206 protein-coding genes, 3 tRNA genes, 7 pseudogenes and 1 riboswitch (2 of these 217 running past the window's edge) are annotated in these 226441 nt (G+C 70.8%); of the genes and pseudogenes, 115 read left to right on the plus strand and 101 right to left on the minus strand.

The window, feature by feature from the left end; genetic code table 11:
- From ACIRO3_RS14855 to ACIRO3_RS14865, 3 genes and pseudogenes are all read left to right on the plus strand, one after another.
- Positions 1-88 carry the 3' end of a GNAT family N-acetyltransferase gene (locus ACIRO3_RS14855; RefSeq protein ID WP_404136444.1) on the plus strand. Its footprint begins 506 nt before the window's first position, so 88 of the gene's 594 nt are visible here — the last part of the coding sequence; the start codon falls outside the window, past its left edge; the stop codon is at positions 86-88.
- A complete protein-coding gene (locus tag ACIRO3_RS14860; RefSeq protein ID WP_404136447.1) occupies positions 85-1065 on the plus strand; it encodes a PaaX family transcriptional regulator C-terminal domain-containing protein in 981 nt (326 codons plus the stop codon). Before ACIRO3_RS14855 ends, ACIRO3_RS14860 begins: the two co-directional genes overlap by 4 nt.
- A 123-nt stretch (positions 1066-1188) precedes the next feature.
- Positions 1189-1947: pseudogene (locus tag ACIRO3_RS14865) on the plus strand (SigB/SigF/SigG family RNA polymerase sigma factor); the annotation flags it as partial.
- Here the strand turns inward: ACIRO3_RS14865 and ACIRO3_RS14870 are convergent.
- A complete protein-coding gene (locus tag ACIRO3_RS14870) occupies positions 1940-2392 on the minus strand; it encodes an ATP-binding protein (protein WP_404136450.1) in 453 nt (150 codons plus the stop codon). The pseudogene ACIRO3_RS14865 and the gene ACIRO3_RS14870 overlap by 8 nt on opposite strands.
- A 245-nt stretch (positions 2393-2637) precedes the next feature.
- Between ACIRO3_RS14870 and ACIRO3_RS14875 the strand changes: the two genes are divergently transcribed.
- Positions 2638-3987, plus strand: a complete 1350-nt coding sequence (locus ACIRO3_RS14875) for an aspartate aminotransferase family protein (protein ID WP_361770431.1) — start codon at positions 2638-2640, stop codon at positions 3985-3987.
- Between the two features lie 298 nt (positions 3988-4285).
- A complete protein-coding gene (gene pucL / locus ACIRO3_RS14880) occupies positions 4286-5203 on the plus strand; it encodes a factor-independent urate hydroxylase (RefSeq protein ID WP_361770434.1) in 918 nt (305 codons plus the stop codon).
- Between the two features lie 65 nt (positions 5204-5268).
- Here the strand turns inward: pucL and ACIRO3_RS14885 are convergent, their stop codons facing one another.
- Positions 5269-5790, minus strand: a complete 522-nt coding sequence (locus ACIRO3_RS14885) for a histidine phosphatase family protein (protein WP_404136454.1) — start codon at positions 5788-5790, stop codon at positions 5269-5271.
- Between the two features lie 243 nt (positions 5791-6033).
- On the opposite strand from ACIRO3_RS14885, the gene ACIRO3_RS14890 reads away from it, so the two are divergent.
- From ACIRO3_RS14890 to ACIRO3_RS14915, 6 genes are all read left to right on the plus strand, one after another.
- On the plus strand, positions 6034-6249 hold the full coding sequence (locus ACIRO3_RS14890) for a CbtB-domain containing protein (RefSeq protein ID WP_361973549.1): 216 nt from the start codon (positions 6034-6036) through the stop codon (positions 6247-6249).
- Positions 6250-6280: 31 nt separating this feature from the next.
- The gene (locus tag ACIRO3_RS14895) at positions 6281-7027 is read left to right on the plus strand and encodes a CbtA family protein (protein WP_404136457.1); all 747 of its coding nucleotides are present in this window, start codon (positions 6281-6283) and stop codon (positions 7025-7027) included.
- A 21-nt stretch (positions 7028-7048) separates the two neighbouring features.
- Positions 7049-7294 (plus strand): hypothetical protein, encoded by a 246-nt coding sequence (locus ACIRO3_RS14900; protein ID WP_404136459.1) that lies wholly within the window; start codon positions 7049-7051, stop codon positions 7292-7294.
- 245 nt (positions 7295-7539) lie between these two features.
- On the plus strand, positions 7540-8226 hold the full coding sequence (locus ACIRO3_RS14905) for a hypothetical protein (RefSeq protein WP_404136462.1): 687 nt from the start codon (positions 7540-7542) through the stop codon (positions 8224-8226).
- 113 nt (positions 8227-8339) lie between these two features.
- Positions 8340-8702: a hypothetical protein gene (locus ACIRO3_RS14910; RefSeq protein WP_404136465.1), complete on the plus strand. Its 363-nt coding sequence runs from the start codon at positions 8340-8342 to the stop codon at positions 8700-8702.
- A gap of 64 nt (positions 8703-8766) precedes the next feature.
- The gene (locus ACIRO3_RS14915) at positions 8767-8928 is read left to right on the plus strand and encodes a hypothetical protein (RefSeq protein WP_361770452.1); all 162 of its coding nucleotides are present in this window, start codon (positions 8767-8769) and stop codon (positions 8926-8928) included.
- 75 nt (positions 8929-9003) lie between these two features.
- Here ACIRO3_RS14915 and ACIRO3_RS14920 read toward each other — a convergent pair whose 3' ends face one another.
- On the minus strand, positions 9004-9414 hold the full coding sequence (locus tag ACIRO3_RS14920) for a hypothetical protein (protein ID WP_404136468.1): 411 nt from the start codon (positions 9412-9414) through the stop codon (positions 9004-9006).
- A gap of 192 nt (positions 9415-9606) precedes the next feature.
- Here ACIRO3_RS14920 and ACIRO3_RS14925 point away from each other — a divergent pair, with 192 nt between their 5' ends.
- From ACIRO3_RS14925 to ACIRO3_RS14940, 4 genes are all read left to right on the plus strand, one after another.
- Complete coding sequence (locus ACIRO3_RS14925) at positions 9607-10434, plus strand: hypothetical protein (protein WP_404136471.1); 828 nt, start codon at positions 9607-9609, stop codon at positions 10432-10434.
- 92 nt (positions 10435-10526) lie between these two features.
- Positions 10527-12536, plus strand: a complete 2010-nt coding sequence (locus tag ACIRO3_RS14930; protein WP_404136474.1) for an FUSC family protein — start codon at positions 10527-10529, stop codon at positions 12534-12536.
- A gap of 141 nt (positions 12537-12677) precedes the next feature.
- Complete coding sequence (locus ACIRO3_RS14935) at positions 12678-13409, plus strand: hypothetical protein (protein ID WP_404136477.1); 732 nt, start codon at positions 12678-12680, stop codon at positions 13407-13409.
- Positions 13410-13422: 13 nt separating this feature from the next.
- Complete coding sequence (locus tag ACIRO3_RS14940) at positions 13423-14691, plus strand: HAMP domain-containing sensor histidine kinase (RefSeq protein ID WP_365997276.1); 1269 nt, start codon at positions 13423-13425, stop codon at positions 14689-14691.
- Between the two features lie 111 nt (positions 14692-14802).
- Here the strand turns inward: ACIRO3_RS14940 and ACIRO3_RS14945 are convergent, their stop codons facing one another.
- Positions 14803-16890 (minus strand): PhoX family protein, encoded by a 2088-nt coding sequence (locus ACIRO3_RS14945; RefSeq protein ID WP_404136480.1) that lies wholly within the window; start codon positions 16888-16890, stop codon positions 14803-14805.
- A gap of 290 nt (positions 16891-17180) precedes the next feature.
- Here ACIRO3_RS14945 and ACIRO3_RS14950 point away from each other — a divergent pair, with 290 nt between their 5' ends.
- Complete coding sequence (locus ACIRO3_RS14950) at positions 17181-18845, plus strand: VWA domain-containing protein (RefSeq protein ID WP_404136483.1); 1665 nt, start codon at positions 17181-17183, stop codon at positions 18843-18845.
- A gap of 358 nt (positions 18846-19203) precedes the next feature.
- On the opposite strand, the gene aspS is transcribed toward ACIRO3_RS14950, so the two are convergent.
- Complete coding sequence (gene aspS, locus ACIRO3_RS14955; protein ID WP_365997279.1) at positions 19204-21009, minus strand: aspartate--tRNA ligase; 1806 nt, start codon at positions 21007-21009, stop codon at positions 19204-19206.
- Positions 21010-21259: 250 nt separating this feature from the next.
- Between aspS and ACIRO3_RS14960 the strand changes: the two genes are divergently transcribed.
- Positions 21260-23494 carry a SpoIIE family protein phosphatase gene (locus tag ACIRO3_RS14960; protein WP_404136487.1) on the plus strand — a complete coding sequence of 745 codons (2235 nt, stop codon included), beginning with the start codon at positions 21260-21262 and terminating at the stop codon, positions 23492-23494.
- A gap of 279 nt (positions 23495-23773) precedes the next feature.
- Positions 23774-24733: pseudogene (locus ACIRO3_RS14965) on the plus strand (AI-2E family transporter).
- A 104-nt stretch (positions 24734-24837) separates the two neighbouring features.
- Here the strand turns inward: ACIRO3_RS14965 and ACIRO3_RS14970 are convergent.
- Positions 24838-25800, minus strand: a complete 963-nt coding sequence (locus ACIRO3_RS14970) for a pirin family protein (RefSeq protein WP_404136490.1) — start codon at positions 25798-25800, stop codon at positions 24838-24840.
- Positions 25801-25963: 163 nt separating this feature from the next.
- Here ACIRO3_RS14970 and ACIRO3_RS14975 point away from each other — a divergent pair, with 163 nt between their 5' ends.
- Positions 25964-26515: a hypothetical protein gene (locus tag ACIRO3_RS14975; protein WP_404136493.1), complete on the plus strand. Its 552-nt coding sequence runs from the start codon at positions 25964-25966 to the stop codon at positions 26513-26515.
- Between the two features lie 203 nt (positions 26516-26718).
- On the opposite strand, the gene ACIRO3_RS14980 is transcribed toward ACIRO3_RS14975, so the two are convergent.
- Positions 26719-27177 carry an SseB family protein gene (locus ACIRO3_RS14980; RefSeq protein ID WP_365997284.1) on the minus strand — a complete coding sequence of 153 codons (459 nt, stop codon included), beginning with the start codon at positions 27175-27177 and terminating at the stop codon, positions 26719-26721.
- Positions 27178-27277: 100 nt separating this feature from the next.
- On the minus strand, positions 27278-28153 hold the full coding sequence (locus ACIRO3_RS14985) for a Scr1 family TA system antitoxin-like transcriptional regulator (protein WP_404136496.1): 876 nt from the start codon (positions 28151-28153) through the stop codon (positions 27278-27280).
- Between the two features lie 110 nt (positions 28154-28263).
- On the opposite strand from ACIRO3_RS14985, the gene ACIRO3_RS14990 reads away from it, so the two are divergent.
- The 5 genes from ACIRO3_RS14990 to ACIRO3_RS15010 all read left to right on the plus strand — a co-directional run bounded on the left by ACIRO3_RS14990 (position 28264) and on the right by ACIRO3_RS15010 (position 34168).
- Positions 28264-28998 carry a hypothetical protein gene (locus ACIRO3_RS14990; RefSeq protein WP_404136499.1) on the plus strand — a complete coding sequence of 245 codons (735 nt, stop codon included), beginning with the start codon at positions 28264-28266 and terminating at the stop codon, positions 28996-28998.
- A gap of 117 nt (positions 28999-29115) precedes the next feature.
- The gene (locus ACIRO3_RS14995; RefSeq protein ID WP_361770515.1) at positions 29116-30942 is read left to right on the plus strand and encodes an acyl-CoA dehydrogenase; all 1827 of its coding nucleotides are present in this window, start codon (positions 29116-29118) and stop codon (positions 30940-30942) included.
- A 132-nt stretch (positions 30943-31074) separates the two neighbouring features.
- Positions 31075-31812, plus strand: coding sequence for a hypothetical protein (locus ACIRO3_RS15000; protein WP_361770518.1), 738 nt, complete (start codon positions 31075-31077; stop codon positions 31810-31812).
- A gap of 101 nt (positions 31813-31913) precedes the next feature.
- Positions 31914-33209, plus strand: coding sequence for a M18 family aminopeptidase (locus ACIRO3_RS15005; protein ID WP_361770521.1), 1296 nt, complete (start codon positions 31914-31916; stop codon positions 33207-33209).
- A gap of 116 nt (positions 33210-33325) precedes the next feature.
- Positions 33326-34168 carry an alpha/beta fold hydrolase gene (locus tag ACIRO3_RS15010; RefSeq protein ID WP_404136503.1) on the plus strand — a complete coding sequence of 281 codons (843 nt, stop codon included), beginning with the start codon at positions 33326-33328 and terminating at the stop codon, positions 34166-34168.
- Positions 34169-34190: 22 nt separating this feature from the next.
- Here the strand turns inward: ACIRO3_RS15010 and ACIRO3_RS15015 are convergent, their stop codons facing one another.
- Both ACIRO3_RS15015 and ACIRO3_RS15020 read right to left on the minus strand, forming a co-directional pair.
- The gene (locus ACIRO3_RS15015; protein WP_404136506.1) at positions 34191-36023 is read right to left on the minus strand and encodes an NHL domain-containing thioredoxin family protein; all 1833 of its coding nucleotides are present in this window, start codon (positions 36021-36023) and stop codon (positions 34191-34193) included.
- Positions 36024-36302: 279 nt separating this feature from the next.
- Positions 36303-37151: a hypothetical protein gene (locus ACIRO3_RS15020; protein WP_404136509.1), complete on the minus strand. Its 849-nt coding sequence runs from the start codon at positions 37149-37151 to the stop codon at positions 36303-36305.
- A 32-nt stretch (positions 37152-37183) separates the two neighbouring features.
- Between ACIRO3_RS15020 and ACIRO3_RS15025 the strand changes: the two genes are divergently transcribed.
- Positions 37184-37681: an LURP-one-related family protein gene (locus ACIRO3_RS15025; RefSeq protein WP_361770536.1), complete on the plus strand. Its 498-nt coding sequence runs from the start codon at positions 37184-37186 to the stop codon at positions 37679-37681.
- 66 nt (positions 37682-37747) lie between these two features.
- Here the strand turns inward: ACIRO3_RS15025 and ACIRO3_RS15030 are convergent, their stop codons facing one another.
- The gene (locus tag ACIRO3_RS15030) at positions 37748-38152 is read right to left on the minus strand and encodes a hypothetical protein (RefSeq protein WP_404136513.1); all 405 of its coding nucleotides are present in this window, start codon (positions 38150-38152) and stop codon (positions 37748-37750) included.
- Positions 38153-38214: 62 nt separating this feature from the next.
- Positions 38215-38994, minus strand: coding sequence for a carbon-nitrogen family hydrolase (locus ACIRO3_RS15035; RefSeq protein ID WP_404136516.1), 780 nt, complete (start codon positions 38992-38994; stop codon positions 38215-38217).
- A 137-nt stretch (positions 38995-39131) separates the two neighbouring features.
- On the opposite strand from ACIRO3_RS15035, the gene ACIRO3_RS15040 reads away from it, so the two are divergent.
- Entirely contained in the window at positions 39132-39956 is an 825-nt protein-coding gene (locus tag ACIRO3_RS15040; protein ID WP_404136518.1) for a maleylpyruvate isomerase family mycothiol-dependent enzyme, read from the plus strand.
- Positions 39957-40054: 98 nt separating this feature from the next.
- Here ACIRO3_RS15040 and ACIRO3_RS15045 read toward each other — a convergent pair whose 3' ends face one another.
- Both ACIRO3_RS15045 and ACIRO3_RS15050 read right to left on the minus strand, forming a co-directional pair.
- Positions 40055-41434 carry a nitrate/nitrite transporter gene (locus tag ACIRO3_RS15045; RefSeq protein ID WP_404136521.1) on the minus strand — a complete coding sequence of 460 codons (1380 nt, stop codon included), beginning with the start codon at positions 41432-41434 and terminating at the stop codon, positions 40055-40057.
- Positions 41431-42081: a GntR family transcriptional regulator gene (locus ACIRO3_RS15050; protein ID WP_361770551.1), complete on the minus strand. Its 651-nt coding sequence runs from the start codon at positions 42079-42081 to the stop codon at positions 41431-41433. Before ACIRO3_RS15050 ends, ACIRO3_RS15045 begins: the two co-directional genes overlap by 4 nt.
- Before the next feature lie 180 nt (positions 42082-42261).
- Here ACIRO3_RS15050 and ACIRO3_RS15055 point away from each other — a divergent pair, with 180 nt between their 5' ends.
- Positions 42262-43482: a DUF418 domain-containing protein gene (locus tag ACIRO3_RS15055; RefSeq protein ID WP_404136524.1), complete on the plus strand. Its 1221-nt coding sequence runs from the start codon at positions 42262-42264 to the stop codon at positions 43480-43482.
- Here ACIRO3_RS15055 and ACIRO3_RS15060 read toward each other — a convergent pair.
- On the minus strand, positions 43424-43783 hold the full coding sequence (locus ACIRO3_RS15060; RefSeq protein ID WP_404136526.1) for a protease inhibitor I42 family protein: 360 nt from the start codon (positions 43781-43783) through the stop codon (positions 43424-43426). The two genes, ACIRO3_RS15055 and ACIRO3_RS15060, sit on opposite strands and share 59 nt — an antisense overlap.
- Before the next feature lie 14 nt (positions 43784-43797).
- Positions 43798-45687, minus strand: a complete 1890-nt coding sequence (locus ACIRO3_RS15065) for a C1 family peptidase (RefSeq protein WP_404136529.1) — start codon at positions 45685-45687, stop codon at positions 43798-43800.
- Between the two features lie 213 nt (positions 45688-45900).
- Here ACIRO3_RS15065 and ACIRO3_RS15070 point away from each other — a divergent pair, with 213 nt between their 5' ends.
- Complete coding sequence (locus tag ACIRO3_RS15070; RefSeq protein ID WP_404136532.1) at positions 45901-47127, plus strand: DUF1266 domain-containing protein; 1227 nt, start codon at positions 45901-45903, stop codon at positions 47125-47127.
- A 74-nt stretch (positions 47128-47201) separates the two neighbouring features.
- Positions 47202-47621, plus strand: a complete 420-nt coding sequence (locus ACIRO3_RS15075; protein ID WP_361973630.1) for a PPOX class F420-dependent oxidoreductase — start codon at positions 47202-47204, stop codon at positions 47619-47621.
- Positions 47622-47649: 28 nt separating this feature from the next.
- Here the strand turns inward: ACIRO3_RS15075 and ACIRO3_RS15080 are convergent, their stop codons facing one another.
- The 4 genes from ACIRO3_RS15080 to pdhA (ACIRO3_RS15095) form a co-directional block, all read right to left on the minus strand.
- Positions 47650-48405 carry a hypothetical protein gene (locus ACIRO3_RS15080; protein ID WP_404136535.1) on the minus strand — a complete coding sequence of 252 codons (756 nt, stop codon included), beginning with the start codon at positions 48403-48405 and terminating at the stop codon, positions 47650-47652.
- 116 nt (positions 48406-48521) lie between these two features.
- Complete coding sequence (locus ACIRO3_RS15085; RefSeq protein WP_404137153.1) at positions 48522-49997, minus strand: dihydrolipoamide acetyltransferase family protein; 1476 nt, start codon at positions 49995-49997, stop codon at positions 48522-48524.
- 31 nt (positions 49998-50028) lie between these two features.
- Positions 50029-51009: an alpha-ketoacid dehydrogenase subunit beta gene (locus ACIRO3_RS15090; protein ID WP_404136538.1), complete on the minus strand. Its 981-nt coding sequence runs from the start codon at positions 51007-51009 to the stop codon at positions 50029-50031.
- Positions 51010-51014: 5 nt separating this feature from the next.
- Complete coding sequence (gene pdhA / locus ACIRO3_RS15095) at positions 51015-52223, minus strand: pyruvate dehydrogenase (acetyl-transferring) E1 component subunit alpha (RefSeq protein ID WP_361770572.1); 1209 nt, start codon at positions 52221-52223, stop codon at positions 51015-51017.
- 481 nt (positions 52224-52704) lie between these two features.
- Here pdhA (ACIRO3_RS15095) and ACIRO3_RS15100 point away from each other — a divergent pair, with 481 nt between their 5' ends.
- Both ACIRO3_RS15100 and ACIRO3_RS15105 read left to right on the plus strand, forming a co-directional pair.
- A complete protein-coding gene (locus ACIRO3_RS15100) occupies positions 52705-53367 on the plus strand; it encodes a response regulator transcription factor (RefSeq protein WP_267801846.1) in 663 nt (220 codons plus the stop codon).
- Between the two features lie 107 nt (positions 53368-53474).
- The gene (locus tag ACIRO3_RS15105) at positions 53475-53900 is read left to right on the plus strand and encodes a pyridoxamine 5'-phosphate oxidase family protein (RefSeq protein ID WP_404136542.1); all 426 of its coding nucleotides are present in this window, start codon (positions 53475-53477) and stop codon (positions 53898-53900) included.
- A gap of 87 nt (positions 53901-53987) precedes the next feature.
- On the opposite strand, the gene ACIRO3_RS15110 is transcribed toward ACIRO3_RS15105, so the two are convergent.
- Complete coding sequence (locus tag ACIRO3_RS15110) at positions 53988-55637, minus strand: protein kinase (RefSeq protein ID WP_404136544.1); 1650 nt, start codon at positions 55635-55637, stop codon at positions 53988-53990.
- Positions 55638-55867: 230 nt separating this feature from the next.
- On the opposite strand from ACIRO3_RS15110, the gene ACIRO3_RS15115 reads away from it, so the two are divergent.
- From ACIRO3_RS15115 to ACIRO3_RS15160, 10 genes are all read left to right on the plus strand, one after another.
- A complete protein-coding gene (locus ACIRO3_RS15115) occupies positions 55868-57508 on the plus strand; it encodes a protein kinase (RefSeq protein ID WP_404136547.1) in 1641 nt (546 codons plus the stop codon).
- 142 nt (positions 57509-57650) lie between these two features.
- Entirely contained in the window at positions 57651-58340 is a 690-nt protein-coding gene (locus ACIRO3_RS15120) for a hypothetical protein (RefSeq protein WP_404136549.1), read from the plus strand.
- A 107-nt stretch (positions 58341-58447) separates the two neighbouring features.
- Positions 58448-59116, plus strand: coding sequence for a PadR family transcriptional regulator (locus ACIRO3_RS15125; protein WP_404136551.1), 669 nt, complete (start codon positions 58448-58450; stop codon positions 59114-59116).
- 26 nt (positions 59117-59142) lie between these two features.
- Entirely contained in the window at positions 59143-59886 is a 744-nt protein-coding gene (locus tag ACIRO3_RS15130) for an ABC transporter ATP-binding protein (protein WP_404136554.1), read from the plus strand.
- A 101-nt stretch (positions 59887-59987) separates the two neighbouring features.
- A complete protein-coding gene (locus ACIRO3_RS15135; RefSeq protein ID WP_404137155.1) occupies positions 59988-62717 on the plus strand; it encodes an FtsX-like permease family protein in 2730 nt (909 codons plus the stop codon).
- A 160-nt stretch (positions 62718-62877) separates the two neighbouring features.
- Positions 62878-63417 carry a bacterial proteasome activator family protein gene (locus ACIRO3_RS15140; RefSeq protein WP_267801856.1) on the plus strand — a complete coding sequence of 180 codons (540 nt, stop codon included), beginning with the start codon at positions 62878-62880 and terminating at the stop codon, positions 63415-63417.
- A 201-nt stretch (positions 63418-63618) separates the two neighbouring features.
- Positions 63619-64482: an NTP transferase domain-containing protein gene (locus ACIRO3_RS15145; protein ID WP_404136557.1), complete on the plus strand. Its 864-nt coding sequence runs from the start codon at positions 63619-63621 to the stop codon at positions 64480-64482.
- Positions 64479-65819 carry a molybdopterin molybdotransferase MoeA gene (locus ACIRO3_RS15150; protein ID WP_404136560.1) on the plus strand — a complete coding sequence of 447 codons (1341 nt, stop codon included), beginning with the start codon at positions 64479-64481 and terminating at the stop codon, positions 65817-65819. The genes ACIRO3_RS15145 and ACIRO3_RS15150 overlap by 4 nt, the downstream gene beginning before the upstream one ends.
- A complete protein-coding gene (locus ACIRO3_RS15155) occupies positions 65807-66907 on the plus strand; it encodes a potassium channel family protein (protein ID WP_361770599.1) in 1101 nt (366 codons plus the stop codon). The genes ACIRO3_RS15150 and ACIRO3_RS15155 overlap by 13 nt, the downstream gene beginning before the upstream one ends.
- Before the next feature lie 46 nt (positions 66908-66953).
- Entirely contained in the window at positions 66954-67937 is a 984-nt protein-coding gene (locus ACIRO3_RS15160) for an NAD(P)H-quinone oxidoreductase (protein WP_404136563.1), read from the plus strand.
- A gap of 111 nt (positions 67938-68048) precedes the next feature.
- Here ACIRO3_RS15160 and ACIRO3_RS15165 read toward each other — a convergent pair whose 3' ends face one another.
- The 3 genes from ACIRO3_RS15165 to pdhA (ACIRO3_RS15175) are packed head-to-tail and all read right to left on the minus strand — an operon-like array spanning position 68049 to position 71538.
- Complete coding sequence (locus ACIRO3_RS15165) at positions 68049-69395, minus strand: dihydrolipoamide acetyltransferase family protein (protein WP_404136567.1); 1347 nt, start codon at positions 69393-69395, stop codon at positions 68049-68051.
- Positions 69395-70408, minus strand: a complete 1014-nt coding sequence (locus ACIRO3_RS15170; protein ID WP_365997316.1) for an alpha-ketoacid dehydrogenase subunit beta — start codon at positions 70406-70408, stop codon at positions 69395-69397. Before ACIRO3_RS15170 ends, ACIRO3_RS15165 begins: the two co-directional genes overlap by 1 nt.
- A complete protein-coding gene (gene pdhA, locus ACIRO3_RS15175) occupies positions 70408-71538 on the minus strand; it encodes a pyruvate dehydrogenase (acetyl-transferring) E1 component subunit alpha (protein WP_361770607.1) in 1131 nt (376 codons plus the stop codon). Before pdhA (ACIRO3_RS15175) ends, ACIRO3_RS15170 begins: the two co-directional genes overlap by 1 nt.
- 178 nt (positions 71539-71716) lie before the next feature.
- On the opposite strand from pdhA (ACIRO3_RS15175), the gene ACIRO3_RS15180 reads away from it, so the two are divergent.
- Positions 71717-72316, plus strand: a complete 600-nt coding sequence (locus ACIRO3_RS15180) for an Lrp/AsnC family transcriptional regulator (RefSeq protein ID WP_361770609.1) — start codon at positions 71717-71719, stop codon at positions 72314-72316.
- A 128-nt stretch (positions 72317-72444) separates the two neighbouring features.
- Here ACIRO3_RS15180 and ACIRO3_RS15185 read toward each other — a convergent pair whose 3' ends face one another.
- Both ACIRO3_RS15185 and ACIRO3_RS15190 read right to left on the minus strand, forming a co-directional pair.
- Positions 72445-73032, minus strand: a complete 588-nt coding sequence (locus ACIRO3_RS15185) for a TetR/AcrR family transcriptional regulator (protein ID WP_404136572.1) — start codon at positions 73030-73032, stop codon at positions 72445-72447.
- Positions 73029-74603, minus strand: coding sequence for a 3-hydroxyacyl-CoA dehydrogenase (locus tag ACIRO3_RS15190; RefSeq protein ID WP_404136574.1), 1575 nt, complete (start codon positions 74601-74603; stop codon positions 73029-73031). The genes ACIRO3_RS15185 and ACIRO3_RS15190 overlap by 4 nt, the downstream gene beginning before the upstream one ends.
- A 167-nt stretch (positions 74604-74770) precedes the next feature.
- Here ACIRO3_RS15190 and paaN point away from each other — a divergent pair, with 167 nt between their 5' ends.
- Positions 74771-76453 (plus strand): phenylacetic acid degradation protein PaaN, encoded by a 1683-nt coding sequence (gene paaN, locus ACIRO3_RS15195; RefSeq protein ID WP_404136577.1) that lies wholly within the window; start codon positions 74771-74773, stop codon positions 76451-76453.
- Positions 76454-76488: 35 nt separating this feature from the next.
- On the opposite strand, the gene ACIRO3_RS15200 is transcribed toward paaN, so the two are convergent.
- Genes ACIRO3_RS15200 through ACIRO3_RS15210 form a run of 3 tightly spaced genes read right to left on the minus strand, consistent with a single transcriptional unit; the run spans position 76489 to position 79224 of the window.
- Entirely contained in the window at positions 76489-77256 is a 768-nt protein-coding gene (locus tag ACIRO3_RS15200; RefSeq protein ID WP_404136580.1) for a TrmH family RNA methyltransferase, read from the minus strand.
- Between the two features lie 52 nt (positions 77257-77308).
- The gene (locus ACIRO3_RS15205) at positions 77309-78517 is read right to left on the minus strand and encodes an HTTM domain-containing protein (protein WP_404136583.1); all 1209 of its coding nucleotides are present in this window, start codon (positions 78515-78517) and stop codon (positions 77309-77311) included.
- Positions 78502-79224, minus strand: a complete 723-nt coding sequence (locus ACIRO3_RS15210; RefSeq protein ID WP_404136586.1) for a DUF5819 family protein — start codon at positions 79222-79224, stop codon at positions 78502-78504. Before ACIRO3_RS15210 ends, ACIRO3_RS15205 begins: the two co-directional genes overlap by 16 nt.
- A gap of 147 nt (positions 79225-79371) precedes the next feature.
- Here ACIRO3_RS15210 and paaA point away from each other — a divergent pair, with 147 nt between their 5' ends.
- The 6 genes from paaA to ACIRO3_RS15240 all read left to right on the plus strand — a co-directional run bounded on the left by paaA (position 79372) and on the right by ACIRO3_RS15240 (position 84362).
- Positions 79372-80376 carry a 1,2-phenylacetyl-CoA epoxidase subunit PaaA gene (gene paaA, locus ACIRO3_RS15215; RefSeq protein ID WP_404136589.1) on the plus strand — a complete coding sequence of 335 codons (1005 nt, stop codon included), beginning with the start codon at positions 79372-79374 and terminating at the stop codon, positions 80374-80376.
- Positions 80373-80657 (plus strand): 1,2-phenylacetyl-CoA epoxidase subunit PaaB, encoded by a 285-nt coding sequence (gene paaB / locus ACIRO3_RS15220; RefSeq protein WP_404136592.1) that lies wholly within the window; start codon positions 80373-80375, stop codon positions 80655-80657. Before paaA ends, paaB begins: the two co-directional genes overlap by 4 nt.
- Entirely contained in the window at positions 80654-81451 is a 798-nt protein-coding gene (paaC, locus tag ACIRO3_RS15225) for a 1,2-phenylacetyl-CoA epoxidase subunit PaaC (RefSeq protein ID WP_404136595.1), read from the plus strand. Before paaB ends, paaC begins: the two co-directional genes overlap by 4 nt.
- Positions 81445-81951, plus strand: a complete 507-nt coding sequence (gene paaD, locus ACIRO3_RS15230; RefSeq protein WP_361770628.1) for a 1,2-phenylacetyl-CoA epoxidase subunit PaaD — start codon at positions 81445-81447, stop codon at positions 81949-81951. The genes paaC and paaD overlap by 7 nt, the downstream gene beginning before the upstream one ends.
- Positions 81952-83079, plus strand: a complete 1128-nt coding sequence (locus tag ACIRO3_RS15235) for a 2Fe-2S iron-sulfur cluster-binding protein (protein WP_404136598.1) — start codon at positions 81952-81954, stop codon at positions 83077-83079.
- Positions 83080-83219: 140 nt separating this feature from the next.
- Entirely contained in the window at positions 83220-84362 is a 1143-nt protein-coding gene (locus ACIRO3_RS15240; protein ID WP_365997324.1) for an acyl-CoA dehydrogenase family protein, read from the plus strand.
- Between the two features lie 69 nt (positions 84363-84431).
- Here ACIRO3_RS15240 and ACIRO3_RS15245 read toward each other — a convergent pair whose 3' ends face one another.
- The 6 genes from ACIRO3_RS15245 to ACIRO3_RS15270 form a co-directional block, all read right to left on the minus strand.
- On the minus strand, positions 84432-84776 hold the full coding sequence (locus ACIRO3_RS15245; RefSeq protein ID WP_053675575.1) for a rhodanese-like domain-containing protein: 345 nt from the start codon (positions 84774-84776) through the stop codon (positions 84432-84434).
- A 124-nt stretch (positions 84777-84900) separates the two neighbouring features.
- Positions 84901-85809: a J domain-containing protein gene (locus tag ACIRO3_RS15250; protein WP_404136601.1), complete on the minus strand. Its 909-nt coding sequence runs from the start codon at positions 85807-85809 to the stop codon at positions 84901-84903.
- Between the two features lie 189 nt (positions 85810-85998).
- On the minus strand, positions 85999-87432 hold the full coding sequence (locus ACIRO3_RS15255) for a DUF2252 domain-containing protein (protein ID WP_404136604.1): 1434 nt from the start codon (positions 87430-87432) through the stop codon (positions 85999-86001).
- Between the two features lie 64 nt (positions 87433-87496).
- Positions 87497-88156 carry a response regulator gene (locus ACIRO3_RS15260; RefSeq protein WP_404136607.1) on the minus strand — a complete coding sequence of 220 codons (660 nt, stop codon included), beginning with the start codon at positions 88154-88156 and terminating at the stop codon, positions 87497-87499.
- 8 nt (positions 88157-88164) lie between these two features.
- Complete coding sequence (locus ACIRO3_RS15265) at positions 88165-89832, minus strand: histidine kinase (RefSeq protein WP_361770972.1); 1668 nt, start codon at positions 89830-89832, stop codon at positions 88165-88167.
- 225 nt (positions 89833-90057) lie between these two features.
- Positions 90058-90140: transfer RNA gene (locus ACIRO3_RS15270), tRNA-Leu, on the minus strand.
- A gap of 291 nt (positions 90141-90431) precedes the next feature.
- Between ACIRO3_RS15270 and ACIRO3_RS15275 the strand changes: the two genes are divergently transcribed.
- The 6 genes from ACIRO3_RS15275 (at position 90432) to pknB (ending at position 98535) form a co-directional block, all read left to right on the plus strand.
- Entirely contained in the window at positions 90432-91277 is an 846-nt protein-coding gene (locus ACIRO3_RS15275) for a DUF3662 and FHA domain-containing protein (RefSeq protein ID WP_361770639.1), read from the plus strand.
- Between the two features lie 10 nt (positions 91278-91287).
- Positions 91288-91785, plus strand: a complete 498-nt coding sequence (locus ACIRO3_RS15280) for an FHA domain-containing protein (protein WP_053675567.1) — start codon at positions 91288-91290, stop codon at positions 91783-91785.
- Between the two features lie 144 nt (positions 91786-91929).
- Positions 91930-93393 carry a PP2C family serine/threonine-protein phosphatase gene (locus tag ACIRO3_RS15285; RefSeq protein WP_361770641.1) on the plus strand — a complete coding sequence of 488 codons (1464 nt, stop codon included), beginning with the start codon at positions 91930-91932 and terminating at the stop codon, positions 93391-93393.
- A 31-nt stretch (positions 93394-93424) separates the two neighbouring features.
- Positions 93425-94849: an FtsW/RodA/SpoVE family cell cycle protein gene (locus ACIRO3_RS15290; RefSeq protein WP_361770643.1), complete on the plus strand. Its 1425-nt coding sequence runs from the start codon at positions 93425-93427 to the stop codon at positions 94847-94849.
- Positions 94846-96306: a penicillin-binding transpeptidase domain-containing protein gene (locus ACIRO3_RS15295; protein WP_361770645.1), complete on the plus strand. Its 1461-nt coding sequence runs from the start codon at positions 94846-94848 to the stop codon at positions 96304-96306. The genes ACIRO3_RS15290 and ACIRO3_RS15295 overlap by 4 nt, the downstream gene beginning before the upstream one ends.
- A 192-nt stretch (positions 96307-96498) precedes the next feature.
- Positions 96499-98535, plus strand: a complete 2037-nt coding sequence (pknB, locus tag ACIRO3_RS15300; protein WP_404136611.1) for a Stk1 family PASTA domain-containing Ser/Thr kinase — start codon at positions 96499-96501, stop codon at positions 98533-98535.
- Between the two features lie 142 nt (positions 98536-98677).
- On the opposite strand, the gene ACIRO3_RS15305 is transcribed toward pknB, so the two are convergent.
- The 6 genes and pseudogenes from ACIRO3_RS15305 to ACIRO3_RS15330 form a co-directional block, all read right to left on the minus strand.
- On the minus strand, positions 98678-99415 hold the full coding sequence (locus ACIRO3_RS15305) for a class E sortase (RefSeq protein ID WP_404136614.1): 738 nt from the start codon (positions 99413-99415) through the stop codon (positions 98678-98680).
- A gap of 31 nt (positions 99416-99446) precedes the next feature.
- A pseudogene (locus tag ACIRO3_RS15310) lies at positions 99447-100130 on the minus strand (class E sortase); the annotation flags it as partial.
- 134 nt (positions 100131-100264) lie between these two features.
- Complete coding sequence (locus tag ACIRO3_RS15315) at positions 100265-100903, minus strand: aminodeoxychorismate/anthranilate synthase component II (protein ID WP_361770651.1); 639 nt, start codon at positions 100901-100903, stop codon at positions 100265-100267.
- The gene (locus tag ACIRO3_RS15320) at positions 100900-101076 is read right to left on the minus strand and encodes a hypothetical protein (RefSeq protein ID WP_185902496.1); all 177 of its coding nucleotides are present in this window, start codon (positions 101074-101076) and stop codon (positions 100900-100902) included. The genes ACIRO3_RS15315 and ACIRO3_RS15320 overlap by 4 nt, the downstream gene beginning before the upstream one ends.
- A gap of 79 nt (positions 101077-101155) precedes the next feature.
- Positions 101156-101911, minus strand: a complete 756-nt coding sequence (locus ACIRO3_RS15325) for a class E sortase (protein ID WP_404136618.1) — start codon at positions 101909-101911, stop codon at positions 101156-101158.
- Positions 101880-102656 carry a DUF881 domain-containing protein gene (locus ACIRO3_RS15330; protein ID WP_351749775.1) on the minus strand — a complete coding sequence of 259 codons (777 nt, stop codon included), beginning with the start codon at positions 102654-102656 and terminating at the stop codon, positions 101880-101882. Before ACIRO3_RS15330 ends, ACIRO3_RS15325 begins: the two co-directional genes overlap by 32 nt.
- Before the next feature lie 91 nt (positions 102657-102747).
- On the opposite strand from ACIRO3_RS15330, the gene crgA reads away from it, so the two are divergent.
- A complete protein-coding gene (gene crgA / locus ACIRO3_RS15335) occupies positions 102748-103002 on the plus strand; it encodes a cell division protein CrgA (RefSeq protein WP_267798996.1) in 255 nt (84 codons plus the stop codon).
- Positions 103003-103154: 152 nt separating this feature from the next.
- Here crgA and ACIRO3_RS15340 read toward each other — a convergent pair whose 3' ends face one another.
- The gene (locus ACIRO3_RS15340; RefSeq protein ID WP_361770655.1) at positions 103155-104036 is read right to left on the minus strand and encodes a rhomboid family intramembrane serine protease; all 882 of its coding nucleotides are present in this window, start codon (positions 104034-104036) and stop codon (positions 103155-103157) included.
- Between the two features lie 160 nt (positions 104037-104196).
- Entirely contained in the window at positions 104197-104724 is a 528-nt protein-coding gene (locus ACIRO3_RS15345; RefSeq protein WP_361770974.1) for a peptidylprolyl isomerase, read from the minus strand.
- 175 nt (positions 104725-104899) lie between these two features.
- Here ACIRO3_RS15345 and ACIRO3_RS15350 point away from each other — a divergent pair, with 175 nt between their 5' ends.
- Positions 104900-105586 (plus strand): DUF5324 family protein, encoded by a 687-nt coding sequence (locus tag ACIRO3_RS15350; RefSeq protein ID WP_404136621.1) that lies wholly within the window; start codon positions 104900-104902, stop codon positions 105584-105586.
- A gap of 147 nt (positions 105587-105733) precedes the next feature.
- Here the strand turns inward: ACIRO3_RS15350 and ACIRO3_RS15355 are convergent, their stop codons facing one another.
- Together ACIRO3_RS15355 and ACIRO3_RS15360 are read right to left on the minus strand one after the other, a co-directional pair.
- Positions 105734-106225, minus strand: a complete 492-nt coding sequence (locus ACIRO3_RS15355; RefSeq protein WP_361770659.1) for a LysM domain-containing protein — start codon at positions 106223-106225, stop codon at positions 105734-105736.
- A 137-nt stretch (positions 106226-106362) separates the two neighbouring features.
- Complete coding sequence (locus ACIRO3_RS15360; RefSeq protein ID WP_404136624.1) at positions 106363-106491, minus strand: hypothetical protein; 129 nt, start codon at positions 106489-106491, stop codon at positions 106363-106365.
- On the opposite strand from ACIRO3_RS15360, the pseudogene ACIRO3_RS15365 reads away from it, so the two are divergent.
- Positions 106478-106878 (plus strand): annotated as a pseudogene (locus ACIRO3_RS15365) (MFS transporter); the annotation flags it as partial. The gene ACIRO3_RS15360 and the pseudogene ACIRO3_RS15365 overlap by 14 nt on opposite strands.
- Before the next feature lie 97 nt (positions 106879-106975).
- On the opposite strand, the gene ACIRO3_RS15370 reads toward ACIRO3_RS15365, so the two are convergent.
- Positions 106976-107048 (minus strand) — tRNA-Ala (locus ACIRO3_RS15370).
- A 160-nt stretch (positions 107049-107208) separates the two neighbouring features.
- Here ACIRO3_RS15370 and ACIRO3_RS15375 point away from each other — a divergent pair.
- Both ACIRO3_RS15375 and ACIRO3_RS15380 read left to right on the plus strand, forming a co-directional pair.
- A complete protein-coding gene (locus ACIRO3_RS15375; protein WP_404136627.1) occupies positions 107209-107757 on the plus strand; it encodes a helix-turn-helix domain-containing protein in 549 nt (182 codons plus the stop codon).
- Between the two features lie 101 nt (positions 107758-107858).
- Entirely contained in the window at positions 107859-109292 is a 1434-nt protein-coding gene (locus tag ACIRO3_RS15380) for a protein kinase (protein WP_404136631.1), read from the plus strand.
- Positions 109293-109349: 57 nt separating this feature from the next.
- Here the strand turns inward: ACIRO3_RS15380 and ACIRO3_RS15385 are convergent, their stop codons facing one another.
- The 5 genes from ACIRO3_RS15385 to ACIRO3_RS15405 form a co-directional block, all read right to left on the minus strand.
- On the minus strand, positions 109350-110660 hold the full coding sequence (locus ACIRO3_RS15385) for a hypothetical protein (protein ID WP_404136633.1): 1311 nt from the start codon (positions 110658-110660) through the stop codon (positions 109350-109352).
- Between the two features lie 121 nt (positions 110661-110781).
- Positions 110782-110916 carry a DLW-39 family protein gene (locus ACIRO3_RS15390; RefSeq protein ID WP_208809277.1) on the minus strand — a complete coding sequence of 45 codons (135 nt, stop codon included), beginning with the start codon at positions 110914-110916 and terminating at the stop codon, positions 110782-110784.
- Positions 110917-111314: 398 nt separating this feature from the next.
- Complete coding sequence (locus ACIRO3_RS15395; RefSeq protein ID WP_404136636.1) at positions 111315-112253, minus strand: SUMF1/EgtB/PvdO family nonheme iron enzyme; 939 nt, start codon at positions 112251-112253, stop codon at positions 111315-111317.
- A gap of 50 nt (positions 112254-112303) precedes the next feature.
- Complete coding sequence (locus tag ACIRO3_RS15400; protein WP_404136639.1) at positions 112304-113089, minus strand: aminotransferase class IV family protein; 786 nt, start codon at positions 113087-113089, stop codon at positions 112304-112306.
- 168 nt (positions 113090-113257) lie between these two features.
- A complete protein-coding gene (locus ACIRO3_RS15405; RefSeq protein WP_404136642.1) occupies positions 113258-113626 on the minus strand; it encodes a GntR family transcriptional regulator in 369 nt (122 codons plus the stop codon).
- A gap of 617 nt (positions 113627-114243) precedes the next feature.
- On the opposite strand from ACIRO3_RS15405, the gene ACIRO3_RS15410 reads away from it, so the two are divergent.
- The 16 genes from ACIRO3_RS15410 (at position 114244) to ACIRO3_RS15485 (ending at position 125776) form a co-directional block, all read left to right on the plus strand.
- A complete protein-coding gene (locus tag ACIRO3_RS15410; RefSeq protein ID WP_404136645.1) occupies positions 114244-114564 on the plus strand; it encodes a hypothetical protein in 321 nt (106 codons plus the stop codon).
- Entirely contained in the window at positions 114561-114749 is a 189-nt protein-coding gene (locus tag ACIRO3_RS15415) for a hypothetical protein (RefSeq protein ID WP_267814620.1), read from the plus strand. Before ACIRO3_RS15410 ends, ACIRO3_RS15415 begins: the two co-directional genes overlap by 4 nt.
- Entirely contained in the window at positions 114746-115390 is a 645-nt protein-coding gene (locus ACIRO3_RS15420) for a GGDEF domain-containing protein (RefSeq protein WP_404136649.1), read from the plus strand. Before ACIRO3_RS15415 ends, ACIRO3_RS15420 begins: the two co-directional genes overlap by 4 nt.
- On the plus strand, positions 115390-116487 hold the full coding sequence (locus tag ACIRO3_RS15425) for a conjugal transfer protein (protein ID WP_404136652.1): 1098 nt from the start codon (positions 115390-115392) through the stop codon (positions 116485-116487). The genes ACIRO3_RS15420 and ACIRO3_RS15425 overlap by 1 nt, the downstream gene beginning before the upstream one ends.
- Positions 116487-116831 carry an RRQRL motif-containing zinc-binding protein gene (locus tag ACIRO3_RS15430; protein ID WP_404136655.1) on the plus strand — a complete coding sequence of 115 codons (345 nt, stop codon included), beginning with the start codon at positions 116487-116489 and terminating at the stop codon, positions 116829-116831. The genes ACIRO3_RS15425 and ACIRO3_RS15430 overlap by 1 nt, the downstream gene beginning before the upstream one ends.
- Positions 116832-116913: 82 nt before the next feature.
- Positions 116914-119064, plus strand: a complete 2151-nt coding sequence (locus tag ACIRO3_RS15435; protein ID WP_404136657.1) for a cell division protein FtsK — start codon at positions 116914-116916, stop codon at positions 119062-119064.
- Between the two features lie 140 nt (positions 119065-119204).
- Positions 119205-119486, plus strand: coding sequence for a hypothetical protein (locus ACIRO3_RS15440; protein ID WP_404136660.1), 282 nt, complete (start codon positions 119205-119207; stop codon positions 119484-119486).
- 4 nt (positions 119487-119490) lie between these two features.
- On the plus strand, positions 119491-119691 hold the full coding sequence (locus ACIRO3_RS15445; protein WP_386522449.1) for a hypothetical protein: 201 nt from the start codon (positions 119491-119493) through the stop codon (positions 119689-119691).
- Positions 119688-120293 carry a hypothetical protein gene (locus ACIRO3_RS15450; protein WP_404136663.1) on the plus strand — a complete coding sequence of 202 codons (606 nt, stop codon included), beginning with the start codon at positions 119688-119690 and terminating at the stop codon, positions 120291-120293. Before ACIRO3_RS15445 ends, ACIRO3_RS15450 begins: the two co-directional genes overlap by 4 nt.
- On the plus strand, positions 120290-120592 hold the full coding sequence (locus ACIRO3_RS15455; RefSeq protein ID WP_404136666.1) for a hypothetical protein: 303 nt from the start codon (positions 120290-120292) through the stop codon (positions 120590-120592). The genes ACIRO3_RS15450 and ACIRO3_RS15455 overlap by 4 nt, the downstream gene beginning before the upstream one ends.
- A gap of 12 nt (positions 120593-120604) precedes the next feature.
- A complete protein-coding gene (locus ACIRO3_RS15460) occupies positions 120605-120895 on the plus strand; it encodes a hypothetical protein (RefSeq protein WP_404136669.1) in 291 nt (96 codons plus the stop codon).
- A gap of 84 nt (positions 120896-120979) precedes the next feature.
- Entirely contained in the window at positions 120980-121687 is a 708-nt protein-coding gene (locus ACIRO3_RS15465; RefSeq protein WP_404136672.1) for a class I SAM-dependent methyltransferase, read from the plus strand.
- Complete coding sequence (locus tag ACIRO3_RS15470; protein ID WP_404136675.1) at positions 121684-122598, plus strand: bifunctional DNA primase/polymerase; 915 nt, start codon at positions 121684-121686, stop codon at positions 122596-122598. The genes ACIRO3_RS15465 and ACIRO3_RS15470 overlap by 4 nt, the downstream gene beginning before the upstream one ends.
- A complete protein-coding gene (locus tag ACIRO3_RS15475) occupies positions 122595-124145 on the plus strand; it encodes a YfjI family protein (protein ID WP_404136678.1) in 1551 nt (516 codons plus the stop codon). Before ACIRO3_RS15470 ends, ACIRO3_RS15475 begins: the two co-directional genes overlap by 4 nt.
- A gap of 273 nt (positions 124146-124418) precedes the next feature.
- Positions 124419-124622 carry a helix-turn-helix domain-containing protein gene (locus ACIRO3_RS15480; protein ID WP_404136681.1) on the plus strand — a complete coding sequence of 68 codons (204 nt, stop codon included), beginning with the start codon at positions 124419-124421 and terminating at the stop codon, positions 124620-124622.
- Positions 124622-125776 (plus strand): tyrosine-type recombinase/integrase, encoded by a 1155-nt coding sequence (locus ACIRO3_RS15485; RefSeq protein ID WP_404136684.1) that lies wholly within the window; start codon positions 124622-124624, stop codon positions 125774-125776. Before ACIRO3_RS15480 ends, ACIRO3_RS15485 begins: the two co-directional genes overlap by 1 nt.
- Positions 125777-125831: 55 nt before the next feature.
- Here ACIRO3_RS15485 and ACIRO3_RS15490 read toward each other — a convergent pair.
- The 10 genes and pseudogenes from ACIRO3_RS15490 to dnaA (ACIRO3_RS15535) all read right to left on the minus strand — a co-directional run.
- Positions 125832-125908, minus strand: a tRNA-Ile gene (locus ACIRO3_RS15490).
- A gap of 153 nt (positions 125909-126061) precedes the next feature.
- Positions 126062-126694, minus strand: a complete 633-nt coding sequence (locus ACIRO3_RS15495; protein ID WP_361770667.1) for a DUF3566 domain-containing protein — start codon at positions 126692-126694, stop codon at positions 126062-126064.
- Between the two features lie 3 nt (positions 126695-126697).
- Positions 126698-129310, minus strand: a complete 2613-nt coding sequence (gyrA, locus tag ACIRO3_RS15500) for a DNA gyrase subunit A (protein ID WP_361770669.1) — start codon at positions 129308-129310, stop codon at positions 126698-126700.
- A gap of 41 nt (positions 129311-129351) precedes the next feature.
- On the minus strand, positions 129352-131415 hold the full coding sequence (gyrB, locus tag ACIRO3_RS15505) for a DNA topoisomerase (ATP-hydrolyzing) subunit B (protein ID WP_365997335.1): 2064 nt from the start codon (positions 131413-131415) through the stop codon (positions 129352-129354).
- Positions 131416-131895: 480 nt separating this feature from the next.
- Positions 131896-132456: a DUF721 domain-containing protein gene (locus ACIRO3_RS15510; RefSeq protein WP_361770673.1), complete on the minus strand. Its 561-nt coding sequence runs from the start codon at positions 132454-132456 to the stop codon at positions 131896-131898.
- Positions 132453-133589 carry a DNA replication/repair protein RecF gene (gene recF / locus ACIRO3_RS15515; RefSeq protein WP_361770675.1) on the minus strand — a complete coding sequence of 379 codons (1137 nt, stop codon included), beginning with the start codon at positions 133587-133589 and terminating at the stop codon, positions 132453-132455. Before recF ends, ACIRO3_RS15510 begins: the two co-directional genes overlap by 4 nt.
- A 101-nt stretch (positions 133590-133690) precedes the next feature.
- Positions 133691-134566, minus strand: a complete 876-nt coding sequence (gene gnd / locus ACIRO3_RS15520; RefSeq protein ID WP_053683925.1) for a phosphogluconate dehydrogenase (NAD(+)-dependent, decarboxylating) — start codon at positions 134564-134566, stop codon at positions 133691-133693.
- Positions 134567-134744: 178 nt separating this feature from the next.
- Positions 134745-135875, minus strand: coding sequence for a DNA polymerase III subunit beta (gene dnaN / locus ACIRO3_RS15525; RefSeq protein ID WP_053683927.1), 1131 nt, complete (start codon positions 135873-135875; stop codon positions 134745-134747).
- Positions 135876-136777: 902 nt separating this feature from the next.
- Positions 136778-137914, minus strand: a pseudogene (gene dnaA, locus ACIRO3_RS15530) (chromosomal replication initiator protein DnaA); the annotation flags it as partial.
- Positions 137915-138054: 140 nt separating this feature from the next.
- Positions 138055-138583: pseudogene (gene dnaA, locus ACIRO3_RS15535) on the minus strand (chromosomal replication initiator protein DnaA); the annotation flags it as partial.
- Positions 138584-138948: 365 nt separating this feature from the next.
- On the opposite strand from dnaA (ACIRO3_RS15535), the gene rpmH reads away from it, so the two are divergent.
- The 9 genes from rpmH to ACIRO3_RS15580 all read left to right on the plus strand — a co-directional run bounded on the left by rpmH (position 138949) and on the right by ACIRO3_RS15580 (position 145401).
- A complete protein-coding gene (gene rpmH, locus ACIRO3_RS15540) occupies positions 138949-139086 on the plus strand; it encodes a 50S ribosomal protein L34 (protein ID WP_008741645.1) in 138 nt (45 codons plus the stop codon).
- Between the two features lie 22 nt (positions 139087-139108).
- Positions 139109-139483: a ribonuclease P protein component gene (gene rnpA / locus ACIRO3_RS15545; RefSeq protein ID WP_404136692.1), complete on the plus strand. Its 375-nt coding sequence runs from the start codon at positions 139109-139111 to the stop codon at positions 139481-139483.
- Positions 139480-139761, plus strand: coding sequence for a membrane protein insertion efficiency factor YidD (gene yidD, locus ACIRO3_RS15550; protein ID WP_078950077.1), 282 nt, complete (start codon positions 139480-139482; stop codon positions 139759-139761). The genes rnpA and yidD overlap by 4 nt, the downstream gene beginning before the upstream one ends.
- Positions 139762-139764: 3 nt before the next feature.
- Complete coding sequence (gene yidC, locus ACIRO3_RS15555) at positions 139765-140871, plus strand: membrane protein insertase YidC (protein ID WP_361770680.1); 1107 nt, start codon at positions 139765-139767, stop codon at positions 140869-140871.
- 14 nt (positions 140872-140885) lie between these two features.
- Entirely contained in the window at positions 140886-141398 is a 513-nt protein-coding gene (locus ACIRO3_RS15560; RefSeq protein ID WP_361770682.1) for a R3H domain-containing nucleic acid-binding protein, read from the plus strand.
- Positions 141399-141508: 110 nt separating this feature from the next.
- Entirely contained in the window at positions 141509-142225 is a 717-nt protein-coding gene (gene rsmG / locus ACIRO3_RS15565) for a 16S rRNA (guanine(527)-N(7))-methyltransferase RsmG (protein ID WP_361770684.1), read from the plus strand.
- A 285-nt stretch (positions 142226-142510) separates the two neighbouring features.
- A complete protein-coding gene (locus ACIRO3_RS15570; RefSeq protein WP_078999678.1) occupies positions 142511-143602 on the plus strand; it encodes a ParA family protein in 1092 nt (363 codons plus the stop codon).
- Entirely contained in the window at positions 143599-144687 is a 1089-nt protein-coding gene (locus ACIRO3_RS15575; RefSeq protein ID WP_365997339.1) for a ParB/RepB/Spo0J family partition protein, read from the plus strand. Before ACIRO3_RS15570 ends, ACIRO3_RS15575 begins: the two co-directional genes overlap by 4 nt.
- A 90-nt stretch (positions 144688-144777) precedes the next feature.
- Positions 144778-145401: a GNAT family N-acetyltransferase gene (locus ACIRO3_RS15580; protein WP_361770689.1), complete on the plus strand. Its 624-nt coding sequence runs from the start codon at positions 144778-144780 to the stop codon at positions 145399-145401.
- A 118-nt stretch (positions 145402-145519) separates the two neighbouring features.
- Here the strand turns inward: ACIRO3_RS15580 and trxA are convergent, their stop codons facing one another.
- From trxA to ACIRO3_RS15615, 7 genes are all read right to left on the minus strand, one after another.
- Positions 145520-145864 (minus strand): thioredoxin, encoded by a 345-nt coding sequence (trxA, locus tag ACIRO3_RS15585; protein ID WP_361770691.1) that lies wholly within the window; start codon positions 145862-145864, stop codon positions 145520-145522.
- Positions 145865-145918: 54 nt separating this feature from the next.
- Positions 145919-146878: a thioredoxin-disulfide reductase gene (trxB, locus tag ACIRO3_RS15590; RefSeq protein ID WP_361770693.1), complete on the minus strand. Its 960-nt coding sequence runs from the start codon at positions 146876-146878 to the stop codon at positions 145919-145921.
- A gap of 124 nt (positions 146879-147002) precedes the next feature.
- Complete coding sequence (locus tag ACIRO3_RS15595) at positions 147003-147935, minus strand: anti-sigma factor family protein (RefSeq protein WP_404136700.1); 933 nt, start codon at positions 147933-147935, stop codon at positions 147003-147005.
- Positions 147932-148630 carry an RNA polymerase sigma factor SigM gene (gene sigM, locus ACIRO3_RS15600; RefSeq protein ID WP_404136703.1) on the minus strand — a complete coding sequence of 233 codons (699 nt, stop codon included), beginning with the start codon at positions 148628-148630 and terminating at the stop codon, positions 147932-147934. Before sigM ends, ACIRO3_RS15595 begins: the two co-directional genes overlap by 4 nt.
- Positions 148631-148777: 147 nt before the next feature.
- Positions 148778-150514 carry a protein kinase family protein gene (locus ACIRO3_RS15605; protein WP_361770699.1) on the minus strand — a complete coding sequence of 579 codons (1737 nt, stop codon included), beginning with the start codon at positions 150512-150514 and terminating at the stop codon, positions 148778-148780.
- 117 nt (positions 150515-150631) lie between these two features.
- Positions 150632-152809 (minus strand): murein biosynthesis integral membrane protein MurJ, encoded by a 2178-nt coding sequence (murJ, locus tag ACIRO3_RS15610; RefSeq protein WP_361770701.1) that lies wholly within the window; start codon positions 152807-152809, stop codon positions 150632-150634.
- 47 nt (positions 152810-152856) lie between these two features.
- Positions 152857-155124: a DUF6049 family protein gene (locus ACIRO3_RS15615; RefSeq protein WP_361770703.1), complete on the minus strand. Its 2268-nt coding sequence runs from the start codon at positions 155122-155124 to the stop codon at positions 152857-152859.
- Between the two features lie 187 nt (positions 155125-155311).
- On the opposite strand from ACIRO3_RS15615, the gene ACIRO3_RS15620 reads away from it, so the two are divergent.
- Complete coding sequence (locus ACIRO3_RS15620; protein WP_361770705.1) at positions 155312-156754, plus strand: CCA tRNA nucleotidyltransferase; 1443 nt, start codon at positions 155312-155314, stop codon at positions 156752-156754.
- Between the two features lie 86 nt (positions 156755-156840).
- Here ACIRO3_RS15620 and ACIRO3_RS15625 read toward each other — a convergent pair whose 3' ends face one another.
- The 3 genes from ACIRO3_RS15625 to ACIRO3_RS15635 form a co-directional block, all read right to left on the minus strand.
- Positions 156841-158109 (minus strand): MFS transporter, encoded by a 1269-nt coding sequence (locus ACIRO3_RS15625; RefSeq protein ID WP_404136708.1) that lies wholly within the window; start codon positions 158107-158109, stop codon positions 156841-156843.
- Between the two features lie 135 nt (positions 158110-158244).
- Complete coding sequence (locus ACIRO3_RS15630) at positions 158245-159327, minus strand: inositol-3-phosphate synthase (RefSeq protein ID WP_361770709.1); 1083 nt, start codon at positions 159325-159327, stop codon at positions 158245-158247.
- A 49-nt stretch (positions 159328-159376) separates the two neighbouring features.
- Entirely contained in the window at positions 159377-159979 is a 603-nt protein-coding gene (locus ACIRO3_RS15635; protein WP_053683962.1) for a PadR family transcriptional regulator, read from the minus strand.
- 272 nt (positions 159980-160251) lie between these two features.
- On the opposite strand from ACIRO3_RS15635, the gene ACIRO3_RS15640 reads away from it, so the two are divergent.
- The gene (locus tag ACIRO3_RS15640) at positions 160252-162927 is read left to right on the plus strand and encodes a transglycosylase domain-containing protein (protein WP_404136713.1); all 2676 of its coding nucleotides are present in this window, start codon (positions 160252-160254) and stop codon (positions 162925-162927) included.
- An 89-nt stretch (positions 162928-163016) separates the two neighbouring features.
- Positions 163017-164477, plus strand: coding sequence for a glycosyltransferase family 87 protein (locus ACIRO3_RS15645; RefSeq protein WP_404136716.1), 1461 nt, complete (start codon positions 163017-163019; stop codon positions 164475-164477).
- A gap of 10 nt (positions 164478-164487) precedes the next feature.
- Here ACIRO3_RS15645 and ACIRO3_RS15650 read toward each other — a convergent pair whose 3' ends face one another.
- The 3 genes from ACIRO3_RS15650 to ACIRO3_RS15660 form a co-directional block, all read right to left on the minus strand.
- The gene (locus ACIRO3_RS15650) at positions 164488-165519 is read right to left on the minus strand and encodes an alanine racemase (RefSeq protein ID WP_351749825.1); all 1032 of its coding nucleotides are present in this window, start codon (positions 165517-165519) and stop codon (positions 164488-164490) included.
- Positions 165520-165593: 74 nt separating this feature from the next.
- Entirely contained in the window at positions 165594-166712 is a 1119-nt protein-coding gene (locus tag ACIRO3_RS15655; RefSeq protein WP_053683970.1) for a peptidoglycan bridge formation glycyltransferase FemA/FemB family protein, read from the minus strand.
- 130 nt (positions 166713-166842) lie between these two features.
- Complete coding sequence (locus ACIRO3_RS15660) at positions 166843-167157, minus strand: hypothetical protein (RefSeq protein ID WP_361770716.1); 315 nt, start codon at positions 167155-167157, stop codon at positions 166843-166845.
- Positions 167158-167408: 251 nt separating this feature from the next.
- On the opposite strand from ACIRO3_RS15660, the gene rpsF reads away from it, so the two are divergent.
- The 4 genes from rpsF to rplI all read left to right on the plus strand — a co-directional run bounded on the left by rpsF (position 167409) and on the right by rplI (position 169117).
- Entirely contained in the window at positions 167409-167699 is a 291-nt protein-coding gene (rpsF, locus tag ACIRO3_RS15665; protein WP_004950685.1) for a 30S ribosomal protein S6, read from the plus strand.
- A gap of 72 nt (positions 167700-167771) precedes the next feature.
- Positions 167772-168371, plus strand: a complete 600-nt coding sequence (locus tag ACIRO3_RS15670) for a single-stranded DNA-binding protein (RefSeq protein WP_361770718.1) — start codon at positions 167772-167774, stop codon at positions 168369-168371.
- A gap of 44 nt (positions 168372-168415) precedes the next feature.
- Positions 168416-168652, plus strand: coding sequence for a 30S ribosomal protein S18 (rpsR, locus tag ACIRO3_RS15675; protein WP_003956534.1), 237 nt, complete (start codon positions 168416-168418; stop codon positions 168650-168652).
- 18 nt (positions 168653-168670) lie between these two features.
- Positions 168671-169117 (plus strand): 50S ribosomal protein L9, encoded by a 447-nt coding sequence (gene rplI, locus ACIRO3_RS15680; protein WP_361770721.1) that lies wholly within the window; start codon positions 168671-168673, stop codon positions 169115-169117.
- 250 nt (positions 169118-169367) lie between these two features.
- Here rplI and ACIRO3_RS15685 read toward each other — a convergent pair whose 3' ends face one another.
- Positions 169368-170705 (minus strand): MATE family efflux transporter, encoded by a 1338-nt coding sequence (locus tag ACIRO3_RS15685; RefSeq protein WP_404136720.1) that lies wholly within the window; start codon positions 170703-170705, stop codon positions 169368-169370.
- 441 nt (positions 170706-171146) lie between these two features.
- Here ACIRO3_RS15685 and dnaB point away from each other — a divergent pair, with 441 nt between their 5' ends.
- Complete coding sequence (dnaB, locus tag ACIRO3_RS15690; protein WP_361770976.1) at positions 171147-172622, plus strand: replicative DNA helicase; 1476 nt, start codon at positions 171147-171149, stop codon at positions 172620-172622.
- 63 nt (positions 172623-172685) lie between these two features.
- Here the strand turns inward: dnaB and ACIRO3_RS15695 are convergent, their stop codons facing one another.
- Positions 172686-173471, minus strand: coding sequence for a DUF6193 family natural product biosynthesis protein (locus tag ACIRO3_RS15695; RefSeq protein ID WP_404136723.1), 786 nt, complete (start codon positions 173469-173471; stop codon positions 172686-172688).
- A gap of 98 nt (positions 173472-173569) precedes the next feature.
- On the opposite strand from ACIRO3_RS15695, the gene ACIRO3_RS15700 reads away from it, so the two are divergent.
- Positions 173570-174949, plus strand: a complete 1380-nt coding sequence (locus tag ACIRO3_RS15700; RefSeq protein WP_404136726.1) for a serine hydrolase domain-containing protein — start codon at positions 173570-173572, stop codon at positions 174947-174949.
- A gap of 7 nt (positions 174950-174956) precedes the next feature.
- Here the strand turns inward: ACIRO3_RS15700 and ACIRO3_RS15705 are convergent, their stop codons facing one another.
- From ACIRO3_RS15705 to ACIRO3_RS15715, 3 genes are read right to left on the minus strand one after another with little or no spacing between them, the layout of a single operon-like run.
- Positions 174957-176132 carry a winged helix DNA-binding domain-containing protein gene (locus ACIRO3_RS15705; RefSeq protein WP_404136729.1) on the minus strand — a complete coding sequence of 392 codons (1176 nt, stop codon included), beginning with the start codon at positions 176130-176132 and terminating at the stop codon, positions 174957-174959.
- A 55-nt stretch (positions 176133-176187) separates the two neighbouring features.
- Complete coding sequence (locus ACIRO3_RS15710; protein WP_361770731.1) at positions 176188-176652, minus strand: GNAT family N-acetyltransferase; 465 nt, start codon at positions 176650-176652, stop codon at positions 176188-176190.
- Between the two features lie 17 nt (positions 176653-176669).
- A complete protein-coding gene (locus tag ACIRO3_RS15715) occupies positions 176670-177560 on the minus strand; it encodes a GNAT family N-acetyltransferase (protein WP_404136732.1) in 891 nt (296 codons plus the stop codon).
- Positions 177561-177802: 242 nt separating this feature from the next.
- Between ACIRO3_RS15715 and ACIRO3_RS15720 the strand changes: the two genes are divergently transcribed.
- On the plus strand, positions 177803-178453 hold the full coding sequence (locus ACIRO3_RS15720; RefSeq protein WP_404136735.1) for an HAD family hydrolase: 651 nt from the start codon (positions 177803-177805) through the stop codon (positions 178451-178453).
- 141 nt (positions 178454-178594) lie between these two features.
- Complete coding sequence (locus tag ACIRO3_RS15725; protein WP_404136738.1) at positions 178595-179782, plus strand: globin domain-containing protein; 1188 nt, start codon at positions 178595-178597, stop codon at positions 179780-179782.
- A gap of 33 nt (positions 179783-179815) precedes the next feature.
- Here the strand turns inward: ACIRO3_RS15725 and ACIRO3_RS15730 are convergent, their stop codons facing one another.
- The 5 genes from ACIRO3_RS15730 to ACIRO3_RS15750 form a co-directional block, all read right to left on the minus strand.
- Positions 179816-180295 (minus strand): NUDIX hydrolase, encoded by a 480-nt coding sequence (locus ACIRO3_RS15730; RefSeq protein ID WP_365997354.1) that lies wholly within the window; start codon positions 180293-180295, stop codon positions 179816-179818.
- A gap of 73 nt (positions 180296-180368) precedes the next feature.
- Positions 180369-181274, minus strand: a complete 906-nt coding sequence (locus ACIRO3_RS15735; RefSeq protein ID WP_404136742.1) for a LysR family transcriptional regulator — start codon at positions 181272-181274, stop codon at positions 180369-180371.
- Between the two features lie 176 nt (positions 181275-181450).
- Complete coding sequence (locus ACIRO3_RS15740) at positions 181451-182608, minus strand: cystathionine gamma-lyase (RefSeq protein ID WP_404136745.1); 1158 nt, start codon at positions 182606-182608, stop codon at positions 181451-181453.
- Positions 182605-183105, minus strand: a complete 501-nt coding sequence (locus ACIRO3_RS15745; protein WP_404136748.1) for a low molecular weight protein-tyrosine-phosphatase — start codon at positions 183103-183105, stop codon at positions 182605-182607. Before ACIRO3_RS15745 ends, ACIRO3_RS15740 begins: the two co-directional genes overlap by 4 nt.
- Before the next feature lie 10 nt (positions 183106-183115).
- On the minus strand, positions 183116-183496 hold the full coding sequence (locus ACIRO3_RS15750; RefSeq protein ID WP_361770745.1) for a phage holin family protein: 381 nt from the start codon (positions 183494-183496) through the stop codon (positions 183116-183118).
- Between the two features lie 87 nt (positions 183497-183583).
- Between ACIRO3_RS15750 and ACIRO3_RS15755 the strand changes: the two genes are divergently transcribed.
- From ACIRO3_RS15755 to ACIRO3_RS15770, 4 genes are all read left to right on the plus strand, one after another.
- Positions 183584-183901 carry a cupin domain-containing protein gene (locus ACIRO3_RS15755; RefSeq protein WP_361770747.1) on the plus strand — a complete coding sequence of 106 codons (318 nt, stop codon included), beginning with the start codon at positions 183584-183586 and terminating at the stop codon, positions 183899-183901.
- Between the two features lie 142 nt (positions 183902-184043).
- Positions 184044-184262 carry a DUF5326 family protein gene (locus tag ACIRO3_RS15760; protein WP_404137160.1) on the plus strand — a complete coding sequence of 73 codons (219 nt, stop codon included), beginning with the start codon at positions 184044-184046 and terminating at the stop codon, positions 184260-184262.
- Between the two features lie 292 nt (positions 184263-184554).
- On the plus strand, positions 184555-185301 hold the full coding sequence (locus ACIRO3_RS15765; protein WP_365997359.1) for a helix-turn-helix domain-containing protein: 747 nt from the start codon (positions 184555-184557) through the stop codon (positions 185299-185301).
- A 96-nt stretch (positions 185302-185397) separates the two neighbouring features.
- Positions 185398-185847 carry an SsgA family sporulation/cell division regulator gene (locus tag ACIRO3_RS15770; protein WP_404136754.1) on the plus strand — a complete coding sequence of 150 codons (450 nt, stop codon included), beginning with the start codon at positions 185398-185400 and terminating at the stop codon, positions 185845-185847.
- Between the two features lie 60 nt (positions 185848-185907).
- Here the strand turns inward: ACIRO3_RS15770 and ACIRO3_RS15775 are convergent, their stop codons facing one another.
- Complete coding sequence (locus ACIRO3_RS15775; protein ID WP_404136757.1) at positions 185908-187332, minus strand: YibE/F family protein; 1425 nt, start codon at positions 187330-187332, stop codon at positions 185908-185910.
- Positions 187333-187371: 39 nt separating this feature from the next.
- Positions 187372-187517, plus strand: a riboswitch (TPP riboswitch).
- On the opposite strand from ACIRO3_RS15775, the gene thiC reads away from it, so the two are divergent.
- Together thiC and ACIRO3_RS15785 are read left to right on the plus strand one after the other, a co-directional pair.
- Positions 187512-189299, plus strand: a complete 1788-nt coding sequence (thiC, locus tag ACIRO3_RS15780; RefSeq protein ID WP_361770755.1) for a phosphomethylpyrimidine synthase ThiC — start codon at positions 187512-187514, stop codon at positions 189297-189299. Its footprint overlaps the riboswitch before it by 6 nt.
- Positions 189300-189497: 198 nt before the next feature.
- On the plus strand, positions 189498-190547 hold the full coding sequence (locus ACIRO3_RS15785) for an aldo/keto reductase (RefSeq protein WP_404137163.1): 1050 nt from the start codon (positions 189498-189500) through the stop codon (positions 190545-190547).
- Here the strand turns inward: ACIRO3_RS15785 and ACIRO3_RS15790 are convergent.
- The 4 genes from ACIRO3_RS15790 to ACIRO3_RS15805 all read right to left on the minus strand — a co-directional run bounded on the left by ACIRO3_RS15790 (position 190544) and on the right by ACIRO3_RS15805 (position 195501).
- The gene (locus ACIRO3_RS15790; protein ID WP_404136760.1) at positions 190544-191737 is read right to left on the minus strand and encodes a glycosyltransferase; all 1194 of its coding nucleotides are present in this window, start codon (positions 191735-191737) and stop codon (positions 190544-190546) included. The genes ACIRO3_RS15785 and ACIRO3_RS15790 overlap by 4 nt on opposite strands.
- 160 nt (positions 191738-191897) lie before the next feature.
- Positions 191898-192710: a hypothetical protein gene (locus tag ACIRO3_RS15795; RefSeq protein WP_404136763.1), complete on the minus strand. Its 813-nt coding sequence runs from the start codon at positions 192708-192710 to the stop codon at positions 191898-191900.
- 148 nt (positions 192711-192858) lie between these two features.
- A complete protein-coding gene (locus ACIRO3_RS15800) occupies positions 192859-194133 on the minus strand; it encodes a metallophosphoesterase (protein WP_404136766.1) in 1275 nt (424 codons plus the stop codon).
- Positions 194134-194385: 252 nt separating this feature from the next.
- A complete protein-coding gene (locus tag ACIRO3_RS15805; protein ID WP_361973810.1) occupies positions 194386-195501 on the minus strand; it encodes a LacI family DNA-binding transcriptional regulator in 1116 nt (371 codons plus the stop codon).
- A 362-nt stretch (positions 195502-195863) separates the two neighbouring features.
- Here ACIRO3_RS15805 and hisC point away from each other — a divergent pair, with 362 nt between their 5' ends.
- Positions 195864-196946 (plus strand): histidinol-phosphate transaminase, encoded by a 1083-nt coding sequence (gene hisC, locus ACIRO3_RS15810; RefSeq protein ID WP_404136769.1) that lies wholly within the window; start codon positions 195864-195866, stop codon positions 196944-196946.
- 51 nt (positions 196947-196997) lie between these two features.
- Here the strand turns inward: hisC and ACIRO3_RS15815 are convergent, their stop codons facing one another.
- Positions 196998-197366 carry a cyclophilin-like fold protein gene (locus tag ACIRO3_RS15815; RefSeq protein WP_361770767.1) on the minus strand — a complete coding sequence of 123 codons (369 nt, stop codon included), beginning with the start codon at positions 197364-197366 and terminating at the stop codon, positions 196998-197000.
- 190 nt (positions 197367-197556) lie between these two features.
- Between ACIRO3_RS15815 and ACIRO3_RS15820 the strand changes: the two genes are divergently transcribed.
- The 4 genes from ACIRO3_RS15820 to ACIRO3_RS15835 all read left to right on the plus strand — a co-directional run bounded on the left by ACIRO3_RS15820 (position 197557) and on the right by ACIRO3_RS15835 (position 205499).
- Entirely contained in the window at positions 197557-199062 is a 1506-nt protein-coding gene (locus ACIRO3_RS15820; protein WP_404136772.1) for a cytochrome ubiquinol oxidase subunit I, read from the plus strand.
- A 19-nt stretch (positions 199063-199081) separates the two neighbouring features.
- On the plus strand, positions 199082-200083 hold the full coding sequence (gene cydB, locus ACIRO3_RS15825) for a cytochrome d ubiquinol oxidase subunit II (protein WP_404136775.1): 1002 nt from the start codon (positions 199082-199084) through the stop codon (positions 200081-200083).
- Between the two features lie 74 nt (positions 200084-200157).
- A complete protein-coding gene (cydD, locus tag ACIRO3_RS15830; RefSeq protein WP_404136778.1) occupies positions 200158-203748 on the plus strand; it encodes a thiol reductant ABC exporter subunit CydD in 3591 nt (1196 codons plus the stop codon).
- 14 nt (positions 203749-203762) lie between these two features.
- The gene (locus ACIRO3_RS15835) at positions 203763-205499 is read left to right on the plus strand and encodes a GAF domain-containing sensor histidine kinase (protein ID WP_404136781.1); all 1737 of its coding nucleotides are present in this window, start codon (positions 203763-203765) and stop codon (positions 205497-205499) included.
- 71 nt (positions 205500-205570) lie between these two features.
- Here the strand turns inward: ACIRO3_RS15835 and ACIRO3_RS15840 are convergent, their stop codons facing one another.
- Positions 205571-206446: a Cof-type HAD-IIB family hydrolase gene (locus ACIRO3_RS15840; protein WP_404136785.1), complete on the minus strand. Its 876-nt coding sequence runs from the start codon at positions 206444-206446 to the stop codon at positions 205571-205573.
- A 170-nt stretch (positions 206447-206616) separates the two neighbouring features.
- Here ACIRO3_RS15840 and ACIRO3_RS15845 point away from each other — a divergent pair, with 170 nt between their 5' ends.
- Positions 206617-207519: an LLM class flavin-dependent oxidoreductase gene (locus ACIRO3_RS15845; RefSeq protein ID WP_404136788.1), complete on the plus strand. Its 903-nt coding sequence runs from the start codon at positions 206617-206619 to the stop codon at positions 207517-207519.
- A gap of 170 nt (positions 207520-207689) precedes the next feature.
- Here ACIRO3_RS15845 and ACIRO3_RS15850 read toward each other — a convergent pair whose 3' ends face one another.
- From ACIRO3_RS15850 to ACIRO3_RS15860, 3 genes are all read right to left on the minus strand, one after another.
- A complete protein-coding gene (locus ACIRO3_RS15850) occupies positions 207690-210752 on the minus strand; it encodes a tetratricopeptide repeat protein (RefSeq protein ID WP_404136791.1) in 3063 nt (1020 codons plus the stop codon).
- Positions 210749-212719 carry an HSP90 family protein gene (locus ACIRO3_RS15855; RefSeq protein ID WP_404136794.1) on the minus strand — a complete coding sequence of 657 codons (1971 nt, stop codon included), beginning with the start codon at positions 212717-212719 and terminating at the stop codon, positions 210749-210751. Before ACIRO3_RS15855 ends, ACIRO3_RS15850 begins: the two co-directional genes overlap by 4 nt.
- Positions 212720-212848: 129 nt before the next feature.
- Positions 212849-213388 (minus strand): RNA 2'-phosphotransferase, encoded by a 540-nt coding sequence (locus tag ACIRO3_RS15860; RefSeq protein ID WP_404136797.1) that lies wholly within the window; start codon positions 213386-213388, stop codon positions 212849-212851.
- Positions 213389-213522: 134 nt separating this feature from the next.
- Between ACIRO3_RS15860 and ACIRO3_RS15865 the strand changes: the two genes are divergently transcribed.
- Positions 213523-214515, plus strand: a complete 993-nt coding sequence (locus ACIRO3_RS15865; protein ID WP_404136799.1) for an aquaporin — start codon at positions 213523-213525, stop codon at positions 214513-214515.
- A 103-nt stretch (positions 214516-214618) separates the two neighbouring features.
- Here ACIRO3_RS15865 and ACIRO3_RS15870 read toward each other — a convergent pair whose 3' ends face one another.
- The 4 genes and pseudogenes from ACIRO3_RS15870 to ACIRO3_RS15885 form a co-directional block, all read right to left on the minus strand.
- The gene (locus tag ACIRO3_RS15870; RefSeq protein WP_361973845.1) at positions 214619-215533 is read right to left on the minus strand and encodes a MerR family transcriptional regulator; all 915 of its coding nucleotides are present in this window, start codon (positions 215531-215533) and stop codon (positions 214619-214621) included.
- Between the two features lie 10 nt (positions 215534-215543).
- Positions 215544-215714 (minus strand): annotated as a pseudogene (locus tag ACIRO3_RS15875) (metal-dependent hydrolase); the annotation flags it as partial.
- Positions 215715-215886: 172 nt separating this feature from the next.
- On the minus strand, positions 215887-217668 hold the full coding sequence (locus tag ACIRO3_RS15880) for an SDR family oxidoreductase (RefSeq protein WP_404136802.1): 1782 nt from the start codon (positions 217666-217668) through the stop codon (positions 215887-215889).
- Entirely contained in the window at positions 217665-218567 is a 903-nt protein-coding gene (locus ACIRO3_RS15885; protein ID WP_404136805.1) for a M24 family metallopeptidase, read from the minus strand. The genes ACIRO3_RS15880 and ACIRO3_RS15885 overlap by 4 nt, the downstream gene beginning before the upstream one ends.
- Before the next feature lie 222 nt (positions 218568-218789).
- On the opposite strand from ACIRO3_RS15885, the gene ACIRO3_RS15890 reads away from it, so the two are divergent.
- From ACIRO3_RS15890 to ACIRO3_RS15910, 5 genes are all read left to right on the plus strand, one after another.
- Positions 218790-219797, plus strand: coding sequence for an ABC transporter ATP-binding protein (locus ACIRO3_RS15890; RefSeq protein WP_404136808.1), 1008 nt, complete (start codon positions 218790-218792; stop codon positions 219795-219797).
- Positions 219787-220674, plus strand: a complete 888-nt coding sequence (locus ACIRO3_RS15895) for an ABC transporter permease subunit (RefSeq protein ID WP_267802299.1) — start codon at positions 219787-219789, stop codon at positions 220672-220674. Before ACIRO3_RS15890 ends, ACIRO3_RS15895 begins: the two co-directional genes overlap by 11 nt.
- Entirely contained in the window at positions 220671-221582 is a 912-nt protein-coding gene (locus tag ACIRO3_RS15900) for an ABC transporter ATP-binding protein (RefSeq protein WP_361770796.1), read from the plus strand. The genes ACIRO3_RS15895 and ACIRO3_RS15900 overlap by 4 nt, the downstream gene beginning before the upstream one ends.
- A gap of 14 nt (positions 221583-221596) precedes the next feature.
- Complete coding sequence (locus ACIRO3_RS15905; protein WP_361973856.1) at positions 221597-222316, plus strand: ABC transporter permease subunit; 720 nt, start codon at positions 221597-221599, stop codon at positions 222314-222316.
- An 84-nt stretch (positions 222317-222400) separates the two neighbouring features.
- The gene (locus ACIRO3_RS15910; RefSeq protein ID WP_404136812.1) at positions 222401-223048 is read left to right on the plus strand and encodes a rhomboid-like protein; all 648 of its coding nucleotides are present in this window, start codon (positions 222401-222403) and stop codon (positions 223046-223048) included.
- A gap of 82 nt (positions 223049-223130) precedes the next feature.
- Here the strand turns inward: ACIRO3_RS15910 and ACIRO3_RS15915 are convergent, their stop codons facing one another.
- Positions 223131-223775, minus strand: a complete 645-nt coding sequence (locus tag ACIRO3_RS15915) for a response regulator (RefSeq protein ID WP_404136815.1) — start codon at positions 223773-223775, stop codon at positions 223131-223133.
- 10 nt (positions 223776-223785) lie between these two features.
- Positions 223786-224793 (minus strand): sensor histidine kinase, encoded by a 1008-nt coding sequence (locus ACIRO3_RS15920; RefSeq protein ID WP_404136818.1) that lies wholly within the window; start codon positions 224791-224793, stop codon positions 223786-223788.
- 159 nt (positions 224794-224952) lie between these two features.
- Between ACIRO3_RS15920 and ACIRO3_RS15925 the strand changes: the two genes are divergently transcribed.
- A complete protein-coding gene (locus ACIRO3_RS15925) occupies positions 224953-225507 on the plus strand; it encodes a hypothetical protein (protein ID WP_404136821.1) in 555 nt (184 codons plus the stop codon).
- 132 nt (positions 225508-225639) lie between these two features.
- On the opposite strand, the gene ACIRO3_RS15930 is transcribed toward ACIRO3_RS15925, so the two are convergent.
- Positions 225640-226441, minus strand: the 3' portion of a protein-coding gene (locus ACIRO3_RS15930) for an HAD family hydrolase (protein ID WP_404136824.1). It continues 11 nt past the right edge of the window; the window shows 802 of its 813 coding nt (coding positions 12-813); the start codon falls outside the window, past its right edge; the stop codon is at positions 225640-225642.

A 226441-nucleotide genomic window follows, 5' to 3' on the forward strand; every position in this document is an offset into this window, starting at 1 on the left:
CGTGCGGGTGCGGCGGACGCCGTGGCTGCGGGACGTCCTGGGCTTCGGGGCCGTCACGACGATGCACAAGGAGGTGACGGCCCGATGATCCCCACGCGGCTGGTGGTGCACGCGCTGGTGCGCGAGGACGGCACCGTCGACGGCGGCGAGCTGTACGAGGTCGCCGGCGCGCTCGGCATGAGCGACCAGCAGGTCCGCCTGTGCGTGAAGCGGCTGGCGGCGGAGGGCCGCTTCGAGGTCGAGGGACGGGGACGCCGGGCCGTGCTGCGCGTGGTGGGGCCGGGCGGCGGGCTGCCGGCGGTCCCGGAGGTGGAGTACGTCCGGCACGCCTACCGGCAGGACCGGGGCCTGGAGCCCTGGGACGGGGTCTGGCACGTCTTCGCCTTCGCCGTGCCCGAGTCCGCGCGGGCCGCCCGGGACGCCCTGCGGGACGCCCTGACGGTCCTGGGAGCCGCGCCGCTCCAGGGCGGGCTGTACGTGAGCCCGCACCCGATCGGGCCGTACGTCCGCGCCCGGGCCGCCGAGCTGGGGGTGGGAGCCGGGCTGACCTGCCTCGGCACCCGGGACCTGGAGATCGGCGGGACGGACGACCCCCGGGCCCTGGCGGCCCGCCTGTGGCCGTTGACGGAGATCGCGCAGCGGTACGAGGCGCTGCGCGAGCTGGCCTCACGCCCCGAACCGGGGCACCCCGGGCCGGGGCCTTCCGGACCGGGGACTTCCGGGCCGGCAGCCTCCGGGCCGGCGGCCTCCCACCCGCTGGCGCGCGCGGTGGAGCTGGCCGCCGCCTTCTCCGACGCGATGCTCCCGGACCCGCTGCTGCCGCCCGAGCTGCTGCCCCGCCCTTGGCCCGGCGCGGCGGCCCGCACGGCCGCCGCCTCCGCCTGGGCCCGCCTGCACGCCGCCGCCCCGTCCCCGGGTCCCCGCCTCTTCCGGCTGTACGCGCAAGCTCTGGGCGCACAGGCCCCGGGCGCGGAGGCCCCGGGCGCGGAGGTCCCGGGCGCGGAGGTCCCGGGCGCGGAGGTCCCGGGCGCGGAGGCGGACGAGCCGCGCCATACGCCCGGGTAGGTCATGATGTGAGGGGGTATATCCCTCTAGACCGCGCGACGACGGCCCCACCCCCGGGACCGGCCGCCCGAGGAGCGCAGAGCGATGGAACACACCGACCTCACCGATGTCTCGACCCACGAGGCCAGGACCGTCTCGGTGGCCCTGTTCCGCAGGCTCGCGGGCCTGGAGGAGGGAACCGAGGAGTACTCGCGCACGCGCAACACCCTCGTCGAACTCAACCTCAGCCTGGTCCGGTACGCCGCCCGCCGGTTCCGCAACCGCAGCGAGCCGATGGAGGACATCGTCCAGGTCGGCACCATCGGTCTCATCAAGGCCATCAACCGCTTCGACCCGGACCGCGGCGTCGAGTTCACCTCGTTCGCGATGCCCACCATCACCGGGGAGATCAAGCGGTTCTTCCGGGACACCAGTTGGGCCGTCAAGGTCCCCCGCCGGCTCCAGGAACTGCGCATCGACACCGCCAAGGCGCACGACGCGCTGGAACAGGGTCTCGGCCGCGAGCCCACCGACGCCGAACTGTCCGAGCGGCTGCACGTCACGCCCGAGGAACTCGCGGAGGGGCGGAAGGCCGCGTGCGCCTACTCGGCGCGCTCGCTGGACGCCCCGCCGCAGCCGCAGGAGGAGGGCGAGCGCGACCCGTACACGGCGCGGCCTTCGCTCGGCGCCGAGGAGCCGGCGTACGACCTGATCGAGTGCATGGAGTCCCTGGTGCCGATGCTGGCCGGGCTGCCCGAGCGGGAGCGGAGCCTGCTGGAGCTGCGCTTCGGGGAGGAACTGACCCAGGCGGAGATCGGGGAACGGCTCGGGCTGTCCCAGATGCACGTGTCCCGGCTGTTGAACCGGACCCTGACTCGGCTGCGGACCGGGCTCCTCACGGACACGGAGCCTGCCGATCCGGCTCCGGAGCCGGGGTCGCGGCGGTCCCCGGACCCGGCACCTCCAGCCAGACCGTCTTGCCGGTCCCCGCGCCGCCCGACGGCTGCGCCCCCCAGCTCCGGGCGAGCCGCTCCAGTACGACGAGACCGTGTCCTCCCGGCCGGCCACGATCTCCCGACGTCCGCCGCCGCGGAGGCTCGGGGTTGTCGTCGCTGACCTCGACGCGCAGTCGTCCGGGGGCCTGCCGCAGGACCAGTTCGCGGGGGCCGCCCGCGTGCAGGCAGGCGTTGGTCACCACTTCGGAGACGAGGAGGAGCACGTCGTCCACCGCGTCCTGGTCGCGCGTCCACTGCCAGTCGGCGAGTGCCTGCCGGGTGAAGTCCCGGCAGCGCGTGACGACCCCCGTCGTGGCACCGCCCAGGACCAGCCTCCGAGTCTGCTCGGCCACAGGGCCTCCCGTCTCCGCACCGCCCCTGCGCGGCGCACCTACCCAGGCCCGGATCGGTCAATCCCGACCTCCGGTCCGCCCGGACCTCGGAACCGCCCCCCGTGACCGCGTGCCGGATGCACACCTCACCGCATCATCTTCCGGAATCGGCCCCGCCAAGGCCCGCAGGCTCCCCCGGGGGAATTCGGGTCGCCCCGCGAGGGAGGCGCCCCGGGGTCCACATCCCGGACAACTACCCTCGGGTCATGAACGCAGAAGCCGACGCCCTCGCCGCCGTGAAAGACGCCGACCGGAAGCACGTCTTCCATTCCTGGTCGGCGCAGGAGCTCATCGACCCGCTCGCCGTCGCGGGGGCCGAGGGCTCGTACTTCTGGGACTACCAGGGCAATCGGTTCCTCGACTTCTCCAGCGCGCTCGTCTACACCAACATCGGATACCAGCACCCCCGGGTCGCCGCCGCCATCGCGGAGCAGGCCGCCACACTGTGCACCGTCGCCCCCGGCTTCGCCGTGGACGTGCGCTCCGAGGCCGCCCGGCTGATCGCCGAGCGCACCCCCGGCGACCTCGACAAGATCTTCTTCACCAACGCGGGCGCCGAGGCCGTGGAGAACGCCGTACGGATGGCCCGGCTGCACACCGGGCGGCCCAAGGTGCTGTCCGCGTACCGCTCGTACCACGGGGCCACCTCCACCGCGATCAACCTGACCGGCGACGCCCGACGCTTCGGCAACGACACCGCGACCGCCGGCGTCGTGCACTTCTGGGGCCCGTTCCTCTACCGCTCGCCCTTCCACGCGACCACCGAGGCCGAGGAGTCCGCGCGCGCCCTGCGGCACCTGGAGGACACCATCGTCTTCGAGGGCCCCCAGTCCATCGCCGCGATCATCCTGGAGACCGTCGGCGGCGCCCCCGGCGTGCTCGTGCCCCCCGCCGGCTATCTCGCGGGCGTGCGCGCGCTGTGCGACCGGTACGGCATCGTCTTCATCCTCGACGAGATCATGGTCGGCTTCGGTCGGACCGGTACCTGGTTCGCCGCCGAGCACTGGGAGGTCACCCCCGACCTGCTCTGCTTCGCCAAGGGCGTGACCAGCGGCTACGTCCCGCTCGGCGGGGTCGCCATCTCCGCCGCCATCGCGGAGACCTTCGCCCGCCGGCCCTACCCGGGCGGGCTCACGTACTCCGGGCACGTGCTGGCCTGCGCCGCCGCCGTCGCGACGATCAACGTGATGGAGGAGGAGGACACCGTCGGGCAGTCCGCCCGCACCGGCGCGGAGCTGCTGGGCCCCGGCCTGCGCGCCCTCGCCGAGCGGCACCCCGCCGTCGGCGAGGTCCGGGGCCTGGGCACCTTCTGGGCGTTGGAACTGGTCCGCGACGCCTCGACGCGCGAGCCGCTGGTGCCGTACAACGCCTCGGGCGCCGAGAACGCGCCGATGGCCGCGTTCGGGGCCGCCTGCAAGAAGGGCGGGCTGTGGCCGCTGATCGCCGGCAACCGCATCCACGTCGCCCCGGCCTGCAACATCTCCGCCGAGGACGTGGCCAAGGGCCTGGCGATCCTCGACGAGGCCCTCTCGGTCGCCGATGCGCACATGGCCTGACCAGGGCTTTCCTTCGGGGACTGTGGGGTCGCCCAATCCGTGGGTGCCGGTATTCGGATGATCCGTGCGGGGGAGATCCCCCCGCGCACATGTTGCAATCCGTAGCGCGGCACAAAGCAGTACCAAGCATGCAGTACCAAGCACCTACGGACCGGGATGCACGTCAGTCCCGGGGCGGTCCTGCGGGGCCGAACGGCGGGGAGCGACACGTCTTGAACTTCGGGCGGGCGCTGGACGCCGGGCGTACGGGATCCAGACAACCGGACTCCGTGTTCCCGAGAACCCGAAGGAAGACACCATGAGCAAGCACGTCCTGGCACAGAACCAGTACGGCAAGGCCGAGAACCGCATCGTCAAGGTCACCCGCAAGGGCAGCGACGGTTCCTGGCACGAGATCCGCGACCTCAACGTCTCCGTGGCCCTGCGCGGCGAGTTCCGCGACGTCCACCTGACCGGTGACAACGCCAACTGCCTGCCGACCGACACCACCAAGAACACCGTGTACGCCTTCGCCAAGGAACACGGCATCGACTCTCCCGAGGCCTTCGGCATCCTGCTCGCCAAGCACTTCGTCTCCTCCCAGGTGCCGATCCGCGAGGCGCAGATCCGCATCGAGGAGTTCGTGTGGGAGCGGATCCCGGTCCCCACGCGCAAGGAGCAGCACTCCTTCGTCCTCAAGGGCCAGGAAGTGCGCACCGCTCAGGTCACGTTCAGCGAGACGACGGGCCTCCAGGTCATCTCGGGCCTGAAGGACCTGACGGTGATGAACTCGACGAACTCCGAGTTCCACGGCTACATCAAGGACAGGTACACGACCCTCCAGGAGGCGTACGACCGCATCCTGGCGACCAAGGTGACCTCGCGGTGGGCGCACTCCACCCTGGCCGCCGAGGACAGCGCGTACGACTGGGACCAGTCCTACAAGAAGGTGCGCAAGCACCTGCTGGAAGCCTTCGCGGAGACCTACTCGTACTCGCTCCAGCAGACCCTGAACCAGATGGCCGAGCGGGTGCTGGACAACTGCCCCAAGGTCAACGAGGTCCGGCTGAACCTGCCCAACAAGCACCACTTCCTGGTCGACCTGGAGCCCTTCGGCCTCAAGAACGACAACGAGGTCTACTTCGCGGCGGACCGGATGTACGGCCTGATCGAGGGCACCATCCACCGTGACGGCGTGCGGCCCGTGATCGCCACCAGCGACTGGATCGTGGCGTAACGCCGCGGACACCACCCGTCAGTTCGGCCCGGACCGCGTCGCGGGGTCCGGGCCGTTCGCGTTCCTCAGTCGTTCTCCGGGCCGCCGGCGCCGATCCGGCGGGCCTCGTCGGCGGCCTCCGGGTCGGGGCGTCCCAGGAGCAGGTTCCACCGACCGGCGCGCCCGGTGAGGGTGGTGACCGTGTCGGGCCGGGCGTCGAGCCGCCAGAACACCGGGGCCGGCAGGTCCAGCGCGTGCACCACGGCCGCCCGTACGACGGCCTGCTCGACCACCACCCGGTGCGTTCCGCGCGCCAGTTCGGCCAGGTGCGCGCCGACCCGGGCGATCAGCGCGGCCACCGACTCGCCGCCGGGAGGCGTGTACCCGGGGTCGGTCAGCCACGCCCCCACGGCCGCCGGGTCCTCCGCCGCGACCTCCTCCAGCGCCCGTCCCGCCCAGGCCCCGACGGCGAGGCCGCGCAGGCCCTCGTGGCCCGGTACGGGGTCCCCGGACCCGAACCTGGCGGGGCGGCCGTCGGAGTCCGACGGCGGTGTGAACAGGTGGACGCGTACGACGGATCGCGGCGGCGCGGAACGCACAGAGGGCATGTGGGGAAGCGTAAAGCGCTCGACCGGGGCGTGAGACGGCGCCCACACGCCGTGGTGTTCAAGCCGGACGCGCGGTACGGTCTCGGACGACATGACGACGGTATGACGGAAGCACCGGTGAGAATCCGGCACGGTCGCGCCACTGTGAAACCTCCCGCAGGAGTACGGGGAGGGAAGTCAGACCCGCCACCTTCGTCAAGAGCACCACTGACCGGGACGCGTGTTCCCCCTGGAGGTTCTGCCATGGCTCAGTCCGCCGTGCCCACGACGGCTCCCGCCGCCGTCACCCCGATTTCCCTCTCCGCGCTGGCCCCCTGGGCCGTCTTCGCCGGCGTCCTCATGCTGGTCCTGCTGTACCTCGTCGGCGCCGAACAGGGCGCCACCGCGATCTTCGAGGGCGACACCATCCACGAGTGGATGCACGACGGCCGCCACCTGCTCGGCTTCCCCTGCCACTGATCCCCGCACCGCTCAGCAAGGGAACCCGAACATGAACCCCATCTCCCCCAGAGTGCTGCTCGTGCGGGGCATGCTCGCCGGCCTGCTGGCCGGCGTGGCCGCCTTCCTCGTCGCCTACCTCCTCGGCGAGTCCAAGGTGGACGCCGCCATCGCCATCGAGGAGGCCGGCGCGCACGAGCACGGCGACGAGGGCGCCCCCGTCAGCCGGGCCCTGCAGGCAACCGCGGGCCTCGGCACCGGCACCCTCCTGTACGGCGTCGCCATCGGCGGCATCGCGGCGCTCGTCTTCTGCTACGCCCTGGGCCGCGTCGGTCGCTTCGGCCCGCGGGCCACGGCCCTGCTGGTCTCCGGCGGGCTCTTCCTCACCGTCAACCTGGTGCCGTTCGTCAAGTACCCCTCCAACCCCCCGGCCGTCGGCGACCCCGAGACGGTCACCCAACGAACCACCCTCTTCGTGCTGATGATCGCGTTGAGCGTGCTGCTGGCGGTGGGTGCGCTGATCCTCGGCCGGCGCCTCGCACCGAGGCTCGGCAACTGGAACGCGTCGATCGTCGCCGCGTTCGCCTTCCTCGTGGCCATCGGCCTGTCCTACGCGCTGCTGCCCGGCATCAACGAGGTACCGGACGGCTTCCCGGCCGCGCTGGTCTGGCAGTTCCGGCTCGCCACCCTGGCCCTGCAAGCCGTCACGTGGGCGACTTTCGGCCTCGCCTTCGGATATCTAGCCGAACGCGCCCTTGTCCCCGCGACCCCGGCCCAGGAGGCTGTGCCGACGAGTTGACGATGAGGGGGCCGGTCGCACATGCCGACGGCGATCAGGGAGTGGCGGGGCTGGACGGGCGCCGCCCCGTTCTGGCTGAACTCCCTCCTGCTGCTCCTGGCCCCCTTCACCGCCGTCACCCTGCTCGCCCAGATCGGTGTCATCACCGCCCTCGCCGCCCTCGGCGGCCTGGTCCGTCAGCTCTGGTACGGCGACCACGGCCATCCGGCCGTCCACCTCTGCGCCGCCTTCATGGGCGCGACGGCCGTCGTCCTGGTCGTCGCCTGAGGCGCTCCCCGTCCGAGGCGCCAGTCACGGCGTCGCGCTCCGCCTCACCCTTTCGGGCGCGGGCCGCGCACGGACCGAAGCACGACCGGCGCACCGTCCGCGAGCTGCGAAGACGCACGCGCAGCCGGGTGACATGTGAGTGACTCGCCGTCAGCGTGGGATGACTCCCGATGTGCGGGCGGGCCGAGAGCGGTCCACTGCTCACAGGACCCGGCCGTCCGAGCCGGACCAGGAGGGAACTGCCCATGCCCCGCGCCCAGTGGATCGTCGCAGTGGTGACGGTCACTCTGCTGTGTACCGGCGTAGGGATGTTGAGGAGCAGCGACGGCGCCCCGCCCGCCGCCGGCACGGTCGCCGACTCCCTGCCCTCCCGGGCCCTGGGCCTGTCCGGGCATCGACGGCTCGTACGCGAACTGGAGCAGTCGGGCGGGCACTCCGGTGCGCACGCCCCCGGCAAGGGGGCCCGGTCGGTACGGGGCGGTCTGCCCGGCTCCGTCACACCGATGCGGGCCGCGCCGCCCGTGCGGCTGCTGATCCCGGCGCTGGGGCTGGACCTTCCGCTGAGCGCCGACCCCCAGGACGACGACGCCGTCCGCTGGGACGCCGACGGCCCGGCCCCGGGCGCGGCCGGCACCGCCGTCGTCACGGGGAACGGGCTGCGCCTGGGCGAGCTGCGCCGGGGGCTGACCATCGAGATCGCCCGCGCGGACCACCGTACGGCCGTGTTCACCGTGGACCGGGTCTCGCCGGCCCGCGTTCCGGGCCCCTCGGGGCGGCCCGGCGAACGGGCCGGCGAACGGGCGGGGCAGGAGACCGGCGGGCCGTCGGAGCAGCGTACGGGTGAGCGGTCCGGGCGCCGCGCCCAACTGCGGCTGATCAGCGGGGAGACGGCCGTCGTGGCCCGGCTGACGGGGCGCCACCGCTCCCGCTGAACGCCTCGGCCGCGGGCGCGGTATCAGCCGACGGGGGTGTCTTCGTCCCCCGGTCGGGGGCTTCTCGGGCCCCGGTGGGGAGTGCTCCGGCGTGTCGGGGCACACAGCTGGGCATGAGCGGTGCTCGGTACGCGCGGACGGCCGCGGCGAAGGTCCTGACGATGGCCTGCGTCGTGCTGATGTGCGTCTTCGGGGCCGGCCCGGCCGCGGCGATGGCCGCCGATGCCCGACCTGCCACGAGCGCCCCGTCCACCCCGGCGGAGCCCTCCGAGGGCCCGTCCGACCCCGCCTCGGACCCCGAGGCGCGGGCGGCCGTGCGCGCGCTCGCGCGCGGGGTGGCGTGCGTACGACGGCCCGCGCCGCCGACGTTTCACGTGAAACACCGGGAGGCGCGGGCCTCCCGCGTGGCCTCGTACGGGACGGCCGAACCGGCCCTGTCCCGGCGGACGGTACGGAGTGTGGTCCTGCGCTGCTGAGCGGGCATAGCGGCAGCACGCACCCCCACACCCCCGAACACCGAGCACACCGTGAGGTTCCGCCATGCCCATCGACCCCTACGCCGCCCTGAACGCCATGCTGCGCGCCGAGGCCTCCCGTTTCACCCCGCCGGCCCGACGTCCGGAGAAGCCGGAGTCCGAGCCCGCCGCCCATCCCGAAGCCCCGGCCGCTCGCCCGGCCGACGCGGCCACCGCGGCCGAGTGACCCCTCCCCGGATACGGCTCGTCCCCCGGACCGGGTCCGGGGGACGAGCGGGTGCGGGCGCCGCGGTCCGTCGCGTCAGGGCTCGCGCATGTAGTAGCGGTAGAACGCGGTGACGGCGGTGGCCGCGCCGACGGCGATGCCGAGGCCGGCGGATCGGAGCACGCTGTCGCCCGTGAGGCTGTACAGGTAGCCGAGGGCCACTCCGACGAAGACCCCGTAGGCGGCGGCGTGCAGTTCCCTGGGCAGCCGGGAGCCCATCCGACCGAGGGTGAACATGATCCCCGCGAAGAGCGCGCCGCACAGGATGCCGTAGAAGACGTTGCCCGCGTCGACCGGGCCCATCTGGCGCTTGATGAAGGCCGCCCAGACCCCGTAGACGAGACCGGCCAGCAGGGCGCGGACCATGGCGCTCTTGCCGAAATGGTGCGTCCGGTCCGTCGTCGTCCCCCGGTGCCGCCGATGGACGGTGGGTGCCGCATGTGCCATGACGGGCTCCTCTCTCCACCATCCAGGGCACACCCGCCACCTCGGACCGGCAAGTGGATCAAGCAGTGTCCCCGTCGGTCCCCGGGCTCGGCCCGCTCCCCCCGCGGCGGGCCCCACCCGGTCCGCCCAGCGCGCCACCCGCTCGCAGCAACAGCGCTCGCGGGCCGCACCCCGGCGGCATTCCCTGGTGACGTGCGCACCTTCCTGTCGACGGTACTGGTCGTGCTCGTGGCCCTGCTGGTGCCCGCGAGCGCGGTCGCGTACTGGGCCGACCGCGAGCTGGGCGACGCCGACCGCTACACCGCCGCCATGGCCCCGCTCGCCGAGGACCCCGCCGTACGGGGCGTGGTCGTCACCCAGGCCACCCGCGCGCTCGCCGGCCAGATCGACGCGGGCCCCTTCCAGGGCGGGGTGGACGCCCTCCTCGGCGAGGCCCTGCAGTCCTTCTCCGGGACACCGGCCTACCGGACGGCCTGGGACGCCGCCAACCGCGCCGCGCACGCCGCGTTCCTCAAGGCGCTCACCAGTGGCGACGGGGACGCCGTCACCATCGACCTGGCGCCCGTGATCGCCCGGGTCAAGGAGGAACTGGTCGAGGACGCGGTGCCCTTCGCGGACCGGATCCCGATGACCCACGTCTCCGTCGAGGTCATGGAGTACGACGACCTGGGCGCCCTGCGGAAGGGGTTTCGCGTGCTCCAGATCGCCGGTGTGTGGCTTCCTCTCCTGACCGTGCTGCTGGCCGCGGCGGCGATCGCGGTCGCCGTCCGGCGGCGGCGGGCCGTGATCGCCACCGGACTGGGGCTGGCGGTCGGGGCGGGGTTGCTGTGGCTCGCGGTGGTGTGGTGCCGCCACCTCACCCTGGACGACCTGCCGCCCGACATCGACCGACTCGCTGCCGGGGCGGTGTACGACGCCCTCACCGCGTTCCTGCGGACCACCGCCTGGGTGGTGCCCGCCATCGGACTCGCGGCGGCGTTGGCCGCCTGGCTCACGGGCCGGGCACGCCGCACGCCATAGGCTCGGAAGGTGCGGAACCTGCCCGGAAATGGGCAGACGAGCGGGGAACGCCACAGAAGAACCGATTCGCGAGCGGCGGTACGGAAGCGGGAATGACCACCGAACGACGCACCGAGCACATACGGTCCGGGCAGTCCCGGACCCGGCAGATCCCCCTGACCCCACCCGCGTGGCTGCTCAACGGGCTACGACCGAGCAGCGCTCCCGTCCCGTGGGCCGCCGTCGCGCGCGCCGGCATCGCACTGTCCGCCCCACTGGCCGTGGGCTTCGCGCTGGACGAGCCCGAATACGGGGCCCTCGTCTCCATGGGCGCCCTGTCCGGGGTGATCGGCGACACCGCCGACGCGTACCGGATGCGCGTCCTGAACATCGCCGTACCGCAGCTCTTCGGCGCCGTCGGGGTGGCCATCGGCACGCTCGTCTTCGGGCACGGCTGGCTCGCCGTCGCCGTGCTCACCCTCATCGCCCTCGTCTCCGGAATGATCTCCTCGATCGGCACGGTCGCCTCCGTGTCCGGTCTGCTGCTCCTGCTGAACGCCGTGGTCGGCGCCGGCCTGCCGATGCCCCGGCCCTGGTGGACGGCGCCGCTGCTGCTCAGCGCCGGCGGACTGTTCGTGCTGGCGCTCACCCTGTCGGGCTGGCCGCTGCGCGGGCGACAACCCGAGCGGGTCGCCGTCGCGGCCGGGTACCGGGCCCTGGCGGACACGCTGGAGGCCGCCGGCGGGCCCGACTACGAGGAACGCCGCCGGGCGGTCACCCAGGCCCTGAACCAGGCCTACGACCTCGTCCTGGGCCGGCGGGCCCTGGTGCACGGGCGCAGCCCCTCGCTGGTGCGGATGCTGGCCCAGCTCAACGTGCTGATCCCGCTCGTCGAGGGGGCGCCCGCCGCCCACCTGCGGGGACGGCCGCTGCCGCCCGAGATCCCGGCGGCCGTACGGGAACTGGCGGCGGCCGTCGAGGAAGGCCGCACCGGGGCCCCCGTCCTGGACCTGCCCCCGCCGCACGGCCAGTCGGAGCGCGCCATCGACGCGGCCCTGCGGCACGCGGCGACCATCGTGCACCTCGCCGAGCCGCGCATGCACAACGTGGACGACCGGCTCGGCCGGCCGGCCGCGCTGGGGATCAGGGCCCGGCGGGCGGTCCGCGACATGATGTTCTCCCGGGCCTCCTGGCGGTACGGCATCCGGCTGGCCGTGTGCATCGGGCTGGCGCAGGTGCTCGTCTCGGTGATACCCGTCGAGCGCTCGTACTGGGTCGCGCTGACGGTCACGTTCGTCCTCAAGCCGGACTTCGGCTCGGTTTTCTCCCGGGCCGTCCTGCGGGCCCTGGGGACGGCCGTCGGGCTGGTCCTCGCCGCCGCCGTGCTGGCCGAGGTGCCGCGCGGCTGGTGGGACGTGCCGGTGATGGCGGTACTGGCCGCGCTGATCCCGGCGTTCTCCGCCAAGGGGTACGCCTTCCAGACCGCCGCCATCACCCCGGTGATCCTGCTGCTGTCCGACCAGCTCAACCACCAGGGCTTCGACCTGATCCGGCCCCGGCTGCTGGACAGCCTGATCGGCTGCGCCATCACGCTGGTCGCCGGTTACCTGCTCTGGCCGGAGAGCTGGCACACCCGGATCGGGGACCGGCTCGCGGACACCGTGGACGACGCCGCCCGGTACGTGGAGCGGGCGTTCGGCGCGGACCATCCCGACACCGAGGCCGGGCAGCGGGCCGCCCACACCGCACGGCTCCAGGCCCGCCGACGGATCTACCGGGACCTGTCGGGCGTACGGAGCGAGTTCCAGCGGGCGTTGACCGAGCCGCCGCCGACGGGGGCGCGGGCCGCCGCGTGGTGGCCGCTGGTGGTGGCCGTGGAGAGGATCGTCGACGCCACCACCGCCGCCCGGGTCCGGGTCAACCACGGCGCGGACGCCCCCGACCGGGACGAGGTCGAGGCCGCCGTCCGGGAACTGCGCGGACTGGCCGAGGGGGTGCGCGCGAGCCGGACCCCGGCGGCCGTACGGAGCGGCCCCGCCCCGATGGGCAAGGAGGACTCGGTGCTGGCCCCCGTCCAGCAGGAGATCGCCGCCGCCCGCGCCATCGCCGCCCCCGCCGACTGACGGCGCCGCGGACGGGTCCGTGCCCGGCCGCAGGGGCGGGGCGCGGACGCGTGCGGTGGCGGGGACGTGGTCGGGGGAGCCCCGTCCCCCGAATGGGTCCGTGCCCGGGCCGGTGGTACTCCTCCGCGAGAGCATCGCCCCATGAGGTCCCCCGTCCCGCACGGCCGGCGCCCCGGCGTCCTGGCCCTCCCCGTCCTCGCCGCCCTGCTCGCGGCCTCGGCCGGCTGCGCCGACGTGGAGGGGCTCCGGAGCGACGGCGACCTGGGCATCGTGCACGCCCCGCAGACCCTGTGGAAGAACGTCCACCCGGCGCCGCCCGCGGCCGACCAGAAGCCGGGCACCGCCACCGTGGTCCCGGGGCTGCCCAAGGCCGCGGGCCCCAGCATGAACGGGGTGAACCCGCTGGACGTCGTACGCGCCGACGTCACCGCCTCCGCCCGACAGGACGGCGGCACGGGACGGCTGGTCGACCCCCGCGCCCCGCAGCGGCTGGCGCTCTGCACACAGGCCGCGGACGGTGGACCCGACTGCCCGACGCGGCCCCCCGTCCTGCACGACGTGACGGGCAACGGCCGGGAGGAACTGATCACCGCCCTCGACCTCGACGACCGGACCAGCGAACTGCGGGTCTACACCGTCCAGGACGACGGGACGATCGCCCGGATCCTGTACCGGCGCGGAGTACTGGAGGGCGTGGAGGTCGCCGCCGAACACCTCGCGGTGCGCGAACCCACGTCGAACCCCAAGTACGTCTCCGTCTCCGACTACGTGTGGGACCCGGCGGCGAAGATCCTCAACCTGTCCCAGCTCACCCTCGACGAGTGCCCCACCGTCAAGGACGGCCCGGTCGGCTGCTCACCGAGCCGGGCCTGAGGGGACGGGTCGGATGCGGGTGACGAGCAGTCTGCGCTGGAAGATCGCCCTGACCACCACGGCGGTGTGCTGCGCGGTCGCGGCGGTGCTGGGGATCCTCGTGCACAACGTGGTCGCCGGTCAGGTCGTCGGCGAGGTCCGCAAGGACGTGAACCGGGACCTGGACGACGCAGTCAACCAGTACCAGTACGGCACCGTGCACGGCGACGTGAACGTGGTCATCGACCCGCCAGAGCTGCCGGGAGCCCTGCGCAAGCTCGTCGCGCGCGGCGAGACCGGGAGCATGGTCGGCGAGCACGACGGCGCGCCCGCCATGTGGGGCGCCGGGCCCGCCGACACGAAGGTGCTGGCCGTCTGGCTCCCCTTCGACCAGACCCGCCGGCGGTTGCGCGACCTGGACACCGCCATCCTCGCCTCCTCCGCGCTCGCCGCGGGGATCGTGGCGCTCGCCGGACTGTTCCTGGCCGACCGGATCAGCCGGCGTCTGGCGACCACCGCCGCCGTGGCCCGCCGGATCAGCGCCGGCGACCTGGACGCCCGGGTGGGGCTCCCGGCCGACCCGGACGACCCGGACGGCCCCCGAGGGACCCGCCACCACGACGAGGTACGCGACGTCGCGCACGCCCTGGACTCGATGGCCGCGTCGCTCCAGGAACGGCTGGAAGCCGAGAAACGGTTCACGGCCGACGTCGCGCACGAACTGCGCACCCCGTTGACGGGTTCGCTCGCCGCCGCGGCGCTGCTGCCCGAGGGCCGCCCCAAGGAAATGATCAACGACCGGCTCCGGGCCCTGCACCTGCTCACCGAGGACCTGCTGGAGATCTCCCGACTGGACGCGGGCGTGGAGCGGGCCGAGCTGTCCCAGGTGGAACTGGGCCGGGCCGTACAGCGGGCCGCCGCGGGAACCCGACTGCCCGTGACGGTCCGGGTGGTCCGGGACGCGGTGGTGCTCACCGACCGGCGCCGCCTCGATCGGATCCTGGCCAACCTACTGGTCAACGCCGACAAGCACGGGAAGCCGCCGATCGAGGTGTCCGTCGAGGGCCCGGTCGTGGTGATCCGCGACCACGGCGGCGGTTACCCACCCGAACTGATCGAGCAGGGCCCGCAGCGCTTCCGCACGGGCGATCCTGGACGGGGCCGGGGGCACGGTCTGGGCCTGACGATCGCGGCGGGTCAGGCCGCGGTGCTGGAGGTGGAGCTGACCTTCGCCAACGCCCCCGGCGGGGGTGCGCAAACCACCCTGCGACTGCCCGTCGGGCGTCTGGTCGCGGACAGTTGAACGGAACGAGGGCATGTTTCACGTGAAACACCGGACGGTGGGGGCTGTTTCACGTGAAACATCCCCCACCGCCACCGGAATCGATCAACTGGATTGACCCACCCGGTCGGTTCAGACGCCGATGTTCTTGCCGTCCTTGCGCCAGACCGACACGACCGAGGGACGGACGATCTTGCCGGGGCCGTCGGGCCACACCGACTGGGGCCTCTCGACGGACGCGCCGTCGATCTCGCCCGGGTGCTGGACGGCGACCAGGACGCGCTTGTCCTGGATCAGCGGGCCACAGGTCTCGGCACCGCGCGGCACGGTCAGGAACTGCTTCAGCTCACCGCGGCGCTCGCCGGCCGTGGCGACGCCGAACAAGCCGTCGTGCGAGCCGAGCTGGTTGCCGTCGGTGGAGATCCACAGGTTGCCGTGCGGGTCGAAGGCCACGTTGTCCGGGCAGGAGATCGGGCTGACCTTCTCCTTCGGGAAGCCCGCGAAGTAGGTGGCCGGGTCGTTGGGGTCGCCGGCGACCAGGAAGAGCCGCCAGGCGAAGCCGTCGCCCGCCGGGTCGTCGAAGTTCTCGGCGAGTTCCAGGATCTGGCCGTGCTTGTTCAGGTTGCGGGGGTTGGCCTCGTCCGCGCCCGCCTTGCCGGCCTTGCCGCGGTCGGTGTTGTTGGTCAGCGCGATGTAGACGCGGCCGGTGCGCGGGGAGGGCTCGACGTCCTCGGGACGGTCCATCTTGGTGGCGCCCACCTTGTCGGCGGCCTGCCGGGTGAAGACGTACACCTCCTCCGCGGTCATGCCCTCGACGTGCGAGACGTTGCCGGTGGCGAGTTTGATCCAGACGCCGGATCCGTCGAACTGGCCGTCCGAGGGAAGCTTGCCGGTGCCGTCGATCTCCGCGGCCGGCGCGTCACCGGTGAGCTTGGCGACGTACAGGGTGCCCTCGTCGAGGAGGGTGAGGTTGTGCTCCTTCGCGGTGCGCGAGCCGCCCTTCTTCATCCGCTTCGAGGAGACGAACTTGTAGAAGTAGTCGAAGCGCTCGTCGTCGCCCATGTAGATGACCGGTCGGCCGTCCTCGGTCAGGCGCGGCTGTGCGGCCTCGTGCTTGAAGCGGCCGAGCGCGGTGCGCTTGCGCGGGGTGGACGTCGGGTCGTACGGGTCGAGCTCGACGACCCAGCCGAAGCGGTGCGACTCGTTGGGCTCCTGCACGGTGTCGAAGCGCTTGTCGAACCGCTCCCACTTGCGCTCGGTGGCACCCGTGGTCATGCCGTAGCGCTTCAGGCGGGCGGCCTCGGTCGGGTCGGTGACCTGCCCGGCGTTGGCGAAGTACTGGTTGAAGTTCTCCTCGCCGTGGAGGGTGGTGCCCCACGGGGTGGTGCCACCGGCGCAGTTGTTGAGGGTGCCGAGCACCCTGGTGCCGGTCCGGTCCACGGAGGTCTTCAGCAGCTCCGAGCCCGCGGCGGGACCGGTCAGCCTGAACTCGCTGGTGGCGGTGAGACGACGGTTGAGCTGGTGCCGGGAGACCGCGGTCAGCTTGCCGCCGCGGTGGTCCTCCTGCACGACGACCACGGAGAGGCCGTGCGCGGCCCAGGCGATCTCGACCTGCTCGCGGGTCGGGTTGGCCGGGTCGTAGCCCTTGAACATGAGGTTCTCGTCGGTGTACTCGTGGTTGGCCACGAGCAGCTGCCGGCGCTCGTAGTCGTCGCCGAGCGGGAGAAGGCTCAGGAAGTCGTTGTTGTAGCCGAACTGACCGGCCTGCGCGGCGGCGGTCTGCTTGTCGGGGTTGAAGCCCGGGGCGCCCTTGACGATCGGCTCGCCCCAGCGGATGACCACGTTCTGCTCGTAGCCCTCGGGGACGGTGACCTTGTCGTCGGTGTTCGGCGCGACGGCCTTGAAACGCAGACCGCGGGCGGCGTCACCGGTACCCGCCGCACCGGAGCCGCGGGAATCGACGGACGGCGAGGCGTTGGCGGACGAGCCGTTGCCGCCCAGGGTGACGGCGGTGCCGGCGGCGGTGGCCACCGTGACGACGGCGGCGGACCGGAGCATCGAGCGGCGGGAGTAGGCACGGGCGATCACATCGCCGACGTACTCGTTGTCGCTGGTGTTCGGCACCTCGTGGAAGCAGGCGTCGCCACAGCGGTAGCGGCAGGTGAGAGCGGAACGGCCGCTCCCATGCGGGTTGCCGAGAAGCGGCAGGAGCTTGCGCACGAGGTGTCCTCCGAGGGTGCACGGCGCCGACAACATGTCGGAACGAACAGCCGTGACGCTAAGCGGAGGTTGCGCCGACGCGGCGGCGCGGGGATGAACGGTCGGTGAACCCGGCACGGCGGAGGGGTAGTTCCCCACGGGGTCCGGTTGTCTGCGAGGGTTGCGCCACGAAAGGCGCCCCTGCCGAAGTTCCAGCCAAGGGGCCGATAACCTTACGTGTCCACTCTGGGCAGGGATCTACCGCGCAGCACGGACAAATGACGCACGCACTCATGCGAAAGGCCTGGCCCATGGGTATTCGGAGCTTGTTGCGCAAGGTGTTCGGACGGTCTACCGAACCGGTTCCGGAGACGTCGGACGCCCCATCGGCGGCCGTCCCGAGCCAGACGGAACGTACGACCACGCCCCTGGACTCGGCGGCCGAACTGGTCGCGGCGTCCTTCGACAACCCCACTGTCCCCCCGCAGTCCGCTCCGCGGGACCGCGAAGCCGGCGCGGTGATGACGGCGCCGGCCGTCCCGGAGGCCCGCCGCCCGGCGCCCTCGGCCGGTACCGGAAGCCCGGCGGAGCCCGCCGCCGAGCCGACGCCGGAGTCGACGCCGGCCGAGGTCGAGGCGGCGCCCGTTGCTGCCGAGGTCGAGGCGGCGCCCGGCGAAGCGGTTCAGGAGCCGGTCGCGGCCGAGCCGGTCGCGGCGGAAGCCGTAGCGACCGAACCGGCCCCGACGGAGGCACCGCCCGCCGAGGTCGAGCCCGAGGCGGTCACCCCCGTGGCCGAACCGGAGGCTGTCGAGGCCGCCCCCGTCGCGGCCGAAGCCGAACCGGAGCCGGTCGTCGCCGAGGCCGAGCCGGTCGCTGCCGAGGCCGCACCCCTGACCGAGGCCGAGCCCGTCGTGGCCGAGCCCGTCGCGGCCGAGCCCGTCGCGGCCGAGCCCGTCGTGGCCGAGCCCGTCGTGGCCGAAGCCGAGCCGGTCGCCGTCGAACCGGTCGCGGCCGAGTCGGTCGTGGTCGAGCCCGCCCCCGTGGTCGAGCCGATCGCCGTCGAACCGGTCGCGGTGAAACCGGAGCCGGTCGCCGTCGAGGCCGCCACCACGGAGCCCGTCGTCGCCGCCCCCGTGGTCGAGGCCGAGCCCGTCGCCGCCGAGGCCGCACCCGTGGTCGAAGCCGAGCCGATCCCGGTCGAGCCCGAGCCCGTCGCGGTCGAGCCGGCCGCGGTCGAGCCCGTCGCAGTCGAGCCGGTCATGGCCGAGAGCGAGCCGGAGCCCGTCGCCGCCGAGCCCGTCGTCGTGGCCGCCGGGGTCGGGGGGCCCGCCGTCGCGCTCGCCGCCGTGAAGCGGCGGGCGGCATCCGTCGCCGGGGCGTACAAGGCCGCCGGTCAGGTGCTCCGCTCCAAGGGGAAGACCGGGGCCCGCGCCAAGGTGTACCTCGTCCTGGACCGGTCCTTCTCGATGCGCGGGTTCTACAAGGACGGCAGCGCCCAGCACCTCGCGGATCACGCCCTGGCCCTCGCCGCGCACCTCGACGAAGCGGCGACCGTGCACACGGTGTTCTTCTCCACGGACGTGGACGGCACCGCCGACCTCACCCTGGACGGTCACGACGACGCCTGGGTCGAGGCCCGGCACGCCGAACTCGGCCGCATGGGTCGCACCAGCTACCACGTGGCCGTCGAGGCCGTCGTCGAGCGGTACCAGAAGGACGGGGGCGCGGGCCCGGCCCTCGTCGTCTTCCAGGTCGACGGCGCCCCCGACAACCGCCAGCCCGCCCGGCAGGCGATCGCCGCGGCCGCCGCGCACGACATCCACTGGCAGTTCGTCGGCTTCGGCGACCTCGACAGCAAGGGCTTCGACTTCGTGCGCAAGCTGGACGCCGGAAACGCCGGGTTCTTCCACGCCGGGCCCGCTCCCCGCGAGCTGACCTCGGCGGCCCTGCTCAAGGGCATCCTCGACCGCTTCTAGGTCGCCGGGTACGCGAGAAGGCCGCCGCCCCCGGTGCTCCCGGGGGCGGCGGCCTTCTGCGTACCCGGCCCGCCCGGGCCGTGGAGGGCCCCGGCGTGCCGTGCGACGCCGCGCGGGCCGCCGGGGACACGGCCCGAGCGCCCCGGGGGCCCGGAAGGCGCCGTGGCGAGCCTCAGCGGCCTCAGGGCGGTCACAGGGGACGTGGGCTCCGCAGCCGGCCCACGGAAGAGGGCGGCGCCCCCGGATACCTCCGGGGGCGCCGCCCTTTTCCGTACGAGCCGTACGAGCCGTACGAGCCGCACGAGCCGTGCAAGCCGCACGAGCCGTGCAAGCCCGCGCGGGGCGTGCCCGGCCGGTCCTACTGGTGCTGCTTGACCGACTTCTCGACGGGCTCGGTCTCCTTGGCCTCGACCGGCTTGCGCAGCGCGATGTTCAGCTCGCGCAGGCGGGACTCCTCCAGGACGGTGGGCGCGCCCATCATCAGGTCCTGCGCGTTGCCGTTGAGCGGGAAGGCGATCGTCTCGCGGATGTTCGGCTCGTCGGCGAGGAGCATCACGATGCGGTCGACGCCGGGGGCGATGCCACCGTGCGGCGGGGCGCCGAGACGGAACGCGCGGAGCATGCCGGCGAACTCGCGCTCGACGGTCTCGGCCTCGTAACCGGCGATCTCGAAGGCCTTCAGCATGACCTCGGGCTCGTGGTTGCGGATGGCGCCGGAGGACAGCTCGATGCCGTTGCAGACGATGTCGTACTGCCAGGCCAGGATGTCCAGCGGGTCCTTCTCCTCCAGGTCCTTCATGCCGCCCTGGGGCATGGAGAACGGATTGTGGGAGAAGTCGATCTTGCCGGTCTCCTCGTCCTTCTCGTACATCGGGAAGTCGACGATCCAGCAGAAGCGGAAGACGTTCTCCTCGAAGTGGCCCGCGCGCTTGGCCGCCTCGACGCGGACGCCGGACATGATCTTGGAGACCTCGTCGAACTCGCCCGCGCCGAAGAACACCGCGTGCCCGGCCGCGAGGCCCAGACGCTCGGTGAGGACCTTGACGTTCTCCTCGGTGAGGAACTTGGCGATCGGGCCGGTCAGCGCGCCGTCCTCGCCCACGCGGACCCAGGCCAGGCCCTTGGCGCCGAGCGAGATCGCGTACTCGCCCAGGCCGTCGAAGAACTTGCGGGGCTGCGCGGCGGTGTCCGGGACGGCCAGCGCGCGCACGTGCTTGCCGGCGAACGCCTTGAACTCCGAGCCCTCGAACACGTCGGTGATGTCGACGAGTTCCAGCTTGGCGCGCAGGTCGGGCTTGTCGTTGCCGTACTTCAGCATCGACTCGCGGAACGGGATCCGCGGGAAGGGGGAGGTGACCTCACGGCCGTTGCCGAACTCGGTGAACAGCTCGGTCATCAGGCGCTCGATCGGCTGGAAGACGTCCTCCTGCTCGACGAAGGACATCTCGACGTCGAGCTGGTAGAACTCGCCCGGCGAACGGTCGGCGCGGGCGTCCTCGTCGCGGAAGCACGGCGCGATCTGGAAGTACCGGTCGAAGCCGGAGATCATCAGCAGCTGCTTGAACTGCTGCGGCGCCTGCGGCAGGGCGTAGAACTTGCCCGGGTTCAGGCGGGACGGGACGACGAAGTCGCGCGCGCCCTCGGGGGAGGTCGCGGTGAGGATCGGGGTCGCCATCTCGTTGAAGCCGAGGGCCACCATCTTCGAGCGGATGGAGGCGATGACGGCCGAGCGCAGCATGATGTTGCGGTGCATGCGCTCGCGGCGCAGGTCGAGGAAGCGGTACTCCAGGCGGCGCTCCTCGTTCACCCCGTCGTCGGTGTTGATGGTGAAGGGCAGCGGGGCGGACGCGCCGAGCACCTCGACCTCGGAGACCTCGATCTCGATGTCTCCGGTGGGCAGCTCCGGGTTCACGTTGTCCGCGCCGCGGGAGAGGACCTTGCCGTCGATCCGGACGACGGTCTCCTTGGAGACGCTGCTCAGTGCCTCGTTCGCGGCGGTGCCGGGGCGGGCCACGAGCTGCGTGATGCCGTAGTGGTCACGGAGATCGATGAAGAGGATGCCGCCCAGGTCTCGACGGTTGTGCAGCCAGCCGCTCAGCCTGACGTCGGCGTTGACGTCGGAGGCTCGGAGCTCGCCGCACGTGTGGGACCTGTACCGATGCATCAGTCATCCAGTTCTTCGCGATACCAGGGTGGATTCAACCGTCCCCAGGTTACCGTCCGGGCCCCGGCCGCGCGGGCGGGGCCGCAGCGGCCCGGCCGGCGGCCGCGGGGACGCTCGTCGCGGGGGCCCGCGGGCAGGCCCCCGTGCGACCTGGAACGCGACCTGGAAGGGGGCCCGGGGGCACCGCCGGCAAGCCGGACCGGGGGCCGTGAACAGGCACGCCCGGATCATCACCTGTAAAGATGACCGAGTGCGCACCGAGGATGTCCTGGCCGCGATCGCGACCGGTCTGTGGCGATGGGACAACGCGTCCGGGACCGTCACGCTCGACAGTGAGGCCGCCCGGCTGCTCGGGCTGCCCCCGGAACACGTGGTCCTGCCCGAGGTGGCCGTGCGGTCCCGGTTCCACCCGGTGGACTGGAACGAGATCAACGGCATCGTGAACCTGGCGGTCGCCGAGGGCACCCTCGCCGAGGCCCGGCTGCGGATCATGGACGAGGACGGGCGCGTGCTGCGCACCGTGCGCAGCCGCTCCAAGCCCGTGGAGAACCGCGCGCCGGACGGCCGTGTGGACTACGAGCTGATCGGCACCATCCAGGAGATCGCCGAGCCGCAGCCCGGCACCACCGCCGTGCACACCCCGATCACCGGGGACTGGCGGCGCTCGCGCGAGGCGTTCCTGCTGGACGCGGGCCGGGCGCTGGCCGAGGCACGGTCCACGGCGGAGGTGCTGCGGGTGGCGGCGTCGCTGTCCATGCCCGGGTTCAGCCCCGACGGGCTGGCCGTCTTCGGCCTGGTCGGCGACCGGCTGTCGATCATCGGGCACCACGGGCACGGTCCGGGCGCCGAGGAGCCCTTCGCGCAGATGCGGCTGGACACGGACTATCCGGCGGCGGAGGTCGTGCGCACCGGGCGGGCGATCTACCTGGCGTCCCCCGAGGACTACAAGCGCCGCTTCCCGGCGACCTGGCCCCTCGCCCGGCACTTCGGCCGGATCTCCTGGGCCTACCTGCCGCTGATCGTGGCCGGGCGGACCATGGGCGCCTGGATGGCCGCGTTCAAGCACCCGGTGTCCTTCTCGCCGGACGAGCGGTCCGTGTTGACCACGGTGGCCCGGATGCTGGCCCAGGCCCTCCAGCGGGCGGGCGTCGCGGAATCCGAGCGGGAGCTGACCACCGGCCTCCAGCGGTCGATGATGCCGCAGCTCGGCCCCGAGATCCCGGGCATGACCCTCGCCGCCCGGTACGTCCCGACCGGCGGCGGGCTCCAGGTCGGCGGCGACTGGTACGACATGATCCCGCTGCCGTCGGGCCGGTTCGCCCTGGTCATCGGGGACGTACAGGGCCACGACGTACGGGCCGCCGGGCTGATGGGCCAGCTGCGGATCGCCGTACGGGCCTACGCCTCGGAGGGCCACCGGCCGGACGCGGTGCTCTCCCGGGCCTCCCGGTTCCTCGCGGGGCTGTGTTCCACCCAGGACACGGCCGACTCCGCGTCCTACGACGACGCCGACTTCCACAGCCCGCGCTTCGCGACCTGCCTGTACGTGGAGTGCGACCCGGCGACGGGAACGCTGGAGGTGGCCCGGGCCGGCCACCCCGACCCGGTGGTCCGGATGACGGACGGCACCGTGCTGATGCGGTCCACGGCGGGCGGGCTGCCGCTCGGCATCGTCCCGGACACCGACTACCCGACGACCCGGTTCACCCTCGAACCCGGCGAGACGATGATGCTGTGCACCGACGGGCTCATCGAGACCGGCGGCCACGACCTGGACACCGGCTGGGCCCGGCTGCGGGCGGTCCTGGAGACCGAGACCCCCGACGACGGGACCCTCGACGACGGGTCCCTCGACGACGGGTCCCTCGACGGCGGCGGCATGGCGGCCGGGCACCTGGAGAAGCTGGCCGACCTGCTGGTGCAGGCCGTGCACGGGCCGTCCTCGCACCACACCACCGGCCCGCTGGCCGACCGTCGCGAGGACGACATAGCCGTGGTCCTGCTGTGCCGCGAGGGCGCGGGCTGCGGCTGCGGCACCGTCGAGGCCCACCCGGCGCGGCCCTCCCGCCGCACCCTGCTGACCGTGGCGCAGGCGGAGCCGGCCCGGATCGCGGGGGCGCGGCAGCAGATCCGGGAGCTGCTGCACGACTGGGCGGACTCCGAGCAGGTGGACTCGGCGGTGCTGATGGTCTCCGAGATGGTGACGAACGTGCTGGTGCACACGGACGGCGACGCGGTGCTGGTCGCGGACGCGGTGGGCGAGCCGGGGAGCCGCCGGCTGCGCGTGGAGGTGGCCGACTCCAGCGACGAGCTGCCGCACAAGCGGCATCCGGGCGAGATGGCGTCGAGCGGGCGCGGGGTGCTGCTGATGGAGATGCTCGCCGACGCCTGGGGCGTCGACCCGCGCGGCGAGGGCAAGTGCATCTGGTTCGAGCTGCGCGAACAGTCGAAACCCGACCGGGCCCCGACAGCGGCCCGGCCGTGAACCCGGACGCGGCCCCGGACGTGGACCCGGGCGTGGTCCCCGCCCCACCCGTGGGGGAACCGGCGGTCAACGACCGACCCTGAACGACCGACCGTGAACGACCGACCGACCGTGAACGACGGGCCAGGGCCACACCCCTGGCCATGGTTGGATGCAGCGGTGTCGACTCCCCTGCTCCCCGAGCCCGTCCGGCGGCTGGCCGCCTGATGCGCCGTCTTCCTGCTCGTCACCGGTGTGGTGGGTGTCCTCGTCTGGTTGTGCGTCACCTTCCGGACCGCCGTGACGCCCGCGCTGCTCGCCCTGCTCGGGACGGCCCTGCTCGGGCCGATGCACCGGCGGTTGGTCCGCATGAAGGTCAACCGCTCCCTCGCCGCCGCGCTGACCTGCCTGGCCGTGGTGGCGTTCGTCGGCGGGGTCTCGTACGCGGTCACCCTCGCGCTGATCGACACGGGTGACCAGACCGTCGCCTCGCTGCGGCGCGCCGGCGAGGACCTCACCCGTCACCTGGGCGCGGCCGGGACCTCGTTGGAGGACATGGCGGAGAACGCGAAGGGGCTGCCGGCCAAGTTCGGCGGCACGGCCGCCTCCGGGGTGATCGCCGGGATAAGCGTCGTCGGCGAGGTCATCGGCACCTCGATCCTGGCGCTCCTGCTGATCTTCTTCTTCCTGCGGGACTCCGACCGCGCCGCCGGCGCGCTGCGTTCGCTGGGGCCGCGCGCGGCCGGCGACATCGTGGAGGCGATGGCCCGGCGGGCGTTCGAGGCCGTCGAGGGGTTCATGCGCGGGACCACGTTCATCGCCCTGATCGACGCCGTCTGCATCACGACCGGCCTGCTGATCCTGCGGGTGCCCGGCGCGTTCGGTCTCGGCGCGCTGGTGTTCGTCGGCGCCTACATCCCCTACCTCGGCGCCTTCCTCTCCGGCGCCATCGCCGTCCTCGTCGCCTCGCCGACCGGGGATGGGTGATCGGCCTTGGGTGCTCGGCCTTGGGTGCTCGGCGTGGTGCTCGCCGTACAGGTCCTTGAGGGCAACGTGCTCCAGCCGGTGATCCAGAGCCGTACCGTGCAGATGCACCCGGCGGTGGGCATGCTGGCCATCACCGCCGGCGCCGGCGTGGCCGGGGTCCTCGGCATGCTCCTCGCCGTCCCCCTCACGGCCGCCGCCTTCGGCGTCGCGTCGGAACTCCGCACCCGCTACGGCTCCCCACCCACCCCGGACCACGACCCGACCCCGGCCTGAGGCCTGGTGGCCCGACCCGGCGCACGCCGGTACCGCGGACGACGAAGGCGCCGCCCGGAATCCGGGGGCGCCTTCGTCGTGGGGTGACCGCGTGGGGCGGTCGGTCAGCGGGTGCGCGCCGTCGTGGGGACGGTGCCCAGGCGGCCGGCCTGGAAGTCGTCGAACGCCTGCTGGAGTTCGTGCTTGCTGTTCATGACGAACGGACCGTAGTGCGCCATCGGCTCACGGATCGGGCGGCCGCCGAGCAGGACGACCTCCAGGTCCGGGGCGTTGGAGTCCTGCGACTCGTCCGCGCGGACGGTCAGGGAACCGCCTTCGCCGAACACCGCCGTCTGGCCCTTGTGGATCGGCCGGCGGTCCTGGCCGACCGTGCCGCGCCCGGCCAGGACGTAGGCGAGGGCGTTGAAGTCCTCGCGCCACGGCAGGGTGATCTGCGCGCCCGGGGTGATGGTCGCGTGGATCATCGTGATCGGGGTGTGGGTGATGCCGGGCCCCTCGTGGCCGTCCAGTTCACCGGCGATCACGCGGAGCAGCGAGCCGCCGTCCGGGGTGGACAGCAACTGCACCTGGCCGCCGCCGATGTCCTGGTAGCGCGGGGGCATCATCTTGTCGGTGGCCGGGAGGTTCACCCACAGCTGGAGGCCGTGGAAGAGTCCGCCCGAGACGACGAGGGACTCCGGCGGGGCCTCGATGTGCAGGAGGCCCGAACCGGCGGTCATCCACTGGGTGTCGCCCCCGTTGATGACTCCGCCGCCGCCGTTGCTGTCCTGGTGGACGAAGGTTCCGTCGATCAGGTACGTGACGGTCTCGAAGCCGCGGTGGGGGTGCCAGGGGGTGCCCTTAGGCTCGCCCGGCGCGTACTCCACCTCGCCCATCTGGTCCATCATGATGAACGGGTCGAGGTACTGGTGGTTGATCCCGGCGAACGCGCGGCGCACCGGGAACCCCTCGCCCTCGAAACCACCCGGGGCGGTCGTGACGGCCAGCACCTTGCGGGCGGCGGTCTCCTGGGCGGGCTCCGCGACACGGGGGAGCGTCAACGGGTTCTCCACAGTCACTGCAGGCATGGTCGGAACCTCCTTCTGGCGTCGAGTTTAGTTGAAACTCGAACTTTCTGCCACACCCCGCAGAACAGCGCGCCGCCCGATGTCATTCCCGCGTCAACCCCGACGCCCTGACCCGAGTCTTTCCACCGGACAGGGGACGAGGACCGACCGAGGGGGCCACCACGTGGACGACACCGACCGGAACAGCAGCCGGCACACCACGGAGGCGGGCGATGAGGGAGCGGGCAGCGCGGAGGCGGTCGGCAGCGCGGAGGTCGGGGGCGCGGAGGGGGACGGCCGCGACGGGCTCGACGGGGTCGACGGGATAGACGGGATCGACGGGGTCGACGGGATCGACGGGCGCAGCCAACCGTCCGTACTCGCCGCCCTGCTCTGGTCCCTCGCCACCGCGGCCGGCCTCTTCGGCGCCGGCTACGCCGCCTTCCGCTGGGGGTCGACCGGCATGCCGTTGTCACCGCAGCCCGGCTCCCCGTGGGCGTACCTCGCCACCTGGAGCGCGTTCTGCCTCGTCGGCTGCCTGCTGCTCCGCTGGGCCGCAGTCACCGAGGGCGGCGAGGGCACGGGCTACGTGGTCCTCGTCGTCGCCTTCGCCGGCGTCCGGCTGAGCCTGGCCCACCGCCCGGGCCTCGACCTGCTCTGGGCCTGGGCCGTACCCACCCTCCTGCTGGGCACCGCCGCCGCCCTGGCCTGGCGGCGCCGTACGCACCGCGCCTGAGCCGAGCCGGTCCGCGCCGGTACGCGTCTCACCGCACCCGAGGCGGTCCGCAGCCGGTACGCATCTCACCGCACCCGAGCCGGTACGCATCGCCCCACGCCCGAGCCGGGTACCCGCCCGCACCGCGACGACATCGGCCCGCCCCGGCGGTGCCGGGACGGGCCGATGCGAGGTGGGGGGCGGGCCGTGTGCGGCGGGCCGGACTAGCCGTACATCCGGCGCATCGCGAAGTCGACCATCTGCTCGACCGCCTTCGCGTCGAACACCATCCGGTGGTCGCCCTCCATGTCCAGGACGAAGCCGTAGCCGGTCGGCAGCAGATCGATCACCTCGGCGCCGGTGATCACGAAGTACTTGGACTCCTTGCCGGCGTACTGGCGCAGTTCCTTGAGCGTGGTGAACATGGGGATCACCGGCTGCTGCGTGTTGTGCAGCGCCAGGAAACCGGGGGTGTCACCGCGCGGGCAGTAGACCTTCGAGGTGGCGAAGATCTGCTGGAAGTCCTCGGCGGACAGCGACCCGGTCGTGAAGGCCCGCACCGCGTCGGCGAGCGACGGCGGCGAGGGCTCGGGGTACAGCGGCGGCTGCTGCGCGTAGCCCTGCTGGGGCGGGGGCTGCGCGTAGCCCTGCTGGGCGCCCGGGTTCTGGTCGTAGCCGTACATGCGGCTTACCCTACCGAGCCCCTGCCCCCGTACCGGCCGGTACCGGCCACCACCCTGTCAGCCGGCGAGGCTCCGGGGCCCGACGGCCTTGTATGTCGCCCTACACCGTGAGCCGTGAGGAGAACTCTCGCGGCCGCTTGCCGTTCCGGTAGTCCGCCGCAGCCGACTCGATGAGCCGCAGGGACAGTTCGGGTGGCAACGCGGCGGCCCGCAAACGATCATAGGCGTTGCGACACTGCTGCACCGTCCCTGGCCCTTCGATCACCTGACCCGTGTACATGCTCTCCGTGTACATCACCGGAGGAGCGCCGCTGAACTCCATCAGCCACGTGGACTCGCTCATGAACGGGTGCGCCCCCGCGTCGGCAGGAAGGATCTGCGGCACGAATTGGCGGCGCCGGGCGACGGCCGCGACATGGGCGAGCTGCTCCGCCATGTCGCCGTATCCCAGAATCGGTTGCTGAATGATCGACTCGTGCAGGACGACCCACGAGACGGGCCCCTCGGCGTCCTCCATGACCCACGCACGCTCCCTGCGCGTCCTGATCCGCTCATTCAGCACTCCCTGTGTCACGTGGGGATGCGCCGCGTAGACCACCGCCTCGATGTACGGCTCCAGTTGAAGAGGACCCGGGATGAGCGTGGGCGCCCATTCGACGATGTCGGACGCACGGGCCTCCATCTCCAAGACCTCTGCGAAGTAGCGGCCGTGGATGTGCCGGCGGGCCTTCCGCACGTCCGCACAGCAGCGGGCGAAGAACCCGTCCGTCTCCAGCACCTTGTCCACGTGCTGCGCGAGATCCTCTGGCATGCGGCGCCGACCCCGCTCGATCTCGCTGAGAAAGCTCACCGAGTAGAAGCAACCCCGCACAGTCTGTTCAAGGGTCAGACCGGCTCTCTCACGCTGCCACCGGAGTTCCTTGCCGTAGAACTCGGGAACCCCGGCGGCCCCATCGATCTCTCCGGATGCGGGCACCCCCACCCCTTCCACACCTCGCGTAGGCGAATGCAAACCCTTCCCACGGTACGCACCGCGACCCCACGCTGTGAGGGCTTCGTCACACTCCGCACAGGAACGGACCCCCCATGAGCGACCACGCCGGCGACCGCCTCGCCATCGAGGCACTGACCGAGCTCCGCAGCGCCCTGACCGCGCACGGGATCACGCTCCCCTCCCTCGACCTGCACCTCCCCTCCTACGCCGCGACCCACCGCACCCCGCCGCTCCTCGCCGCTCCTCGCCCTCGGGCAGTGCAACCCGGCCACCGCCCGCGCCCTCGCCGCCGCGCTGAACCGGGCCCCGCGCCGGTGAGGCCGTTCCGGGCCGGGGTGCTCGCGCTGCCGCGGGAGCTGTCGGCGTTGCGGCGGGCCGTGCGGGCGCACGTGGACGCGCCCTGCCACGACCTCCAGCTCTGCGTGAGCGAACTGGTCGGCAACGTGATCGTGCACGTCGGCGAGGGCACCCCCGTGACCCTCGCCATCACCCGCACGGCCGACGGCCGCACCCGGGTGGAGGTCAGCGACCCCGACCCCCGGGTGTGGCCCGTCCTGCGCCGGCTGCGGACGAGGACGAGGGCGGTCGGGGCCTGGCCGTGCTCGACGCCGTGGCCGCCCGTTGGGGCGTGCGGCCCGGCCCGTACAGCGGCAAGACCGTCTGGGCCGAACTCCCGCCCCCGTAGCCCCACCCCCCACGCACCGCCCCCGTGGCCCGCCATCCCCCACGGACCACACCGGAAACCGGTCCGGGACCGCTCCGATGCCCGCGATCCCGGGCCCGCACGGGTCTGGGCTTCCGGCGGCACTCCAGTCACTCTGGCTTGATGCTGGTCACAGTCACCGGTAAGGGGTTGCTTGTTATTACCGACGGGTAGCATCATGACGTTACCGATTGGTATGTACGAGGAACCTGTCTCCCCGAGCCTTAACGGAGCCGTCGCCATGGGGCACTACAAGTCGAATCTCCGCGACATCGAGTTCAACCTCTTCGAGGTGCTCGGACGCGACAAGCTGTACGGCACCGGCCCGTTCGGTGAGATGGACACCGAGACCGCCAAGACCATCCTCGGCGAGATGACCCGGCTCTCCGAGAACGAGCTGGCCGCCTCCTTCGAGGACGCCGACCGCAACCCGCCGGTCTTCGACCCCACCACGAACACCGCGCCCGTCCCGGCGTCCTTCAAGAAGAGCTACAAGGCCTTCATGGACTCGGAGTACTGGCGCCTGGGCCTGCCCGAGGAGATCGGCGGCACCACCTCGCCCCGCTCGCTCATCTGGGCCTTCGCCGAGACGATCCTGGGCGCGAACCCGGCCGTGTGGATGTACTCCTCCGGCCCGGCGTTCGCCGGCATCCTCTTCGAAGAGGGCAACGAGGCGCAGAAGAAGGTCGCCGAGATCGCCGTCGAGAAGCGCTGGGGCTCCACCATGGTCCTCACCGAGCCGGACGCGGGCTCGGACGTCGGCGCCGGCCGCACCAAGGCCGTCCAGCAGGACGACGGCTCCTGGCACATCGAGGGCGTCAAGCGCTTCATCACCTCCGGTGAGCACGACATGGAGGAGAACATCCTCCACTACGTCCTCGCCCGCCCCGAGGGCCACGGCCCGGGCACCAAGGGCCTGTCGCTCTTCCTCGTCCCGAAGTTCCACTTCGACTGGGAGACCGGCGAGCTGGGCGAGCGCAACGGCGTCTACGCGACGAACGTCGAGCACAAGATGGGCCTGAAGGCGTCCAACACGTGCGAGATGACCTTCGGCGACCAGCACCCCGCCAAGGGCTGGCTGATCGGTGACAAGCACGACGGCATCCGCCAGATGTTCATGATCATCGAGTTCGCCCGCATGATGGTCGGCACGAAGGCCATCGCGACGCTCTCCACCGGCTACCTGAACGCCCTGGAGTACGCCAAGGAGCGCGTGCAGGGTCCGGACCTGGCCAACTTCATGGACAAGACGGCCCCCAAGGTCACCATCACGCACCACCCCGACGTGCGCCGCTCGCTCATGACGCAGAAGGCGTACGCCGAGGGCATGCGCGCCCTGGTGCTGTACACCGCCTCCGTCCAGGACGAGATCCAGGTCAAGCAGGCCGCCGGCGAGGACGCCTCCGCGCTCATCGGCCTGAACGACCTGCTCCTGCCGATCGTGAAGGGCTACGGCTCGGAGAAGTCGTACGAGCAGCTCGCGCAGTCGCTGCAGACCTTCGGCGGCTCCGGCTACCTGCAGGAATACCCGATCGAGCAGTACATCCGGGACGCCAAGATCGACACCCTCTACGAGGGCACCACGGCGATCCAGGGCCAGGACTTCTTCTTCCGGAAGATCGTGCGCGACCAGGGCGCCTCCCTGAACGTGCTCTCCGAGACGATCAAGAAGTTCCTCGCCGAGGCCGTCGGCGGCGACGACCTCGCCCCGGCGCGCGACGCGCTCGCCAAGGCCGCCGTGGACCTGGAGGCCATCGTCGGCCAGATGATCGTGGACCTCACCGCCACCGGCGAGGACGTCAAGAACATCTACAAGGTCGGCCAGAACACCACCCGCCTGCTGATGGCCTCCGGTGACGTGGTCGTCGGATACCTGCTGCTCAAGGGCGCGGCCGTGGCCGCGGAGAAGCTGGCGACGGCTTCCACGAAGGACGTCCCCTTCTACACCGGCAAGATCGCCGCCGCGAAGTTCTTCGCGTCGCAGATCCTCCCCGGCGTCTCGGTCCAGCGCGCGCTGGCCGAGTCGGTGGACAACACCCTCATGGAGCTCGACGAGGCCGCCTTCTAGGCGCCCAGGCGCCCCCCAGCTGTACGCGGTGTACGTACGCGGCAACGGCCGGATCCCGTCACGGGGTCCGGCCCGCGCCGTTTTCACGGGGCCGTTCTCCCCTTGTCGGTCGTTCATGGGACGCTCGTAGGCATGAGCCCACAGGATCAGCACGGCAGCAGGGGGTACTCCGTCCCCGCCGGGCGGCCGTACGCCCTCAAGGAGCTGCAGGCGACCCTGGGCAGCCTCGGCGACCACATGCGGGAGCTGTACGACGGCGCCCACCCCGCCGAGTACGACGGCGTGGCCGACGCCCTCTACATCGCCTTCCAGACCGCGTCCGCGCTGGCGCCCGCCAAGAGCTACACCGGCTGCCCCGAGCACCCCAACGGCGCCCTCGACCCCGAGGCCCCCGACGGCTGGGGCCGCTGCCTGATCTGCAACGACCGGCGGCGCCTCGGACTGCGCGGCCAGGGCGGCCGGCCCGCCGGCGCCGCGCCGGCCGCCGGGGAACAGCGCCGGCTCGGGTATCCCGTGCCGGACCCCCCGTACACCCACGAGGTGCTGCGCGCCTTCCTCCGCACGATCGAGGACCGGCGCTTCCACCTGGGTCTGTCCTCCCCGCCGGAGGAGTTCGTGCGGATGGCGGACGACCTGCACCGCGCCTTCATCGTGGCCCGGGAACTGTCCCGGCCGCGGAACGCCTCGGGGTGCTCCGAGCACCCCGGTGCGCCGATCGACCCCGACGCCCCGCCGGGTGAGGCCTGTATCTTCTGCGCCGGACGCAGAAGACGCGCGCAGCGACCGGCACAGACCCCCGAGATGCTCCCGCGCATCCGCCGGGGCGAGCGTCGGCAGTTGCAGCGCAGATTCGAGCGTCCGCCGGGCTGAGGACGACGGGATCGCGGACCACACATCCCGCGCCGCCCCGACCCCTTGCCATCCGCCGCAGCCCGGCCAAGGCGAACACGACCGTCGTTAAGGTGAACCACATGAGCTCTCCCACCCGCTTCGATCGCGGCCACACCGACGATCTGATGACCTTCCTGACGGCGAGTCCGTCGCCGTACCACGCCGTGGCCAACGCCGCGGCGCGGTTGGAGGAGGCAGGGTTTGTGCAGGTGTCGGAAACGGACGCCTGGGACGCGGGCTCGGGAGGCAGGTTCGTGCTCCGCGGCGGCGCGATCGTCGCCTGGTACGTGCCGGAGGGCGCCTCCGCGCACACCCCGTTCCGCATCGTCGGCGCGCACACCGACTCCCCCAACCTGCGGGTCAAGCCGGTCCCCGACATGAGCTCCCAGGGGTGGCGGCAGATCGCCGTCGAGGTCTACGGCGGCCCGCTGCTCAACACCTGGCTGGACCGGGACCTCGGCCTGGCCGGACGGCTGACGCTGCGCGACGGCGCCGACCGCCTGGTGAACGTGGACCGCGCGCTGCTGCGCGTGCCGCAACTGGCCGTGCACATGGACCGGTCGGTGAACGTCGACGGCCTCAAGCTGGACAAGCAGCGGCACATGCAGCCGATCTGGGGTCTGGGAGAGGTCCGGGAGGGCGACCTGATCGCGTTCCTGGAGGAGGAAGAGGGCCTGCCGCAGGGCTCGGTGGCGGGCTGGGACCTGATGGTCCACTCGATCGAGCCGCCCTCGTACCTGGGCCGGGACCGCGAACTGCTCGCCGGGCCGCGGATGGACAACCTGGTGTCGGTGCACGCGGGCGTCGCGGCGCTGGCGGCCGCGGCCCGCTCGGACAAGCCGCTGGACCACATCCCGGTCCTGGCCGCGTTCGACCACGAGGAGAGCGGCTCGCAGTCGGACACCGGAGCGGACGGCCCGCTCCTGGGCAACGTGATGGAACGTTCTGTCTTCGCGCGCGGCGGCACCTTCGAGGACCGGGCGCGGGCCTTCGCCGGCACCGTCTGCCTGTCCTCGGACACCGGGCACGCCGTGCACCCCAACTACGCGGAGCGGCACGACCCGACGCACCACCCGCGCGCCAACGGCGGGCCGATCCTGAAGGTGAACGTCAACCAGCGGTACGCGACGGACGGCAGCGGACGCGCGGTGTTCGCGGACGCCTGCGAGCGGGCCGGGGTGCCGTGGCAGACCTTCGTCTCCAACAACTCCATTCCCTGCGGCACGACGATCGGCCCGATCACGGCCGCCCGGCACGGGATCCAGACCGTGGACATCGGCGTGGCGATCCTGTCGATGCACAGCGCGCGTGAACTGTGCGGCGCGGACGATCCGTTCCTGCTGGCCAACGCCCTGGTGGCGTTCCTGGAGGGCTGACCGCCCCGTCTCCACGACCCCGTCCCGGATCCGTCCGGGGCGGGGTTTTCGCCGTGCGCCGTGAGCCTAGAGGAGCTAGGTTGCAACCTAGAAGCCCTAGGAAAGGTTGCGGCACCATGCACGTCCACACGCTCAAGGTCCCCGGCGCCACCCTCCGTTACGAGACCCGCGGCTCCGGCCCCGCCCTGCTGCTCCTGCCCGGAGGCGGCGCCGACGCCGCCGTGTGGGACCCCCTCGCCGACACCCTCGCCGACCACTTCACCGTCGTTGCCTGCGACCCGCGCGGCACCACGCGCAGCCCGCTCGACGGACCGCCCGAGGACCAGAGCCCGGCCGAACAGGCCGACGACGCCGCGCTGTTGCTGGCGGAGATCACCGACGAACCGGCGCACGTCCTCGGCATCAGCGCCGGCGCGATCGTCGCGGTGGACCTGCTCCAGCGCCACCCGGACCTGGTGCGGCGGGTGGTGGCGCACGAACCGCCGCTGGTGGAACTGCTGCCGGACGCCGCGGAACAGCGGAGCTTCTTCGCCTCCGTCGTGCAGGCCCACCGCGAGCGCGGCGTCGAGGCCGCGATGGCCGTGATGGCGGCGGGCACGGGCGGCGACGACGGCGCCGCGGGCCCCGGCACAGGGGGCGAACGCCGCGCCCCCGCCACGCACACCCCGCCGCCGGAGGTGTTCCGGCGGATGTCCGCGAACGCGCCGTTCTTCCTCGAACACCAACTGCGCCAGTTCACCGGACACGTGCCCGACCTCGACGCGCTGGCCCCGCACGCCGACCGGCTGGTCCCGGCGGCCGGCGAGGAATCGCGCGGACTGCTGCTGCGGCGCCCCGCCGAGGCGCTGGCGCGCCGACTCGGCGTCGAACTGGCGGAGTTCCCCGGCGGACACGTCGGCTGCGTCGAGCGGCCGGCCGCGTTCGCGGACCGGCTGCTCGACGTCCTGCTGAAGTCCTGAGGGGACCCGGGCCGCGGGTCAGTCAGTCGTCCATCCCCGCGAGGACGAGCGGCAGGCGGTCCGTGCCGCCGGCGGTGACCTTCACCGGCACGCCCCAGTCCTGCTGGTGGACGTGGCAGGCCGGGTACTCGTTGGCCGGGTCGTCGTCGCAGGACGCCGCCATCGCCGAGACGTGCAGCACGCCCTCGGTGACGTCCGGGTTCCACTCCAGCTCGCGGAACAGGTCACTGCCCGGGCCCTCGCCCCCCGCCAGCAGCTCCGGCGGGGTCGAGGAGACCAGCAGCCGGGTCGAGGGGCCGTAGCGGGTGTCGAGCTTCTGGCCGCTCGGCGCCTGGAACACCACGTCCAGACGCAGCCGGCCGGCGGCCACCTCGGTCGCCGCCCGCTGCGTGCGGTGCGCGACCGCGTCGACCCGTACCGCCTCCTCCGGCAGGCGCAGCCGGGTCAGCCGGTGCCGCGCCGACTCGACGACCACGATGTCCTCGCCGACCAGCACGGCGTCACTGGGCTCGCGCAGGTCGGTGGCCAGCGTGGTGACCTCGCCCGTCGCCGGGTCGAAGCGGCGCAGGGCGTGGTTGTAGGTGTCGCAGATCGCGACCGAGCCGTCGGGCAGCGCGGTCACCCCGAGCGGGTGCTGGAGCAGCGCCTGCCCGGCGGGCCCGTCGCGGTGACCGAAGTCGAAGAGACCGGTGCCGACGGCGGAGGTGATCGCGTAGCCGGTGTCGGTGCGGTGGACGTAACGCACCGCGCTGGTCTCGGAGTCCGCGATCCACAGCCGGTCCTCGGTGGCCGCGAGCCCGGAGGGCTGCGCGAACCAGGCCTCGGCGGCCGGCCCGTCCACCAGCCCCTCGTTGGTGGTGCCGGCGGCGAGTTCGACGGTGCCGGACTCCGGGTCCCAGGTCCACAGCTGGTGGACGCCCGCCATCGCGATCCACACCTTGCCCTGCCACCAGGCCACGTCCCACGGAGAGGACAGGTCCACCTCCAGGGCGGGGCCGGAGGTGGGCGAGCCCTGCCACCACTGCCGGCCGGTCCCGGCGACGGTCTCGACGACCCCGCTCTCCGGGTCGAAGGTCCGCAGCGCGTGATTGACGGTGTCCGCGACGACCACCCGACCGTCGGGCAGCAGCGCGAGCCCCTGCGGCTCGCTGAAGGCGTCCGGTCCGAGGCCGCGCGCCCCGCTGCCGACGCGCCGTACGACGCTCTCCCCGTCCGGGGCCAGCTCCACGAGCTGGTGCCGGGTCGAGTCGGACACCAGGAGGTTCCCGGACGGCAGGACGAGCGCCTTCCCGGGGAAGCGCAGATCGCTCGCCACGGGCTCGGGCGCCACGTACGGCCCGTCGCCGCGCCGCAGCGTCCCCTTGGCCTCGTGCTCGGCCTCCAGCTCCTCGACCAGCCGCTCGATGGCGTGGGCATGCCCCTCGCCGGCGTGCTGGGCGACGATGTACCCCTCGGGGTCGATCACGACGAGCGTGGGCCAGGCCCGGACGGCGTACTGCTTCCAGGTCGCCAGCTCGGGGTCGTCGAGCACGGGGTGGTGCACCCCGTAGCGCTCGACGGCGTCGACGACGGCGCTGTGCTCGGCCTCGTGCACGAACTTCGGCGAGTGCACGCCGATGATCACCAGGGTGTCCCGGTGCTTCTCCTCCAGCTCCCGCAGCTCGTCGAGCACGTGCAGGCAGTTCACACAGCAAAAGGTCCAAAAGTCGAGAACGGCGATCCGTCCTCGCAGGTCGGCGAGGCTGAGTTCCTTGCCTCCGGTGTTCAGCCAGCCGCCCTTGCCGATCAGCTCGGGGGCACGGAGTCGGGCACTGCGACGGGGCGCGGGGGTGGGCGCCGGGGCGGCATCGTTCATGCTTCAAGCTTGCCATCCTGATGTGAACGCCGGATCACACGCGTACGGCGGTGCCCCCTGGCCCGCCCGCCACACCCGCGCGGGTGACGACGGGGCGGGGCCTTCCTGCTGGTCGACCGGGTGGAGAAGACCGTCACCGTCTTCTCCGAGCTTCGGGACGCCGGTGCCGCTGCCGGAGCCGTTCGACCTCGAACTCGACACCACCGGGCTGTAGGACCGCGCCGGGCAGGGCCCGCCGTCGGGGTCACGCCGAGGCGCGTCGGAGCAGGCCACCGTTGATCAGGTACGCGGCGGCCCGGAGCGCCGGGTCCGGCCTCGGTCGCCGGCTTCCGTGAAGGTCCTGAGCGAGGCCACGAGGGCCGTCACGAAGGACTCCCGGACCGGCTCCGGGAGCAGGTCCAGGGACAGGTACGGGTTCAGGTCCTCCAGCTCGACCAGCAGCAGTTCCCCCGAGGGGGCGCGGCAGGCGTCCACGCGCTGGATGCCGTGGTCGAGGGTGTTCCACGCGATGAAGGACCGGGCGAAGTCCAGGTCGGCCGCGGTGGGTTCGTAGCGCTCCAACTCCCAGCGGCGGTCCGGGTCCGGGGCGTACAGGGCGTACTGGAAGGCGTCGTCGACGAAGTAGAAGGACACCTCGTACGCGAAGTCGACGCGCGGCTGGATCAGGAACTCGCCGGCGGGCACCCCGCCCGGGTCGGCGGTGAAGGTGAGCCCGATGGAGTCCGCGCCCTGCTTGGGCTTCACCGCGTACGAGGGCACGGACGGCAGCCGGTGCAGCAGCGCCGGGTCGTCGACCGTCGGGATCACCGGGAAGCCGGCCTCGGTCAGGTCGAGCAGGTACTGCTTGCCGGCCATGTCACCGCGGCCGGTCAGCGGGTTGTAGACCCGCGTCCCGGCGACCGTCGCGGCGGCGCGGAAGGAGTCGTAGGCCCCCTGGTGGTGCAGGACCGGACCGCTGTTGCGGACCACGACCGCGTCGAAGCCGGGCATCAGCCGCTCCGCGTCGAGCGGATGGCACAGGGCGAGCGGGAAGTGCTCGCGGAGCCGGGAGGTGAGGAATATGTCCTCGTCGCAGTAGCGGCGGCCGCGCGCCGGGTACGCCAGGTCGGTCACGAAGAGCAGAGGCATGCACGCAACCTATCGCGGGCACGGATCAGCGCATGAAATACCTCGTACGGGACAAAGTGCTCGCCATCGGCGACGACTACTGGATCGAGGACGAGGAGGGCCGGCACGCCTTCCTCGTCGACGGGAAAGCCCTGCGGGTGCGGGACACCCTGGAGCTGAAGGACCCGGACGGGCACATCCTGATCACGCTGCGGGAGAAGTGGTTCTCCTTCCGCGACGCGATGACCCTGGAGCGCGACGAGCGGCGTCTCGCCGTGATCCGGCGCAAGCGCCTCTCGCTGCTGCGCAACCACTACCGCGTCACGCTGGCCGAGGGCACCGAGGTCGACGTCAGCGGCCGCATCCTCGACCGCGAGTTCAAGGTCGAGTACGACGGGGAGCTGCTCGCGCTGATCTCCCGCCAGTGGTACCGGATCCGCGAGACGTACGCCGTCGACGTGGTCCGGGAGGACGCGGACGCGGCCCTGCTGATCGCCGTCGCGGTCTGCGTGATCCGGATGGCCGAGAAGGAACGGGACGAGGACGACTGACCGGGCGGGGGCGACCGACCGGACGAGCCGCGACCCGGCCGACCGGCCCGCCGACCGTTCGCCGGGCTAGCCCGCCGACCGGTCGCCCACCCGGTCGTGCCTGTGGCTGTCCCGGGCGGTGAGCTGTCCCTGTACGTAGGCGTCCGACCCGGTGCTGTACGGGCCGCCGTGGTCGAGCAGGAGGTCGGTGAGGCGCTGCCACTCCGCGACCGCCGCCCGGGTCGGCGCGTCGGCCCGCGACAGGTCACCGGCGGACTTCAGCGCGTCCTCCAGGGCGGCGGCGGCCTCGTGGTGGGCCATGCCCTGCGCCTCGGCGCGGACCCGGTCGCGGGCAGCGACCTCCCCGGCCGCGGGGTCGTGGGGTTCCAGGGCCGCCTCGATCACGGCCTCGGTGTCCCGCGTGCCCCGGGCCGCCGCCCCGGCGGCCCCGGCGTCGTCCCGCCCCGTCTCGTTCCCGTCCGCTTCCAGCACGCCACGCCCGCTTCCTGTCGGTACCGACCCCGCCCCTGCCCCGATACCCGCGAAAGGGCGGCCTAGCGTCCCATCCGGCGGTCCTTGAGCGCCGGGAACTGCTCGCGGGTCTCGGCGACCTTCGCGGGGTCCAACTCCACGGTGAGCACCTCCTCGCCGGTTCCCGCCTCCGCGAGCACCTCCCCCCACGGGTCCACGACCAGGCTGTGCCCGGCCTGCTCGACGCCCGCGTGGGTGCCGGTCAGCCCGCACGCCAGGACGTACGACTGGTCCTCCACGGCCCGCGCCCGGTTCAGCAGCGTCCAGTGGGAGCGACGGCGGGCCGGCCATCCGGCGACGACGAGCATCGTCGTCGCCCCGGCGTCGACCAGGCCCCGGAACAGCTCCGGGAAGCGCAGGTCGTAGCAGGTGGCGACGCCGAGGGTCTGCTCCGGCAGGGCCACCGTGGTCAGGGAGTCCCCGGCCGCCATCAGCACCGCCTCGCCCTGGTCGAAGCCGAAGCGGTGGATCTTGCGGTAGGTCGCGGCCAGCTCGCCCGCCGGGGAGATGACGAGGGCGGTGTTGTAGAGCGAGCCGTCGCCCGCGCGTTCCACCAGCGAGCCGGCGTGCAGCCAGACACCCGCGTCGCGCGCGGCCTTGGACATCGCCTCGTAGGTGGGGCCGTCGATCGGCTCGGCCTCGGTCTCGAACTGCTCGTAGGCGAAGGCGCCGACCGTCCACAGTTCGGGCAGCACGACGAGGTCGGAGCCGTTCTGCTCCCGTACGAGTTCGGCCACCCGGGTCCGCCGGGAGGACACCGACTCCGCGTCGTTCACCGCGATTTGGATCAATGAGGCGCGCACACTACCACCGTCCTGGACTTGTAGCCCTCGACTCGGGCCTACGATCGTCACACGAAAGCACTGCCGGGGTGCTCACCGGCAGCGTAGTTTTGGGAATAGTCCACAACGCGCCACTGAACAGCACGCGAGGGGTCCCGTTGACCGTCCATCCCAGCCTTCAGCCCTACGCCGACGCGTGGACCCACTCCATCGAGGCGATATCCGAGCTGGTCCTCCCGCTGCCCGAGCGCGAGTGGAACCGGGCGACCCCGTGCCCCGGCTGGTCCGTCCGTGACGTGGTGTCACACGTCATCGGCATCGAGTGCGAGCAGCTCGGCGACCCCCGGCCGATCCACACGCTGCCGAGGGATCTGCGGCACGTGGTGGACGAGTTCACCCGGTACATGGAAGTGCAGGTTGACGTGCGGCGCCACCACACCGCGCCGGAGATGACCTCGGAGCTGGAGTACACCGTCATCCGTCGGGCGCGGCAGTTGCGCAACGAGAAGCGGGACCCGGCCACGATGGTGCGCGGTCCGCTGGGCGAGCAGGTGACGCTGGAGGAGGCGTTGCGGCTGCGGGCGTACGACGTGTGGGTGCACGAGCAGGACCTGCGAGCGGCGTTGGGCGCGCCGGGCAACTGGGACTCGCCGGGCGCGTACGTGGCACGGGACATGCTGCTGAGCGGGCTGCCGAAGGTGGTGGCGAAGAAGGCGGGGGCGCCCGCGAACTCCGCCGTGGTGCTGGACGTGCACGGCGCGTTGGAGTTCATGCGGACGGTACGGGTGGACGCGGCGGGACAGGGGACCCTGGACAAGGCGCCGTCGCTCGGGCCGGCCGTGACGCTGACGATGGACTGGGAGACGTACGTCCGTCTCGCGGGGGGTCGGGTACGGCCGCGCGCCGTCGCCGACCGGGTGAAGGTCGAGGGCGACCCCGACCTGGCGGAAGCGATCCTGGCGCACTTCTCCGTGACCCCGTGATCCCTTTACCCCCTGACTCCGTGATCCCCTGACCCCGTGAACCGGTGACCCCGCGAACCGGTGACCCCGCGCTCCCAGGCCCCCTGCCACCGGCCGGTTCACGCCGACGCGGACGCCGGGGCGACGGGACCGGAGGGGCTCGACGGGTCGGGTTCGCCGGACGGGGCCGTGGCGACGGGCCGACGGTCGTGGGCGCGTTCCCTTTCCCGGGCCAGTGCCCGCCCCCGCAGCCGGAGGATCTGGGTGATGCCCAGCACCTCCAGGAAGAACACCGACGAGAAGGCGATCCGGTAGTTGTCGCCGGTGGCGTCGAGCAGGACGCCGACGGCGAGCAGGGTGGTCATCGAGGCGAGGAAGCCGCCCATGTTGGTGATCCCGGAGGCCGTCCCCTGCCGTTCGGCCGGGTTCGCCGGCCGCGCGAAGTCGAATCCGATCATCGAGGCCGGTCCGCAGGTGCCCAGCACCACGCACAGGACGACCAGCAGCCACATCGGGGCCCGGTCGCCCGGGTACACCAGGACCGACGCCCACATCAGGGCCGTCGCCCCCACCGTGCCCAGTGCCAGCAGGATCCGCGCGGACTGGCGGCGCCCGACGAGCTGGCCGTAGAGCAGCCCGAAGCCCATGTTCGCGGCGACGACCAGGGTGAGCAGCCCGCCGGCGGTGGTCCGCGACAGGCCCTGTGCCTCGACCAGGAACGGCATGCCCCACAGCAGCAGGAACACCATCGCCGGGAACTGGGTGGTGAAGTGCACCCACAGCCCGAGCCGGGTACCGGGCTCCCGCCAGGACGCGGCGATCTGGCGGCGTACGAACCCGCCCGCGCCCGGCGGCCCGGAGGCGGTCACCGGGGCGGGCGCGTGCCCCTCCGGGTGGTCCCGCAGGAACAGCGTCAGCGGGACCAGCACGATCAGCCCCGCCACCGCGCTGCCCGCGAAGGCGGGCACCCAGCCGACACCGTGCAGCACGGGCGCCAGCACCAGCGTGGAGACCAGGTTCCCGGCCATGCCGACCAGCCCGGCGAGTTGCGCCATCAGGGGGCCGCGCCGGGCCGGGAACCAGCGGGTCCCGAGCCGCAGCACGGAGATGAACGTCATGGCGTCACCGCAGCCGAGCAGGGCGCGCGCGGCCAGTGCCATCCCGTAGGAGGGGGACAGGGCGAAGCCGATCTGTCCGGCGGTGAACAGCACCGCGCCCAGCGTCAGCACCTTCTTGGTGCCGAGCCGGTCCACCATCAGGCCGACGGGTATCTGCATGCCCGCGTACACCAGCAGTTGGAGGAGCGAGAAGGTCGAGAGGGCCGACGCGTTGACGTGGAAGCGGTCCGCGGCTTCGAGGCCGGCGACGCCCAGGCTGGTACGGAAGATGACCGCGACGAAGTAGACGGCGACGCCGATCGACCAGACGGCGACGGCCTTCCGCCCGCCGGGGGGATCCAGGGGCAGGTTGGTCCGCGGGGCGGGCACGGGGGCGGTCATCGCGCGTCCCCCCGCACCAGCGCCTCGACTCGGCCCACGTGGGCCCGTACGGCGGTGGCCGCGGTGTCCGCGTCCCCGGAGCGCAACGCGTCCAGGATCTCGGTGTGTTCGACGAGCGTGCGCTCCACCCGTTCGGGATGGGCGTGCAACAGGGCTACTCCCATGCGCAGTTGGCGGTCCCGGAGCTGGTCGTAGAGCCGGCACAGGATCTGGTTGCCGGCGTGGCGCACGATCTCGGCGTGGAAGCCGCGGTCCGCGGCCATCAGCGCGACCAGGTCGCCCTCGGCGGCGTGTCGGCGCTGCTCCTCGATGAGCGCGGCGAGCCGGTCCAGCAGGGCGGGCGGCGCGGGCACGGCCTTGCGCGCCGTGAACTCCTCGACCAGCAACCGGGTTTCGATGACGTCCGCGATCTCCTGCACGGAGACCGGCAGCACCAGCGCGCCCTTCTTCGGGTACAGCTTCAGCAGCCCCTCGGTCTCCAGCCGCAGCAGCGCCTCGCGCACCGGCGTGCGGGACACGCCGACGGCCTCGGCGACCTCGCCCTCCGTGAGCAGGACGCCGCCTTCGAAGCGGCGGTCCAGCACGCCCTGTTTGACGTGCCGGTAGACACGGTCGGCGGCGGTCACGGCGGTGGCGGAGGATGGCATGCGCACAGGATAGATACATGAAGCGTGCAACGACCTCCTCCGTCCACCATCCGGACAGCGGCGGGCGGGTCCACGGAGGGCGGGGACGAGACGACGGCCCCCTCGCTGCACCGAAGGATGTACCCCGGCTTCGTCCACCCGCAGGACGTGCGCCGCCCCCGCCGCCGGGACGCTGGAGTCATGCCCGAGACCCTGCTCGCACCGCCGGTGACGACGACCCGGCTCCCTCTCCTCGACGTCCTGCGCGGGGCCGCGATCCTCGGCACGCTCATGACCAACGTCTGGATCTTCGCCTCCCCGGGCTCCGAATGGGGCGTCCTCCAAGGCGGGCTGGGAACCCCCGACGTCCTCGCGGACCCCACCCCCGCCCACCTGGCCGAGGCGCTCTTCCGCTTCCTCGCCGACGGCAAGTTCCTGGCCCTGCTGACGGTCCTGTTCGGCGTGGGCCTGGCCATCCAGTACGACTCCGCGGCCCGCCGGGGCGCCCCCTGGCCGGGCCGGTACGGGCGGCGGGCCGCCTTCCTCTTCCTCGAAGGCACCCTGCACTTCCTGCTGATCTTCGCCTGGGACGTGTTGATGGGCTACGCCGTCACCGCGCTCCTCGTCGCCTGGCTGCTCGCCCGCTCCGAGAAGGTGCGGCGCCGCGCGATGTGGGTGGCCGGCTGCACGCACCTGGCGCTGGTGGCCCTGGTGACGGTCGCCGCCGCGGCCGGGCCCGAGGGCACCCCGAAGGGGCCCGATCCGGACGCGGTGGCGCTGTACGCCGACGGCACCTGGGCCGAACAGATCGCCTTCCGCCTCCAGCACGCGGCGATCCTGCGCGTCGAGCCCGTCTTCAGCTTCGGGCTGCTCGTCTTCCTCTTCCTGCTGGGCGTCCGCCTGCACCGCGCGGGCGCGTTCGCGCCGACCGCCGGCGGGCGTCGGATCCGCGGCCGGATGGCCGCCTGGGGGCTGGGCCTCGGCGTGCCGGCGGGGATCGCGGCGGTGCTCGGCGGCGAGGCGTTCTTCGTCCTGGGCCGCTACGCGATCGCCCCGCTCATCGCCGTGGGCTACATGGGGCTGATCGGGGTCGCCCTGGACCGCCTGCGGGTTCCCGCCGCCGTGACCGGCGCCCTCGGCTCGGTCGGCCGCACCGCCCTGTCCTGCTACGTCGCCCAGAACCTGCTGTGCGTCCTGCTCTGCTACGGCCTCGGCCTCGGCCTCGCCGGGCGCCTCGCGGGCACCGGCCCCTGGTGGGTGATGGGCCTGTGGGCGGGCGTCTCCCTCACCCTGGTCGCCGGCTGCGCCCTGTGGCTGCGGCGCTTCGAGCGGGGCCCGCTCGAAGCGGTACAACAGTGGGCCCTCAAGCCCCGCCCGTCCCGCTCGTCCCCGTCCCGCCCGGGCCGGACGGGCGGTCGCTGACCTCCACCTCCAACAGGAACTCGTCGTACGGGGCCTCCTGCGGGTACGGCGGCCGGACCTGGGCGAACCGCACCCGGGCCCGGCCGCCCGCGCCGCGCCCCCGCACCAGGTACACCCGCTCCACCGTCGCCCCCGGCAGCGGTGGGGCCTCCCCCTGCGCGGCCCCGGCCGCCTCCGTCACCGAGACGGCGTCCGAGTCGCCGCCGACCTGCCAGGTCCACACGTACCCGCGCGCCCCGCGCCCGGTCAGCCGCAGCTCGTACGTCTGCCCCGGCGCGAGCACGATGCTCCGTACCTCCATCGGCGCGGCCCCTCTCAGGCGGGGCCGATCACCGGCCCCTCGTGCCAGCCCGCGCCGTCACGCCAGTAGTGCTGCAGGAGGCGGTCGGTGCGCAGGACGATGACTTCCAGGTTGAACCCGAAGCTGCCCTGGAGCATCCCGGTGACGGCCAGCGCGTCGTGCCCGAAGACCGCGCCGCGGGTCCAGCCGGCGCCCGCGGCGTTCCCGCGCCACCAGTGCTCGACGCGCCCGCCCTCGGCGACGGCGCACACCTCGTAGTTCCCGGCGGTGTCCTCGTCGGCGGCCCCGTACTGGCCCTCGATCAGGCAGGGCGCGGAGACGATCCCGCTGCCGAAGACCTCCCCGGCGCGCCAGACGAAGCCGTTGGGGTCGTCGCGCCACCACAGCTGCATCCGCCCGTCGTCGCGGGCCGCGACCAGGTCGAGGTGCCGGCCGCGGGTCTGGACCAGCGCCGGACCGTAGTGGGCGATGCCGGAGCCGAAGCGGCCGCCGTCGTTCCAGGTCCAGGGCGCGCCGTTGATCCGCCACCAGTGGTTCAGCCGGCCGTCGGCGGTCCGGACGACCACCTCGAAGTTGCCCGGCTTGCCGTAGTCGCTCTGGATGAACGCGGGGGTCGAGCCCACCGCCGCGTCGCCCGGGCCGAAGGCGCCGCCGTCGCGCCAGGCGCCCCCGGACTGTTCGTAGTACCAGTGGCGGAGCCGGCCGCCCGTGGTGACGTGCAGGGACTCCATGTTCCGGTTGTAGGTGGTGCCGGTGAAGGCGGGCTGGCCCGAGGCGTCCCCGGCGAAGGTCCCGGCCCGGGACCAGGCGAAGGGCGCCTCCCCCTCGCGCCACCAGTGCCGCAGGGCGCCCGCGCCGGTGCCGGCGAGCAGCTCGAAGTTGCGGTGGGCGCGGCCGTTGCCGCTCTCGTACACGTTGCCGGTGTGCAGGCGGCGCTTGCTCCACGGGTCGATGTTGGTGTCGCGCAGCCCGCACTTGGCCCAGTGGTCGATGTCGACCTCGCCGTAGGCGATGCGGCCGTAGCCGCCGACGTGGTAGCCGGTCCCCCAGGAGTTCTTGAACAGCCAGCAACCGGCCGCGTCGTCGTAGCCGACGATCAACACGCAGTGCCCGCCCGCGAGTCGGTCGCTGGTGCGGTGGTACACGCCGGCGCCCAGCCCGAAGAAGTCGTCGTACACGTCGAAGCAGGCCGTCAGCGGGCCGACCGTGTCCAGCCACACCTTCTGCTGCTCCGTGTCGCCCAGCCGCACGTACTCGGTGACGCGCACCGTGCGGCCCGAACGGTCCCAACTGGGCGTGTACTCGGCCCGCCAGGCCTCGCGCCGCTCGGCGGGCAGGCCGGGCGGAGGCGTGGAGTAGGGCCAGCAGTCCGGGTCCGCGAGCCCACCGTGGGCCGTGATCCAGTCCAGGGCGGTCTCCGGGTTGGAACCCTGCCCGCAGGTGGACTTCAGCCCGTCGTGCACGTCCCCCTCCGACCGCTCCGCCCACACGTCGTGCTCGATCCGGGCCATCGACTCCACCAGCCCGGCCGCCCCGAACGCCCAGCACGACCCGCACGGGTTCTGGTCCTTCACCTTCGTGAGCCAGGGCCACCCCCACCGGCTCCGCCAGTCCACGGCGGCCGGTCGGGCCCCCGCCGCCAACCCCCCGGATCCGGGCAGCAGGCCGTGCGCGGCCCTGCGCCGGGTGAGGTGCGGATTGCCGCTGACCCGCCCGATCAGCCCCCGCAGATCGACGGTCCCCGCCTCCTCGGCGGTCGTCAGGTTCACCCCCGGCTCCAGACCCAGCGCGGCGCGCGGCACGCGCTCGGCGTCGGCCAGGTGCTCGGTCACGGACCAGCGCGCCCCCCGTTCCGCGAGCCGCGCCCGCAACTCCCCCGCCGTCCGGACAGACTCCTGCGGCATACCGGCCCCCCAGTGTGCGATCGCCCGTACGGATGCGAGCGAGACCCGGGAGCGTCCCCCTGCCGGCGGGGGGCGTCAAGGGGGTCCGCGAGGTCGCGCGGTGGCACGGGGGTCGTACGCCCCGGGAGGCGGGGCGGGGCGCGCGCGACGGCCCGCCGGGCGGGCGGGAACCGGGCCTGCGGCCCTCCCGGAGGGCACCGCTAGGGTTTCCGCATGGGGACCTGGACCGCGCCGAGCGTCATCGAACGAGAGCTGCACGAGGCGAGGGCCGCGGGGAACTGGCCGGGCCTCCTCGACGTGCTGGCGCGGGCCCGCCTCCTCGTCCCGCAGTCCCGCGCGTTCCTGGACGCCCACCCCACCCAGGTCCGGCCCGAGCGGACCTGGTTCCCGCAGGTCCAGGCGCACGCCTACATCGCCTTCACCGAGGGCATGCTGCCCGTGCCCACCCCCGACCTGGTCTTCGACATCGCGAGCCTCGACTGGTTCGCCGACTGCTACCCGTCGGGCGCGGTCCCCTACCTGGCCGTCAACCCGGGCACCCCCTTCGAGGTGTTCCTGCCGATCTCGCCCGCGCACGCGGCGAGTTGGAAGTTCCACGTGGAGCGGCGCCCGCGCGACTACACCGGACTCGAACGCGACAAGGTCCACGCCCTGCACCTCGGCGGCCCGCTGCGCGGACCCGTCGCCTTCGGACTGGCCTGCGGCGCACACCTGTCGGTGCGTGCCGGGACGTTCTGGAACGCGCTCGCCTACCACGGTCAGGGCTACTCGCTGGAGCGGGAGAAGCTCCGGGAGTCCTGGGGCGTCACCACCCGCGAGGAGTGGCTGGCCATGACCGAGCGGCTGTTGACCGCCGACGTGGTCAGCCCGGTGTGGGAGTTCGCGCTGCGGGTGCGCGGGGCTCTCGCGAAGGAGTTCGCCGGGCCGGTGGACATCGAGCACTGGCGTCACGCCACCGCCTCCACCCTGCGGGCCAACGCGGAACGGGCCGCCGAGCCGCGCCTGACGCCCGACGGGGTGACCGTCGCACAGCCCCGGCCCACCGCCGAGGTGGAGGGGGAGATCGCGGGCCTCCAGCGGGTCATCGGGCGGATCGCCCGCTACGAGCAGCGCTTCCGGGCCGACGGGGTGCTCAGCGGAGGCGCGTACGTCCGGTCCGTCGAGGCGTGGGACTTCGGGCGGGCCTCGCAGATGGCCCGCTGGGGGCTCGGCGCCCGCTTCGGGAGCCTGGAGGAGACCGAGCGGGCCGTCGTCCGGGCCGGGAAGGCCTGCCGGCTGGCGTACCGCTCGTGGGAGGAGCTGTCGGCCGGGTTCGTCCTGGGGCGGTGCATGCAGTTCGACGAGGAGGAGTTCGGCCACTGGTACCAGGAAATGGTCGCCGTGCACCGGGAGTTGACGACCGACCCGGGCAGCCCCTGGGTGAACCTCCCGTGGGGGTAGCCGACCTCGGGGCCCCGGATCGCCGGGACGCGAACCGAGGCGGACGCGAGGGCCGCCCGACTAGGCTCGCGCGCATGACTGTTGAGCTGAACGACACCGTGCGGGGGCTGCTGGACGCGCCGCATCCCGCCGTCCTCACGACCATCAACCCCGATGGCGGACCGCAGAGTTCGGTCGTCTGGGTGTCCCGCGACGGCGACGAGCTGCTGGTCTCCACCGAGCGGGGCCGGCGCAAGGAGCGCAATCTCGTCCGCGACGGGCGGGTCGGCCTGACCGTCTTCGACCTCGCGAACCCCTTCCTGTACGCCGAGATCCGCGGCACCGCCTCGGTGACCGAGGACACCGGCCGGGCCGTGGCGGCCCGGATCGCCGAGGAGTACCTGGGCCCGGGCGGCGGCAAGGAGTACGTGGAGGCCCCCGCCGAGCGGGTTCGGGTGGTCCTGCGCATCACCCCGACGAAGGTCCTCGGGAACGCCGCCGAGGCCGCCGGCTAGACACCCCACCGGATCCAGGGTCCAGGCCTCAGGGCAGCAGGCCCCGTACCGCCGTCCAGGCGTCGACGGCCTCCGCCAGGGGGTCGTCGGCCGGCAGGTGGTCGCGGACCAGGGCCGCCCAGGGCACCAGGTTCTTGATCCGCCGCAGGTGCAGGATGCGTTCGCGCGGCAGGTCCCGCCAGGTCCGCGCCTCGGCCGCCGCCCGCTCCGGCGTCAGGTCGATCAGCGCGAGCACGTCCCGGCACAGGTTCGCCGGGTCACCGCCGCGACCGGGCCCGAACTCCCGGATCAGGTAGCCCCGTACGGCCGCCGTCTCGGCCCCGCGCGTCAGGTCGTCGGACCGTCCCGCCCGCAGGATCGCGGCCAGCGCCACCCGCCCCCACCGCATCCGCGCCGCGTCGGGCAGCGCCCGATCGCGCATGCGGGCGACGGCGAGGGCGCGCAGGGTCTCGGGGTGGGGTTCGTCGAGCAGGGGCGGATCGGTGGCCAGCCACGCCTCCAGCTCGTCCAGCGAATGGCCGTCCGGCGGTACGTACGTCAGCACCTGCCCGCGGCCGAGCAGCGCGACCACCGCCCCGGTGAGGTGGACCCGCGCCACGTGCCCGGCGTCGAAGGAGCCGACGGTCCGCCCGTACCGCTCTATCCGCCGCAGCCCGAGCCGCAGCTCCCCGACGGCGTAGACCTGCCCGGCGCGCGCGACGCCGCCGATGCAGCGGACGACGCACACCCCGCCGGTCACGTCGGCCCGCTCGACGGAGTACACCTGCAGTTCGGCGATGGGCACCCGGCCCCCTTTCCCCGGCGGGAGGCTACCCGGTGGCGGGTCGAGCCCGCGACGGCCGATGGCCGGGCTCCCGCGAGGGGGCCCGGCCATCGGCGCGTACGAGGGTGTTGCGACCGCTACGACCAGGTGAGGAGGCGGCGGGGGTGTTCCAGGACCGCCGCGATGTCGGCCAGGAAACGGGAACCGAGCTCGCCGTCGATCAGTCGGTGGTCGAACGACAGCGCCAGGGTGGTGACGTGGCGCGGCTTCACCTTGCCCTTGTGGACCCACGGCTGGAGCTTGATCGCGCCGATCGCGAGGATCGCGGACTCGCCGGGGTTCAGGATGGGCGTACCGGTGTCGACGCCGAAGACGCCGACGTTGGTGAGGGTGAGCGTGCCGTTCTGCATGTCCGCCGGGGACGTCTTGCCGTCCCGGGCGGTGCCGACCAGGGCCGACAGGGCCTCGGACAGCTCGCGCAGCGACTTGGTGTGGGCGTCCTTGATGTTCGGGACGATCAGCCCGCGCGGGGTGGCCGCCGCGATGCCCAGGTTGACGTAGTGCTTGAGCACGATCTCCTGGGCCGCCTCGTCCCAGGACGCGTTGACGTCCGGGTTGCGGCGGATCGCGACGAGGACGGCCCTGGCGATCAGGAGCAGCGGGTTGATCCGCAGACCGGCGAGGTCCGGGTCGTCCTTGAGCTCCTGGACCAGCTTCATCGTCCGGGTCACGTCGAAGGTGATGAACTCGGTGACGTGCGGCGCGGTGAAGGCGGAGCCCACCATGGCCTGGGCGGTGACCTTGCGGACGCCCTTGACCGGGATCCGGGTCTCGCGCGCGGTCGTGTCGGCCGGGGTCCGCACGACCGCCTCGGCGGGCACCGGGGCGGGTGCCTGGGCCTGCGCGGCGGCCGGCGCCGCGACCTGCGGCGCCGTGACCTGCGCGGTCTGCGGGGCGATCGCCGCGGCGGCGGCGGCGTGGACGTCCTCCCGGGTCACGACCCCGCCGTCACCGGTGGGGACCACCAGGGCCAGGTCGATGCCGAGGTCCTTGGCGAGCTTGCGCACCGGCGGCTTCGCCAGCGGGCGCTCGGACCCGGCCGGCGCGGCGAGTGCCGAGCCGTTCCGCGCGGGAGCCGCGGGGGCCGGTACGACGGCCGGCGCGACCGCCGGTACCGCCGCCGGTGCGACGGCGGAGCCGTTGCGCGCGGCCGCGGAGGCCGCCGGAGCGGCGCCCGCCTCGGCCGCGCCCTTGCGGGGGCGGCGCTTGGTGGAGGCCGTGGACACGCCGTAACCGACCAGGACCGGCTGACGGGCCTCGGCGACGGGCTCCTCGGCCGCGGCCGGGGCCGCGACGGCCACCGGGGCGGCGGCCTCGGGGGCCTCCTCCGCCGGGCCGGTCCGCACCGAGATGATCACCTGGCCGACGTCGACCGTGACGCCTTCCTCGAAGAGGAGGGCGTGGACCACGCCGTCGAACGGGATCGGCAGCTCGACGGCCGCCTTCGCCGTCTCGACCTCGCAGACGACCTGACCGTCGGTGACGGTGTCACCCGGCTGGACGTACCACTTGAGGATCTCGGCCTCGGTGAGGCCCTCGCCCACGTCGGGCATCTTGAATTCGCGGATCGTCACAGGGCTCTCCTCAGTACGCCAGCGAGCGGTCGACGGCGTCGAGCACCCTGTCCAGGCCCGGCAGGTACTCGTCCTCCAGGCGGGCCGGCGGGTACGGGGCGTGGAATCCGCCCACGCGCAGCACCGGCGCCTCCAGGTGGTAGAAGCACCGCTCCGTGATGCGGGCGGCGATCTCCGAGCCCACGCCGAGGAACACCGGCGCCTCGTGGACGACCACGAGCCGGCGGGTCCGCTCCACCGAGGCCTGCAGTCCGTCGAAGTCGATCGGGGACATCGAGCGCAGGTCCACGACCTCGACCGACTTGCCCTCCTCGGCCGCGGCGGCCGCCGCCTCCAGGCAGACCTTCACCATGGGGCCGTAGGCCGCCAGGGTGATGTCCGTGCCCTCGCGCGCCACCCGGGACCCGTGCAGGGCGTCCGGGATGGCATCGACGTCGACCTCGCCCTTGTCCCAGTAGCGTCGCTTCGGCTCGAAGAAGATCACCGGGTCGTCGCTGAGGATGGCCTGCTGGAGCATCCAGTAGGCGTCGCTCGCGTTCGAGGGCGAGACCACCTTCAGGCCGGGCACGTGCGCGAACAGCGTCTCCGGGGACTCGCTGTGGTGCTCGACCGCGCCGATGCCGCCCGCGTACGGGATGCGGATGACGACCGGCATCTTGATCTTGCCGAGCGACCGTGCGTGCATCTTCGCGAGCTGCGTGACGATCTGGTCGTACGCCGGGAAGACGAACCCGTCGAACTGGATCTCGACGACCGGCCGGTAGCCGCGCAGGGCCAGGCCGATCGCGGTGCCGACGATGCCCGACTCGGCGAGCGGGGTGTCGATGACCCGCTCCTCGCCGAAGTCCTTCTGGAGTCCGTCGGTGATGCGGAAGACGCCGCCGAGCTTGCCGACGTCCTCACCCATGATCAGGACCTTGGGGTCCGTCTCCAGGGCCTTGCGCAGCGAATCGTTGAGCGCCTTCGCGATGGTCAGCTTCTGAACGGCCATGGCGGTCACTCCCCACCTTCGAAGGACGCGAGGTACGCGGCGAACTGGGCGCGCTCCTCGTCGACGAGCGCGTGCCCGTCCGCGTAGACGTTCTCGAAGATCGCCATCGTGTCGGGGTCGGGCATGGCGCGCACGACCTCGCGCACCCGCTTGCCCAGGGTCTCGCTCTCGGCTTCCAGCTGCTCGAAGAACGCCTCGTCGGCGCCGCCCGTGGCGAGGAGGTGGGCCTTCAGGCGCAGGATCGGGTCCTTCGCCTCCCAGGCCGCGGTCTCCTCGTCGCGCCGGTACTTCGTCGGGTCGTCGGAGGTGGTGTGCGCGCCCATGCGGTAGGTGAACGCCTCGACGAGGGTCGGGCCCTCTCCGCGCCGGGCCCGCTCCAGCGCCCACCGGGTGACCGCGAGGCAGGCCAGCACGTCGTTGCCGTCCACCCGGACGCCGGGGAAGCCGAAGCCCTGGGCGCGCTGGTAGAGCGGTACGCGCATCTGGCGCTCGGTCGGCTCGGAGATCGCCCACTGGTTGTTCTGGCAGAAGAACACCACGGGGGAGTTGTAGACGGCCGAGAAGGTGAACGCCTCGGCGACGTCGCCCTGGCTGGACGCGCCGTCGCCGAAGTAGGCGATGACGGCCGAGTCGGCGCCGTCCTTGGCCACTCCCATGGCGTAACCGGTCGCGTGCAGGGTCTGCGAGCCGATGACGATCGTGTACAGGTGGAAGTTGTTGATCTTCGGGTCCCAGCCACCGTGGTTCACACCGCGGAACATGCCGAGCAGGTTGGTCGGGTCGACCCCGCGACACCAGGCCACACCGTGCTCGCGGTAGGTCGGGAAGACGTAGTCGTCGTCGCGCAGCGCCCGCCCGGAACCGATCTGCGCGGCCTCCTGGCCGAGCAGCGAGGCCCACAGGCCCAGCTCGCCCTGACGCTGCAGGGCGGTCGCCTCGCCGTCGAAACGGCGGGTGAGGACCATGTCGCGGTACAGATCGCGCAGGTCGTCGGTGGTGATGTCGGCGACGAAAGGAGCGAACTCGGCGATGTCGGGGTTGTCCGCGACCTCGACCCGTTCTCCCTCGGGCGTCAGCAGTTGTACGAGCTGAGGCTCGGCGTCGTGCGGCTGTGCGGTGGCAGCGGCGGTCTTGCGGGCGCCGGCTGCGCCTGCCGCCCGCTTGGTGCCACTGCTGCGTCGCGGCTTGCGCGCGGCAGTGCTCTCCACGGTCACGTGTGCTCCTCCGTCGGTCCGGCACCCGGGTTCTCCGGGGTCCAGTGCGGCTCACCTGTATCTGTACCCGAGCACGGGGTGGGTGCGCGGAACGTACGGGATTCAGGCGTGACAGGTGCCCCGGCGAGTGCCCTGCGCAATGCACGTTACCCAGTGCCCCGCATAACTGCGAAACCCCGTTTGACCTGCGATTTTGCTTGGATATCCAAGTAAATCGGCGACTTCGGGAACAACCACTGGTCACAGCCTTGCAGGGGGCCGGAACAACGGCACGTTATCCCGGGTAACTCCGGCAGGGAAGGGGTTCACGGGTGATCACTGACGGATGAACCTCGCAGCCCCCGCACGGGCGGGCCCGCCCGTGAACCCTCCGCGCGGGGATTCGCACGCAAAGACGAACCGTGGGGAAGGGTGAGAAGGGGCGGACGGCCCCACCGGACGAAAACGGTGAGTATGTGAACGAGTGTGTGAAGATGAGTTTGTGCGCGAAGACGGAAAAATCAAGGTATTTCTCCTGGACGACCACGAGGTGGTACGTCGGGGCGTCCATGAACTCCTGTCGGTCGAAGACGACATCGAAATCGTCGGGGAAGCCGGTACGGCCGCCGACGCGCTCGTCCGCATCCCGGCCACCCGTCCCGACGTCGCGGTCCTCGACGTCCGCCTCCCGGACGGCAGCGGCGTGGAGGTCTGCCGCGAGGTGCGCTCCCGGAACGAGGACATCAAGTGCCTGATGCTGACCTCGTTCGCCGACGACGAGGCACTGTTCGACGCGATCATGGCGGGCGCATCGGGCTACGTCCTCAAGGCGATCCGCGGGAATGAGCTGCTCAGCGCCGTCCGGGACGTCGCGGCGGGCAAGTCCCTGCTGGACCCGGTGGCGACCGCCCGGGTGCTGGAGCGGCTGCGCGACGGCAAGAACGGCAAGGGCGACGACCGGCTCTCCAACCTCACCGAGCAGGAGCGCAAGATCCTCGACCTGATCGGCGAGGGGCTGACCAACCGCGTCATCGGCGAGCGGCTGCACCTGGCGGAGAAGACGATCAAGAACTACGTCTCCAGCCTGCTCTCGAAGCTCGGTATGGAACGCCGCTCCCAGGCCGCCGCGTACGTGGCCCGCCTCCAGGCCGAAAAGCGCGCCTAGGCCGGCCGAAAAGGGGTGGCAGCCCCGTCGATTCGGGACCAACGTCCCTGATCAACGGGGCGGGATCCCCTTCCCCGACCAGGTGTCGGGGGCGGAGAGTGGAGCACATGTCCCCTGAGGAACTCCACGCCGTCGAACTGCTGCGCCGGGTGCCGTACGGCCGGGTGGCCACCAGCATGCGCGCGCTGCCCTTCCTCGCCCTCGCCCGCCACATCGTGGTGGACGGCGGGGTCGTCCTGAGAATGCACGCCGGGTTCGGCCACCACCAGGCCTGCAGCGGCAGCGTGGTCTCCTACGGGGCCGACAACTTCAATTCCGGGGACCGGCGCCTGTGGTCGGTTCAGTGCACCGGCACCGCGGAACTCGTCGAACCGACCAACGCGGAACTGGAACTCTTCGGTCCGGGTCCGCATTTCGTCGACGGCGCCGTTTTCGACCCCGTCTACATGCGCATCGAACCGCAACTGGTCACCGTGCACACCCTGGCCGGCAGCCGCTCCTCGCACGACCGGGAGTACCAGCACGCGCTCTGACCGGTCGGCGCGCGCCACGACCGGCCGGCACGCGCACGGGAAAGGGCCCGACGGAAATGATTCCGTCGGGCCCTTTCGTCACAGCCGTTACTGCCGAGTGTCGTCGCCGTTCCCGCCGGGGCCGCCACCGCCGTCGGGCGGGGAGGGGTCCACCGGGTCCGTCGACGGCTTCGTCGAGGTCGACGGCTTGGACGACGAAGGCTCGTTGCTCTCCGACGGCTTCGTCGAGTGCGACGGCGACGTCGAGGGCGAGTTCGACGGCGGGGTGTAGCTCGGGGAGGTCCGGTCGCGGCTCGGCGAGGGCCTGTACGTCTCCTCGTCGCCGCTGTCGTCCGTGCGCGGGGAGTCCGGGGACTGCGCCGAGGGGGAGTCCACGGGCGTGTCCGCGGAGCTGGCCGGGGTCTTCGGCGAACTCTGCGTGGTGTTCGGGGACTTCTTCTCTTTGCCCGAACCGTCATTGCCCACGGTCTTCACCGCGTACGCGACGCCGCCGGCGATGGCCAGCACCGCGAGCAGCGCGAAGACCACCATCTTCCAGCGGCCTCCGGCACCGCCCTGGCCACCGTTACCGCCCTGGCCGCCGTGGCCGTTGCCGCCGTTGCCGTTGCGGCCGTTTCCGTAACCGCCGCCGCCCGGGAAGGCCGAGCCGTCGTCGGGGTTGAGCGGGGGCACCATCGGCTGCTGGAACTGCGAGGTCGTGGCGTGCTGGGGATACTGACCGCCCGCGCCGCCCTGCGGCATCGCCGTGGTGGGGTTGGACCCGGGCTGCCCGTGCGGAAGCGTCATGGTGACGGGGCCGGTGTTCCAGGTTCCGGTGTTCGGCCCCTGGTCGTGGAGCATCTGGAGCGCGTACTGGACGAGCCCGCGCATCTCCTCGGCCGACTGGAAGCGGTCGTCCGGATCCTTGGCCAGCGAGCGCATGACCAGACCGTCGAGCTCCTGCGGGATGTGATGACCCTCCGGCAGCTGCGACGGCGGGATCGGCGCGTCCTGGACGTGCTGGTAGACCACCGACAGCGGCGTCTCGCCCGTGAAGGGGGGCCGCAGCGCGAGGAGTTCGTACAGCAGGCAACCGGTGGCGTACAGGTCGCTGCGGTGGTCCACGGCCTTGCCGAGAGCCTGTTCGGGCGACAGGTACTGCGGGGTGCCCATGACCATGCCGGTCTGGGTCATCGTCGACTGCACCCCGTGCAAGGCGCGGGCGATGCCGAAGTCCATCACCTTGACCGCGCCGGTGTCGGTGATGATGACGTTGGCGGGCTTGATGTCGCGGTGCACGATGCCGTGCTGGTGGGAGTAGGCCAGGGCCTCCAGCACGCCCGCGACGATGATGAGCGCCTGGTCGGGGCCCGGGGCCTCGGCGCTGATCAGCAGATCGCGGATGGTGCGGCCCTCGACCAGCTCCATCACGATGTAGGGAACGACGTTCGGGCCGACCCGGTCCTCGCCCGAGTCGTACACGGCGACGACGGCGTGGTGGTTCAGCCCGGCGACCGACTGCGCCTCGCGCGTGAAGCGGGCCTTGGAGACGGGGTCCTCGGCGAGGTCGGCGCGCAGCAGCTTCACGGCGACGGTGCGGCCCAGCCGGACGTCCTCGGCGGCGAAGACCTCCGCCATGCCACCGCGGCCCAGGCGGTGGGTCAGCCGGTAACGGCCTTCGCCCACCAGGCCGCCTGCGCCCCAATGCTCAGGATCCTCGGCCATCCCGGCGCCGTTTCCCTCGGGTTCGGGTGCCATCAGTCCTCGCCGTCGTCTCTCTCGGGCCGCAACTCAGCGGTGGGTCCTCTTGGGGTGCTGCGACGAACGCTACAGCCTCCGAACCGTTCACCGTTCGGACAATGGCTCGCGGTGGCCTTGTGGTCACGGAACGGGCACCTGGCTTGACGTGTGCTTGCCCTCCGGCAGACTGGCTGCCACATGCGCTCTGCCAGACGCGTCAGGACACCGCCCGAGGGGAAGCAACAGTCATGAGCCAGGACGGCACACAGGGCCGATACGCAGGCGGCTCCCTGGCCGGTGGCCGTTACCAGCTAAGGGACTTGCTCGGCGAAGGCGGCATGGCGTCCGTCTACCTCGCGTACGACGCGGCCCTCGACCGACAGGTCGCCATCAAGACGCTGCACAGCGAACTGGGTCGCGAGGCGTCTTTCCGCGAGCGGTTCCGCCGCGAGGCGCAGGCTGTAGCGAAACTGTCGCACACGAACATCGTCTCGGTATTCGACACGGGCGAGGGCGAGCTCGACGGCGCGCTGATGCCCTACATCGTCATGGAGTACGTCGAGGGGCAGCCGCTCGGCAACGCGCTCCAGACGGACATCGCCCAGTACGGCGCGATGCCGGCCGACAAGGCGCTCAAGGTCACCTCCGACGTGCTCGCGGCGCTCGAAACCAGCCACGAGATGGGTCTGGTCCACCGCGACATCAAGCCCGGCAACGTGATGATGACCAAGCGCGGCGTGGTCAAGGTCATGGACTTCGGCATCGCCCGCGCCATGCAGTCGGGCGTCACCTCGATGACCCAGACCGGCATGGTCGTCGGCACCCCGCAGTACCTTTCGCCCGAGCAGGCGCTGGGCCGCGGTGTGGACGCCCGGTCCGACCTCTATTCCGTCGGCATCATGCTCTTCCAGCTACTGACGGGGCGGATCCCCTTCGACGCCGACTCGCCGCTGGCCATCGCGTACGCCCACGTGCAGGAGGAGCCGGTCGCCCCGTCCTCCATCAACCGGTCGCTGACCCCGGCGATGGACGCGCTGGTGGCGCGGGCCCTGAAGAAGAACCCGAACGAGCGCTTCCCCACGGCGGCGGCCATGCGGGACGAGATCGACCGCGTGCTGGGGGCCGGCCGGCCGGTCGCCCCCGTGATCGTGCCGGGTTCGACCGCGGGTGGCAGCGGGGCGGGCGTGAGTTCGGCCGTGTTCCCGCCGGTGGACTCCGGGTTCCAGGCGCCGCCGCAGTCGGTGCAGCAGCCGTACCAGCCGCCGCACACCCCGGCGCCGTCCCCGTACGCCCCGCAGACGCCGGCGCACGGCGGTTACGCGTACCCGCCCCAGCAGCACGCGCAGCAGCAGCACGCTCAGCACCAGTACGCCCCGCAGACCCCGCCGCCGTTCACCATCTCGCCGAATCCGGCCCCGGTGCCGGTGGGCGCGGGCGGTGCGTCGAGGAAGAACACGGGCGTGATCGTGGCCTCGATCGTGGTGGCGCTGGTGGCCATCGGCGGGCTCGTCGCCGCGCTCAAGATGGGCGGCGACGACAAGGACAAGGACATCGCGACCCCGTCCTCCTCGACCTCGGCGTCCGGCTCCACGCGCCCGGGCTACCGGGGACCGGACCTCTCGCGGACGATCGACGCGGAGAAGTGCAAGAGCCCGTCGAAGGCCTACGACGACGCCAAGAAGGTCACCGCCCCCGACTTCCGGTACAAGAACATCCGCTCGGTGAAGGACTGCATCCAGGCCGCGGGCTGGAAGATCAAGGAAGAGCCCCGCGACGAGGCCGTCTACGGCGACGGCACCGTGGTCGACCAGTTGCCCTCCGCCGGCGACAAGATCGACCCGAAGGACACCACCTTCACCCTCCGCGTCTCCACCGGAAACCCGGAGTAGCACGGGGCGGAGCGGGCGGGGCGCGGCCCGCCGGCACGCGGTTACCGTCCGCCCGACCCCTCCTTCGTGGCATTCGTGAAAGCGGCATCCCGTACGCGGTGTACGAGATGCCGCCTTTGTCCGCTTATGCAAACCTGAGCGCGTGACTCACGCCCGCGCACCGCGCTGGACGGCCGGCGCCGCACTGGCGGCCGCCGCGCTGCTGGTCGCGGCGCCGGCGTACGCCCAGGGCCCCGTCTCCACAGCCCCCTCGGCCCGCTCCCTCGCCCGCGCGCTCGTCGCCGCGGCCACCGATCCGGCATCGGACGTACCCGAAGAGGCCTACGAGGAACTGGCCGGCAGCGCCGCCGGTTCCGGGCGGGAGCGCCCCGGGCGCTCCGTGGCGGAGCCGGCCAGCCCCCTGACCGTGCCGGTCGCCCGCCCGCTGCGGCCGGAGCGGCCGCCCGGACGACCGGAGCGACCCGACCACCCCGGACTGCCGGACCACCCCGGACTGCCGGACGCGCCCGGGGAACGACCGGGGTCGGCGGAACGACCCGCGCGTCCCGAACGGCCGGGGCTGCGGGAGCGGCCGGAGCTCCGGGAGAGGACGCGGCCGCCCCGGGCCCACGAGCGGCCGCCGGCGCCGGAGGTGCCGGAGCCGTCCCGCCGCGAGTCCGTCGCGAAGCCGACACCCGAGCCGAGCGACAGTTCCGCGGTCGAGGCGATGGGCACCGGACCCAACGAGCGGGCCGCCGATCTGGCGGCCCACCTGCTGCCGCTCGGCACCGGGTTCGCCCTGATGGGGCTGGGCCTGGGCTTCTTGGGCGTACGGCTGCGCCGGGGGAGCTGATCCCCGCCGCAGCGGCACTTGAGACGGACACCGCCCCGCGCGTCCCCCCTGCGGCGTACATCCACAGACGGTTGCGCGCCGGTACATACTCGGTATACATACTGAGTATGTCGATCCGCCACGGCCTTCTCGCCCTGCTTGAAAGGGGTCCTCGGTACGGCTCTCAGCTGCGTACCGAGTTCGAATCCCGAACCGGGTCCACCTGGCCCCTCAACGTCGGGCAGGTGTACACCACCCTCGCCCGTCTGGAGCGCGACGGGCTGGTCGCGCCCGGCGGCGAGGACCCCGCCGGGCACACCCTCTACGCCATCACAGACACCGGCCGCGCCGAACTCCACGAGTGGTACGAGCGCCCGGTGGACCGCGCCAATCCGCCCCGGGACGAACTGTCCATCAAGCTCGCCATGGCCGTCGGCGCCCCCGGCGTGGACATCCGCGCCGTCATCCAGTCCCAGCGGCACGCCACGATCCGGGCGATGCAGGACTACACCCGGCTCAAGGCGCAGGCGCTCACCTCGATCGAGAGCGGCACCTCGCACGAACGCGACGACATCGCCTGGCTGCTGGTGCTGGAACAGCTGATCTTCCAGACCGAGGCCGAGGCCCGCTGGCTCGACCACTGCGAAGCCCGGCTCGTCCGGCTCTCCCTGCCGGCCGACCGGAGAGCCGTACCCGATCCGCCCCAGGCCGCCCCGACCGCCTCCGGCGCCGAAGCGACGACCGCCGCGGCCGCCACCACCGACCTCCCCTCCACCGCCCGCACGCGGCGGAGTTGAACGAATCGTCCCAGGGGGACCCCTCCATGCCTGACCAGCAGTCACAGCACCCCGTACTCCAGCTGGACAAACTCGTCCGCACGCACGGCAGCGGCGCCACCGAGGTGCACGCCCTGCGCGGCATCGACCTCGCCGTGTACCCCGGCGAACTCGTCGCCGTCATGGGCCCGTCGGGGTCCGGCAAATCCACCCTGCTCACCCTCGCCGGCGGACTCGACACCCCCAGCAGCGGCCGGGTGATCGTGGAGGGCACCGACATCACCACCGCGAGCCGCAAGCAGCTCGCCGCGCTGCGCCGCCGCAGCATCGGTTACGTCTTCCAGGACTACAACCTGATCCCGGCCCTCACCGCCGCCGAGAACGTGGCGCTGCCCCGCGAACTCGACGGGATCTCCGCCCGCAAGGCCCGGATCTCCGCCCTGGCCGCGCTGGAGGAGATGGGCCTGGGACAGCTCGCCGACCGCTTCCCCGACGAGATGTCCGGCGGACAGCAGCAGCGCGTGGCCATCGCCCGCGCCCTGGTCGGCGACCGCCGCCTGGTCCTCGCCGACGAACCCACCGGCGCCCTCGACTCGGAGACCGGCGAATCCGTGCTGGCCCTGCTGCGCTCGCGCTGCGACGCGGGCGCGGCCGGAATCCTGGTCACCCACGAGCCCCGGTTCGCCGCCTGGGCGGACCGGGTGGTCTTCCTGCGCGACGGCAGCGTCGTCGACGAGACCCTGCGCAGCCACGCCGACTCCCTGCTCTCGGGGCGGGCGGCCGGCCTGTGACCACCCCGCTCCAGTCCTGGTACCACTCCTGGATCGCCGCGATCCGGATCGCTCGCCGCGACGCCTGGCGCGCGAAGGGGCGCAGTGCCCTCGTCCTCGCGATGATCGCCCTGCCGATCGTCGGGGTGAGCGCCGCCGACCTCACCACCCGCAGCGCCGCGCTCACGGTGGACGAGACGATGTCCCGCCGGATCGGCACCGCCGACGCCTTGCTGACGAGCTCGGACATGGGCGTGCCCGTGTACCAGAAGCCGAACGGCGAGTACTCCGTCCCCGTCGGCGGTTACGAGTCCTACGATCCTTCCGCGCGCGACGAGGGCAAGGACCCCCTCCCGTCCCTCCTCCCGCCGGGCGCCCGGTTCGTGAAGGACAGCAAGGGTCAGGCCAAGCTCCGCACGACGCACGGCCTGCTCGGCGTCAACCTGCGCGAGCTGGACACCGCCGACCCGCTCGTCGAGGGCATGCTCACCCTCAAGCGGGGCCGACTGCCCGCCGCGGCGGGCGAGATCATCGCCACCGACGCCTTCCTGAAGGACTCCGGCTTCCACGTCGGCTCCCAGGTCACCCCGCGCGGCTCGTCCCGCGCCCTGCGGATCGTGGGGGCGTACGAGCTGCCCTCCGCCCTGAACGAGTTGGAGGTCACGGCCCCTCCCGGGACCCTGCTCACCCCGCTCGACAAGGAGCTCCGGGCCGCCGGCACGGACGGGGTCCCGGCCGACGACAAATACCTCGTCAAGGTCGGCGGTGAAGGTTTCACGTGGAACATGGTGAAGGCCGCGAACGCCAAGAGCGTCGTCGTCGTCTCCCGGGCCGTCAACCTGAACCCGCCCGCCGATTCCGACGTCCCGCTGTACGAGCAGGAGAAGAAGGACGGCCGGTTCGGTGAGTCGACGGGTCTGCGGACCGTCGAGATGACCATCCTGGCCACCGTCGTCGGTCTCGCCATGCTGGAGATCTGCCTCCTCGCCGGCCCCGCCTTCGCGGTCGGCGCCCGACGCTCGCGCCGCCAGCTCGGCCTGGTCGGCGCCAATGGCGGCGACCGTCGACACATCCGCGCCATCGTCCTCTCCGGCGGCCTGGTCATCGGCGCGGCCTCCGCCGTCATCGGCCTCGTCCTCGGCGGCGCGCTCACCCTGGGCCTCCAGCCGGTGCTGGAGGAGTATCTGGGGCTGCGCTGGGGCGGCTTCGAGGTCCGTCCCCTGGAACTCCTCGCCATCGCGCTGCTCGCGGTGGTCACCGGACTGCTGGCCGCCATCGTCCCGGCGATCACCGCCTCCCGGCAGACCGTGCTGGCCTCGCTGACCGGCCGCCGGGGGGTCCGCAAAGCCAACCGGGTGCTGCCGTTCATCGGCCTGCTGGCCGTCGCGGCCGGCGCTTGCGTCGCCCTGTACGGGGCGGTCTCCGACGCCGGGACCGTGGTCGTCGGGGGCGGAAGCGCCCTCGCCGAACTGGGCGTGGTCGCCCTCACCCCGACCCTGGTCGGCCTGTTCGGGCGCCTCGGACGGTGGCTGCCGCTGTCGCCGCGGCTCGCCCTGCGCGACGCCGTGCGCAACCGGGGACGCACGGCCCCCGCCGTCGCGGCGGTCCTGGCCGCGGTCGCCGGCACCGTCGCGGTGTCCACGTACGCGTACAGCAGCGACGTACAGGCCCGGCACGAGTACGTGGCGAACCTGCCGGCCGGCGCCGGCGTGCTGGCGAGCCACGAGAACGACCGGTACCGGGACCTGCCCGCCGTCCGCGACGCGCTCGCGAAGGAGTTCCCGCTGGCCGTCCGGGCGGACGTGGACCGGATCGTCGTCGGCAAGCCGACGTGCGACTCCTACTCCGTCGAACCGGGCTGCGGCCGGGTGGAGATCGTCAGGCCCAAGGAGAACCGCTGTCCGCTCTACGAATCGAGGAACTCCTACGAGTCCTTCACCGCCGCGCAGCGGCGTGAGCTGTACCAGGACTGGCGGTGCAAGCAGAGCCGGTACCAGCAGCCCTTCGAGTCGGTCGTCGCCGACGAGAAGCTGATGCGGGTCCTCGGGGTGACCGACCCCGGCGCCGCCGCCGCGCTCAAGGCCGGAAAGCCCGTCTCCTTCGACAAGCGCGAGATCAAGGACGGCAAGCTCACCCTGCGCATCGTGACCGAGGAGCCCAAGGGCATCGGTCCCGACCAGGAGTCGCAGGGTGTCGAGAAGGTCATGCCGGTCCACCAGGCGACCGATCCCGACGCTGGCCACGGAATCGGCGTGGTCTTCCCCGCGAGCGCCGTGAAGACCGCCGGCCTCACCACCGCGCCGGCCGGTTCGTACTTCACCCTCGACGGCAAGCCCACCAGCACGCAGCGCCAGAAGCTGGACAGCCGGATCGACCAGATCGGCTTGGAGGCGGACGTCTCCCTCGAGGAGGGCTACCAGGGCCGCGAGACGCTGCCCATGCTCGCCCTCACCATCTTCGCCGGTCTCGTCACCATCGGCGCGGCGGGCATCGCCACCGGCCTCGCCCAGGCCGACGCGGAGGCCGACCTGAAGACGCTGGCCGCGGTGGGCGCCCCGCCGCGGGTGCGGCGGACACTGAGCGGCTTCCAGTGCGGGGTGGTGGCCCTGATGGGCGTCGTCCTGGGCTCGGTGGCCGGGTTGTTGCCGGCGGTCGGACTGCGCATCACCGAGCGGGAGACAGCCAAGCGGCTCCTGGAGGAGACCGGCGCCACCGACGCCCTCTACATCCCGATCGCGGTGCCGTGGGAGACGCTGGCCGGACTGCTGGTCGTGGTCCCGCTGGGCGCGGCCCTGCTGGCCGCGGTCGTCACGAGGTCGAGCGGCGCCCTGGCCCGCCGCGCGGCGGGCTGACACCCCGGACCCCCCGGTTCGCCCGTGACCCGGGTGACCCGGGTGAGCGCTCGGTGACGTACGAGTGACGACGGGGTCATCCGGTGCCCCCGTACAGGGTGGATCACGCCTGTACGGGGGCACACCGTGTGAGAACGAAGGTGTGCGAGAGAATGACGGCATGGAGATGCCGAGGAGTGAACGGTCGCAGGACAGCCCCCCGCACGTCCTGATCGTGGGACAGGACGGGATGGCCGTCGGCGGCGCCGATGACGAGTCGCGCGAGGTCCCGGTGACGGAGATGGTCGAACAACCCGCCAAGGTCATGCGGATCGGCAGCATGATCAAGCAACTCCTGGAAGAGGTGCGCGCCGCACCTCTCGACGAGGCGAGCCGTGTCCGGCTCAAGGACATCCACGCCGCGTCGGTGAAGGAACTCGAAGACGGCCTGGCTCCCGAGCTGGTCGAGGAACTCGAGCGCCTGTCGCTGCCGTTCACCGAGGAGGCGATCCCCTCCGAGGCGGAACTGCGGATCGCGCAGGCACAGTTGGTGGGCTGGCTGGAGGGTCTCTTCCACGGGATCCAGACGGCCCTGTTCGCGCAACAGATGGCGGCGCGGGCGCAGTTGGAGCAGATGCGGCGGGCCCTTCCCCCGGGTGCCTCGCACGAGGACGACGACGAGGGTCCGCACGGCGCGGTCCGCTCGGGCCCCTACCTGTAGCCCGATCGGCCGGCCCGCCCCCGGACACCCCGATCGTCTCCGGACACCCTCACCCCGGTGGAGCCCCGGCTCCACCGGGGTGACGCACGTCCGGGGCGGCCTCTCACGGCGGCTGCACCGGGCGGTTCCTCACAGCGGCGCGCCAAGCGGCCGGTAAGTGGGGGAACCCGCGCGCGACACGGCCCCCGCATACTCGGAGGCATGAGCTACGACGCCATCGTCCTCGCGGGCGGCGCCGCCCGGCGCCTGGGCGGGGCCGACAAGCCCGCCCTGCACGTCGGCGGCCGGACCCTGCTGGACCGGGTCCTCGACGCCTGCGTCGACGCGGACGCCACCGTCGTCGTCGGCGGGCGCCGGGTCACCTCGCGCCCCGTGCGCTGGACCCGCGAGGACCCGCCGGGCGGGGGGCCGGTGGCCGCGCTGGACGCCGGCCTGCGGGCGACGACCGCGGCGCGGGTGCTGGTTCTCTCCGCCGACCTGCCGTTCCTGGACCGCGCGACCGTGCGGTCCCTGCTGGACGCGCCCGGACCCGACGGGGCGATGCTGCGGGATCCGGGCGGCCGGGACCAACCCCTGGTCGCCTCCTACCGCGCGGAGCCGCTGCGCGCGGGGCTCGACCGGTTGGCCGCCGAGCACGGCGACTTGGCGGGGCTCCCGCTGCGTCGACTCACCGCCGGACTGGACGTGGCGACCGTCACCGTGACTGCGCCACTCGCCTCCTTCGACTGCGACACCTGGGACGATCTCGCGGCCGCCCGGGCCCGGATCAGAGAGCATGGGACCGTGCTGGAGCAATGGATCACCGCCGTCAAGAACGAGTTGGGCATCGACGTGGACGTCGACACCGAGACCCTGCTCGACCTCGCCCGTGACGCCGCCCACGGCGTCGCCCGGCCCGCAGCCCCGCTGACCACCTTCCTCGTCGGCTACGCGGCCGCCCGCGCCGAGGCCGAGGGGGCGGACCCCGCCCGGGCCGTCGCCGAAGCCACCCGCAAGGCGGCCGACCTGGCGTTGCGCTGGGCCGGGGAAGCCCCCGAGAACAACACCGAGGCCGGCTCCGGATGACCCGTACCGACGCCGAGCGCGTCCCGGCCGAAGCCGCCGCTCCCAACCCCGAGGGGTCCCCCGGCTCCTCCGCCGATCAGGCCCTCGACGAGGCCCTGGCCCTCGTCTCCCGCAACCCGGACGGCGGCGGGCACCGCGCCGCGCCCTGGCTCCGGGCCCGCGAGGCGGCCGTCCGGGCCGGTTCCGGCGTCCGGGCCCGCTCGCACCGGGTACCGCTGCCCGACGCGCTCGGCGAGGTACTGAGCGGCCCGCTGGACGCCCTCACCGACCTGCCGTCGTTCGACACCTCGGCCATGGACGGCTGGGCGGTCGCCGGCCCCGGCCCGTGGACCGTCCGGGACGGCGGGGTGCTGGCCGGCTCGGACCGGCCCGAGCCCCTCGCGGACGGCGAGGCCGTACGGATCGCCACCGGCGCCCGGATCCCCGCCGACACCAGCGCCGTGATCCGCTCCGAGCACTCCCGCGAGGCCGGCTCCCAGCTGTTCGCCGAGCGGCCCGTCGCCACGGGCCAGGACATCCGCCCGCGCGGCCAGGAGTGCCGCTCCGGCGACCTGCTGCTGCCCGCCGGCTCCCTGGTCACCCCGGCGGTCCTGGGCCTGGCGGCGGCCGCGGGGTACGACGAGCTGGAGACCCGGCCCCGGCCGCGCGTGGAGATCCTGGTGCTCGGGGACGAGTTGCTGACCGGGGGTCTTCCGCACGACGGCCTGATCCGCGACGCCCTGAGTCCCATGCTCGGCCCGTGGCTCACCCGACTCGGCGCGGAGGTCGTCGGGACGCGACGCCTCGGCGACGACCCCGCCGGGGCCGAGGCCCTGTTCGAGGCCGTCACCACCTCCGACGCCGACCTGATCGTCACCACCGGCGGCACCGCCTCCGGCCCCGTCGACCACGTGCGGCCCGTACTGCGGCGCGCCGGCGCCGAACTCCTCGTCGACGGGGTCGCCGTCCGGCCCGGACACCCGATGCTGCTGGCCCGGCTCGGGGACCGGACCGCCGGCCGCCACCTGGTCGGGTTGCCCGGGAACCCGCTCGCCGCCGTGTCCGGGCTGCTGACCCTGGCCGAACCGCTGCTGCGGGCCCTCGCGGGGCGCCGGCAGCGCCCCCGGTACACGGTCGCGGTGCAGGGGGACGTACCCGGCCACCCGTACGACACCCGGCTCGTCCCGGTACTGCTGACCGACGAGCACGCGCTGCCGCTGCGCTACCACGGTCCCGCGATGCTCCGCGGGGTGGCGGCCGCCGACGCGCTGGCCGTCGTACCGATCGGCGGCGCGCGGTCCGGGCAGGATCTCGAAGTACTCGATCTGCCGTGGGCGGCGGGGGGATGTTTCACGTGAAACTGCACGGCCATGACGCCATGGCCCGGGGCGCGGACGAGAAACTCGTCTCCCGGCGCATCAAACTGCCCAAACGGGAGGTCGAGAAGCCCCTGCGGCAGGTCTCACGCCGCTTGTTGATGGCCCTGTTCGTGATGTGCCTGACCGTCCTGATCGTGTGGCTCGACCGGGGCGGCTACCACGACAACGCCAACGGGAGCGTCGACTTCCTCGACTGCGTCTACTACGCGACCGTGACCCTGTCGACGACCGGATACGGCGACATCGTCCCGTACAGCGACAGCGCGCGCCTGATCAACGTCCTGCTGATCACTCCGCTGCGCGTGCTGTTCCTGATCATCCTGGTCGGTACCACCCTGGAAGTGCTCACCGAGCGGACCAGGGAAGAATGGCGGCTGAACCGCTGGAGGAAGAACTTGCGTGACCACACGGTCGTGATCGGCTTCGGCACCAAGGGGCGCTCGGCGCTGCAGACACTGCTGGCCACCGGCCTCCACAAGGAACAGGTCGTCGTCGTCGATCCGAGCTCCAAGGTGGTGGACATCGCCAACTCGGAGGGACTCACCGGCGTCGTGGGCGACGCCACCCGCTCCGACGTGCTGCTCCGTGCCGAGGTGCAGAAGGCCCGCCAGATCGTCATCGCCACGCAGCGGGACGACACGGCGGTCCTGGTGACGCTGACCGCGCGTCAACTCAACCGCGGCGCGAAGATCGTCGCGGCGGTGCGCGAAGAGGAGAACGCCCCGCTGCTGCGCCAGTCGGGCGCGGACGCGGTCATCACGAGCGCGAGCGCGGCGGGCCGGTTGCTGGGCCTGTCGGTGCTCAGCCCCAGCGCGGGCACCGTGATGGAGGACCTGATCCAGCAGGGCAGCGGCCTGGACCTGATCGAACGACCCGTCAGGAAGCCCGAGGTCGGCAAGTCGGTCCGGGAGACCGAGGACCTCGTGGTGAGCGTGTTGCGCGGCCACCGGCTGCTCGCGTACGACGACCCGCACGCGAGTCCGCTCCAGTCCACGGACCGCGTCATCACCATCGTCCGCGCGGTGCCGCCGACCACGCCGCAAGCCACCCTGGGGTCCGGGGAGTAGCCGGGTCGCCGGCCGGCGGGGGGACGGTTCGCGTAGCCTCCGGGCCATGCATGCGATCACCATCGAACAGCCCGGCGGCCCCGAGGCCCTGGTCTGGGCAGACGTACCCGATCCGGTGGCGAGCGAGGGCGAGGTGCTCGTCGAGGTCGTGGCGAGCGCCGTGAACCGCGCCGACGTCCTCCAGCGGCAGGGGTTCTACGATCCCCCGCCCGGCGCGTCCCGGTATCCCGGACTGGAGTGCTCCGGTCGGATCACCGCGATCGGGCCGGGAGTGTCCGGTTGGTCGGTGGGCGACGAGGTGTGCGCCCTGCTGGCCGGCGGCGGGTACGCCGAGCGGGTGGCCGTCCCGGCGGGACAACTGCTCCCGGTGCCCGACGGCCTGGACCTGGTGACGGCGGCGGCGCTGCCGGAGGTGGTCACGACGGTCTGGTCGAACGTCTTCATGGTCGCGGGGCTGCGCCCCGGCGAGACCCTGCTGGTGCACGGCGGCTCCAGCGGGATCGGCACCATGGCGATCCAGCTGGGCAAGGCGATCGGCGCGAGGGTGGCGGTGACGGCGGGCGGCAAGGAGAAGCTGGCGCGCTGCGCGGAGTTGGGCGCGGACATCCTGATCGACTACCGCGAGCAGGACTTCGTGGAGGAGCTGCGGGCCGCGACGGACGGCGCCGGGGCGGACGTGATCCTGGACATCGTGGGCGCGAAGTACCTGGCGCGGAACCTGGACGCCCTGGCCGTCAACGGCCGCCTCGCGATCATCGGGCTCCAGGGCGGGGCGAAGGCCGAGGTGAACCTGGGCGCCCTGCTGGCGAAGCGGGCGGCGATCACGGCGACCTCGCTGCGGGCCCGGCCCCTGGAGGAGAAGGCGGCCATCGTCGCGGCGGTACGGGAACACGTGTGGCCGCTGGTGACGACGGGCCGGGTGCGGCCGGTGGTGCACGCGACGTACCCGATGCGGGACGCCGCCGAGGCCCACCGGGTCATGGAGTCCAGCGCGCACGTCGGCAAGCTGTTGCTCACCACGACGACCTGACCCGCGAGCCGTACCGAAGCGCCCCGGAACCATCCCGTGCGCGGCCCCGAACCCGTCCCGGGGCCGCGTGCGTCCCGGGGCCGCGTACGGCGGCCCCGGGACGGCGGGGTGCTACAGCGAGCGCAGCAGGACGGCGGGCGACTCGACGCAGTCGGCGACGTACCGCAGGAAACCGCCGGCCGTGCCCCCGTCGCAGACCCGGTGGTCGAACGTCAGGGACAGCTGCACGACCTGACGGACGGCCAACTCCCCGCGGTACACCCACGGCTTCGGGATGATCCGGCCCACCCCCAGCATCGCCGCCTCCGGGTGGTTGATGATCGGCGTGGAGCCGTCCACCCCGAACACCCCGTAGTTGTTGAGGGTGAACGTCCCGCCCGTGAGGTCGGACGGCGCCAGCTTCCCGGCTCGCGCCAGCCCGGTCAGTCGACCGAACTCCTCCGACAGCGTCTCGGGGTTGCGGTTCTGCGCGTCGCGGACCACCGGGACCACCAGGCCGCGTTCCGTCTGCGCAGCGAACCCGAGGTGCACCGACGGGAGCCGGACGATCTCCTTCGCCGCCAGGTCCACGGTGGAGTTGAGTTCCGGGTACTTGGCCAGGGCGGCCGTACAGATCCGGGCCAGCAGCGCCAGTACCGAGATCTTGGGCCCGCCCGCGGTGTTCATCGCGGTCCGCGCGGCCATCAGTTCGGTGGCGTCCGCGTCGACCCAGCAGGTGGCCTCGGGAATCTCCCGCCGACTGCGCGAGAGCTTCTCCGCGACGGCTCCGCGTACGCCCTTGAGCGGGATCCGCACCTCGCCCTCGACCGCGGCGAGCGGGACCGGCGCGGGGGCGACCGGCGCGACCGGAGCGACCGGCGAAGACGGCGCCCGCAGGGCCGCCTCGACGTCCGCGCGCAGGATCAGGCCCTCGGGACCGGACCCGGTCAGGGCCCGCAGATCGAGCCCGTTGTCCCGGGCCAGTTTGCGCACCAGCGGCGAGATCACCGGAACCGGCCCGACCGCCACGGTGACCGCGGCGGGAGACGTGGGGGCGGCGGCGGGAGCGGCGACGACCGGGGCGGGAGCGACCGCGGCGACCGGCCGCGACCCGCCGGCCGCCGGGCGGACCCGTCGGCGACGCGCCGGACGCGAGTGGTCCGTGCCGTAGCCGACGAGCACGTTCCCGGAACCGGAGGGGGTCGGCGCGGCGCCGTCCGTCGGCTCCGTGCCCGCTCCCACCGCCACGGTGATCAGCGGCGCTCCCACCGGCAGCTCCGTGCCCTCCTCACCGAAGCGGGCGGTGACCACACCGCCGTAGGGGCACGGGACCTCGACCATCGCCTTGGCCGTCTCCACCTCGACCACCGGCTGGTCGATCTCGACGACGTCGCCGACCGCCACCAGCCAGCGGACGATCTCCGCCTCGGTCAATCCCTCACCGAGGTCCGGCAGCTTGAACTCCAGTACCTGCGGCATCAGTTCTCCCACTGCAGGCGGGCCACGGTGTCCAGGATCCGGTCCACGCCGGGCAGGTGGTGCTTCTCCAGCATCGGCGGCGGGTACGGGATGTCGAACCCCGTCACCCGCAGCACCGGCGCCTCCAGGTGGTGGAAGCAGCGCTCCGTCACGCGGGCGGCGATCTCGGCGCCCGGCCCGCCGAAGCCACCGGCCTCGTGGACCACCACCGCGCGCCCGGTGCGCCGTACGGAGGCGACGACCGTCTCCTCGTCGAAGGGGACCAGCGAGCGCAGGTCCACGACCTCCAGGTCCCAGCCCTCCTCGCGGGCCGCCTCGGCCGCCTCCAGGCACACCGGCAGGGAGGGCCCGTAGGTGATCAGCGTCGCGCTCGTGCCCGCCCGGCGGACCAGGGCCTTGCCGATGCCGGGCACGGCCGCCGGGGCCTCGGGCGACCAGTCGGCCTTCGACCAGTACAGTCGCTTGGGCTCCAGGAAGATCACCGGGTCGTCGCTCGCGATGGACGCGCGCAGCAGCCCGTACGCGTCCTCCACGGTCGCCGGGGTGACCACGGTCAGGCCGGGGGTGGCGACGTAGTACGCCTCGGAGGAGTCGCAGTGGTGCTCGACGCCGCCGATCCCGCCGCCGTACGGCACCCGGATGGTGATCGGCAGCGGCATCGCGCCGCGGGTGCGGTTGCGCATCTTCGCGACGTGCGAGATCAGCTGCTCGAAGGCCGGGTAGGCGAACGCGTCGAACTGCATCTCCACGACCGGCCGCAGCCCGTACATGGCCATGCCGACGGCGGCGCCGAGGATGCCGGCCTCGGCGAGCGGGGTGTCCGTGCAGCGGTCGTCGCCGAACTCCTTCGCGAGCCCGTCGGTGATCCGGAAGACCCCGCCGAGCGTGCCGACGTCCTCGCCCATCACGTGGACGGTCGGGTCCTCGGCCATCGCGTCGCGCATCGCCCGACCCAGGGCCTGCGCCATGGTCGCCGGCTTGGCGACGGGCTTGGCCGCGGTGGTGGTCGTCATCACTCGTTCCCCGCTTCGAGTTCGGCGCGCAGCATGTCGGCCTGTTCGCGCAGCCGGTCGGTCTGCTCCTCGTAGACGTGCGCGAAGAGGTCCATCGGGTCGAGCACCGGGTCGGCGTTCATCCCGTCGCGCAGCGCCGCCGCCATCGCGTCGGCCGCGTCCTTCGCCACCTGTATGCCCTCCGCGTCCAGCAGGCCGCGCGCGGTCAGTTCGCGCTCCAGCAGGGCGACCGGGTCGTGTGCCTTCCAGGCCTCGACCTCGGCGTCCGTGCGGTAGCGGGTCGCGTCGTCGGCGTTGGTGTGCGCCTCCATGCGGTACGTGACGGCCTCGATCATGGTGGGGCCGCCGCCCGAGCGCGCCCGCCGGACGGCCTCGGACAGCACCTCGTGCATCGCGGCGATGTCGTTGCCGTCGACCAGCCGGCCCGGCATGCCGTACCCGACGGCCTTGTGGGCCAGGGTCGGGGCGGCCGTCTGCTTGGCGAGCGGGACGGATATCGCGAAGCCGTTGTTCTGCACGAGGAAGACGACCGGGGCCTGCCAGACGGCGGCGAAGTTCATCGCCTCGTGGAAGTCGCCCTCGCTGGTGCCGCCGTCGCCGACCATGGCGAGCGCGACCACGTCGTCCCCGCGCAGCCGGGCGGCGTGCGCCAGGCCGACCGCGTGCGGGAGCTGGGTGGCGAGCGGGGTGGAGAGCGGGGCGATCCGGTGCTCGCGCGGGTCGTACCCGGTGTGCCAGTCGCCGCGCAGGAGCGTCAGCGCCTGCACGGGGTCCAGTCCGCGCGCCACGGCGGCGAGGGTGTCCCGGTAGCTCGGGAAGAGCCAGTCGCGCTCCTCCAGGACCATCGCGGCGGCGATCTCGCAGGCCTCCTGCCCGACGGTCGAGGGGTACACGGCGAGCCGGCCCTGCTTGGTCAGCGCGGTGGCCTGGGCGTTGTAGCGGCGGCCGCGCACGAGCTCGGCGTAGCACCGGCGCATCAGCTCGGGGTCGAGCCCGTCGGCGGCCGGGGTGCCCAGCACCCGGTACGGCTCGGGGTCCGGGAGCAGCGGGGCGGCATCCGTACGGGGACTCCAGGCGGGCGGCGTGAAACGGTGGGACGCACCGGCACCGGGCAGCTCTTGGACCGTCATGGCGGCGTACACCTCCTCGTGGGAAGCGGGCAGGGAGCACCCCGGGTGTGAGGCGCCTCACCTACCGATTGTTCGGTTGTCCGCGCAATTTGGCTACAGCCGGCTCCAGGCTGTGGACAAAGTGGCGGCGGGGCCGTGGGATGGGTGCAGGACGTCCAACGCAGGGAGGCAGTGGGCAATGCCGGATGAACAAATGGCCGGAGCCGGTTCCGCGCCGGCCGCACCCGGCGGTGCCGCCGGAGCCCCACCGGCACCGTCCGGGCCGGGCGCGACCCCCGTCCCGCCGCCCCGGCCGCTCGATTCGATCGACCGGTCGATCATGCGGCTCCTCCAGGCGGACGGCAGGGCGTCGATACGGTCCGTGGCCGAACAGGTCCACGTGTCGCGGGCCAACGCGTACGCCCGGATCAACCGGCTGATCGACGACGGGGTCATCCGGGGCTTCACCGCGCGGGTCGACCACGAGCGGGCGGGCCAGGGGGCCTCCGCGTACATCACCCTGAAGATCGTCCAGAACTCCTGGCGGACCGTGCGCGAGCAGCTCCGCGAACTCCCGGGCGCGGCGCACATCGCCCTGGTCAGCGGCGATTTCGACGTCCTGCTGCTGGTCCACACCCCGGACAACCGCACCCTGCGGGAGCTGGTGCTCACCCGCCTCCAGTCCATCCCGGAGGTCCTGTCCACCCGCACGCTGCTGGTCTTCGAGGAAACGGACCTCCTGGACACGGACACCCCCCGCCCCGCCCCCACCCTCCCGGAGGACCCGGAACCGGCGTGACGGCGTACGTGCGGGTCCCTTCACCCGGGCCGGCGGCGCCCGGCACTTCCTCGCCCGCGCCGGCCCGTTCGGGTGACGCCCGGCCGCGCCGCGACCGCCGCCGGGTCACCGGCCCGGCGCCGCCGGGGTCACCGCTGGGTGCGGAGGCCGTCCAAAGCCATGTGGACCACCGCGTCGGCGAGCTGGGCGTGGTCGGCGCCCGGGTAGGGGCGGTACCACTCGACCAGGGAGTTGACCATGCCGAAGAGCAGCCGGGTCGCGAGCCGGATGTCCACGTCCGCGCGCAGGTCGCCGTCGGCCGCCGCGGCCTTGAGGAGGTCGGCCACCGCGTGGTCGAACTCGCGGCGGCGCTCCAGTGCCCAGCGTTCGGTCCGGGTGTTGCCGCGCACGCGCAGCAGCAGGGTCACGTAGGGGAGTTCGGCGAGCAGCACCTCGACCGTGCGCCGGGTGACGTACTCGACGCGCTCGACCGCCGGGCCGCGTACCGCGCCGGCCTCCTCCAGGACCGCGAAGAGGCCGTCCAGCGCGCGGCTGACGGCCCGGCGCAGGAGTTCCTCCTTGCCGGCGACGTGGTGGTAGATCGAGGACTTGGAGATGCCCGCGGCCTTGGAGAGGTGTTCCATCGAGGTGCCGTCGTAGCCGCGCTCGTTGAAGACCTGGACCGCGACGGAGAGCAGCGTCTCCGGTGTGTAGGTGTCCCGTCGGGGCGTCGTCACTCCGCGCCCCTCTCCGTCTCGACCGTGCCCGTACCGTCCACACCCACGTCGCCCGCGCCCACGTCGCCCGTTTCCTCGTCGCCCGCCGCGTAGCCGAGCCGGTACAGCGCGAGCGAGGGGGCGTAGCGGCCTCCCGGACAGCGTTCGTCGAGGTGGTGCAGCAGGTCGTACGCCCAGTCCCGGCCGAGCCGGTCGTGCCACTCGGCCGGGCCCACCGGGTAGTTCACGCCGAGCCGCATCGCGGTGTCGATGTCCTCGGCGGCGGCGACCCCGCGCGCGACGGCGTCGGCGGTCAGGTCGATCAGCATCGCGACGGTCCGGGCGACGATCATGCCGGGGACGTCGCCGATGACGGAGACCTTCTTGCCGAGCTTCTGGAACAGGCCGATCGCCTCGGCCAGGGTCCGTTCGGTGGTGTCCTCGCCGGCCGACAGGGCGATCCGGGTGGCGTCGCGGTAGTCGAACGCGAGGTCGAAGTAGACGACGTCCGCGAACTCGATCGAGGTCTTGCCGTCCGCGAGCACCAGTTGCCCCTCGCCGGGCAGCTGGATGTACGGGCCCCCGTGCTCGGTGGCGGTGACCGCGATCCCGGCCTCCTCCAGGAGGTCCGTCAACGCGGACGCCGGACCGAGGTCGCCGACGACGGTGACCTTGGCGGGGGCCTCCTCGGGACCCGCGGTGTGCGGGACCGGCTCGGGTGCGGCCTCGCCGTACGGGAACCAGCCGTGGCCCGACTTGCGGCCGAGGCGACCCGACTGGACCAGCCGGCGCTGCGCCAGGGAGGGGGTGAACTTGGGGCTGCGGAAGAACGACTCCCAGACGGAGCGGGTGACGGCCTCGTTGACGTCCTGGCCGATGAGGTCGGTCAGCGCGAACGGGCCCATCTTGAAGCCGCCGCTCTCGCGGAGCACGGCGTCGATGGTGGCCGGGTCGGCGCCCTGCTCCTCGTACACCGCGAAGGCCTCGGCGTAGAAGGGGCGGGCGATCCGGTTCACGACGAAGCCGGGGGTGTCGGCGCAGCGGACCGGCGTCTTGCGCCAGCCCAGGACGGTGTCGTACGCGCGCTCGGCGGCGGCCGGGTCGGTCGCGAAGCCGCTGACCACCTCGACGAGCGGGAGCAGCGGGGCGGGGTTGAAGAAGTGCAGGCCGAGGAAACGGCCGGGGTGCGCGAGCCCCGCGGCGATCTCCGTCACGGAGAGGGAGGAGGTGTTGGTGGCCAGCAGCGCGTCCGGCGAAACCACCTCTTCGAGCGCGGCGAAGAGGGCGCGCTTGACGGTGACGTCCTCGACGACGGCCTCGATGACGAGTCCGGCGTCCGCGAGTTCCGCGAGGTCGCGGGCGCAGCCGATCCGGCCGATCGCGTCGTCGGCCTCGGCGCGGTCCAGGCGCCCCTTGGCGACCATGCGCTCGACGCGGTCCTGGACGAGGCCGAGGCCGTCCCGCGCGAGGGACTCGTTGACGTCGTGGATCAGCACCGGGTGACCTGCGAGAAGGGCGACCTGGGCGATGCCCTGCCCCATCGTGCCGGCGCCGATGACCGCCACAGTGCGGGACCGCTCGATTGCTGTCATGACCCGATCCTCCCGCACCGACTTGTCCACAGGTCCGCCGGGCCCTCTTGTCCCGACCGATCGTTCGGTTACTCTAGCTCCAGTCTGCTCTTCTTCACCCGCCCCCGCCTGATCCCAGCCTGCGAACCAGCCCGATCTTGCCCGGCTCAACGAGGAGTTGGTCCCTGATGGCCGCCGAGCCCACCGTCCCCCAGCTGACCGAGAAGCACCGTCCCACCCTGGACCAGGCGCTGTCGGCCATCCGCACCCGCGCCTACTGGTCCCCGCATCCCGAGCACCCCAAGGCCTACGGGGAGACCGCCCCGGCCGACGGGCTCGCGGCCTTCGAGGCCCTGCGCGGCACCCGCTTCGAGCTCGACCAGCCCGGCACCGACGGCTGGACGGGCGGCGAGGTGTCCCCGTACGGCCCGGAGCTGGGAGTCGAGTACCCGCACGCCGACCCCGAGGTGCTGCTGCCCGCGATGCGCGCGGGCATGGGCGCCTGGCGGGACGCCGGGCCCGAGACCCGCGCCGTGGTCTGCGTCGAGATCCTCGCCCGGATCTCGGCCCGGACGCACGAGTTCGCCCACGCGGTGATGCACACCAGCGGCCAGGCCTTCATGATGGCGTTCCAGGCGGGCGGCCCCCACGCGCAGGACCGCGGCCTGGAGGCCGTGGCCTACGCGTACGAGGAGCAGACCCGCGTCCCGGGGCAGGCCGACTGGGCCAAGCCGCAGGGCAAGAAGGACCCGCTCAAGCTCGGCAAGACCTTCACGGCCGTGCCGCGCGGCATCGCGCTGATGATCGGCTGCAACACCTTCCCGACCTGGAACGGCTACCCGGGCCTGTTCGCCTCCCTGGCCACCGGGAACGCGGTCCTGGTGAAGCCGCACCCACGGGCGATCCTCCCCCTGGCCCTGACGGTCCGGGTGGCCCGCGAGGTCCTCGCCGAGGCCGGCTTCGACCCGAACCTGGTGGCGCTGGCGGTGGAGCGGCCGGGCGAGGGCATCGCCAAGACGCTCGCCGTGCGCCCCGAGATCAAACTGATCGACTACACCGGCTCCACGGAGTTCGGCGACTGGCTGGAGACCAACGCCCGCCAGGCGCAGGTGTACACGGAGAAGGCCGGCGTGAACACCGTCGTCCTCGACTCCACGGACGACTACAAGGGCATGCTGTCCAACCTGGCGTTCTCGCTGTCCCTGTACAGCGGCCAGATGTGCACCACCCCGCAGAACCTGCTGATCCCGCGCGAGGGCATCGCCACCGACGCCGGACACAAGACGTACGACGAGGTCGTGGCCGACCTCGCGGCCTCGGTCGGCGGCCTGCTCGGCGACGACGCCCGGGCCAACGCCCTGCTGGGCGCGCTGGTCAACCCGGACGTTAAGGCACGGCTGGAGGCGGCGGCCGGCCTGGGCGAGGTCGCGCTGGCCTCGCGCGAGATCGCGAACCCGGAGTTCCCGGACGCGGTGGTCCGCACGCCGGTCATGGTCAAGCTGGACGCGGCCAAGGCCGATCCGGAGGCCCCCTACCTCTCCGAGTGCTTCGGCCCGGTGTCCTTCGCTGTCGCGGTCGACTCCACGGCCGACGCGCTGGAGCTGCTGCGCCGCACGGTGCGGGAGAAGGGCGCGATGACCGTGGGCGCGTACACCACCTCGGCGGACACCGAGCGGGCCGTCGAGGAGGTCTGCCTGGAGGAGTCGGCGCAGCTGTCGCTGAACCTGACCGGCGGGGTGTTCGTCAACCAGACGGCGGCCTTCTCGGACTTCCACGGCTCCGGCGGCAACCCGGCCGCCAACGCGGCCCTGTGCGACGGCGCCTTCGTCGCGAACCGGTTCCGCGTGGTGGAGGTCCGCCGCCAGGCCTAGTACACCAGCCGGGTAAGGCTGCTCGGGGTGGGGCCCTATGACTGCTCGGGGTGGGGCCCGCCCCAGTGGAAGAGGGTCATGGCCACGCTGGTGGCCAGGTTGTAGCTGGAGACCTGCGGCCGCATCGGCAGGGACACCAGGTGATCGGCGCGGGCCCGCAGCTCGGGCGAGATGCCGTGGCGTTCCGAGCCGAAGGCGAGCAGCGCGTCGTCCGGGAGGGTGAGGGCACGGATGTCCTCGCCCTCCGGGTCGAGCGCGTACAGCGGGCCGGGCGGCAGGTCCGCCGGCTCCATCCGGTCGACGGTGGTCGCGTAGTGCAGACCGGCCCCGGCCCGGACCACATGGGAGTGCCAGGGGTCGAGGTCGCCCCGCGTGATCACCCCGGTGGCGCCGAAGCCGGCGGCGAGACGGACGACGGCGCCCACGTTGCCGAGGTTGCGCGGGTTGTCGAGGACGACGATCGGCGCGGTCCGGCCCGGCCGGCGCAGCGCCTCGCGGCCCGCCTCGCGGTCCGGCCGCACGGCGAGCGCGGCCACCCCGGTGGGATGCACCCGGGCCAGCAGCCCCTTGAGTTCCGCCCCGCGCACCAGCCGCCGGACCCGCTCCTCGACGTCCGGCGCCAGCTCCGCGGCCAGCGCCCCGACGGCCTCGGGATCGTCCGCGACGACGGCCTCCACCCGGGCGCCGAAGCGCAGTGCGTGCTTCAGCGCGTGGAACCCGTCGAGCAGGACGACGTCCTCGCGCCCCGCGACCTCCCGCCACCGTCGCGCGACCTGTCCGGGCTCCCCGTGCTGCTCACTCATACCGCCGACCCTACGGGCCCCGCCGGTGGCGCCTGGACCGGGAGGCATCCCGTCAGGGCGCGACCCGGGCCGGGGTCGGACTCGGGGCGTCAAGCGGCGGCTGTGGCGACGGCTCCTCGGCGGCCGGGCCGCGCCGCCGGTGCGGGCGGGCGGCCCTGGCGCCGAGCCAGACCAGGAACACCGTCGGCAGGAACACCGCGTCGGCCGCGATCATCGCCAGCGAGAAGAACGGCAGCCCGAGGAGCACCGCGATACCGGCGTGCTCCAGCATCATCACCGCCAGCAGCACGTTCTTGATCCGCCGGTTGAACAGCGTGAACGGGAACGCGACCTGCACCGCCACGGTCCCGTACGTCAGCAGCATCACCATGGTCCCGCTGCCCGCCAGCAGCCCGGACAGCCCCGGCCAGGGGGTGAAGTAGTCCAGGCCCAGCGGGTAGTACAGCGCGGTGCCGTCCTGCCAGCGCGAGCCCTGGATCTTGTACCAGCCAGCCGTCGCGTAGATCAGGCAGACCTCCGCCATGATCACCAGCATGCCCGCGTTGTGCAGCAGGTTCGCCAGGACGTCGAGGGCGGCCCGGCCCTCCCCCTCCGGCTCGAAGCGGTCGACGAGCCACCACAGCCCGAGCGCCACCCACAGCGCCGCGAAGGCGGCGAGCCAACCGGCACCGAACCGTCCGGTCACCGCCCCGTACGCGAAGAGCAGCCCGAGCGCGCTCCACAGCACGGGTCCCGCAGCACCGGCCGAGGCCGAGCCGCGCAGCCGCGCCCGGCGGGCGTCCAGGGACCAGACCCGCGCGCAGCGGGTGAGCACGAGGTACATCGCCATCAGGTGGACGACGTTGTCCCCGCCGTCCCCCATGAAGACGCTGCGGTTCTGCAGGGACAGCACCCCGATCATGAAGCCCACGGACGTCGCCCGCGTGCGCCAGCCCAGCATCAGCAGCACGCTCGCGAGGATCGAGACGCCGTAGACGAGTTCGAACCACCAGGTCGCGTCGGACCACATCAGCACGGTGAAGGCCCGGTTCGAGGCGATCAACCGCTCGGCCATCCCCCAGCTCCAGGGGCCCTCGGGCCCGTACAGCTCGTGTCGGTGGGGGAACTCCCGCAGCAGGAAGAACAGCCAGGTCGCGGCAAACCCGATGCGCACCACGGCGCTCTGGTACGGGCCCAGCGTCCGGCCGGTGACCTGAGCCAGGGCCCGCCCGACGGCGGCGCGGGCACGGCCCCGCGCGCCCGGCCTCAGACCCTCCACCACGGCAGCTCCCGGTAGTAGGTCCGGGTGTCGCTCTGCTCGTCGCTCCACTTCGGCGCGGCCACGGCGGTGGTCGCCGAACGCAACTGGATCCGTACGATCCGCTCGCCCGCACCTTCCCGGGGGGCCAGCCGGTCCAGCGCGATGCGGCGCAGGTACTCCTCCGACAGCGCGCCGCGCTCGCCGTTCGGCTTGTTGTTCTCGTCGTGGGAGCCGGTGAAGAAGTCCCAGGCCCGCCGCAGCTCGTTCTGCTCGGTGTGGCTGGGCAGCAGGCTGTGGCGGATCGCCGCGCCGTCCTCGGCGGACAGGTCGCGCCAGCCGCCGGTGGTCAGCTCGCCGCCCGAGGTCCGCACCTCGGCCCGCACCTGGACCGCGATGTTCTGCTGGAGGGGGTTGGGCGCGAAGAGCTTCCAGTTCTGTTCGAACTCGGGGTAGATCCAGGCGTCGATCGTGCTCGCGTGCCGCTTGCCGAGCGTGTTGGACGGGGCCACGTGCAGGAAGACGATCGCGAGGTGCGCGCAGGCGGCGACGGCGACGGCCGCCAGTGCCAGGGCCACGACCACCCGGTACGGGGTGGACAGACCGGCGATGCCGATCGCCCTGGGCGGCGGCGCGAGGACCGGTGGACCGGCCTCGGTGTCCGAGGGCGCACCCGGCCCGACGGCCTCCGGAACGGGCTGTTCCGAAGGCTCGCGCTCGTTCGAATCCATCCCGCCCCGATCATTCGGCTTCCACAGGGTTGCCCACAGAGGTTGACACCCTACGGGCCGCCGTCTCACCATTGAAGAGGACGAACCGAACGATCGGTCGGTCGGGTGACCGGCGGCCGGCCGACAAACCCTGACAGGGGGCCCGCAATGGTCACAGTGACCCCGGAGTCTGGGCACGACCAAGCCCTGGGGGCCGACCTCGGGGCCCAGCTGGCGGCTGCCTTCGACGCCGCCGTGGCGGCGGACGAGCGAGTGGAGCCGCGCGACTGGATGCCCGACGAGTACCGCGCCTCCCTGGTCCGCCAGATGGCCCAGCACGCGCATTCCGAGATCATCGGGATGCAGCCCGAGGCCAACTGGATCACCCGCGCGCCCTCGCTCCGCCGCAAGGCGATCCTGATGGCCAAGGTCCAGGACGAGGCCGGCCACGGCCTGTACCTGTACAGCGCCGCGGAAACCCTCGGCACCAGCCGCGACGAGCTGCTCGACAAGCTCCACTCGGGCAAGCAGAAGTACTCGTCGATCTTCAACTACCCCACGCTGACCTGGGCCGACGTCGGAGCGATCGGCTGGCTCGTGGACGGCGCGGCGATCACCAACCAGGTTCCGATCTGCCGCTGCTCCTACGGCCCGTACGCCCGCGCCATGGTCCGGATCTGCAAGGAGGAGTCCTTCCACCAGCGCCAGGGCTTCGAGCTGCTGATGGCGCTCTCGAAGGGCACCGAGGAACAGCACGCCATGGCGCAGGACGCCGTGAACCGCTGGTGGTGGCCCTCGCTGATGATGTTCGGCCCGCCGGACGACGAGTCGGCGCACTCCGCGCAGTCGATGGCCTGGCGGATCAAGCGGCACTCCAATGACGAGCTGCGCCGGCGTTTCGTGGACATCGCCGTCCCGCAGGCCGAGGCCCTGGGCCTGACGCTGCCCGACCCCGACCTCAAGTGGAACGAGGAGAGCGGACACCACGACTTCGGCGCCATCGACTGGGCCGAGTTCTGGGACGTCCTCAAGGGCAACGGCCCCTGCAACGAGGAGCGCATCACGCGCCGTCGCACGGCCCACGAGGAAGGCGCCTGGGTCCGCGACGCGGCCGCGGCGTACGCCGAGAAGCAAGCGAGCAAGGCAAGCACCGAAAGCGAGGCACGGGTATGACGCATAACTGGCCCCTGTGGGAGGTGTTCGTGCGCTCGCGCCGCGGCCTCTCGCACACGCACGCCGGAAGCCTCCACGCACCGGACGCGGAAATGGCCCTGCGCAACGCCCGTGACCTGTACACGCGGCGCAACGAGGGCGTCTCGATCTGGGTGGTGCCCTCCACCGGGATCACCGCGTCGTCCCCCGACGAGCGGGACCCGTTCTTCGCCCCGTCCGCCGACAAGCCGTACCGGCACCCCACCTTCTACGAGATCCCCGAGGGGGTGCGCCACCTGTGAGCGGCACCGACACCACCACCGAGACCAGCCCCGTCACCGGCTCCGCGACTGCCCCTGCGCCCGCCGCCGGGGCGACCGCCGCCGCGGTCCGCTCCGCCACCCTCGCCCTCGGCGACGACGCGCTGATCCTGTCCCACCGCCTCGGCGAGTGGGCGGGTGACGCCCCCGTCCTGGAGGAGGAGGTCGCCCTCGCCAACATCGCCCTCGACCTGCTGGGACAGGCCCGCGTCCTGCTCTCCATGGCCGGCGACGAGGACGAGCTGGCGTTCCTGCGCGACGAGCGGTCCTTCCGCAACCTCCAACTGGTCGAGCAGCCGAACGGCGACTTCGGCCACACCATCGCCCGCCAGCTCTACTTCTCCTTCTACCAGCACGAGCTGTACACGGAGCTGGCCTCGGGCGACGGCCCGTTCGCCCCGCTCGCGGCCAAGGCCGTCAAGGAGACCGCTTACCACCGCGACCACGCCGAGCAGTGGACGCTGCGGCTCGGTGACGGCACCGAGGAGAGCCGCGCCCGGATGCTGACCGCGCTGGACGCGCTGTGGCGGTACACCGGGGAGATGTTCCGGCCGATCGACGGCCTGGACGGCGTGGACTGGGACGCCCTGGAGCAGCGTTGGCTGGCCGCCGTGGGCGGCGTGCTGGAGCGGGCCGGGCTCGCCCTGCCCGAGGGCCGGCGCACGGGCGCCTGGGCGGCCGGCGCGGGCCGCGAGGGGTTGCACACCGAGTCGTTCGGGCGGCTGCTCGCGGAGATGCAGCACCTGCACCGCAGCCACCCGGGGGCGTCATGGTGACCACCGGGACGCAGATGACCCGGCTGGAGGCCGAGCTGGCCGACCTGGCCGGGTCGGTCCCCGACCCCGAGCTTCCCGTGCTCAGCCTCGCCGAGCTCGGTGTCATGCGCGGGGTGCGGATGCACGACGACGGGCACGTCGAGGTCACCCTCACCCCGACCTACACCGGCTGCCCGGCCATCGAGGCCATGTCCGACGACATCCGGCGGGTCCTGACCGACCACGGCATACCGGACGTCCGGGTGCGGACGGTCCTGGCCCCCGCCTGGTCGACCGACGACATCAGCGCCGAAGGCCGTCGCAAGCTGGCCGAGTTCGGCATCGCCCCGCCGCGCCCCCACTCCGCCGGCGGACCGGTCCCGCTCACCCTGTCGGTCCGCTGCCCCCATTGCGGATCGACCGACACCGAGCTGCTCAGCCGGTTCTCCTCCACCGCGTGCAAGGCGCTGCGCCGCTGCGTCGCCTGCCGCGAACCGTTCGACCACTTCAAGGAGCTCTAGATGGCCGTGTCCCCGCCGTCGCCCACACCGGTGTCCGCGCGCCCCGCACGACACGGCGCGTTCCACTCCTTGACGGTGACGGCGGTCGACCGGCTCACCGACGACTCGGTGGCACTGACCCTGAGCGTGCCGCGCGAGTTGCGCGCCGAGTACCTGCACGCGCCCGGCCAGCACCTCACCCTGCGCCGGCGCGGACCCGAGGGGACGGAGGTCCGCCGCACGTACTCCATCTGCTCGCCCGCGCCCGGCGCGGCCGGCCCCGCGCTGCTGCGGGTCGGGGTGCGGCTGGTGGAGGGCGGGGAGTTCTCCACGTTCGCGCACAAGGGGATCGCCGCCGGTGACGTCCTCGACGTCATGGTCCCCGCCGGCCGGTTCGTGCTGGACCCGGCGACCGCCCCGGCCGCCGCGCACTACGCGGCGATCGTCGGCGGCAGCGGTATCACCCCGGTGTTGTCGATCGCCGCGTCACTGCTGTCGGCCCGGGCCGACGCCCGTTTCTGCCTGGTGCGCAGCGACCGCACGGCCGCCTCCACGATGTTCCTGGAGGAGGTCGCGGACCTCAAGGACCGCTACCCGGACCGCTTCCAGCTGGTGACCGTCCTGTCCCGGGAGGAGCAGGAGGCCGGCCTGCCGTCCGGCCGGCTGGACGAGGAGCGCCTGACGGCGCTGCTGCCCGCGCTGCTGCCGGTGGCCGAGGTGACCGGCTGGTTCCTGTGCGGCCCCTACGGCCTGGTGCAGGGCGCGGAACGGGCCCTGGGCGCGCTGGGCGTCGGCCGGACCCGGGTCCACGAGGAGATCTTCCACGTCGAGGACGCCGGCACGCCGGCCCCGATCCGTTCCGCGACCGCCGCCCACGGGCGGGTCACGGCGCGGCTCGACGGCCGCTCGGGCACCTGGCCGGTCGAGGACGGCGAGTCCCTGCTGGACGCGGTGCTGCGCAACCGCGCGGACGCCCCGTACGCCTGCAAGGGCGGGGTGTGCGGCACCTGCCGGGCGTTCCTGGTGTCGGGCGAGGTCCGGATGGACCGCAACTTCGCGCTGGAGACGGAGGAGACGGAGGCCGGCTTCGTACTGGCCTGCCAGTCGCACGCGGTGACGGAGGAAGTGGAGATCGACTTCGACCGGTGACCCGCCCGCCTGCCCCAAGGCCGTGCTCTCTGCGCATTTTCAGGCTGTGCATGTGCAGGGCTGTGCAATTTCAGGAACGTGTTCTATCTTGACGCTCCGTCAGACCTGAACGGGATCCGGTGCACGCGGGAGGACAGGCAGTGGACTTCACCTTCACCGAGGAACAGCAGGCGGCCGTCGAGGCGGCGAAGGCCGTGTTCGCGGATGTCGTCCCCGACGGCGTGCCCAGTCCCGCGCTCTCGCCCAGGGCCGTGGCCGAGGACTTCGACCGCCCCCTGTGGGCCACTCTCGCCGGGTCCGACCTGCTGAGCCTGGTCCTCGCCGAGGAGCACGGCGGCGCGGGGCTCGACGCCATCGCCCTGTGCCTGGTGCTCCGCGAGGCGGCGAAGGTACTGGCCCGGGTTCCGCTGTTGGAGCACTGCGCGACCTCGATGGCCGTCCAGGCCCACGGCAGCCCCGAGTTGGCGGCCGCCCTGCTGCCCGGCGCGGGTCGGGGCGACATCGTCCTGACCGCCGCCGCGCACGGTCGCACCGGCCACGATCCCGCCGAACTCGCCGTCTCCGCGCGACGGGACGGCGCGCACTGGGTCCTGGACGGGGTGCAGACCTCCGTCGCCTGGGCACACAATGCCGACTGGATCGCCGTCCCCGCCCACGCCGGGGAGGGCGAGGCCGTCCTCGCGCTCGTGCCGCGCACCGGCGAGGGGGTGACCCTCGCGGACCAGTACTCGACGAGCGGGGAGCGGCTCGCCGAACTCTCCCTGGCCGGTGTCCGGGTGCCCGCCACGCACCTCATCGACGCTCCCGACGCCTGGGACGGGCTGCGCCGGCTGCTGACCACCGGCACGTGCGCGCTCGCGCTCGGGCTGGGGGAGGCCGTACTCACGATGACCAGCCAGTACACCGGCAAGCGCGAGCAGTTCGGCTTCCCCGTGGCCACCTTCCAGGCCGTGGCCGTACAGGCGGCCGACCGCTACATCGACCTGCGGGCCATGGAGGTGACCCTCTGGCAGGCCGCCTGGCGGCTCGACTCGGCGTCGGCCGGCGCGGGCGGGCCGCTGCCGATCGCCGGCGACGTCGCGGTGGCCAAGATCTGGGCCTCGGAGGGCGTACGCCGGGTCGTGCAGACCGCCCAGCACCTGCACGGAGGCTTCGGCGCCGACACCGACTACCCGCTCCACCGCTACCACGCCTGGGCCAAGCAGCTGGAACTCCAGCTGGGCCCGGCCGCGGCGCACGAGGAGGCCTTGGGCGACCTGCTGGCCGCCCACCCCCTCGCCTGAGCGAACCCCGCGGAGCCGAAACCCTGCGGAACCGAAACCCCGCCGAGCCGAAACCCCCGCGGAGTCGATCTACAGCACGAAGGCCGGGTTCCCGTTGTCCGTCACCATCGGGCGCCCGGCACCGTCCCAGGCCTGCATGCCGCCGTCGATGTTCACGGCGTCGATGCCCTGGCGCACCAGGTACTGGGTGACCTGCGCGGAGCGACCGCCGACCCGGCACATCACGTGCACCCGGCCGCCGTCCTCGACGGCCTCGGTCAGCTCGCCGAAGCGGGCGACGAAGTCGCTCATCGGGATGTGCAGCGCGCCCTCGACATGTCCGGCCGCCCATTCGTCGTCCTCACGGACGTCCAGGACAAAGCCTTCGGAGGGCACCGCGGCGGCGTCCACCGAGGGAAGCGGTCCGAAGTTCATAGCTGTCGCCTTCTCTCGTCACGAATCCGGCTGCCAACCTATCCGACCGCCCGCCGACGCCCCAGCCACCCGGCCGGGGCCCCCACCTGCCCGCGAGGCGCCTCCCGGCATCCCCGCCGCCTCACTACCCGGCCAGTTCGGCCAGCTCCGACTCGCGCTCGGACACCCGCTCCAGCAACTGCTCCGCGATCTCCTCCAGCAGCCGGTCGGGATCCTCCGGCGCCATCCGCAGCATCGACCCGATCGCGCTGTCCTCCAGCTCCCGCGCCACCGCCGCCAACAGTTCCTTGCGCGCCGCCAGCCACTCCAGCCGGGCGTACAGCTCCTCGCTCTCACTCGGCCGGGCGGCCTCCGGCACGGGGCCCGCCGCCCATTCCTCGGCCAGCTCCCGCAGCAGGTGCTCGTCACCCCGTCCGTAGGCCGCGTTGACCCGCACGATGAACGCGTCGCGCCGCTCCCGCTCGGTCTCGTCCTGCGCGAGGTCGGGGTGCGCCTTGCGGACCAGCTCGCGGTAGAGCTTGCGCACCTCCTCCGACGGTCGCACCCGCTCCGGCGGCCGCACGGACCGCTCGGTGAGCATGGCGGACGCGTCGTCGGACATCCCGTCCGAGTCCAGCCAGTCGTTGAACAGCTCGTCGACACCGGGCATCGGCATCACCAGGGCCCGGGCCTCGTGCGCCCGCCGCAGATCCTCGGGATCGCCGCTGCGGGCCGCCTTGGCCTCCGCGATCAACGCGTCCAGCTCGTCGAGGCGCGAGTACATCGGTCCGAGTTTCTGGTGGTGCAGGCGGGAAAAGTTCTCGACCTCCACACGGAAGGTCTCCACCGCGATCTCGAACTCGATGAGCGCCTGCTCGGCCGCCCGCACGGCCCGGTCCAACCGCGCCTCGGGCCGCTCGTCACCGGCGCCGACGGAACCACCGGCACCGCCGGACTCGCCGGCTCCTCCGGCGCCGGGGTCGGCCCCGGCGCCGGTGGACGCGGCGGGCTCTTCGGGAACTGTCTGGTCGCTCTGCTCGGTCTGCTCGCTCACCCGGCCACCCTAAGGCCGGTCCGCCCCGGCCGATGTTTCACGTGAAACACGGCCGATGTTTCACGTGAAACACGAAGCCCCCGGCCTTGGCCACGATCAGACCCCGCCCCCTGCCATGATCAGACCCGGGCCCCGGCCGCGATCAGACCCGGATCGCCGACCGCCATCAGACCCGGACCCGGATCGCCGTCAGACCCCGGTCTCGGCCGCGATCCGCCCCGTGCGCACGGCCGCCACCAGGACCTCGTGATCGGCCTCGCTGCGGTCCGCGTAGGCCACCGCGAAGGTGGCCATCGCCTCGTCCAGCTCCTCGTTCTTGCCGCAGTAGCCGGCCAGCAGCCGGGGATCGACGCTGTGCGCGTGCGCCCGGGCCAGCAGGGCCCCGGTCATCCGGCCGTAGTCGTCGATCTGGTCCACGGCCAGCGCGGCCGGGTCCACGCTGCCCTTGCGGTTGCGGAACTGGCGAACCTGGAACGGCCGCCCCTCCACCGTGGTCCAGCCCAGCAGGATGTCCGAGACCACCTGCATCCGCTTCTGCCCGGCCACCACCCGCCGTCCCTCGTGCTCCTCCGGCGCCGCGTGGAAGCCCAGCGCGGGCAGGTGGGGAAGCAGCACCGAGGGCCGGGCCTCCTTCACCTGGAGCACCAGCGGCTCGCCCCGGTGGTCCAGCAGCAGCACCACGTACGAACGCGTCCCGACGCTCCCGGTCCCGACCACGCGGAAGGCCACGTCGTGGATCGCGTACCGGGCCAACAGCGGCAGCCGGTCCCCTTGAAGGGTGTGCAGGTACGGGCCGAGCGAGGCGGCCACGGCCGCCGCCTCGGCGTCACCGACCCGACGCAGCACGGGCAGCGCGTCCACGAAGTGGCGCCGTCCGTCGTCCTCGACCCGCGTAGAGCGGGCGGCGAACCGGGCCGAGGTGTTGTTCCGTGCCTTCTCCGAGACCCGCTCCAAGGTGCCCAGCAGATCGCGCGCGTCGGCGTGCGAGACCAGTTCCTCGTCGGCGATGGCGTTCCAGGCGTCCAGCGCCGGCAGCTTGGCCAGCAGCCGCAGGGTCCGGCGGTACGCGCCCACCGCGTCCAGGGCCGCGGCCCGGCAGGTGTCCTCGTCGGCCCCGGCCACCCGCCCCGCCAGCACCAGTGAGGTCGCGAGCCGCTTGACGTCCCACTCCCACGGACCGAACTCGGTCTCGTCGAAGTCGTTCAGGTCGATGACCAGCCGCCCGCGCACGTCCCCGTAGAGGCCGAAGTTCGCCGCGTGCGCGTCACCGCAGATCTGTGCGCCGACACCGGTCACCGGACCGCCGGACAGGTCGTGCGCCATCAGACCGGCCGACCCGCGCAGGAACGCGAAGGGGTTGGCGGCCATCCGACCCACCCGTATCGGGGTCAGCTCGGCGACCCGGCCGACATTGGACTCCTCGACGGCCCGCACCGCGTCGGGCCGGTCGGTCGGCGGCTCGAACCGCGCGTGGGCCGCGCGCGGCACCCGCAGCCGCAGCGCCTTGCCGGCCTCCTTGGGGGAGCCCCCCTCGACGCGCGGGGCGAACCCCTCCACCACCGGGATCCGTCCGCCGTCCGTCACGTCATTCGCTCTCTCGCGCTGACCCGTTACCGCCGCCATGCCTGCCGCCCCCACCCGTAACGTCGTACTCGGCCCACATCGTCGATGCGGGCCCCGACCGTATCTACAGGCCCGCGTCCCTGGCCAGCAGGGCCGCCCGCACCCGGTTCTCGCACTCCAGCTTGGCCAGGATCCGGCTGACGTAGGTCTTCACCGTGGCCTCGCTCATGTGCAGTCGGCGCCCGGCCTCCGCGTTGGACAGCCCCTCGCCGAGCAACGCCAGCACCCCGCGTTCCCGCTCGCTCAGCCCCGCCACCCGACGACGGGCCTCCTCGCCCCGCCCGCCGGTCTGCCCGGAGGCCAACTGGTCCACCACGTGTCGGGTCGCCGCCGGCGAGAGGTAGGCGTCGCCGGCCGCCGCGGCCCGCACCGCGCCGATCAGCTCCCCGGGCGCCGAGTCCTTCAGCAGGAACCCGGCGCCGCCCTCGCTCAGCGCGCGCAGGACGTTCTCCCGCTCGCCGAAGGTGGTGAGGATCAGCGCCCGTACTTCGGGCACGGCGCGGCCCAGTTCGCCCAGCGCCGTGAGCCCGTCCATCACCGGCATCTGGATGTCGAGCAGCACCACGTCCGGCTGGTGCGCCCGGGCCAGTTCCACCGCCTCCCGGCCGTTGGCCGCCTCCGCCACGACCTCGATGTCCGACGCCGAAGTCAGGATCATCCTTATGCCCGCCCGGATCAGCGGCTCGTCGTCGGCGATCACGACGCGGATCACTCTGGGTGTCACCCGTGCTCCTACTGCTTGACCTCGTACGTCTGTTTGTCGACGAGCTTCCCGTCCCTGAAGCAGAACCGGTAAACCGTATCGGTGTTCAGGCGCGTCTCCTCCGAGGAGAGCAACGCCACGCAGTCCGTGCCGGCCGGCTGCGCCGGTCCCTTCCCGTCCAGGCCCGACGTCAGGATGCTGTCCCCGTCGGGCAGCCGCCCGCGGACCGTGTCCTCCGCCTCGCCCACGTGCGTCGAGTCGTACTCCGACTCACTGATCATGGCGTTGTTCGCGGATCCCACCAGCAGGGCCACCCCCGCCCCGATCACGATCACGAGCAGGATCAGCGCGGCGAACGCGATGCCGCAGCCCAACGCGACCCCGCCGGTGCGGCCGCGCCCGCGGACCGCCAACTCCCGGTCGACGGCCGCCCAGTCCATCGGCGGCGCGCCCTTCGGCCCCATCGCGTGCGTCCGCTGTCCGAAGTCGTCGGCCACGTCCTCGACCGTTCCGGCCGGTTCCGCCCCGTACGGAAGGACGCCCGCCACCCGGAACCCGCCGCCCTCGGTGGCCCCCGCGTGCACCATGCCGCCGACCAGTCGGGCCCGTTCGCGCAGCCCCGTCAGCCCTTGCCCGCCGGACACCACCTCGCCGGCTCCCGGGCCCTGCGCCGGGCCGTTGGCGATCTCCACCACCAGGGAGTCGTCCTCGTACCGCAGTTCCACCGTGATCCGCGCCCCCGGCGCGTGCTTGTAGGCGTTGGTCAGAGCCTCCTGCGCGATCCGGTACGCCGCGTGGTCGCACGCCGCCACCAGCGGCCGCTGCTGCCCCGAGACCGTCAGCCGGACATCGGTTCCCGCGATCCGCGCCGCCTCCACGATCCCGGAGATCCCGGCCACCCCCCGGGCGGCGGGCTGCGACGCCTCCTCCACGGGGACCGGCGCCTCCACCCCGTCGCGCAGGATCCCGACCACCTCGCGCAGCTCGTGCATCGCGGCCACCGAGGCGTGCCGCAGCACGCCCACCGCCTCGCGCTGCCGGTCGGTGAGCTTCGGGTCGACCTCCAGGGCGCCGGTGTGCACCGAGATCAGCGCCAGTTGGTGGCCCAGGCTGTCGTGCATGTCCTGCGCGATGCGCTGCCGTTCCCGCAGTCGGGCCTGCCCGGCGACCATCGCCCGCTCGCGCATCAGTTGCCCGTTGCGCTCCTGGAGGGCGCGCAGCAACGTACGGCGCTGGGACCAGTACCGGCTGGCGAGGCCCGGCATGACCGTGACGGCCAGGAACATCAGGGTGGAGAACACGATCGTCAGCAGCAGCCGTGTCTGCGACCACTCGGCCACCACGCTGAAGCCGACCTCCACGACGAAGGCGGCGGTGAAGGCCCCCAGGGCCCGCCCCACGTCCTCGATCCGGCGCCCCGCCGACCAGCCCAACAGGCCGGTGACCAGGAACGTTCCGGGCAGGAAAGGTGACACCGCCGCGCCCAGGATCAGCGTGGTCGCGGGCAGCCGGCGGCGCAGCAGCGTCAGCGTCACCACGCCCAGGACACTGGTCAACATCCGCAGCGGGGTGCCGTTGTCGAGCTCCTCGATCCCCAAGCCGAGCAGGGCGAGCACACCGGCCACGGCCAGGTCCCCCGCCAGCGTCCGACGGGACCAGGGCTCCGGCCCCTTCAGCCAGTCCCGGCCCGCACGCATCCTCGCCGTTGCTTCCACGCGCCCGACCCTAGACACCCGCACGCGTCGCCCGCCGCCCTCTTTCGTCGCGCCCCGCCCGACGAAAGTCTGACGACGACGAGAAGGCAACGGAGAGAGCGCCGTCACACGTCGACTCCCGGACACGACGAAAGAACCCCCACTCCGGATTTCTCCGGAGTGGGGGTTCTCTCAATTCGATCCGAGTGGTTCGAGAACCACTCGCAGTGGGCGAGGGGGGATTTGAACCCCCACGTCCCGAAGGACACTGGCACCTGAAGCCAGCGCGTCTGCCGTTCCGCCACTCGCCCGAGCGGCTACCAGTGGATCTTCCCTTTCGGGCCGTTCCCCTGGCGACGTCGAAAGATTAGCACGCCAGACGGGGTGGAATCACATCCCTATTCCCGCTCCCCCCACCTCACCCTCGACAGCCCCTCCCGCACTCCCGTCCCGGTGCGGGACACTGTCCCTTGAGCGCCCCTACGATCGCTTGTGAGGACCAACACTCCTCGGCACGAGGCCGAAGGGGAACCAGCCGAATCCGCCACGCGTGGATACGATCAGTAAGCAGTACAGGGCGACAACGACGGAGGAGGTGCCCCATGGGAGTCCTGAAGCGGTTCGAGCAGCGACTCGAAGGTCTGGTGAACGGCACCTTCGCCAAGGTGTTCAAGTCCGAGGTCCAGCCGGTGGAGATCGCCGGCGCCCTCCAGCGGGAGTGCGACAACAACGCCACCATCTGGAACCGCGAGCGGACCGTCGTACCCAACGACTTCATCGTGGAACTCAGCGCCGGCGACTACGACCGCCTGAGTCCCTACTCCGGTCAGCTCGGCGACGAGCTCGCGGGCCTCGTCCGCGACTACGCCAAGCAGCAGCGCTACAGCTTCATGGGACCGATCAAGGTCCACCTGGAGAAGGCCGACGACCTCGACACGGGCCTCTACCGCGTCCGAAGCCGTACGCTCGCCTCCAGCACCTCCCAGCCCGGCGGCGGCCCCCAGGGGCAGGCCCCGGCTCCCGACAGCCCGCAGGGCGGATACGGGTACCCCCCGGTCGCCGCCCCGCCCATGCCCAGCGCCCCGCCCCCCGGCGGACCCGGCGCCCGCAGGACCGCCCCCGGCGGACCCGGCGGAGCGGCCCCCATGACTTCCGGCGGCGCCGGCACCACGCGCCGCTGGATCGAGATCAACGGCACCCGCCATCAGATCTCGCGCGGCACGCTCGTACTCGGCCGAAGCACCGAGGCCGATGTGCGGATCGACGACCCCGGCGTTTCCCGCCGGCACTGTGAGATCCGGACCGGAACGCCCCCGACGATCCAGGATCTGGGGTCCACCAACGGCATCGTGGTGGACGGGCAGCACACCACCCGCGCTACGCTCCGCGACGGCTCGCGGATCGTCGTGGGCAGCACCACCATCATTTACCGGCAAGCCGAAGGGTGAAGCGGGGGCAATGTCAGAGCTGACCCTGACGGTCATGCGGTTGGGTTTCCTGGCCGTTTTGTGGCTGTTCGTCATCGTGGCCGTCCAGGTCATTCGCAGCGACCTCTTCGGAACGCGAGTCACGCAACGCGGCTCGCGCCGAGGCGGCGCCAACAGCGCTCCGCAGCAGGCGGGGCGGCAGTCCGCGCCACCACAGCAGCGCCAACGGCGCGGTGCGCCGACCAAGCTGGTCGTCTCGGAGGGCACCCTCACGGGCACCACCGTGGCCCTCGCGGGGCAGACCATCACGCTGGGCCGCGCGCACGACTCCACGATCGTGCTGGACGACGACTACGCGTCGAGCCGTCATGCCAGGATCTACCCGGATCGTGACGGCCAGTGGATCGTCGAGGATCTCGGGTCCACCAACGGCACGTATCTCGACCGGACCCGGTTGACCACCCCGACGCCCATTCCGCCGGGAGCCCCGATCCGCATCGGCAAGACCGTCATCGAGCTGCGGAAGTAGTACGAGAATGAGCGAGCGGAGCGAGCGAGCCGCGGCGGTCCGTCCCACCGGGGACTGCGACCGGAGCGCGCTCCCGACCGGAGGGTGGGCAGTGTGGCTCGAGACCGGTTGTACCCGGAGGCATCGTCGACAGGGCAGGTGCGCATGAGTCTGTCCCTGCGGTTCGCCGCCGGATCGCACAAGGGCATGATCCGCGAGGGGAACGAGGACTCCGGCTACGCCGGTCCCCGCCTCCTCGCGATCGCCGACGGCATGGGCGGCCAGGCCGCCGGTGAGGTCGCGAGCTCCGAGGTGATCTCCACGCTCGTGCAGCTCGACGACGACGTCCCGGGCTCCGACATCCTCACCGCGCTCAGCGTGGCCGTGCAGCGCGCCAACGACCAGTTGCGCGTCATGGTCGAGGAGGACCCGCAGCTCGAAGGCATGGGCACCACGCTCACCGCCCTGCTGTGGACCGGCCAGCGGCTCGGCCTCGTGCACGTCGGCGACTCGCGCGCCTACCTGCTGCGCGACGGCGTCCTCACGCAGATCACCCAGGACCACACCTGGGTGCAGCGGCTCGTCGACGAGGGCCGGATCACCGAAGAGGAAGCCACCACGCACCCGCAGCGCTCGCTGCTGATGCGGGCGCTCGGCAGCGGCGACATCGTCGAACCCGATCTGTCGATCCGCGAGGTCCGCGCCGGCGACCGCTACCTCATCTGCTCCGACGGGCTCTCCGGCGTGGTCTCGCACCAGACCCTGGAAGAGACCCTCGCCGACTACCACGGCCCGCACGAGACCGTGCAGGCGCTGATCCAACTCGCCCTGCGCGGCGGCGGACCCGACAACATCACCTGCATCGTCGCCGACGTCCTCGACACCGACAGCGGCGACACCCTGGCCGCCCAGATCAACGACAGCCCGGTCGTCGTGGGCGCGGTCGCCGAGAACCAGCACCAGCTGTTCGACGGCAACGCCATGCAGACCCCGGCCGGTCGCGCCTCCGGGCTCGGCCGCCAGGCCTCCCCGCCCGCGGGTTCCTTCGGGCCTCCCGGCAGCGGTGAGGCCAACGGTTACGGATACCCCGACCAGAACCAGGACCAGGGCCAGGGCGGCGGCGCGTACGGCGGTTTCGGCGAACCCGACGCCTACGAGGCCGAAGAGGACACGTACGACCACCCGCGCAGACGTCGTGGCAAAGGGCGCAAGTGGACCGTGCGCACGCTGCTCCTGCTGCTCGTGGCCGGGCTCGTCGGCGGCGGCCTGTACGCCGGCCACCGGTGGACGCAGACCCAGTTCTACGTCGGCGTCAAGGGTGAGCACGTCGCGCTGTACCGCGGCATCAGCCAGAACCTCGCCTGGATCCACCTCTCGAAGGTCGAGGTGGATCACCCCGACATCGAACTCAAGTACCTGCCGCCCTTCAAGCGCAAGCTGGTCGAGGCCACCATCAGCGAGGACAGCCTCGACGGGGCGCGTCAGAAGATCGACGAGCTCAGCGCGCAGGTGTCCGCCTGCAAGAAGGACGAAGCCCGCCGCGCCGCCGAGGCGAAGCCCAGCCCGACACCCGGCCCCAGCCTGACTGCCGCCGAGCAGCAACTGGCCGGCCAGTGCGAAAAGCAGTAGAGATACGCGGGCGCAGGGGGCCTGCCACACCATGAGCGTTGTCACCAACACGACCACCATCGGCGCCATCGAGGCGCCGAGCCGGCGGAACACCGAGCTCCTGCTGCTCGCGTTCGCCGTGGTCATCCCGATCTTCGCCTACGCCAACGTGGGCCTGGCCATGGACGGCAGCCTGCCTCCGGGCATGGTGACGTACGGCCTCGGCCTCGGCGTCCTGGCCGGTCTCGCGCATTTCGCCGTGCGTCGCTACGCGAAGTACGCCGACCCGCTGCTGCTGCCGATCGCCACCCTGCTCAACGGTCTCGGGCTGGTACTGATCTACCGTCTCGACCAGTCCGAGCGGCTGCAGAACCTCGCCAAGCGCAGCTTCGGCGCGTTCTCCGAGTCGGCCCCGCGACAGATGATGTACACGGCGATGGCGCTGGCCATGTTCGTGGGCGTGCTGCTGGTCCTCAAGGACCACCGGGTGCTCCAGCGCTTCACGTACATCTCGATGGCGGCCGCGCTGGTCCTGCTGATCCTGCCCGTCGTCCCGGGCCTCGGCGCCGACGTCTTCGGCGCGAAGATCTGGATCAGTGTCGGCGGCTTCTCCATCCAGCCGGGCGAGTTCGCGAAGATCGTCATCGCGATCTTCTTCGCCGGGTACCTGATGGTCAAGCGTGACGCCCTGGCCCTGGCCAGCCGTCGCTTCATGGGTCTCTACCTGCCGCGCGGCCGCGACCTCGGTCCGATCCTGATGATCTGGGCGATGAGTCTGCTCGTCCTCATCTTCGAGAACGACCTCGGTACCTCGCTGCTGTTCTTCGGCATGTTCGTGATCATGCTGTACGTCGCCACCGAGCGCACGAGCTGGATCGTCATCGGCCTCCTGATGTCCGTGGGCGGCGCCGTCGTCGTCGGCACCACCGCGAGCCACGTCAAGGCCCGTGTGGACGCCTGGCTCGACCCCTTCGCCTGCTACGCCAAGTCCGGGGCCTGCGAGCAGGTCGGCCAGTCGATCATGAGCTTCGGTTCCGGTGGCGTGCTCGGCACCGGCTGGGGCCAGGGCAACTCCGACCTGATCGGCTTCGCCGCCAACTCCGACTTCATCTTCTCCACGGTCGGCGAAGAGCTCGGACTGGCCGGCGTGATGGCCTTCCTCCTGCTCTACGGCCTGATCATCGAGCGCGGTGCCCGCACCGCCCTCGCCGCCCGGGACCCCTTCGGCAAGCTGTTCGCCATCGGTCTCTCCGGCGCCTTCGCCATCCAGATCTTCGTCGTCGCCGGCGGAGTCATGGGCCTCATCCCCCTCACCGGCATGACGATGCCCTTCCTCGCGTCGGGCGGCTCCTCCGTCCTCGCGAACTGGGTGCTCATCGCCATCCTCATCCGGATCAGCGACACCGCACGGCGCCCCGCTCCGGCCCCCGCTCCGTCCCCCGACTCCGAGATGACCCAGGTGGTTCGTCCGTCATGAACAAGCCCCTGCGTCGCATCTCGTTGTTCTGCGGGCTCCTCGTCCTCGCGCTGCTCGTGCGGACCAACTGGCTTCAGTACGTCCAGGCCGAGGACCTCAGCACCCGCAAGGAGAACCGCCGGGTCCAGATCGCGCAGTACGCCACGGAGCGCGGCAACATCATCGTCCAGGGCAAGCCGATCACCGGCTCCTCCGTGACCGACGGCAGCGACTTCAAGTACAAGCGGACCTACCTCGACGGCCCCCTGTGGGCGCCCGTCACCGGGTACGCCTCGCAGGCGTTCGGCTCCACCCAGTTGGAGAGCCTCGACGACGGCATCCTCACCGGCAACGACGACCGGCTGTTCTTCGACCGCACCATCGGCATGTTCACCGGCGAGAAGAAGCAGGGCGGCAACGTCGTCACCACCTTGAACGCGGCCGCGCAGAAGGCCGCGTTCGAGAAGCTGGGCAACAAGAAGGGCGCCGTCGCGGCGCTCGACCCGCGCACGGGCGCCATCCTGGCCCTGGTCAGCACCCCCTCGTACGACCCGTCCAGCTTCGCGGGCTTCTCGAAGAACGACGAGAAGGCCTGGGTCCAGCTGAAGGACAGCGAGGACAAGAACCTGGTCAACCGCGCCCTGCGCGAGACCTACCCGCCGGGCTCCACCTTCAAGGTGGTCACGGCCGCCGCCGCCCTGGAGAACGGCGTGGTGAAGGACGTCAACGCCGCCACGGACACTCCCGAGCCGTACATGCTGCCCGGCACCCGGACCCCGATGGTCAACCACGCGAGCGGCTGCGAGAAGGCGACGCTGAACTTCGCCCTCCAGGTCTCCTGCAACTCCGTCTTCGCGAACCTGGGCGACAAGGTCGGCCGCGACAAGATGGTCGAGACCGCCCAGAAGTTCGGCTTCAACAACACCGTCGACACCCCGGTCCGCGCCTTCGCCAGCGTCTACGACAAGACGATGGGCAAGGACGGCAACGCGCAGAGCTCCATCGGCCAGTTCAACACCGCCGCCACCCCGCTCCAGATGGCCATGGTCACCGCCGCCATCGCGAACGACGGCAAGCTGATGAAGCCCTACATGGTGGACCAGCTGACCGCTCCCAACCTCGACACCGTCGAGAAGCACGAGCCGGAGGAGATGAGCCGTCCGCTCTCCGCGGCGAACGCGCAGAAGGTCCAGCAGATGATGGTCAACGTCGTCGAGAAGGGCACGGGCACCCCGGCCAAGATCAAGGACGTGGTCGTCGGCGGCAAGACCGGCACCGCCCAGCACGGTGAGAAGAACGCCAAGCGCCCCTACGCCTGGTTCATCTCCTACGCCGAGAACCCCGACGGCACCTCGCCCGTCGCCGTCGCCGTCGTCATCGAGGACAGCGCCGCCGAACGCGAGGACATCAGCGGCGGCGGCCTGGCCGCGCCCGTCGCGAAGGCCGTCATGGAAGCCGTACTGAAGAGCAAGGGATGAGCGTCCGCCACCACGGCGGAAAGGGCGATCCGGACCACTGATCCGGTCCGGATCGGAGCGCACGGTACCGGTCGGGTATCAGCCTGTGGTCACGAACCGATCACCCACGATCGGCCGGTAGCCTTTGCGCGAACAGCACACCGCCGGACCACACACCGGTGCGGTCGGGACTGACGGAGAGGGCTGCAAGTTATGGAAGAGCCGCGTCGCCTCGGCGGCCGGTACGAGCTGAGCCACGTGCTCGGCCGCGGTGGCATGGCCGAGGTCTACCTCGGTCACGACACCCGGCTCGGCCGTACCGTCGCCGTGAAGACCCTGCGCGCCGACCTCGCCCGCGACCCGTCCTTCCAGGCCCGGTTCCGCCGCGAGGCCCAGTCCGCCGCGTCGCTCAACCACCCGGCGATCGTGGCCGTCTACGACACCGGCGAGGACTACGTCGACAACATCTCCATCCCGTACATCGTGATGGAGTACGTCGACGGATCCACCCTGCGCGAGCTGCTGCACTCCGGCCGCAAGCTGCTGCCCGAGCGCACGCTCGAAATGTGCATCGGCATCCTCCAGGCCCTGGAGTACTCCCACCGCGCCGGCATCGTGCACCGCGACATCAAGCCCGCGAACGTGATGCTGACCCGCACCGGCCAGGTCAAGGTCATGGACTTCGGCATCGCCCGCGCCATGGGCGACTCCGGCATGACCATGACGCAGACCGCCGCCGTCATCGGCACCGCCCAGTACCTCTCCCCGGAGCAGGCCAAGGGCGAGCAGGTCGACGCCCGCTCCGACCTCTACTCGGCCGGCTGCCTGCTGTACGAACTGCTCTGCGTGCGGCCCCCGTTCGTCGGCGACTCCCCCGTGGCCGTCGCCTACCAGCACGTCCGGGAAGAGCCGCAGCCCCCGTCGAACTTCGACCCCGAGATCACGCCCGTGATGGACGCCATCGTCCTCAAGGCGCTGGTCAAGGATCCCGACTACCGCTACCAGTCCGCCGACGAGATGCGCGCGGACATCGAGGCCTGCCTCGACGGCCAGCCCGTCACCGCCACCGCCTCCATGGGCGCGGCCGGCTACGGCTACCCCGACCAGGGCGGCTACGGCCACCAGGGGTACGACCAGCCCACCACCGCCCTGCGCACCACCGACGCCGGCCAGACCTCGATGATGCCACCGACGGGTCCGGGCGACGGCGGTTACGGGTACGGCGACCAGGGCGGCTACGACCAGGGCCACGGCCGCCGACCGCAGAAGAAGAGCCGCGCCTCGACGGTCCTGCTGGTCCTGGCGGGAGTCCTCGTTCTGGTCGGCGCCATCCTCATCGGCAGGACCCTCTTCGAGGGGAAGGCCGACAACCGGGCCATCGTGCCCAAGTTCGTCGGCGAGACCCTGGCCGCGGCACAGGACCGGGGCAAGAACATCGGTCTCACGGTGGTCCAGGGCGGCGAAATGGAGTGCGACAACCAGCCGAAGGGCAACATCTGCGAGCAGAGTCCGGCCGCCGACACCAAGGTGGACAAGGGCACCAGCGTCACGGTCAAGGTCTCCTCGGGCGCGCCCAAGGAGCCCGTCATCGACGTGCGCGGCCTGCAGTTCGACAAGGCCGAGGCGGATCTGAGGGCCAAGGGCTTCGAGGTCCAGAAGAAGTCCGTGGAGTCCGAGCGTCCCGCGGGCGTCGTCCTCGAACAGGACCCGAAGTCGGGCGTCGAGGCCGAGAAGGGTTCCACGGTCACCCTGACGGTGGCCAAGGAGTTCTCGAAGGGCACGGTCCCGGACCTCGCCGGCAAGAACCAGGCCCAGGCCGCGAAGGCCCTCCAGGATGCCAAGCTGAAGCTGGGCAGCGTCACCGAGGAGGACGCCCCCGCCGGCACGCCGGCGAAGACGGTCTTCAAGCAGCAGTACAAGCCGGGTGAGGCCTTGGACAAGGACACCACGGTCAACATCACCATCGCCAAGGAGCAGGTGGCCCCGGTCGCCGTGCCGCCGCTGACCGGCCAGACCGTGGGTCAGGCGAAGCAGACGCTCCAGGGGGTCGGCCTGTCGTTCGGCGCGGTCCTCAGCGGTCCCTCGGAGGACGACGCGGTGGTGTTCGACTCCAACCCGGGCGTCGGTAGCCAGGTCCCCGCGGGCACCGTCATCAACGTCCGTACCTTCCCCAAGGGCGGCGGGGGCAACGGGGGCAACGGCGGTAACAACGGCGGCAACGGCGGCTTCATCGGCGGCCTCGGCCGCTGACCGACCCCGCCCCGCGGGCGCGGCACGACAACGGGCCCGGCCCCTCCCGATGGGAGGGGCCGGGCCCGATTCCGTCACCTGCGTCCCACGGGCTCCCCCAGGGCCCTTCCAGGGCCGTCCGGGGGCCGCCGGGCCGGGAAGGTCAGCGCAGTTCCGCCGGCGGGGTGCGCTTCCCGTCCACCTTCTCCGTCCGCTGCAACTCGCCCCAGACGATGTACCGGTACTTGGAGGTGTACACCGGCGTGCAGGTCGTCAGCGTGATGTAGCGGCCGGCGGCGGTCCTGCCCGACTCCCTCGGGATCGGGCTGAGCACGTCCACGTTGTACTTCGAGGTCTGGCGCAGCTCCGCGAAGACCTTGTACACGTACCAGGTGTCGCGCGTCTCGAAGACGATCGCGTCGCCGTTCCTCAGCTTGTCGATGTTGTGGAACTTGGCGCCGTGCCCGTCCCGGTGCGCCGCGAGCGAGAAGTTGCCCTTGGCGTCCCACGGCAGCGCCGACTCGACCGGCTCCGTGTAGTAGCCGGCGACCCCGTCGTTCAGGACGTCCGGGGCGATGCCGGGCTTGACGAGCACCTCGCCGTTCTTCATCGCGGGCACGTGCAGGAAGCCGATGCCGCCCTGGGTGTCGAGCGCCCCCGGCGCCGCGGGCTTCTGGTCGGAGGGAGCGGGCGTGCGCTGCCACTGCTCGCGGACGGCGTCGCCCTTGGCGGACGCGTGCCGGTCGGCGAGCACGTTCGTCCACCACAGGGAGTAGGCCACGAACAGGCCCAGGACCAGTCCGACCGTGATCAGGAGTTCGCCCAGCAGGCTCAGGAAACCGGCGAGCACGCCGCGGTTGCGGGTCGGCGGTGCGGAGCGGCGACGGCGGGCACGGGACACTGCGGATTCGTCCTCTACGGCGTACGAGCGGTCAGGGGCTCTTCAGCGCGGGCGGGGCGCCCTGGCTGCGGGGGCGTTCCTCGACCATCCTGCCCCATACGATCATCCGGTAGGTGCTGGTGAACTCAGGGGTGCAGGTCGTCAGTGTGAGGTACCGGCCCGCGGTCGTGAAGCCGGAACCCTCCGGCACGGGCTTGATCACCGACACGTTCGCGGGCGAGGTCTGCGCCAACGCCGAGGTCATCTCGTAGGTGTAGTACGCGTCCCGCGTCTCCACCACGATCGGGTCGCCGGGCACCAGCTTGTTGATGTAGCGGAACGGCTCCCCGTGGGTGTTCCGGTGCCCGGCCACCGCGAAGTTGCCCTGCTTGTCCGCCGGCATCGCCGTCTTGAGCGCGCCCTCGGAGTAGTGCCCGACCAGGCCCTTGTCCAGCACCTTGGGCTTGCTGATGCCCTCGGCCACCGGCACCTTCACGTCCAGCTTCGGGATGTACATGATCGCGAAGCCCTGCCCCGGCTCGAAGGCCTCGACCTGCGGCGCCGCGGCGACGCCCGGGTTGCGCTCCCAGTTCTGGCGCAGCGATCCGGCGGCTCCGTCCGCGGTCCGTTCCGCGAGCAGGTTCGTGTACCAGAGCTGGTAGGCGACGAACAGCAGCATCACCAGGCCCGTCGTGATGAACAGCTCCCCGGCCGCCCGGCTCAGCACCACCAGCGGGCCGCCCGAGCGCGGGCGCCGACGCCGGCGCCCGCCCCGCCTGCGCCCCCGTGCGTGGGAGCGCTTCGCGGCCTCCTGTGCCGCCCTGCGCCGCGCGGCCCGCCCCTCCGTGGGCACGGACGGCGCGACCGCCGTCACGCGACGGCCTTGCCCACCACCGGGGCCAGCCCCACCGAACGCCCGACGGCCCCGCTGTCACCGCAGCGCACGAGCCAGTTGGCGAGCATCCGGTGGCCCCACTCGGTCAGCACCGACTCGGGGTGGAACTGCACGCCCTCGACGTCGTGCTCCCGGTGCCGGAGCCCCATGATGATGCCGTCCTCGGTGCGCGCGGTGACCTCCAGCACGTCCGGCAGGGTCAGCGGCTCGGCCGCGAGCGAGTGGTAGCGGGTCGCGGTGAACGGCGACGGCAGTCCCTCGAAGACCCCGAGCCCCTCGTGCGTGACGGGCGAGGTCTTGCCGTGCAGCAGCTCGGGCGCCCGGCCCACGACCCCTCCGTAGGCGACGGCCATCGACTGCATGCCGAGACAGACGCCGAAGACCGGGACACCGGTCCGCGCGCAGTGCCGCACCATGTCCACGCAGACCCCGGCCTCCTCGGGGGTGCCGGGTCCGGGCGACAGGAGCACCCCGTCGAAGCCGTCCTGCGCGTGCGCGAGCTCGACCTCGTCGTTGCGCAGCACCTCGCATTCGGCGCCGAGCTGGTAGAGGTACTGGACCAGATTGAAGACAAAGCTGTCGTAGTTGTCGACAACCAGAATGCGCGCGCTCACGGAGTGGCTCCCGATCCCTCGTCCACCGTCACATCGTTGAACGGAAGGAGCGGCTCGGCCCACGGGAAGACGTACTGGAAGAGCACGTAGACCACCGCGAGGACCAGTACGAGAGAGATCAGCGCGCGGACCCACGCGTTGCCGGGCAGGTGCCGCCAGATCCAGCCGTACATTCCGTCCGCGTCCCTTTCGTCCCACGCACCGCGGGGGCGGTACCGCAACAGACTAAAGGCAGCGGCCCGACGAGAGGGGTCAGCTCGACAAACCCTCGGGTCCGCCCTCTGCGGCGCTCCGGGTGCCCGTGAGTTCGGCCCAGACGATCAGCCGGTGGCTGTGGCCCCATTCCGGATCACAGGTGGTCAGGGTCAGGTAGCGCCCGGGGGCGTCGAAGGGGGAGCGCGCGGGTACCGCGTCGACCACGCCGGTCACGTCGGGCAGGGTGCGCAGCGGCGCGGCCCGGACCGTGTACGTGAACCAGGTCGTCGCGTCCTTGAGGATCACGCTGTCCCCCGGCCGCAGCTCGGGGACGTCCTTGAAGGGGTCCCCGTACGTCCGCCGGTGCCCGGCGACCGCGAAGTTTCCCGTCTCCCCGAGCCGGCCGCTGCCCGGGTAGTGGCCGAGGCCCTTCTTGAGCAGCTCGGTGCCGGTGCCCTCCAGCACGGGCTTGTTCCAGTCCCGGCCGAAGCGCGGCACGTACATCTCGGCGAAGGCCCGGCCCTCGGGGATCGGCGCGGGTTCCGGCCGCGTCGAGGGACTCGTCGAGGGGCTCGGGGCGACGGCCGTGGGGCGCGGAGCGGGCACGGGGGCGGCGGCGGGGGCCGCCCAGCGGTCGCGCATCCGGGCCATTTCCCCGTGCATCGCCCGGTCGGCCTTGACCCCGGTCCACAGGAGCACGTACGCCACGAACAGCACGATCACCGTGCCGGCGGTCAGACACACCTCACTGAACGTCCGTACCAACAGCCGCAGTACGACGTCAGGGCGTGGCGGATTCCACGGGCTTCGCATAGTGGAGGTCCACTGTGCCGGAGTAGGCCGGGAGTGTCAGCTCCTTGTGCTCCTCCACTTTCCAGCCGAGCCCGTACGCGTTCACGTACAGCTGGTAGTTCTGCAGCGCGGGCGAGGCCGCCAGGGCCTTGCGGAGCGCGCGCGGGTCGCCGACCGCCGACACCTTGTAGGGGGGCGAGTAGACCCGGCCCTGGAGGATCAGCGTGTTCCCCACGCAGCGCACGGCACTGGTGGCGATCAACCGCTGGTCCATGACCTCGATGCCCTCGGCGCCGCCGAGCCACAGCGCGTTCACCACGGCCTGGAGGTCCTGCTGGTGGATGACGAGGTCGTTGGGCTGCGGTTCGGGAACGTTGGGGATGCGGGCCGTGGCGTTCGGCGGCGCGTCGTTGAGCGTGACCGTCAGGCCCTTGCCGGACAGCTCCTCGGTGCCCGAGGCTGTGCGCAGGGCGGCCAGCTTGGCGTCCTCGGCCCTGGTGCTCCCGTCGTCGCGTTCCGCGAGGGCGTCCACCTGGTCGCGCACGGCCGCGGTGGTCCGCTCCAGCTCGGCGTTGTCCTGGCTGCGCTCGTGGATGAGGTCGGACAGCTTCAGGAGTGAGCCGTCCGTGCGAATGTTCGTACCCTTGGACGTGTTGAAACTGGTGACGAAGATGAGGCCGGCCAGGGCGAAAACGGCAGCGGTCAACAACCGGACGGGCCTGGCCCGGCCACGGGGACCCGCGGAGGAGTCGTCGGAATTGCTCAACGTAGCCTTCTCCTTCAACGCCACAGGTCCACTACGCTAACGGACGCCCGGGGCAGGCAAGGTCCCCAGCGCATCGACAGGAGAGCCCCTCGTGCCGAAGTCACGTATCCGCAAGAAGGACGACTACACCCCGCCGCCCACGCGGCAGGCGCAGACGATCAGGCTGACCAACCGGAGCTGGGTGGCCCCGGTCATGCTGGCCTTCTTCCTGATCGGTCTGGCCTGGATCGTCGTCTTCTACGTGACCGATACCCAGCTGCCGATCGAGGCGCTGGGCAATTGGAACATCGTGGTCGGATTCGGGTTCATCGCGGCCGGGTTCGGCGTCTCCACCCAGTGGAAGTAGCCCTTCCCACGCGGTGCGGGTAGTCCCGCGCGCTTAGCGCAGCGGGACTGCCGAGGGAAGCTCTCCCCATGAGTTATCCACAGCGTCATCCACACCTGAGGAAAAGACAGAAGATCTGTGGATAACTCTGTGGAGAGTTGACGCCGGTGTGATCAGGTGAGTGCGGTCAGTTCGGCCGTACGGACCACGATCAGGCCAATGACCAGGACGAACACCGCCGCGCACGTCCCCCACTGGATCAGTGCCCGTCTTCTGCCCGCGTCGGGCAGCAGCATCCCCAGTGCGACCAACGCACCGGTGACCAGCCCGCCGATGTGGGCCTGCCAGGACACCTCGACGCTCCCGATCCGCACGAAGGTCAGCAACAGCATCAGGCCGACCATGATCAACACGGGGCGCATCTCGTACCGCAGCCGGCGCGCCAGCACGACGGTGGCGCCGAGCAGCCCGAAGATGGCGCCCGACGCGCCGAGGGTCGGGGTGGACGGCGAGGTCAGCAGGTAGACGAGCGCGCTGCCGCCCAGGCCGGACAGCAGGTAGAGGGTCAGGTAGCGGGCGCGTCCGAGGGCCGCTTCCAGCGGGCCGCCGATCACCCACAGGGCGAGCATGTTGCCGATGATGTGCCACCACTCGGTGTGCAGGAACACCGAGGTCATCAGCCGGTGGTACTCGCCGTTGGCGACGCCGTGGAGCGGTCCGCCCCAATAGTCGACGTAGCTTCCGAGCAGTTCCAGCGGAACGGCGATCCCCGGCGCCGCCAGGGTCGCGAAGAACAGGGCGACGTTGACGCCGATGAGGACCTTGGTGACGAGGTGCGGGTCGGCGGCGACCACCCCGCCGGCGACGGTGCGCGGGGCGTTCGCGGTGGGACGGTGGCCCGTACCGGAGCCTTCCCGGACGCATTCGGGGCACTGGAAGCCCACCGAGGCGCTGATCATGCACTCGGGACAGATCGGGCGTTCGCAGCGGGTGCAGCGGATGCCCGTGTCACGGTCCGGGTGGCGGTAACAGCCCGGCAGACGGTCGGTGTCCATCGGTCCCCTCGATCGGCGGCGAGGCGGAGGTGCGGAAGGTGTCACCCCGCCGGTCCGGTAGGTGTCCGGGTATGTATCCAGGACGGACGGGCGGGGCGAAAAGGTTCCCGGGTAGCGGGTCGACGGTTCCCGGGTAGCGGGGCCGCGGTCGCGTTCGGGGTCAGCGCTTCTCGATCACGACGGACTGGATGATCACGTCTTCCAGCGGGCGCTCGGTGCGCGGGTTGGTCGGCAGTCCCGCGATGGCGTCCACGATCTTCTGTCCGGCCTTGCCGGTGACCTCGCCGAAGATGGTGTGCTTGCGGGTCAGCCAGGCGGTCGGCGCGACGGTGATGAAGAACTGCGAGCCGTTGGTGCCCGGGCCGGCGTTGGCCATGGCGACCAGGTACGGCTTGGTGAAGGCCAGGTCGGGGTGGAACTCGTCCGCGAACTGGTAGCCCGGGCCGCCGGTGCCGTTGCCGAGCGGGTCACCGCCCTGGATCATGAAACCGCTGATGATCCGGTGGAAGACCGTCCCGTCGTACAGCGGGTCCGTGGTCTTCTGGCCGTCCGTGGGCCGCGTCCACTCGCGGGCGCCGGTGGCGAGCTCCACGAAGTTCCGCACGGTCTTCGGGGCGAAGTTGGCCAGCAGCTCGATCTCGATGTCGCCGTGGTTCGTCTTCAGGGTGGCGTAGAGCTTCTCGGCCACGGATCTGCCTTCCATAGTCATCACTGTCGGTACAGATACTCCCACGGGGTGCTTCCGCGCACAGAAATCCTCCACTCGTATGCCCTGTCACGCATGCCGGTCGACGGTAAGGCAGGCATGATCCGACAAAGGGTGGAAAGGTGAACTGTGTCCGCCACCGAGGAGGAGGAACCCCGTGACCCGCAAGGACAGCGTGCACGCGGCAGCCGAGAGCGCCAGGGAGAGCATGCGGCACGCAGCGGAAGTGGTGGCGCCGTACGCAGGAACCGCCAAGGACGCCGCTGTGCAGTATGCGCACGAGGCGAACGAGCTGCTGGCGCCCAAGATTTCGTACGCGGCCGGCGAGGCTGCCCGGCACGCCCGCACGACGTACGACTCCCATCTGCACCCCCACATCAAGGCGGCGCGCTCCCACGTGCCGCCGAACGTGGACCGGGCCGCGACGAAGGCGGTGAAGCAGACCCGACGAGCCGCGCGACAGGCAGCCGAGTACACCCAACCGCGACTCGAAAGCGCCCTCGCCGCGGCGCAGCCCGTGGCCGAGGAGGCCGCGTCCCGATCGACCGCCGCCTTCGCCGCCCTGCGCGGCCAGGTGTCGGCCGAGGAAGTGCGCAAGCTGGTGCGCCGCCAGAAGCGCCGGGCCCGTACGGGCCGGGTGTTCAAGGGCGTCCTGCTGGTCGGCGTGGTCGCCGGCGGAGCGTACGCGGCCTGGAAGTGGTGGGACCGGCAGTCGAACCCGGACTGGCTCGTCGAGCCGCCGGCGGCCACCGAACTGTCCCGCGACTCCGCTCCGGCGAGCTTTGACGACGAGCTGGCGGCGAAGGAGCAGGAGGCCCGCTCGGCCGGCGACGACCAGCAGTAACGGGAGTCGCGCCGTACGGGAACACGAAGTAAGTAGCAGACAGCACGGCGAAGGGGCCCGGATCGATGGTCGATCCGGGCCCCTTCGCCGTGCCCGCCGCCCGCCACCCGCCACCCGCCACCCGCACCCGGGGTCAGTCGGGGAGGGTCAGTTGGGGAGGGTGAGCACCATGCCCGGGTGGATCAGGTCGGGGTTGGAGCCGACGACTCCCCGGTTCATGGCGTACAGCTCCCGCCAACGGGCCTCGTTGCCGAGCTCGCGGCGGGCGATCTCGGACAACGAGTCGCCGGACTTGACGGTGTACGTCCGCTTCTTCGCGACGGGCGCCGGCTTCGGCACGGGCGCCGACGGGACCGCCTTGTGCGCGGCGGACGCGGGGGTGGGGGTGTGGTGCGCCACCGGGCCGGCCGCGGGAGGCCTCGGGGGAGCCGGCGCGGGCTTCGGGGGAGCGGGGGCGGCCATCCGGTCGGCGGCCGCCTTGGTGGCCGCGGCGGCGTCGGTGTACTTCCCGCCGAGGTCGTTGGGCGCGTCCGGGGTGGCCGGCTTGGCCGCCGCCTGCTGCTCCACCTGTTCCTTCGCCGTCTCGGCGGCGTCGTGCGCCTTCTTCTTGTCGGACTTCAGGAAGTCGAAGATTCCCATGGTGTGTACGCCTCCGGCGTGGTGTCGCCCCCTGGCACAGTGCCTCCCTCCACTGTCGGTCACCCGGCGCCGCCCGGCCGGGTGACTGAGCCGTCCGGGGGAAGCTCCGGGCCGGGGCTCCCCGGGAGGTCCCGGCCCTACTGACGGGCGCGGCGCGCCGGGCGGGGGCTCTCGGAGGACGCGTCCAGGGGGCCCTCGGCGAGCAGCTTCAGACCGCCCGTCAGGCTGTCTCGGGCGGCCGCCGGTGCGGACGTCGCCGGCGCCATGCAGAAGGTGCCGGGTTACGGCGCGTCCGACGCCGGACTCACGATGCTCCCCGCCGCCGTGATGATCGGCGCCGTCTCGCTCGGCGTCTCGGCCCGACTGAACTCCCGCTTCGGCCCCCGCAACGTGCTCATGGCCGGTCTCGCCCTGCTCGACTGCCTGTGGACGCCGGCTACGTGAGCGACCTGCTCCCGGTGGTGCTCCTGATCTCCGGCGGCGGCCTGGTACTGCCATCCCTGACCGCCCTGGCCATGCCCGGCGCCGACGACCGGGACGCGGGGCCGGCGTCGGGCCTGTTCGACCCCACCCAACAGATCGGCATGGCCCTGGGCGTCGCCGTCCTGTCCACCCCGGCCGCCTCCCGCACCGAGACCCTGGCCGCAGCCGGCCCCATCGCACGCCCCCGGCCGGACCCCGCCTGCGGAACGGGCACGAAAAAGACCCCCCTGACCGGCGTTTCCGCAGGTCAGGGGGGTCTTCGGGATGTGGAGCCTAGGAGATTCGAACTCCTGACATCTGCCTTGCAAAGGCAGCGCTCTACCAACTGAGCTAAGGCCCCGAAAAGTGGACACGGCCGCTCCCGGAGAAAGAGTGGTCGTTCCGCAGAACAGAGTACCGGGTGTACCCCCTCATCCCGCAAAATGATAGGGACTCCCGCCCCGCGACCACTCTCCGTAAGATGCTCGCGAGGTTCGCACCAGCGAAGGGGAGTAGTAAGAGTGGACGCTGTACAGCAAGAGGCCACGGCCAGAGCCAGAGAGCTTCAGCGCAGTTGGTACGGGGAGCCGTTGGGGGCGCTCTTCCGCCGGCTCATAGATGACCTCGGCTTGAACCAGGCTCGCCTCGCTGCCGTCCTCGGGCTTTCGGCACCGATGCTGTCCCAGCTGATGAGCGGCCAGCGCGCCAAGATCGGCAACCCCGCCGTGGTCCAGCGGGTACAGGCCCTCCAGGATCTCGCCGGTCAGGTGGCGGACGGGAGTGTCAGCGCGGCGGAGGCCACCGACCGGATGGACGAGATCAAGAAGACCCAGGGGGGCTCCGTCCTCAGCAACAGCGGCCAGACGACCGCCGGTTCGGGCGCCCCCACCGTCAAGCGCGTCGTCCGTGAGATCCAGTCGCTGCTGCGCTCGGTCTCGGCGGCCGGGGACATCATCGACGCGGCGGAGACCCTCGCCCCCAGCCACCCGGAACTGGCAGAGTTCCTCCGGGTGTACGGAGCGGGTCGCACCGCCGACGCGGTGGCGCACTACGAGTCGCACCAGAACTGAGTCGCGCGGCCGACGACGACGGCCGACAAACGACGACAAACGACGACGGCCGACGAACGCCGACGGACCAACGAAACGCGCGACGGGGGACGGGCACAGCAATGGGTGAGGTCTTCGCGGGCCGGTACGAGTTGATCGACCCGATCGGGCGGGGTGGAGCGGGCGCCGTCTGGCGCGCCTGGGACCACCGCCGTCGTCGCTACGTCGCCGCGAAGGTCCTCCTGCAGAGCGACGCCCACACCCTGCTGCGGTTCGTCCGCGAGCAGGCCCTGCGGATCGATCATCCGCACGTGCTCGCGCCGGCCAGCTGGGCGGCGGACGACGACAAGGTCCTCTTCACCATGGACCTGGTCGCCGGGGGTTCGCTCGCCCACGTGATCGGGGACTACGGCCCCCTGCCGCCCCGGTTCGTGTGCACGCTGCTCGACCAGCTCCTGGCGGGGTTGGCCGCGGTCCACGCGGAGGGCGTCGTCCACCGCGACATCAAACCGGCCAACATACTGATGGCGGCCACTGGAACCGGACGGCCGCACCTGCGGCTGTCCGACTTCGGCATCTCCATGCGCAAGGGTGAGCCGCGGCTCACCGAGACCAACTACGTCGTCGGTACGCCGGGTTACTTCGCCCCCGAGCAACTCCTCGGCGCGGAGCCGGACTTCCCCGCCGACTTCTTCGCCACCGGCCTGGTCGCCCTGTACCTGCTCCAGGGGCGCAAGCCCGACGCCCAGGCGCTGGTGGAGCACTTCCTGGCACACGGCACCCCCGATGCCCCCGAAGGCGTCCCCGCGCCCCTGTGGGACGTCATCGCGAACCTCCTGCAACCGGACCCCCAGAGCCGGTTCAAGACCGCCACAGGGGCCCGCAAGGCCCTCACCGAGGCCGTGGAGCTGCTTGCGCCCGCCGCGCCGGACGAGGACCCGGTGGAGGTGTTCGACCAACTCGGCCCGCTCCCCGCCGGTTTCGGACCCCAGGGTCCGCGCAGCACCGCCGCGGTGACTCCCGGAAGTCCCACCGCCGCCGTGGTCCCGCCCGCGCGCCCGGGCCCCGGTGGGGCCACCGCGACGGACCCGCGCGCCGGCGCCGTCCCGCCGCTCCCGCCGCCGTCCGGGACCCCGAGCCACCACCCGGATCGGACCCCGAGCCACCACCCGGATCAGATCCCGTCGTCGGCCTCGACCGCACCCGCCCACGCCGCCCCGACGCCCGTCACGGCGCCCGTCACGGCGCCCACTCCCACGGCCACCCCCGCCGGGTACGCCGCGTCACCCGCGCCCCTGGACGCGTTCGGACCGCCCCCGACGGCGTACGGCCCCTCCGGTACGGGCAGTTTCCACCTGCCCCCGCCGGCCGCGCCCGAGCCGGTCACCACCCCGTTCGGCGCCGAGGCGCCCGCGCCGACCGGCCCGGCCGCGCCCCCCTCGCCGAAGGCCCGCGGCTTCCGGGTCCCGCCGCCCCCGGCGAAGGTCACGGCCGGTTTCCTCGCCGCCGCGCTCCTCTGCTTCGCGGTGGGCGTCTGGGCACTGACCCGCCTCTGACGGCCGGCACCCGAACCCCCGTCCGGACCGCCCGCCCCCGCGGCGCCGGAACCCCCCTCAGCGCCCCGCGCCGCCCCGCCGGGCCAGCAGGATCCATCCCCCGAGCACGAGCAGCAGCGCCGTCCCCGCCCCGAAGCCCCCGGTGGCCACCGCGCGCATCGTCGAGCGGCTGTCCTCGGCCGCGGCGGCCTCCGGACCGGTGAGCCCCTCCTCGGCGGCGGTGCGGTCGGCGGCGTCCACCCCGAACCCGGCCGCGCTCAGCTCCTCCTGGTACGCCGGCGCCTTGCCGGGGGCGCCGATGACGTCCGTGCGCAGGGTCAGCGGCACCGGCACCGCGTCCTCGGTGAACTCCCCGACCTTCCCGCCCAGCGTCACGGCGACGTAGTACCAGCCGGCCAGCCGTGTCCCGCGCACCTCGGCGTCGTCGGAGAAACGGTTCTCGTACGCCACCGGAGCCGTCTTGGGCAGCGTGACCCCGGCCTGCTTGCCGTCGTAGGAGGCGTCTTTGGAGTCGACCAGCGCCCGGTAGGGGCTGTAGAGCGACACCGTGAGGCCGTTGGACGCCGAGCCGTACTCCTTCGTCATCCTGGCCGCCGCGATCTCCGCGCCGATCCCCAACTGCTGTCCCCAGTCCAGCGGGACGCGGTAGTACCGGGTCTGCCCGGGCCGCAGGTCGTCGCGCCACACCCCCTTGCCGAGGGCGCGCGCGTCGTTGAAGCCGGTACCGCCGGTCCGGCCGAGCGAGGCACCGCCGGGCAGTGTCGGCGAGGCCGAGGGCCAGACGCTGGGCGCGACGGTGGGGGAGCCGCCGCCGAGGGCCGGCTCGCGCAGGACGAGCAGTTCGACCGGCCACCGCCCCCGGTCGGAGTCCTTGGCCGCGGTGCGCGTGACCTTCGCGTAGTAGGTGGCGGCGGCCTGGCACTCGCCGTCCTCCTTGACCCGCCGGACGGCCGCCGCGCTCACCGGGACGGGGTCGTAGCCGAAGCCGGCCCGCGCGTAGCCGGGGCAGCGGGTCCCCGCGCCGGAGATGATCTCGACCTCGATGCCGTCGCTGTAGCCGACCTTGGCGCCGGCGGGCGGGCGGACCACCGCGGAGACGTACACGTCGGACGTGGCGTCGAGCCGGAGTTGGTAGAACCGTTCCTCCGGACCGATGGTGTCCTCGTAGACCGTCCCGGTCTCCAGCACCGCGGTGTCCGCGGTGGAGGGCCTGCCCTCCACCTCCTTCGCCCCGTCCGCCGCGCGGTACGTCGGCGCCGGCAGCGGCGACGAACCGGCCGCCCACGCGGCCCCCGGCAGCGCCGCCACGAGTCCCAGCCCGGCGACCCCCGCCAGCACGACACTCCGTACCTGACGTCCCCGATCCATCACACGCACCCCGAGTTGCTCGCGCAAGCCAAATCTTTGCATACCGCAAGTTTTCGTCACAGAACAGCACAAAGCCCCGGCAGCATCGGCAGCCGGGGCTTCATGGGATCAATCGTGGGTCTCACACGCCAGAACCAGAAGGCACGGAGTCGGTTGCCTCCGTCCACAGGTCCTGCTCGGCACGGTCCGCCTGGATCTGGCGGTACACGAGGAGCCCGCCGATGGCGGCCAGTGCGACCAGGAGCAGCTTCTTCACCGCGCGACCTCGTCTTTCGTTGACGTTGGGGACTTCTGGCGCCCAACAATACACACCGACCGATACCGATCGGTTATCTGGGAACCCCTCAACTGACCCGACGACAAAGACCCCCAGGCCTGGGGCCTGGGGGTCTTCGACACTGTGGGGCTAACAGGATTTGAACCTGTGGCCTCATCCTTATCAGGTCGATCACGGGTAGTGGCCGGACCCCAGGCGCCGGGTAGTCAGTACGCCACCCGCCAGGAACTTTGCCTCGTTCGGCAGCTAGAGGCAGCCGCTGTTCGCTGGTGTTGATGTCAGTAGTAGATGTCAACGAGGAACATAGGTTGACAAAACAAGACACAGAGGCTAAGGGGCTTCAGGCGAGGAGCAACGACACCGGACGACCCTGCCTGTCAACGCTTCTTCGGCACCATCTGCTCCAGCGTTGCGACACAGCGAAATCCCGTGTCGTCATCATGCATCGTGTCGTCGGCATCGTTGAAGACTGCCGGGACGCCTCGGAACAGAGGGCTCGTGAATGCACTGCCCTTGAGTTCGTATCGGCCCGGACGGGACGGGGTCGCACACCACTCCCAGACATTGCCCACCATGTCGTAGGCCCCGTACGGAGAGACACCGCTGTGATACCGGGAGACCGATGTCGTGCGCTCTACCGCCGTCTCCCGCACGTTGCACTTTGCAGCGGTCCGCTGGTCTCCCCATGGGAATGTACGGCCTGAAGTACCGCGCGCCGCTTTCTCCCACTGCTCAGCAGATGGCAGCGACTTCCCCGCCCAAGTGGCATAGGCATTCGCATCGCGCCACGTCACATGCACAACCGGGTGGTCGTAAAGGTCCCGAGGGCAGCGCCCATTATCCCAGTGCTCCGGAGCAGGGTGCCGCGTGGCCGCACAGAACCTTGCATAATCGGCATTGGTCGTCGGGAAGGTATCTATGTGGAATTCTTCCACCCATACCGGATCGTCTGCCTGCCCGGCCAGGTAAATGCCTTCTGGGACATGCGCCATCAGCTTGCCGTCACCAGGGTGCTTCACGTACTCGCCGCTGCTGGTCTCGTAGTCGCCTGGTTCGATGATTGTGAGGGTCGGCACGTCATCTGCCGCCAAGATGCCAACGAACCGACCTTGCGCATCTTTGTCGGCCTTCGCTAACAGCGTGTCAAGGGCCGCTTGATTTACCATGCGCAGGGAAGCGTCTTCCCCGTCACGCTCCCACCTGGAAACAATTCGATCAGATACCCCCAGTTTTTCGGCAAACTCCATGAGGCTCATCCGTACCGCCTCACGGAGTGCCTTTACTTCCCGTCCGGTCCATTTGGTCACGAGTGGCATGAGCTACCTCGCTGACGTATCGCCGCCCTGAGCTAAGCAGCGCAAACCTTTTACAGTCGGTCGCCCGGGATTTCCGAGTAGGCATTGCGCAGCGCGGTAAGTACGGGATGATCCGGCGAGAACTCGACGTCGTCCAGTGCGCTGATGGAGCGCACGCCAATCGTCGTATTCGTTGCAAAAGCAGCGGCCATGTTCGGTACGTCGCTGAGACGCACCGGCGCCGTGATCTGCTTCGGTGAATCGAGCGATTGGAGAAGCAGCATCGTCGTGCCAGGGAGTACGGGAGCCTCGGGCCAGACGACTGTTCCCTCTCGATCGACGAACCCCAGGTTCCACGTTCCGCCCTCGGAGATTCGGCCGTCCGGTTCAAGGAACGCCGCGTCATCGAATCCGGCAAGCTGCGCCTCCCGGCGAAGCCGGAGTTGCGGGTGCAGGCCGATGTGCTTCACCTCGGCGTTGTCGCGGGTGAAGACGAACGACTTGGCCCTGAGGGCAGGCGGCGGCATCGCGCCGGCCGGGCGCCGGGTCACGAGGATGTGCGGATCCTTGGCGGCGCTAGGGGTTCCCATGTCTAGCGCCGGGTCGAACACGGTCACGCGGAGGCCAGCGATCCCAGTCACGCCCTGAGCTGCCTTGCGGATGTAGCTCAGCGTCTGCTCACGGTCCAGTTCGACGCCGAAGACGATGCGGCAGTCCCGCACCAGGCGGTCCAGGTGGAGTGAGAGACCACGGATGGTGCCGTCTTCCATCCGCATGGATGTGAAGTGCCCGTAGTTGCTGAGGGCGAGGCTCTGGAGGTCATCGAGGGTGACGGGGTTCCCGTTCAGTTCTGCCATGCGGCCAGTCTTACAGCCCGTCAGAGGACGTCAACACCCCTCGCAGCACCGAAAGTTCGGATTAGTTCGGTGTGAGGGCGGCGAGAGTGCGTACTCCTGAGGAGCCTGACAGGACACGCTGAAGCCATGAAGACGAACGCACCTCAACACATGCCAGGCACCGGGTTCCTACGCGGAGGGGCCCACGGCCCTCTCGAGCTGCTGCACGCGTTCGACCAGACCAGCAAGCTCGGTCGAGACCCGCTCTACCTCGGCTTGCAGTTCGTTCAGGCGTCGCGCCGAGTCGCGAGGCCTCGGCTCGCCGGCAGCGGGATCGCGCACGTAGGTGCCGCTCCCCGAGACGCCTTCGACTAGCCCGTCTTCCTGAAGTTGCGCGTAGGCGTTCTGCACGGTCATCAGGGAGACGCCGAGCTTCTTCGCATACGCCCGGCCACCGGGAAGGCGATCCCCCGGACCGAACGTACCCGCGGCGATCTCGTCTCGGAGTCTGGCGGCGATTTCTCGGGCGTTGGGCTTCCGCTTCGGCTGTGAGTTCACTCCGAAAGCGTACTTGACCTAGGTCGCTTGAACTCAGGGCGTGTGAGCACTTGACGGCCAGGAAGCGACCTAGGTAGCTTTCTCATCAACGGCAAGCGACCTAGGTCGCTCACCTTCCTCGGTCCTTTGACCAGAGGAGTTGCCTGGTCAAGACGGATCCGGAGACGGACGCAGCGGACACCAGCAGCACTTCTTGACCTGACCGACCCAAACCTGTACCGGCGGAGCTGACCGAACCGCAGTACCCCGCACCAGCCGGAAGACCTGGGAAGGCGACGTTGTCGCACGCCAACGGGCTGGGAGCGGAAATTCCTTGAGAACTGAAGAGCGTGCCGACCCAGCCACATGCACAGGTGTGGTCGATGGGTGCAGGCCACCACCCCGACCGCCCATGTCGGGCCAGGTGCCTGCCCGGATCCGCCTTCTTGGCGAGTTCGGCATTGCGTGATTGGAGGGCTTTGCCCTCCGTGTTGCTCCGATGGTCGTAGGTCAGGTTCGACTCCTGGCCGGAGCGCGGGCCCCGTCTTGGGGCTCTCTGTGCAACCAGCCGCGGGCGGTCGCCTCTCTCCAAAGACCGCGACCGCCCCGGCTCCCTTCGCTGATCAGGAGAGATCCACATGCGTTCGTACATCGGTAACCACCAGATCGTGAATCTGGCCGAGTTCGAAGAGCTGGCGCTCGGCTTCGATGAACTGCCCCTCGGGCTGGACAGGGACCTGTTCCGGGGCCCGCTGACCCCGGAGACGGCCCAGGAGCGTGCGGCCCGTGAGGCGGTGGCCCGTGAGGTCATCGCGGAGCTGGCCGCGATGGGTGAGGGCGGGGACGAGATCGCCGCGTGGGACGCGCTCTACGCCGACGCGCTCACCCGTACCGTCCCGTTCCTGCGGGGCGCCGCCCGTGACGCCGGCCGTTCCTCCTGGATGGGGGAAGCGGCATGAGCGCCCGATCGATGCAAGACCTGCACCGGGTGCTGATCTGGCTCGGTTCGCTGGCCGTCGTGAGCTGCACCGTGAGCGCCGTGGCGGTGCACGAGGGCTGGCTCCTTGGGGTGGCCGCGCTCGGTTTCGGTGTCCAGCACATCGGCTGGTCGCTTCACCGGCGCCGGATCGGCGGTGCGGCATGAGCACCACCTTGGCGGCCCTGTCCGCAGCGCTTCCCCTGGCGTCCGGCTGGTCTGTTCACAGCCTGTGGATGCGGCGCCGGATCGAGACGGCCCGCCGCGACCCGCTCACCGGGCTGTGGACGCGGGACCCCTTCGAGGAGCGGGCCCGCAAGAGCCTGGCCCGAGGGTCCCAGCGTGCCGTACTCGTCTTGGACCTCAACCGATTCAAGGAGATCAACGACACCCTCGGCCACGCGGCCGGAGACGCGGTCATCCGTGAGACCGGGCACCGCCTGGGCCGGTGGGCCGAGGAGCACGCCGGGGTCGCCGGGCGCCTGGGCGGGGACGAGTTCGCCGCCCTGATCCCCGGCTACGGCATCGACAAGTTGCGCGCCGACCTGTTCATGCTGACGGGCCGACTGGCCCAGCCGGTGGCCTTCGAGGGGCGCCCCATCGAGGTGAGTGCCTCGATCGGTGCCGCCTATTACCGCACCGGAAACGGTGACCTCTCCACCCTGCTGCGCAGGGCTGATGAGCAGATGTACCGGGCCAAGCAGCGTGGCGGGGGCTGGCGCATCGCGCACCGGCTGAGCGTCCCCGAGGTGGGCACGGTCAACGGGCGTCGTGATGGCCGCCGTGGTACGAGCGGGGTGGCGGCGTGATGGCGACCCGCAACGCACTGAGCAAGGCACAGAAGATCGTGTTGACGGCAGCGTTCGTGCCCATGCTCGCCACCGGGGTTGCCGGTGGGGTGGGGACGTTCAGCAACATCAGCCGCGCCTACGGCTCCGGTACGGCGCTGGGCGCGGTGGCAGCCGGTGAAGGTGCGACCGCCGTTCTGGCGCTGGTACTCCTCGGGCTGACGATGCTGGGTCAGTCCTCCCCGGGGATCATCCGGGTGGGGCTGTGGGCCCTGCCGGCCGCCGCGTCGGTCATGGCCGCGATGGCCGCCGATGACCCGGGCCGCACCGTCATCTACGCCGTGACCCCGATGGGCATGTGCGTCGCTGCGGAGGGCATGGCGTTCCTCGCCCGGCGGATCGTGGTTCACCAGGACGGCCGCGACATCGAGGCGGAAGCGAAGGCTGCCGCCGTGGTTCGGGCCCTGGCTTACCACCGGGCCCGCGCGGCGAACCACCCGCAGTCGAGGGTGCGGAAGTCGTCCGACCGGACATCGTGGAAGCTGGCTCGGAAGGTCGGGTTGGGCGACGCATCGTTGGGTGCGCGACTCCTGGACGTCCAGCGGGACCGGCTCACCAGCGGTGCGGACGCCGCCCTGGCCGCCATGTTCACCGGCCCCACAAACCAGTATGAAACGGCAGAGTTCACCGTAAATCGGTTGGGGTCTGACCTGCATGAGTCGGCCCCCGAGACGCCGCCCGTAACGACCGAACTCCCGGCCCCTGAGTCGGTCGACTCGGCACCGGTCATCGAGCCGGTTGCCCTGCCGCAGCCGGTTTCGGTAGTCGAGCCGGTCGAGCCTCCCCAGTCGGCTCCGGTGAAGGCGGTCGCCGCTGTGGAGTCGGCCCCGCGCCGGGCAACTGGTCGGGTGCCGAAGTCGGCCCGTACGCCCCGACCGACGCGCGATTCCGATGAGCTGCTGGAAGAGGCCCGGTCGGTCACGGCCAACTGGTCCGATGGCGAGCTGACAGCCGAGGCGATCCGTAAGGCGGTCCGCACGTCGTCCGCCAGGGGCCGTCTGCTGCGCGACACGCTCAAAGTCGAACGCGCCGCCGCCGCTGAAGCGACGGCCGCGTGATGGCCGGGCCCGGCATACCCGTCTATCCATGGAGGCTCGCCCCGGACGGGCTGGCCACGCGCCGTCAACTCCGCGCGGCCGGCCTGCGCCCCGGCGGACAGGACGTCGTGGCCCAGCTTGAGCGACCGCGCTACCGGCGGGAGCCGCTGACCGCCTATCTCTACCGCGTCGACCTGGCCAAGCCCGTCCGGCCCATGACCCCGGCCAAGTGGGACGCGCTCGCCCTGGCGATGCTCGCCCGCCGTACCTGCCCCCAGTGCTCCACCGACGCCGGATACGTCATCCCGGCCTCGCTCGGCATGTGCGTGCCCTGCGCCTACCCCGAAGAACAGCGCGCTGCCTGAAGCAGAGGGCCCGGACGCCTCGCCGTCCAAGCGTCGTCCGGGCCCCCTTTCACCCCACTCGCTATGAGGGAGCAGACCCACCGTGTCTGATGTCCGCATCACTGACCAGGCCGAAGAGCTTGAGCGCCCCGGCGCCGAGGTCTTCGACATCACCACCAAGCGCCCCGCCAACCCCGCCCCGGCACCGACCGCCCCGCAGGACGATGAGGACGAGGAGTCGCCGCGGCTGCGGCCGGTCGACTCCCCGGACCTGCCGCCCCCGGGCATCACGTCCTACAAGCGCCTCCCGATCATCCCTTCCTGGCTGAAGTCGAAGCCGGGGTTCGTCTCCACCACGCAGCGCGCGACGAGCAACGCGTTCTACGCCACCGCCTTCCACGGCATCCGCACCCCCTGGTACGCGCTTCAGCTCGGGCGGCTCGCCCCGCGCGGCGTGGCCCGACTGGTACGGGACACCAACCGGTGGGTGTGGGACGCCGAGGCGGCCCCGCTGCGGGCGTATGAGGTCTACAAGGAGAACACCGCCGAGTACCTGAAGCTGTCACGGCAGCGCGACAGCCGGGTACGGCTACGGACCCTGGTCACCGTGGTGGGGCTCATCTTCGGTACCGGCTTCGCGCTGACCATGTACGTCATGGCGCCCGGTTGGCTCGCCGTGTTCGCCTCGGCCGCCGTCCTCGCCGCCGGTTTCTGGGGCGCACCCAAGGATCAGCCGGTGATCGGGCCCGCCGTGCTGAAGACGGAACTTGAGAAGCTCACCGGGATGCTCGTGCTCCGGGCGCTGGACAACATCGGCAACGCGAAGCTGACGGCCGCCATCAAGAAGGGCGGAGACATGAACGGCCTGCGCTTCACCTCGGAGATCACCCGGGACGGGCCCGGCTACCGCGCCGACCTCGACCTTCCCTGGGGTGTCACCCCGGAGGACATCATGGAGGCCCGCAAGCCGCTCGCCTCCGGCCTGCGCCGCAAGGTCGGATCGGTGTGGCCGTCCTCCGACCCGACCGAGCACGAAGGCCGCCTGGTCCTGTGGGTGGGCGACAAGCCCATGAACGAGACCAAGAAGCCCGCCTGGCCGCTGCTGAAATCAGGGCAGGTGGATCTGTTCAAGCCGGTCGTCTTCGGCAACGACCAGCGCATGGCCGATGTGGCCGTGACCCTGATGTTCGCCAGTGTGGTCGTCGGCTCCATCCCGCGCATGGGCAAGACGTTCCTGATGCGTCTGTTCCTGCTCATCGCCGCTCTGGACCCGCGCGCCCAGCTCTACGCGTTCGACTTCAAGGGCACCGGCGACTTCGGCGCGCTGGAGCCGGTCTGTCACCGCTACCGGGCAGGGGATGAGGATGAGGACATCCTCTACGTCCTCGAATCGCTGCGGGAACTGCGTGCCGAGCTGCGGCGCCGCGCGAAGGTCATCAAGTCGCTGCCACGCTCGCGCTGCCCGGAGTCGAAGGTGACTGCCGAGCTGGCCAACGACAAGAGCTTGGGCCTGCACCCGATCGTCGCCGGATTCGATGAGTGCCAGGTTCCCTTCGAGCACGAGAAGTACGGCAAGGAACTCGAAGAGATCTGCACCGACCTGTGCAAGCGCGGCCCGGCCCTCGGCATGGTCACCCTGTTCGGGACGCAGCGCCCGGACGCGAAGTCGCTGCCCACCGGTATCAGCGCGAACGCGGTGCTGCGGTTCTGCCTCAAGGTCATGGGTCAGCCCGCCAACGACATGGTGCTCGGTACCTCGATGTACAAGGCGGGGTACCGGGCCACGATGTTCTCCCGCACCGACCGGGGCATCTGCTGGATGGCCGGTGAGGGAGACGACCCGCGCATCGTGGCCTCGGCGTTCGTGGACGCGGTCGCCGCCGAACAGGTCGTCGTGCGGGCCCGCCGGATGCGCGAGGAGTACGGCAACGTCACCGGCCACGCCATCGGCCAGGAACCCGAGAGCGGGGAAGCCTCCTTCGACCTCCTCGCCGACATCCTCAGGGTCGTGCCGGCCGATGAGGAGAAGGTCTGGAACGAGAAGGTCGCCGCCCGCCTCGCCGCGCTTCGCCCCGAGGTCTACAGCGGCTGGAAGGCCGAGACGGTCACCACGAACCTCAAGCCGCACGGCATCACCGCACAGGACGTCTGGGGCTCCACCACCGCAGGCAAGGGCACCACCCGACGCGGCATCGCCCGCGCCGACATCACGGGTGCCTTCACCCTCCGTGATGGAAAGCGGTCGGGGAGCTGACTCGCACCGCTGCTAGACCTAGCGGCCATCGCTGCTAGGTCTAGCACCCCCGCTAGCACCCCGAACCGGTTCCCATCAGCGATCTCGCACCTAGCAGCCGACCTGCGAAAACACCGGAATCCCCGCCCGGAAGGCACTCCATGACCTCCATCCTCCTTGCTAGCGCCTGCCTACTGATCATCACTCTCGGTTACATCAGCGTGTGCGCGTCCTCGCCGTTCGGCACCTGCCGCAAGTGCAAGGGCTTCGGCTACGCGCTCAAGACCGACCGCAAGGGCCGCCTCAAGCGCGGCAAGCACTGCCGCCGCTGCGACGGCCACGGCAAGCGCATCCGCATCGGCCGCCACCTCTACAACCTCTGGCTGCGCCTGTACCGCGACGCCAACCCCGCCCCCCGCAAGACGTTCGCCCCGAAGGGATAACCCCATGGCCATCACCCTCTCGCTCGTCGCCCTGTTCGGCCTGGTCCTGTTCTTCCTGCTCCGCTCCAAGACCCTCGGCTACGGCTCCGCGTTCATCGCCATCATGTTCGGCTTCTTCCTCGCCTCCACCGGAGCGTCCGAGCCCATCAACCAGCTCACCACCGCCGTCATCAAGGCCGTGTCCGACCTCGGGAGCCAGGGATGAAGCAGCCGCTCGCCTACCGGCACTGGGCCGTCGACCTCGCCCCCAAGGCGGCCCCCGCACTCGCCACCACGACCGTGCTCATCCTGGGCCGGATCTGGAACGCCAACGGCGCCGAGCACAGCATCGGCAACGCGGCCCTCATGGTCGTGCTCGCCACCGGCGCCGCGGCGGCCGGCGCGTTCTCCTCCGGCAACCGCTCCGGTGGCAGCGTCATCGCCGGAACCGCGTTCGCCGCCTCCGGGGGCCTGGCCCTCGCTGGGGTCGCCGGATACGCCGATGGCCTCTCCCTGCCGATCCTGCTGTGGGCCCTGGCCACCGCCGTCGCCTACGGACTCGCCGCCCGCTACTGGCGCACCGACCGACGCGAAGACGTCGCACACGAGCGGCAGACCCTCGGCCGCCGCGAAGACCACGCCCACGTCGAGCGGGTCGAAGCGCTGCGCGCCGGAGCACAGATCGAGGTCGCCCGCTCCGGCGCCGTCTACGCCGAACAGCTCGCCAACGCCCTCATCACCCGCGCTACCCTCCCCGGCTTCAACCCGCACGCCATCACGGACGCGGGACTTCCCGAACTGCCCCGCGCTGAGGGGAGGGACTGGTGAGCGGGCCGGAGGCGGTCTACGCCACCGCGCCGAGCGTCATCAGCGAGATCGGATGGACCGTGCGCGGAGCCCGCGACTGCCGTCGCGGCGTCCACGTCCGGGAGTTCTGGCTCCGCAAGGCCGCACTCCTGGACCGCATCGCCCTCAGCGACGACGACCCCGTGGGCGGTGACGCCGCGACGTGCGCCGTTGAAGCGGCTCGCCGGCTGATGGAGATCGACCACGCGGACAGTTCCCGCACCGCAGACCCCCGCGGCTACGTCCGCCAGCAATACGCCCTCTGGATCCGCCACCACTGAGGAGAGATCACCTTGAACTCCAGCTCCGCCCTGAGCACCACGCAGCACCCCACGATGCACACGCAGGTCGACGGTCTCAGCTACCGGCCCGAGCGGATCAGCGTCATCGCGGCCCTGTCCCACATCCGCAGCGCCCGCAAGAGCCCCAAGAACGTGGACGCGGTCAACGTCTACGCCTTCACCGGCCGGGACGGGATCCCGCTGCACGTGGTCTACATCCACCACGCCCCGGGCCGCTGGCACGGCGTCCGCGACGTCATCGACGTCTACGAGATCCCCACCGCCGCGCTCACCGACCTGTAGCTGTGCCCGGGGCGGTCGCCTCTCTCCAAAGACCGCGACCGCCCCGGTATCTCCGTCCCTTCGCAGAAACAGGAGACCCCCAGCATGACGCAACCCACCCCGATCAGGCGATCCCGCCTCCGGGTACTCGACGCCTACTCGTGCATCGGTGGCGCGGCCCGCGGCTACCAGTACCTCGGCTGGCACGTCACCGGCATCGACATCAACCCGCAGCCCGACTACTGCGGCGACGCCTTCCACCAGGGCGACGCCGTCGAGTTCATCCGCGAGCACGGCCGCGAGTTCGACTTCATCCACGCCTCGCCGCCCTGCCAGGGAGAAGGGGCGCCGACCAAGGGCACGAACGCCGCCCGCAATGCCCGCACCGGCCGCCGGCACCCGAGGCTCATCGCTCCCACCCGCGCGGCTCTGGACGCCGTGGGACGGCCGTACGTGATGGAGAACGTGGCCGGCTCCGAGGTCCGCAAAGACGTGCGGCTGTGCGGCGAACAGTTCGGCCTGGCCGTGCTGATGCACCGCTACTTCGAACTCGGCGGCTGGTCCACCGCGCAGCCGGCGCACCCCGCGCACCGGGGCAGGGTGCGCGGCTGGCGACACGGCAAGTACTTCAACGGCCCCTACGTCGCGGCCTACGGCAAGGGCGGCGGCAAGGCCACCGTGGACGAGATCCGCGAGGCCAAGGGCATCGACTGGTCCACCGACCACCTCTCCCTGCGCGAGGCCCTGCCGCCCGCCTACACCCGCTGGATCGGGACCGCGTTCCTGACCCACAGCACGGAGGCAGCGGCATGAACCCCACCCTCCTGAACGCCGCCCTCACCGCAGCCGGGCGCGGCTGGCCCGTCTTCCCCCTGCGTGCCGGGGACAAGCGGCCCGCCGGACACCCCGAACGCAACTGCCCCCGCACCGGCCGCTGCACGGACGGGCACCGGACCCCCGAACAGCGCGCCACCCTCGACCCCGGACAGATCACCGCTTGCTGGCAGGCAGCCTCCTACAACGTCGGCATCGCCACCGGCCCCGCCGGACTCCTCGTCGTGGACCTCGACATCCCCAAGGACGACGACGGACCCGCTCCCCAGGAATGGGCCGGTGCCACGGACGGTCTGGACGTCTTCGCGATGATCTGCGAGCGCGCCGGTGAGCGGCTGCCGACCGAGACGTTCACGGTGCGCACCCGCCGTGGCGGACAGCACCTGTACTTCACCGCCCCTGCCGAAAAGCAGCTACGTGGGAGCGCAGGGCGCCTGGGGTGGAAGGTCGACACGCGAGCCTGGGGCGGATACGTGGTCGCGGCCGGCAGCACGGTCGGCACCGGGGTCTACGAGATCATTCACGACGCGCCCCCAGCCCCCCTCCCCACGTGGCTCTGTGACCTCCTCATCACGCCGCCCGCACCCGCCCCCGTCCCCGTGGCCGTGCTCCGCGCCCGGATCGGGAAGGCAGACCGGTACGCGACCGCAGCGCTCAACGGCGAGGTCGCCAAAGTCGCGTCCGCTGCCACCGGCGCCCAGAACACCACGCTCTACAACGCGGCGTACGCGCTCGGCCGCCTCATCGCCGCAGGGACCCTCACCGAGGACGAGGTGACCGACGCGCTCACCGCCGCGGCCCCGGAGGGGCTCGCGCCTTCCCGCATCGCGGCCAGCATCCGCGACGGCATCCACCGCAGCGCCCGCAACACCCTGGGAGGAGCGGCATGACCACACAGCCCGTGGACAGCTCGGAACTGTGGGCGGGCTTCGAGGCTCTGGACGCTCAGGAGGCGGCTACTGCGCCGTGGGAGGAGCCGATCCCGCTCACCGCCCGCCGGGAACTCCCCGCCTTCCCCACCGAGGTCTTTCCGGCCTGGCTGGGCGATTACGTGCGCGCGGTCGCGGAAGAGACGCAGACACCGGTGGACATGGCCGCCTCCCTCGCGCTCGCGGTGCTGGGCACTGCTGCCGGGGGCCGGGCCGTGGTCCACGTCCGTGGCCGGTGGCGTGAGCCCGTGAATGTGTTCGTGGTCGTCGCGCTGCCGCCGGGCAACCGCAAGAGTGCTGTGTTCAACCTGATGGCCGACCCGCTCTACCGCTGTGAAGCGCTCCTGGTCACGCAGTCCGCCGGCCGGATCGTGGAAGCGGAGATCACCGCCCGCCTCGCCCGGGAGGTCGCGGACAACGCGGCGGCCAAGGCGGCCCGCGCCGACACGGACAAGCGCGACCAGCTCGTGGCTGAGGCCATCGGCCTCGCGCAGGCCGCCGAGGCGGTCACCGTGCCCGCCAAGCCCCGTCTGCTGGCCGACGACGCCACCCCGGAAGTCATCGCCTCACTCCTGGCCGAACAGGGCGGCAGGCTCTCCGTGATGTCCGCCGAGGGCGGCATCTTCGACATCATCGCCGGCCGCTACTCCGGCACCCCCAACCTGGATGTCTTCCTGCGCGGGCAGGCAGGCGACCGGCTTCGGGTGGACCGCCGGGGCCGCGAAGAGTTCATCGAGTCCCCTGCCCTGACCATGGGGCTCACCGTGCAGCCCTCCGTGCTGGAGGACATCGGCCGCATTAAGGGAGCCAACGACCGGGGCCTGTTGGCCAGGTTCTTCTACTCCCTCCCGACCTCGCTTGTCGGGCACCGCACGATCCTGCCCGAACCGATCCCGGACGCGGTGGCTACCACCTACGAGGAGAAGATCACCGCCCTGACCATGTCCCTGGCGGACTGGACGGACCCGGCGGTACTCCAGCTCTCCCCCGAAGCGGGCGACATCCTCGTTGCCTTCGAGGAGCGCCAGGAACCGCGGCTGCGGCCCCGTGGCGGCGACCTCGCCCACGTCGGGAACTGGGCCAACAAGCTGGGCGGCGCAACCTGCCGCCTGGCCGGGCTCCTTCACCTGGCCGTGCATCCCACGAACGGCCATACCGAGCCCGTCAGCGCGGACACCCTGCGCGCAGCGGTGAAGCTGATCGACTACTTCACCGGTCACGCGCTGGTGGTCTTCGACCTCATGGGCGCCGACCACACCGCCAACCGCGCTCACGCCGTGCTGGAGCTGCTGCGCACCCAGCAGTGGAGCGAGGTCAGCAAGCGCGACCTCATGGTGAAGCTCTCCCGCTCCGAGTTCCCCACGGTCGCTGATCTGGACCCCGCCCTGGAGCTGCTGGACGAGCACGGATTCATCCGCTGCCAGCCCGTCCAGCGCACCGGAGGCCGGGGCCGGCCGCCGTCCCCGCGCTACCTCATCCACCCCCAACTCAGCGACTCGACCGTCTGACCCCCGCCACAGAAACCACAGAATCACAGAAATAACCCCACCTAGCCCCTGACCTGCACAAACACCGCCAGGGGTGGTCCGCCACAGAAACCCACGGAAGTCCCACACAAATACCCGCCCACCCCGGGCCCTTATTTCTGTGGGACTTCCTGCGGTTTCTGTGGCGGACCACCCCCACAGAGGTTTCCGCAGGTCAGACCCCCTGCCCCGGGTTTCTGTGTATTTCGTGGTTTCTGTGGCGGCCCCCAGCTACGCCCTGCCTGGAGGAACGCCTTGAGCACCACCGCGCAACTGCCCTCTAGTCATCAGGCCGTGACCGTTGCTGAGGCGATGGCGGCCCTGCGAATCAGCCGACCCAAGCTCTACGACCTCATCCGCTCGGGAGCACTCCCAAGCTTCACCATCGGCCGGGCCCGCCGCATTCCCGCCGACTCGCTGCATCACTTCATCCACAACCAAATCGAGGAGGCTGCCTGATGGCCAAGCGACGCCCGAACGGCGGAGGGACCATCACCAGGCGGACAGACGGCAGGTACCAGGGTGCCGCCTACGTCACGGACACCGATGGCCAACGGGTTCGGAAATTCGTCTATGGCGGGACGTACGACGAAGCGGCGGAGAAGCTCGGAAAGCTGCAAGACCAGGAGCGCAACGGGGTTCCCGTGCCCTCGCGTTCCTGGACCGTGGGGCAATGGCTCGCCTACTGGCTGGAGCACATCGTCAAGCCCAACCGCGAGTTCAACACGTACGTCAAGTACGAGTCCAAGGTCAGGCTCTACCTGGTGCCCCATCTGGGAAAGAAGCCTCTGACCAAGCTGACCCCGGCACAGGTCCGCCTGTTCCTGGCTGCTCTGGTTCGCGAGAAGGTCCCGCCCACGGCTCGGTTCGAGTCATTGCGCGTCTTGCGCAACGCCCTGAACCGGGCGCGTCGCGAGGAGATCGTGATGCGCAATGTCGCTGAGCTGGTGGACATGCCCACGGTCAAGAAGCAGGAGCGCAAGCCATGGACCGCGCGGGAGGCGATTGTCTTCCTACGTACCGCGCGGGCCCACCGGCTCTACGCAGCCTGCGTGCTGGTGCTGGTTCTGGGGCTGCGACGGAGTGAGGTGCTGGGGCTGCGCTGGCAGGACATCGACTTCGAGGCCGGACAGTTCACCCCGGCCAAGCAGGTACAGCGGGCAGAAGGCAAGTTGGTCCTGAAGGACCTCAAGACGGAGTCCTCGAACGCCGTGCTGCCCTTGCCGAAGTTCTGCGCCGACGCTCTTGAAGAACGGCGATACCTCCAGAGTCTGGAGCGAAAGAACGCCGGCACCGACTGGAAACAGGCGTCGAATGCGGACCTGATCTTTTCGTCGGCCCACGGAGGGATGATCGAGCCGCGGGGCTTCTCCCGGACGTTCGAGGCCTTGGTGAAGCGGGCTGGCGTGCGGCCGGTCACCGTGCGGCTGGCGAGGCACACGTGCGGAACGCTGCTGGCTTCGCTGAAGGTGCATCCCAAGGTCGCCCAAGCGATCCTTCGACACAGTCAGATCAGCATGACGATGGATATCTACACGCACGTTGTGGATGAGGATCAGCGCGAGGCGGCCGGCCTTCTCGCAGATCTGCTGGAAGATCCACTCATCGGCTGATGTCAGCCGTAGATGTCAAAGACCCCCAACCGTGATCGGTTGGGGGTCTTTGTGCTGGTGGGGCTAACAGGATTTGAACCTGTGGCCTCATCCTTATCAGGGATGCGCTCTAACCAACTGAGCTATAGCCCCATCCGCGCTGCGCGCTGACTCCTGAAGGTTAGCGCACACACCCGGTAGGTCCAAAATCCGTTCCCGGGGGCCCCGCGGAGGCCGTCCCGGGGGACGCCGCAAGGGCGTCCCCGCAGGTCAGTCAGCCGGTGGGCCGGCCCTCGAACCGGTCGGTCATTCGTCCTCCGCCAGCGTCAGCTCGACGCCCCCGACGAAGCCCGCCGACAGGTTGTAGATGAACGAGCCGAGCGTCGCCAGCGCCGTCATGAGCACCACGTCGATGACCGCGATCACCGAGCTGAAGATCAGCACGCGGGGCAGCGAGAGGAACGACTGGAGGTCGAACCCGTTGCTCTCGTTCGAACCGGTCGCCTCGCTGATCGTGCCGCCCACGGTCGAGAAGACGCCCATCGCGTCCATGACCATCCACAGCACCACCGACGCGACGACCGTGCAGACACCGAGCGCGATCGACAGGAGGAAGCTGACCTTCATCACCGACCACGGGTCGGCCTTGGCCACCCGCAGCCGCGCCTTGCGCGTCCGGGGCGCCGTACGGGCCCCCGTGCGCGGCCGGCGTTGCGTGTCCCCACCCTGGCCCCCGCGAGCGGCCCCGGCGCCCGAGGGCGTCGCGTAGGCCTGCGGCGGCTGGTAGGGCTGACCGCCCCGGTTCTGACCGGCGTCGGTCGGTGACTTCGGCTGCGATCCTCGGGTATCCGTCACGGTTCCCCCCTGGGAGTCCGCGGCGGGGCCACGGGCACCGTTCGCTCCAGTCTTGGCCGGTCCGGCGCCCGCGGCTCCACTCACGACTTACTCCTCGTGCTCCCCAGCCGAGGGCTGCGTGCCCTCGGCGGCCTCGGCGACCTGTCCGTCGGCCGCCTCGGTCCCGATCTCGTTCTCGATCTCGTCGACCTCGTCAGCTTCCTGACCGGCCTCCGCGTTGCGCGCGATGCCGACCACGGCGTCGCGCTTACCCAGGTTGATCAGCTGGACGCCCATGGTGTCACGGCCGGTCTCCCTGACTTCGTTGACTCGCGTACGAATCACACCACCGCTGAGCGTGATGGCGAGAATCTCGTCCGTTTCGTCGACCACCAGCGCGCCGACGAGCGAACCGCGATCCTCCACGATCTTCGCCGCCTTGATGCCCAGTCCACCACGACCCTGGACGCGGTACTCGTCCACTGCCGTCCGCTTGGCGTAGCCGCCGTCGGTCGCGGTGAACACGAACGTACCCGGCCGCACCACGCTCATGGAGAGCAGTTCGTCCCCGCCTCGGAAACTCATGCCCTTCACGCCGGAGGTCGCGCGTCCCATGGGGCGCAACGAGTCGTCCGTCGCCGTGAAGCGGATCGACTGGGCCTTCTTGCTGATGAGCAGGAGGTCGTCGTCGGCGGACACCAGCTCCGCGCCGATGAGCTCGTCGTCGCTGCCGTCCTCCGTCTCGCGGAGGTTGATGGCGATTACACCACCCGAACGGGGCGAGTCGTAGTCCTTGAGGGCCGTCTTCTTCACCAGCCCGCCCTTGGTGGCCAGGATCAGGTAGGGCGCCGCCTCGTAGTCGCGGATCGCGAGGATCTGGGCGATCTTCTCGTCCGGCTGGAAGGCCAGCAGGTTCGCCACGTGCTGCCCGCGCGCGTCGCGGCCGGCGTCCGGGAGCTCGTACGCCTTCGAGCGGTAGACGCGGCCCTTGTTCGTGAAGAACAGCAGCCAGTGGTGCGTGGTGGACACGAAGAAGTGGTCGACCAGGTCGTCCTGCTTCAGCTTCGTGCCGCGCACGCCCTTGCCGCCGCGCTTCTGCGAGCGGTAGTCCTCGGTCTTGGTCCGCTTGACGTAGCCGCCGTGGGTGATCGTGACGACGATGTCCTCTTCGGCGATCAGGTCCTCCATGGACATGTCGCCGTCGAAGGGGACCAGCTTGGAACGCCGGTCGTCGCCGAACTTCTCGACGATCGCCGCCAGTTCCTCGCTGACGATCTGACGCTGGCGCTCCTCGGAGGCCAGGATCGCGTTGTACTCGTTGATCTTGGCCTGGAGCTCGTCGTGCTCGGCGACGATCTTCTGCCGCTCCAGGGCCGCCAGGCGGCGGAGCTGCATCTCCAGGATCGCGTTGGCCTGGATCTCGTCGATCGACAGCAGGCCCATCAGGCCCTCGCGGGCGATCTCGACCGTGTTGCTGCGCCGGATGAGGGCGATGACCTCGTCGATCGCGTCCAGCGCCTTGAGTAGACCGCGCAGGATGTGGGCGCGCTCCTCCGCCTTGCGCAGGCGGAAGCGCGTGCGCCGGACGACGACCTCGATCTGGTGCGTCACCCAGTGGCGGATGAACGCGTCGATCGACAGGGTGCGCGGCACCCCGTCGACGAGCGCCAGCATGTTGGCGCTGAAGTTCGACTGGAGGTCGGTGTGCTTGTACAGGTTGTTCAGCACGACCTTGGCGACGGCGTCCCGCTTGAGGACGATCACCAGGCGCTGGCCGGTCCGCGAGGAGGTCTCGTCGCGGACGTCGGCGATGCCGCCGACCTTGCCGTCCTTCACCAGGTCGGCGATCTTCTGCGCCAGGTTGTCCGGGTTGGTCTGGTACGGAAGCTCCGTGACCACCAGGCACTGGCGGTTCTGGATCTCCTCGACCTCGACCACCGCGCGCATCGTGATGGAGCCGCGCCCGGTCCGGTACGCCTCCTCGATGCCCTTGCGGCCCACGACGAGGGCGCCCGACGGGAAGTCCGGGCCCTTGATCCGCTCGACGAGCGCGTCCTGGAGCTCCTCGTGGGAGGCACCGGGGTGCTCCAGCGCCCACTGGGCACCGGCCGCGACCTCGCGCAGGTTGTGCGGCGGGATGTTGGTGGCCATGCCGACGGCGATGCCGGCCGAACCGTTGACCAGGAGGTTCGGGAAGCGCGCCGGCAGGACCGTCGGCTCCTGGTTGCGGCCGTCGTAGTTGTCCTGGAAGTCGACGGTCTCCTCGTCGATGTCCCGGAGCATCTCCATGGCCAGCGGCATCAGCTTGCACTCTGTGTAGCGCATCGCGGCCGCCGGGTCGTTGCCCGGGGAGCCGAAGTTGCCGTTGGAGTCCACGAGCGGCATCCGCATCGACCACGGCTGGGCCAGACGGACCAGGGCGTCGTAGATGGAGCTGTCGCCGTGCGGGTGGTAGGTGCCCATGACGTCACCGACGACGCGGGCGCACTTGTAGAAGCCCTTCTCGGGCCGGTAGCCACCGTCGTACATCGCGTACAGCACGCGGCGGTGGACGGGCTTGAGGCCGTCCCGCACGTCGGGCAGGGCGCGGGAGACGATGACGGACATCGCGTAGTCGAGGTAGGAGCGCTGCATCTCCGTCTCGAGCCCGACGGGCTCGATCCGCATCTGCGGCGGCTCCGCCGCGGGGTTCTCGGTGGTGGGGGTGGTTTCATCGGCCATTGCTGGTCAGAAGTCCTTTCAGGCGGTCAGCGGAGGCCGACTCAGATGTCGAGGAACCGAACGTCCTTGGCGTTGCGCTGGATGAAGGAGCGTCGGGCCTCGACGTCCTCGCCCATGAGCACCGAGAAGAGGTCGTCCGCCTGCGCGGCGTCGTCCAGGGTGACCTGGCCGAGCACGCGGTGGTCCACGTCCATGGTGGTGACGCGCAGTTCCTCGGCGTTCATCTCGCCCAGACCCTTGAAGCGCTGGATCGAGTCTTCCCTGATCCGCTTGCCCTGCCCCTTGCCGAGCTCGACCAGGGCGTCGCGCTCACGGTCGGAGTACGCGTACTCGAAGTCGTCCCGACCCCACTTGATCTTGTACAGCGGCGGGCGCGAGAGGTACACGTGCCCGGCCTCGACCAGCGGCCGCATGAAGCGGAACAGGAAGGTCAGCAGCAGGGTGTTGATGTGCTGGCCGTCGACGTCGGCGTCCGCCATCAGGATGATCTTGTGATAGCGGAGCTTCTCGATGTCGAAGTCCTCGTGCACACCGGTACCGAAGGCGCTGATCAGCGCCTGGACCTCGGTGTTCTGGAGGATCTTGTCGATCCGGGCCTTCTCGACGTTCAGGATCTTGCCTCGGATCGGCAGGATGGCCTGGTACATCGGGTTGCGGCCGGACTTCGCGGAACCACCGGCCGAGTCGCCCTCGACGATGAAGATCTCGCACTTGGTCGGGTCGTTCGACTGGCAGTCGGACAGCTTGCCCGGCAGCGAGGCGCTCTCCAGCAGACCCTTGCGACGGGTGAGGTCACGGGCCTTGCGGGCGGCGACGCGGGCCGTGGCGGCCTGGATCGACTTGCGGATGATGTCCGCGGCCTCGACCGGGTTGCGGTCGAACCAGTCGTTGAGGTGCTCGTGGACGACCTTCTGCACGAAGGTCTTGGCCTCCGTGTTGCCCAGCTTGGTCTTCGTCTGGCCCTCGAACTGGGGCTCGCCCAGCTTGACCGAGATGATCGCCGTCAGACCCTCGCGGATGTCCTCGCCGGCGAGGTTGTCGTCCTTCTCCCGGAGCAGCTTCTTCTCGCGCGCGTAACGGTTCACCAGACCCGTCAGGGCCGCGCGGAAGCCTTCCTCGTGCGTTCCGCCCTCGTGGGTGTGGATCGTGTTGGCGAAGGAGTAGACACCCTCGGTGTACTGCGAGTTCCACTGCATCGCGATCTCGACCGAGAGGAGGCGCTCCTTGTCCTCGGCCTCGACGTCGATGACGGTCGGGTGGATCAACTCGCCCTTGCGCGAGTTGAGGTACTTCACGAAGTCGACGATGCCGCCCTCGTAGTAGTACTTCACCGTGCGCGCGGGGGGCTCGACCGCGTCCACGTCGGGGTCGTCCGCACCGACGGTCGCCTTCGCCGACTCGCGCTCGTCCGTCAGCGTCAGGGTCAGGCCCTTGTTGAGGAAGGCCATCTCCTGGAAGCGGCGCGAGAGCGTCTCGAAGGAGTACTCGGTCGTCTCGAAGATGTCGCCGTCGGCCCAGAACGTCACCGACGTGCCGTGCTCGTCGGTCTCCTCGTTCCGCGCGAGGGCCGCCGTCGGGACACCGAGCTTGTAGTCCTGGGTCCAGCGGTAGCCGTCCGTCTTGACCTCGACCGCGACCCTGGTCGACAGGGCGTTCACGACGGACACGCCCACGCCGTGCAGACCGCCGGAGACGGCGTAGCCGCCGCCGCCGAACTTGCCGCCCGCGTGCAGGACCGTCAGCACGACCTCCAGGGCCGGCTTCCCCTCGGACGGCACGATGCCGACCGGGATGCCGCGGCCGTTGTCGATGACCCGCACACCGCCGTCGGCGAGGATCGTCACGTCGATGGTGTCGGCGTGCCCGGCCAGGGCCTCGTCGACCGAGTTGTCCACAACCTCGTAGACAAGGTGGTGCAGCCCGCGCTCACCGGTCGAGCCGATGTACATGCCCGGCCGCTTACGTACCGCGTCCAGGCCCTCCAGGACCTGGATCGCGCTGGCGTCGTACGAGGCGGTTACCTCGCCGTTCTCGCCGGCTGTGGACTCGTTCTTCTCGTTGGGGTTGCCGGAATCGGCCACGAAGCGCCCTTTCTGGCACAGCACAGGCCGTACTCCGGGCCAGCAGGCATGCAAGCAGGAGCGGCTGCGTCGATCTGCGTTGTCAGCGTGTATCAGCTAGATCCCGCGAACGCGCGGGATTCGCTTCAGTCTACCGGTACCACGGACCTGAATGGGGGTTTGCGGGTACCTGAGTCCGCATGTGCCGCCCTGAACCTCCTCTCTCCGACTCCCCATATCCGGGGAGGGGCTCAAAGAGGCTCACACGGGCATTGAGCGCTTCGGCCTGTCAACCTCCCGCTACGGTGAGGGACACCACCCGCGGGAGGGCCCGCAGGTGCGTTCGAGCCCCGGCTCCGACGCGACCGAAACCCGCCTGTCGCCGGACCGTCGCCGAGCCGTGATCACCGTGCGCGGCCGGTCACACCGCGCGGGCGCGCGAGGGCGCGCGAGGAACACCGCCACCACTCGCCGCCGCCCGGCAGCCCGCGGCCCGCCCCGCTGCTGGCGGGGGGAACCGCCGGCTCACCCGTAGGTGTCGCCCGGCCCCGTACTGCCCGGCGCGCGCCAGGGCCCGTACCGCTTCGGCCCGCCGCCCGGACCCGACACCTTGAGCATCCGGACGGTGCCCTGCCCCAGCTCGGCGTTCAGCCGCGCCACGAGCTGCGGAGCCAGCAGTTTCAGCTGAGCCGCCCACGCCGAGGAATCACACCGCACGAGGAGCTCACGGTCCTCGTAGCGATCCGGTTCACAGTGCGCGGCGATCTCCGGGCCGACGATCTCCGGCCAGCGCTCCATGACGCCCGCGACCGCCATCGGCATCTCCCAGCCGCGCTCCGTCCGCAGCCGGTCCAGCGCGGCCATCAACGGCATCGGGTCCCGGCCGTCGGCGCGGGCGCCGGACCGCAGGCCCGGCTGCTGCTGCCGCTTCTTCCCCGTCGCCGCGTTGCCGCGGGCCCGCGCCTGTTCGCGCGCTGCCGCCAGCGCCTGCCGCGCCAGGTCCACCCCGGAGGGTTCCGGGGCCTTGCGCTCCGGTTGCCTCTGCTCCGGCCGCTTCTCCCCGGGCCGCTTCTCGTGGTCGCTCACAGTCGGGTCACCTCACCACCGGACACCCCGAAGCGCGTCCCCGCCAGCACCCCCGGGACGTCGTCGTCCACCGCCGCGGTCACCAGGACCTGCTCCCCCGGGGACACCAGTTCGGCCAGCCGCTCCCGGCGCCTGCTGTCCAGCTCCGCGAACACGTCGTCGAGGATCAGCACCGGCTCGCTGCCCTCCGAGCGCAGCAGCTCGTAGGAGGCCAGGCGCAGCGCCAGCGCGTACGACCAGGACTCGCCGTGGCTCGCGTACCCCTTCGCCGGCAGTTCGCCGAGCCGCAACAGCACGTCGTCGCGGTGCGGCCCCACCAGGGTCACGCCCCGCTCGATCTCCTGCTTGCGCACGTCGGCCAGCGCCGCCAGGACGACCTCGTACAGGGCCTCGCGGGTGCGCGCCTCCCCGCTGTCCACCGCTTCGCCGGCCGAGGACTTGTACGTCAACCCCAGCGGCCCGCCGCCGGGCGCGAGCTGCTCGTACGCCTTGTCGGCGAGCGGCAGCAGCGTGGAGATCAGGTCCAGCCGCTGGGCCAGGAGCTCCGCGCCCGCGCGGGCGAGGTGCTGGTCCCACACGTCGAGGGTGGACAGGTCCATGGACCTGCCGCCGTGCCGGCGCGCCATCGCCGCCGACTTCAGCAGGGTGTTGCGCTGCTTCAGCACGCGCTCGTAGTCGGAGCGGACGGCCGCCATGCGGGGCGAGCGGGCGGTGACCAGCTCGTCGAGGAAACGCCGGCGCTCGCCGGGGTCGCCCTTCACCAGCGCCAGGTCCTCGGGCGCGAACAGCACGGTCCGTACGATCCCCAGCACGTCCCGGGGCCTGACCTGCGAGGACCGGTTGATCCGGGCCCGGTTGGCACGGCCGGGGTTCAGCTCCAGTTCGACGAGCTGCTGCCGTTCGCCCTGGATCACCGCGGCCCGGACGACGGCCCGTTCCGCGCCCATCCGCACCAGCGGGGCGTCCGAGGACACCCGGTGGCTGCCCAGGGTCGCCAGGTAGCCGATCGCTTCGACGAGGTTGGTCTTGCCCTGGCCGTTCGGGCCCACGAAGGCGGTCACGCCCGGACCGAGGGGGACCTCGGCCCGGGCGTACGAGCGGAAGTCGGCCAGTGAGAGATGCGAAACGTGCATGTGGCGCCGACCTCCCCCGGCTTCCTGCTTCTCGCTGTGGTGCTGTGGTCGTGTGGTGTGGTCCGGTGGCACGGCCGAACCGGGCCGCCGGACCCTGCCGACTAGACCTTCTCGACCGCGTGGCCGCCGAACTGGTTGCGCAGCGCGGCGATCATCTTCATCTGCGGGGAATCGTCCTGCCGGGACGCGAAGCGGGCGAACAGCGACGCGGTGATCGCGGGCAGCGGCACGGCGTTGTCGATGGCCGCCTCGACCGTCCAGCGGCCCTCGCCCGAGTCCGCCGCGAAACCGCGCAGCTGCTGCAGGTGCTCGTCCTCGTCCAGCGCGTTCACGGCGAGGTCCAGCAGCCAGGATCGGATGACCGTCCCCTCCTGCCAGGACCGGAACACCTCGCGGACGTCGGTGACCGAGTCCACCGCCTCCAGCAGCTCCCAGCCCTCGGCGTAGGCCTGCATCATGGCGTACTCGATGCCGTTGTGGACCATCTTCGCGAAGTGGCCGGCGCCGACCTTGCCCGCGTGCACGGAGCCGAAGTCACCCTCGGGCTTGAGTGCGTCGAACACCGGCTGGACCGCGGCGACGTGGTCCTTGTCGCCGCCGTACATGAGGGCGTAGCCGTTCGCCAGACCCCAGACACCGCCGGAGACGCCGCAGTCGACGAAGCCGATGCCCTTGGCCTTCAGCTCCTCGGCGTGCTTCTCGTCGTCGGTCCAGCGGGAGTTGCCGCCGTCCACGACGACGTCGCCGGGCGAGAGCAGCTCACCGAGCTCGTCGATGGTGGACTGCGTCGCCGCACCTGCCGGGACCATCACCCACACCACGCGGGGGGCCTGCAGGCTGTCCACGAGTTCCCGCAGGCTGTGGACATCGGCGAGGTCAGGGTTGCGGTCGTATCCGATGACGGTGTGGCCTGCGCGGCGGATGCGCTCGCGCATGTTGCCGCCCATCTTGCCGAGACCGACGAGACCAAGCTCCATCAGGTGGTTCCTTAAGCGTTGTGGTCGTCTGTGCCGGGGGCCCTGGAGACCGGGGTCCGCCCCGGGATCCGAGCCTACGCCGGGCTGCGCCCCGGGGCGCCACGGACGCCCCGAACGCGGCGCCGGACGCCGTCGGGCCCGGCCTCGCGGTGGCGAGGCCGGGCCCGACGGGACGCGCTCAACCGGACAGGCGCACCGGCATGATCAGGTACTTGTAGGCCTCGTCGGCCTCCGCGTCGATCGCCGGGCGGCCGCTGAGCAGCGCCGGCTTGGTGGACGTGGTGAAGCTGAGCTGCGCGACGGGCGAGTCGATCGCGCTCAGGCCGTCCAGCAGGAAGGTCGGGTTGAAGGCGATCGAGATGTCGTCGCCGTCCAGCTTCGCGTCGACGCGCTCCACAGCCTGTGCGTCGTCGGAGGAGCCGGCCTCCAGGATCAGCACGCCCTGCTCGAAGCTCAGGCGGACCGGGGTGTTGCGCTCGGCGACCAGGGCGACGCGCTTGACGGCCTCGACGAACGGCGCCGTCTCGATCACCGCGATGGAGTTGAACTCCGTCGGGAAGAGCGTGCGGTACTTCGGCAGGTCGCCTTCGAGCAGTCGGGTCGTGGTGCGGCGGCCCGCGCCCTCGAAGCCGATGAGGCCCTCACCGGCGCCGGAGCCCGACAGGGCCAGGGTGACGGTGTCGCCGCTGGTCAGGGATTTGGCGGTGTCCAGGAGCGTCTTGGCGGGCACCAGGGCCACGGCCGAGGCGTCCGGGTTCTCCGGCTTCCAGAGGAACTCGCGGACCGCGAAGCGGTAGCGGTCGGTGGAGGCCAGGGTGACGCGGTCGCCCTCGATCTCGATGCGGACACCGGTCAGCACGGGCAGCGTGTCGTCACGGCCGGCGGCGATGGCCACCTGGGCGGCGGCGGAGGCGAAGACCTCGCCGGGCACTGTGCCGGTCGCGGTCGGCATCTGCGGCAGCGCCGGGTACTCCTCCACAGGCAGGGTGTGGAGTGTGAATCGCGAGGAGCCGCAGACCACGGTCGCCCGTACACCGTCTGTGGAAATCTCCACCGGGCGGTTGGGGAGGGCGCGGCAGATGTCGGCGAGCAGCCGGCCGGAGACCAGGACCGTGCCGTCCTCCTCGACGTCCGCCTCGACGGAGACGCGGGCCGAGACCTCGTAGTCGAAGCCGGAGAGGGACAGGGTGCCCTCCTCGGCCTTCAGCAGCAGGCCCGCGAGAACGGGCACCGGCGGCCGGGCCGGGAGGCTGCGGGCCGCCCAAGCCACCGCCTCCGCGAGTACGTCGCGCTCCACCCGGATCTTCACCGGAACCGCCTCCTGCTGTTGCTCGCTCGTCTGCCGGCCTTCGTCGTCGGCTCGATGGCTCGCTGTCCCGACGGACCGAGGCCTCGATGCCGGGGACCAGTCTGACGTACGGCGCCGACACTCGTTGCTGCCGGCGGTCAAGTCGGGAGCGAGGCGTTGGGGCGGGTGTCCTCCGAGTTGTGCACAGGTCCTGCTTGAAAACCGAATCCGAGCTAACTCTCTATGGGGGTAGTAGTAGGGCCTGTGGAAACGGTGGATAAGCCCGTTCTCGCAGGTCAGCCCGCGTTTTTTATCCCCACACCCTGTGGGCGACACCGGTGGACAACACGGTGTCTCTGTGGAGAACGGAAAGTTCTGCACAGGCCATCCCCAGATGACCCTCACTACTCCACAGGTGCGTCCCCAGCTTTTCCCCAGTACTCCACAGACCAAACGTCGACATCCGTGTGACCGCTTTCACTCCGGACGGTGACAGGGGGTCCTTCGTTGCCGAACAGTGGACAACGGTGTGGAGAAGTCATCCACGCCTGTGCACAGGATGCGGGAACCTGTGGGTCGGCGGTGGACAGAGAGGTGGACGGTGCTGTGGATACTTTTTTTGTCCACAGGCTGTGGATGACTCTTGCTCACAATTCCACAGGCGGCTGAGCTGGCCTGATGGGCTCTCAACCTGCACCCCTGTGGACAGATTGTGGGTGACGGAACCCGTCCCCAGGCTGTGGACGGAAGAAAGTCGGCCAATCTGTGGATGACGCCCTCTCTCGGGGGCGTATTCGAACAAGTCAGGGGCGCACGGACGAAGAAGGGCGCCCCCGCTGTGGTCCGGGAGCGCCCTGTAAACGGGTTTGAGGGGCCCTCACGGGACCGTCGTGGGGCCCGCGCACGGCTCCGGAGAGCCGGCGTCAGGCGTTCTTGATGCGGTTGGTGAGCTCCGTGACCTGGTTGTAGATGGAGCGTCGTTCCGCCATCAGGGCGCGGATCTTGCGGTCCGCGTGCATGACGGTGGTGTGGTCGCGGCCGCCGAACTGCGCCCCGATCTTGGGGAGGGAGAGGTCGGTGAGCTCCCGGCAGAGGTACATGGCGATCTGTCGGGCGGTGACCAGGACCCGGCTGCGCGAGGAGCCGCAGAGGTCGTCGACCGTGAGCCCGAAGTAGTCCGCGGTGGCGGCCATGATGTCGGAGGCGGTGATCTCGGGCGCGCTGTCCTCGCCGCCCGGGATCAGGTTCTTGAGCACGTCCTCCGTCAGACCCAGGTCCACCGGCTGCCGGTTCAGACTGGCGAACGCGGTGACCCGGATCAGCGCCCCCTCCAACTCGCGGATGTTGCGCGAGATGCGGGAGGCGATGAACTCCAGCACCTCCGGCGGGGCGTTGAGCTGCTCCTGCACGGCCTTCTTGCGCAGGATCGCGATGCGGGTCTCCAGCTCGGGCGGCTGGACGTCGGTGATCAGGCCCCACTCGAAGCGGTTGCGCAGCCGGTCCTCCAGGGTGACCAGCTGCTTGGGCGGCCGGTCGGAGGACAGCACGATCTGCTTGTTGGCGTTGTGGAGCGTATTGAAGGTGTGGAAGAACTCCTCCTGCGTCGACTCCTTGCTCGCGAGGAACTGGATGTCGTCGACCAGCAGGATGTCCATCTCGCGGTAGCGCTTGCGGAAGGCGTCGCCCTTGCCGTCGCGGATGGAGTTGATGAACTCGTTGGTGAACTCCTCGGAGCTCACGTAGCGCACCCGGGTGCCGGGATAGAGGCTCCGCGCGTAGTGCCCGATGGCGTGCAGCAGGTGCGTCTTGCCCAGCCCCGACTCCCCGTAGATGAAGAGGGGGTTGTACGCCTTCGCCGGCGCCTCGGCGACGGCCACCGCGGCGGCGTGCGCGAAGCGGTTGGAGGCGCCGATGACGAAGGTGTCGAAGAGGTACTTCGGGTTCAGCCGCGCGGTCGGCTCCAGCGGGCCCGAGGTGGAGCCGCCCGACGGGGCCGAGGGAGCCGGCCGGTTGGGGATCTGGCGCTGTGGGGGCTGCTCGTACTGCTGGCGCTCGTACCCGTGCTGCTGGTGCGAGTCCTGCTGCTCGTACGAGGACTGCTCGTACTTCTGCTGCTCGTAGCCGCCCTGGTCGTATCCCGAGGGCTCCGGCTGCTGGAGGTAGCCGGGCTGGGGGGAGGCGTACGGGTCGCGTTCGGGGAAGCCGCCGAGACGCGGCTGCTGCCAGCCGTAGTCGTCCTGTTGGCCGCCGCGGGGCCAGGCGCCGGGCTCGGGGCGCTGCTGCTGGTAGTCCGGGTAGGCGGGCCGGGCGGTCGGCAACTGGTCGTCGCCGGGGCCGGTGTGGCCCCCGGGGCCGGTGTGACCCGTATGACCGGTGTGGCCGCCGGGGCGCTGGCCGCCGTACGGCTCGTAGGAATCGCGCTGCTGAGAAGAGGAGGGGGCGGGCGCCGGCTCACCGGCGGAGTCGTCCACCGTGATGGCGATCCGGATCGGGCGACCGCACTCGCGACTGAGCGCGTCGCTGATGAGCGGCGCGAGGCGGCCTTCGAGAACGCGCTTGCCCCATTCGTTGGGGACGGCCAGCAAGGCGGTGTCGGCGACGAGCGCGAGGGGCTGGCAGCGTTCGACCCACTGCTTGTCCTTCGGCTCGATACCTTGCTGCCCCTCTCCGAGGAGCTTCTCGAGCACGCGTGGCCACACTGCGGCAAGATCGGCAGGTACGTCAGCCACAGAGCACGCTCTCTCACAGGTCCCGGTCCCACGAATGTGTGGTTCTTTGGGACGGTCGGGACAAAAAAATCCGGGATCAGGCAACGGTAGTCAGGCCGGTGGGTAGGGTTCAAGTCGTTGTCCACAGCCTGTGCACAGTGTGGGGCCACCGAGGCTCGGTTTGACCGGATGGCGTAGCCGCGCGTACCGTAACGAGGTCGAGTTGTCGATGGCTGCTGCCGCCTGCCTACCGATGGGCGAAGATCACACATAGTGATCATGTAGCGGTGCCACTCGGGCGAACACGCGAGTTTCATCTCCTCGTGGGCGCACGGTGACAGCCAGGCGATGTCCCGCCACAACGATTCATTCTCTGGAGCCCCCGAGTGAGCAAGCGCACCTTCCAGCCGAACAACCGCCGTCGTGCCAAGACCCACGGCTTCCGCCTGCGGATGCGTACCCGTGCCGGCCGCGCGATTCTCGCGAACCGCCGTGGCAAGGGCCGCGCCGCCCTTTCCGCGTAACCCACACGCAGGTCGTGACGTCGTGCTGTCTCCCGAAAATCGGATGAGGCGGCGCGAGGACTTCGCGAGCGCGGTACGACGGGGTCGGCGGGCAGGACGCCCGCTTCTCGTCGTACACCTACGTACCAGCGGTGCAACGGACCCGCACGAGCCGGGGGAGATCGATCCCTCGACGCGTGCGGGTTTCGTCGTCAGCAAGGCTGTCGGCAACGCTGTCGTACGCAACCGGGTCAAGCGCCGTTTGCGCCATCTTGTCCGCGAACGGTTGCCCCAGCTCCCCGCCGGTAGCCTGGTGGTGGTGCGGGCCTTGCCCGGTTCGGGTGATGCCGGCCTCGACGAGCTGGCCCGTGACCTGGATGCCGCCATGCAGCGGCTACTGGGAGGCGCGGCTCGATGAAGTACCCGCTGCTCGCTTTGATCAAGCTGTACCAGTGGACGATCAGTCCGCTGCTCGGACCGGTGTGCCGTTACTACCCCTCGTGCTCGCACTACGGGTTCACGGCCATCGACCGGCATGGTGCGGTGAAGGGGACGGTTCTGACCGCCTGGCGGATCCTGCGGTGCAATCCGTGGTCCCCGGGCGGTGTGGATCATGTCCCACCCCGGAAACGCCCGCGTTGGCACGAGCAGCTGCGCAGTGCGTTGCGTAGATCTCGCAATGCTCAAGGAGCCTGATTAGTGGACACGATTGCCAGTCTGTTCAGCTTTATCACCACACCCGTGTCGTGGATCATCGTCCAGTTCCACACGGTGTACGGCGCGATCTTCGGCGAAGACAGTGGATGGGCCTGGGGCCTGTCCATCGTGTCCTTGGTGATCTTGATTCGTATCTGCCTGATCCCGCTCTTCGTGAAGCAGATCAAGTCGACGCGTGGCATGCAGGCGCTCCAGCCGAAGATGAAGGCGATCCAGGAGCGCTACAAGAACGACAAGCAGCGCCAGTCCGAAGAGATGATGAAGCTGTACAAGGAGACGGGTACCAACCCGCTCTCCTCGTGCCTTCCGATCCTCGCGCAGTCGCCGTTCTTCTTCGCGCTCTACCACGTGCTCGCGAACATCGCCAACGGCAAGCCGATCGGTTACATCAACGAGTCGCTGTTGGTGAGCGCCCAGAAGGCGCACATCTTCGGAGCCCCGCTCGCCGCGAAGTTCACGGACAGCGCGGAGAAGATCGCCAGCCTGGACGCCTCGGTGACCAGCGTTCGCGTCGTGACCGCGGTCATGATCGTGATGATGTCGCTGTCGCAGTTCTACACGCAGCGCCAGCTGATGCAGAAGAACGTCGACCTCTCGGTCAAGACGCCGTTCATGCAGCAGCAGAAGATGCTGATGTACATCTTCCCGGTGATCTTCGCCGTCATGGGCATCAACTTCCCCGTCGGTGTCCTCGTCTACTGGCTGACCACGAACCTGTGGACCATGGGTCAGCAGATGTACGTGATCAACCAGAACCCGACGCCGGGCAGCAAGGCCCAGGACCAGTACCTGACCCGCCTGGTCAAGCACGTCACCACGCACGGCGCCATCAAGGGCCGCGGCAAGAAGAAGATCGTCGCCGCGATCGTGGCCAAGGGCCCGGACCGCAACGACAACGAGCGCAAGTTCATCACCGCGCTGACGAAGCAGGGCATGGCCGCCCAGGCGGACGGCTCCGTGATCAAGAGTTCTGAGGCCACGGCCGATGAGGACGCGGCGAGCGGCGGTGTCGCGACCAAGCGGCAGCAGCCCAAGCGGCAGACGAAGTCGAAGCGTCAGACGCCCCCCAGCAAGCCCTCCAAGAAGTAGAAGGAGCCCCTCCCGTGACGGAAGGCACCACCACCGCCGCCGCTGAAGGTGGCGACACCCTGACCCGCCTCGAGCAGGAGGGTGAGATCGCGGCCGACTACCTTGAGGGCCTGCTGGACATCGCCGACCTGGACGGCGACATCGACATGGACGTCGAGGCCGACCGCGCCGCGGTGTCGATCGTCAGCGACTCCGCCGGCCGCGACCTGCAAAAGCTCGTGGGCCGCGACGGCGAGGTCCTGGAAGCCCTGCAGGAGCTGACCCGCCTCGCCGTACACCGCGAGACCGGGGACCGCAGCCGGCTGATGCTGGACATCGCCGGGTTCCGCGCGAAGAAGCGCGAGGAGCTGGCCGTGCTCGGTGCCCAGGCCGCGGCGGACGTGAAGGCGTCCGGTGAGCCGCTGAAGCTGGCTCCCATGACCCCCTTCGAGCGGAAGGTCGTCCACGACGCCGTGGCGGCCGCCGGTCTGAAGAGCGAGTCCGAGGGCGAGGAGCCGCAGCGCTTCGTCGTTGTGCTTCCGGCCTGACCGGAGAAGCGTGAGGTCGGCCCCGTCTGTGTCGCAGGCGGGGCCGATGTTTGTAAGCCTGGCAGTGCCCGTTGTTCGAAGAGTGAGTTCTGTACGGAAGGACGGTCCCCGTGACGGAGGCAGCTGAGCTTCCCCCGGCGCCCGAAGAGGCGCGTGCGGTATTCGGCGAGTTTTTCCCGGAGGCCGTGCGGTACGCGGAGCTGCTGGCGGACGCCGGGGTCGAGCGCGGTCTGATCGGCCCGCGTGAGGTGCCCCGGTTGTGGGAGCGGCACCTGCTGAACTGCGCGGTGCTGTCCGAGGTCGTGCCCGAGGGCGTCACCGTGTGCGATGTGGGCTCCGGCGCCGGTCTCCCCGGTATCCCCCTGGCGCTGGTGCGTCGGGATCTGAAGATCACGTTGCTGGAACCGCTGCTGCGTCGGACGAACTTCCTCCAGGAAGTCGTGGAGCTGCTGGGCCTCGACCACGTCACCGTGGTGCGCGGTCGCGCCGAGGAGGTCCTCGGCAAGGTGCAGCCGGTACACGTGGTGACGGCGCGCGCCGTGGCTCCGTTGGACCGCCTGGCCGGCTGGGGTGTTCCCCTGTTGCGCCCGTACGGCGAGATGCTGGCGCTCAAGGGTGACACCGCCGAGGAGGAGCTGGTGGCGGCGAAGGTCGCACTGGCGAAGCTCGGTGTGGTGAAGACCTCGGTGCTGCACGTGGGCGAGGGTGTCGTGGACCCCATGTCCACGGTCGTGCGGGTCGAGGTGGGCGAGAGCCCCGGTGGGGTGAGGTTCGCGGCCAAACGGGCCAAGGCCGCCCGGACGAGCCGTACGCGCCGGCGACGCTGACGACGTCGAGCGCCACCGACCACTGAAATCCCCGTGCGTTCTGCGGGGATTTCAGGCGTGTTGAGGCCCTATCGGCAGGAGCGCCGGAGTGTCGGAGGGGGCTTGTGACTCCGTCCGGGCATCGTGTTTCACGTGAAACGTCGCTCTCTGCTGCACGGAATCATCAGCCGCGGTCGTGCGGCTACGCCCCCTCGTGAACGCAAGGCCGCAGGGGGGACGGAGTTGTCCACATCGGTGGATTCATCCACAGGAGTTCGGGTCCCGCTGGTTCGTGGCCCCGGTGACATGGCAGGCTCTGTTCATCGCGAGCCTGATGTCGAGGAGAGTGACACCGTGCGGTCCGACGCCAACCTCGCGGGGCCGATGGCCGATCCGGTCCCTGGTCCCCGCTCTGAATCGCCGGGGGAGGATGTTTCACGTGAAACATCGCCTCCGCCCCTAGTGGACAACGAAGACACACCCATCGGTCGAGCCGCCCAGATCGCGGTCGACGCGCTGGGCCGTGCGGGTGAGCGCCTGCCCCGACCCGCGCAGACGCGGGTCATGGTGGTGGCGAACCAGAAGGGCGGCGTGGGCAAGACCACGACGACCGTGAATCTGGCGGCCTCGCTGGCCCTGCACGGTGCGCGAGTGCTGGTGATCGACCTCGATCCGCAGGGCAACGCCTCCACGGCTCTGGGCATCGACCACCACGCGGACGTGCCGTCCATCTACGACGTGCTCGTGGACAGCCGGCCCCTGCTGGAGGTCGTCCAGCCGGTGGTGGACGTGGAGGGCCTGTTCTGTGCCCCGGCCACGATCGACCTGGCGGGTGCGGAGATCGAGCTGGTGTCGCTGGTGGCGCGCGAGAGCCGACTTCAGCGGGCGATCCAGGCGTACGAGCAGCCGCTGGACTACATCCTGATCGACTGCCCGCCCTCGCTCGGTCTGCTGACGGTGAACGCCATGGTCGCGGGCGCCGAGGTACTGATCCCGATCCAGTGCGAGTACTACGCCCTGGAGGGCCTGGGGCAGCTGCTGCGCAACGTCGACCTGGTGCGGGCGCACCTGAACCCGACACTGCACGTGTCGACCATCCTGCTGACGATGTACGACGGCAGGACCCGACTGGCCTCGCAGGTGGCGGACGAGGTGCGCACGCACTTCGGCAAGGAGGTGCTGCGGACCAGCATCCCGCGCTCGGTGCGCATCTCCGAGGCCCCGAGCTACGGGCAGACGGTTCTCACGTACGACCCGGGTTCCAGCGGAGCCCTTTCCTACCTGGAAGCCGCGCGGGAGATCGCGTTGCGGGGGGCCGGAATCCATTACGACGCCCAGCACGCCCATCTGGGCGCGGGTACGAACAGCACGCAGAGCATGGCGGAGGGGATCCAGTGAGTGAGCGACGCAGGGGGCTGGGACGGGGGCTCGGCGCACTGATTCCCGCGGCTCCGCAGGAGAGGACGCCGTCGGCCGGGGACGGTTCGACGTCTCCGTCGGCCGGTCAGGTGCTGACGTCTGATCGCGGAATCGCGGCGGCGAAGCTCGCCGCACTGGCGCAGGCCGATGTTTCACGTGAAACATCGGAGGCGGCGGGGCCGGTGCGCGTGCCGGAGCAGGCGACGCCGGCGGTCAACGAGGTGGCCGGGGCGACGTTCGCGGAGCTTCCGATGGACGCGATCGTGCCGAACCCGCGGCAGCCCCGCGATGTGTTCGACGAGGACGCGCTGGCGGAGTTGGTGACCTCCATCCAGGAGGTGGGTCTGCTCCAGCCCGTGGTGGTGCGGCAGTCCGCGCCGGGTCGCTATGAGCTGATCATGGGCGAGCGGCGCTGGCGGGCGTGCCGGGAGGCCGGCCTGGACTCCATCCCGGCGATCATCCGGGCCACGGACGACGAGAAGCTGCTGCTGGACGCGCTCCTGGAGAACCTGCACCGGGCGCAGCTCAATCCCCTGGAGGAGGCTGCCGCGTACGACCAGCTGCTCAAGGACTTCAACTGCACGCACGATCAGCTGGCCGACCGGATCGGGCGCTCGCGTCCGCAGGTGTCGAACACGCTGCGACTGCTGAGGCTTTCCGCCTCGGTACAGCGCCGGGTGGCGGCGGGTGTCCTGTCCGCCGGTCACGCTCGGGCGCTCCTGTCGGTGGAGGACTCCGAGGTCCAGGACAAGCTGGCGCACCGGATCGTGGCCGAGGGGCTGTCGGTGCGCGCGGTCGAGGAGATCGTGACGCTGATGGCCTCGGAGCCGTCGAGCAGCGTGAAGCCGAAGGGCCCCCGTGCGGGTGCCCGGGTGGCTCCGGCGCTCAGCGAGTTGGCGACGCGGCTGTCGGACAGGTTCGAGACCCGGGTGAAGGTGGACCTGGGTCAGAAGAAGGGCAAGATCACCGTCGAGTTCGCCTCGATGGAGGATCTGGAGCGGATCCTCGGGACGCTCGCGCCGGGCGAGGGCCGGGTGCTTGATCAGGGGCTTTCCGGGGAGTAGGAGCAGGGCTTCGACAACGGAGCCGAGGGGCGGGTTGTGCCGGGTGTCCGGTACGACCCGCCCCTTTGTCACAGCGGATACGATGCGTGTATGGGTCGTCGGTTGGTGCCGCTCACGCTGGACAACCTCCAGGACCTGCCCCGACGTTGCCGCACCTGCGTGTTCTGGGAGCTCGATCCGGTCACCGGTGAGGCCGCCGTGAAGGCGGGTAATCCGGAGCTGGAGAAGGAGGCGTGGATCTCCGCCGTCCTGCTGGAGTGGGGCTCTTGCGGCCGGGTGGTCTACGTCGACGAAGTGCCGGTGGGCTTCGTGCTGTACGCGCCACCGGCGTACGTGCCGCGGGCCGCTTCGTTCCCCACCAGCCCGGTCTCTCCGGACGCGGTACAGCTGATCACGGCGTGGATCATGCCCGGATACCAGGGCCAGGGCCTGGGGCGGGTCATGGTCCAGACGGTCGCGAAGGACCTGCTGCGGCGGGGCTTCCGGGCGATCGAGGCGTTTGGGGACGCACGCTGGGAGCGCCCGGCCTGTCTGTTGCCGGCGGATCATCTGCTGTCGGTGGGCTTCAAGACGGTACGGCCGCACCCGGCGCACCCGAGGTTGCGGTTGGAGCTGCGGTCGACGCTGTCGTGGAAGGAAGACGTGGAGCTGGCGCTGGACCGGCTGTTGGGCGGTGCCCGGGCGCGCAAGGAGCCGGCGCTGCGTCCCTTGTGACCAGCTACGTGAAGCGAACCGGCTACGCGAAGCGAACCGGGTATGCGAAGCGAACCGGGTATGCGAGCGGGGCCGCCCCCTGAGGGAGCGGCCCCGTTTCACGTGAAACAAGCGGTGGTCAGCCGGCGGGCTTGATGGTGACGAAGCCATCGAGGTCGCGCAGGATGGCGGCCTTCGGCTTGGCGCCGACGATGGTCTTGACGACCTCGCCGCCCTTGTAGACGTTCAGCGTCGGGATGGACATGACGCCGTACTTGGCGGCGGTGCCCGGGTTCTGGTCGATGTTCAGCTTGACGATCTCGATCTCGTCGCCGTACTCGGCCGCGATGGCCTCCAGGGACGGGGCGATCTGGCGGCACGGGCCGCACCATTCGGCCCAGAAGTCCACCAGTACGGGCTTGTCACTGGCCAGGACGTCCTGATCGAAGCTGGCGTCGGTCACGGTCTTGAGGGTGCCGGCCACAACGGCCTCCTTATTTCCTTCTGCGGGGTGTGCGGGGGGTGGGGCAGTGCTGGATCAGACGGCCGCGTGGGCCTTCTCGGCGTCCGCGACGGCGGCGAGGAAACGCTCCGCGTCGAGGGCGGCCGAGCAGCCGGTGCCGGCGGCGGTGATCGCCTGACGGTAGGTGTGGTCCACGACGTCCCCGGCGCCGAAGACACCGGTGAGGTTGGTGCGCGTGGAGGGCGCGGAGACCTTCAGGTAACCCTCGTCGTCCAAGTCCAACTGCCCCGTGAACAGCTCGGTACGCGGGTCGTGGCCGACGGCGATGAAGAGGCCCGTGACGGGCAGCGCGGAAGTCTCACCGGTCTTGGTGTTGCGCAGGGTGAGACCGGAGAGCTTCTGCTCGCCGTGGATCTCGGCGACCTCGCTGTCCCAGGCGAACTTGATCTTCGGGTCGGCGAAGGCGCGGTCCTGCATGGTCTTAGAGGCGCGCAGGCTGTCGCGACGGTGGACGATGGTGACGCTCTTGGCGAAGCGCGAGAGGAAGGTCGCCTCCTCCATCGCGGTGTCGCCGCCGCCGACGACGGCGATGTCCTGGTCCTTGAAGAAGAACCCGTCGCAGGTGGCGCACCAGGAGACACCGCGGCCGGAGAGGGTGTCCTCGTTCGGCAGGCCGAGCTTGCGGTGCTGGGAACCGGTGGTGACGATGACGGCCTTGGCACGGTGGACGGTGCCGGCGGTGTCCGTGACGGTCTTGATCTCGCCGGTGAGGTCCACGGCCACGATGTCGTCGGGGACCAGCTCGGCGCCGAAGCGCTCGGCCTGACCGCGCATGTTGTCCATGAGGTCAGGACCCATGATGCCGTCCTGGAACCCGGGGAAGTTCTCGACCTCGGTGGTGTTCATGAGCGCGCCGCCGGCGGTGACGGCGCCCTCGAAGACCAGGGGGTTGAGCGAAGCGCGTGCGGTGTACAGGGCGGCCGTGTAACCGGCCGGCCCGGAGCCGATGATGATCACGTTTCGTACGTCGCTCACGGGTTCTTTCCTCGTCTCTGCGGACTGCGTGCTGCCTACCGGGGGCCGGTGCGGACCTTCACCCCACCCAACGGATCCTACGGCGCGCGCATTCCCCACTTTTCCCCGTGCCGCCCCGAACGTGTCAGGTCCGCGGGTACGTCCTGGTCAGGAGGGACTTCGCCGGGGCCACCGCAGCGCCGTCAGCGCAGCCTGCGTCGACCAGATAGGCGTCCGCCCTGGCGGGGTCGCCGGCGTGCGGGAGGACGACCAGGTAGACGTCGGTTCCCCGGTAGGTGCCGCGTTCGGTGGCGATCGGGGTGTCCGGGCGGCCGATGGAAGCCTGTACGCACGGGGGGACCGGTACGGCCCGACGGTCGGAGGGCGCTTCCCCGGAAGGAGGAGCGTTCTCCATTCCGTACGTGTTGTTCTTCTCCCCCTGTACGCCCGGGTCTTCCTTCTTGGAGGCGAGCAGCTGCCGAACGCTGTCCTGGAGCCCCTGGGTCGTGAAGGTGCCCTCGTCGGACCGGCCGGTCGAGGTCGCCGCGTCGCTGCGACCGGCGGTGCTCTGGGGACGGCTGCCGTCGAGGCCGTTGACGAGGAGGATTCCGAAAGCGCAGGCGGCCGCTCCGGCCAGCCCGGCGAGGACCGCGATCCGGCGGCGGGCGCGGCGACGGCCGGGTCCGGTTGGGCCGGTCGGGTGACCACCTGGTCGTCGTGCCTCGGTTCCGGCGGCCCGGGAGGGCGATGTTTCACGTGAAACATCGCTGTCGCTGTCGCTGTCGGGCGTCGTCGGGGCCGCGGGCTCGGTGCGGTGCGCGGTGGAGCCGAGCAGTGCCTCGGCGGCGAGTGCCGCGTCGATCCGGCCCGCGACGTCGGACGGCATCCGAGGGGGACCGGGAAGAGTGCCGAGAAGGGAGCGGATTTCCTCCAGGGAGGCACGGACGTCTGCGCACAGGGCACACGTGCCGAGGTGACGACGTACCTCCGCGGTGCGCGACGGAGAGAGAAGCCCTTCGGTCAGGTCGGAGATCTCCGAGACGTCCGGGTGCCGGATCGTGCCGGTTGTGGGGCTCACGGACGTCCACCTCCGCCCTTCACTGCGTCTGGGTCTGGATGCCTGGGGTCTGCCGCTGGTGGGACGGATGTGCCCGGCGTCCGGTTCCTTCCCCGCTCGGTGGCGGTGTTATCCCCGGCATTCGTGCGCAGATGAGTGAGCATCGGGACGAGTTTCGCGCGGCCCCGCGCACAGCGGCTCTTGACGGTGCCGGTCGGCACGTCGAGGAGGCGGGCGGCCTCGGCGACGGGGTATCCCTGCATGTCGACGAGGACCAGCGCGGCCCGCTGATCGGCCGGGAGGGTGCCGAGGGCGGCCAGCAGCTCGCGATGGAGGTCGTGGCGCTCCGCGGGCGCCTCGGCGGACTCGTGGGGCTCTAGGAGCCGCTCCAGCCGCTCCGTGTCGTCGAGCGGAGATGTCTTGCGGCTGGCGGCCTTGCGGGCGCGGTCGAGGCAGGCGTTCACGGTGATCCGGTGCAGCCAGGTCGTGACGGCCGAATCACCCCGGAAGGTGTGGGCGGCCCGGTAAGCGGAGACCAGGGCGTCCTGCACGGCGTCGGCCGCTTCCTCGCGGTCGCCGAGGGTGCGCAGGGCGACCGCCCACAGCCGGTCGCGGTGACGGCGTACGAGCTCGCCGAAGGCGTCGGGGTCCCCGTCGACGTGCAGGGCCAGGAGTTCCTGGTCGCTGTGGCCGTCTGCCGTTGCTTCGTGCGTCACACCTCGCTCCCTTCCGGGATGGAGATTAGGGCCTGAGTCGATCGAGCACGAGGGGCCAGATGAGGACGAGGGGCCGGACATGAGGAAGCCGCGCGGCCGACGGGGTGCGTCCCGTGCGGCGCGGCGGCTTCGTCCGGTCGCGGAGGGTCAGGAGGCGGCACCGAGGATCTTGATCTCGCTGATGCCACCCCGGTAGCTGTCCGAACTCTCGGGCGGCAGTTCGGTCACGTGGACCAGCAGGTAGCGGGCGCGGACCGGCTTCTCCAAAGTGCTCTGGAGCTTCTTCCCGGCCTTCTCCAGCTTGGTGACCTGCTGGGAGAAGTCGGAGAACGAGTCGGGTGAGGAGGCGTCCGGGGCCGCGGCGCGTACCTGGATCCGCTGCCCGGCCACGTGGAGGTCCAGGTCGACGCCGGTGACGTTCCGGACGCTGCCCAGGTCGACGATGATGCCGCTGCCGTTCTTGCGGTTGTCCAGATTTCCGAAGTTGGCGTAGCCCACGTACTTGGGGGTGATCCAGGCGGAATCGAGGTCCCCGTCGACGGTCTTGCCGGCGTCCTCCGGCTTGACCGCGTCCCCGCCGGGGGCGATCACGCGGGCGAGGGAGATGGGCAGCGGCTTGCCGGGTTCCGGCTTCTTCGGGGTGTCGTCGGTCGTGTCCGTCTGCGTGTTCGTGTTGCCGCCGTTGTTGCCGCCCTGGTTGTTGCGGCCCAGGAGTCGGTCGGCGAGCTGCCAGCTGCCCAGGCCGAGCGCGACGATCAGCAGTGCGGCGACGCTCCACTTGAGAGCGCGGCCGGTACGGCCCTGCAGCGGGGGCGGAGGGGGCGCGACGGCGTGGTTCTGGACGGTCGGCAGCCCCGTGGGCGTGGGCCGTCCGTAGCTGCCCTGCTGATAGGTGGTGTGCTGGTACTCCGGGGGCGCCGTGAAGGCGGGCTCCGGCGGCCGGATGCGGGGCATAGCCGCTACGGCCTTGGCCAGCTCCTCCGGGGTGGTGAAGGCGGGCTCCTGGCGGGAGGCCGTGGCCCCGTCGTTGGCGAGGGCCCGCATGGCGAGCTCGCCGAGGCCCCGGTGGACGCCGGCGCGCACCTGGTCGGGAGCGATCAGTCCGACGCCCTTGGGCAGACCCGCGAGACCGTACGCGTCGTTCTCGTACGGCCAGCGCTGGGTGAGGGCGGCGTACAGGAGCGCGCCCACGGCCTCGGTGTCGGCCTGCTGCGGGGTGTCGCTGGTGATGCCGCGCAGGGCGGCGTTCACGGCGAGCCCGCGGATGCGGTACTGGCCCGAGGAGGTGCGGAGTATCGCGCTGGGCGTCAGCCGCAGATGGGCCAGGCCCTCGCGGTGCGCGGCGGTCATGGCCTGGGAGACCTGGCTGACCAGTTGGTAGGCCTCGTGGGCCTCCAACGGTCCCAGGGCGAGGATCGAGGTCAGCTCGGTGGCGTCGGGCAGCCACTCGTGCACCACGTAGACCAGGTCGTTCTCCTCGACGGCGTCGAGCACCTGGACGAACCGGGGGTCACCGAGGAGGGCGGAGGAGCGGGCGGCGGCCAGGACGGCACGCGCCCGGGGGTGGTCGGCGGGCAGCAGATGGACGCCCACCGCGCGGCGGAGCTTCTCGTCCATCGCGCGCCAACTGCTGAATCCGTCCAGACGGGTGACGCACTCCTCGAGCCGGTAGCGTCTGGCGAGTTTGTGACCGCTGTGTAGTTCGGGTGCGGCCACCGGGGCCGGGTTGATGCGTTCGCCATCCGTTTCGGGCATGGAACCGTCCGCGGCTCGTCCGTTCTGCGTGTCCACCCCGTCGGCCGTGGCCTTGGCCGCATCTGCGGCCGGCGGCTCGTCGCCGCCGTTGTCGGCCACGTCGACGGCAGCTGTGCTACGTTCCGCCACCGTCGTCCCTGCCTCCCCATCCGTTGCGCGCTGTCGGCCAGTCTGCGAAGCCATGCCAATTGTGCCCACAGTCCGACGCTATGCACGACACGCGATGGGGCCCGACGGTTGTGCGCATCAGCGACCCAAACGTCCGCGGACCATTCCGACCATCGAGTTGAGTTCTTCGACGCGCATCCGCTTCGCGGCGACGAGGAAGACGGCGGCCAGGGCGATGAAGCCGGTGACGAGTGCCGCGAGGGAACCCGCGGCTCCGTTCCCCAACCACTGGGTGACGCCGTACGCGACGGCGCCCGCCACGACGGCGGCCGGGACGCAGGCTCCGATGAGACGGGTGTAGGTGCGCATCACGTGCGCGCCGTCGAGGTCGCCGCCGAGCCGGGTGCGCAGTCGGCGCCAGGCCACGCCGACACCGACCGCGTAACCGAGGCCGTAGGCGGCGGCCATGCCGACGACGGCCCAGCGCTCGGGGAGGACCAGGAAGGCGATGACCGAGACGCCCGCGTTCACGGCGGCGACGATGACGGTGTTGTAGAAGGGCGTCCGGGTGTCCTCGTAGGCGTAGAAACCACGCAGGACGACGTACTGCACGGAGTACGGGATCAGGCCCAGGCCGAAGGCCATGAGGATGAAGCCGATGTTCTGGGCGTCGTCCGCGCCGGAGCCGGCGTAGAGCAGCGTGGCCATGGGGACGCCCAGCGCGAGGAACGCGAAGGCGCAGGGCACGATCGCGACGGCGGAGGTGCGCAGGCCGTAGGAGATGTCGTCGCGGACTGCGGCGGCGTCGCCGTCGTGGGCGGACCGGGAGATGCGGGGCAGGACCGCCGTCATGACCGAGACGGTGATGATGGCCTGGGGCATCTGCCAGAGCAGCAGCGCGTAGTTGTAGCCGGTGATGCCGGTACCGCCGTGACCCTGCTTGGCGGCCACCTCGCCGGCCCAGGTGGCTAGCTGGGTGACGACGACGAGACCGATCTGGTTGGCGAGGACGAAGAAGAACGTCCACTTGGCCAGGCCCGCGGCCTTGCCCAGGCCGTGACCCTTCCAGTCGAAGCGCAGGCGCGGCCTGAAGCCGGCGTCGCGCAGGTACGGAATCATCGCCAGGGACTGGACCACGAGGCCGAGCAGGGTGCCCAGACCCAGCAGGCGCACGCCCTCGGGGGTGATGCCGGATTCGTTCATGCCGGTGGAGGTGAATCCACCGAAGGCCCAGATGAAGGCGCCGAACGTGGCGATGACGACGACGTTGTTGAGGACCGGCGTCCACATCATCGCGCCGAACCGGCCGCGGGCGTTGAGGATCTGACCGAGGACCACGTGCACGCCCATGAAGAACATGGTGGGCAGGCAGTAGTGGGCGAAGGAGACCGCGACGTCCATCCGGTCCGGGTTGTCGGCGATCGTCGGCGACATCATCGTGATGAAGACCGGCGCCGCGAGCACGCAGATGACGGTGACGGCGCCCAGCAGGACCATGACCAGGGTCAGCAGTCGGTTGGCGTACGCCTCGCCGCCGTCGTCGTCGTTCTTCATCGCGCGGACGAGCTGCGGGATGAAGACGGCGTTCAGCGCGCCGCCGCCGACGAGGACGTAGATCATCGTCGGCAGCGTGTTGGCGACCTGGTAGGTGTCGTTCAGGGTGACGACGCCGATGGCGCCGCCGATCACGAGGGTGCGCAGGAAACCGGTGATGCGGGAGACGATCGTGCCGGCGGCCATCAGCGCGCTGGACTTGAGCAGGCCGGAGGCCTTCCCGGCGGGCTTGGTGGGCGCCGGGGTCGCGACGGGCGCCTCCTCGGTGACCGTCCGCGGGGCGGCTTCCTGGTCCCGGTAGAGGTGCGCGAAGGCGTCGGGTGCCGGCTGATCGTCCGCGGCCTCGGTCACGAGCGAGTCGACTCCGACGAAGCGGGTGGTCGTGGCGTGGTCCCCGTACGGCATGTGGCGGGACGGACCGTCCGGCTCGGGCGGCGGGGTCTGGGCCCAGACGCGCGGGTCCGGGCCGTGGGAGGGCGCCTGCGGGGCCGCGTAGAGCGGTCCGGCCTCCTGGTAGGTACCCGGCGGCGGCGGGGGGTGGGAGGCCCTGTCGTACATGACCTCGGTGACCGGGTCCTGCGCGGACAGGTCCTGCGACCGGTACGGGTCGTAGTCGTAGGCATCCTGGACATACGGGTCGTGATCCGGCGCGGGTGCGGGCGGAGGGACCTGCCCGGGCACCGGGGCACCCGGAGCAGCGCCCTGCGTGGGCGATGGCCCACCAGTGCCCTGCGCGCGGTCACCGTCGTACGGCGCGTTCATCGAAACCCCACCTCATCGTCCCCAGGCCGACCGGCCACGGCATCGCATCAACGGTCCACTGTCTCACCCGCGCCGGACCCGCCGGTGCTTTGCGGTTCGGTGTCCGGGGACTCGTCACTCGGCTGCGTGCTCTCCTCGGCCGCGGTGCGGGCCGCCACGCGCTTGCGGCTGGCGTACATCTTGATGCCCGCCAGCACGAGGAGAAGCACACCACCCGCGATGACGAGCATGACGGTGGGGGTGACCTCGGTCGCCTCGACGGTGAACTTGCGTTCCTTGCCGTAGGGAACGCCCTGCTTGGTGAAGAGCTGCGCGGTGACCTCCACGGGACCGCTCGCGGTCGCGTTGGCGGTGAACTTCAGGGTCTGGCTGTGGTCGGCCTGGACGGTGACTTCCTGTTCGTCGATCCCGCTGTCGCCGAACATCAGACGGGTGGGGTTGGCCGACCGCACGCGCAGGACCAGGTTGTGGACGTCCTGGACCAGGCTGTTCTGGACACTGACCGGGATGGTCGCGCTGTGTCCGGACAGGGTGGCGTCCGATTTGGGGATGACCTTGACCTTGTCGGTCAGGCCGAGCAGGTACTCCTGCACCTGGTCCCGGTACACGCGCGCCTCTTCGGGGCGGCCGCGCCAGGATGTGGACATCTCCCGGTTGGTGGTGTTGCCGAAGGGGATCTCCACGCGTTCCGGCGCCGCCAGGATGACCTTGAAGTGGTCGAGGGTGTTCTGCGTGGTGCGGATCTTCTCGAACGCCGAGACCGGAAGTTCCTGCTTGCTCAGCGCCTCCGGGTACTGGCCGGCACCGGGGACCTGCGTGGCCGCGCCCGGGTCGGGCTTGGCGGTCGCCGCGGCCTCCAGGTCCGAGGGCTGGGCCCAGCGCCCGTTCTGGAGCCCGCGCAGGGCGGCGGCCATCGTCCCCACCTGGCTGACCGTCGGCATCCGCTGCGGGGTGACGACGAAGCTGCGCTGCTCTTCGGTGTTCTGCAGGTTCAGGGCCAGGGTGTGGGCGAGGAACCGCTGCACGGCGAGGGTCGAGTTGCCGGCGCTGAGCATGTCGCCCTGGAAGGCGGTGGACAACTGGGCGTCGGCGACGACGGCCGTGGTGCCCGCGCCGATGGGGCGGGCGGCCGAGGGCGTGTAACCGAGGGAGCCGTTCTCCTGGAGGCTGTCGCTGCGGGTGAGCACGTTGTGCGCGCCGGCCGAGGTGGCGACGTTGACGATCGAGGGGTCGATGGCACCGTCCACGGGCCAGGAGAAGTCGGTGGACGGGGTGACGTGCAGGACCGTCTCGACGGCCTGCCTCGCCTTGTCGGTGGCCGGCCGCAGTTGGCCCAGGGTGCCGGACACGTCCTTGCCGTGATGGGCGAGGGAGGCGATGTCGGGGTCGGCGAAGGGCAGCGCGACGACCTTCTTGCCCTGCACCGCGGCTTCGAGATCGCTCAGCCACTTCTCCGCGACGGCCTTGTTCTTGCCCTGGAGGGGCTTGCCGGCGGGGTCGGGGTTGCGGATCCGGTAACCCTTGGCCATCGCGTCGACCGTGTAGAGCAGGTCGGGATCGATGACCCAGGTGATGGGGAGGTCCTTGCCGAGCGAGACCATCTGCCCGAGGCGTCCGCCGGGTCCCAGCTCGGCCGCGAGGGAGTCGTCGATGAAGACCGGGGTCTGCGTCTCGTCCGAGCCGGTCTCCGCCGTCACACGGGTGGTGGAGATCAAGGGCCAGGCGTACGTGAGGTTGGAGCGCTTGGCCGCGGCTTCGGGCTGCCACGGGAGGAAGGTCCGCTGGATGCCCAGGACCTGCTCGTACTGGCGGCCCGTGGTCTCCCCGGAGACGGAGACGCCGAGCTGGTAGACGCCGTCCTTGCCCAGGTCCAGCTTGTTGACCGGGACCTTGATCGTGAATTCCCGGCTGACCTTGGACGGCAGCGAGTCGATCTTCACGGCGAAGGCGGAGTCGATCTCGGCCGGATCCGCGCCGGGCCGGAAGCCGCTGCGGTCCGCGACGTCGTCGATCGCCGCGCGGTCACCGACGACGGGCCCGACCCGCAGGCCGACGTGTGCGCCCTTGATCGTTTCGCGGCCGTTGTTCACCACGGTGCCCGAGATGGTCAGCGTGTCCGTCTTGACCGGGGCGCTGGGTGCCACCTCGTTCAGCTGGACGTCCACCGGGGACTCGGCGGCCTGGGCCGATGGCGCGGGGGCATAGACCAGAGCGGCCAGGACCGGTGTCCCGGCGAGCATGACGACTGCCCGCCGCAGCCAGCGGCGCCGGGCAGGGGCCGGAACCGCCCCCTGGATTTCTGCCGCCTCGGCCACGCGTTTCGCCCGTCCTCGAAGTGTCAGTGGTCGTCGTTTGTGCGTCCACGCATGGTAACGAGGCCCGCTGTGCGCGAGTGCCGCGCCTTGCTCCACATGATCGGCTCCGCCTCCGGGCCGGTGTGGGGCGGGGTGGGCCGCAAAACACGGCAGCCCGGGCCGGGCGGGCCACGTACCCTTTTCTGTTGTGCCGAACGCCAATGAAGACAGCCCCAGTGCCCTGAGTCAGGTGCAGAGCCGCGCGGTCAGTGAACTGCTGCGGGTCGCCCCTGTCGCCGACGAACTCGGCCGCCGATTCCAGGAGGCCGGCTTCCGCCTCGCCCTGGTCGGAGGGTCCGTTCGGGATGCGCTGCTCGGGCGTCTCGGCAACGATCTCGATTTCACCACCGACGCCCGCCCCGAGGACGTCCTGAAGATCATCAGGCCGTGGGCCGACTCGGTCTGGGACGTGGGCATCGCCTTCGGCACCGTGGGAGCGCAGAAACTCGGCTTCCAGATCGAGGTGACCACCTACCGCTCGGAGTCCTACGACCGGACCTCGCGCAAGCCCGAGGTCTCCTACGGCGACTCGATCGAGGAGGATCTGGTCCGCCGGGACTTCACGGTGAACGCCATGGCGGTCGCGCTGCCCGAGAAGGTGTTCGTCGACCCGCACGGGGGCCTGGAGGACCTCCGGGAGGGCGTTCTGCGCACCCCCGGCACGCCGCAGGACTCCTTCTCGGACGACCCGCTGCGCATGCTGCGTGCGGCCCGGTTCGCGGCGCAGCTGGACTTCGAGGTCGCTCCGGAGGTCGTGGCGGCGATGAAGGAGATGTCCGAGCGGATCGAGATCGTCTCGGCGGAGCGGGTGCAGGGCGAGCTGAACAAGCTGCTGCTGTCCGCCCACCCGCGCAAGGGTCTGGGCCTGCTCGTGGACACCGGGCTGGCCGACCGGGTGCTTCCCGAGCTGCCCGCCCTGCGGCTGGAGAGTGACGAGCACCACCGTCACAAGGACGTCTACGACCACTCGCTGATCGTGCTGGAGCAGGCGATCGACCTGGAGGAGGACGGCCCGGACCTGGTCCTGCGGCTGGCCGCCCTGCTGCACGACATCGGCAAGCCGCGCACCCGCCGGTTCGAGAGCGACGGTCGGGTCTCCTTCCACCACCACGAGGTGGTCGGAGCGAAGATGACCAAGAAGCGGATGACCGCGCTGAAGTACTCGAACGACATGATCAAGGACGTGTCCCGGCTCGTGGAGCTGCACCTGCGCTTCCACGGATACGGGGACGGGGAGTGGACCGACTCGGCCGTGCGGCGCTACGTACGCGACGCGGGGCCCCTGCTGGAGCGGCTCCACAAGCTGACCCGGTCCGACTGCACCACCCGGAACAAGCGCAAGGCCAACGCGCTCTCCCGTACCTATGACGGTCTGGAGGAGCGCATCGCCCAGCTCCAGGAGCAGGAGCAGCTGGACTCGATCCGGCCCGATCTGGACGGCAACGAGATCCAGCAGGTGCTGGGGGTCGGTCCCGGCCCGGTGATCGGCAAGGCCTACGCGTTCCTGTTGGAGCTGCGGCTGGAGAACGGCCCGATGGAGCGTGGCGCCGCCGTCACGGCCCTCAAGGAGTGGTGGGCCGGCCAGGCCTGAGGTACCGGGGCGGGCGATGTTTCACGTGAAACATCGCCCGCCCCGACTCGGTCACGGGGCCGAGCCGGCTCGTCACGGGTGATGTTTCACGTGAAACGTCGGTCCTGGCGGCGCAGCAGCGCCGCGGTGAGGCCGTAGAGCAGGGCCACGCTCACGATCAGGGCGACGGACTGCCCGTCCGCGGGAAGCATGAGCGAGGCCACGGCGGCCGCGCCGACGAAGGCGACGTTGAAGAGCACGTCGTAGACGGAGAAGACCCGGCCGCGGAACTCGTCGTCCACCCGGGACTGGATGACGGTGTCGGTGGAGATCTTGGCGCCCTGGGTGGCGAGTCCCAACACGAAGGCGGCGATGAGCATCGGTCCGACGGCGAAGAACAGGCCGAGGGCCGGCACGAGCAACGCCGCCGTCGCGGCGCAGACGGTGATCCAGCCCAGGTTGCCCAGACGTTCGACGATCCAGGGTGTGACGATGGCGGCGGCGAAGAACCCGGCACCGGAGACCCCGATCGCGATCCCCAACAGGGCCAGCCCGTCGGACTCGTTGTCCGACCAGGAATAGCGGCAGAGCATGAGCAGCATCACCAGGAGCGCGCCGTAGCAGAACCGCATCATCGTCATCGCGGTGAGCGCCTGGCGGGCGTCCCGGCGGGCGGCGAGGTGGCGCAGGCCCTCGGCCATGCCGCGCACCGTGAGGGCCACCCCCTCGGAGATGGACGGGTGGACCCGACTGGGGGGCTGGTCCGGGCCGAGGAGATCGACGGCCAGGCGCAGGGAAACGAGCGCGGCACAGAGGTAGAACGCGGCGCCGAGGAGGACGACGAGGGCGTTGGACTCGACGGCCAGCAGGCGTACGAGGAAGGCCAGGCCACCGCCGGCGGTCGCCGCGAGGGTGCCGGCGGTGGGTGACAGGGCGTTCGCGGTGACCAACTGGTGGGGGCCGACGACCCGTGGCAGGGAGGCGGCGAGTCCAGCCAGGACGAAGCGGTTGACGGCGGTGACCGACAGCGCCGAGGCGTAGAACAGCCAGTCGGGCACGTGCGCGACGATCAGCACGCCCGTGACACAGGCGAGGAAGGCCCGCAGCAGGTTGCCGTAGAGGAAGACCTGGCGTCGCCGCCAACGGTCCAGCAGTACGCCGGCGAAGGGACCGATCACGGAGTAGGGCAGCAGCAGTACCGCCATGGCCGAGGCGATGGCCGCGGGCGAGGTCTGCTTCTCCGGGGAGAACACCACGTAGGTGGCGAGCGCGACCTGGTAGACCCCGTCGGCGGCCTGGGAGAACAGCCGTACGGCGAGCAGGTTGCGGAAGTCCCTCAGGCGCAGGAGTACGCGCAGATCACGTACGACAGGCATGAGGGAAAGGGTCACACACACCGAGGGTCCCCGGGCACATTGCCCGGGGACCCTCGGTGGAAGAGCAGCCGAAGTCCAGGTGTCCGGAAGGACGCTTGGTGCTTCGCTTCGCGTCGCGCGGACGCGGCGAGCGGTTTAGCGCTCGACCTCGCCCTTGATGAACTTCTCGACGTTCGCGTAGGCCTCGTCGTCGAAGTACTGCACCGGCGGGGACTTCATGAAGTAGCTCGAAGCCGACAGGATCGGGCCGCCGACGCCGCGGTCCTTGGCGATCTTCGCCGCGCGCAGGGCGTCGATGATGACACCGGCGGAGTTCGGGGAGTCCCACACCTCGAGCTTGTACTCGAGGTTCAGCGGGACATCGCCGAAGGCACGGCCTTCGAGGCGGACGTAGGCCCACTTACGGTCGTCGAGCCAGGCGACGTAGTCGGACGGGCCGATGTGGACGTTGTTCTCGCCCAGGTCGCGGTCCGGGATCTGCGAGGTGACGGCCTGCGTCTTCGAGATCTTCTTCGATTCGAGGCGGTCACGCTCGAGCATGTTCTTGAAGTCCATGTTGCCGCCGACGTTGAGCTGCATGGTGCGCTCAAGACGGACACCGCGGTCCTCGAACAGCTTCGCCATCACGCGGTGCGTGATGGTGGCGCCGACCTGCGACTTGATGTCGTCGCCGACGATCGGGACACCGGCCTCGGTGAACTTGTCCGCCCACTCCTTGGTGCCGGCGATGAAGACCGGGAGAGCGTTGACGAAGGCGACCTTGGCGTCGATGGCGCACTGCGCGTAGAACTTCGCCGCCTCCTCGGAGCCGACGGGCAGGTAGCAGATGAGGACGTCGACCTCACGGTCCTTGAGGACCTGGACGATGTCGACCGGAGTCTCGCCGGACTCCTCGATCGTCAGGCGGTAGTACTTGCCGAGGCCGTCCAGGGTGTGGCCGCGCTGCACGGTCACACCCGCGCTCGGGACGTCGCAGATCTTGATGGTGTTGTTCTCGCTGGCGCCGATGGCGTCCGAGAGGTCGAGGCCGACCTTCTTCGCGTCGACGTCGAACGCGGCGACGAACTCGATGTCACTCACGTGGTAGTCGCCGAACTGGACGTGCATCAGACCGGGGACCTTGGCCGCCGGGTCGGCGTCCTTGTAGTACTCGACGCCCTGCACCAGCGAGGCGGCGCAGTTGCCTACGCCGACGATGGCTACGCGAACCGAACCCATTCCGGTTGCTCCCTGTTTGTTCTCGGACGAGGCCTGCGAGATGCAGGCCTCACTTTGCAGTTTCGTCGGACGGACCGGGTCGTCTCTGATCCCGTCCCGCCCGCTCGCTCTCGATGAGCTCGTTCAGCCAGCGCACTTCGCGCTCCACGGATTCCATTCCGTGGCGCTGCAGCTCGAGCGTGTAGTCGTCGAGCCGCTCCCGTGTACGGACGAGCGAGGCGCGCATCTTCTCCAGACGCTCTTCCAGCCGGCTGCGGCGACCCTCCAGCACCCGCATGCGCACTTCTCGTTCGGTTTGACCGAAGAAGGCGAAGCGGGCGGCGAAGGACTCGTCCTCCCAGGTGTCCGGGCCGGTGTGGGAGAGGAGCTCTTCGAAGTGCTCCTTACCTGCTGCCGTCAACCGGTAGACGATCTTGGCGCGGCGCCCTGCGAGTGAAGCGGCGAGAGCGTCTTCCGGGGCGTTGCCCGGTTCTTCGATCAACCAGCCGTTGGCGACGAGCGTCTTGAGGCAGGGGTACAGGGTTCCGTAGCTGAACGCCCTGAACACCCCCAGCGAGGTGTTGAGCCGCTTGCGGAGCTCGTAGCCGTGCATGGGGGATTCGCGAAGCAGGCCGAGGACGGCGAATTCGAGGATGCCTGAGCGCCTGCTCATCCGCCTGCCTCTCCTCTGCCCCTGAGTTTATGCCGAGCTGATGTATCGACTCGATACATCCAGACGATAGAACGGGCGGCCTCCCGCGACAAGGGGTGACGTGGTGACCGGCGTCACATCACTAATTCGACGTACGCAAGTTGCCTGATTTGGGGTGAACTTCGGCACTGATTGGGTTTTGACCGTGCGTAGTCTGTGCGGCATGACACCGGGGGGAACCGGAATGCACCGCCGCTGCCAGGCCACTCGCCTGCCCGAGGAGTAGTCGTTCGATGAGCGAGCATCGCCGTAAACCGCCGCAGCAAGCCCAGGGCGGCGGCCGCGCCGCGTCCCGCCGGCCGGCGCAGCAGCGCCCTGGCCGCGGCGCCGGGGCGGGGCATGACGCCCGCGCGGCGTCCCCCAGTGCTTCGTACGCAGAGCAGTCCCCCTCCAACAGTCGCGTCGAGGCCCGAAGAGCCGCCCAGAGAGGCCCGGGCGGTCGCGGCCGAGGCGGGGCGCAGTCGGGCAGATCCGGAACCGGAGCGAGCCGCTCGGACCGGCGGCTCGTCAACTACCCGCGTTCCGACCGAAACGGGTGGAAACGGTTCGTCCCGTCCTGGAAGCTCGTGAGCGGCACCACGCTGGGGTTCTTCGCGGTGATCATCGCGGGCGCCGGCATCGGCATCGCCATGGTGAGCACGCCGGACGCCAACAAGGCGGCCCAGGCGCAGAACAACGTCTTCTACTGGGCCGACGGCAGTCAGATGGTCGCGACCGGTGGCTCGATGAACCGCCAGATCGTCCAGATCGACGAGATCCCGCTCTCGATGCGCAACGCCGTCATCGCCGCGGAGAACGAGTCCTTCGAGACGGACAAGGGCGTCGACCCGATGGGCATCGCCCGTGCCGTGGTGAACATGGCCAAGGGCGGCTCCACCCAGGGCGGCTCGACCATCACGCAGCAGTACGTGAAGAACAACTTCCTGGACTCCGAGCAGACGCTCAAGCGGAAAGTGACCGAGCTCTTCATCTCGATAAGGCTCGGTCTCACCGCGCCCAAGGACGAGGTGCTCGCGGGCTATCTGAACACCGCCTACTACGGGCGCGACGCCTACGGCATCCAGGCCGCCTCACGCGCCTACTTCGGCAAGGACTGCAAGAACCTGACCCCCTCGGAGAGCGCCTTCCTGGCGTCCGTCCTCAAGGGGCCGAACCTGTACAACCCGGACGGCGGCCTCGGCGCGGCGGCCACCCCCGAGCTCAATGAACAACGCGCGCGCCAGCGCTGGGCCTGGGTCCTGGACCGCGAGGTCGTGGTGGGTCGGATGGACCAGTCCGAGCGCGCCAAGTACACGGAGTTCCCCGCACGCGTCGAGTCGGAACAGGCGCGCGGGCTGTCGGGCCAGACCGGCTACCTGGTCGAGACGGCCAAGCAGTACATGATGAGGAAGCTGCACATCAGCGCGGACAAGATGGCCCTCGGCGGCTACCAGATCCGTACCACCTTCGACAAGGCGAAGGTCGACGCCCTGTCCAAGGCCGTCGACGAGACCCGCAAGGACTTCCTCGACGAGAAGCGCCGGCCCGACACCGACACCCACGTCCAGTTCGGCGCCGCGTCGGTGGACCCGAAGTCCGGGGCGATCGTGGCCCTGTACGGCGGGCCGGGCATGGACAAGAAGCACTTCACCAACAACGCCGACACCCAGGGCGTCCCCGTCGGCTCGACCTGGAAACCGTACGTGTTGGCGGCCGCGATGGAGTACGGCACCCAGAACTCCGACGGCGAGGGCATCTCGGTCGACAGCAAGTACATGGCCAACGACCTCACCGTGATCAACAACCGTGCGGGCAAGCCGCTGCGCGGCAAGAACGGCGAGCCGTTCAAGCAGAAGAACGAGAGCACCACGCCCTACGGGTACGTGACCCTGAACAAGGCGATGGAAAGCTCCATCAACGTCCCGTTCGCCCAGCTCGTCTTCGACGTCGGCCACGACAAGGTCCGCGAGGTGGCCGAGTCCACCGGCATCCTCAAGGACTCGATGGACCCCAACGACAACGCGTCGTTCGCGCTGGGCACCTCGACTCCCAGCGCCATCCGGATGGCGGACTCGTACGCCACCTTCGCCGCTTCGGGCACCCATCACGAACCGTTCTCCGTGACCAGTGTCAAGAAGGACGGCGTGGAGCTTCCCGGCTTCGAGGCGCCCAAGCCGCAGCGGGCCATGGACGACGCCATCGCGGACAACATCACCAAGGTCCTGGAGAACGTCGTCCAGAACGGCACCGCGATCAAGGCCAAGAAGCTGGAGCGGCCCGCCGCCGGCAAGACCGGAACCACCGACAAGAACAAGTCGGCCTGGTTCGTCGGCTACACCCCGGAACTGTCCACGGCCGTCACCCTGTTCCGCAGCGACCCCAACGCCAAGGGGCAGGCGCTGCAGTCCATGAACGGCGTCGGCGGCATCGACTCCATCCACGGTGGTGACATCCCGACCGTGATCTGGACCGAGTACATGCGCGAGGCCCTCAAGGGGGCGCCGATCAAGCAGTTCCCCGAGCCCGACGAGATCGGCGTGATCGCCCACGCCTCCGGCGCGCCGAGCCCCACGCCGCCGGCGCCCTCCCCGTCGATCTCCCCCTCCCCCTCGCCCTCCCCGTCCACTTCTCCGCCCAAGGTGTCCCCGTCCCCGTCCAAGGGCCCCGCCAAGCCGACCTGCCGGCCCTGGCAGGTGTGTGAGCCGGATCCCGACGGCGGCACCACCAACGGCAATGACATCGGTGGCCTGATCGGCGGCGGCAACGGAGGCAACGGCGCCGGCGGTGGGAACGGCGCCGGCGGCGCCGACGGAGGCGGGACCGCGGGGGCCGACGGTGGAGCCGGCGGAGACCCGTCGTCCCCCACCTCGGGTAAACCGGGCCGCCCGGGAGGCGGCAGCTGGGGCACCACCACCGGTGTCGGCGGCTGACCGGTCCACCCCCGCCGTCCTGACGAGGGCCGCCGCACACTGTGCGGCGGCCCTCGTCCGTGCCCGGCCCGGTACGGCAGGATGAGCGCATGACGAAGGTGCACGAGGACCGGCCCGTACTGCCCACCCAGCAGGACGAGGTCGCCGCGGCCGGCAGCGAGCTCATCGGCGGCCCGCTGGGCCGCCATGCCCGCCTGGGCGGCCACTGGCTGAGCCCGGTACGGGTGGTGGTCCTCGTGGCCCTGGGGATGTTCGCGCTGGGCATGGCGCAGAAACTGCCCTGCTACGACTGGGCGTGGTTCCGGGGGGCGGGCTCGCAGTACACGCACGCCTGCTACTCCGACATCCCGCACCTGTACGTCGTACGCGGCTTCTCCGACGGTCTCGTCCCTTACTGGGACCGGCTCACCGGTGACATGGAGTATCTGGAGTACCCGGTGCTGACCGGGCTCTTCATGCAGGTGGCCTCCTGGCTGACGCCCGGCAGCGGCTCCATGCAGCATCGCGAACAGATGTACTGGATGGTCAACGCGGGCATGCTGATGGTCTGCGCCGCGGTCATCGCCGTGTGCGTCGCCCGCACCCACCGCCGCCGGCCGTGGGACGCGCTGCTGCTGGCCCTGGCGCCCGCCTTCGCGCTCACCGCGACGATCAACTGGGATCTGCTCGCCCTCGCCCTGACCGCGGTCGCGATGCTCATGTGGTCCCGCGGCAGGACGGTGCTCTTCGGCGTCTTCGTCGGTCTGGCCACCGCGGCCAAGCTCTACCCGGTACTGCTGCTCGGGGTGCTCTTCGTGCTCTGCCTGCGGGCCGGGAAGTGGCGCGCGTTCGCCTGCGCCCTCCTCGGCACGGTCGGCGCCTGGCTCGTGGTGAACCTGCCGGTCATGATCTTCGCCTGGGACGGGTGGACGAAGTTCTACACGTTCAGCCAGGAGCGGCCCATCGACTTCGGCTCCGTCTGGCTGCTGATCTCCCAGCGCTCCGGGAACCCGCTGGACGACGCGAACACGTACGCCACCGGTCTGACCCTGCTGCTCTGCGGGGGGATCGCGCTGCTCACCCTGACGGCCCCCCGACGCCCCCGCTTCGCCCAGCTGGCGTTCCTCGTCGTCGCCGCCTTCATCCTGGCCAACAAGGTCTATTCGCCGCAGTACGTGTTGTGGCTCGTCCCGCTCGCCGCGCTGGCCCGACCGCGCTGGCGCGACTTCCTGATCTGGCAGGCCGGCGAGGTCGTCTACTTCCTCGGGATCTGGTTCTACCTCGCCTACACCTCCAGCGGGGACAAGCACCAGGGCCTGCCCGTGGAGGGCTACCAGGTGGCGATCGCCGCCCACCTGCTGGCGACGCTCTACCTCTGCGCCGTGGTGGTACGGGACATCCTGCTGCCCGAGCGCGACGTCGTGCGGCGCGACGGATCGGACGACCCCTCCGGGGGCGTCCTGGACGGGGCGAAGGACGTGTTCGTGCTGTCGGACGCGGCGAGGGCGCCGCGCAACGCGACGCCCTCGGCGGGACAGCGGGTCGACTGGGGTCAGGACCCCGGTCGCTGACCGGACCGGATCAGGCGTCCAGCACCCGGTCGAACTGCGTGGTGGTGTGCCGCAGGTGCGCCACCAGCTCGTCGCCCACCTTCGGCTCGGTCGCGTCCGAGGGCACGAACAGGATCGACACCTGCATGTGCGGGGGCTCGGCGAACCAGCGCTGCTTGCCCGCCCACACGAACGGGGACAGGTTGCGGTTCACGGTGGCCAGGCCCGCGCGCGCGACGCCCTTGGCACGCGGCATCACCCCGTGCAGGGCCTTGGGAGCCTCCAGGCCCACTCCGTGCGACGTACCGCCGGCGACGACGACCAACCAGCCGTCGGACGCGGCCTTCTGCTGCCGGTAGCCGAACCGGTCGCCCTTGGCCACGCGGGTGACGTCGAGGACCGCGCCGCGGTACTCGGTCGCCTCGTGGTCGCCCAGCCACAGCCGGGTGCCGATGCGGGCCCGGAAGCGGGTCTGCGGGAACTGCTGCTGGAGCCGCGTCAGTTCCTCGGCCTTGAGGTGGCTGACGAACATGGTGTGCAGCGGCAGCCGGGCCGCGCGCAGCCGGTCCATCCAGCCGATGACCTCCTCGACGGCGTCCGAGCCGTCGGGGCGGTCCAGCGGCAGGTGCAGGGCGAAGCCCTCCAGGCGGACGTCCTCGATCGCGGAGTGGAGCTGCCCCAGGTCCTGTTCGGAGACACCGTGGCGGCGCATCGAGCTCATGCACTCGATGACCACGCGGGCGCCGACCAGACCGCGGACCCCGTCCACGGAGGAGACCGAACGGATCACCCGGTCCGGCAGCGGCACCGGGTCCTCGCCGCGCCGGAACGGGGTGAGGACGAGCAGGTCACCGCCGAACCAGTCCTTGATGTTCGCGGCCTCGTAGGTCGTTCCGACGGCGAGGATGTCGGCGCCCATCCGGGTCGCCTCCTCGCAGAGCCGCTCGTGGCCGAAGCCGTAGCCGTTGCCCTTGCAGACCGGGATCAACCCGGGGAACCGGTCAGCGACCTGCTTCTGGTGCGCACGCCAGCGCGCGGTGTCGACGTAGAGCGTGAGCGCCATGCCCGTCCGGAGCCTCTCTGGAAAGCCGCTTGGTACAGCGGTGCTGTGTATGGGGGGTGGGGCGAAAGTGCGGGTCAGCGGCGGGACATGTAGATGTCGAGCGCCTTGTGCAGCACCTTGTTGAGCGGGAAGTCCCACTCGCCGACGTACTCGACGGCCTCGCCGCCCGTGCCGACCTTGAACTGGATCAGGCCGAACAGGTGGTCGTTCTCGTCCAGCGTGTCACTGATGCCGCGCAGGTCATAGACGCTCGCGCCGAGCGCGTACGAATCGCGGAGCATGCGCCACTGCATCGCGTTCGAGGGTCGTACCTCGCGCTTGTGGTTGGCGGACGCCCCGTACGAGTACCAGACGTGCTGGCCGACGGTGATCATCGTGGCCGCGGCCAGCGGCTCGCCCTCGTGCGTGGCGATGTACAGCCGCATCCGGTTGGGGTCCTCGGAGTTGAGGGCCGTCCACTGGCGCTGGAAGTAGCTGAGCGGCCGCGGGCGGAACTTGTCGCGCTCGGCCGTGATCTCGTACAGGTGCTGCCAGGTCGGCAGGTCGTCGTAGCCGCCCTGGACCACCTCGACGCCGGCCTTCTCGGCCTTCTTGATGTTGCGGCGCCACAGCTGGTTGAAGCCCTTGAGGACATCGTCCAGCGAGCGGTTGGCCAGCGGTACCTGGAAGACGTAGCGGGGCTGGACGTCGCCGAATCCGGCGCCGCCGTCCTCGGCCTGCTGCCAGCCCATGCGGCGCAGCTTGTCGGACACCTCGAAGGCCCGGGGTTCGATCACCGAGGCCTCCACGTCGCGCAGGCGCTTGACGTCGGGGTCCTGGATGCCGGCCTTGATGGCCGCCGAGTTCCAGCGACGGATGACGACGGGCGGACCCATCTTCACGGTGAAGGCGCCCTGCTGCTTGAGGTGGCTCAGCATCGGCTGGAGCCACTCCTCCAGATTCGGGGCGTACCAGTTGATGACCGGGCCCTCGGGGAGGTACGCGAGGTACCGCTTCACCTTGGGCAGTTGGCGGTACAACACGAGCGCGGCACCGACGAGTTCGCCGGATCCGTCGAACCAACCGAGGTTCTCGGAGCGCCACTCGTTCTTCACGTCGGCCCACGCCGGGACCTGGCAGTGGCTAGCGGAGGGCAGGCTCTGGAGGAAACCCAGATGCTGCTCTCGGCTGATGGTCCTCAGGGACAGACTCATGCGGGGTGCTCCTCCGGCGGCTTCGCTGGCTATGGCGCGAAGCCTACTGCGACGGGGGCACCACCCTTCTGGGGGACGGGCCGGGCCCGGGCCGATGGCGGTCCGTGCCCCTGTCGCGGAGGTACCCCGATCAGCTCAGCCAGCCGCCGAAGAGACCGCCGTGCGCCATGCCGAGGTAGAAGCCGACGGCCGAGGCGCCAAGCCCGATGATCAGCGCGAAGCGCTCGCGTGTCGTCACCGAGATGAACTGTCCGTAGGCGCCCGTGAGGATCCCGACCAGCCCGGTCCACGAGCTGAGCAGGTGCAGATTGTCGAAGAAGCCCGTGACGAACGCCACGGCGCCGAGGATCAGGGTGGCCGCCATCAGGGTGTCCTGCAGCGGATGGGGCTTGCCGTCGGTCGCGAAGAGCGAGATGGCGGACTGGGGCCGCGTTGCCTGTGCCATCGGTGGGCACCTCCTGGCTGAAGCAGAGCGGTGCTGCGGGGCCTCCTCCGGCGGAGCCGGGGGCATAGCACCGAGCACACCCGATGCATACAGAGTGTGGCCCTCTCCCGCCGGATTTCAACCGGAAGGAGTCGAGCAGGTAGTCTGTACGGTCTGCGCGGTGTCTGCTCTGTGGACGCCGTGCGTACGCATCACGACCCTCCTGCCACGGAACGACCGTGGCCGCTGAGTCCAAAGGAGGTGGGTTCCACATGCGTCACTACGAAGTGATGGTCATCCTCGACCCCGATCTCGAGGAGCGCGCTGTCTCCCCGTTGATCGAGAACTTCCTCTCCGTCGTCCGTGAGGGCAACGGAAAGGTCGAGAAGGTCGACACCTGGGGCCGTCGTCGTCTCGCTTACGAGATCAAGAAGAAGCCCGAGGGCATCTACTCGGTCATCGACCTTCAGGCCGAGCCTGCGGTCGTCAAGGAGCTTGACCGACAGATGAACCTGAACGAGTCGGTTCTCCGGACCAAGGTCCTTCGCCCCGAGACCCACTGAACTTCGGTTCAGCGGTAATCGGGACCGAGTAGCACAGCAGCCCAGCAGCAATCCCCGCCGAGAGGTTCATCCATGGCAGGCGAGACCGTCATCACGGTCGTCGGCAATCTCGTCGACGACCCCGAGCTGCGCTTCACCCCCTCGGGTGCGGCGGTCGCGAAGTTCCGTGTCGCGTCCACTCCCCGCATCTTCGACAAGCAGACCAATGAGTGGAAGGACGGCGAAGGCCTGTTCCTGACCTGCTCGGTCTGGCGTCAGGCGGCGGAGAACGTCGCCGAGTCCCTTCAGCGGGGCATGCGCGTCATCGTGCAGGGCCGGCTGAAGCAGCGGTCGTACGAGGACCGTGAGGGTGTCAAGCGCACGGTCTACGAGCTGGACGTCGAGGAAGTCGGCCCCAGCCTGAAGAGCGCCACGGCCAAGGTCGCCAAGACCAGCGGTCGCGGTGGCCAGGGTGGGTACGGCGGCGGCGGTCAGCAGCAGGGTGGCGGCGGTGGCAACTGGGGCGGAGCCCCCGGTGGCGGCGCGCCGCAGGGCGGCGGAACTCCCTCCGACGACCCGTGGGCGTCCAGCGCGCCGGCCGGTGGCCAGGCGCAGCAGGGCGGCGGCGGGGGCGGTTGGGGCGGAAGCTCCGGCGGCTCCGGCGGTGGCTACTCGGACGAGCCGCCCTTCTAAGGGCAGCTCGCACCCCCACTTCTTGATCACACAGGAGAGACACAATGGCGAAGCCGCCTGTGCGCAAGCCTAAGAAGAAGGTCTGCGCGTTCTGCAAGGACAAGACCGTGTACGTGGACTACAAGGACACGAACATGCTGCGGAAGTTCATTTCCGACCGCGGCAAGATCCGTGCCCGCCGCGTCACCGGCAACTGCACGCAGCACCAGCGTGACGTCGCCACGGCCGTCAAGAACAGCCGTGAGATGGCGCTGCTGCCCTACACGTCCACCGCGCGATAAGGAAAGGGTGACCGAACAATGAAGATCATCCTGACCCACGAGGTCAATGGCCTCGGTGCCGCAGGTGACGTCGTCGACGTCAAGGACGGCTACGCTCGCAACTACCTGATCCCGCGTCGCTTCGCGATCCGCTGGACCAAGGGTGGCGAGCAGGACGTGGCGCAGATTCGCCGCGCCCGCAAGATCCACGAGATCTCGACCATCGAGCAGGCCAACGAGATCAAGGCCAAGCTCGAGGCCGTGAAGGTCCGTCTGGCCACCCGCTCGGGTGACGCCGGTCGTCTCTTCGGTTCCGTCACGCAGTCCGACATCGCCACGGCGATCGAGGCTTCGGGTGGCCCGAAGGTCGACAAGCGTCGCGTCGAGCTGGGCTCGCCGATCAAGACCCTCGGTTCGTACCAGGTCTCCGTGCGTCTGCACACGGAGGTCCTCGCGAACGTGGGCGTCGAGGTCGTCGCCGCCTAAGTGCTGCGCACGAAGGGCCGCACCCCCTCGGGGGTGCGGCCCTTCGTCGTTTCCGGATGACCACGGGATCGTGTTTGGCGGGCGCAGCGCGGCGCGGTGTTTCACGTGAAACATCGTGTCCGGCGGGTGCCGGGTGGCGCGATGTTTCACGTGAAACGGGGTTTCACATGACTGGCCCGCTCACCGGTGTTTCACGTGAAACACCGATCAGCCGCGACCCGCCATCCGGCGACGCCGATGGCCGGGTGGCTCAGCGGGTGGCCCCGGCGACCAGCCAGCGGCCCGAGCGGGCGCGGAGCTGGAGCGTCACCATGCGGACCAGCATCATCAGGGTCATCGCCCACCAGAGGGCCGTCAGGCCTCCTCCGAGGGCGGGGACGAGGAGAGCGGCCGGAGCGAACACGGCGAGGGTCAGCAGCATGGCCCAGGCGAGGTAGCGGCTGTCTCCGGCGCCCATCAGGACTCCGTCCAGGACGAAGACGATGCCGGACACCGGTTGGGAGATCGCCACGACCAGCAGCGCGGGCAGCAGGGCGGCCTCGACCGCAGGATCGCCGGTGAACAAAGGGATGAAGACCGGGCGGGCCAAAGCCACCAGCAGCCCCAGGACGATGCCCGCGGCGATGCCCCACTGGACCATCCGACGGCAGACGGCTTTGGCCCCCTCGGTGTCCCCGGCTCCCAGGTAGCGCCCGATGATCGCCTGGCCGGCGATCGCGATGGCGTCCAGGGCGAAGGCGAGCAGGCTCCAGAGGGAGAGCAGGATCTGGTGGGCGGCGACGTCGGCGTCGCCGAGCCGGGCGGCCACGGCGGTGGCGATCATCAGGACGGCGCGCAGTGACAAGGTGCGGACCAGCAGCGGTACGCCGGCCTGGGCGCAGGCCCGAATTCCCGCCGGGTCGGGGCGCAGGGAGGCGCCGTGCCTGCGGGCTCCGCGAACGACCACGAAGAGGTACGCGGCGGCCATGGCGCATTGGGCGATGACCGTGCCCCAGGCGGAGCCGGCGATGCCGAAACCGGCCCCGTAGACGAGAGCGACGTTCAGGACGCCGTTGAGCGTGAAACCGCCGATGGCGACGTAGAGCGGGGTCCGGGTGTCCTGGAGGCCACGGATGACACCGGTGGCGGCCAGCACCATGAGCATCGCGGGGATCCCGAAGGCGGAGATCCGCAGGTAGGTGATCGCGTAGGGCGCCACGTTGTCGGAGGCCCCGAGGAGGGAGACCAGCCAGGGGGCCGCGGGCAGGACGACGGCGACGACGGCCCCGCCCAACAGCAGCGCGAGCCAGATGCCGTCCATGCCCTGGCGGATCGCCGCCTGGAGGTCGCCCGCACCCACCCTGCGGGCGACCGCCGCGGTGGTGGCGTAGGCGAGGAAGACGAAGACGCTCACCGCGGTGGTGAGCAGGGCGGCGGCGACGCCGAGGCCGGCCAGCTGAGGTGTGCCGAGGTGTCCCACGATGGCGCTGTCGGCCATCAGGAACAGGGGTTCGGCGACGAGGGCTCCGAACGCGGGGACGGCCAGGGCGAGGATCTCGCGGTCGTGTCGTCTCGGCGCAGCTTTCGTTGCTGTGGAGGCCTGTGTCATGTGCTCAATCTAATCTTCCACAGGTAATGGATGCAAGGGTCTTTGGGGCCTTACCGAAGCGCTGACTTGGGTGTTCTCCGCACCCCGTTGGGGGCGATCTTGAGACAGTGGCGAAGAAATTTCTTCCCCACGGCTCCACAAGAGAGAAACCGCAGCTCAGAGTGGGTGTGGGGGGAGGTCGGGTGATTTTGTCCACAGCGTCGTCCCCCGGTCCGTACACAGCTTGGAGGCAGTTACCCACAGCATTGGCGCCGTCGTCCACATCTCATCCACACACCCTGTGGATAACAAGATTGGCTGACGTCGCTCGCGGCCCTACCGTGGTGCGTTGCCCCGACGCGCCGACAGCCGATTCGGGTACCCCAAATGTCAGAGCCGTGTCGTAGAAAGAGTGACACGGCGAGGTCCGCGCAGCGGACGGGAGGAGGCGGCCCGGTGAGCATGCCCGAGCCCATGGACGACCCTTGGGCCGACAGCGGTCCAGGTGACCGTCTGCCCGCCCGCTCGCGCCGTAAGGGAGAGGGTCGCGGCCGCGGGGACGACCAGCAGGACCAGGGCCGTGAGGGAGGCTCCTGGGACGGCGGGGGCGGCGGCTTCGAGCGGGTCCCCCCGCAGGACCTCGACGCCGAACAATCGGTGCTCGGCGGCATGCTGCTCTCGAAGGACGCCATCGCCGACGTCGTCGAGGTCCTCAAGGGCCACGACTTCTACCGGCCGTCCCACGAGACGATCTACCAGGCCATCCTCGACCTGTACGCGAAGGGCGAGCCGGCCGACCCGATCACGGTCGGCGCGGAACTGACCCGGCGCGGCGAGATCAGCAAGGTCGGCGGGGCCTCGTACCTGCACACGCTGGTCCAGTCCGTGCCGACCGCGGCCAACGCCGAGTACTACGCCGAGATCGTCCACGAGAGAGCCGTACTGCGGCGCCTCGTCGCGGCCGGCACGAAGATCACGCAGATGGGATACGCGGCCGACGGCGATGTGGACGAGATCGTCAACAGCGCCCAGGCGGAGATCTACGCCGTCACCGAGCAGCGCACCTCGGAGGACTACCTGCCGCTCGGCGACATCATGGAAGGCGCCCTCGACGAGATCGAGGCGATCGGTTCCCGCAGCGGCCAGATGTCGGGAGTTCCGACCGGATTCACCGACCTGGATTCGCTGACCAACGGCCTGCACCCCGGTCAGATGATCGTCATCGCTGCCCGACCCGCCATGGGCAAGTCGACGCTCGCGCTGGACTTCGCCCGCGCCTGCTCCATCAAGAGCAACCTGCCGAGCGTCATCTTCTCCCTCGAAATGGGTCGCAACGAGATCGCGATGCGCCTGCTCTCGGCCGAGGCCCGCGTGGCGCTGCACCACATGCGCTCGGGCACGATGACCGACGACGACTGGACTCGGCTGGCCCGCCGGATGCCGGACGTGTCCGCCGCCCCGCTGTACATCGACGACTCCCCCAACCTGTCGATGATGGAGATCCGGGCGAAGTGTCGCCGGCTCAAGCAGCGCAACGACCTGTCGCTCGTCGTCATCGACTACCTCCAGCTGATGCAGTCGGGTGGCTCGCGCCGGCCAGAGAGCCGCCAGCAGGAGGTCTCGGACATGTCCCGAAACCTGAAGCTGCTGGCCAAGGAGCTGGAGGTCCCGGTGATCGCGCTCTCCCAGCTGAACCGTGGTCCCGAGCAGCGCACCGACAAGAAGCCGATGGTCTCCGACCTGCGTGAATCGGGCTCGATCGAGCAGGACGCGGACATGGTGATCCTGCTCCACCGCGAGGACGCGTACGAGAAGGAGTCCCCGCGTGCCGGTGAGGCGGACCTGATCGTGGCGAAGCACCGTAACGGCCCCACGGCCACCATCACCGTGGCCTTCCAGGGTCACTACTCGCGCTTCGTGGACATGGCCAACACCTAGGCGCCAGGGGGGAGGGGCCAAACCGCCGCTCCCCCGGACGGCGCGCCGCAGGTGGCCGCTGGTTCATCGATCCCCGGATGTCCCGGCGACGGCCGGTCCACAGCCCGCCGGCAGGCCCGAGACGACCAGGGCGACGGCTGCCTCCGGGGTGTCGGCGTCGCCGATGACGGCCCCGCGGGATGGTGCGTGGACCCGGTACCGGCCGTCGCTCAGCGGATCGACGTGCGGCACGTCCCGCGAGTACGGAATCCCGACGCACGTGGTGAAGTGCAGCGAGCGGTGACTGGTGAACGGATAGAGCCGGCGCAGCTTCGGCTCGGCGTACGCGGCCTCGGCGATCCTCAGGGTCGACCGCGCGTAGGAGAACAGGTCCTCCTTTTGCCGGAGGCCTTCCAGGAGCAGGCGCCATCCGACGGCGACGGCCGCGGCGGGGCCGCGCTCATGGGCCCGCGCCAGTTCGGTGACCGTGACGAAGGGGGCCGCCTCGTGGATCTCCCTGAGCGTCGCGCCCTTTCGCCAACCCTCCAGGGCCAAGGCCATGTCGCCGAGGTCCGGGGTCGAGCCGGAGATCAGCCGAACTCCCCTGCACCAGCCGCTGAGGATGAACTGCCGTTCCGCGGATCCGAGGGTGATCCAGCACGTTTCCCGGTCGACGACCTCGCTCGCGACGCCGGCGGAGCCTAATGGATCCGATTCGCTCACCAGGACCGGATCCCAGCCGAGCCCGAGCCCGGCGGCCACCGACTCCAATGCCGCGGCGAGGCTGCCGGCGGACGTCAGGTCCGGATACGGATCGGGCTCCGTGGGCGACGGCACGCGGCGGCTCGGGTCGGCAGAGTTCGAAGTCACCGCCCGAGTCTCCCGCCGATGCCGAGATGTTCGCCATCACTTGGGAATATCGACGGAGGGAAATTCCCCCGGGCGCGGAACCTGAGAGCCTGGGGATCATGGACACCTTCTCCGAAGACCTGGAACTGCTTCCCGCGACCCGACGCGCGCTGAGGCACCGGATCGCCGTCGCCCAGCGCGACGGGCGCGCCCCGTCGGTCGTGGCGGCCGTCGTTCGGGGCGGTGAGGTGGTCTGGGAGGGCTCTCGTACGAGCGTCGAGGGCCATGGCCCCGACGGGGACGTGCAGTACAGGATCGGTTCGATCACCAAAACGTTCACCGCCGTGCTGGTGATGAGGCTGCGCGACGAGGGCTTGCTGAGCCTCGGGGACGCGGTGGGGAAGTACCTGCCGGGGACGGGCGTCGGTGAGGTGACGGTGCGGCAACTGCTGGCACATACGGCGGGATTGGCCGCCGAGACCCCGGGCGCGTGGTGGGAGCGGACGCCTGCCGCCCTGCGCCCGGAGCTCACGGACGTTCTGGGAAAGCGGCCCTTGCTGCACGAGCCCGGTACGCGCTTCCACTACTCGAACCCGGGCTACACGCTGCTGGGGTCCCTCGTGGAGGCCGTGCGCGGGAAGCCGTGGCAGGACGCGCTCCGCGCCGAGGTGTTGGAGCCGCTCGGGCTGGCCCGTACGACGGCGGGGCCGTCGGCTCCGCACGCGGGCGGCTGGGCGGTCCATCCGTGGGCGGACGTGATGATGCCCGAGCCGCTGGAGGACCTGGGCCTGATGGCTTCGGCAGGTCAACTCTGGTCCACGACACGAGACCTGGCCAGGTTCGCGACGTTCCTCGTGCGGGGTGACGAGCGGGTGCTGAGTGCCGCGTCACTGCGGGAGATGAGCACATCGGCCGCCCCGGTGGAGGGTGTCGCCGAGCCCGGCTACGGGTTCGGACTCCAGCTGATGGACGGCCCTGGGCGCCGGCTCGTGGGGCACGGGGGATCGCTGCCCGGCTTCGTCGCGGCTCTCTGGCTGAGCGAGGCGGAAGACGTCGCGGCGGTGGTGCTGGCCAACTGCACGTCGGGCCTGCCGGCCACGACGGTGGCCGTGGACCTGGTGGCGATCGTGGCGGAGGCGGAGCCCCGGTTCCCGGAGCCGTGGCGGCCCTTCCGCGAGGCCGATCCGGTGGCCTTGGATCTCTGCGGCCCCTGGTACTGGGGCACTTCGGCCCAGGTGGTCCGGCTGACCTCCGACGGGGTCCTGGAGTTGGCACCGGTCGGAGCGACGGGGCGTACCGCGCGCTTCCGCGCCGAGTCGGACGGGAGCTGGACGGGTCTCAACGGCTACTACGCGGGCGAGACGCTCCGGGCGGTACGCCGGGCGGACGGCTCCGTGAGCCACCTCGACCTGGGCTCCTTCGTGTTCACGCGGGAACCGTACGACGTCCAGGCTCCGGTGCCCGGCGGGGTGGATCCGCGGGGTTGGCGCGGCATCTGAGCCGCCGCTACGCCACCAGCTCTCGTTCCAGTGGGGTGCGGAAGCGGGGAGTGATGCGGGCCGCGCCGATCCACTCCGAGAGCCGGGCGGCTTCGGTGGTGACCGCCTCTTCGGCCGCGCGGCCGGGGTCGCCCAGCAGCCGCCAGACGATCTCGCCGTCGGGTCGCTGGGCCCAACCGCCGATGATCTCGCCGTTCCACCAGACGGTGGGGCCGACGTTGCCGGCGTAGTCGAAGAGGACGATCCGGTGGGCGGGGTCGAGGTGGAAGCCGCGGTCGGCCCATCCCATGGCACTCGGGTCGAGCCCGGGCAACAGCGCCGCCCAGGGCTCGGGCGCCGGCTCGGGTCCGATGTCACCGGGGCTGACGAGGGCGCCGGTGCCGTCGTCGAGACGGACGTGATCGGGGCCGACGACGGCCAGTGCCTTGCGTACGTCGGTGAGGGTCCAGCCGGTCCACCACTTGAGGTCGGCTTCGGTGGCCGGCCCGTACGCGTGCAGCCAGCGGCGGGCGATCTCGGCGCGGGCTTCCGCGGTCGGCAGGGGCGGCCAGGGGTCGGTGTGGACCCAGCGGTACTGGCTGGAGGTCCAGGAGCCGCGCGGGCGGTCGCGGCGGATCCGGCCGTCCGCGGCCAGGAGCCTGATGACGCGGGTCGCGACACCGGTCTCGGTCTCGTACTTCTTGCCCCGTCCCAGGGTGATCTTCTGCCGCAGAGCGGGCACGGCGGCGGAGAGTTGGCTGCCGGTGGAGGGACCGAGCCCATCGAGGGCGTCGAGCGCGGCCGACTCGACCCGGGCGAGCCAGTCGGCGTCGAGTCCCTGGCCGTCCTCGTCGAGGTGTTTGAGGAAGGTACGACGCTCCTTGGCGGCGATCCCCCGGGCCGTGGACGCGTCCACGTGGGGCGCCAGTTCGGTGGAGACGGCGAAGAGCGTATTGCGCATGCTCAGCAGTCGTACGAGGCTGACGTCCTCGTACAGCGCCTGCTCGATGGCTGCGGGGTCCGCCCCGGTGAGGCGGGCGCGGGCCGAGAGGAACACGGTCGCGGCGTCGGTGGCGTGCAGGGCGACGACGGCGTCCGCAGCCTCGTGCACGCGGGCGGCACGGGCCGAGGGGGCCAGCCGGTGCCGGCGGCCGAGGCGGTGGCGGCGTTCCGCGGTGGTGACGAGGGGGAGGGCGGGGCTCATCCTCCCGATCGTAGGCCGGACCGCCGCGGACGGCCCGGCCTTCCGGTTCGTTCCGTCAGAGCTGGAGCTTGAACCCGACGTGGGAGGCGGTGAACCCGAGCCGCTCGTAGAAGCGGTGGGCGTCGATCCGTGTCACGTCCGAGGTCAGCTGGACCAATTGGCAGTTCTCCAGACGGGACTGCTCGATCGCCCACTCGATGAAACGAGTGCCCAGGCCACTGCCCCGTTCGTCGGCGTGGACGCGCACGCCTTCGATGATGGAACGGGAGGCTCCCTTGCGGGAGAGCCCCGGGACGATGGTGAGCTGGAGCGTGCCCACGATCCGGTCCTCACGTACGGCGACCACCAACCGCTGGTTGGGGTCGTCGTCGATGCGCTTGAGGGCCGCGATGTACGGGGCGAGATCGTCCGGGGACTCACGGGTCGCCCCCAGCGGGTCATCGGCCAGCATGGCGACGATGGCGGGCAGGTCGGCTTCGGTGGCGGGGCGGATGGCGAGTTCGGCGGTGGGGTCGGTCATGTGCGGTGGTTCCCTCCTCAGCCCGCGGCGACGGTGAGCGGTGCCCAGCGTCGGGTCCAGTCACCGGGCAGACCGGGGACGTCGCGGGTCATGACGGCGTTGAAGGCGATCGAGTCGAGCCCGCGATCCTTGAGCCAGGCGAGGAGCTCTTCGTGGCGTACGTCGACATCGGTGCGCAGGGGTCGCTCGGTGGCGCCGGCCAGCGCGGTCACGAGGGACCGGGCCACGAGGGTGTCGTGGGCGATCAACGGCCCGATGACATGGGTCTCCATGTTGGGCCAGAGCGCCGCGTAGCCGATGAGTTCGCCGGAGTCGTCCTCGGCCACGAGCAGTCGATCCGCGAAGGCGGGCAGCCGCGTGATCACGTGGGTCCGATCCGCGCCGAACACCTCGGTGTCCAACCGGACGATCCGTGCGATGTCCTCGGCGGTGGCGGTCCTGATCGAGGCGGCTTCTGGACCCTCGGTCTCCGGGGACTCCGCTCGGAAGGTGCCCATCAGCATTTCGGCGCGGCCCGTGGTGTCGAAACCGAGCTCCTCGTAGAGCGGGCGGCCGTAGGGGGTGGCGTGGAGGGTGAGCGCGACGCCCTTGAGCACGTCGTCGCAGACGTGCGTCATGAGGCGGCGGCCGATGCCCTGGCGTGCGTACCGGTCGGCGACGAGGACCATTCCGATGGCGGCGAGTTCCGGTGCGGCCGGGTTGCCGCCGTACCGGGTGACCACGCAGGCCGCTGCGAGGCCGCGCCCGTCGGGGGCGTCGATGCCGTAGCCGTCCCCTGCGGCAAGGAGCAGCCCCCATTTGTGCTCCTCGCGGGGCCAGCCGCGGTCCTCGGAGAGGTCGGCGCAACGACGGAGATCGTCCATGGTCAGTGCGCGGATCGGCAGGTCGGTGAGCTGTGGTGGTGTCACCGGACCAGACTGGATCATCAGCCGGTGGGGAGTCCAGGGGATTCCGGAACTCGGATCAAGAAGGGACGCTGGGCACGGGAGCGGGTGCGAGGGAGCGGACGCCGGGGCGGGGCCGACGGGGATGTTTCACGTGAAACGGCTCGATGTTTCACGTGAAACGTGACGCGACTCCATGGCGGCGGAGTTCGTTTCACGTGAAACAGGGTGTTTCACGTGAAACACACGGGTTAGCCTCGACGGCTATGAAGCTTCTCCACCTTTTCGATCTCGACGGCACCCTGATGTACGGTTCGGCCGCGCCGGTGGAGATCTCCCGGCAGCTCGGTGTCGGCGAGGAGATCGCCGAGCTTGAGCGGGCGTTCGCCGCGCGTGAGATCGGACCGCAGCAGTTCTCCGTGGCGGCTCACGCCCTGTGGTCGGGGTTGACGTCGGAGCACGTCCGGGCCGCCTTCGACGGAGCCCCGTGGCTGGCGGGGATCCGGGAGGTATGGCAGGAGATCCGAGAGCGCGGGGACCACTGCGCGGTGATCTCCCTGTCGCCGTCCTTCTTCGTGGAGCTGCTGCTGGAGTGGGGTGCGGATGCCGCGCACGGCTCGATCTATCCGGCGGTGCCGTTCAGCGGGCCCCTCGATGTGGCGGGGATCCTGACACCCGAGCTCAAGGTCGATGTCGCCGACCGACTGTGCGCGCGGTTCGGGGTGAGTCGGAGCGACTGCGTCGCGTACGGGGATTCCCTGACCGACGCGGTGCTTTTCGAGGCGGTGCCGAGGTCCGTGGCGGTCAATGCCAGGCCGTATCTGGCGGAACGCGCGACCTACGTCTACGAGGGCCGGGATCTTCGTGAGGCCTACCAGCTCCTGGGGTCGGCACGCCCGGGAGTTCAGGCATCTTAAGGGGAAAGGGGGTTCGAAACTCGGGATTTCCCCATTCCCGCGCAGTGCTGTTGGGTGGCCGGCACGCTGTGAAGCCCGGAACCACGGATTCGAGGCCGTGGCGTGTGCAGACCTACCGAGATTCTCGAAGCGAGGCACCGCATGGACGCTCCGTCCACCAGATCGGCAAGACGGCGGACGGGCCGGATACCGTCCGGGGAAGGTGAGGTCGAGCCGTCTCCCGACGCCGTGCTCATCCGCCGGACCCTGGCGGAGATCGAGCCCGTCGCCGACCGAGTGACCTCGTACTTCTACGCCCTGGTGTTCACGGGGCATCCCGAGGTACGGGGCATGTTCCCCGCGGCGATGGACACCCAGCGCGACCGCCTGCTGAAAGCCCTGCTGACCGCCGCCGAGCACATCGACAACCCGGATGTGCTCGGCCCGTATCTGCGCCGACTGGGAACCGGACACCGCAAGTACGGCACCATGGCGGCCCACTATCCCGCGGTGGGTGAGGCCCTGCTGGGCGCGCTGGCCCGGTACGCCGAGCTGACGTGGGGGCCGCAGACCGAGGCGGCGTGGGTGCGGGCGTACACGACGATCTCCCAGATCATGATCGACGCGGCCTCCGAGGACGAGGCCAAGGCACCGGCCTGGTGGCACGCGGAGGTGGTCTCCCACGACCTGCGCACCTCGGACATCGCGGTGTTGACCGTCAGGCCCGACCAGCCGTACCCGTTCGTCGCAGGGCAGTACACGAGCCTGGAGACCCCGTGGTGGCCCCGGGTGTGGCGGCACTACTCCTTCGCCTCCGCCCCGCGCGCGGACGGCTTGCTCTCCTTCCACGTCAAGGCCGTTCCGGCGGGTTGGGTCTCCAACGCCCTGGTACGGCACGCCCGACCGGGCGACGTGCTGCGCCTGGGGCCTCCGGCCGGCTCGATGGTGGTGGACCACACGACGGACAACGGCATGTTGTGTCTGGGCGGCGGCACCGGGATCGCCCCTATCAAGGCGCTGATCGAGGACGTGGCCGAGCACGGGGAACGCCGCCCGATGGAGGTCTTCTTCGGCGCGCGCAGCGACCACGACCTGTACGACAAGGACACCCTGCTCGGGCTCCAGCGCTCGCACCCCTGGTTGTCGGTGCGTCCCGTGATCGGCGGGGGGCTGGACGGGCAGTTGCCGCAGGCCGTCGGAGAGCACGGACCGTGGAGCTCGTACGACGCGTTCATCTCGGGCCCGCCCGCGATGATCCGCAGCGGTGTGGACGCGCTCAAGCGCATCGGGATCCCCGGGGAGCGGATCCGCTATGACGCGGTGGAGGAGCTGGCGGGCGTCGCGGGCTGAGACCGGGGGACGCCTGCCGGCTCGTCGGGAGGCTCAGCCCAGGTCGGGGGCGTGCATGGCGCGCACGCCCTCGATGTTGCCGTCGAGGTAGTGGCGCAGGGACAGCGGGACGAGGTGGACGGCGGCGATGCCGACCCGGCTGAACGGCACGCGGACGATCTCGTACTCGCCCTCGGGCTCGTCGATCTCGGGGCCGTGGCGTTGGTCCGGGTCCATGGATTCGAGATGGCAGACGAAGAAGTGCTGCACCTTCACTCCGGTGACTCCACCGTCGGCGATGTGCTCGACGGTGTCGACGAAGCAGGGCACCACGTCGGTGATCTTCGCGCCGAGTTCTTCGTGGACCTCGCGATGGAGCGCGTCGACGACGGTGGCGTCCGAGGACTCCACTCCACCGCCTGGGGTCAGCCAGTACGGGTCGACGCCGGGCTTGGTGCGCTTGATGAGGATCAGGTCGTCACCGTCGAGCAGGATCGCGCGGGCGGTGCGTTTGACCACGGGGCGTTCGGTCATGGGAGAAGAGTGGCCCAGACTTCCGCTTCTGAAACGCGGGCCCGTGAAACGGCCCCGCCCCGGGCCGGTCGGCTCACCAGTCCGTGGCCGTGTGCAGGAGCCGGTCGTGGGCCCGGGCGAGATGGGCGAGGGCCAGGCTTCCGGTGCGTACGACGAGGAACCAGGTGCGCAGCGGTGGCACGGCGGGCTCCAGCAGCGAGACGATCCGCCGGCTGTCGAGGGCGTCTTGGCACAGGTAGCGGGGCAGGACGGCGAGTCCCGCGCCGGCGCGGACGCACTCCAGTACCGCCCTCAGGTCGGGGGCGATCACGGTGGCGGCGGTGTCGGGCAGGCTGTCGAACACGGCGGCCCAGTAGCGGGTGACGAGGGGCAGGCTCTCGTGGACCTCGACCACGGGGATTCCGTCGAGTGCGCCGGATGCGCCGGGCCCCTTGGCGCGCAGGGGTTCCGCATCGACGAGTGCGGCCCAGTAGGGGGCCGCGACCAGGACCTGTTCCTCGTCGCAGAGAGCGGTGGCGGTGAACAGGGAGCCGCGCGGGCGGGAGGTCGTGACGATGAGGTCGTGCTGTCCGGAGGCCAGGCCGTCGAGGGTCTCCTCGGCGTCGGCGCTCAGGGCGGTGCGCAGGGTCTGGCCCTGGCCGACCAGCGGTGCGAGGGCGGGGAGCACGCGAAGGCTCAGGAACTCGGGAGGCCCGGCGACGTGCAGTGTGCGTAAGGCCCCGGTGGCCTCCCGTTCGGTTTCGGCGATCCGGAGCAGCGCGTCCAGGTGCGGGGCGGCTTTGTGCGCGAGCTCGTCGCCGACGGCGGTGGGAGTGACGCCCCGGGCACGCCGGTGGAACAGGGGCCGCCCCAGCTGGCGTTCGAGGGTTCGTATCTGCGAGGTGACGGCCGGCTGGGACAGCCCGAGGAGCGTGGCGGCCCGAGTGAACGAGCCCGCTCGGTGCACGGCGACGAAGGTACGCAGCAGGGCCAGGTCCATGAGGGCCCCTCTCGGTGGGGGCCTTCAACTATAAATATGCCGATAGGCCCCTGTCGTTACCGTGATTGGACTCTGACAGACAGTCAACTAGCCTTGTCGACGTGGTTCTTCACACGAGGAACCAGAGGCGGTCCGAGCCACCAGGGGGGAGGCTCGGACCGCCTTTTCGGTGCCGCTCAGTGGCCCTGACCGGCGCGGTCAAGGGCTCGCAACACGTCGGCGACCAGGTCTTCGGTGTCCTCGGCGCCGGCGGAGAAGCGGATGAACCCCTCCGGCACGGCGTCGCCGCCCCACCGTCCACGACGCTCGGCGGTGGACCGTACTCCCCCGAAACTCGTGGCGTCCTCCACCAGTCGCAGGGCGTCCATGAACCGTTCCGCTCGTCCGCGGTCCGCCAGGGTGAAGGAGACCACCGAGCCGAAGCCCCGCATCTGGCGCGCCCCCGTCTTGTGCGACGGGTCCGAGGGAAGGCCCGGGTAGCGCAGTCCGCTCACGTCGCCGCGTTCGGCCAGCGCTTCGGCGACGGCCAGGGCGTTGGCCCACTGGCGCTGGGCGCGCAACTGGATGGTGGCGAGGGAGCGGTGGGCGAGCCAGGCCTCCATGGGCCCGGGGATCGCTCCGACGATCTTGCGCCAGCGGCGGACGGCCGCCGCGAGCGCGGGGTCGAGGCACACCACGTAGCCGAGGAGAAGATCACCGTGACCGGTGAGTCCCTTGGTGCCGCTGGCGACGGAGAAGTCCGCGCCGAGTTCCAGGGGCCGTTGCCCGAGCGGGGTGGCGAGGGTGTTGTCGACGGCGACCAGGGTTCCGCCGGCGTGCGCGGCCGCGACCAGGCGCCGCACGTCGCAGACGTCGAGCCCCGGGTTGGACGGGGTCTCGATCCACAGCAGTCGGGCTCCGTGGAGCTCGCCCAGCTGGGCCTCGTCGGCGGTCGGGGCGGTGCGCACGTGGATTCCGTACGCCTCCAGTTGCTCGCGGAGCAGCGGCAGCGCCTGGTAGCCGTCGTCGGGGAGGACGACGGTGTCGCCGGTGCGTGCCTGGGAGAGCAGGACGGCGGAGATCGCGGCCATGCCGGAGGCGAAGACGATCGTCTCGGCGTCGCTGCGGCCGGGCGCCTCCAGTTCCCCGATGGCCTTCTCCAGCAGGGTCCAGGTGGGATTGGTGTCGCGGCCGTAGGTGTACGGCCCTTCGACGTCGCCGGGCAGGTGGAAGTGCGCGGCGAAGACTGGCCCGGGGAGGGTCGGCTCATTCTTGACCGGTTCGGGCAGGCCGGCGCGGACGGCCCGGGTGCCGTCGCCGTACCCGTCGCTTCCGGGGGTGTGCGGGTCGTTCACGGGGTGGGCTCCTTTACCGCCGCGCGTACGGCGTTCAGCAGGCCGGGGCTCGCGGCCTCGATCAGTTCCAGGCACTCCTCGAACCCGTCGAGGGAGCCGTAGTAGGGGTCCGGTACGTCCAGCCCCTCGTCATCCGCGCCGGTGGCATCGGGGTCGTGGGAACGTAGCAGCCGGACCTTGGCGGCGTCCTCGGGGGTGGGGGCGAGCGCGCGCAAGTCCCGCAGGTGACCGGCGTCGAGCGCGATGACGAGGTCGAGCCGGTCGAACCACGCGGCCCGGAAGCGTCGGGCACGGTGGTCCTGCTCGTACCCGGACGCCTCCAGCACGGACACGGCGCGCGGGTCGGCGCCGTCGCCCTCGTGCCACCCACCGGTGCCGGCGCTGTCCACCGCGATCCGGTGGGCGAGCCCCGCTTCGGCGACGTGGGCGCGGAAGACGGACTCGGCCATGGGAGAGCGGCAGATGTTGCCCGTGCAGACGAAGCACACGCGGTACATGGGCGTCCGTTCAGTCCTTGTCGGGCAGGGCCATGTTCACGGCCCAGGAGACGATGGAGATGATCAGACCGCCGAGGAGGGCGGTCCAGAATCCGTCGACGTGGAAGCTGAGGTCGAACTGCTTCGCAAGCCAGGAGGTCAGCAGCAACATCAAGGCGTTCACGACAAGGGTGAAGAGGCCGAGAGTGAGGACGAACAGGGGGAGCGAGAGCAGCTTCACCACGGGCTTGACGATGAAGTTGACCAGGCCGAAGACCAGGGCGACCAGGATCAGCGTGAGCGCCCGCCGGCCCGTGCTGCTGCCGTCGTCGAGGGTGATGCCGGCGAGCAGCCAGATGGCGACGGCCAGGGCCGCCGCGTTGGCGAGAGTCTTGACTACGAAATTCGTCATGCGTCCGATCGTTGCAGAGAAGGTCCTGGCGGGACATCGGCAGATCAGCGGATCCCGCGGCACCACGGAGCAAGGGGTAGAGGAACGATGAAGGTCTTCCGGCTGGACGAACTCGAATCGGAGCGGGCCGCCAACGACGGCGCCTACCTCCAATTCCTGCGGGAGCGGAACATGTCGGTCGGGTTGTACGCGCTCGACGCGGGGCAGAGCGACCCGCAACAGCCGCACCGGCAGGACGAGGTGTACTACGTGGTGAGCGGCCGGGCCTCGATCACGGTCGGGGAGGAGACCGAGACGGTGGCCAACGGCAGCGTCGTCTACGTGCCGGCCGGAGTGCCGCACAAGTTCCACCACATCACCGAGCCGCTGAAGGTGTTGGTGGTGTTCTCCCCGCCGGAAGGCTGACGGCTGAGGGTCGGCCCCCTGATCCCCCTAGGGGTCGGATCAGGGGGTTCCGAGGGCTCGCGGGGCCCCGTGCGAAGCCGTGTCCTCCTAGCATCGAGAGCAGGAAGTCACGGACGAGGAAGAGGTAGGGGACATGGACGGGATCCGAGCGATGTTCGAGGGCATGCCGTGGTGGGTCAAGTGGATCGCCGTTCCACTGCTGGCCCTGGTCGTCTTCGGCGGTGTGATCACCACCGTCCTCGGCACGCTGATCGCGCTCGTCTTCAAGCTGCTGCTCTTCGTCGCCCTGGTCGGCGGGCTGATCTTCGTGGTCAAGAAGTTCACCGGCAACGGTTCGAAGTCCTCTTCCCAGGACTGGTAGAACGGACTGGTAGAACGCCCCCTCCGACCGGCACCGGGATTGAGCCAGCAGAGGGAACGTGACGCGTGAAACCATCCATACCCACGGAATCGATGGATAGAGTGGCAATCTGTGCCGTTCCCGGGGCACCGAAAAAGCCGGTACTGCCGCTCTGACCTGCGGCTATGACGCCTAGCCGACACGTGTGACCCCCAGGATCACGGCATGTGCGGGGGTGGCCCCCGCAGAGCGGGCCCCTCAAGGCCCGTGCCATGCCTGGGGGTGAGCTTTGTCTTCGGTTCACAATTCCGCTGTGCCGACTCTGATCGGTTCGGTGCAGCGGGCGTTGAGACTGCTCGAAGCCGTGGCCTCACACAGTGGGGGAGCGCCCGCGAAGCAACTGGCCCGCGAGGCCGGACTTCCGCTCCCCACCGCGTATCACCTGCTGCGCACACTGACCCACGAGGGCTATCTGCGCAGAGAGGGCGGAGTCTTCGTACTCGGCGACGCCGCAGGGCGGCTGGCCGTTGGGGGACTTCAGCAGAAACGTCGCAGCATGATCCTCGACTCGCTCGCGCACTTCCGCGAAGCCGTGGGGGCACCCGTCTACTTCGCGGTCTTCCGCGAGGGTGAGATCGAGGTCGTGGGTGTTTCGGACACCCAGGCCAGCCCGGCGTGCGAGGAATGGGCGGACTTTCGGGAGACCGGCCACGCCCACGCCATCGGTCAGTGCCTCTTGGGCCAGCTCGACGAAACGACGCGCAAGGACTACTACGAGCGGCACCCGGTCGAGGCCATCACCCCGTACACGGTGCGGGACATGCACTCCCTGGAGCAGCGCATCGCAGCCCTGGGCCGGATGCAACCCGTCGTCGAACGGCAGGAGTACTCCCTGGGCACGGTGTGCGCGGCCATTCCGATCACCGCGGGGGACACCGCCGCGACGATGGCCATTTCCCTCCCCCTACACCAAGAGGGCGAGTTGCTCTATGTAGTCAATCGACTACGGAGTGAAGTAGGCGCGCTGTTGAGCACCCTCTCCTTCTCTATCAGTATCTGAAAACTCACTCCTTGTGATCCGCAAGCGCTTCCACCACTCTTGTCAAGAGGCCTAGAGGGACCATTCCTGGCCACTTCCACGACAGCGGGGTAGGCAATGCGCGAGTCCGTACAGGCAGAGGTCATGATGAACTTCCTCGTTTCCGAGGAGCTTTCGTTCCGGATCCCGGTGGAACTCCGATACGACGCTCACGACCCCTACGCGGTACGCCTGACCTTCCACCTCCCCGGCGACGCCCCTGTGACCTGGGCATTCGGCCGAGAGCTGCTCCTCGACGGCATCAACAAGTCCTGTGGTGAAGGCGATGTGCACATCGCTCCCACCGAGCCGGAAGAGCTGTCCGACGTCCACATCCGTCTGCAGGTCGGGGGAGACCGCGCGTTGTTCCGTGCCGGCGCGGCGCCGCTCGTCGCGTTCCTCGACCGGACCGACCGGCTTGTTCCGCTCGGTCAGGAGCGCACTCTGAGTGACTTCGAGGGGAACCTCGACGAGGCGCTCGGCAAGATCCTGGACTCGTCCCAGCAGAACGAGCGGAACGCGGGCTGAGCGGCTCCCCCGTTCGTCGCGCCCACCCGCCGTCGCCCCTGTCCGGTCCCGCCCCGATGTTCAGCGCTTGCGTCGCCGGCCCCGGCCGCCGCGTACCGGCCCCGCGGCCGGCGTGGCGCCCGGAGCGCCCGGGCGGTCGGCTGAGACCACCAGCGCGGCCAGTGCCGTGGTGACCGGTACCGAGGCCACGAGCCCGATCGAGCCCACGAGGGTGCGTACGATCTCCTCCGCGACCAGTTCGCTGTTGGCGACCGCGCCCATGCTGCTGTTCGCGATCGAGAACAGCAGGAGCAGGGGCAGGGCCGCGCCCGCGTACGCCAACACCAGCGTGTTGACGACGGACGCGATGTGGTCGCGGCCGATCCGGATGCCCGCCCGGTACAGGGCTCGCGGACCCATCTTCGGGTCTGCCTGGTGGAGTTCCCATACCGCCGAGGTCTGGGTGACCGTCACGTCGTCGAGGACGCCCAGGGACCCGATGATCACGCCCGCGAGCAGCAGGCCGCTCATGTCGATCTCCGGGTAAAGACCGTGGATCAGGCCGGTGTTGTCGTCGGTGTTCCCGCTGAGGAAGGCCCAGCCGATGAACCACGACCCCAACAGGCCGATCAGCAAGAGCGAGACGAGCGTCCCCAGGACGGCGACCGAGGTGCGCGCGGTCAGCCCGTGGCACATGTAGAGGGCGATCAGCATGATCGCGCTGGCTCCGATGACCGCTACGAGCAGCGGATTGGACCCCTGGAGGATCGCCGGGAGGATGAAGAGGGTCAGGACGCTGAAACTGACGGCGAGGGCGATCAGCGCGAACAGTCCACGCATCCGCCCGACGATGACGACCGCGAGGGCGAAGATCCCGGCGAGCAGCGCCATCGGGAACTTCCGGTTGACGTCGATCACGGAGTACTGGAGGTCTCGGGGCGCGTCCGGGGCGTACGCGACCACCACTTCCTGACCGTTCGCCAACTGGCGCGGAGCGCCGGGCTGGACGATCTCGAAGAAGGTCCGGCCCTCGTCGGAGCCACTGGTGACCTCGATGGTGGCCTTCTTGCACTCGCCGGTCTGCGCCGCCTGGGCCTCACGGCCCTCGGGAGTGGAGGTGTCGCCGGTGGGTGGGACCTGCGAGGCGTTCACCGACTTGCAGTCGACCTGGGCCAGGGCGACGACCTTCCCCTGCTGGGTCTGGCGGTCGAACCCGACTCCGGTGCGTTCGTGGGCGGGGGCGCCCCCCGGCCAGAGCACCACCATGCCGATGAAGACGGCGGTGGCGAAGGGGATCAGTACGGCCGCGATGACCTTGCGCAGGTGCTTGGAAACGGGAGCAGCCGGGCCGTGGCTGTGGCTGTGGGAATGTCCGTGGGAGGGGCTTGGCACATGGCCGTGTGGGGAGTGTTCGTGGCCGGCGTGACCGGGGTGCTCTACGGGTTCGGTGGGGGGCTGCGGCGAGGTCGTCACCGGCCGATCATCGCAAGAGATGAGGGGGCCCACTGTTCAGCACGCCACAGATGACGCTAGCGTGGGGGCACCTTTGCACAACGCGGGAGCTCGGAGCACCGGGCTGAGAGGGCGCTGATCACCGTACGCACGTCGTCACGACGTACGGGAAGAGGCTGCGTCGACCGCCGAACCTGTTACCGGGTAATGCCGGCGTAGGGAGATCAGGTCTCATGACCATTCAGGACGCACGCACGCCTGCCGTCAGCCAGGACGCCGACGGCCAGACCGAGCGCCAGCCCGGCTGGCACAAGGGATACCTGGCGGGATCCCGGCCCGACATCCGGGTACCGGTCCGCCAGGTCCACCTCACCAACGGCAAGGACGTGACGCTCTACGACACGTCCGGTCCGTACACCGACCCCCAGATCGAGACGGACGTCCGCCGGGGCCTCGCTCCGCTGCGCGAGAACTGGATCATCGGTCGCGGCGACACCGAGGAGTACTCGGGCCGCCCCGTGCGTCCCGAGGACGACGGCATCAAGCACACGTCGCCCCGCGGCGGCCTCAAGAACCTCGACGCGGTCTTCCCGGGCCGGCCGCGTCAGCCCCGCCGGGGCCGCGGCGGCGCCGCCGTCACACAGCTCGCGTACGCCCGGCGGGGCGAGATCACCCCGGAGATGGAGTACGTCGCGATCCGCGAGAACGTCTCCCCCGAGGTCGTCCGCGAGGAGATCGCGGCAGGTCGCGCGGTGCTTCCGGCGAACGTGAACCACCCGGAGATCGAGCCGATGATCATCGGCAAGCGCTTCCTGGTGAAGGTCAACGCCAACATCGGCAACTCGGCCGTCACCTCCTCCATCGAGGAGGAGGTGGACAAGATGACCTGGGCGACCAAGTGGGGCGCCGACACGGTCATGGACCTCTCCACCGGCCGCAACATCCACACCACGCGTGAGTGGGTGCTGCGCAACTCCCCCGTCCCGATCGGCACCGTGCCGCTGTACCAGGCGCTGGAGAAGGTCGACGGCCGTGCCGAGGACCTGACGTGGGAGATCTACAAGGACACGGTCATCGAGCAGGCCGAGCAGGGCGTCGACTACATGACGGTGCACGCCGGCGTGCTGCTGCCGTACGTGCCGCTGACCGCCCGCCGCAAGACCGGCATCGTCTCGCGCGGTGGCTCGATCATGGCCGCGTGGTGCCTCGCGCACCACAAGGAGAACTTCCTCTACACGAACTTCGAGGAGCTCTGCGAGATCCTGGCGGCGTACGACGTCACGTACTCGCTGGGTGACGGCCTGCGCCCCGGCTCCATCGCCGACGCGAACGACGCGGCGCAGTTCGCGGAGTTGCGGACGCTGGGCGAGCTGAACACCATCGCCAAGCGGCACAACGTCCAGACGATGATCGAGGGCCCGGGCCACGTCCCGATGCACAAGATCAAGGAGAACATCGACCTCCAGCAGGAGATCTGCGAGGAGGCGCCGTTCTACACGCTCGGGCCGCTGACCACCGACGTCGCTCCCGCGTACGACCACATCACCTCCGGCATCGGCGCCGCCATGATCGCCTGGTGGGGTACCGCGATGCTCTGCTACGTGACGCCCAAGGAGCACCTGGGCCTGCCCAACCGGGACGACGTGAAGACCGGCGTCATCACGTACAAGATCTCCGCTCACGCGGCCGACCTGGCCAAGGGACACCCGGGTGCCCAGGAGTGGGACGACGCGCTGTCGGACGCCCGTTTCGAATTCCGTTGGGAGGACCAGTTCAACCTGGCCCTCGACCCGGACACGGCTCGCTCCTTCCACGACGAGACCCTCCCGGCGGAGCCGGCCAAGACCGCGCACTTCTGCTCCATGTGCGGGCCCAAGTTCTGCTCGATGAAGATCTCCCAGGACATCCGCCGTGAGCACGGTGGTGACCTGAAGGCGGATGAGATCCAGGCGGGCATGGCGGAGAAGTCCGCCGAGTTCGCCGCCTCGGGCAACCGCGTCTACCTGCCACTGGCGGACTGACGCGGGACGCGGTGCCGTCGTTGTCCGGACCGGGGGGATCGGACAGCGGTGGCACCTTCGTCCGTTCGTCGCGACGTTCGGGCATCGAATCCCCAGCGCTCGAATCTTTGGCGCTCGAATCCCTGGCGCCCGAATCCCTCGCGCCCGAATCCCTTGCGTTCGAGTGTGCTTCAACTCCTAGAGTCCACCGCCATGACCATGCGATACAGAAATCTGGGCGGGACCGGCATAGAGGTGAGCGCTCACTGCCTCGGCACCATGATGTTCGGGGCCGTGGGGAACCCGGATCACGAGGAGTGCGTACGGATCATCCACGCCGCGCTCGACCGGGGGATCAACTTCGTCGACACTGCGGACATGTACTCCGCAGGCGAGTCGGAGGTGATCGTGGGCAAGGCACTCAAGGGGCGCCGCGACGACGTCGTGCTCGCCACGAAGGTGCACTTCCAGATGGGGGAGGGACGCAACCGCAGCGGAAACTCGCGGCGGTGGATCGTCCGGGCCGTGGAGGACAGTCTCCGGAGGCTGGACACCGACTGGATCGACCTCTACCAGGTGCACCGGCCCGACCACGGCACCGACGTCGAGGAGACCCTGGCCGTACTCGGTGACCTGGTGCGGGCAGGCAAGATCCGGGCCTTCGGGTGCTCCACCTTCCCGGCCGACGAACTGGTCGAGGCGCATCACGTCGCCGAGCGCCGAGCGCTGCCGCGGTTCCGCACGGAGCAACCGCCGTACTCGATCCTCGCCCGCGGCATCGAGGCCGCCGTGCTCCCCGTGGCCCGGCGCCATGGCATGGGTGTGCTGACCTGGAGTCCGCTCGCATCCGGATTCCTGAGCGGCAGGTACCGGCTCGGTGGATCCGTCGACCTGACATCGGGGCGGGCGGCACTGACGCCCGCTCGGTTCGACCCGGCGATTCCCGGCAACGTCGCGAAGCTGGAAGCCGTGGAGCGGCTCGTCGAGTTGGCCGACGAGATCGGCTGCTCACTCCCGGAACTGGCGGTGGCATTCCCGGTGGCGCACCCGGCCGTCACCTCGGTGATCATCGGCCCGCGCACCATGGAGCAGATGGAGTCGCTGGTCGACGGAGCTGGGTTGGTCCTCGACGACGCGGTGCTCGACCGGATCGACGAGATCGTGCCGCCGGGCCACAACCTCTACCAGCCCGACGGTGTCTGGCGCCCGCCGGCGCTGACGGAGGTGGCGCAGCGACGGCGGGCGCTCGGGGACCGCTCGGCGGGTTAGAGGCCGGAGCCGTGCGACGTTTCACGTGAAACAGAAGCAGAGGTTTCACGTGAAACAGACCCGGATGTTTCACGTGAAACAGGCAGGCCCGTTTCACGTGAAACAGGCATCACGGACCGGAGCTGGGCACGGGAGACGGCGAACCCGCGGTTGATCTCGGTCTGCCGACGGTAGGTCTCCGGAAGGTCGGGCATCGCGAGCAGTCGGTCGCAGGCGCGGAGGGACCCGGCCACATCTCCCACCCAGTAGGCGGTGATCGAGTGCTCGAAGAGCAGACCCCACCGGTACACCCAGGGTTGGACGAACAGCAGGTCGTCCGGGGCCGGCTGGTCGAGGACGGCGCCGGTGATCGCGTGCGCGCCGTGGTGGCGGCCTTGGAGGCGCAGCCTTGAGGCGAGTTCGTAGCAGGCTTCCAGGCGCTCGGGCCGGGACTCCCAGGCCCGCGAGAGAGCGTCCATGGCGGCGGGCCAGTCGGCGGTGTCGCCGGAGTCACCGCGCAGGATGCCGGCCTGGAGCAGCGCGCAGTAGACCTCCTCGGCCCACCCGCCCATGGCCGCGCGTCGCTCGTAGAGCCGGACGGCGGCCGCCGTGTCGCCCATGTCGCGCAGTGTCTGGGCGAGGTAGAAGACGGTTCGGGTGTTGGACGGGTCCCGCTGGAATTCGGCGCCCAGCAGGCGGGCGTCCCGTTCGAACTTGTCGTGCCGGGAGCCACCGTCGGCATGGTCCTCGATGGCGAGGGCGTCGAGGTTCTCCTGGAGTCCGGGGCGTCTGTCGTTCTCGTCGCGCCGATCGCAGGTGAGGTACTCGTGGGTGACGCCCTCGTACCGCCAGGGGAGGTCGCTGCGGACCAGGCGTTTGACGCGGTACTCGGTCGGGCCGAGGTGGCGGAGCATGTACGAGTCCGCGGTGAGCGGGGGCAGCGGTCCGTCGGGGCGCAGGACGTGATCCGCGTCGAGGAGGAGCAGGTAGTCGGCCTTGCCGCGGGCGTGACCGATGTTGAGGCTCCGGTTGTGCCCGAAGTCGACCCACGGGTCCTCGCGCAGCTCGCCGGGGATCCCGTGCAGGGCCGTGCGGATCAGCTGGGGGGTGGCGTCCGTGGAGCCCGTGTCGGAGATGACCCAGGTGTCGATGAGATGCCGTACGGAGTCGAGGCAGCGTTCGATGACGGCGGCCTCGTTCTTCACGATCATGCAGAGGCAAATGGTCGGATTCACGGCCGCTGACCCTAGGGAGGGGTTCGCGGGGCCGCGGGACGGCACGCCGGTGTGCGGCCGGGGTGGTCCCCGGGGCGCCGCCAAGTGGTCCTGTCCGATGGGCCGTTCCGCCCAACACGGGCGGGCGGCGATCAGGTCACTCCCGTTCGTGTTCCGCGCCTCCGAAGTCCGGGCTGGTGAAGTCCGGCGGCGAGTAGCCGGGCCGCGCGGCTCCTCCGGACGTGCCGGGGCTCGTGAAGTCCGGCGCGGTGTAACCGAGGTTGGGCATCCGGCTGGAGGGAAGTCGTCGGACGGGCGAGCCCGGGCGGGTGCTCGGATCGGCCAGCGCGTCCCGCAGGAACGGCATGATGCCGCGTTCCAGCAGGGCGTTGCGCCAGGCCTCCCGGGCGCGGGAGAGCTCGTCGGGTATCGCGACGGTCTCTGTGGCCGCTACCTCGGTGGAGCTGTTGCGGATCGCCGTCACCAGCAGCCCGATCACCGCGAACAACAGCGCGGCCACGGTGAGGGCGCCGAAGAGCCAACCGGCCGTCAGCATCGTTTTGGCGAACGCGGGTTCGGGGTCGAGCATCTTGAGGCTGTAGCCCACCAGCAGGAAGATCAGCATGGCGGTGCCGGCCAGGACCGGCGCCAGGACGGCCACGATGGCGCTCACTCCCGCCCCGCCGTCCTGACCGTTGTCCTGGCCCTCTCCGGTCCTTCCCGAGCCCGTCAGGGCCTCGTCGCGCAGGTCCTCGCGGACCTTCACGAAGTGGTCGTACTCGGCGGCGGCGGCCGCCGTCAGGATCGCACTGGCCCCCATGGCCATGGTGCGCAACTGTTCGGCGTTCAGTCGTTCGCCCAGGGCGGCGAGTTCGGGCCGCTCGTTCGCCGTGCGCAGCGCCTCGTCGAGGAGCCGATCGAATTCCGGTCGATCTTCGGTGAGCAGGTGCGGAGCGCTGGTCATGTGCATCCCCCGATGCTCCGTACAAGCCGGTATGCCCGCGTAGACCCGGGCGCCGGCACAAACGGAGGAGAGCCTGCTGCGGATAGAGCGATGGTAGAGCGCCCATGCCACGCCGTGACAGGGGCTTTCCGGAAATACCCCGCTCAGCGAACGCTCAGTCGCGCAGAGGCAGCTGTACGACCAGGAGCTTGCCGGCCATCGTGACCCCGCCGTCCATCGCGATGGCCAGCCTGTCCGCGTACACGTGCGGGCCGTCCACGACCTCGGGACCGCGCGGCTCGTCGCCGTCCTCGGTGCCCACCTCGCCGAGCAGGTACGGGATGGGGCTGTGTCCGTGCACGACGCGGCCACCTCCGTAGGTGCTCAGGAGTTCCCGCACGGCCTGCGGGCCGGTCTCCTCGTCACGGAAGGCGAACCGCTTGGTGAACTTTCGGAAGAGGTCCCACGTGATGTCTGCGTCGTTGCGGTTGAGCAGCTCGTGGATGGTGTCGTTGACGTCCTCGATGGAGCTGCCGTAGTCGAGGTAGGCGGTGGTGTCGGAATGCAGCAGCAGGTGCCCGTCCTCCAGCGTGGTCGCGTCGAGCCGCGACATCCACTGGAGGTGTACGTCCTCCAGCCGCTCCATGTCGGTGCGCTGACCGCCGTTGAGCAGCCACGCGGCCTGGAAGGTGGCGGTGCCGGCGCCGGAGTGGATCGGGGTGTCGCCGAAGCGCTTGGCGCCGATGAGCAGCAGCTCGTGGTTGCCCATGAGGGCCTTGCAGTAGCCGCCCGCTGCGGCCGCCTCGGCGGACAGCCGCATGACCAGGTCGATGACCCCGATGCCGTCGGGCCCCCGGTCGGTGAAGTCCCCGAGGAACCAGAGCCGGGCGTTGCCCGCGGACCAGCGCCGGTCGGCGTCGATGAGGTTCTGGGCCTGGAGTTCGGTGACGAGCTCGTCCAGGTAGCCGTGTACGTCGCCCACGACGTACAGCGGGCCGGGCCCTGCCGCGGGGGTCTCCTGGGGGACGTAGTGGACCTGGACCGTGTCGCCGGGTCCACCCTGGGCACCCCGCCCGATGACGGGCAGGTCGCGCTGCGTGGGCGTGTAGCCGTCGGGTTCCTCGTCGTCGGCCGGGGCGGGTGCCTCCGGCACGTCCGACGCGACGGGTGCGAAGTCCCGGTGCTCGGAGACCCGCTGATGGGGCACGTGTTCAGCCTCCGGGGGCGCCGCGACGTGGTCCATCGGACGCGTGAGCGGCTCCGCCCGGTACTCGGGCTGCGCGTGTCCGGGCACGCCTTCGCCGTAGTACGCGGGGTACTCGCCGTATACGGGCTGCTCGCCGGACAAGCCGACGGACGCCGCGTACGGGGCGGGTTCGGTGACCGGCACGCGGAAGTCTCGCAGCGTGTCCGTCCGCATCGCGGGTCCCTGACCGGCCCCCTGAGTCATCGACCCCTCCACCACCGTCGCGCTGCCGTACACCTGCGGACCCTCTGACCTCCGGGTCGGAGGGTCCGTGATGTCGTGCGCCCATCATAGGAATGCGGCTCGCGCTCTGTGACGCACCAGGGGTGGTGAATCCTGGCCGGAGCCGGTCCTTCCTGCCACTTTCTACCGATATCGGTGAGGTTGAAATCTTTGGCGGGGCCGTCGGCCCCGCCGGTGTGGCGGCCGGTGCGGCCGATTCGGTCGGTCGAGGGGTCAGTCCTGGGCAGGTGAGCGCGGCGGACTGACGGTCATGCGGGGCTGCCTGCGCTGGGAGGAGGTACGGATGATCAGTTCGGTCGGAACGACCTGTTCGACGGGCCGGCCGGTGTCGACCCCCTCGATCGCGTCGATGAGCAACTGCACGACGGCCGTGCCGATGCGCCGCGGTTTCAAGGACAGGGTGGTGATCGGCGGTTCGGTGTTCGCGTACACGGTGGATTCGCTGCAGCACACGAGCAACAGGTCCTCGGGGACGCGTAGCCCGTAGCGCCGGGCGGCGGCGAGCAGGTCGGTGCCGTTGGGGTCGAAGAGCCCGTAGACGGCGTCGGGTCGGTCGGGTCGGGCGAGCAGCCGGTCGGCGGCGACCGCGCCCGCGCACGGGTCGTGGGCGGGGTAGGACTCGTAGACGGGGTCTTGGCCGACGCGCTCGCACCAGCTGAGGTAGGCGGTGGTGGAGAGCCGCGTGTAGGTGTCGGTGGTGGTGCCGGTGAGCAGCCCGATCCGGCGGGCGCCCGCGGCGGCGAGGTGGTCGAGCAGGTTGAGTACGGCGGCCTCGTGGTCGTTGTCCACCCAGGCGGTGACGGGGAGGGAACCGGCCGGTCGGCCGTCGGAGACCACGGGCAGGCCCTGGCGGACGAGCTCGCTGACCACGGGGTCGTGGTCGGAGGGGTCGATCACGACGGTGCCGTCGAGGGCCACGTTGGACCAGACGTCGTGTCGTGAGGTGGCGGGCAGGATGACGAGGGCGTAGCCGCGGGCGAGCGCGGCGGAGGTCGCCGCCCTCGCCATCTCCGCGAAGTACGCGAATTCGGTGAAGGTGAAAGGTTCATCCCCGTACGTGGTCACGGTCAGGCCGATGAGGCCCGACTTGCCCGTGCGGAGGGTTCGGGCGGCGGCGGACGGGCGATAGCCCAGCCGGTCGGCGACCTCGCGAACGTGGCGACGGGTGGCGTCGGGCAGCCGTCCCTTGCCATTGAGTGCGTCGGAGACGGTCGTGATGGAGACGCCCGCCGCGGCGGCCACGTCTCTGATGCCGGCCCGGCCCTGTCGGCCGCCGGTCCGCCGGGTGGTCTCGGTCCGGCTCACCTGATGCTTCCCTGCTGCTGTCATGGCGAGCCGATAGTAGGGCTCGTTGGGGCGGCTGGTCCGGGTGCATATGCACGCGTTGACAGGCACGTTTCTGCGTGGTTCGCCACCCCCAATGACCTTGGAAAGAAAGGTTTGTGGCCGTTCTGAGCGAGGGTGAGGCTTGTCGGCGGGTACGGGCATGCCAAAACGGGACGCTGTCCGGCGGGTCGCAACTCACCTGCACGAGGGATGCGCGCCACGGCGCAGGCCACCAGCGCGCGCATATATGCGCGCGCTCCCCCTGTGATCCTGGCGCCTGCCATTCTCGGATCGGCGGAATCCTCATAAGGTGAGCAGCATTAAGTCGGCGGCGACGTCGACGGGACGGTCGAGGAGGACCTGCGGTGAGCGAGAAGAGCCCGAGGCTGCGTGCCGAGCTGGACGGCATCCCCACCTACAAGCCGGGCAAGCCCGCGGCCGCGGGTGGGCCCGTCGCGTTCAAGTTGTCCTCGAACGAGAATCCGTACCCGCCGCTGCCCGGGGTCCTGGAGACCGCCGTCGCGGCGGCCGGTCGTTTCAACCGCTACCCGGACATGGCCTGCACGGGTCTGGTGAACGAGCTCGCGGAGCGGTTCGGGGTACCGGTCGAGCACATCGCGACGGGCACCGGCTCGGTCGGCGTGGCGCAGTCGCTGATCCAGTCGACGGCCGGCCCGGGCGACGAGGTCATCTACGCCTGGCGGTCCTTCGAGGCGTACCCGATCATCACGCAGATCTCGGGCGCCAGGTCCGTGCAGGTGCCGTTGACCGACGGGGACGTGCACGATCTCGACGCGATGTACGCCGCGATCACCGACCGGACCCGGCTGATTTTCGTCTGCAACCCCAACAACCCCACCGGTACCGCGGTGCGCCGGGCGGAGCTGGAGCGGTTCCTGGACCGGGTGCCCTCGGACATCCTGGTGGTGCTGGACGAGGCCTACCGCGAGTTCGTGCGTGACACGGACGTACCGGACGGCATCGAGCTCTACCGCGACCGCCCCAACGTGTGCGTACTGCGTACGTTCTCCAAGGCCTACGGCCTGGCCGGCCTGCGCGTCGGCTTCGCGGTGGCGCACGAGCCGGTCGCCGCCGCGCTGCGCAAGACGGCGGTTCCGTTCGGTGTCAGCCAGCTCGCACAGGACGCGGCGGTGGCCTCGCTGCGCGCCGAGGACGAGCTGATGGGCCGGGTCGGCGCGCTGGTGGGCGAGCGGGCGCGGGTGCACGCCACCCTGCTCGCGCAGGGTTGGACGGTGGTTCCCGAGACGCAGGCCAACTTCGTGTGGCTGCGGTTGGGGGAGCGGACCGCCGAGTTCGCGGCGGCCTGCGAGAAGGCCGGTGTGGTGGTCCGGCCCTTCGCGGGCGAGGGCCTGCGGGTCACGATCGGTGAGACCGAGGCGAACGACCTCTTCCTGCACACGGCGGAGGCGTTCCTCAAGGAGCTGTAAGGCGGTGGGACGTACGAGCCCTACGGGCCGTACGAAGCCGGTGGTACTCGACTACGCGAGTTCCACGCGGATGGGGTCGCCGTCGCGGACGGTGGCCAACAGGCGGGGGTCGCCGTCGATCGAGCCGAGCACGTTGCACGGGCTCGCCAGGCGGCTCTCGCCTTCGCGCGAGATGGGTGTCGGGCCGTAGGGCAGCGCGAGTGCGTCGCCGTCGGTCCAGAACGCGACCGTGCCCGGGTCGACCACCTGCCTGGCGTCGTGTTCCAGGGCCACCGAGATTCCGGTGTCGAAGTAGACCTCCTCTCCCCAGGTGTTGGCGGAGGCGGAAATCGGGAGTGCCTCCGCCAGGGACTTGCTGGTCGGGGTCTCGTCGAGCGTCGCGGTGAGCTGGCCCGCAGGCCAGGAGATTCGAATCCTCATGGGGCGCATTCAACAATCTGTTGAATGTCTTGGCTAGAGGGGACCCCGCTCAAGCGTCCGAAAATCGCATGCGCCATAATGCTTGTGAATGTGAACGCGTTCACAAGCGTGTCCTGCTTCGTCCCGTTATGAGCAGTACACAACAGACAAACTGCGGCTGTGACCACGGCGACACGAAGGAGACGACGACGTGGACCAAGCTCTGGCGCCAGAGACCCTGGCGCGATGGCAGTTCGGCATCACCACCGTCTACCACTTCCTCTTCGTCCCTCTGACGATCTCGCTCGCCGCGCTGGTCGCGATCTTGCAGACCGCCTGGGTGCGGACGGAGAAGGAGAAGTACCTCAAGGCCACGAAGTTCTGGGGCAAGCTCTTCCTGATCAACATCGCGATGGGCGTCGTCACGGGCATCGTCCAGGAATTCCAGTTCGGCATGAACTGGTCCGACTACTCGCGGTTCGTCGGGGACGTCTTCGGGGCGCCGCTGGCCTTCGAGGCCCTGATCGCCTTCTTCTTCGAGTCCACGTTCATCGGCTTGTGGATCTTCGGGTGGGACAAGCTGCCGAAGAAGATCCACCTGGCCTGCATATGGATGGTGTCGATCGGCACCATCCTCTCCGCGTACTTCATCCTGGCGGCCAATTCCTGGATGCAGCACCCGGTCGGCTACCGCATCAACGAGAAGACCGGGCGGGCCGAGCTCACCGACTTCCTGCTCGTCCTGACGCAGAACACGGCCCTGGCGCAGGTGTTCCACACCCTCACCGCCGCCCTGTTGACCGGTGGCGCGTTCATGGTGGGCATCGCGGCCTTCCACCTGCTGCGCAAGAACCACATCCCGGTGATGCGCACCTCGCTGCGGCTGGGCCTGATCGCCGTCGTGGTCGGTGGCCTGCTCACCGCGGTGAGCGGCGACACCCTCGCCAAGATCATGTACAAGCAGCAGCCGATGAAGATGGCGGCCGCGGAGGCCCTGTGGGACGGGGAGAAGGGAGCCCCCTTCTCGATCTTCGCCTACGGCGACGTCGACAAGGGCCACAACAAGGTCGCCGTAGAGGTGCCCGGACTGCTGTCGTTCCTCGCGGACAACACCTTCGACTCCTACGTGCCCGGCATCAACGACGTGAACAAGGCCGAGCAGGAGAAGTACGGTCCCGGCGACTACCGGCCGGAGGTCCCCGTCGCGTACTGGGGCTTCCGCTGGATGATCGGCTTCGGCATGGCCTCCTTCACCATCGGGGCCATCGGCCTCTGGCTGACGCGACGCAAGTTCATGCTGCCGCCGGCCCTGCGCACCGGCGAGGACGAACGGCCACACCTGGTCCTCTTCAGGACAGCGCTGAGCCCGCGCTTCACCCGCCTGTACTGGCTCACCGCGATCTGGACGCTCGGCTTCCCGCTGATCGCCAACTCCTGGGGCTGGATCTTCACCGAGATGGGCCGCCAGCCATGGGTGGTCTACGGGGTCCTGCGCACCCGTGACGCCGTCTCCCCCAGCGTCTCGCAGGGCGAGATCATCACGTCGATGCTCGTCTTCACGGCTCTCTACGCGGTACTCGCCGTGATCGAGGTCAAGCTGCTCGTGAAGTACGTCAAGACGGGCCCGCCCGAGCTCACGGAAGCCGACCTCAACCCGCCCATCAAGATCGGCGGGGACGACAAGAACTCCGACCGGCCGATGGCCTTCTCGTACTGAGGCTGGAGGAGACCACACCATGCAACTTCAAGACGTCTGGTTCGTGCTCATCGCCGTCCTGTGGATCGGCTACTTCTTCCTGGAGGGCTTCGACTTCGGGATCGGCGTACTCACCAAGCTGCTCGCCCGTGACCGCACGGAGAAGCGGGTCCTGATCAACACGATCGGGCCCGTGTGGGACGGCAACGAGGTCTGGCTGCTCACCGCGGGCGGTGCCACCTTCGCCGCCTTTCCCGAGTGGTACGCGACGCTGTTCTCCGGCTTCTACCTGCCACTGCTGATCATCCTGGTCTGCCTCATCGTCCGCGGCGTCGCCTTCGAGTACCGCCACAAGCGTCCCGAGGACAAGTGGCAGACCAACTGGGAACACGCGATCTTCTGGACCTCGTTGCTTCCCGCGTTCCTGTGGGGCGTGGCCTTCGCCAACATCGTCCGGGGCGTGAAGATCGACGAGCACAAGGAGTACGTCGGTACCTTCCTCGACCTGCTCAACGGGTACTCGATCCTCGGCGGCCTGGTCACCCTCACCCTGTTCACCTTCCACGGCGCGGTGTTCGCCTCGCTCAAGACCGTCGGCGACATCCGGGACCGTTCGCGGCGCCTGGCGACCCGGCTGGGCGTGGTCACCGCCGTGCTGGCGCTGGTCTTCCTGACCTGGACCCAGCTCTCGCGGGGTGACGGCAAGAGCCTGATCGTCATGGCCGTCGCGGTCGTGGCGCTGTTCGCGGCGCTCGGCTTCAACCGGGCCGGCCGGGAGGGATGGGCGTTCGCCCAGTCGGGGGTCACCATCGCCTCCGCCTTCGCGATGCTCTTCCTGACGCTCTTCCCGAACGTCATGCCGTCCTCGCTGAACGATGCCTGGAGCCTCACCGTCACCAACGCCTCGTCCACGCCGTACACCCTGAAGATCATGACCTGGCTCGCGGTGGTGGCCACCCCGGTCGTCGTGCTCTACCAGGGCTGGACCTACTGGGTGTTCCGCAAGCGCATCGGTACGCAGCACATCGTTGACGCGCACTGAGCCGCTGACCGTCCCGGGCTCTTCGAGTCGGGAACAGCCCGTGCCTGCCTGACCCTGCCGAGGGGATGTTTCACGTGAAACCGATCGACCCGCGCCTGCTGCGGTACGCCCGCTCCACCCGTCTCTTCCTGGGCGCGGTGGTGGCCCTCGGGCTGGCCGGGGCGGGGCTGGTCGTCGGTCAGGCGATGCTCATCGCGGAGATCGTGGTCGGCGCCTTCGAGGAGGGGCTGGACGGCGAGGCGCTCCGAACGCCACTGCTGCTGCTCGCTGCGGTGGCGTTGGGGCGCGGGCTGATCGCCTGGCTCACGGAGCTGGCCGCCCACCGGGCCAGTGCCGCGGTCAAGTCCGAGCTGCGGGGGCGGCTGCTGGACCGGGCCGCCGACCTGGGGCCCGGATGGTTGAGCGGGCAGCGCACGGGATCGCTGGTGGCACTGGCCACCAGGGGCGTGGACGCCCTCGACGACTACTTCTCCCGCTACCTGCCCCAACTGGGACTCGCGGTCGTCGTGCCGGTGGCGGTGCTCGCCCGGATCGTCACCGAGGACTGGGTGTCGGCGGCCATCATCGTCGTCACCCTGCCTCTGATCCCGCTGTTCATGATCCTCATCGGCATGGCCACCCAATCCCGTATGGACCGCCAGTGGCGGCTGCTCTCGCGGTTGTCGGGGCACTTCCTGGACGTGGTGGAGGGGCTTGCGACCCTGAAGGTCTTCGGTCGGGCCAAGGCCCAGGCCGAGTCGATCCGCAAGATCACCGATGACTACCGGCAGGCCACGATGCGGACGCTGCGCATCGCCTTCCTCTCCTCCTTCGCCCTGGAACTGCTCGCCACGCTGTCCGTGGCGCTGGTGGCCGTGACCATCGGCATGCGGCTCGTGCACGGGGACCTCGATCTGTACACCGGACTCGTCATCCTGATCCTGGCCCCGGAGGCGTATCTGCCGCTGCGCCAGGTGGGAGCGCAGTACCACGCGGCTGCCGAGGGGTTGGCGGCCGCCGAGGAGATCTTCGAGGTGCTGGAGACCCCGGTCGCGCGGGGCGGCGGTTCGGCCGTCCCGGCGGCGGGTACTCCGCTTCGCATCGCGCTGGACGGTGTGGCCGTCCGGTACGAGGGCCGGGGCGAGGACTCGCCGGCACCGGTTTCCCTGGTGGTCGAACCGGGCGAGTGCGTGGCGCTCACCGGGCCGAGCGGCGCGGGCAAGTCCACGCTGTTGCAGGTACTGCTGGGGTTCGTGGAGCCGACCGCCGGGCGGGTGTCGGTCGCGGGCGTCGACCTGGCCGACCTGGCGCCAGAGCAGTGGCGGGAGCGGATCGCGTGGGTGCCGCAGCGGCCGCACCTGTTCGCGGGCACGATCGCGGAGAACGTGCGACTGGCCAGGCCGGACGCGTCCGACGAGGCCATCACCGAGGCACTCGCGGACGCCGGGGCCCGGGAGTTCGTGAACGCGCTGCCCCGCGGCGCGGACACGGTGCTGGGTGAGGGCGGGGTGGGGCTGTCCGCCGGGCAGCGGCAGCGCCTCGCGCTGGCCCGTGCCTTCCTGGCGGACCGGCCCGTAGTGCTGTTGGACGAGCCGACCGCCGCGTTGGACGGGGAGACCGAGGCCGGCGTGGTCGAGGCGGTACGCAAGCTCGCGGTCGGGCGGACCGTCCTGCTGGTGGTGCACCGGCCGGCGCTGCTGGCCGTCGCGGACCGGGTCGTGACCGTGGGCGCGGGGCCGGCGGGCCCCTCCCCCGTGGCGGGGCCGGACGCCTCCCTGCTCGTACGGTTCCCGCGGGGAGCGGGACCGGTTCGGGACCCGGAACCCGGGCCGGCCGATCCCGGGGAGTGGATCCTCGGCGTCGCTTCCGAGGGCGCGGCGAAACGAGCGGGCACCGACGCGGGCGGGCGCGATCCGCTCCGGCGGGTACGCGAGGTGGCCGCGGCCTGGCAGGGCCGGTTCCGGCTCGGGCTGCTGCTCGGCGCGCTGGCCGTCGGGTGCGGTGTCGGCCTGATGGCCGTCTCCGGCTGGCTGATCTCGCGGGCCTCGGAGCAGCCGCCGGTCCTCTATCTGATGATGGCGGTCACGGCCACCCGCGCCTTCGGTATCGGACGGGCCGTCTTCCGCTACGCCGAGCGGCTCGTGTCGCACGACGCCGTCCTGCGGATGCTCGCGGATCTGCGGGTCTCGGTGTTCCGGCGGCTGGAGCGGATCGCGCCGGCCGGACTGCGCGAACAGCGGCGCGGGGATCTGCTGTCCCGGCTGGTGGCCGACGCGGACGCCCTGCAGGACTACTGGCTGCGCTGGCTGCTTCCCGTCGGCACGGCCGTGCTCGTCGGCACCGGCTCGGTGGCCTTCACCGCCTGGCTGCTGCCCGAAGCCGGGGCCGCGCTGGCCCTCGGACTGCTCGCGGCCGGTGTCGGGGTGCCCCTGGTCAGCGGCGCCGTCGCACGTCGCGCCGAGCGCAGGCTGGCCCCCGCCCGGGGCGGCCTCGCGACTCGGGTGGCCGACCTGTTGACCGGTACCGCGGAGCTGACCGTCGCCGGTGCGCTGGCGGGGCGGAAGGCCGCCGTGCGCGCGAGTGACCGGGCACTGACCGACATCGCCGCGCGGGGCGCCGCCGCGACCGGGCTCGGTGGTGGACTGTCCGCCCTCGTCTGCGGCCTGACCGTGGTGGTCGCCGCCCTCTTCGGCGCGAACGCCGTGGTGGAGGGTCGGCTGTCCGGGGTGACGATGGCGGTGGTCGTGCTGACTCCGCTGGCCGCCTTCGAGGCCGTCACCGGACTCCCGCTCGCGGTGCAGTACCGGCAGCGGGTGCGCCGCAGTGCCGAACGGGTCTACGAGGTCATCGACGCGCCGGCTCCGGTCACCGAACCGGACCGGCCGCACGCGATGCCCGCCTCGCCCCTCCCCCTGCGGCTGACGGGGATCACCGCCCGCCACCCCGGCCAGGAGCGGGACGCGCTGGCGGGACTCGACCTGACGCTGGAGGCCGGCCGCCGTGTCGCGGTCGTCGGGCCGTCGGGCTCGGGCAAGACCACGCTGGCACAGGTCCTGCTGCGGTTCCTGGACCAGAGCCAAGGCTCGTACACCCTGGGCGGGATCGACACGCGCTCGCTCGACAGCGACCAGGTGAGGCGTTCGGTGGGCCTGTGTGCCCAGGACGCGCACATCTTCGACAGCTCGGTACGGGAGAACCTGCGCCTGGCCCGCACCGACGCGACCGAGGCGCAGCTGAGGCAGGCGCTCGCCGCGGCCCGGCTGCTGGACTGGGCCGACGGGCTTCCCGACGGCCTGGACACCCTGGTCGGCGAACACGGGGAGCGGATCTCCGGCGGTCAGCGGCAACGGCTGGCCCTGGCCCGGGCGCTGCTCGCCGACTTCCCCATCCTGGTCCTGGACGAGCCGGCCGAGCACCTCGACCTGGCGACCGCGGACGCGCTGACCGGGGACCTGTTGGCGGCCACCGAGGGCCGGACCACGGTGCTGATCACACACCGGCTGGCCGGCCTGGAAGCGGTGGACGAGGTGCTCGTCCTGGATCAGGGCGCCGTCGTGCAGCGTGGCGGGTACGAGGAGCTGGCCCTCGTCGATGGCCCACTGCGGCGGTTGCTGGAACGGGAACGCGAGGCGGACGGCATGGCGGCCGGGAACCGCAGGCCGACTTTCACCAATAAAGGGGACTAACTAGGCTCAAGGGCATGTCAGTGCAGGAGTCTCAGGAACCACCGGATCCATCACGGGGAACGCCGGACCCGCTGGAGGCCGCCACCCGGGCCACCAGGAGTCTGCAGGGGCTCTCCACCGAGCTCACCGCCCGGGTGCCGCAACTGCTGGAGGCGATGCGCTCGGTCGGTACGGGCCTTGAACTGCACTCCACCCTCGACCGGATCTGCGAGACGGCCGCCGAACTGGCGGACGCCCGCTACGCGGCGATCGGCGTGGTCGACACCGAGGGCCGCGGGTTGTCGGACTTCGTCACCTTCGGCATCAGTGCCGAGACGGCGCGGCAGATCGGCCACCGTCCGGACGGGAAGCAGGGCCTGCTCGGCGCGCTCATCTCCCACCCCGACACCGTGCAGCTGGCCGATCTCACGAAGGATCCCCGATCTTCGGGCTTCCCGGCGCATCACCCGCCCATGAAGACCTTCCTCGGCGTCCCGATCCGGGTGCAGGGGGAGATCTTCGGCAATCTGTACCTCGCCGAGAAGAACGGCGGCGGCGAGTTCAACGACTACGACGTGCACATGGTGCGCGTGCTGGCCACCGAGGCGGGCATCGCCATCGGCAACGCCCGGTTGTACGAGGCCGCCACCCAGCGCGAGCGCTGGATCGACGGCTCGGTGGCCGTCACCACGGCCCTGTTGTCGGGCGGGGACGCGGACGACGCCCTCGCGGTGGTGGCCGAGCAGGCCCGCCGGTTGGCCGACTCCGCCGCCGGGATCGTGCTGCTGCCGGCCGAGGACGGGGGGATGGAGATCGTCGCCGTGTCCGCCGAGAACCCGGCCACCTCGCTCGGAGTGGTCATCCCCGCCGAGAGCCCGGTGGTGGACAACCTGCTGCGGGGCGAGCCCGTCTTCGTGGACGACGCGTCCTGCGACCCTCGCATGATCAGCAAGCTGACCAGCCAGTTCGGGCCCTGCATGATGCTGCCGCTGCACAGCGGCGGACGGGTGCTCGGTGCCCTCGTCACCCCGCGGGCACGCGGCAAGCGGCCCTTCAGCGAGTCCGAGCGGACCCTGGCGACACAGTTCGCCTCCCAGGCCGCCCTCGCGTTGATGATGGCGGAGGCTCAGCGCGACCGGGAGCGGCTCGCGGTCTTCGAGGACCGCGACCGCATCGCCCGTGATCTGCACGACCTCGTGATCCAGCGGCTGTTCGCCACCGGAATGATGTTGGAGGGCGCTCAGCGCCGGTCCGTCGTCCCGGAGGTCAGCGACGGGGTCGGGAAGGCCGTGGACGAACTGGACGTCACGATCCAGGAGATCCGTACCGCGATCTTTGCCCTCCAGCAGGGCCCGGCGGAGGCCCCTTCGGGGTTGCGCACCCGGGTACTGCGAGAGATCAACATGGCCGCCGTCCCCCTCGGCTTCAAGCCCGCGCACCGTTTCCTCGGCCCGATCGACGCGGTCGTGGGGGAACTGGTCGGCAAGAACCTGATCGCGGCCCTCCGTGAGGCCCTGTCGAACGCGTTCCGGCACTCCGAGGCGTCCCGGATCGAAGTGGTCCTGGACTCCACCATCCACCTGGCCGACGGCCGGCCCGGGGTCCGGTTGGAGGTGGCGGACGACGGGGTGGGCATCGCGGAGGGCGGCCGTCGCAGCGGGCTGCGGAACCTGCGCCGCCGGGCCGAGTCCCTCGGCGGGTCGAGCTCGTACGGCCCCGGAATCGGCGAGGACGGCGGCGGGACCACCGTGGTGTGGCAGGCCCCGCTCTGAGAGCGCGGCGCCGGTCCCGCCGGCCGGCGGGACCGGCCCTGTTCCTGGTCCCGCCGCTTCCGGTCCTGCTCCTATGCGGTGCGTTCGGTCAGGATGCGCTCGATGACAAGGGCGACCCCGTCTTCGTTGTTGGCGACCGTGCGGCCGGACGCGGCCGCGAGCACGTCCGGGTGCGCGTTGCCCATGGCGTACGAGGTGCCTGCCCAGCTGAGCATTTCCACGTCGTTCGGCATGTCACCGAAGGCCACCACCTCGGCGGCGGAGATCCCACGCTCGGCGCAACACAGGGCCAAGGTGCTGGCTTTGGAGACGCCGAGCCCGCTGATCTCCAGCAGGGCGGTCGGGCTGGAGCGGGTGATCGAGGCGTGCCTGCCGGCGACGGAACGGGCCAGGATCAGGAACTCGTCAGGTGCCAGTTCGGCATGGTGCGCGAGCAGCTTCAGCACGGGTGTATCGCTGTCGTCGAAGTCCTCGCGCAGCAGCTTCTCCACGGTGGCCACCGTGGCACCCGGGTCCTGGAAGAACGGCGGGTAGGCCGGCTCGTAATTGATCCCGGTGGTGCGTTCCACGGCGAAGGTCGTACCGGGGGCGGCGGCCCGCAGCGCGTCCACGACCGTGAGCGCGGTGGTCCGGGGGAGCCCCCGGACCTGTACGAACTCGCGGCCCGCGTGGAGGTCGACCACGGCCGCGCCGTTCGCGCAGATCGCCAGGCCGTGACCGTGGACGTGGTCGCTGACCACGTCCATCCAGCGGGCCGGGCGCCCGGTGACGAAGAAGACCTGGATCCCGGCCGCCTCGGCGGCGGCGAGTGCGGCGATGGTGCGGGGCGAGACGGTCATGTCGTCGCGCAGCAGGGTGCCGTCGAGGTCGGTGGCGATGAGCCGGGGAGTGGGGGTTGGCCCGTCCGGGCGCTGGGGAGCCGAGGTCACGGTCCCATCTTCGCCCATGAGCCCCCGGCACTGGACCAAGATCGGCCGGCCTGCCGTGTGGGATTCGCGCTGCTTTGTGGTGTCGCCGCCCGTCCGGGGCGATGTTTCACGTGAAACCGAGTCCAGTCGCAGGCAGGAGCCCGGGATGTTTCACGTGAAACAGGAGGGCCCGCCTTAGGCTCGCGTGTATGAGTCTGCGTCTGAGCACTGTGATCCTCCCCGTACGTCCGTGGCACGAAGGAGGCCGCGACCAGTGGTCGAGGGCCGAGGAGCTCGGGTTCCACACCGCCTACACCTACGACCACCTCACCTGGCGGACCTTCCGTGACGGTCCCTGGTACGGCGCGGTTCCCACCCTGACCGCGGCGGCCTGCGCCACCGAGCGGATCCGGCTGGGCACGCTCGTCACCTCGCCGAACTTCCGCCACCCAGTGACCCTGGCCAAGGACCTCATGTCCCTGGACGACATCTCCGGCGGGCGCGTCACCCTCGGTATCGGCGCCGGTGGCAACGGCTACGACGCGACGGCGCTGGGCCAGGAGCCGTGGACCCCCAGAGAGAGGGCCGACCGCTTCGCCGAGTTCGTGCCGCTCCTGGACCGGCTGCTGACCGAGGGCGCCGTGACCGGGGACGGCACCTTCTATTCAGCCGTGGAGGCCCGCAACATCCCCGGATGTGTCCAGCGGCCGCGGTTGCCGTTCGCGGTCGCCGCGACCGGGCCCCGGGGCATGAAGGTCGTGGCGCGGCACGGCCAGGCGTGGGTGACGGCGGGCGATCCGAAGGTCTTCGAGGGGACCCCCGAGCAGTCGCTGGAAGCCCTGCGCGGACAGCTCGGCAAGCTGGAGAAGGCCTGTGCGGAGATCGCGCGCGACTCCGGTTCGATGGAGAAGGTCCTGCTGACGGGCTTTACCCCGGAGCGCAACACGCTGCTGGAGTCCGTGGACGCGTTCGTCGACTTCGCCGGCCGCCATCAGGAGCTCGGCTTCACGGAGCTGGTCGTCCACGCGCCGATTCCGGACTCCGACTTCGCCGCTGACCAGGCCGTGTTCGAGCGGATCGCCACCGAGGCCCCCGCCCAGCTCAACGGCTGAGGCTTCCGGCCCACCCCTGGTACGGGAGCGCCCCCGGCCCGCCGCGATGAACGGCGGGGCGGGGACGGCAGACGCTGCGCTGGCGGGCCGCAGTTTCCGTGGTCTCAATCGGGGACTCAATCCCTCAGGTCGCAGTCCCTCAGGCCATCAGGTCACAGTCCGTCAGGCTGTCAGTCCCGCAGACGCGCAACGATCCGTTCCGCGTTCGGCAGCATCCATTCCTGTGCGACGCCCTCGGGCAGCGCCTGGATCTCCTCGATCAGCGTGGTGATCCGCTCGATGCCCGCTTCCGGGCGGCCCAGCTCCTGTTCGGTCCAGGCGGCGTTGTTCACGCACTGGAAGCGGTCCTCCAGATGGTCATGGCCGAGCTCCGCGTAGACGACCGCGGCCCGGTCCCACAGACGGATCTCCTCCAGTCGCAGCGCCGTGCTCCGGGACTCACCGAGGGTGGGAAGGGCTGAGGCACCGCCGTCCGCCCCACCCTCGTCCCCGTTCTCCTCGTCGGGCCGTTCCATCGCCTGAACCTGGCGGTCCAGCACCTGGGCCGACTGGTGCCAGGTCTGCGCGAGTTCGGACCGGAGCTCCGGGGCCTGCGGATCGGTGGCCCTCGCCGCTTCGAGCACTCCGGCGGCCTCGTCCATCAGGGTCCGGGCCGCCGTCAGCGTCTCCACGGTGGTCTCCTCGCGCAGCGCCAGCCAGGCCAGCGAACGCAGGATCCGCGCCTCCGCGACTGGCGCACCGCCCGCCTGTCGATGCAGCTCCAGGGCTCGTTCGTACGCGGCGATCGCCTCCCGCACCAGCTCCGTGCCGGCGAGCTGGTCGGCGGCCGCCTGCGCGAAACGCGCCTGAGGACGCGGGTCCTCCCAACCCTTGGTGAGCTCCGCCGCGTGCAGGTACTGCTCCGCCGAGGCCGACAGGTCCCGTACCTCATGCAGGAGGTCGCCGAGGAACTCCCTCACGAAGACGGCCTGCTGCTCACCGTGCTCCAACAGATCGGGCAACGTCGACTGCACCACCTCCGCGGCGTCGGCGTACCGCTCGGTCCGTGCGTACGCCCGTGCCAGCAGCAGCCGCGCCTGCGCGCCACCGTCCGCGCTCAGCCCGGCCTGGTCGAACCAGTGCGCCGCCGTCAGCGCGTGCTCGGCGGCCTCCTCGGCCCCGTCGCGCCGGCGCAGCAGGGTGTCGGCCAAGGTGAGTCGTACGACGCCCTGTTCCTCGGGGTCGGTCACCTCGGCAGCGTGTTCGAGCCCGGACCGGGCCGCTTCCTCCGCCTCCTCGGGCCTGTCCAACGAGAGCAGCACGCCGGCCCGCAGCACCAGGGCGTCCACCGCCTGCCAGGGGCAACCGGCCTCGACGGCCCGGTCGGCGGACGAGGACAGCGACGACAGGGCCCGCTCCGGGTCGCCCTGCGTGAGCATCACCCGGCCCAGCATCTCCTCCGCCTCCGCCACGACATCGGGCAACGTCCCCGCGTACGAGGCGATGAAGGAGTCCAGCTCGGCCGACAGCTCCGCGTGCCCGTGGTCCTGCTCGTGGTCGTGGCCATGCCCGTGCCCGGCGCCGTGCCCGGTTCCGGTCTCTTCGTCTTCGTGGGTGGCCTCGATCGACCGCAGGTACGGCTCCAGACGGATCGTGGTCAGCTCGGCGCGTGCGATGCGACGGCGCCGCGCGGGGTCGGTCGGGTCCAGAGCCTCGGCGGCCCTGACGGCACTCGCGAGCAGGCTCCGCGTCTTCGCCGGATCCGCCCCGGCCTGCGCCGCGACGCCCGCCAGGCGCAGCTCCGCCAGCGCGGCACGTTCCGCCAGCCCCAGCGCGAGGTAGCGGTCCCGGGCGACTGTCAGCAACTCCGTCGCGTCGGCGGCCCCGGCACGCGCCGCGGATACGGCCCGGTGGTCAGCCAGGTCGGCGGAGAGCAACGGGTCCACCTGCGAGTCCGGGAGGGCTGCCACGCGTACGGCGAGTTCGGACCAGAGCGCCTCCGCGCCCGGGTGTCCCTGGTCGCGGGCGTGACGGGCCCGTTCCGCCGTCGCGTCGAGCCCGGCCCGCGCCGGGGCAGCCGGGGAGGTCGGGACGGTCGGGACGGTCGCGGTTGGAGCCGCGGCCGGGGTGGCCCGCGGCAGCGCCGAACTTCGTACTCCCAGGGGCAGCACGTCGACCAGGGGGGCCCGACCGAGCCGGGCGAGGAACCGGCCGGAGACGCGGCTGTTTCCGTTGCGCGCGTCGAACCGGCGGGCGATGTCCAGGCAGCCGGCGCGCAACACCGCGTACAGCTCGTCGACGGAGTGGGCGGCTCCCTCGTAACGCACGGAGGTCCCGGCGCCGTGGCCGAGCGTCATGAGCCGCTCCAACAGGACGAGTACGCCGCCGTGGAAATCGAGTTGGGCCTTGACGTCGGTGAGCGGCTTGAGGTGCGTCTCGTGATCGAAGAGGATCTCCAGTCCGCGTGCCTCGTTGCCGGTGAGGGCGCAGAACTCGATGTGCTGTCCGATCGAGCGCAGCAGGCTCTCGTTGCCGCGCGCCAGGCGGTAGCCGCGCAGGTGATGGGCGCGGGCCTCGTCGGCGCGGCCCTGGCGCAGCAGGGGCAGCAAGGATCGTGCGAGTACCCGGTGCGGTTCCTCCTGGCAGGTCTGCCTTCCCGACAGCACCGGCTCCCAGATCTCGATCGCCTTGGCGTCGTCGCCCTTCGTGGCCCAGAACGTGCCCTGGCTGTTGGTCTCGCAGGCGTGGCAGTCGCTCATCTCGTCGCGCTCCATGGCCTGCCATGCGGCGACCGCCCGCTCCGCCCGCTCGTCGTCGCCGATGGCGTCCGCCAGGTAGTACTCCGACTGACGCACCGCGCGTTCGCTGTATCCGGCGAGGCGGTAGCGGCGCTCCATGTCCGCCAGGTAGCCGGCCGCGGAAGCCAGCGGAATCTCGGGAGAGTTGATGATCTGGCCGGAGACCCACTTGAAGCGCCAGAAGAGGGAGTGGGTCTCGCCCCGATCGAAGGCACCGGGATCGCGGTCGTACTCCTGGAGCAGCCGGGCGAAGGGAACCATCATGCGGGTGCGTTCGGAGCTGTACTCGTACGCGTCGATCTGGGTCACCAGCGCGTTGCGGAACAGGGCCCGGTCGCCGCAGACCTCGGCCGCCGCGGCCAGCGCCTCGGCCTGCGCGTTGCGCGCGGCGCCGTGGGGGAGGCGGTGGTTCTCGTGCAGCGCCTGTCGGATCTCTTCCGGGGTCAGGTTGCTCACTTCTCGTTCTCCCGCGTGTCGGTGGAGTGGGTCGCCCACTCCAGGAGGCCCAGGAAGGCGCGGTTGAGCAGCGTGGAATCGGCGGGACGCAGCGGTCGCTGGGACATCAGCAGCGCCTGGCCGTACAGCGATTCGACGGCGGTTGCGGTCAGGGTCGTGTCGGGAAGGTTCGCGATGCGACGGATCAGCGGGTTGTTGTGGTTGAGGACCAGGCGGGCGCGCGGCGCGGAGCCGCGCAGCGCGCCGAGGATGCCGGTCCACAGGGAATCGGCACTGTCGAGGGCCGCGGTCCGGTCGCGTTCCTGGCGGGCCTGCCGGTCGTCGAGGTAGAGCGCGGGGACGGACGCGGGCTGGAAGGCGCGCAGCACCACGTCGCAGCTCTGGGGTTCGAGACGCGTACGGGCGGTGGCCAGGAAGGAGGCGAGGGCCAGTTCGACCGTGGTCGGTACCGGGTCGAGACGCTCGGTGACCGCTCCGGCGTCCAGTTCGGTGACCTTGAGCTGCGGTCGTACGGCGGGAAGCAGGGCCAGCAGGTCGGCGTCATAGGTGTAGCCGGCGTTGATGACGCCGAGGCCGTGGGCCGCCGCGATCGGGGCGATCTGACGGAACTCCTCCACGGTGCGCGTGAAATGGATGTCGGTGTGCGCGGCGGCGAACTCCTCCAGGCTCATCGACCCCTCGCTGGTCTCGAACGGCAGCCAGGGCAGCATCAGATCGAGGAGTTCGGCGTCGTGCCGGGCCAGGGACTTCACGCCGAGGTGGTGGACGCCCAGGAAGGAGGCCAGTCGTTCCGGGTCACTCGCGGCGAGTTCGGCGAGCCAGGCCCGGATCCGGGCACCGAGGGCTTCGCGGACCGCGGCGAGGGTTTCGTCGTCGTACAGGTTCTCGCGGGATGCGGTGGGCCGCAGGGTGTCGGTGTCGAGCACCACGCGGACGAAGAAGGCCCACTCCGGCAGCAGGTTGTCCGCCTGGTCGGTCAGCAGCATGCCCTTGAGGTGGACGCGGTGCCCGGCCCGGTGGGCGGGGCTGGTGGGCTCGGCGAGGACGTAGGCGACCCCGCGCACGCCGGCGACCGGCAGATCGAGGTCGATGCTGTCGAGCGGGGTGAAACCGAAGAGCTGCGCGCAGTGTCCGGCGAGCGCCACGCGACGGGCGGCCGGGGTGGGGAAGGACCGGTCCCACACCGCGGGCCGATCGGTGATCGGGCGGGGCTCGCCGCCCGCGCCGTCGTCGAAGGTGATGTCGTGGTGGAGCAGTGAGCCGTAGTCCCGCGCGAGGCGTTCGACCCTGGCGGGCTCGGTCCACTCCTCGGCGCCGGGGCGGGTCTCCAGGTGGACGGTCGTACCGGGCTCCGGGCGCGCTTCGTGGGGGAGCTCGCGGACGGTGTAGGAACCGTCGTCCGTGGCCAGCCACTCCACGGGTGCCGCGAGGGGGTCGCGTGCGGATCGGGTGACGACGCGGATCTGACGGGCGACGACGAAGCAGGCGAGCAGTCCGATGCCGAACTGGCCCAGGAACTGCCGGCGGGTGTCCTCCAAGCCGTGGCCCTCGATCCCACCGTTGCCGCGCTTGGAGCTGCGGCCGATGGTGGCGAGGAGGGAGTGGGCCTCGGCCGCGGTCAGGCCGATGCCGGAGTCCTCGATGGTGACCCGGCCGGCGGAGGCGGTGAGACGGATGTGGACCCGCGCGTCGGGCTCGAGCGCGTGCCGGGCGGTGATGGCGTCGACGGCGTTCTGGAGCAGCTCGCGGACGTAGACGCGCGGGCTGGAGTACAGGTGGTGGGAGAGCAGGTCCACCAGGCCGCGCAGGTCGACTTGGAAACTGTTGACCGGGGGTTCGGACGGAGCCGAGGACTGCGGCGCCGAGGACAGCGGAGCCGAGGACAGCGGAGCCGAGGACAGCGGAGCCGAGTAAGGAGCTTGGGACAGGTCTGCCGATGGAGCTTCGGATGGGGTGTCGGACGTCATGGGGTGTCACCTCACGTGTTCGCATGGATGGTTCGGCGATCGCGAGGTGCCCCCCTCACCGATCCCGGAGTGGGAACAGGTTAGGGGGATGATCTGACATTCTCCCTGTGAATTGTGCGTGCCCGCGCGTCACTGGAACCGCAGGAACTCCGGTGGCACGGCGTCCACCAACCACACCCCGTTGGCGCTGATCCGGAACACGTGTCCGGCCGCCCGCATCGCGCCCGCGTCCACGCTGAGCACGACCGGTCGTCCGCGGCGCGCGCCCACCCGGGTCGCGGTCTCCCGGTCCGGGGACAGGTGTACGTGGTGTCGGGCCATGGGCCGCAGGCCCTCGGCGCGGATGGCGTCCAGGGTCGCGCCGACGGTGCCGTGGTAGAGGTACGCGGGCGGTTCCGCTTCGGGCAGGTCCAGGTCCACGGCGATCGTGTGTCCCTGACTGGCCCGGATGTGGGTGCCGTCGATGGCGAAGCGTTGCTTGTCGTTGGCGGCGACGACGTGGTCGAGTTCCGGCCGGGTGATGGGGAATCCGTGGCCGGCCGCGGCGTTCAGGAGGTCGTCGATCTCCACCCAGCCGTGTGGATCGAGCACCAGTCCGATCCGTTCCGGCTGATGTCGCAGGTGTTTCGAGACGTATTTGGACACCTTCACGGTGCGTCTGTCATCCATGGCCCCAGCGTGCCGGTTCGCGGGCCCTTCCGGCAGCGATTTTCGGCGGCACCGTCGACCCTGGACTCCCTCTATCGCGATTCCAAGATACGGAATACATTTTCCGCTGAACTGATGTCCATGGGGGAGAAGTCATGACAATCGATGCTTCGCTGCCGCGTCGCGCGACCGCCGAACTCATCGGTACCGCGGGACTGCTCGTGGTGGTGATCGGTTCGGGGATCCAGGCCACCGCCCTGAGCCGTGACACCGGTGTCGCCCTCGTCGCCAACTCGCTCGCCTCCGCCATCGGCCTCGGCTTGATCATCACGCTCTTCGGCCCGCTGTCGGGCGCCCACCTCAACCCGGTGGTCACGCTCACCTCCTGGTGGGCCCGTCGCACCGGAGGCCAGGGGCTCGACGGCCGGGACGCCCTCGTCTACACCGCCGCCCAGGTCGTGGGCGCCATCGCCGGCGCGCTCCTCGCCGAGGCGATGTTCGGGCGCGTGCCGGGGGCCTTCGCCACCCAGGTCCGCGGGGGCGGGCACCTGCTGATCGGCGAGATCGTCGCCACCGCGGGTCTGGTGCTGGTCATCCAGGGGCTCGGCCGGATCGGCCGGGCCAAGCTGATCCCGGCCGCCGTCGCCGCCTACATAGCGGCCGCGATCTGGTTCACCTCGTCGGGTTCCTTCGCCAACCCCGCGGGCACCGTCGGCCGCGCCTTCAGCGACTCGTTCACCGGGATCGCCCCCCAGTCGCTGCCCGGGTTCGTGGCGGCCCAGTTGCTGGGCGGGGTCCTCGGCCTGGTCCTCGCCGGCGCGCTCTACGGCACCGACCGGACCGCCCGTGCCGCCCGGAGCGCAGCCGGAGCGGACGCCGCCCCGGGCGGTGAGCGGTACGCCGGCGCTGGTACGGACGTCGGTCCGGTCGCGAAGCAGGATGCCGACCCGAACGCCGCCCCGGATCCCGCCCCCGGCAGCGGCCTGGACGCAGGCGTCGGCGCAGGCCGCGACGCCGCACCCGACACGGGCCTGGGCGTCGCACCCGGCACCGGCGCCGGCGTCGCCATCGGTGGAGTCGAGATCGAGCCGGAGACGACGATGGCCGATATTCCCCGCCCCAATACCCAGTTGGGGATGACCGCTTGAGCCCAGGACGAGTTGCCCACAGGAAAACCCGACTTGTCCACAGCCGATTCGATCAGTTTTGCAGGCAAGAGGGCGATTCGCCCTGTGGACTACTGATCGAGTACTACCGGCCGCTCCTGCCGACCAGTTCGTTCATGGTCCGGGCCTGGATCTCCCGCTCCGTCGCCGCCCGGACGAACTCCGCCACGTGGTCGGGACCCACCAGCTCCTGCACCGCCCGGACCGTCCCGGCCGGCAACGCCACCGGAGTGGGCCCCGAGGGCTGCTCGACCCCGGCCGCACCCAGGTGTTGCTGGAGGTGGCGGGTCGCCAGCAGCCTCATCGCCCGTGCCAGCTCGGCGTCCACCGTCTGTTGGGCCAGCGGCCGCAGTCTTCGGACCATCGCCGCCGCTTCCGCCGCGTCCGTGTCCGTGGGCGGTACGTGCCCCAGGTAGCGGGCGAAGACGTGCTCGGTGGTGAACTCCAGGAAGCGCGACGCGATGTGCTCGACCTGCCCGCGCAGCTCCCGCAGATGTCCGGTGATCGCCACCAGCGGCACCCCCGCCGCGTACAGCTCCGAGGCCACCGCCAGTTCCTGCGGTGATGGCACCAGGAACTCGTCCGGGCGCCCCGGAATGCGTTCCAGCACCCCGAGCTCGCACGCTTCGCCCACCGCGTCGTCGTCGGGTCGCCCGCCGAACCGCTCGTTGAGCTCGGACCGGCTGATCCGGTCCGCCTCCTCGTCGGTCCACGGCCCGTGCACCTCGGCCACCAGGCCCAGGACGCCGCCCAGCCCGCGCCCCGCGTCCCATGCCTCCAGCAGTTCCTTGATGGAGGCCAGGGTGTACCCGCGGTCCAGCAGGTCCGCGATCTGGCGCAGCCGCGCCAGGTGCGTGTCCCGGTAGACGTTGGAACGGCCGCGTCGCTCCGGCTTCGGCAGCAGACCGCGGTCCTGGTACGCCCTGATCGTGCGCACCGTCGCGCCGCTGTGGTGTGCCAGATCCTCGATCCGGTACTCGGCTACCGCCTGATCGGACAATCCCGGCTCCCTACGACATGGCGGCTCGGCCGACCGCGCCCGCCGCGGTCCGGGCGGCAGGTGGCGCCGCCAGGTACTCCACCGCCCTGCGCAGCGAGCCCTCCTGCGAGGGATGGTACGACCGCCTCAGGTAGCGGGGTATGGCCCTGCCGTGCTCTCTCCGCGTCGGCAGCGCTCCCCGTGCCCTTTCGCCGAAGTCTCGATCGGCCCCCGCCGGCGGGACCTCGGGCCCGGGCCGCGGCCGTTCCGGGAGCGAGCGACCCCTCCGGCCGTCCGCTCCCACGTCCGCTCCCACGTCCGCTCCCACGCCCGCTCCCACCATCCCGCTGCTCACCACCCGGGCTCCGGCCCGCTCACAGCCGGGGCTCCAGCCTCGCGATCCGCCGCAGGGCGCCCGGCGCCAGGCGGGACAGCAACAGGGCGCCCTTGGACTCGGGCGTCACCGGTACCACGGCCTGGTTCTTCACCACGGCCAGCAAGATCGCGTCCGCGACCTTCTCCGGCGGGAAGTTGCGCAGGCCGTACAACCGGGAGGAGCGTTCCTGGCGGCGCTTCTCCTCGGCCTCGTCCACCCCGGCGAAGCGGGACGTGGCGGTGATGTTGGTGTTGACGATGCCGGGGCAGATGGCCGAGACGCCGATCGACTTCGAGGCGAGTTCCGCGCGCAGGCACTCGGACAGCATCAACACCGCCGCCTTGGAGGTGCTGTAGGCGGGCAGGGTCTTGGAGGGCAGATAGGCGGCGGCCGAGGCGGTGTTGACGATGTGCCCGCCCTGATCGCGGTCGGCCATCTGCTTGCCGAAGATCCGACAGCCGTGGATGACGCCCCACAGGTTGACGTCGAGGACCTTCTTCCAGTCCTCGGCGCTGGTGTCGAGGAAGGCCCCGGAGAGTCCGATCCCGGCGTTGTTGACCAGGACGTCCACGATTCCGTACTCGGCGGCCACTTTCGCCGCGAGCTTCTCCATCGCCTGCTCGTCGCTGACGTCCACGCATTCGCCCCAGGCCTGCGGAGCCCCCACCAGGCGGGCCATGTCGGCGGTGCGCGCCGCGCCCTCCGCGTCCCGGTCCACGCACACGACCCGGGCTCCGGCCTCGGCGAAGGCGAAGGCGGTGGCCCGTCCGATGCCGCTCGCGGCGCCGGTGACCAGGACCAGTTGGCCGCCGAACCGGTCGGCGTACCGGCCGGGCGCCTTCTGCTCGGGGGCGCGCGTCGCCGGCTCCTGCCGCCCGTTGACGAACTCGGTGATCCACGAGGCCAGTTGGTCAGGTCGGGTGCGCGGTACCCAGTGCTTCGCGGGCAGGGTGCGCCGCACCAGGTCCGGGGCCCACAGTTCGAGCTCGTCGTAGAGCCGCTCGGACAGGAACGCGTCCCCGGTGGGCGTGATCAGCTGCACGGGCACGTGCGCGTACGCGTCGGCGCGCGGCCTGCGCATCCGGGACCGTACGTTGTCGCGGTAGAGCCAGGCCCCGTGCGCCGCGTCCGAGGGCAGGGACGCCGTCGGGTAGTCGCCGGCCGGGACTCTCTCCATGCGCTGGAGGATCCGGGGCCACTGCTTGCCGAGCGGTCCGCGCCAGGCCAGCTCGGGCAGCACCGGAGTGTGCAGCATGGCCACGTACCAGGACTTCGCACCCTGGTTGAGGAGTTGGGCGGCCCGGCGCGGGGTGGGCCGGGCCAGCCGCTTCTTGATCCAGTGCCCGAAGTGGTCGAGGGAGGGCCCCGACATGGAGGTGAACGAGGCGATCCTGCCCTCGGTGCGGGAGACCGTCGCGAACTCCCAGCCCTGTACGGAGCCCCAGTCGTGGCCGACCAGGTGCACCGGCCTGTCCGGACTCACGGCGTCCGCGACGGCCAGGAAGTCGTCCGTCAGCTTCTCCAGGGTGAACCCGCCGCGCAGGGGGACGGGGGCCGACGAGCGGCCGTGACCCCGTACGTCGTACAACACGACGTGGAAGTGCTCGGCCAGCCGCCGGGCGACCTCCGACCAGACTTCCTTGCTGTCCGGGTAGCCGTGCACCAGCACGACGGTCGGCCGGTCAGCCTCCCCCAGCTCGACGACGCACAGTTCGATGCCGCCCGTGCTCACCCGACGCTCGCGCGCGCCTTCCAGACCCGTCCCGCCGATGCCGCTCATGCCGCCTTCTCCTCAGCCCAGCGCCGCACGTGCGGCAGATCGTCGTCCAACCAGAAGGCGCTTTCCTCGGGGTCCCGGGAGTCGGTGACGACCAGGATCTCCTCGAATTTCGCGCCGGTCCCGCGGAAGCCCAGGTGCGGCTCCACCGCCCACAGGCCGGGCCTCGGCACGTGATCGGAGAAGTGGTAGGGGCTCCACAGCGGTGACCAGCCCTCTCGGTGCCCGTGCAGGGCATCGCTCGCCAGACCCTTCAGGGACTGGGTGCCGAACCCGAACGCGGTCGGTGACCAGCGCCGCTCCTTGACCCGGTCCAGCTTGTGGGCGATGACGCCGAAGGGGTAGGCCCGGTGTCGGTTGGCGTAGCCCTGGCGGGTCATGAGCCGCTCGACGTTCTCGTATATCTCGCGCAGTGAACGGCGTTCACGGACCTGCCGCAGGATCAGTTCGCGGTGCGGTCGCAGGTCTGCCATCAAGCGGTCCTGGACGGGATGCAGACCGAGGCTCCCCGAGTATCCGACGTCGGCGGCGTAGCCGTTGTGGACCGGGGCCATGTCGAGGATGAACGGCATCCCCGGCTCCAGCCTCCGGTTCGTCGGGAAGAACTGCAGGGGGACCTTGAAGTTCGCGAAGGCGGTGCGGTCGCCGAACCACGCGAAGGGCATGTGGAACCAGTCCCGCACCCCGCGCTCGCGCAGCCACTCGCGCTGCATCCGCGCCGCCTCGCGTTCCGTCAGACCCGGGCGGAGCTGCGCCGCCACGGCCTCGGCGCACTCGTAGGCGAGGCGCTGGACCTCTCTGAACCCGCGCAGTTCGGCGCTGAGCCCGGAGACCCCCGTGGCTCCGGTCGCTCCGGTGAATGCGGAGCGTCGCGTCGTGCGTCGCTTGGTTTCCCCAGCCATGCCAGCCGTCCGTCCGTGTCCGTGTAGCCGTACGCGCCCGTAACTTGACACTGATGAATGTGACAATGACCGGCGGTCACGTCAAGGCCCGTGCATGCACCTGTGGACAAACTTGTCCGGGCCACATCAGCCTTTGGGCGGGCCCTGTAGTCCTCAAGGCGGATACGGGATCCGGCTCCTGGTCTGACGATCCGCGCCGCCCGCGCCACTAACGTCGAGCCTGTGACTGTCATCGCGACCGAAAGCCTGAGCAAGCGGTACCCCCGAGTGACCGCCCTCGACCGGCTCTCCCTGGACATCGGGCCCGGCGTCACCGGGCTCGTGGGTGCCAACGGAGCCGGCAAGTCCACGCTGATCAAGATTCTGCTGGGACTGTCCCCCGCCACCGAGGGCCGTGCCGCCGTGCTCGGACTCGACGTCTCCACGCATGGCAGCGCCATCCGTGAGCGCGTCGGATACATGCCCGAGCACGACTGCCTGCCCCCCGACGTCTCGGCCACCGAGTTCGTCGTGCACATGGCGCGCATGTCCGGGCTGCCCCCGACCGCCGCCCGTGAACGGACCGCCGACACCCTGCGCCACGTGGGCCTGTACGAGGAGCGCTACCGCCCCATCGGCGGCTACTCCACGGGCATGAAGCAGCGGGTCAAGCTGGCCCAGGCGCTCGTCCACGACCCCCAGCTGGTGCTGCTCGACGAGCCCACCAACGGCCTGGACCCGGTCGGTCGCGACGAGATGCTCGGCCTGATCCGCCGCATCCACACCGACTTCGGGATCTCGGTCCTGGTCACCTCCCACCTCCTCGGAGAACTGGAGCGGACCTGCGACCACGTCGTGGTCGTCGACGGCGGCAAGCTCCTGCGTTCCAGCTCCACCAGCGACTTCATGCAGAGCACCACGACCCTGGCGGTCGAGGTCACCGACTCCGACGTCCACCCGGACGGCACCGCCGCCCTGCGCAAGGCGCTCACCGAGGCGGGCATCACCCTGCACGCGGGCGAGGAACAGGGCCTGCCCGGGGCCGGCCACGTCCTCCTCGTCGAGGCCATGGGCGAGGAAACGTACGACACGGTCCGCGACACCGTCGCCGACCTGGGGATCGGCCTGGTCCGCATGGAGCAGCGCCGCCACCACATCGCGGAGGTCTTCCGCGACAACGACCCGTCCGCGCCGCCCGCCCCGCAGGTGCGGCCCACCCAGCAGAAGGGAGCCGGTTCCGATGGCGCCTGACACCTCGACCCAGATCCACAACATCGGCTACCGGTCCTACGACGGCCCCCGGCTCGGCCGTGCCTACGCGCGCAAGTCGCTGTTCTCGCAGTCGCTGCGCGGCGCGTACGGACTCGGTCGCTCGGCCAAGTCCAAAGTGCTGCCGATGATCCTCTTCGCGGTGATGTGCGTTCCCGCGCTGATCATCGTCGCGGTCGCCATCGCGGTGCCCGGCTCCACCGACCTGCCGATCAAGTACACGACGTACGCCCTGACCACCCAGGTGATCATCGGCCTGTACCTCGCCTCCCAGGCGCCGCAGTCGGTCTCCCGGGACCTGCGCTTCAAGACGGTGCCGCTGTACTTCTCGCGACCCATCGAGCGCGTGGACTACGTCGTGGCCAAGTTCGCCGCCATGGCCTCGGCCCTGTTCATCCTCACCGCGACCCCGCTGCTGATCATGTACATCGGCTCGCTGCTCGCGAAGTTCGACTTCGGGGACCAGACCGAGGGCTTCGGGCAGGGACTGGCGTCCGTCCTTCTCCTGTCGTTGCTCTTCGCCGGCCTCGGCCTGGTCATGGCCGCGCTGACCCCGCGCCGCGGGTTCGGTGTCGCCGCGATCATCGCGGTGCTGTTGATCCCGTACGGCGCCGTGACCGCCGTCCAGGGCATCGCGTACAACACCGGATCCACCGGCGCCATCGACTGGCTGGGCCTGTTCTCCCCGATCACCCTGATCGACGGCATCCAGACCGCCTTCCTCAACGGCACCTCCGCCTTCCCCGGCGGCGAAGGCCCCACGGCCGGCATCGGCTTCGTCTACCTGCTCGTCGCCCTCGGGCTCATCGCCGGCTCCTACGCCGCCCTGATGGCCCGCTACCGGAAGGCCGGGCTGTGACCATCATCGACATCGACCACACCTCCCGCTGGTTCGGGAACGTCGTCGCCGTCAACGACGTGACCATGCGCATCGGTCCGGGTGTCACCGGCCTCCTCGGTCCCAACGGCGCCGGCAAGTCCACGCTCATCAACATGATGGGCGGCTTCCTGGCTCCCTCCACCGGCACGGTCACCCTTGACGGGACGCCGATCTGGCGCAACGAGCAGGTCTACAAGCAGATCGGCGTCGTGCCCGAGCGCGAGGCCATGTACGACTTCCTCACCGGCCGCGAGTTCGTCGTCGCCAACGCCGAACTGCACGGACTCGACGACGCGGCCGCCCAGCGGGCCCTGGCCACCGTCGAGATGGAGTACGCCCAGGACCGCAAGATCGCCACGTACTCCAAGGGCATGCGTCAGCGCGTCAAGATGGCCTCCGCCCTCGTCCACGACCCGTCGGTGCTGCTCCTCGACGAGCCGTTCAACGGCATGGACCCCCGTCAGCGCATGCAGCTCATGGATCTGCTGAGGCGCATGGGCGACGAGGGCCGCACCGTGCTCTTCTCCTCCCACATCCTGGAGGAGGTCGAACAGCTCGCCTCCCACATCGAGGTGGTCGTGGCCGGCCGGCACGCGGCCTCCGGAGACTTCCGCAAGATCCGTCGCCTGATGACGGACCGTCCGCACCGCTACCTGATCCGTTCCTCCGACGACCGGGCCCTTGCCGCGGCCCTGATCGCCGACCCGTCCACCGCCGGTATCGAGGTCGACCTGAAGGAAGGCGCCCTGCGCGTCCAGGCCGTCGACTTCGGACGCTTCACCGAGCTGCTGCCGCGGGTCGCCCGCGCGCACGGCATCCGGCTGCTGACGGTCTCGCCCTCCGACGAGTCCCTCGAGTCGGTCTTCTCCTACCTCGTCGCGGCCTGAAGGAGCTGGCACCCATGTACAACCCCACTGTCGCCCGGCTCACCTACCGGGCCCTGCTCGGCCGCCGCCGCGCGCTGATCCTCTTCGCGCTGCCCGCCCTGCTGATCGTCCTCAGCATCGCCGTCCGGGCCTTCACCGGCCTGGACGACAAGGTCGCCGCCGATCTCCTCGGCGGATTCGCCCTCGCGACGATGGTCCCGCTGATCGGCGTGATCGCCGGCACCGGCGCCATCGGCCCCGAGATCGACGACGGCTCGATCGTCTACCTGCTCTCCAAGCCGGTGAAGCGCCCGACGATCATCATGACCAAGCTGATCGTCGCCATCGCGGTCACCATGGTGTTCTCCGCGATCCCCACCCTGATCGCGGGCTTCATCCTCAACGGCAACGGTCAGCAGATCGCCGTCGCCTACACCGTGGCCGCGCTCGTCGCCTCGATCGCCTACAGCGCGCTGTTCCTGCTGCTGGGCACCGTCAGTCGGCACGCCGTCGTCTTCGGCCTCGTCTACGCCCTGATCTGGGAGTCGCTCTTCGGCAGCCTGGTGTCCGGGGCGAAGACGCTGAGCGTCCAGCAGTGGTCCCTGGCCCTGGCCGAGAAGGTCGCCGGCGAGGGATACGTCGACGCCACCGTGGGCCTGCCCACCGCCGCGGTGCTGCTCGTCGCGGTCACCGTCGGAGCCACCGTCTACGCGGGCCAGAAGCTGCGTCGCCTCACCCTCGCGGGCGAGGAGTAGGACCGACGCCGCCGCCGTCACCCACCGTGCCCCGCCCGGCCCACCGGCCGGGCGGGGCACAGCTTCGCGGGTCATCATCGGTGCATGATGCCGCACGCCGAGCCCGAGCCCTCCAGGCCGCTGTGGTCCTGGATACGCTCCTCGCCCGGCACGCACATTTGGTTGTTGATCATCGCCGTCACCAGTGTGGTCGTGGTGATCGCCCCCGACCACCTGGACCACGTCCTGCTGCACCGCAACAGCAGCAACATCCACGAGCTCACCCGGCACCCCCTTCGAGCCCTGCTCTCCAGCGCGTTCTGGATCGAGAACCCGGCCTCGCTCGCCCTGTACGCCGTGCTCTTCGAGCTCTTCCACGCTCCCGTCGAACGCTGGCTCGGCACCCTGCGCTGGCTCGTGATCATCGCGACCGCCCACATCACCGCCACCCTGGTCAGCCAGAAGCTGGTGCTGATGGCCATCCAGGACCACCGGGCCCCGCGCAGCATGGTCCACGTCGTCGACATCGGCGTCAGCTACGGACTCGCCGCGGCCGCCGGAGTCCTGACCTACCGGCTGCCCGGCCCGTGGCGATGGTTCTACCTCGCGGGAGTCGTCGCCTTCTTCGGCATCCCGCTGATCAGCGGTGGAACCTTCACCGACCTCGGACACGCCATCGCGCTCGCCGTCGGACTACTGGCCTGGCCGCTGACCTGGCATCCCCAACCCACTCGTGTTTCACGTGAAACATGAGTCTGTTCCACGTGCTCTGTTGCACGTGAGAAGCAGCCTTGTTTCACGTGAAACATGGGCCGCGTTTCACGTGAAACAGAGTTCAGGAACGCTCCGGCTTCGCCACGCCGTGCTCCCAGGCCCAGGAGGCGATGCCCACCCGGTTCCGGACCCGCAGCTTGCCCTGCACATTGGCGATGTGGGTCTTGGCGGTGCCGGCGCTGATGAAGAGCTCCGACCCGATCTCCGCGTTCGTGTACCCCCGTGCCACCAGCCGAACGATCTCCACCTCGCGCTCCGTCAGAGGGTGCGGGGCGCGGGGCGGCACCGGTCCCTCCTGTGTCAGCCGACTCAACAGCCGTACGGTGATCTGCGGGCTGATCAGGGTGTCCCCCTGCATGGCGGCCCGTACCCCCTCGATGAGCAGCGCCGGCCCCGACCTCTTCAGCAGGAATCCGCAGGCGCCGTTGCGCAGGGCGGTGTGGACGTACTCGTCCAGGTCAAAGGTGGTCACCACCAGCACGCGTGTCTGCGGTGACAGCAGTCGGGTGACTTCCAGGCCGTCCAGCCGTGGCATCCGGATGTCGGCCAACACCACGTCAGGCCGCAGCTCCCGCGCCAGCGCGACCGCCTTCTCGCCGTCCGCGGCCTCCCCGACCACGGTCATGTCGGGCTGGGAATCGAGGATCAGTCGGAACCCGTTGCGGATGTCCTCTTGGTCGTCGGCTATCAGGATGCGTGTGGTCACGCCGCCATGATCACCCTTGGGAGGGTCCGGCCGCCGGGAAGACCACCGAAACCCGCCACCCGCCGACTCCGTCCGAACCCGCCGTCAGCGTGCCGTCCGCCGCTTCCACCCGGCTGCGCAGCCCCTCCAGCCCGGTCCCGCCGCCGTGCCGCCGTCGCAGGGGAAGGGCCCGACCCCGGCGCGGGGCGGGCCCGTTGGCCACGCTGAGGTCCAGGCCCGCCCGGGTCCGGCGCAAGGTCACCCGTACCGCCTCGGCTCCGGGTGCGTGTCGACGTATGTTGGTGAGGGCCTCCACGACCACCCGGTAGGCCGTGGTCTCTGCCGCCCGGGACAGCGCGGCCAATGCTTCGGGGTCGGCTTCCAGTACGGCACCGCCCTCGAACCGGGCCAGCAGTTCCGGGAGTTCGGCGAGGCCCGGGGTCGGGGCCGTCGGCCCGTCGCCCGCGTCGCGCAGCGCGTGCACCGTCCGGTCCATCGACGCCAACGCGCTCAGTCCCGCGGCCTCGATGCGTTCCAGGGCCCGGGCGGCCTGGCGCGGATCGCTGTCCGCCACGAACCGGGCCGCTTGGGCCTGCATCACGATCGCGCTTACGTCGTGCGCCACGAAGTCGTGGAGATCCCGCGCGAGTTGGAGCTGTTGCTCACGCCGTGCGTCGTGGATCGCACGCCGTCTGCCGGCGGCCTGCCGCCGCAGGAACACCCCGCACCCCACGGCTCCCAGCGCGGGCAGCGCCCAGAACGCCGCGGCCTCCGCGGCTTCCCACCACGCCCCGAGGCCGGCGCTCCGGGCCCACACGAGCGGTACCGGCCACAGCGCGACCGCCGCACCGCCCAGCACGCAGGAGACGACGGCGTCGCGTACGGCCGCCCAGCGGGCCGCCAGCGCGAGCAGGGGGATGAGTACGCCCATCCCCGCGAGCGTCCACGGCGCGGGCACCCGCAGCCAGGAGGCGACCAGGGACAAGAGGGCGGCGGCAACCAGCAGCGGGGCGTGGAGGCCGCGGAGTTTCAGGAACACCGGCCGAGCCTACGAATCCCCCCGCCCGCCGGCCATCTGCCGTTCGGCAGAGGGACGACTGCGTGCGGTCGCGGGCTCCCTCCATCGGCCCATGGTCCGCGCAAGGGCGGAGAACGAGGCTTGAGACCCGCACGACGCCTGCCGAAAGGGACTTGGACGATGCCTCTCCTCGACACCACGCCCGCCGTCGGAGCCTCCCGAGCCATGCGGCTGACGGCGAAGGCCGCTGCCCTGACCGTGCTGCCCAACTGCGTCTGGCGGCTGGTGATCGCGATCGGCATCCCCGTCGGCTGGGGCGCCGGCAACCAACTGCACCACTCGCACTATCCGGGCTGGGGTTCTCTCTACCTGCTCGCGCTCAGCGTCTTCCAGGAATGTCTGGGCCTGCTCGCTCTCGGTCTCGTGCTGCGCTGGGGTGAGATCGTGCCGAGGTGGGTGCCCCGGATCGGCGGTTGTCGCCTTCCGCCCTTCGTGGCCCTCGTCCCCGCGTCACTGGGCGCCATCGCGCTGATCGGCATCACCCTGCTGGGTGCCTCCACGTGGAACGACGTGATCGCGGCGGACCCGGACCAGCCGAGCGAGGGCTTCGGCTACTGGTTCTTCACGCTGTCCTACGCGCCCCTGCTGTTGTGGGGGCCGTTGCTCGCGATCGTGACGATCGGCTACTGGAGGCGTCGTCGGACACCCGGCCGGCGCGCCGAAAATGACTGGTAAGGGGCGTGTTGCCGGGGCAGAGTGAGTGGTGCGGGGAGCAACAGGAAGGTCCGGGACAGCCACTTCGAGCGCGCCTCGCGGCGCGGGCTGCTCCCGGACCCTTCTCCTCTTCGCGTGCTTGGGGCCCTACGGTCAGGCAGCGCCCAGCAGACGTTCCAGCACCACCGCGATGCCGTCCTCCTGGTTGGAGGTCGTCACCTCGTCGGACACTGCCTTGAGCTCCGGGTGGGCATTGGCCATGGCCACACCGTGCGCCGACCAACCGAACATCGGAATGTCGTTGGGCATGTCGCCGAAGGAGATCGTCTCCGCCGCCTTCACTCCCAGCCGGCGCGCGGCCAGCGACAGGCCGGTGGCCTTGCTCAGGCCCAAGGGCAGGATCTCCACCACGCCCGGTCCCGCCATCACGATGTCCACCAGGCTGCCCACGGTCGCGCGGGCCGCCTTGACGAGTTCGTCGTCGCCGAGCCCCGGGTGCTGGATGTACAGCTTGTTCAGCGGCGCGGTCCAGATGGCCGCGGTGTCCTCCAGGTAGAGGGCCGGCAGCCCTTCCTGGACCTGGTAGCCGGGCCCGAACAGGACCTCGCCGTCGACCCCGTCCCGGCTGGCCGCGATCGCCAGCGGTCCGATCTCCGCCTCGATCTTCGACAGCGCCAGACCGGCCAGTTGGCGGTCCAGCGTCACCGAGGTCAGGAGTCGGTGCGATCCCGCGTCGTAGACCTGGGCGCCCTGTCCGCATACGGCGATCCCCTGGTAACCGAGATCATCGAGCACGTGGCGGGTCCAGGGCACGGCCCGGCCGGTGACGATGATGTGGGCCGCGCCCGCGGCGGTGGCCGCGACGAGGGCCTCACGGGTGCGTTCCGAGACGGTGTCGTCGTCACGCAGCAGCGTGCCGTCGAGGTCGGTCGCGACGAGCTTGTAGGGGAAGGGG

The sequence above is a fragment of the Streptomyces sp. NPDC102278 genome (assembly GCF_044766345.1).
GTDB lineage: Bacteria > Actinomycetota > Actinomycetes > Streptomycetales > Streptomycetaceae > Streptomyces.

What these genes read in the sequence shown, in the direction of transcription:
- ACIRO3_RS14860 (WP_404136447.1), top strand. Translation starts at nt 85, where the DNA reads ATGATCCCCACGCGGCTGGTGGTGCACGCGCTGGTGCGCGAGGACGGC.
- ACIRO3_RS14875 (WP_361770431.1), top strand. Translation starts at nt 2,638, where the DNA reads ATGAACGCAGAAGCCGACGCCCTCGCCGCCGTGAAAGACGCCGACCGG.
- pucL (WP_361770434.1), top strand. Translation starts at nt 4,286, where the DNA reads ATGAGCAAGCACGTCCTGGCACAGAACCAGTACGGCAAGGCCGAGAAC.
- ACIRO3_RS14885 (WP_404136454.1), bottom strand. Translation starts at nt 5,790, where the DNA reads ATGCCCTCTGTGCGTTCCGCGCCGCCGCGATCCGTCGTACGCGTCCAC.
- ACIRO3_RS14890 (WP_361973549.1), top strand. Translation starts at nt 6,034, where the DNA reads ATGGCTCAGTCCGCCGTGCCCACGACGGCTCCCGCCGCCGTCACCCCG.
- ACIRO3_RS14895 (WP_404136457.1), top strand. Translation starts at nt 6,281, where the DNA reads ATGAACCCCATCTCCCCCAGAGTGCTGCTCGTGCGGGGCATGCTCGCC.
- ACIRO3_RS14900 (WP_404136459.1), top strand. Translation starts at nt 7,049, where the DNA reads ATGCCGACGGCGATCAGGGAGTGGCGGGGCTGGACGGGCGCCGCCCCG.
- ACIRO3_RS14905 (WP_404136462.1), top strand. Translation starts at nt 7,540, where the DNA reads ATGCCCCGCGCCCAGTGGATCGTCGCAGTGGTGACGGTCACTCTGCTG.
- ACIRO3_RS14910 (WP_404136465.1), top strand. Translation starts at nt 8,340, where the DNA reads ATGAGCGGTGCTCGGTACGCGCGGACGGCCGCGGCGAAGGTCCTGACG.
- ACIRO3_RS14915 (WP_361770452.1), top strand. Translation starts at nt 8,767, where the DNA reads ATGCCCATCGACCCCTACGCCGCCCTGAACGCCATGCTGCGCGCCGAG.
- ACIRO3_RS14920 (WP_404136468.1), bottom strand. Translation starts at nt 9,414, where the DNA reads ATGGCACATGCGGCACCCACCGTCCATCGGCGGCACCGGGGGACGACG.
- ACIRO3_RS14930 (WP_404136474.1), top strand. Translation starts at nt 10,527, where the DNA reads ATGACCACCGAACGACGCACCGAGCACATACGGTCCGGGCAGTCCCGG.
- ACIRO3_RS14935 (WP_404136477.1), top strand. Translation starts at nt 12,678, where the DNA reads ATGAGGTCCCCCGTCCCGCACGGCCGGCGCCCCGGCGTCCTGGCCCTC.
- ACIRO3_RS14940 (WP_365997276.1), top strand. Translation starts at nt 13,423, where the DNA reads ATGCGGGTGACGAGCAGTCTGCGCTGGAAGATCGCCCTGACCACCACG.
- ACIRO3_RS14950 (WP_404136483.1), top strand. Translation starts at nt 17,181, where the DNA reads ATGGGTATTCGGAGCTTGTTGCGCAAGGTGTTCGGACGGTCTACCGAA.
- aspS (WP_365997279.1), bottom strand. Translation starts at nt 21,009, where the DNA reads ATGCATCGGTACAGGTCCCACACGTGCGGCGAGCTCCGAGCCTCCGAC.
- ACIRO3_RS14970 (WP_404136490.1), bottom strand. Translation starts at nt 25,800, where the DNA reads ATGCCTGCAGTGACTGTGGAGAACCCGTTGACGCTCCCCCGTGTCGCG.
- ACIRO3_RS14980 (WP_365997284.1), bottom strand. Translation starts at nt 27,177, where the DNA reads ATGTACGGCTACGACCAGAACCCGGGCGCCCAGCAGGGCTACGCGCAG.
- ACIRO3_RS14990 (WP_404136499.1), top strand. Translation starts at nt 28,264, where the DNA reads ATGAGCGACCACGCCGGCGACCGCCTCGCCATCGAGGCACTGACCGAG.
- ACIRO3_RS14995 (WP_361770515.1), top strand. Translation starts at nt 29,116, where the DNA reads ATGGGGCACTACAAGTCGAATCTCCGCGACATCGAGTTCAACCTCTTC.
- ACIRO3_RS15000 (WP_361770518.1), top strand. Translation starts at nt 31,075, where the DNA reads ATGAGCCCACAGGATCAGCACGGCAGCAGGGGGTACTCCGTCCCCGCC.
- ACIRO3_RS15005 (WP_361770521.1), top strand. Translation starts at nt 31,914, where the DNA reads ATGAGCTCTCCCACCCGCTTCGATCGCGGCCACACCGACGATCTGATG.
- ACIRO3_RS15010 (WP_404136503.1), top strand. Translation starts at nt 33,326, where the DNA reads ATGCACGTCCACACGCTCAAGGTCCCCGGCGCCACCCTCCGTTACGAG.
- ACIRO3_RS15015 (WP_404136506.1), bottom strand. Translation starts at nt 36,023, where the DNA reads ATGAACGATGCCGCCCCGGCGCCCACCCCCGCGCCCCGTCGCAGTGCC.
- ACIRO3_RS15020 (WP_404136509.1), bottom strand. Translation starts at nt 37,151, where the DNA reads ATGCCTCTGCTCTTCGTGACCGACCTGGCGTACCCGGCGCGCGGCCGC.
- ACIRO3_RS15025 (WP_361770536.1), top strand. Translation starts at nt 37,184, where the DNA reads ATGAAATACCTCGTACGGGACAAAGTGCTCGCCATCGGCGACGACTAC.
- ACIRO3_RS15045 (WP_404136521.1), bottom strand. Translation starts at nt 41,434, where the DNA reads ATGACCGCCCCCGTGCCCGCCCCGCGGACCAACCTGCCCCTGGATCCC.
- ACIRO3_RS15050 (WP_361770551.1), bottom strand. Translation starts at nt 42,081, where the DNA reads ATGCCATCCTCCGCCACCGCCGTGACCGCCGCCGACCGTGTCTACCGG.
- ACIRO3_RS15055 (WP_404136524.1), top strand. Translation starts at nt 42,262, where the DNA reads ATGCCCGAGACCCTGCTCGCACCGCCGGTGACGACGACCCGGCTCCCT.
- ACIRO3_RS15060 (WP_404136526.1), bottom strand. Translation starts at nt 43,783, where the DNA reads ATGGAGGTACGGAGCATCGTGCTCGCGCCGGGGCAGACGTACGAGCTG.
- ACIRO3_RS15065 (WP_404136529.1), bottom strand. Translation starts at nt 45,687, where the DNA reads ATGCCGCAGGAGTCTGTCCGGACGGCGGGGGAGTTGCGGGCGCGGCTC.
- ACIRO3_RS15070 (WP_404136532.1), top strand. Translation starts at nt 45,901, where the DNA reads ATGGGGACCTGGACCGCGCCGAGCGTCATCGAACGAGAGCTGCACGAG.
- ACIRO3_RS15075 (WP_361973630.1), top strand. Translation starts at nt 47,202, where the DNA reads ATGACTGTTGAGCTGAACGACACCGTGCGGGGGCTGCTGGACGCGCCG.
- ACIRO3_RS15085 (WP_404137153.1), bottom strand. Translation starts at nt 49,997, where the DNA reads ATGCCCGACGTGGGCGAGGGCCTCACCGAGGCCGAGATCCTCAAGTGG.
- ACIRO3_RS15090 (WP_404136538.1), bottom strand. Translation starts at nt 51,009, where the DNA reads ATGGCCGTTCAGAAGCTGACCATCGCGAAGGCGCTCAACGATTCGCTG.
- ACIRO3_RS15105 (WP_404136542.1), top strand. Translation starts at nt 53,475, where the DNA reads ATGTCCCCTGAGGAACTCCACGCCGTCGAACTGCTGCGCCGGGTGCCG.
- ACIRO3_RS15110 (WP_404136544.1), bottom strand. Translation starts at nt 55,637, where the DNA reads ATGGCACCCGAACCCGAGGGAAACGGCGCCGGGATGGCCGAGGATCCT.
- ACIRO3_RS15115 (WP_404136547.1), top strand. Translation starts at nt 55,868, where the DNA reads ATGAGCCAGGACGGCACACAGGGCCGATACGCAGGCGGCTCCCTGGCC.
- ACIRO3_RS15125 (WP_404136551.1), top strand. Translation starts at nt 58,448, where the DNA reads ATGTCGATCCGCCACGGCCTTCTCGCCCTGCTTGAAAGGGGTCCTCGG.
- ACIRO3_RS15130 (WP_404136554.1), top strand. Translation starts at nt 59,143, where the DNA reads ATGCCTGACCAGCAGTCACAGCACCCCGTACTCCAGCTGGACAAACTC.
- ACIRO3_RS15135 (WP_404137155.1), top strand. Translation starts at nt 59,988, where the DNA reads ATGATCGCCCTGCCGATCGTCGGGGTGAGCGCCGCCGACCTCACCACC.
- ACIRO3_RS15140 (WP_267801856.1), top strand. Translation starts at nt 62,878, where the DNA reads ATGGAGATGCCGAGGAGTGAACGGTCGCAGGACAGCCCCCCGCACGTC.
- ACIRO3_RS15145 (WP_404136557.1), top strand. Translation starts at nt 63,619, where the DNA reads ATGAGCTACGACGCCATCGTCCTCGCGGGCGGCGCCGCCCGGCGCCTG.
- ACIRO3_RS15150 (WP_404136560.1), top strand. Translation starts at nt 64,479, where the DNA reads ATGACCCGTACCGACGCCGAGCGCGTCCCGGCCGAAGCCGCCGCTCCC.
- ACIRO3_RS15155 (WP_361770599.1), top strand. Translation starts at nt 65,807, where the DNA reads ATGTTTCACGTGAAACTGCACGGCCATGACGCCATGGCCCGGGGCGCG.
- ACIRO3_RS15160 (WP_404136563.1), top strand. Translation starts at nt 66,954, where the DNA reads ATGCATGCGATCACCATCGAACAGCCCGGCGGCCCCGAGGCCCTGGTC.
- ACIRO3_RS15165 (WP_404136567.1), bottom strand. Translation starts at nt 69,395, where the DNA reads ATGCCGCAGGTACTGGAGTTCAAGCTGCCGGACCTCGGTGAGGGATTG.
- ACIRO3_RS15170 (WP_365997316.1), bottom strand. Translation starts at nt 70,408, where the DNA reads ATGACGACCACCACCGCGGCCAAGCCCGTCGCCAAGCCGGCGACCATG.
- pdhA (WP_361770607.1), bottom strand. Translation starts at nt 71,538, where the DNA reads ATGACGGTCCAAGAGCTGCCCGGTGCCGGTGCGTCCCACCGTTTCACG.
- ACIRO3_RS15180 (WP_361770609.1), top strand. Translation starts at nt 71,717, where the DNA reads ATGCCGGATGAACAAATGGCCGGAGCCGGTTCCGCGCCGGCCGCACCC.
- ACIRO3_RS15190 (WP_404136574.1), bottom strand. Translation starts at nt 74,603, where the DNA reads ATGACAGCAATCGAGCGGTCCCGCACTGTGGCGGTCATCGGCGCCGGC.
- paaN (WP_404136577.1), top strand. Translation starts at nt 74,771, where the DNA reads ATGGCCGCCGAGCCCACCGTCCCCCAGCTGACCGAGAAGCACCGTCCC.
- ACIRO3_RS15200 (WP_404136580.1), bottom strand. Translation starts at nt 77,256, where the DNA reads ATGAGTGAGCAGCACGGGGAGCCCGGACAGGTCGCGCGACGGTGGCGG.
- ACIRO3_RS15210 (WP_404136586.1), bottom strand. Translation starts at nt 79,224, where the DNA reads ATGGATTCGAACGAGCGCGAGCCTTCGGAACAGCCCGTTCCGGAGGCC.
- paaA (WP_404136589.1), top strand. Translation starts at nt 79,372, where the DNA reads ATGGTCACAGTGACCCCGGAGTCTGGGCACGACCAAGCCCTGGGGGCC.
- paaB (WP_404136592.1), top strand. Translation starts at nt 80,373, where the DNA reads ATGACGCATAACTGGCCCCTGTGGGAGGTGTTCGTGCGCTCGCGCCGC.
- paaD (WP_361770628.1), top strand. Translation starts at nt 81,445, where the DNA reads ATGGTGACCACCGGGACGCAGATGACCCGGCTGGAGGCCGAGCTGGCC.
- ACIRO3_RS15235 (WP_404136598.1), top strand. Translation starts at nt 81,952, where the DNA reads ATGGCCGTGTCCCCGCCGTCGCCCACACCGGTGTCCGCGCGCCCCGCA.
- ACIRO3_RS15245 (WP_053675575.1), bottom strand. Translation starts at nt 84,776, where the DNA reads ATGAACTTCGGACCGCTTCCCTCGGTGGACGCCGCCGCGGTGCCCTCC.
- ACIRO3_RS15255 (WP_404136604.1), bottom strand. Translation starts at nt 87,432, where the DNA reads ATGGCGGCGGTAACGGGTCAGCGCGAGAGAGCGAATGACGTGACGGAC.
- ACIRO3_RS15265 (WP_361770972.1), bottom strand. Translation starts at nt 89,832, where the DNA reads ATGCGTGCGGGCCGGGACTGGCTGAAGGGGCCGGAGCCCTGGTCCCGT.
- ACIRO3_RS15275 (WP_361770639.1), top strand. Translation starts at nt 90,432, where the DNA reads ATGGGAGTCCTGAAGCGGTTCGAGCAGCGACTCGAAGGTCTGGTGAAC.
- ACIRO3_RS15280 (WP_053675567.1), top strand. Translation starts at nt 91,288, where the DNA reads ATGTCAGAGCTGACCCTGACGGTCATGCGGTTGGGTTTCCTGGCCGTT.
- ACIRO3_RS15285 (WP_361770641.1), top strand. Translation starts at nt 91,930, where the DNA reads ATGAGTCTGTCCCTGCGGTTCGCCGCCGGATCGCACAAGGGCATGATC.
- ACIRO3_RS15290 (WP_361770643.1), top strand. Translation starts at nt 93,425, where the DNA reads ATGAGCGTTGTCACCAACACGACCACCATCGGCGCCATCGAGGCGCCG.
- ACIRO3_RS15295 (WP_361770645.1), top strand. Translation starts at nt 94,846, where the DNA reads ATGAACAAGCCCCTGCGTCGCATCTCGTTGTTCTGCGGGCTCCTCGTC.
- pknB (WP_404136611.1), top strand. Translation starts at nt 96,499, where the DNA reads ATGGAAGAGCCGCGTCGCCTCGGCGGCCGGTACGAGCTGAGCCACGTG.
- ACIRO3_RS15320 (WP_185902496.1), bottom strand. Translation starts at nt 101,076, where the DNA reads ATGTACGGCTGGATCTGGCGGCACCTGCCCGGCAACGCGTGGGTCCGC.
- ACIRO3_RS15325 (WP_404136618.1), bottom strand. Translation starts at nt 101,911, where the DNA reads ATGCGAAGCCCGTGGAATCCGCCACGCCCTGACGTCGTACTGCGGCTG.
- ACIRO3_RS15340 (WP_361770655.1), bottom strand. Translation starts at nt 104,036, where the DNA reads ATGGACACCGACCGTCTGCCGGGCTGTTACCGCCACCCGGACCGTGAC.
- ACIRO3_RS15355 (WP_361770659.1), bottom strand. Translation starts at nt 106,225, where the DNA reads ATGGGAATCTTCGACTTCCTGAAGTCCGACAAGAAGAAGGCGCACGAC.
- ACIRO3_RS15360 (WP_404136624.1), bottom strand. Translation starts at nt 106,491, where the DNA reads ATGGCGCCGGCGACGTCCGCACCGGCGGCCGCCCGAGACAGCCTGACG.
- ACIRO3_RS15380 (WP_404136631.1), top strand. Translation starts at nt 107,859, where the DNA reads ATGGGTGAGGTCTTCGCGGGCCGGTACGAGTTGATCGACCCGATCGGG.
- ACIRO3_RS15385 (WP_404136633.1), bottom strand. Translation starts at nt 110,660, where the DNA reads ATGGATCGGGGACGTCAGGTACGGAGTGTCGTGCTGGCGGGGGTCGCC.
- ACIRO3_RS15395 (WP_404136636.1), bottom strand. Translation starts at nt 112,253, where the DNA reads ATGCCACTCGTGACCAAATGGACCGGACGGGAAGTAAAGGCACTCCGT.
- ACIRO3_RS15400 (WP_404136639.1), bottom strand. Translation starts at nt 113,089, where the DNA reads ATGGCAGAACTGAACGGGAACCCCGTCACCCTCGATGACCTCCAGAGC.
- ACIRO3_RS15410 (WP_404136645.1), top strand. Translation starts at nt 114,244, where the DNA reads ATGCGTTCGTACATCGGTAACCACCAGATCGTGAATCTGGCCGAGTTC.
- ACIRO3_RS15415 (WP_267814620.1), top strand. Translation starts at nt 114,561, where the DNA reads ATGAGCGCCCGATCGATGCAAGACCTGCACCGGGTGCTGATCTGGCTC.
- ACIRO3_RS15420 (WP_404136649.1), top strand. Translation starts at nt 114,746, where the DNA reads ATGAGCACCACCTTGGCGGCCCTGTCCGCAGCGCTTCCCCTGGCGTCC.
- ACIRO3_RS15425 (WP_404136652.1), top strand. Translation starts at nt 115,390, where the DNA reads ATGGCGACCCGCAACGCACTGAGCAAGGCACAGAAGATCGTGTTGACG.
- ACIRO3_RS15430 (WP_404136655.1), top strand. Translation starts at nt 116,487, where the DNA reads ATGGCCGGGCCCGGCATACCCGTCTATCCATGGAGGCTCGCCCCGGAC.
- ACIRO3_RS15440 (WP_404136660.1), top strand. Translation starts at nt 119,205, where the DNA reads ATGACCTCCATCCTCCTTGCTAGCGCCTGCCTACTGATCATCACTCTC.
- ACIRO3_RS15445 (WP_386522449.1), top strand. Translation starts at nt 119,491, where the DNA reads ATGGCCATCACCCTCTCGCTCGTCGCCCTGTTCGGCCTGGTCCTGTTC.
- ACIRO3_RS15450 (WP_404136663.1), top strand. Translation starts at nt 119,688, where the DNA reads ATGAAGCAGCCGCTCGCCTACCGGCACTGGGCCGTCGACCTCGCCCCC.
- ACIRO3_RS15465 (WP_404136672.1), top strand. Translation starts at nt 120,980, where the DNA reads ATGACGCAACCCACCCCGATCAGGCGATCCCGCCTCCGGGTACTCGAC.
- ACIRO3_RS15470 (WP_404136675.1), top strand. Translation starts at nt 121,684, where the DNA reads ATGAACCCCACCCTCCTGAACGCCGCCCTCACCGCAGCCGGGCGCGGC.
- ACIRO3_RS15475 (WP_404136678.1), top strand. Translation starts at nt 122,595, where the DNA reads ATGACCACACAGCCCGTGGACAGCTCGGAACTGTGGGCGGGCTTCGAG.
- ACIRO3_RS15485 (WP_404136684.1), top strand. Translation starts at nt 124,622, where the DNA reads ATGGCCAAGCGACGCCCGAACGGCGGAGGGACCATCACCAGGCGGACA.
- gyrA (WP_361770669.1), bottom strand. Translation starts at nt 129,310, where the DNA reads ATGGCCGATGAAACCACCCCCACCACCGAGAACCCCGCGGCGGAGCCG.
- recF (WP_361770675.1), bottom strand. Translation starts at nt 133,589, where the DNA reads ATGCACGTTTCGCATCTCTCACTGGCCGACTTCCGCTCGTACGCCCGG.
- gnd (WP_053683925.1), bottom strand. Translation starts at nt 134,566, where the DNA reads ATGGAGCTTGGTCTCGTCGGTCTCGGCAAGATGGGCGGCAACATGCGC.
- yidD (WP_078950077.1), top strand. Translation starts at nt 139,480, where the DNA reads ATGAAGTACCCGCTGCTCGCTTTGATCAAGCTGTACCAGTGGACGATC.
- ACIRO3_RS15570 (WP_078999678.1), top strand. Translation starts at nt 142,511, where the DNA reads ATGGCAGGCTCTGTTCATCGCGAGCCTGATGTCGAGGAGAGTGACACC.
- ACIRO3_RS15580 (WP_361770689.1), top strand. Translation starts at nt 144,778, where the DNA reads ATGGGTCGTCGGTTGGTGCCGCTCACGCTGGACAACCTCCAGGACCTG.
- murJ (WP_361770701.1), bottom strand. Translation starts at nt 152,809, where the DNA reads ATGAACGCGCCGTACGACGGTGACCGCGCGCAGGGCACTGGTGGGCCA.
- ACIRO3_RS15625 (WP_404136708.1), bottom strand. Translation starts at nt 158,109, where the DNA reads ATGCCTGTCGTACGTGATCTGCGCGTACTCCTGCGCCTGAGGGACTTC.
- ACIRO3_RS15630 (WP_361770709.1), bottom strand. Translation starts at nt 159,327, where the DNA reads ATGGGTTCGGTTCGCGTAGCCATCGTCGGCGTAGGCAACTGCGCCGCC.
- ACIRO3_RS15635 (WP_053683962.1), bottom strand. Translation starts at nt 159,979, where the DNA reads ATGAGCAGGCGCTCAGGCATCCTCGAATTCGCCGTCCTCGGCCTGCTT.
- ACIRO3_RS15640 (WP_404136713.1), top strand. Translation starts at nt 160,252, where the DNA reads ATGAGCGAGCATCGCCGTAAACCGCCGCAGCAAGCCCAGGGCGGCGGC.
- ACIRO3_RS15645 (WP_404136716.1), top strand. Translation starts at nt 163,017, where the DNA reads ATGACGAAGGTGCACGAGGACCGGCCCGTACTGCCCACCCAGCAGGAC.
- ACIRO3_RS15650 (WP_351749825.1), bottom strand. Translation starts at nt 165,519, where the DNA reads ATGGCGCTCACGCTCTACGTCGACACCGCGCGCTGGCGTGCGCACCAG.
- ACIRO3_RS15655 (WP_053683970.1), bottom strand. Translation starts at nt 166,712, where the DNA reads ATGAGTCTGTCCCTGAGGACCATCAGCCGAGAGCAGCATCTGGGTTTC.
- ACIRO3_RS15660 (WP_361770716.1), bottom strand. Translation starts at nt 167,157, where the DNA reads ATGGCACAGGCAACGCGGCCCCAGTCCGCCATCTCGCTCTTCGCGACC.
- rpsF (WP_004950685.1), top strand. Translation starts at nt 167,409, where the DNA reads ATGCGTCACTACGAAGTGATGGTCATCCTCGACCCCGATCTCGAGGAG.
- ACIRO3_RS15670 (WP_361770718.1), top strand. Translation starts at nt 167,772, where the DNA reads ATGGCAGGCGAGACCGTCATCACGGTCGTCGGCAATCTCGTCGACGAC.
- rpsR (WP_003956534.1), top strand. Translation starts at nt 168,416, where the DNA reads ATGGCGAAGCCGCCTGTGCGCAAGCCTAAGAAGAAGGTCTGCGCGTTC.
- rplI (WP_361770721.1), top strand. Translation starts at nt 168,671, where the DNA reads ATGAAGATCATCCTGACCCACGAGGTCAATGGCCTCGGTGCCGCAGGT.
- ACIRO3_RS15685 (WP_404136720.1), bottom strand. Translation starts at nt 170,705, where the DNA reads ATGACACAGGCCTCCACAGCAACGAAAGCTGCGCCGAGACGACACGAC.
- dnaB (WP_361770976.1), top strand. Translation starts at nt 171,147, where the DNA reads ATGCCCGAGCCCATGGACGACCCTTGGGCCGACAGCGGTCCAGGTGAC.
- ACIRO3_RS15700 (WP_404136726.1), top strand. Translation starts at nt 173,570, where the DNA reads ATGGACACCTTCTCCGAAGACCTGGAACTGCTTCCCGCGACCCGACGC.
- ACIRO3_RS15705 (WP_404136729.1), bottom strand. Translation starts at nt 176,132, where the DNA reads ATGAGCCCCGCCCTCCCCCTCGTCACCACCGCGGAACGCCGCCACCGC.
- ACIRO3_RS15710 (WP_361770731.1), bottom strand. Translation starts at nt 176,652, where the DNA reads ATGACCGACCCCACCGCCGAACTCGCCATCCGCCCCGCCACCGAAGCC.
- ACIRO3_RS15720 (WP_404136735.1), top strand. Translation starts at nt 177,803, where the DNA reads ATGAAGCTTCTCCACCTTTTCGATCTCGACGGCACCCTGATGTACGGT.
- ACIRO3_RS15725 (WP_404136738.1), top strand. Translation starts at nt 178,595, where the DNA reads ATGGACGCTCCGTCCACCAGATCGGCAAGACGGCGGACGGGCCGGATA.
- ACIRO3_RS15730 (WP_365997354.1), bottom strand. Translation starts at nt 180,295, where the DNA reads ATGACCGAACGCCCCGTGGTCAAACGCACCGCCCGCGCGATCCTGCTC.
- ACIRO3_RS15735 (WP_404136742.1), bottom strand. Translation starts at nt 181,274, where the DNA reads ATGGACCTGGCCCTGCTGCGTACCTTCGTCGCCGTGCACCGAGCGGGC.
- ACIRO3_RS15745 (WP_404136748.1), bottom strand. Translation starts at nt 183,105, where the DNA reads ATGTACCGCGTGTGCTTCGTCTGCACGGGCAACATCTGCCGCTCTCCC.
- ACIRO3_RS15750 (WP_361770745.1), bottom strand. Translation starts at nt 183,496, where the DNA reads ATGACGAATTTCGTAGTCAAGACTCTCGCCAACGCGGCGGCCCTGGCC.
- ACIRO3_RS15755 (WP_361770747.1), top strand. Translation starts at nt 183,584, where the DNA reads ATGAAGGTCTTCCGGCTGGACGAACTCGAATCGGAGCGGGCCGCCAAC.
- ACIRO3_RS15770 (WP_404136754.1), top strand. Translation starts at nt 185,398, where the DNA reads ATGCGCGAGTCCGTACAGGCAGAGGTCATGATGAACTTCCTCGTTTCC.
- thiC (WP_361770755.1), top strand. Translation starts at nt 187,512, where the DNA reads ATGACCATTCAGGACGCACGCACGCCTGCCGTCAGCCAGGACGCCGAC.
- ACIRO3_RS15785 (WP_404137163.1), top strand. Translation starts at nt 189,498, where the DNA reads ATGCGATACAGAAATCTGGGCGGGACCGGCATAGAGGTGAGCGCTCAC.
- ACIRO3_RS15790 (WP_404136760.1), bottom strand. Translation starts at nt 191,737, where the DNA reads ATGATCGTGAAGAACGAGGCCGCCGTCATCGAACGCTGCCTCGACTCC.
- ACIRO3_RS15795 (WP_404136763.1), bottom strand. Translation starts at nt 192,710, where the DNA reads ATGCACATGACCAGCGCTCCGCACCTGCTCACCGAAGATCGACCGGAA.
- ACIRO3_RS15800 (WP_404136766.1), bottom strand. Translation starts at nt 194,133, where the DNA reads ATGACTCAGGGGGCCGGTCAGGGACCCGCGATGCGGACGGACACGCTG.
- ACIRO3_RS15805 (WP_361973810.1), bottom strand. Translation starts at nt 195,501, where the DNA reads ATGACAGCAGCAGGGAAGCATCAGGTGAGCCGGACCGAGACCACCCGG.
- ACIRO3_RS15815 (WP_361770767.1), bottom strand. Translation starts at nt 197,366, where the DNA reads ATGAGGATTCGAATCTCCTGGCCTGCGGGCCAGCTCACCGCGACGCTC.
- cydB (WP_404136775.1), top strand. Translation starts at nt 199,082, where the DNA reads ATGCAACTTCAAGACGTCTGGTTCGTGCTCATCGCCGTCCTGTGGATC.
- ACIRO3_RS15835 (WP_404136781.1), top strand. Translation starts at nt 203,763, where the DNA reads ATGTCAGTGCAGGAGTCTCAGGAACCACCGGATCCATCACGGGGAACG.
- ACIRO3_RS15840 (WP_404136785.1), bottom strand. Translation starts at nt 206,446, where the DNA reads ATGGGCGAAGATGGGACCGTGACCTCGGCTCCCCAGCGCCCGGACGGG.
- ACIRO3_RS15845 (WP_404136788.1), top strand. Translation starts at nt 206,617, where the DNA reads ATGAGTCTGCGTCTGAGCACTGTGATCCTCCCCGTACGTCCGTGGCAC.
- ACIRO3_RS15855 (WP_404136794.1), bottom strand. Translation starts at nt 212,719, where the DNA reads ATGACGTCCGACACCCCATCCGAAGCTCCATCGGCAGACCTGTCCCAA.
- ACIRO3_RS15860 (WP_404136797.1), bottom strand. Translation starts at nt 213,388, where the DNA reads ATGGATGACAGACGCACCGTGAAGGTGTCCAAATACGTCTCGAAACAC.
- ACIRO3_RS15865 (WP_404136799.1), top strand. Translation starts at nt 213,523, where the DNA reads ATGACAATCGATGCTTCGCTGCCGCGTCGCGCGACCGCCGAACTCATC.
- ACIRO3_RS15880 (WP_404136802.1), bottom strand. Translation starts at nt 217,668, where the DNA reads ATGAGCGGCATCGGCGGGACGGGTCTGGAAGGCGCGCGCGAGCGTCGG.
- ACIRO3_RS15885 (WP_404136805.1), bottom strand. Translation starts at nt 218,567, where the DNA reads ATGGCTGGGGAAACCAAGCGACGCACGACGCGACGCTCCGCATTCACC.
- ACIRO3_RS15895 (WP_267802299.1), top strand. Translation starts at nt 219,787, where the DNA reads ATGGCGCCTGACACCTCGACCCAGATCCACAACATCGGCTACCGGTCC.
- ACIRO3_RS15905 (WP_361973856.1), top strand. Translation starts at nt 221,597, where the DNA reads ATGTACAACCCCACTGTCGCCCGGCTCACCTACCGGGCCCTGCTCGGC.
- ACIRO3_RS15910 (WP_404136812.1), top strand. Translation starts at nt 222,401, where the DNA reads ATGATGCCGCACGCCGAGCCCGAGCCCTCCAGGCCGCTGTGGTCCTGG.
- ACIRO3_RS15925 (WP_404136821.1), top strand. Translation starts at nt 224,953, where the DNA reads ATGCCTCTCCTCGACACCACGCCCGCCGTCGGAGCCTCCCGAGCCATG.